The sequence below is a fragment of the Derxia gummosa DSM 723 genome, assembly GCF_000482785.1.
Classification (GTDB): Bacteria; Pseudomonadota; Gammaproteobacteria; order Burkholderiales; family Burkholderiaceae_E; genus Derxia; species Derxia gummosa.
The window spans coordinates 278,777-503,126 of sequence record NZ_AXWS01000008.1 but is presented as its reverse complement, the minus strand read 5'-3'; the positions used below and the strand labels follow the sequence as shown (position 1 = coordinate 503,126).

Here is a 224,350-nt window from a genome sequence, read left to right as displayed (position 1 = left end):
AGGCGGCTTCGGCGCGGCGCGCGGCGGCAAGGCTTTCCTCCAGTGGGCGGGCGCGCGCCTCGTACTGCGCGCGCGCCGACAGCGCGTCCTCCACGTCGGCCAGCGCCGAGAGAAAGCTCTGGCGGAAACTCGCCACCGCCTCGGCATAGGCGGCCCGGCCGCTCGCCACCGCGAGCTGGCGCTCGGTCTGCTGGAGGAAGGGCAGCGTGAGGCCGGCGCCGAGGGTGGCCACCGGATTGGCCAGCACGTCGGCCAGCGCGGCGCTGCTGCCGCCGAGCGTGCCGGTGAGCGAGAAGCGCGGGTAGTAGCCGAGCCGGGTCGCGTCGGCGCTGGCGAGCGTCGAGCGGAGCCTGGCTTCGGCGGCGGCCAGGTCGGGGCGGCGCGCGAGCAGCTCGGCCGGCAGGCCGGCGGGGATGGCGGGCAGCGCGGCCTCGGGCAGGCGCCGAGGCTCGGCGGCCCAGGGGTTGGCGTCGGCGCCGGGCGCGAGGTCGAGCAGGATCGAGAAGGCGTGGCGATCCTGGTCGCGTTCGAGCAGCCAGCTCGTCTGCGCGGCTTCGAGCGCGGCGAGGGTCTGGCGCGCCTCGTCCACCTCCAGCGACGAGACCGAGCCGGCGCGGTACTGCAACTGCACGAGTTCGAGCACGCGGCGCGCGTTGGCGATGTTGGCCTCGCCGAGGGCGATGCGCTCGTTCACGTAGCCGAGGTCGAGCCACAGCGAGGCGGCGGTGCCGACCAGCGACAGCGCGGTGGCGGCGCGGTCGGCGTCGGTGGCGCGGGCTTCCCAGTCGGCGGCGTCGCGGCTGGCGGCGAGCCGGCCCCAGAGGTCGGCCTCCCAGGCGAGCGACGCCGAGGCGGCGTTGCTGCGCGTGCGGCCCTGGCCCGACAGCGACCGGCCGCGCGTGCCGGACAGGCTGGCGCTCGCGGCCGGCACGAGGGCGTCGGCCTGGAGGCCGGCGCTCAGCCGCGCCTGGCGCACGCGCTGGGTGGCGGCCGCGAGATCGTTGTTGCGCACGAGCAGGCGATCGATGAGGCCGTCGAGCGCCGGATCGCCGAGGTCGCGCCACCAGCCGTCGAGCGCGAGCGCCGGGACTTCGCTGGCGCGCGCGAGACGGGCGTTGCCGGAGTCGTCGGGCGCGAGGCCGGGGATGGTGGCGGTGGGCGGGGCGGTGGCAGCGGTGGTGGCGGTCGGGGCCGCCCCGCCCTGCCCGGCCGGGTCACGCCCGCAACCGGCGGCCGTGCAAGCGTTTGCGCCGCTCCATCGCGACGGCACGGCGAGCGCCGGGCGTTCGTAGCCGCTGCGCGCGAGCCCGGCGCAGCCGCCGAGCGCGAGCAAAGCCGCGAGCGCCAGCGCGAGCGGCGCGAACGGGCGCGCGCCGCGGACCTCGCCCGGCCGGGCCGGGGCCGCCGGCGCCGGCGCGTGCGGATGTCGGGCGCCAATGCCGGGCGCGCGGCGCGGGGCTGTCGTCTGCGTCATCGCCTCACTCCCGCGCCAGCGCATCGACCGGATCGAGCCGCGCCGCGCTGCGTGCCGGCAGGAAGCCGAACACCACGCCGATCAGCGTCGAGCAGGCGAAGGCCGCGACCATCGACGTGCCCGAGAACACCATGCCGAAGCTGCCGCCCGCCTGCGCGAAGCCGGCGCCGATCGCCAGCGCCAGCCCGATGCCGAGCACGCCGCCGATCAGGCAGACCAGCACCGCCTCGATCAGGAACTGCTGGAGGATGTCGCCCTGGCGCGCGCCGACCGCCATGCGCACGCCGATCTCGCGGGTGCGCTCGGTCACGCTCACCAGCATGATATTCATGACGCCGATGCCGCCCACGACGAGCGAGATGACGGCGATGGACGCGATGAGCAGCGTCATCGTCTGGGTGGTGGACTCGATGGTCTGGCGGATGCTGTCGGTGTTCATGGTGAAGAAGTCCTTCGTGCCGTGGCGCAGCGCGAGCAGCCGCGTGATGCCGGCCTCGGCGATGTCGCTCGGCACCTCGTCGCGGGTGCGCACGGTGATGGCGCGCAGCGTGGTGGCGCCGGTGAGGCGGCCCATCGCCGTCGTGTAGGGGATGAAGACCTGGAGGTTCTCGCTGCTGCCGAAGGCGCTGTCCTTCTTCTTCGTCACGCCCACGATACGCGCCGGCATCGCGCCGATCAGCAGCGTCTCGCCGAGCACGTCCTGGCGCGCGCCGAACAGCGCGCGGCGCGTGTTCTCGTCGATCACCGCGTCCTGTGCAAGCCTTTGCACGGCCTCGGCGCCGAAGAAGCGGCCCTGGGCGATCTCGATGCCCTTGACGCGGAAGTACTGCTCGCCCACGCCCATCGCCGCGCCGTTCGACGACTGGTTGCCGTGACGCAGCACGAGCGTGGTCTGCACGCTTGGCGTGACGCTGTCGACATAGCTCAGCCCGGCCAGCGCGTCGGCGTCGCGCGGGCGCAGGGTCTGCACCGCGCCCGAGCGCATGTCGCCGAAATCCTTGCCCGGCATCACGTCGATGGTGTTGGTGCCGATCGAGCTGATGCTCTTGAGGATGCTCTGGCGCGAGCCCTCGCCCAGCGCCACCACCGACACCACCGACGCGATGCCGATGACGATGCCGAGCATGGTCAGGAAGGTGCGCAGCGCGTGGGCGCGCATGGCCACCAGCGCCATGCGGAAGGCTTCGGCGAAGCGGTCGGCCCAGGCGCCGAGGGCGCGCAGGCGGGTGGGGCCGGCCGGCGGGCGCGCGTTGCGGCGGGCGCCCGGCGGGCCGGCAGGCGCGGCCTCGGCCGGCGGCGTGCCCGGGGCCGCGAAGGCATCGTCACTCGCGGGCGCGTGCGCGGCCTCGGCCATCGCGCGCGCTGCCGCGTCGTCGGCCGCCGCGAGCGCCACCGGCAGGTTCGGCCGGTCGGCGACCACCACGCCGTCCTTCAGCTCGATCACGCGCGCGGCGTGAGCCGCGACCGCCATGTCGTGCGTGACGAGGATGACCGCGTGCCCGTCGGCATGCAGCTCGCGCAGGATGGCCATGACCTGGGCGCCGCTCGCGCTGTCGAGCGCGCCGGTCGGCTCGTCGGCCAGGATGACCTCACCGCCGTTCATGAGCGCGCGCGCGATCGACACGCGCTGCTGCTGTCCGCCCGAGAGCTGGCCGGGCCGGTGGCCGTCACGGTCGGCGAGGCCGAGGCGCGCGAGCAGCTCGGCCGCCCGCGCCCGCCGCGCCGCGCGAGCGCTGCCCGCGTACACCGCCGGCACTTCCACGTTGCCGAGCGCCGGCAGATCGGCCAGCAGGTGGTAGCGCTGGAAGATGAAGCCGAAATGCTCGCGCCGCAGTTGCGCGAGTTCGTCGGGCAGCAGCTCGGCGGTGTCGCGGCCGGCGACTCGGTAGCTGCCGCGCGTGGGCCGGTCGAGGCAGCCGAGGATGTTCATGAGCGTGCTCTTGCCCGAGCCGCTCGCGCCGACGATGGCGACCATCTCGCCGGCGCGGATGTCGAGCGCGATGTCGCGCAACACCGTCAGGGTCTGGTCGCCCGAGGCGAAATCGCGGCTCACGCCGCGCAGGCTCAGCAGCGCGGGCGCGGCGGCGGGCGGGGTCGGGGCGCGCGCGGCCGGGCCGGCGTCGGGTGCCGCCTGCGCGGCCGGGCCGGCGCCCGGTTCATGTCGTTCGGCCATCGCCACCTCAGAACATCGGCGGCGGACGGCGCGCGGACGAACCGCCCGCCGCCGGCGTGGCCGAGCCTTCGCCGATCACCACCTGCTCGCCGGCCTGCAGGCCTTCGAGCACCTGCACGTTCACATGGTTGTCGAGGCCGGTGCGGATCAGCCGGGTCTCGGGCGGGCCGTCGGGCCGGGCCACGCGCACTTCCACGCGGCCGTCGGGCTGGCGCTCGCCGAGCGCGGTGGCCGGAATGCTGATGGCGCCCCTGGCCTCGCCCAGCACCACATGCACCTCGGCCGTCATCGAGATGCGCAGCTTGCCGTCAGGGTTGGGGATGTCGAACAGGCCGTTGTAGTAAACGGCGCTCGCGCTGCTGGTGCTGCTCGAACTGCTGCTCGACGAGGTGCTGGTGCTGCTGCTCGACGACGAGATCGACTCGGGCGCCGGCTCGACCGCGCGCAGGCTGGCGCGGCGCCGCACGTCCGGCTCGCCGAGGATGGTGAAGTACACCGGCTGGCCAGGCTTCACGCGCACCACGTCGGCTTCCGAGATCTGCGCCTTGACCGTCACCTGGTCGAGCTGGGCGAGGATGAGGATGGTCGGCGCGCTCTGGTTGGCGTTGACGGTCTGGCCCTGCTTCGTCACCACCGCCACGACCGTGCCGTCGATGGGCGCGACGATGCGGGTGTAGCCGAGATTGATGCGCGCCGTGTCCACCGCCACCGCCGCCGACCGGATCTGCGCGTCGAGCGCGGCGATGTCGGCCAGCGTGGTGTCGAGCGTGGCCTGGGCGGTTTCGAGCGCCTCGCGCGAGCCGGCGTCGGCGCCTGCAAGCGTTTGCGCGCGCTCGAAGGCGAGCCGCGCCTGGGTCAGCGTCGCCTGCTTCGACGCGCGCTGCGCCTGCACGTTGGCGAGCGCGGCCTCGGCGGTGCGCAGCGCGTTCTGCTGCGGCAGAGAATCGATCTCGGCCACGAGATCGCCCTGCTTGACCGTGTCGCCGAGCGCGACCTTGAGCGACTTGAGCTGGCCCGACACCTGGGCGCCGACGCTCACCTGCTGCAAGCCCTGGAGCGTGCCGGTGGCGACCACCGCGTCCTCGATGTCGGCGACGACTACGGGCGCGGTGAGCAGGCGCGGCGCGGGCGGCGGCGTGAGCCGCGCATAGGCAAGGCCGGCGAGGACGACGAGGACGAGCCCGGCCGACACCAGGCGCCGGCGCGCGCGGGCGCCGGTCGCGGCCGGCTTGGGAGAAGTGATGGTCATGAAATCGGGCAGGACGGGACGGCGGCGGCGATGCCGGGCGGCATTCACCGGCAAGCGCCGAAGGGCGCAGATGAAACGGGAGGATTGCTAACGCCGCATGTCTGGGGCCGCGTTCCGTTCAGCGCGCAGGAAGGAAGCGCCGGAAATCGAAGCGCCGGGGCAGCCAGGCGACCTGCTGGCTTCGAGGCACGGCGGCGGAGCACGGCTGCGCGGTTCGCAGCGCCACGTCGCGTCCGTCGCGCCATCCGGCTGCATTTGCAGCAGCCGGACGGGCTTTCGCGCTGGAACGCCGCTTGCGCCTTCGCCGCCCCCGCCTCCCGCCAACCCAAGAACGACATGCCGCCTTCCCTCCTCCGGCGCCGCCCGGCCCGCCTCGCCGTCACCGCGCTCGCCGCCGCGCTGCTGGCCGCGCCGGCCGCCCGGGCCGCCGACACGCCCGCGCGCCGCCCCAACCTGCTGCTCATCCTCGCCGACGACCTCGGCTTCTCCGATCTCGGCGCCTTCGGCGGCGAGATCGACACGCCCAACCTCGACGCCCTCGCCCGCGAGGGCCTGCGCCTGACCGACTTCCACACCGGCGCGACCTGCTCGCCGACGCGCTCGATGCTGCTGTCGGGCACCGACAACCATGTCGCCGGCCTCGGCAGCATGGCCGAGCTGATGGTGGACGAGCAGAAGGGCAAGCCGGGCTACGAGGGCTATCTGAACGACCGCGTCGCGCCCCTGCCCGCGCTGCTGCGCGACGCCGGCTACCTCACGCTCATGAGCGGCAAGTGGCACCTCGGCCTGACCGAGGAACGCAGCCCGAAGGCCGCCGGTTTCGAGCGCTCCTTCGCGCTGCTGCGCGGCGCCGACGACCATGTGGCCAAGCCGTGGAACACCGTCATCAACCCCGCCGAGCCCTGGTACCGCGAGGACGGCAAGCTCGCCACGGTGCCGGCCGACTTCTATTCGACCGACTACTACGCCGAGCGCATGGTCGGCTATCTGCGCGACCGGCGCGGCGACGCCCGGCCCTTCTTCGGCTACCTCACCTTCACCGCGCCGCACTGGCCGCTCCAGGCGCCCGACGCGCTCATCGCCAGGTACGAGGCGCGCTACGCCAACGGCTACGAGCCGATCCGCCAGGCCCGCATCGCGAAGCAGAAGGCGCTCGGCCTGATCCCGGCCGGCTTCGAGCCGGCGAAGGCGCTGTCACTCTGGCCGGCGTGGAAGGCGCTCACGCCCGCGCAGCAGCGCCAGGAAACCCGCCGCATGGCGACCTACGCGGCGATGGTGGACCGGCTCGACCAGGCCATCGGCCGCGTCATCCGCGAGCTGAAGGACAGCGGCGAGTACGACAACACCGTCATCGTCTTCATGTCGGACAACGGCGCCGAGGGACAGGACCCGGCGGTGCGCGGCAGCCAGCGCAACAACGCGGTCGAGAACATCGGGCGCGGCGACTCCTGGGCCGCCTACGGCCCCAACTGGGCCCAGGTGAGCGCCCTGCCCTTCAGCCTGTTCAAGGGCTTCAGCCACGAGGGCGGCACGACGGTGCCGGCCATCGTGCGCTACCCGGCGCGCCTCGGCGGCGGCAAGGTTTCGGCCGCGCCGGGCCATGTGACCGACCTCGCGCCGACGCTGCTCGAACTCGCGGGCGCGAAGGCGCCGGCCGAGTATCGCGGCCGGCCGGTGGCGCCGATCCAGGGCAGTTCGCTCGTGGGTTTTCTCGAAGGGCGGCAGCCGGCCATCCATGCGCGCTTCGAGCAGGGCTGGGAGCTGTTCGGCCGCAAGGCCTGGCGCGAGGGCGACTGGAAGATCGTCTGGGCCGCGCCGCCGGTCGGGCCGGGCGAATGGCAGCTGTTCGACCTTGCCACCGATCGCGCCGAGCAGCACAACGTCGCGGCGCGCCAGCCCGAGGTGCTGGCGCGGCTCGTGGCCGGCTACGAGCGCTATTCGAAGTCGAATGGCGTGGTCGAGGTGCCGCGGCTGGCCGAGAAGATCGCCGAGCGCTACGGCATCGGCGACTACTTCGGCCGGCTGGAGTGAGGGCGATGCGCGGCTGGCCGGGACGGGCCGCGCGGATACTGCTGGCCGGCGCGGCCCTCGGCGCGGGGGCTGCAAGCGCTTTCACGCCGGCGCCGCCGGGCGACGGGCGCGGCGCCAGTGCCAGTGCCAGTGCCAGTGCCAGCGCGGCGCCCGCCTGCCGCGCCGGCTCGGGCCTGCCCGCCGGCTTCGGCCCCGGCAGCGAGGCCGCGCCCAACCGCGCCGGCATGAAGCCGGTGCCCGTCGGCCGCTTCGTGCCCGGCGCCGACGCCGGCTATGCCGAGGAGCGCGGCGGGCGCGAGGTGGCGCTGCCGGCCTTCCTCATCGACGAGCACGAGGTCACGAACGCGCAGTTCGCGGCCTTCGTGCGCGCGACGGGCTACATCACAGAGGCCGAGCGCGCGGGCGCGTCGGCGGTGTTCGTGGCACCCCGGCCCGGCGAGGCGGTCGTGCCCTACGGCTGGTGGAAGCAGGTGCGCGGCGCCGACTGGCGCCACCCGCAAGGGCCGGGCAGCGGCATCGCCGGCAAGGCGGCGCATCCGGTGGTGCAGGTAAGCCTAGCCGACGCCGAGGCCTATGCGCGCTGGCTCGGCCGCCGGCTGCCGACCGAGGCGCAATGGGAGTACGCGGCGCTCGGCGGCCTGACCGGCCGCGCGGCGCGGCTGGCCAATGCCTTCGAGGGCAATACCGCCGAGTTCCAGCGCCTGCTGCGGCGCACCGCCAACACCTGGCAGGGCAGCTTTCCCGACCGCGACCGGGGCGCCGACGGCTGGCGCGGCACGGCGCCGGCGGGCTGCTTCGCGGCCAACGGCTACGGCCTGAGCGACATGGTCGGCAACGTGTGGGAGCTGACGCGCGACGGCTGGACCGGCGACCACGCCGCCGACGATCCCGACGCGGTTCGGCCCGACGGTCGCGCGCCCGAGGGCCGCGCCACGGTCATGAAGGGCGGCTCCTTCCTGTGCTCGCCCGACTTCTGCGTGCGCTACCGGCCGGCCTCGCGCCAGCCGCTGGAGACGGGGCTGGCGACCTCGCATGTCGGCTTCCGCACCGTCGTGACGGACTGAGGCGCGCCGCCTTCGCGCTCAGGGCTGGCGCGCCGCGCCCGCCGTCACCACGATCTGGCGCTGCTCGCCGAGGCCGCCGATGCCCAGGCGGATCTCGTCGCCGGGGCGCAGGTATTGCGGCGGCTGGCGGCCCATGCCGACGCCGGCCGGCGTGCCGGTGGCGATCACGTCGCCGGGCAGCAGGGTCATGAACTGGCTCACGTAGCTCACGAGTTCGGCCACGCCGAAGATCATGTCGCGCGTGCTGCCCGACTGCATGCGCCGGCCGTTCACGTCGAGCCAGAGGTCGAGCGCCTGCGGATCGGGCAGCTCGTCGCGCGTGACGAGCCAGGGGCCGATCGGGCCGAAGCTGTCGCAGCCCTTGCCCTTGTCCCACAAGCCACCCCGGTCGAGCTGGAAGGCGCGTTCCGACACGTCGTTGACGAGCACATAGCCGGCCACATGGCCGAGCGCCGCCTCGGGCGCGACGTACTGCGCGCGGCTGCCGATCACCACGCCCAGCTCCACCTCCCAGTCGAGCCGGGTCGAGCCACGCGGGACGATCACGTCGTCGTCGGGACCGCCGATGCAGCTCACCGCCTTCATGAAGACGATCGGCTCCTTCGGCTCGGCCATGCCGGATTCGCGCGCATGGTCCGAATAGTTCAGTCCGATGCCGATGAACTTGCCCACACCGGCTACCGGCGGCCCGAGCCTCGCGTCGGCGGGTACGAGCGGCAGATGCGAGGTGTCGATGCCCGCGATCCGCGCCAGTCCCGACGGCGACAGCGCCGCGCCGGCAATGTCGCCCACGACCGAGGACAGGTCGCGCATGACGCCATCGCGGTCGAGCAGGCCGGGGCGTTCCTCCCCCGGCGGGCCGAAGCGCAGCAGTTTCATCCCGGTCATCCTTTCTAGTGATTGGTCGTCTGGAAAGGACGTTAGCCGACACTTCGCGGGGGTTGCCGCTCGTCCGGCAGGACGTTTTGGTCAGGCGGTCGGCAACGCGGCGCGGACGGTGCTAGCGCACGCAAACGCCTCAGCAGTTGAAGGGCAGCAGACCGCCGTCGAAGCGGCGGCGTTCGATCACGAAGGGGGCGATTTGATGCGGCTGGCCGTCGATGACGACAGGCGGCAGCGTGATCGTCCAGCGCGCGCGGCCGGCGGGCAGGCGCGCGACCGCGCCCAGCCGCGTCCCTTCGGCACCGACGCCGCGCAACGGCGTGTCGAGGGCGAGACCCTGCCCGACGGTGAGACGAAGTTTCTCGATGCGATGGCGCCACACCGCGCCGTCGGCGCCGGTGAAGACGAGTTCGGGCGGATCGAGCCGCAGGCGCAGCGGCCGGTCGAGGCGCAGGGCCAGTTCGCCGCGTGCGGGGTCGGCGCGGGTGATGTCGTGACGCCACCAGCGGCCCTGCCAGGCGAGCGGGCCATCGGCGAGGCTGAAGCCGCCGTCGTCGTAGGCGGCGATGAGGTCGCAGCGGCGCGCGGGCGTCTCGGCGCGGCAGCGCTGCTCGCGCTCGGCCCGGCGGGCTTCGGATTCGTCGGTGATCCAGACGACGGTACGGCCGGGGCGCGGCGGGCTGGCGCTGCCGTCGGGGCGCCGCCAGGCGCGGGCGGCGATGTCGCGGGCGGGCTGGCGGGCGGTGCCGTCCGCACCGACGACCGGTACCGTGCCGGCGACTGCCGCTCCGGTCGCGGTCGCGGTCGCGGTCGCGGTCGTGGGCGAAGGCGAAGGCGAAGGCGAAGGCGAAGGCGAAGGCGCGTCCAGCGTTACGGCGGGCAGCCGCATCGTGAAGACCGAGGGCGGCCAGTCGGCCCCGAACTGCCAGGCGTGCGAGAGGCCGAGGCGGAAGTCTCGGCCCGGCACGGGCGCGACCGGCGCCAGGATGGCCGGGTCGATCGGCGCGTCGGCGGCGACATCGAGGCTGGCGCTCGCGCTGGCGACGGGCGCGAGATGGCGGGTGTCGCCCTGGCCGTCATCGGCGTCAAAGCCGGCGGCGGTGAAGCGCAGATCATGGCCGGCCGGCACGACCGCGCTCAGCACGATGTCGAGGCCGGGCGCGGCGGCATCGGACGAGACGCGAGCCTCGATGCCGAGCCGCACGTCGCCCGCGACCGTGATCGCGAGCCGCGTCGGCGCGCCGGCGGCGCCATGGCAGTACTCGCCGGCGCGGGTGACGCTCGGGTCGGAATGGTCGGGCCGGTAGTACTCGCCGTGGGGCGCGGGGATGCAGCCGACCAGCGCGCCGGCCGCAAGCACCGCCAGACGGAGACCCGGACGCGCCGGGGCACTAGAGATCGCGTGTCCCGTGATGCTGCTGGCGGTGGCAGTTGGGGCACAGCGCGACCGTGTTCTCGACGGTGTCCTGCCCACCTTCCGATAGCGGAACAAGATGGTGAACCTCCAGGTAAGGGGAGCCATCACGCCGTGTGAACGGGGCCGCATGACCGCAGCGGTGGCAATGGCCGGCCGCCTTCAGCAACACCTGCGCGACCACATGAGGATCGCGCTGGAACACCTCGGTCGTCACCAGCACTTTCCGGGGCAACGGATCCGCCGCGGCGATCCGACGCCGCAGCTCCTCGATGGGCAAGCGCATCGCGCGCGCCTCGTCATCGGACCGGATCGCGAGGAAGGCAGACAAGGATTGCGGATCACGCCGTGCCTCCATCTCACGAAGAGTCTTCGCATGCCGGTCGTGCAGCCGACGCAAGCCCGGTTGCGCGATCTTGTTCACCTCCTCCCGGTAGCGGATGTGGGTCCGGATTGCCGTCAAGGCGGTCCCCAACCCCTGCGCGCCCAATTCCGACGCCATCCGCGTCACAAAGTAGTCGAAGTCGCCAAGACTCAGATTCCGCTTCGGGGTCGTTCCCTCGCGCATGGCGCGGTACCAACGCAAGATGTCCTGGCCGGAACTGGCCGGAACACCGGCCTTGTCAAGCAACGACTGCCTGGCCCCAGAGAGCGACATCTCCCCGAGAAATATCCGGCGCCCGAGTTCATGGGCGAGTTCCCGTTGCTGGTCGTTCACGCTGTCCTCATGTCCCGAGCCTCGTGATTGCGGACTCGCCGTCCATCAAGCCGATCGGGCCAGACGCTGATCGAGAAGGCTGACCCAGTGCAACACCGGCACGCCAGCCTTCGGCCCGAGATGCGTCATGCAGCCGAGGTTGGCGCTGGCGATCACGTCCGGCCCGCAGGCTTGCAGGTTGCCGAGCTTGCGCTCGCGCAACGCCACCGAAATCTCCGGCTGGAGCAACGAATAGGTGCCCGCCGAGCCGCAGCACAGATGGCCCTCGGCCACCGGCAGCAGCTCGAAACCCGCATCCGAAAGCAGGCTTTCGACCACGCCGCGCACCTTCAGGCCGTGTTGCAGCGTGCACGGCGACTGGAAGGCGACGCGGCGGATGTCCCGGCCGTCGATCGTGACCGGCGCGCCGAAGGCTGCCGGCGACGGCCCGACCGCGCCGGCACCGGCGCCCGAGCCGGCAGACGCCGCGCCGCCTTGCCCCGCCGCCTTCAGCAGCGCCGACAGCCCCGCCCGTTCCGCCAGCAGCACCTCGGCCGGATCGCGGCACAGCTCGCTGATGCGCGCGGCCTTCTCGGCATAGGCCGCGTCGCCGCGCAGCAGATGGCCGTAATCCTTCACCTGGGCGCCGCAACCCGAGGCGGTGATGACGATGGCATCGACACCGGCCTGCACCGCCGGCCACCAGGCATCGATGTTGGCGCGCATCTGCGCCAGCGCCGCGTCCTGCTCGTTGAGGTGGAACTTGAGCGCGCCGCAGCAGCCGGCCGAGGGCGCGACCTCGAGGCTGATGCCGAGCCGGTCGAGCAGTCGCGCTGCGGCGGCGTTGATGTCCGGCCCGAGCACCGGCTGCACGCAGCCCGCGAGCGCGAGCATGCGGCGCGCATGGCGCAGCGGGGGCCATGCGCCGGCGGCGGGCACGTCGGCGGGAATCTTGTCGGCGAGGCGGGCGGGCAGCAGCGGCTTCGCAAGCCGGCCGAGCGCGAGACCGGCGCCGAAGCGGCCGGGGTCGCTCAGGCCCCAGCCGAGCGCCTTGCGCACGAGGCGCTGACCGAGCGGACGCGGCACTTCGGCCTCGACCACGGCGCGGCCGATGTCGACGAGCTTGTGGTACTCGACGCCCGACGGGCAGGTGGTTTCGCAGGCGCGGCAGGTGAGGCAGCGGTCGAGGTGGTCGCGCGTGGCCTCGGTCGGCGCCTTGCCTTCGAGCACGGCCTTGATGAGATAGATGCGCCCGCGCGGGCCGTCGAGCTCGTCGCCGAGGGTCTGGTAGGTGGGGCAGGTAGCGGTGCAGAAGCCGCAGTGCACGCAGGCGCGCAGCACGCGCTCGGCTTCGCGGCCGGTGTCGGTGTCGCGCCAGCGCGGGGCGAGGTCGGTCTGCATCTCAAAGCTCCGGGAAGAGTCGGGCACGGTTGAACACGCGCGCCGGATCGAATTCGGCCTTCAGGCCGGCGTGGACGCGCATGAGCGCGGCACCGGGATGGGTGAAGACGCCGGCGGCGCGCGCGGCGTCGGTACCGCGGAACAGCGTGGCGTGGCCGCCGAGCGCCGAGGCCGCCGCGCGCAGGGCCGGGCCGGCTTCGGCGGGGGCGTGCAGCCAGCGCTGGCCGCCGCCCCATTCGACGAGCTGCGGTGCGCTTGCAAGGGCTTGCAACGCAGCGGGCGGCAGCGGCAGGAGGCCGGCGTCCGAGGCCGTGCCGGCCGCGCTCGCCGCCACGGCCGCGCCGCCCGCGCGGAACGCCGGCGCCGTCGTCGGCAGGCTCAGGCGCCACAGCGCCTCGCCCGCCGCAAGCGGCCGGAAGAACGGCGCGGTCTGCTCGCGCAGCGCGGCCCAGAAGGCGTCGGCATCATCGACGCGCTCGCCGCCGAGCTGTTCGCGCGCCGCGCGCACGGCCGCGCGCTGGCCCGACAGCCGCACTGTCAGCACGCCGCCCTCCCAGGCGCTCGCGCTGATCGGCAGCGGCTGGCCGCCCCAGCGGTTGAGCACCGCGAGCGCCGCGTCCTCGCCCAGCTCGAAGCGCAGCGTGGCTTCCTCCACCGGCCGGGGCAGCAGCTTGAGCGTGACCTCGGTGACGATGCCCAGCACGCCGAGGCTGCCCGCGAGCATGCGCGACACGTCATAGCCCGCGACGTTCTTCATCACCTGCCCGCCGAAGTTCAGCAGCCGGCCCTGGCCGTCGAGCAGCCTGAGCCCGAGCACGTAATCGCGCAGCGCGCCGGCGGAGGGCCGACGCGGCCCGCTCAGCCCCGCCGCGAACATGCCGCCCACGGTCGCGCCCGCGCCGAAATGCGGCGGCTCGAAGGCGAACATCTGGCCCTTCTCGCCCAGCAGCGCTTCGAGTTCGGCCAGCGGCGTGCCGCAGCGCGCGGTGACGTAAAGCTCGGTCGGCTCGTAGGCGACGACGCCGGCGTACAGGCGTGTGTCGAGCAGGTCGGCCTCAGCGGACGCGCCCGACTGGCCTGCGCCCCGCGCATCCGCCACCGGCACGCCGCCGTAGAAGTCCTTGCTGCCGCCACCGCGCAGCACCAGCGCCCTGCCCGTCCTGCCGGCGTCGAGCACGCGCGCGCGCCAGCCTTCGATGATCGGATCGATCGCGTCCATGTCAGTGCTTTCCGCCGGTGAGGCGATATTCGCGGCAGCGGGCGATGGTCGGCACCGTCTTGCCCGGGTTGAGCAGAAGCTGTGGATCGAATGCGGCTTTGACGCCGTGGAAGGCCGCGATCTCGTCCGGCGTGAACTGGGCGCACATCTCGTCGATCTTCTCGACGCCCACGCCGTGCTCGCCGGTGATGCTGCCGCCGAGCGCGACGCTCAGCCGCAGGATGTCGGCGCCGAAGGCGAGCGCGCGTTGCAGCTCGCCGGGCTGGTTGGCGTCGTACATGATCAGCGGATGCAGATTGCCGTCGCCGGCGTGGAAGACGTTGGCGCAGCGCAGGCCGTGCTTCTTCTCCATCTCGACGATGGCGAGCAGCATCGTCGCGAGCTGCTTGCGCGGGATGGTGCCGTCCATGCACAGGTAGTCGGGCGAGATGCGGCCCACCGCCGGAAAGGCCGCCTTGCGTCCGGCCCAGAAGCGCAGCCGCTCGGCCTCGTCGCGGCTCACCTGGCAGCGCGTGGCGCCAGCGGCGCGCAGCACCCGCTCCATGTGCTCGATCTCCTCGGCCACCTCGTCGGGCGTGCCGTCGGATTCGCACAGCAGGATGGCTTCGGCGTTCATGTCGTAGCCGGCCTTGACGAAGGGCTCGACCGCGCAGGTGGCGGGCTTGTCCATCATCTCCAGGCCGGCCGGGATGATGCCGGCGGCGATGATCGCGGCCACCGCGTCCCCGGCCTTGGTCACGTCATCGAAGCTCGCGAGCACCACGCGCGCGAGCTGCGGCTTGGGCACGAGCCTCACCGTCACCTCGGTGATGACCATGAAGTTGCCTTCCGAGCCATTGAGCACCGCGAGCAGGTCGAGCCCCGGCGCGTCGAGCGCGGCGCCGCCGATGCAAACGCTCTCACCCTCCATCGTGATGCCGCGCACGCCGAGCACGTTGTTCACCGTGAGGCCGTACTTGAGGCAGTGCACGCCGCCGGAGTTTTCGCTCACGTTGCCGCCGATGGTGCAGGCGATCTGCGATGACGGATCGGGCGCGTAGTAGAGGTTGAACGGCGCGGCGGCCTCGCTCACCGCGAGGTTGCGCACGCCGGGCTGCACCACCGCGAGCCGCGCGACCGGGTCGATCTTCACGATGCGGTTGAGGCGCGCCAGGCTCATCACCACGCCGGTCGCATGCGGCGTCGCGCCGCCCGACAGGCCGGTGGCCGCGCCGCGCGGCACGACGGGCACGCGCAACTCGCGGCAGACGGCAAGCACGGCGCGCACTTCGTCCTCGGTGGCCGGCAGCACGACCAGCTGCGGGAGCTGGCGGATCGCGGTCATGCCGTCGCATTCCCAGGGGCGCAGGGATTCGGCATCGCTGTGGATGGCCGAGGCCGGCAGCACCGTGCGCAGGCGCGCGGCGACGCGGTCGATGTCGAAGGTCGGGATCGCGCCGCCGCCGTGGCCGACGGGTTGCGGACGGGCATAGGCGCCGTCGTCGGCGCCCGGACGCGCGGCCTGGCCTGCAAGGGCTTGCAGGCCGCCCGGTCCCGGGCTGGCGAGCTGGCTCATGGATGGTCTCCGGAAGGGGAAAGCGGGAAGTCGCCGAGGTCGGCGGGCAGCGTGATGCCGGCGCGCGCCGCCACGCCGCGCACATGGGCGAGCGAACGGTCGCGGGCCGCGTCGGCGGCACCGGCGGCCACGGCGTCGTAGAGCGCGTGATGCTCGGCCTGGGCCTCGGCCGAGTAGGGCGCGCCCTCGCCTTCGACGCGCCAGGCCACCTCGCGCGTGCCCGAGAAATGGGCGCCGAGAAAGTCCATGAGCTGCATCACATGCCGGTTGCCGGTGGCGGCGGCGAGCGCGTTGTGGAAGGCGTCGTCGGCGCGGGCGGCGTTGCGGCCGGTGGCGAGGGCGGCGTCCATCTCGTCGAGGCTGGACTTGAGCGTGGCGAGATGGCCGGCCTCGGCGCGCCGCGCCGCGAGGCCGGCAACGACGGGTTCGAGCATCGCGCGCAGCTCGAAGATTTCGCGCAGGGCGGCGGCGTCGGCATCGGCTGACGCGGCCGCGCCGGCAGCCTTGCCCGCGAGGGGCGCGGTGGCGGCCGGCTCGAAGCGCAGCCGGGGCTTGCGCGAGGCCGCCGCGACAAAGGCGCCCGCACCCTGGCGCGTCTCGACCAGGCCGTCGGTGCGCAGCCGCGCGATCGCCTCGCGCACCACCGGCCGGCTCACGCCGAAGGCTTCGGCCAGCGTCTTTTCGGTGGGCAGGCGGTCGCCGGGCGCGAACTCGCCGGCGGCGATGCGGCTGGCGAGCCGGGCCGAGATTTCCTCGCTCAACGCCTGCGGACGCGACAGGCGGGAGAGTTCGGACAGGGAGGATGGATCAGCGCTCAAGTGACCTGGTTGTCTGACAAGTTGAAGCGCGATTCTATCCGCAGGCGGACGGCGCGGGGAAAAACCTGGGAATGACCCGTCGCGCCCGGGGCGGCGCGTGGTGCGGCCTGAGCAGAAGGACGTGAGGCAGTCGGGTCCGGGGCCGCGAGACGGCGGGCGGAAAGCGGTCGGCTCAGCCGCGTCCGGCCTCGCCCGGCGCGGCCTGGGCGGCAGCGATGGCCTCGGCGGTGATGACGCTGCCGAGCAGGGTCTCGCGGTCGGTGGCGAAGCGGTGGGCGCAGAGGGCGCGCAGCAGGGCTTCGTGGCGGCGGAAGGCGCGCAGGCCGCGCAGCTCGATCATGAACACCATCCGGATGCCGGCCGGGTCGCTCACGCGCAGCCGCACCCAGCGGCCGACCGCGCGCGGCGCGTCGAATGTCAACCCGTCGGCGGTGTGGGCCGCCGACGCGGCGAGCGGCGCTGGCGTGCCCGCCGCCGGCCCGCCGGGCGTGTCGGCATCGGCCACCCGCGGCTCCGCCCGTGCCTCGGCCGGCGCGTCGCCCATCTGGGCCGGGCGCAGGCGCGACGACCTCCCGACCAACAGCAACGCTCGCCATCGGCCGGACAGACATGCAGACAGGCGGGAACGGGCGGACATGGCTCGCGGCGGGCAGAAGAAGAACGGGAAGACCGGCCGCCACTCTTCGCGCCCGCTCACCGGGCGTCAAACACATAACCGTTACGCACCGGGTCGTCGCTTGACCGGTCGCCGCCCGCTCAGAGCGCCAGCGCCTTGCCCACCATGAGCAGCGCCACCACCACGACCAGCACGGTGAAGGCCGTCTCCAGCCGCGCGGCCGACCAGCGCCGGTTGAGCAGCCGCCCCGCGACCAGCCCCGCCACCGTGCCGCTCGTGAACACCAGCCCCTGCGACCACGGCAGCGCCGCCCCGCGCGCCAGCGCCACCGTGACCGTGCCGCTCGCCACCAGCGCCTGCACCATGAGCGAGGTGCCGACCACGCCATGCATGGTCAGCGGCGTGAAGCGGCGCAGCGTCGGCACCATCACGAAGCCGCCGCCCACGCCGAGCAGGCCGGTCATGAAGCCCGTGAGCGCGCCGATGCCGGCGATGGTCGTGAGCGTCGGCCGCGTCCAGACGAAGCGGCCGGTGGCCGGATCGAGCCGCGCCGGCCGCGCGGGCGCTCCGCTCGCGGCCTGGCGTCGTTGCAGCAGCGCCCGCCCGGCCGATACGAACATGATCGCGGCGAACACAAGCATCAGCGCCCGCTGCGGCAGTTCATGCGCGAGCAGCGCGCCCAGCCCCGACAGCGGCAGCCCGGCCAGCGCCATGACGGTCGCGGCGCGATAGCGCGCATGCCCGGCCGACAGCGCCTGCGCGGTGCCGATCCAGGCCGCCACCGCCACCGACAGCAGCGCGATCGGCGCCGCTTCCTGCATCGAGAAGCCCAGTCCGACCACCAGCGCCGGCACGGCCAGGATGCCGCCGCCCGCGCCGGTCAGGCCCATGACCGCGCCGATCACGGCGCCGAAGGCAAGCGGCATCAGCATCGGCGCGCGTCCGTCAGCCGGCGTCGGGCGTGGCGCGGGCCGGCGCGGCTTCGCCGTCGTCGGTCCCGGCGCCGCTCGCGCCCGCCGCGTTGGCCGAGGCAAAGGCCGCATGGCTGCGCGCGCGCTGATCGAGCTGGCGCGCGATGTTTCCGCACACCAGATCGCACAGCGCGTACACCGAGGCATCGGCGATCCGGTAGTACACGCTCGTGCCGCGCCCCTCGCGCACCACGAAGCCGTGGCGCATCAGCAGCGACAGATGACGCGAGACGTTGGCCGAGCTGCATCCGCACTGCTCGGCCAGCTCGCCCACGTTGCGCTCGCCGTCGCGCAGCAGATTGAGGATGAGCAGGCGCGTGGGCTCGGCCAGCGCCTGGAAATAGGCGGCGACCTGTTCCATCGCCTCGGGCGGCAGGTTGGGCATGGCGGCTTCTTCGGGTGATGACGAGCCGCCGATGATGCCGGACGGCGCCGCTGGACATCGCATTTGCTCATTCATCTCATTGACTATTTGCGTACTTGATTAAATACTAAATTCGACCTTTCATTCCGGCCAGCCCCGCGCGGCCTCGGGAACATGACGAATCCGCTTCCTTCACGCCGCCGCGCCAGGACGCTGGCGCTGGCGCTGCTGACCGCGCTGGCGGTCCGGTCGGCGCTGGCCGAGCCGGCCGCCACGCCCCTCGGGCCGGCGGCGTCCGCGTCCGGCGCGCGAACCGGCAATCCGGCCTCCTCGACCGCCGGCGACGCCACCGGCCGCCTCGCCACCGCGCCGGTGCGCGCGCTCGACGGCAGCGCGCCGCTCGCCGCCGAAGGCATGGTCGAGGCGGTACGGCGGAGCGTGATCGCGGCCCAGGTGCCGGGTTCGATCGTCGCACTCGCGGTCAAGGCGGGCGACCGCGTGGCCGCCGGCCAGCTGCTGGCGCGCGTCGATGCGCGCAGCGCCGAGCAGACGGCGGTCGCCAGCGACGCTCAGGTCGTGGCGGCGCGCGCCGCGCTCGACGCCGCCACGCGCGAGGTCGAGCGCCAGCGCGCGCTGTTCTCGAAGCAGTACATCAGCCAGGCCGCGCTCGACCGCGCCGAGGCGCAATACAAGTCGGCGCGCGCCGCTGCCGATGCCCAGCTGGCCCAGGCCGGCGTGGCGCGCACCCAGACCGGCCTGCACGCGGTGACGGCGCCCTATGCCGGCGTGGTGGCCGAGGTGCCCGTCGCGCTGGGCGACATGGCCCTGCCCGGCCGGCCGCTGTTCGTGCTGTACGACCCGTCGCACCTGCGCGTGACCGCCGCGCTGCCGGCCGGCCGGCTTGCCCGTCTCGGCGGCCAGCCGCGCTTCACGGTCGAGATCGCAGGCATCGACGGCGCCATCACGCCGCTGCGCGCGACCCTGCTGCCGAGCGTCGATCCGGCCACGCACACGGCCGACGTGCGGCTCGACCTGCCTGCGACGCCGGGGGCGCTGCCGGGCATGTATGCGCGCGTGACGCTGCTGGGCGCGACCCCGCATGCCGACGAGGCTGCCGGCGCGGGCGCGGCGGGCGCGATGCCCTCGGCGACGCCCTCCGCGCTGCCGGCGATCGCGGCCGGCCCGGCGGCGGCAAGGGCGGCCGGCGCCCCGATTGTTCCGCCCGCGCGCCTCGTCGTGCCCGCCCCGGCCGTCGTGCGCCGCGCCGAGATCGCCGCCGTGTACGTGATCGGCGCCGATGGCCGGCCGCTGCTGCGCCAGGTGCGCACCGGCCGCCCGGCCGGCGACGGCGAGATCGAGATCCTGAGCGGCGTGTCGGCCGGCGAGCGCGTGGCGCTCGACCCGCAGGCCGCCGCCCGCCTGCGCTGAGGTGGCGATGGACGATCGCAATCCGCGCGACGGCGCCCTGCCCTCGCCCGCCGACAAGCGCGCCGCCGGGGCCGATGCGCCCCTCGGCGTGTCGGGCCGCATCGCCGGCTTCTTCCAGCAGGCGCGCATCACGCCGCTGCTCGCGCTCGTGGCGCTGCTGCTCGGCGTGTTCGCGGTGCTGGTCACGCCGCGCGAGGAGGAGCCGCAGATCGACGTGACGATGGCCAATGTCTTCGTCGGCTGGCCGGGCGCGTCGGTGGCCGATGTCGAGGCCAAGCTCGCGACGCCGGCCGAGCAGGTGCTGTCGCGCATGCCGGGCGTCGAGCATGTGATGTCGGTATCGCGGCCGGGCGTCGCGGTGCTGACGGTGCAATTCAAGGTGGGCGTGGCGCGCAGCGAGGCGCTGGTGCGGCTGCATGACGCGGTGTCGAGCAACGCCGACTGGCTGCCGCAGGGCCTGGGCGTGCTGCCGCCGGTCATCAAGCCCAAGGGCATCGACGATGTGCCGATCGTGAGCCTGACGCTGCATTCGGCCGATCCGGCCACCGGCGCCTTCGCGCTGGAGCAGATCGCGCACAGCATCGAGACCGACCTCAAGCGCGTGCCCGGCACGCGCGACGTGTGGACGATCGGCGGGCCGGGCCGCGCGGTGGTGGTCGAGCTCGATCCGGAACGGCTCGCGGGCGCCGGCCTCGCGGTGGGCGATCTGCGCCGGGCGCTCCAGTCGGCCAGCGCGGGCGCGCCGGCCGGCGAACTCGTGACCGGCAACCGCGCCATCGCGATCGAGGCCGGCCCCTTCCTGCGCGATGCCGACGATGTGGCGGACCTCGTCGTCGCCGCGCGCGACGGCCGCCCGGTACATCTTCGCGACGTGGCCGAGGTGCGCGACGGGCCGCTGCCGGCGACGCGCATGGTCTGGTACGGCCGCCGCGATGCAAGCGCTGTCACGGCGGCTGGCGCTCAGCCGACCTTGCCGGCCGCCAATCCGCGGGCCGACGGCTCTCCCGGCGAGAACGCCACCGCGCAGGAAGTGCCGGCCATCACAATCGCCATCACTAAGAAGCCCGGCGAGAACGCGATCGACGTGGCCGACGCCGTCATCGCCCGCGCCGACGCGCTGCGCAATACCGTCATCCCGGCCGGCGTCGAACTGAGCGTCACGCGCAACTACGGCGCGACCGCCAACGACAAGGCGGTCAAGCTGATCCAGAAGCTCATGTTCGCCACCGCCTCGGTCGTGGCGCTGGTGTTCATCGCACTCGGCCGGCGCGAGGCCGCCATCGTCGGCGCGGCGGTGGTGCTGACGCTCACCGTGACGCTGTTCGCGTCCTGGGCCTGGGGCTTCACGCTCAACCGGGTGAGCCTGTTCGCGCTGATCTTTTCGATCGGCATCCTGGTGGACGACGCGATCGTCGTGGTGGAGAACATCCATCGCCACCAGGCGCTGCATCCGGGTCGCACGCTCGCGCAGATCATTCCCGGCGCAGTCGATGAAGTTGGCGGGCCGACCATCCTCGCCACGCTCACCGTCATCGCGGCGCTGCTGCCGATGGCCTTCGTGAGCGGCCTCATGGGGCCGTACATGGGCCCTATCCCGATCAACGCGAGCATGGGCATGCTGCTATCGCTGGCGGTGGCCTTCGTGGTCACGCCCTGGCTGTCGGGCAAGTGGATGAAGACGCACGGCGGCGGCTCGCAAGCGCTTGCAGGCGATGCTGCTGGCCCGGCCGAAGCCGCGCCCAGCGACGGCCTGCATGCCACGCCCACCGGCCTGGCCGCGCGGCTCGACCCGTTCTTCCGCCGCCTGTTCGCGCCGTTCCTCGACGTGCGTTCGGGCAGCCGCAACCGGCGCCTGCTCGGCCTCGGCATCGCGGGGCTGGTCGGGCTGTCGGTGGCGCTGCCGGTGCTCGGCCTCGTGCAGCTCAAGATGCTGCCCTTCGACAACAAGAGCGAATTCCAGATCGTCGTGGACATGCCGGCCGGCACGCCGGTCGAGCAGACCGCCGCCGTGCTGCGCGAGCTGGGCGCGCATCTGGCCACCGTGCCCGAGGTGACCGACTGGCAGAGCTATGCCGGCACCGCCGCGCCCATCAACTTCAACGGCCTCGTGCGCCAGTACTACCTGCGCGCCAGCGCCGAGATGGGCGACATCCAGGTCAACCTGACCGACAAGCACCACCGCAAGCTGCAAAGCCATGCCATCGCCACCCGCGAGCGGCCGGCGCTGCAAGCCATCGGCGCGCGCTTCGGCGCCAACGTGAAGCTGGTGGAAGTGCCGCCCGGCCCGCCGGTGCTCGCGCCCATCGTGGCCGAGATCACCGGCCCCGACGCCGACGGCCGCCGCGCGGTCGCGAAGCAGGTGCGCGCCGTGTTCGAGCGCACCGACGGCGTGGTGGATGTGGACGACAGCAGCTTCGCCGCCGCGCCGCGCCGGCTCGTGAACATCGACCGCGCCAAGGCCTCGCTCGCCGGCGTGCCCCAGGCCGAGGTGGTGGCCACGCTGCGCGCCGGCCTCGCGGGCGAGGACGCCGCCTGGCTGCATGACGCGAGCCGCACGCCGGTCGCGGCCGTGCTGCGCCTGCCCGCCGAGCGCCAGGGCGATCTCGATTCGCTGCTGCAACTGCCGCTGCGCAATGCGCGCGGCGGCCTCGTGCCGCTGCGCGAACTCGTCACCGTCAGCAGTACCGAACGCGAGCAGCCCGCGATCCACAAGGACCTGCTGCCCGTCGTGTTCGTGACCGGCGACATGGCCGGCAAGCTCGACTCGCCGCTGTACGGCATGTTCGGCATGCGCGCCGACATTGCCCGCATCGTCACGCCCGGCGGCGGCACGCTCGTCGAGCATTTCATCCGCCCGCCCGCCGACGCCTGGCGCGACTACGCGATCAAGTGGGACGGCGAATGGCAGATCACCTACGACACCTTCCGCGACATGGGCGCCGCCTATGCGGTCGGCCTCGTGCTGATCTACCTGCTGGTGGTGGCGCAGTTCGGCAGCTATCTGGTGCCGCTCATCATCATGGCGCCGATCCCGCTCACGCTCGTGGGCGTGATGCCCGGCCATGCGCTGCTCGGCTCGCAGTTCACCGCCACCAGCATGATCGGGATGATCGCGCTGGCCGGGATCATCGTGCGCAACTCGATCCTGCTGGTGGACTTCATCCAGCTCGAACGCGCGGCCGGCGTGCCCTTCGAGCGCGCGGTGGTCAATGCCGCCGCCACGCGGGCGCAACCCATCGTGCTCACCGGCCTTGCCGCGATGCTCGGCGCCTTCTTCATCCTCGACGACCCGATCTTCAACGGGCTCGCGATCGCGCTGATCTTCGGCATCCTCGTCTCCACGCTGCTCACGCTCGTGGTCATTCCCCTCCTCTACTTCAGCGCCTTCGCGCGCGGAGAAAAGTCATGACCTCCTGGCGCATCGTCCGCATCGTCGCCGGCAGCTTCGTGCTGCTATCCCTGGCCCTCGGCCTGCAACAGAGCCCGCTGTTCGTCAGCGAATGGTGGCTGGCCTTCATGGCCTTCGTCGGGCTGAACCTGCTGCAGAGCGGCCTCACGAAGTGGTGCCTGATGGAAAGCCTGCTGCGCAAGCTGGGCGTGAGCGGCGGCTGCTGAGGTGGCGATGAAAGTTGCATCCGGCGTGCGGCTTTCGCGGAGGCGGCCGCACGCGGACGCCGACCTGACGGCGGCTTGCGCGATCTTTCGGGCGCCGGCCCGCCACGCGCTGCTCGCGACCGCCTTCGTCATGACGCTGGGCGGCGCATCCACGACGCACGCCACCACGCTCGCCGAAGCCTGGACCGCCGCCAGCACGCACGATGCCGAGCTGATCGCCGCCGGCGCGGCGCGCGAGGCCGGCGCCACGCGGCGCGCGCAATCGGCGGCGCTCTGGCGTCCGACCGTCGTGGCCACCGGCATGGCCGGCGCGGGCTGGAACGACAGCTCGACCAGCGGCGCCGCCTTCAGCGCACCGGGCTTCGGCAGCGCGACGGGCGTCGGCTTCGACACCAGCATCCGGCACGGCAGCAGCGGCCGCTGGGCGCTCGAAGCGCGCCAGCCGCTGTGGAACGGCGAGCGCGGCGCCCAGGCCCGCGCGCTCGACCTCGCCGCCGACGCCGCCGATCTGCAATGGCGCGACGCGCGCCAGGCCGCGATGCTGCGCACCGCGAGCCGCTATCTCGACGCCGCGCTGGCCGATGCCGCCGTCACCGTCGCGCGCCGGCAGCTCGACGCGGTCGAGCGCGCCCGCGTCGAAGCCGCCGACCGCCACCGCCTCGGCGACAAGCCCGTCACCGACGTGCACGAGGCCACCGCCCGCGCCGAGGCCGTGCGCGCGCAACTGCTGCTGGCCGAGACCAATGCCGAACTCGCGCGCGCCGCGCTGGCCGACCTGACCGGCATCGCGCCCGAACGGCTCGCGCCCCATCTGCCCGGCACGCCGGCGGGCCGCCCGACGGCGGCGCCTTCCGGCGCCTCGTCCCTCGACGCCACCGACAGCCCCGGCCCCCTCGACCACTGGCTCGCCGAGGCACGCGACGCCAACCCGCAACTCGCCCTCGCCGCCACCGCCGCCGAGATCGCGCGCCAGGACGCGCGCGCCCGCTCGGCCTGGGCCTCGCCCTCGCTCGACCTCGTCGCCCGCACCGGCCGCGACCGCCTCGCCGGCAACGGCGACTACGGCCATTCGGCCGTCAGTGCCACCAGTTCGGTCATCGGCGTGCAGCTCACGGTGCCGCTGTTCACCGGCGGCATGCGCGCCGCGCGCGAAGCCGAGGCGCTGCACCTCGCCGACAAGGCCGAGGCCGAGGCCGACAACGCACGCCAGACCATCGCCCGCGCCACTCGCGCCGCCTGGCTCGGCGTGACAGCCGGCACCGGTCGCGTCGCCGCGCTCGATGCCGCGCTCACCGCGAGCCGCGCCCGGCTCGACGCGACCCGCACCGGGCTGGAGGTGGGCGACCGCACGACGCTCGACCTGCTCGATGCCGAGAACGACGCCGCCGCCGCCGAACTGGCACTGCTGCGCGCCCGCGCCGACCTGCTGCTGAACCGGCTGAACCTGCAAGCGCTTGCGGGCCGGCTCGACGAACCATCCATCCAAGCGGCGGACCGCGCGCTACAGCCGGCCCCGTGAACCACGCCAGCGGAGGAGACAGCCATGGCACACATCGTCGTGATGGGCGCGGGAACCGGCGGCATGCCGGCCGCCTACGAATTGCGGGCCCTGCTCGGCCGCGAGCACCGCATCACCGTCATCAACGCGACGGACTACTTCCAGTTCGTGCCGTCCAACCCCTGGGTCGCGGTGGGCTGGCGCGACCGCGCCGATGTCACCTTCCCGATCGCGCCGCATCTCGCGAAGAAGAACATCGACTTCATCGCCAGCCCGGTCACGCGCATCGACGCAGCCGGCAGCGCGGTCGAGCTGGCCAACGGCCAGCGCATCGGCTGGGACCATCTCGTCATCGCCACCGGGCCGCGCCTCGCCTTCGATGAAGTCGAAGGCGCCGGCCCCGACGGCCACACGCACTCGATCTGCACGATCGACCACGCCGAGCACGCCTTCGGCGACTACAGGCGCTTTCTCGGCGCGCCGGGGCCGGCCATCGTCGGCGCCTTCCAGGGCGCGTCGTGCTTCGGGCCGGCCTACGAGTACGCGCTGGTGCTCAACAACGACCTGCGCAAGCGCAAGCTGCGCCACAAGGTGCCGATCACCTTCGTGACCAGCGAGCCCTACATCGGCCATCTGGGCCTCGGCGGCGTGGGCGATTCCAAGACCATGCTCGAAAGCGAGCTGCGCGCCAACGACATCCGCTGGATCTGCAACGCCCGCGTCGAGAAGGTGGAAAGCGGACGCATGTTCGTGACCGAGCTGGACGACCACGGTGCACTGCGCAGGCAGCACGAGCTGCCCTTCGGCTACTCGATGATGCTGCCGGCCTTCCGGGGCGTGAACGCGGTGGCCGGGGTCGAAGGGCTGTGCAATCCGCGCGGCTTCGTGCTGGTGGACGAGAACCAGCGCAGCACCCGCCATCGCAACATCTGGTCGGCCGGCGTGTGCGTGTCGCTGCCGCCGGTCGAGGCCACGCCCGTGCCCACCGGCACGCCCAAGACCGGCTACATGATCGAGACGATGGTGACGGCGCTCGCGCACAACATCGCCGCCGAGCTGTCGGGCCGGCCCGCGAAGGCGCGCGGCACGCTCAGCGCCATCTGCCTCGCCGACATGGGCGATACCGGCGCGGCCTTCGTCGCCATGCCGCAGATCCCGCCGCGCAACACCAGCTGGTTCGTCAAGGGAAAGATGGTCCACCTCGCCAAGGTGGCCTTCGAGAAGTACTTCATGTTCAAGATGAAGTCGGGCACGTCGGAGCCGATCTACGAGAAGGTCGTGCTCAAGGCCCTCGGAATCGAGAAGCTCGAAAGATGAGAAAGATCATGGGACTCATGAGCCTGCTCGCCGCGCTGCTGCCGGCCGCCTCGACGCCGCCGGTGCTCGCGGGCGAGGTCACGCCCTCGCTGGTGCTGCCGGCCGGCACCCGCCTCGTGGATGTGCGCACGCCGGCCGAGTGGGCCGACGGCCATCTGCCCGGCGCGACGCTGCTGCCGCTCGACCAGCTCGCGGCGCGCGTCGCCTCGGTGCTGCCCGACAGGAATGCGCCCATCGTCGTGTACTGCCGCTCGGGCAACCGCTCGGGGCAGGCGCAACGCTTCCTGCGCTCGCTCGGCTACACGAATGTCGAGAACGGCGGCGGCGCGACCTCGCTCGCGGCCCGGCTGGGCAAGCCGCTGGTGCGTGACTGAGGGCATGCCGGCCTCAGCCGTCGAGACCGAGCGCGCGCAGGCGACGGTGGAGCGTGCGCGGGCTGATGCCGAGTTCGGCGGCGAGTGCGTCGCGCGTGCCGCGATGGGCGAGCACGCGGGCGCGCAGGGCTTCGGCTTCGAGTGCGCGCAGGCCACCGGACGCCGGCGCGCCGGTCGCATCGGCCGGGGCCGGCGCCGTGCCGGAGCCTGCCGTCGCCACGGCCGCCGGGCTGCCGGCCGCGCCCGCCGCCGCGCTCGCGGCCCCGGACTGCACCGCGCCTGCAAAGGCTTGCAGGCCGCCGTCGAGCCGGCCCATCTCCAGCGCCTGCGCCACCTCGTCCGCGCCCAGCAGCTCGCCGTCGCACAGCAGGCAGGCGCGTTCCAGCAGATTGCGCAGCTCGCGCACGTTGCCGCTGCCGCCCGAGACCCTGCTCTACCCGGCCCACGTGCCGGCCGACGGCCATCTCGTCGCCAGCGTGGCCGACCAGCGCCTCGGCCATCCGGCCTTCGCGCACCGCTCGCGCGACGACTTTCTCGCCTGGGCCGCCGGCCTGACCGGTGCGGGCTGACACCGCACCCGCCGCCGCGATGCGGCCGGAACCCGCCGCCGGAATGAACCCGCACGCCAGTCCGACCACCCACCGAGCCTTCCCCACGCCGCCCATGACCGCCGACATCCACAGCCTGTTCGACCCCGTCACCGGCACCTGGACCCATGTACTGGCCGATCGCGCCACGCGCCGCGCCGCCGTGATCGACCCGGTGCTCGACTTCGACCCCAAGGCCGGCCGCATCTCGCATGCCTCGGCCGAAGCCGTGCTGGCGCTGCTCGACCGCGAGGGCCTGAGCCTCGCCTGGCTGCTCGAAACCCATGCCCACGCCGACCACCTCTCGGCCGCCGACTGGCTCAAGACCCGCCGACCCGCCGCCCGCACCGCGATCGGCGCGCGCATCGGCGCCGTGCAGGCGGTGTTCAAGCGCGTGTTCAACCTCGACGCCGGCTTCGCCACCGACGGCAGCCAGTTCGACCGCCTGCTCGGCGACGGCGACAGCATCGCGCTCGGCGCCAGCACCATCACCACGCTGGCCGTGCCGGGGCACACGCCGGCCGACGTCGCCTATCTGGTGCGCGACTGCCGGCATGCCGGCGACGATCTCCCGCTCGCGCATGACGCCGTCTTCGTCGGCGACACGCTGTTCCCGCCCGACGTCGGCAGCGCGCGCTGCGACTTTCCGGGCGGCGACGCGCGCCAGCTCTACCGCTCGGCGCGCCGGCTGCTCGCGCTGCCGTCGGCCACGCGGCTCTACGTCTGTCACGACTACCCGCCCGCCGGCCGCGCGCCGCAAGCGTTTGCAAGCCTCGCCGACCAGCGCGCGCGCAACCTGCACCTGCACGACGGCATCGACGAGGACAGCTTCGTGAGCCTGCGCCAGGCGCGCGACGCCACGCTCGACATGCCGGTACTGCTGCTGCCCTCGATGCAGGTCAACCTCCGGGCCGGCGCGCTGCCGCCGCCCGAGTCCGACGGCAGGCGCTATCTCAAGCTCCCGCTCGACGCGTTCTGACGCGGCGCGCGCCCGAGGCCACCGCCTCACCCACTTCATCAAGGAGAACCTCATGACCAGCAACGTCGGCGGCATCGACCGCATCCTGCGCATCGTCGCGGGCCTCGTCCTCATCGGCCTCACGCTCGCGGGCGTGATCGGCGTGTGGGGCTGGATCGGCGTCGTGCCGCTCGCCACCGGGCTGTTCCGCTTCTGCCCGGTGTATCTGCCGTTCGGCATCAACAGCTGCGCGCGCAAGACCTGAAGGCGAGAACGCACCCGACGGGCAACAAGCCGGACGAGGCTTTCAGGGCTCGCGCGCCAGCTCGCGCTCGATCTCGATCATGTCGCGGCGCGATACGCACAGGCCGGCGCAATGCTGGCGCCAGTCATCGATGCGCACGCGCAACGCCGCCGCCTCCGGTCCGGTCGGCCCGCCGCGCGCGGCCGCGTCAGGCCAGTGCCAGGTCTGTTTCGAGCGCGCGCGTTTCGCGGTCATGCAGTTCGATCACCGCGCGCAGGCCCTCGTCCACCCGGCCCGAGCCGATCTCGCTCACGAATCGGCAGGCCGCGAAGCCCGCCGCCGCCCACTCGTAGCGGGCCACCCACTCGGCGCGGCCGACCATGAATCCCGCCGCCACCGGCCAAACGCCCGGACGCGGCCGCAGATGCGTGGCGATGCCCGCGCGCCAGGGCTTGGCCGTGAGCCGCGCACGGAAGCAGCGCTGGTGCATGCACATGCGGCGATAGACCGGATCGGCGCCCACCGCGTCGAAGAAGGCGGCGACCTCGGCCTCGCGCGCGTCGAAGCCGCGATGCGTCGCCAGCAGCCTCAGCCCGGCCGGCGTGCGGTAGAGCCGCAGGTTCCAGTCCGGATGCCGGGCCACGAAGCGCGCCGCGCGATGGCGCGCAAGCCGCTCCGGCCCACCGGCGAGCGCGGTGCCGGCGCGCGTGAGCAGGCTGGCGAGCATCGGCCCGAGCGGCAGCGCGGCGATCACCGCCGCGATCGCGGTGCCGGCGCTGCGCAGCCACAGCCCGGCCGCGAGCCCGGACAGCGCGAGCAGCAGCCAGCAGGCCAGCACCGCCCGCCGCGACAAGCGCGGCGCGAAGTCCACGTCGGCGAACAGCGCATGCGGCGTGTTGAGGCAGCGCGCGCCATAGGCATTGCGCGTGATGACGGCCTCGCCGTGGCGCGCCAGCACCTCCTCGCGGATCGGCAGGCCGTCGGCGCCGTTGTAGGCGAGACGGCGCTCGCGGCGCTCGACACCAACGTCACCGGCGAGGAGGCGGGCAAGCGCCTCGGCGGCGCGGCGGTCAGCCATCGCCTGCGCGTCGGCGACATCGACCTGCGACCAGCCGAAGCGCCGCACGGTGATGCGGCGGCGTCCGGCGCGGTGCTGCAGACGCGCCTCGGCCCAGTGGTCGGGGACGATCATCGACGCCCGCGCAGCCGCCAGAAGCCGTGGCCGATCCAGCACAGGAAGACGAGGTTCCACAGCCCCGCCAACCCGCCGCCGAACGACGGCCCGACGAGTGCCGACAGCAGCCGGGCAAAGGGCGCGAAGGCCAGCATCGCCAGCCCGCCCAGCACCAGCCGCAGCAGGGCGGCGGGCAGCGTGATGGTCGGCCGGCGCCGGTACTCGGCCTTCATGCGCGCCAGGCGCTGCTCGCGCGCGCGTTGCGCGAGCAGCGCCGGCCCGTCGCGCCAGATGAGCATCGACAGCAGCAGCAGCCCGACCGCGAACGCAACCATCACCGTCAGCGTCAGCCCGAAGCGCACCGGGCTCTGGCTGAACAGCATCCCCGCCGATCGCCGCCCGAGCCGCAGATAGCCCGAGCGCAGCGCATCGAGCACGCCCTTGCCGAGCCCGATCGTCATGAGCAGCAGGGTGGCCAGCACGGCGAACCAGCTCAGATGGTCGAGCGGGCCGGCGACGACGGGCATCGGCCGGACGGTCCGGCCAGCTGGCGCGCCGACGGTGGCCGTCGCACCCGCGGAGGGCGCCGGGCCGTCCGCAAGCGCACCGACGGTGGCGCGAGGCATGGCCGAGGTCTCGTCCGGCCCGGCCACCGCCAGCGCTGATTCCTTCGGCTCCGATCCCAATCCCGCCAGCCCGGACCATCCCGGTGCCGCCACGGCCGTCGCCGCGCCGCCCGTCCCCCGATCCAACGGGGACGGCGCCTTCGAGCGCTGCCGCAGCCGCGCGAGCCGCGCCGCCATCGGCTCGGGCGGCGGCGCGGCGGGCGCATCGTCATCCTCGTCGAACCAGGCCGGGACCGGCGGCGGCTCGCGGCCGAACAGCTGCGCGATCACCACCCAGGTCAGGCCCGCCAGACAGACGAGCGCGGCGCCATACGCGCCCAGCGCCAGCAGCAACGGCAGGAAGGCAGCCCAGCCGTCGCTCGACCGGATCGCGCCCACCGCCGCCACGCCGACCGCGACCGCGATCGCCATCCCGATCGCCCACCACGCGGCCGCGCCCCATCCCGGCATGCGCTCGCCCGGCCTCGGATGGCGCGCGCGCCAGACCGCGATGCCGACGAAGGCCAGCGCCGGCACGACCACCGGTTCAAGCAGCGAGCGGTCCATTCACGCGCCGCGCCGGACGGTCGAGATGGAAACGCACGAGATGGATCGCGAGCAGCAGGCAGGGCAGCACGAGCAGGGCTTCGACGCCGAGAAAGCGCAGCGCGTCCCAGGCCGGCGACTGCTCGCGCAGCAGGCCCGACAGCGGCCAGTACAGCAGCCCGAACAGTCCCGCCGCCGTGCCGCCGATGGGCAGGAAGCGGCCGAGCCGGCGGTCGAGCACCCAGTTCACGCTCATGACGATGTGGGCCACCCAGGCAAACAGCATCACCGCGCCAGCCAGCGCGACGGCCGTCGCGCCGCGCGCCGGCAGGATCGCCGCCGCCACGCCGCCGACGATGCCGTACAGCGACAGCACGTAGCAGCCGGCCACGACCGCGCCACGCCAAAGCCTCTTCATCTCCCGCTCCCTGTCCGGTTTGAGCGGGGGATTGTCACCGGGCGCGCGGGGCGGGCGCCAGCCCGGGCGGCGAAGCAACGACGGGCACGACCGCCCGGCGTCCGTCGGCCTGCGCGGCGCGCCAGTGCTCGCGCTCGGGGGCGATCAGCTCGCGCAGCTCGGCCGAGTCCTCGCGCTCGGCGATGGCCTCGGCGCGGTCGAGGTCGGCGCCGGCCGCCGTGCCCTGCCCCAGCGCGGTCCGGGCGCGGGCGCGGAAGGCCAGCGCCGGCACCTCGAACTCGGGCACCGACTCCATCTTCGCGATGCGCGCCAGTACGTCGTCGAGGATGGCGAGCGCCTCGACCGGCCGGCCCGCCAGTTCGAGCGCGCGGGCATGGGTGGTCGAGATGACCAGCGGCAGCGAGCCGAACTCGCTCGTGCTCGCGCCGCGCGCCCAGGCGTGTGCCGGCGCCGACACGGCCAGCGCCTCGGGCAGACGGCCGAGGTCGATGAGCACGCGCGCGAGCATGGCCTCGTTCAGATGCAGCACGTCGGGCTCGTCGCGCGCGCGTTGCAGCTCGATGCCCCGGCGCAGGCTGGCCAGCCCTGCCTCGGTCTGGCCGAGCTTGGCGAGTGCCCGGCCCCGCAGCGCGTAGTACAGCGGCAGGTTGGTGCTGTCGTGGCGCGGGTCGGCCTCGCCGATGGCGATGGCCTCGGCCCAGGCGTCGGCGGCGGTGCGCGGGTCACCCGAGTAGTAGGCGTTGTCGGCCAGCATGCCGAGCGCGAGCGAGACCAGCCCCGGCTCGCCGAGGCCGCGCGCCACCGCCAGCGCCTCGCGCGCTGGCGCCACGCCGCGTGCGGGCGCCATGCGGCGGTCGAGCGAGGCCTGTTCGAGCACCACGCGGAAACGCGTCTGCGAGCCGTGGTCGCCGAGGGCGTCGAGCACGCGCAGGCCCTCGTCGATCGCGGCCTGGGCGGCATCGCGCGATTCGGCGCGCAGCAGCGCATGGGCCATGCCGCCGAGCGCGCTCGCGGCTTCGGTGCTGACCGGGCCGTGCAGCTCGCGCGCGAGGGCGAGGCGCTGGCTGTCGAGCTGGAGCTGGCGCTCGGGTTCGCCGAGGGCGTCGTACATGCGCGCGAGCTGTTCCAGCAGTTGCAGCCGCGCGGCCGGCGCGTCGCGCAGCTCGGTGACGATGCGCTCGGCGCCCTGGTCGAGCAGCTCGCGCGCGGTGGTGTTGCGGGCGGCGGCGGGGTCGGCCTGGTCGCCGTCGTTCATGCCGAACACGCCGGTGATGAAGGCCTGCACGGCGCGCGCGGTGGCGGCCTCGTTGCGCGCGATGCGGGCCTGCTCGCGGGCCTCGCGTGCCTGCCAGAGCGCCACGCCGCTGCCCGCGAGCAGCGCCGCGAGCGCCACCGCGCCCGCGCCCACCTGCACCTTGTGCCGCGCCACGTAGCGCGCGGCGCGATAGCCGAGGCGGTCGGGCCGGGCTTCGACCGGCAGCCCGTCGAGATGGCGCCGCAGGTCGCGCGCGAAGGCGTCCATCGTCGGCCAGCGCGCGGCCGGTGCCTTGCGCAGCGCGCGATTGAGGATGGCGTCGAGATCGCCGCGCAGCGCCCGCGCGCGCAGGGCATCGCGGGCGCGGCTGCTGGCGGGCGGCGCGTCGAGCGTGGTGATGGCCTGTTCCAGCTCGGCGGCGCTCGCGCCCTGGCGCTGCCACGGGCGGCGGCCGGCCAGCAGCTCGTAGGCGACCACGCCCATGCCGAAGATGTCGCTCGCGGTGCCGATCGGCGCGCCGGCGATCTGCTCGGGGCTCGCGTACTCGCGCGTGAGCGGACGGCCGGCCAGCTCGGTGAGCGCGGTGGCCTCGGCGCCAGACTCGGCCGCGTCGGCGCCGAGCAGCTTTGCGATGCCGAAGTCGAGCAGCTTCACCTGTCCGTCGGGCGTGACGAGGATGTTGGCCGGCTTGAGGTCGCGGTGGACGACGAGGCGCGCGTGCGCGTGGGCGACCGCGTCCATGGCCTGGAGCAGCAGCGCGACGCGGGCACGGGTGTCGAGGCCGCGCGCGTCGGCATAGCTGTCGATGCGCTGGCCCTCGACCAGCTCCATCGCGAGCCAGGGCCGGCCCTGGGCATCGACGCCGGCGTCGTACAGGCGCGCGATGTGCTCGTGCGCGAGACTGGCGAGGATGTCGCGCTCGCGGGCGAGGCGGTCGGCGAAGGCACCATCCCAGGCGAGGCGCGGCAGCTTGAGCGCGACCTCGCGCCGCATGAGGCCGTCGCTGCGCTCGGCGCGCCAGACCGTGGCCATGCCGCCCTCGCCGAGCCGGTCGAGCAGGCGCCAGGGGCCGATGACGGCGCCGGGCGCGGCTTGGGGCGCGCGCATGCCGTCGGCGCCGACCGGTGCCGGGCCGCGCGCAGCCTCGGCGCCGGCGCCCGCCGGTCCGCCACGGCCAGCCGAGGCCGAGTCCTGCGGTGGCGCGGCCTCGCCCTCGGACGGGAACGGGAAGCCGAAGGCCGGCGCCGCCGCGAGAAAGGCGGCGGACTCGATCGCGTCCTGGCGATCGAGCAGCCGCGCGAGCGTCGCGCGCCGCGTGGCGTGCTCGGGACCGAGAGCCGCCAGCCAGCCGGCGCGCTCGGCCGGCGCGAGCGTGAGCGCTTCATCGAGCAGCGCGCTGAGCGCGGGCCAGTCGGCCGCGAGGTCGTCGAGCGGCGTCATGGCGCGGCGGCGGCAAGGTCGCGCGCCATGCTCAGGCCCGCAAGGCGTGCGCGAGCAGCAGCCGCGCCTTGTCCCAGTCGCGCGCGACGGTACGCACCGACAGGCCCAGCACCTCGCCGATCTCGGCATCGGTCAGCCCGCCGAAGTAGCGCAGCTCCACCACCTGCGCGAGGCGGGCGTCGAGCCGCGCCAGATCGGCCAGCGCTGCATGCAGCTCCAGCACCTCGGCCGCGCCCGGATCGGTGAGACGGCCGGCCAGCTCGGTGTCGATCGGCAGATGCTCGACCTCGCCACCCTGGCGCTGGCTCGCGGCGGTGCGCGCCGCATCCACCACGACCGAGCGCATCACGCTGGCCGCGTAGGCCAGAAAGTGCGACCGATCGGCCGGCGCCACCTGCCCCGCGCCCTGGAAGCGCAGATAGCACTCGTGCACCAGCGCCGTGGTCTGCATGCCGCCGTCGTGACCGTTGCGGGCCAGCCGCCGGTGCGCCACCCGCCTCAGCTCCGGATAGAGCAGCGCATACAAGCCATCGAAAGCCGCCCGGTCGCCGCCGCGCAGCCGCCCAATCAGTTCCGTCACCTCGCTCATTGCCCTCACCTGCCACCAGATCGCGGCCGATGATAGGCGTGACGAATTTCCGTCCGAGCCGGTTTTTCATCGTATCGACGGCTTGACGGCAACAGGCGGCTCTTGTTGCGAACCGTCCGGCGGACGCGACTCGCACGCCGGCCGACGCCCGCGCCGCAGCGTCGGCCAGGCCGCCGCCCAGCACGCGGCGCAGGCCAGGCCGAGCGTCGCCGCCAGCCCCAGCACCGGCAAGCCGAGCGCGAACACCGCGCCAAAACCGGCCTTGCCCACCAGCCCGCGCACATAGCCGCGCAGGAAGAGGCGCGCCGCGCCCTGCCCGCGCCGGCTGTGCTCGCGCACCACCATCGTCGCGCCCACGATCGGCAGCGAGGCGAGCAGCCCGGTGGCGAAACCGCCGAGCGCCGGGCCTGCCGCGTCGGCCAGCGCGGCAAAGGCGCCGATCGACAGCGCGGTGGCGGGCGCGAGCGGCGCGGGCGGCAGCGGATCGGCCTCGATGGCCTCGAACGCCTCGCTCGCCCTGATCGGCGGCTCCGGCCCTTGCGCCCGCGCATCGGATCCTGCCGGGCGCCCGGCCCGCGCCCCGAGGCGCGCCAGCATCAGCTCCGCGACCAGCGTGCAGCCGAGCGCGAGCAGCAAGGCATCGTCGAGCCGGGCGCCGGCGCCCAGCGCGACTGGCAGCAGCGCCGCCGTCGGCGCCAGCCCGCCGAGCAGCGCGCCCGTCACGCCGCCGCGCCGCGCCATGAGGCCGTAGCCGAGCGCGAAGGCCGCGAGCAGCGCGCAGGCGGCCACGCTGCCGACCGCCGCATGCACCGCGAAGGCCGCGCCGTGATCGAGCGCGATCCAGGCCAGCGTCGGCGCCGTCACGAGCGGCAGCGCCGCCACCAGCCCGGCCAGCGCCGGCCGCCGCCGCGCCACCGCCATCACCAGCCCGACCGCCGCCGCCGTCAGCGCCGCCTTGCTCCACCCATCCATCGCCGTCCCCCGAGCCGCCCGCGAGGCGGGCCATGACAGGGGGAACGGAATCGGGACGGCGATCCGGACATGGGCCGCACGGCTTGCACGCCAGTGAAGCGCCACGCGGTCATTGCGGGGCGCTCAGACCAGCTGGCGCCGATTGATCCACCGGCTTGCGTCTGAAAGACCGCATGCCATTTTCCTGCGGGACGATTTCATATTTTTCGGGCATCAATGCCAAAAGCAGACTTGCAAGGCAGGCCTGTTCCGACGAGGTCAATTCTTCTGTCGCAATCATTTGCTCAAGTATGTCGCGAACCCGCCGATGCTGTCGGGCATTGCTATTGAGTGACCACAAAGCCGCCTTGAACACGGCTTCCAGAACTGCGTCATTGCGATCCTGCGCCGTCTTTTTTGAACTGGCATACCGATCGATGGCACCCGAATATTTTTCATAATTGAGCGCCTTGACGACACGGCGCACGGGAACTGCCTCACCGGTCGCGAGAAAATCGGCCCATAACATGTCAAGCACCACCGGATTATCGGGCTCAAGCGCCCGCCAATCCCTGCCATTGCCTTGATACCGCCTGCCTTCTGGCTGCCTCATCAGATAAGCACGGGCTTCCTTGGTGCCTGATTGACCGGCCGCGGTGAGCAAGACTTGCCGATCAGGCCCATTCAAATCAACGAGTTCATCAAGCCAGCCCTCAATCCTCTCAGGATTGGAGGCCATGACCTGAGCCAAAAATGCGATGACAACCCCGCTTGTTTTCGGATCAGACATTCGCCCCGATTTGCTCCATGCACGCACTTCGGTCACGAGGCGCTCGGGTGTCGGACGTTCGTAGTAATGATTGATCCACTCATTGGCGAATGCGGCCTGCATTGCCAACATCAGCATCGCCATCAGCAAGAATAGAAAACGCATGAAATTACCCACCGTTTGAAAGACCAATTTTCAGCATGGCTGCGATTGACGCTGGAGCAATACAACTCGGGCTGGCAAGGCTCCGCTTGGAAGTTTGCTTGAAAATCCAGAAACGGCTGCACAGAGCGCGAGTGAGAGTTGCGCCTCGAACGTCTTTTAACACGCAATTGAGATTTCACACAGGCCTTAGAGCCCGTTTGAAAACCCAATTAGTTGTCAAAAAAGCGGCTTGGACGTAGCTTCGATTGCCCTGTTTTTGCGCAAGAATTAGGCAATTTTGCTGAGAAATGCCGCTAAAGTCACACTGCCGGCCGCTGCTTTTGAGTTCTCAAACCGGCTCTAAGTCAGTCGATGGGCAATTGCCAAGCCCGACCAACGATCGAAGCCCCTGCGTGCGTCTTTCATCAGGGCTAGAGGCGATTCGATTACCTCGCAAAGACCGGTTGTAGTTTCGCAGTCTTATCCTTGCCGATTCGACGCTGTCAGTCTTTATTGAGCGATTGGCTGAATGCCGTGATTCAATGGCTGGTTTTTTGTGCGCCTGAAATCATTCAGGTCGGGGCCGGCTTTTTCTTGACAGGCGGGGAAGCCCTTGTAGGGAAGTCCTTGTAGTTGGAGTTCAGCGGCTGCCGAAGGCAGTCCGCTGCAATGACGAGTTAGAACGCACCCTATTTGTCCTACAGAGCAACCAGCTCGGCGAGCTTGGCCGCGATGTCAGCCATTGACTCTTCGGCAGTGCTAAGACCGCTACGCGACCCAAGCAAGGGACTGACGTCGCGCAGCGCCTCGTAGGTAGTGTTATGGACTACTGGAACCAATAGGTCGCGTGCCAGCAGTGCCGATAGTTCTTTTTCGGCAATGCCCTCTGCAGAGATGCGCTTCAGAAGCGAAGGCGTGACCAGAACAATGCCTACGCGAGACTTTGCAAGTCCTTTGTCGATTTCGCGCAGAAGGCTTGTGCCGAGTAAGACATCCTTTTCACTAAACCAAACAGTGACGTTATTGGACTCGAGGAGGTCATGCAGCTCTTTGGCCGCGTCTTTTCGGTCGTCCCAGGCGTGGCACAGAAAAACGTCTCGGAGGTCAGGTAATGAAGAGCGTCTTTCAACGCTTTCTCGAATCGGTGTAAGAGATCGCACCTCAGCGGGCGTATACACCACTGACGATCCGGCCCTCGACCAGCGCGGCCGCGCACTGCCACGAGATGAGCCTGAGCTGATTCCGCCGCCTCCACTGCTAGTTACAGGATAAGAGCGAGACGGTGTTGAGTAGGAAGCGTACCCGCCAAAGCTGCGATAACCGCCGCCACCGCAAGCGGGACAATTCGCGCGTCCGCTCGCTGTGCGATGTCCGTATCTGGGGGCCGTGCATTGAGCCATATTGTTTTCCTTATTTAAAGAATGCCGAGTGGTTTCCTGTGCGCTCTAACGTTGAAGTTCAGCGGCCGCCGGAGGCGGTCCGCTGGAACGCCGGGTTGGGCGTCATTTTGTGAGGTGAGGTAGGAAAGGATTCAGGCTTGTGAACTTACTACACGCTGCCTTGAGTTCTGGGGCGGCGTTGTCCCAGAATACAACATGGACGATGTATCCATTTTCTACCAAATCCTCCACCACAGGTACGAAGTCCTTATCTCCTGCGACCAAAGTAACCTCGTCCATGCCTTTGCGGATTTTTCCAGAATACACGTCTTTCGTAATCTGATGGGCAATGGCTACATCGACCTTCTTTTCTTTTCCAGCGAAATTTTTCTCGTAGGTTTTTACTTCGAATCCTTTGCGCCGTACCATGTCCCAGAACGTATCCGATGGTGGCGGCGAACCCCAAAGTTTCGCACACCCAATCTCGGAGCGATCTCCGCAAACGAACTCGTGCAATCGACCATAATCAGGCTGCCAAGACTTGTCGGTGACGTGATTATTCATCGCCGCTACATACGTCTCCGCACCTGCCATTTTCTTGGCCACAGCCGAGGCGCGGCTGCCTTCGATGAAGACGTTGGAGTTGTCTACGTAAGTGAAGTTAAGCGGATTACTCATATGACTCCCTGTTGGTAGATGGTTTTTTGACGCCCAACGTGCTAGTTCAGCGGCCGCCGAAGGCGGTCCGCTGGAACGCCGGGTTGGGCGTCATAGGGTGCTTTCGCTTACGGAGCTTTGGGGCGATTTTCATTTACTCTCTCGCGTTCTCGCTTTTCAGCCTCTCTTGCGAGTTGCTCAGACGGTGTTCGGAACTCGATCCAACACTTTTCTTGACATCGCATCTCTACGCGCCCTTCTGCTGTAGACCAGCTCACCCACGATACATCGCTGCGGTCGAGTTGATTCTCGGTAGGCCTTCCGAAGCGCTGACTGATGGAACTGGCGATTTGCTGTCGATCGGCAGGCCCAAAAATTTCCACTTTGATCTGTTGCACCTTGTCTTGTCTATCCAGAGATAGTTCAAACCAAGCGTGAGCGGCCCATTCCGGCCTGCTTTCCGGTTTTGGAATGTGGACAGAACCCAGTTTTCCGCCCGTGGGTTTGTATATAAATGGCTTGTCGATCCAGCAAGGCGCCTTTGCCGCTTCCGTGTTGGACGGACACTTCTGCATACGTAGCGGTTCACCAAAAGGAATTCCCAAAATTTGCTTTCCAGCCTGTGCTTCGGCAGTATTGGCAATTCCGGCTAAGGCTATCGCCGCAAGCTGTGCTGCAAAGCGAATCATGGCTTTGTGACCCCCAACTAGTTTTATCGTGCACGCCATGCCTGATAACACGCCGCCAAGCACGATTCCTACTCCGCACCATACTTCACAACCCATTGATTCGACACGGCCATTCGCCGCTATGGATATTTCAGTCCTAGTACTAAAACTACCTTCAAACCCAGCATCAATCCCGCGCCCATATCAGACCGTGCGCGATAAAACCTCCCCTGCGCAATAACACCGCCCATCGGGTCGCAGAAATCCCTGTTGCTTCAATGCGTTGGCACCATGTACTGTTTTTAAAAACAGCACCAACAGCACCCGCATGCCGCTCCCTTTCCGTCCCAACCGCCCGCGCGCCGTGCCGGCGCTCCCGCCGCTGCAATCCGTGCGCCTGCTCGACCAGGTACGCGAGCGCATCCGCTATCTGCATTACTCGCTCAAGACGGAGCGCGCCTATTGCCTGTGGGAAAAAGCCTTTGTGCGTTTCCACGGTCTGCGGCATCCGCGGGAGATGGGGCTCGGCGAGGTCGAGGCTTTTCTCACCCATCTGGCGGCAGATCGCGGGGTATCGGCGTCAACGCACCGGCAGGCGCTGTCGGCGCTGCTGTTCCTGTATCGGCAGGTGCTTGGCGTTGACCTGCCCTGGCTCGATGACATCGGCCGCCCCAAGGCTCGCGAGCGGCTGCCGGTGGTGCTGTCGCAGCAGGAACTGGCGCGATTGTTCGGGGCGATGCCGCCCGCCGCGCCCGCGACGCTGGCTGCGCGCCTGCTCTACGGCACGGGCATGCGGCTGCTCGAATGCCTGCGGCTGCGCGTGAAGGATGTGGACTTCGACCGGGGCTGCATCACCGTGCGCGATTGCATGGGCGCCCTCCCCGCCTGACCCGCCCATGCCCCACCCCGCCCCCTTCCCCGGCTACGCCGAACTCCACGCGCGCAGCAACTTCAGCTTCCTCGTCGGGGCATCCCACCCGCGCGAGCTGGTGGCCGAGGCGCGGCGGCTGCGCTATCTAGCGCTGGCGATCACGGATGAATGCTCGCTGGCCGGCGTGGTGCACGCCTGGGAGGCGGCGCGCGAATGCGGTCTGCCGCTCATCACGGGCAGCGAGTTCGCGCTCGATGCCGATCCGGCCGCGCCGCCGGTGGTGATCGCCGAGGAGGCCCGCTTCGGCCCGCCGCTGCCCCTGCCGCCGCTGGCGCCGCGCCTCGTGGTGCTGGCGCGCACGCGCGCCGGCTATGCGCATCTGAGCGAGTTGATCTCGCTGGCGCGCATGCGGGCGCCCAAGGGCGATTACGCGCTGACCGTGGCCGACCTCGAAGGCCGCACGCCCGGCTTCGAGCATCTGCGCGGCCTGCCTGATTGCCTGGTGCTGATGCTGCCGTCGGTGCGCGGCACCACGCGCGACGCGGCGCGCCGGCTGCTGGCCGAGGCCTGCTGGGCGCGCGACCTGTTCGGCGCCGACCGCGTGTGGCTCGTGGCGGAGCGGCATTACTGGGGCGAGGAGCGGCCGCATCTGCGCTCGCTGCTGTGGGTGTCGGCGTGGTCGGGGCTGCGCATCACGGCGGCGGGCGGGGTGCTGATGCACCACCGCGCGCGCAAGCCCTTGCAGGACACGCTCACCGCGATCCGCCACGGGCTGGCGCTGCCGTCCTGCGGCTGGCGGCTGCTGCCCAATTCCGAAAACCATCTGCGGCCGCTGCGGCGGCTGCGCGTGATCTACCGGCCCGAATGGATGGACGAGTCGGTGCGCATCGCTTCGATGTGCAGCTTCGACCTGGGCGAGTTGCGCTACGAGTACCCGACCGAGATCGTCCCGCCCGGCCGCACGCCGGCGAGCCATCTGGCGCGGCTCGCGCTGCGCGGCGCGCAGCGGCGCTACCCGCGCGGCCTGCCCGAGAAGGTGCGCGGGCTGCTGCGGCATGAGCTGAGCTTGATCGCCGAGCTGCGCTACGAGGCCTTCTTTCTCACGATCGAGGACATCGTCCGGTTCGCGCGCTCGCGCGGCATCCTGTGCCAGGGGCGCGGCTCGGCGGCCAACTCGGCGGTGTGCTTCTGCCTCGGCATCACCGAGGTGGACCCGGACACGGCGAGCCTGCTGTTCGAGCGCTTCATCAGCCGCGAGCGCGGCGAGCCGCCCGACATCGACGTCGATTTCGAGCATCAGCGGCGCGAGGAGGTGATCCAGTACGTCTATGCCAAGTACGGGCGCGACCGGGCGGCGCTGGCGGCGACGGTGATCCGCTACCGGCCGCGCTCGGCGCTACGCGACGTGGGCAAGGCGCTGGAGCTGGACGGCGAACTGATGGAGGAGGTCATCAAGTCGCACGCCTGGTGGGATGGCCGCGAGATCCGCACCGAGAGCCTGCGCGCCGCCGGCTTCGATCTCGATTCACCGCGCGTTCAGCACTGGATCCGGCTGACGCGCGAACTGGTGGGTTTTCCTCGCCATCTGAGTCAGCACGTGGGTGGCTTCGTGATCTCGGCGGGCAAGCTCACCCAGCTGGTGCCGGTGGAGAACGCGTCGATGGACGGCCGCTCGGTCATCCAGTGGGACAAGGACGATCTCGACGCGCTCGGGCTGCTGAAGGTCGATGTGCTCGCGCTCGGGATGCTGACGGCGATCCGGCGCACGCTGGAGCAGCTGTCGGCCGATCCGGCGCGGCGGGCGGCGGTGCGAGGGCTGGGGGCGGCGTTGTCGCACGGGTCGGGCGAGCGGCGGGCGGCGCCCTTGCCGGTGCCTGCGGCGCCCGAGGCCGACGCTCCCGACCCGGCGCCGCTCTCCATGGCCGACATCCCGCGCGATTGCCCGCGCACCTGGGAGATGCTCGGCCGCGCCGACACGGTGGGCGTGTTCCAGGTCGAGTCGCGGGCGCAGATGTCGATGCTGCCGAGGCTGAGGCCCGAGTGCTTCTACGACCTCGTGGTGGAGGTGGCGATCGTGCGGCCGGGGCCGATCGTGGGCGGCATGGTCCATCCCTATCTGCGGCGCAAGCAGGGGCTGGAGCCGGTGGAGATTCCGCACCCCGATCTCGAACCCGCGCTCGCGCGCACGCTGGGCGTGCCGGTGTTCCAGGAGCAGGTGATGCAGGTGGCGATGCTCGCGGCCGGCTTCACGGCCGGCGAGGCCGACGAGCTGCGCCGCTCGATGGCGGCCTGGCGCCGCAAGGGCGGCATCGACCGCTTCCGCGACCGGCTCATCGGCGGGATGCTGGCGCGCGGCTACGCCCGGGACTTTGCCGAGGCGATCTATCGCCAGGCCGAGGGCTTCGGTGAATACGGCTTTCCCGAAAGCCACGCGGCCAGCTTCGCCAAGCTCACCTGGGTGTCGTCCTGGCTCAAGTGCCACTTTCCGGATGCCTTCCTCGTGGCGCTGCTCAACAGCCAGCCGATGGGCTTCTACGCGCCGGCCCAGCTGGTGCAGGACGCGCAGCGGCATGGCGTGGAGGTGCGCGGCGTGGACGTGCTGGCAAGCGACTGGGAAAGCCGGCTCGAATCCGGCACCGACGCCGATGCGCCGCCCGTCGGCGCCTTGGCAGACGGCGCATCGGGCCGGGCGGGCGCCGCGCTCGCGCTCCAGCCCTTCCGCCCGGTACGCCTCGGGCTGCATCTCGTCTCGGGCCTGAGCGAGCCGGTGGCGCGCCGCATCGCCGAGGTGCGCGCCGGCCTGCTCGCGCGCGGCGCCAATTTCGACAGCGTCGAAGACCTCGGCCGGCGCTGCGGCCTCGACCGCGACAAGCGCTCGCTCAAGCTGCTGGCCGAGGCCGGCGCGCTGGCGACGCTGGCGGGCAACCGCCGGCAGGCGCGCTGGCAGGCCGAGGGCGTGCATCCCCTGCCCGGCATGCTGCGCGACACCCGGCGCAACGAGGCGCCGGTGGCCATTCCCGCGCCCGGCGAAGGCGCCGACATCGCAAGCGACTACCGCATGCTCGGCCTCACGCTCGGCCGCCATCCGCTCGCCCTGCTGCGCGACCGGCTCGGCGCCCTGCGCTTCCGCAGCGCCACCGAGCTGGCGCGCTGCCGGCCCGGCCAGGTCGCGCGCGGCTGCGGTCTCGTGATCGGCCGGCAGCGGCCGGGCACGGCCAGGGGGACGATGTTCGTGACGCTCGAAGACGAGACCGGGCCGGTCAACGTCATCGTCCGGCCCGACCTGGTCGAGCGCCAGCGCGACGAGCTGCTGACCGCGCGGCTGCTGGGCGTGATCGGCACCTGGCAGTGCGACGGCGAGGTGAAGCACCTGGTCGCCGGGCGGGTGGAAGACCTCTCGGCGCTGCTCGGGCAGCTGGCGCCTAAGAGCCGGGATTTTCATTGAGCGCGGCGGGCGCTGCCGCATTGCCGCGCCAGAAGCGCCTGCCGGCCGGCGCCGGAATGCTTGATGCTTTTTGTCGGCTTCCCCAACGCCAGGAGGACGCCCCATGCTCACCGAGACCCTGACCCTGTTCAGCCATTGCAAGCCCGGCGACACCGCCTTCACCAGCGGTGGCCTGCGCGATTTCTTCGAATACCGCGATCTCGGCATCGCCGACGCCACGCACGGCAAGGTCGTCGCGCATCTGGTGCGGGCGGCCAACGCACCCGAAAAGGGGACGGGCTGGCACCGTCACGAGGCGGACTTTCACATCGTGGTCATGACCAAGGGCTGGGCGCGCTTCATGTACGAAGACCAGGAAACCCTCGTGCAGGCCGGCGACGTGGTGCACCAGCGCCCGGGCATCCGCCACTTCCTGTTCGACTACTCGCCCGACATGGAGTACCTCGAGATCGTCGGCCCGGCCGACTTCAAGACGCTGGATGTCGAAGCGCCCTGCGCCGTGCCCGACCCGACGCCCTGGGACAAGCCGGCCGCCACCTGAGGTCGCCACCTGAGGCCGACACCGACCACGCGGCCCCGGCCGGCGCCTCTCTCAGCCGCCATCCCGCAATTCGAGGCTGAACCCGGCCTCGAAGCCGCCCGCCCGGTTCACGAGCCACACCCGCCCGCCATGCAGCCGGGCGACGCGCTCGACGATGGCCAGCCCCAGTCCCGCCCCGCCCTTGCCGCCGCGCGCCGCGTCCAGCCGCGCGAACGGCCGCAGCACGCGCTCGATCGCCGCGTCGGGAATGCCGGGGCCGGCGTCGATCAGGCTCACATGCACCCAGCCGCCGGGCCGGGCCGGGCCGCAGCCGCCGGGTGCGATGCCATCGGCCAGACCGATGTGCAGCTCGAAGGGCGCGGCGCCGTGGCGCTGGGCGTTCACCACCAGATTGGCCACCGCGCGGCCGACCGCCACCTGCCGGAAGGCGAAGCGGGGAACCGGTTCGGCATGCACGGCGAGCGTCGTCGCCATCACCGGCAAGGCCGCGTGCGCCGCCTCGACCGCCACCGCCACCACATCGCCCGCGCCTGCCGCCTCGTCGCTGCCGACCCGGGCGTAGTCGATGAACTGGTCGATGATCGCGTTGGCCGCCTCGATGCCGCGCGTCATGCCGGCGATCAGCTCGGGCTCGCGGCCGTCGGCCAGCATCTCGACGCCGAGCCAGAGCTTGGCCAGCGGCGTGCGCAGGTCGTGCGAGATGCCGGCGAGCATCAGCGCGCGCTCGCGCTCGTTGCGCTCCAGCGCCTCGGCCATGCGGTTGAAGCTCGCCGCCACGAGCGCGATCTCGGTCGGGCCGTCCGCGCGCAGCGCGGGCGCCGGGCGGCCGGCGGCGACTTCGGCCGCCGCCTCGGCGAGGCGCGCGAGCGGCCGGTTGAGCCGGCGCTGGATCGCGAAGGCGCCCGCGAGCGCGAGCAGGGAGCCGATCAGCGCGCTGCCGAACACGAACAGGGTCACGTCGTTCAGCACGCCGCTGAAGGAAACGCCCATCCACATCGGCGTGGGCGCGTCGACGAGCCTGATCCACAGCGCCCGCCGCGGGCCGCGCTGCCACACCACGTCGCGCGGCTCGCCCAGACGCAGGGCCAGCCGGCGCAGCAGCGGGCGGAGCAGCGGATCGGTGATCGGCTCGCCGGCCGGCGGCGCCACGGCAAAGCTGCGCGCGCCGAGCGATGCGGCACCCGCTCGCGGACCGGCGCCGGCCTCGGCCGGCGCCGCGCCGTCGGCGCCATGCCCGGCCGCGCGCGCCACCGCGTCGAGAAAGCCGGCGCGCTCGACCTCGGGCAGCCGCGCGAGCGCGAGGCCGACGCTGTGCGCCTCGATCGCCACGCTGTCGAGATAGCGCTCGACGCGCGGGCGCTGCACCGCCGCGAGATAGAACACCGCCAGCCCGATCTGCGCGACCGCCACCAGCACGCCGATCAGCAGCAGATGCCGGCCGAACAGGCTGCGCGGATAGAGCCGCATCAGGCGCCGCCCGCGTGGCCGGGGTTCGTCCCGGCGCCACGGCTCGCATCCCCGGCCTCGCCGCTCGCCGCACCGCTGTCGGGCGCGAACACATAGCCGTAGCCGCGCACGGTCTGAAGCCAGCGCGGGCGCGCCGGATCGGCCTCGATCAGCCGGCGCAGCCTCAGCATGGTCACGTCGATGCTGCGTTCGCCGGCGTCATGGTCGGGACCGTAGGCCAGCTCGATCAGCCGCTCGCGGCCGAGCGGCCGGCCGGCGTGGCTTGCAAGCGCATGCAGCAGCGCGTACTCGCCGGCGCTGAGCGGCACGGTCTCGTCGCCGCGCAGGAGGCGGCGCGCGGCCGGGTCGAGCAGGTAGCCGCCGAAGCGGATGCTGCCGGCGCGCGCTCCGAGCGGGGCGCGGCCGGTCATGGCCTGACGTCGGAGCATCGCGTTGACGCGCGCCAGCAGCTCGCGCGGGTTGAAGGGCTTGGGCAGGTAGTCGTCGGCGCCCATCTCCAGGCCGACGATGCGGTCGATGGCCTCGCCGCGCGCGGTGAGCATGAGGATGGGCAGGGTCTCGCCGGCGGCGCGCAGGCGGCGGCAGATGGCGAGGCCGTCCTCGTCGGGCAGCATCAGGTCGAGCACCAGCAGGTCGAAGCGCTCGCGCAGCAGCAGGCGGTCCATCTGCGCGGCGTCGGCCGCCGTGCGCACCTCGTGGCCGTGGCCGCCGAGAAAGCGCTGGAGCATGGCGCGCAGGTCGGGCTCGTCATCGACGACGAGCAGGCGGGCGGGAGTGTCGTTCATGGCCGACGATGCTAGCGGCGGCGCGGCGCCAGCGGGCGCCGGCGGCGGGCGCGGGCGGGCGGCTCGGTTTCAGCGGATTTCATGCGCGCCACGCCGAAACGCGGCGCGACAAGCCGGTCATGGCTCGCAACCCGCGCCGCGCGCCGCGGGACGAGACTGGGCGCCGTCCCATCCACCCCAGCGAGCCTGTCCGCCATGAATGCCCCGTCCTTCCGTCCCGTCCTCGCCGCCCTGCTCGCCTGCGCCGGTCTTGCCATCGCGGCCGGCGACGCCCTCGCCTTCGAGCGCGGCGGCAGCCATGAACGCAGCATCGTGCGCAACGAGGGCGGCGGTTTCAGTGCCGGCCGCATGCGCGAGGGCCAGAACAGCCGGGGTGGCGGCTTCACCCGCGAACGCGCCACCACCACCGACGGCGCCGGCAACGCCAGCTCGACCGCCGACCGCAGCTTCAGCACCGCCGGCGGCGCCTCCGGCCTGCGCCAGCGCCAGTTCAGGCGCGATGCCGACGGCAGCGCGAGCGCGGGGGGCAGCAGCAGCTTCACCGGCGCCAACGGCGGCACGGCGCAGTCGAGCGGCAGCATCAACCGCGACGCGAGCGGCAACGTGAACGGCTCGCGCGCCACCACCGCCACCGGTGCCAACGGCACGAGCTATTCCGGCAGCACCCAGGTGAGCAACGGCAGCGTCACCCACAGCGGCGGCTGCACCGACGCCGCCGGCAACGCCGTCGCCTGCCGCTGAGGCGCGCGATGTTCGACGGTCTCCCGCGCCCGGCGCTGCTGCTGCCGCTGCTCGCGGCGCTCGGGCTGACCGAGGCGATCATGCTGCGCCGGCGCGGCCTCGGCTGGGACTGGCGCGATGCCGCCTGCTCCCTCGCCATCGCCGCCGGCCAGCCCGTCAGCCGCATGCTCGGCGCCGCCGTCTGGGGCTGGCTGTTCGTGCTGGCCTGGCAATGGCGCCTCTGGACCGTGCCGCTCGGCACCGCCTGGGGCCTGGGCCTGCTCTTCCTCGGCGAGGAGCTTTGCTACTACGGCTACCACCGCGCGAGCCACCGGGTGCGCTGGTTCTGGGCCACGCATGCGGTGCACCACTCGCCCGAGCGGCTGACGTTCGCCGGCGCCTACCGCCTGGGCTGGACCGGCGGGCTGACCGGCACCGGCTTCTTCTTCCTGCCGCTGGTGCTGCTGGGCTTCGCGCCGGCCGCCGTGTTCGGGATGCTCGGGCTGAACCTGCTCTACCAGTTCTGGCTGCACACCGAGCTGGTGCCGCGTCTGGGCTGGCTGGAGGGCATCGTCAACACGCCGTCGGCGCACCGGGTGCACCACGCGCGCAACGGTCCCTATCTCGACCGCAACTTCGGCGGCGTGCTGATGCTGTGGGACCGGCTGTTCGGCAGCTACACGCCCGAGCGCGCCGACCTGCGTTGCGACTTCGGCCTGCTGCCGCCGCTGCGCAGCCGCAATCCGCTGCGCGTCGCCCTGCACGAATGGATCGCGCTCGGCCGCGACCTGCGCCGCGCCGCCGGCTGGCGCACCCGCATCAACCTGCTTCGCCAACCGCCCGGAGAACTCCCGTGAACCTGCAAGCCCTTGCAACCGCCTGCGCCGTCGCGCTCCTGCTTGCCCTGCCCGCGCATGCCGCCGACGACGCGCCGGCCACCGGCAACGGCACCGCGCCGCGCGCCAACGCCGACCGCGCCGAGCGCCTGCTGACCGAACTGGACAAGCGCTTCAACACCGCCGACACCGACCACGACGGCAGCCTCACCCAGGCCGAGGCCAAGGCCATGCCGCGCGTGGCGCAGAACTTCGGCGCCATCGACCGCGACGGCAGCGGCACGGTCACGCGCGCCGAACTGATGAGCTATCTGCGCGACCGTCAGGCCGACCGCCAGCGCTGACCCGGGCCGGCGCGGCCCGACGTCGGTCCGCCCGCGAGCGCCGCCGCCGGGCCACGTGCCACCATCGCCGCTCCAACAAGAACACGATGGAGTGGACGGATGCTGCTTTGGGGGCTTTTCTGGGGCGCGCTGGCCGGCGCGATTGCCGACGGCTTCATGTCGGCAGTCGCGGGCGCGGTACTGGGCGCGCTGGCCGGACTGACGCTACGCGCCGTCGTGCGCGGCGAGATCGAATCGCAGACGGCAGAGCTGCTGCATCGCGCCCGCGCCGACGCGCTGGCGGAGGCCGCCGCCGTCGCCACCGCGCAGGAGCGGCGGTCGGCGCCGGACAGCCCCCGGCCGGACAGCGCCGCGCCCGAGATCCCGAGGCCGGACATCCCCGCGCCGGAGGCCGCGACCCGGGTGCCGTCCGCCCTGCCCCCGCGCGCCGCACCCGATCCCGACTTCGACCTCGATCCCGATTTCGCGCCGGCCGCCGCGCAAGCGCTTGCCTCCGCGCCGCCCGACGCTGCCGCGACCACTGCGCCGATCCCGGCCGGGACCGCGCCCCCGCCCGTCGCCCCGCCCGCCATCGCCGGTCAGCCCGTGACCCCGCCGCCGGTCGCCCCGCCTTCCGTCGCCGACGCGCCCGCGCCCCGGCCGCCCGCGCCACGCCCCCGGCGGACGCCAGCCGACGCCGCCGCGCTGCCCGAACCCGTCGATCTCGCCGCCCGCCTGCGCGACTGGCTGTTCGGCGGCAACGCGGTCGTGCGCGTCGGCGCGCTGCTGATCTTCCTCGGCCTCGCCTTCCTCGTGCGCTGGGCGGCCGAGCGCGCGGTGTTTCCGGTCGGCGCGCGGGTCGCGCTGGCGGGCTTCGCGGGCATGGCGCTGCTGGCCACCGGCTGGCGCCTGCGCGAGCGCCGGCCCGGCTATGCGATGACGCTCCAGGGCGCGGGCGTGGCCATCGTCTATCTCACCGCCTACGCGGCGCTGCGGCTGTACGACCTGATCGCGCCCGGCACGGCGTTCACCGTGATGGCCGGCATCTGCGCGCTGGCCACGGTGCTGGCGCTGCGCCAGGACTCGATGAGCCTCGCGGTGCTGGCCTTCGGCGGCGGCTTCGCGGCCCCGGTGCTGGCCTCGACCGGCCACGGCAGCCATGTGGCGCTGTTCGGCTGGTACGCGCTGCTCGACCTCGCGGTGATGTTCATCGCGGCGCGGCGGCAATGGCGCGCGCTGTCGCGCATGGCCTTCATCGCCACCTTCGCCATCGCCACGGTCTGGGGCGTGCTGCGCTACCGGCCCGAACTGTTCGCCACCACCGAGCCCTTCCTGCTGCTGTTCTTCGCGCTGTTCACCGCCGCCGGCGTGCTGCCGGCGCTGCGGCGCCTGCCGCCGGCCGCGACCGCGCTCGACGGCATGCTCGTGTTCGGCACGCCGCTCGTGGCCTTCGCGCTCCAGGCGAAGCTGGTGGACGACACCGAATACGGCCTCGCCTGGTCGGCGCTCGCGCTCGGCCTGCTCTACCTGCTGCTGGCGCGGCGCGTGGGCGCCAACGCCGGTCCGGCCGCCACGCGCGCGACGGCCACGGCGGCGCGCGCGGGCCATCCCGACCGCGCCGCCACCGCCGACCACACCGCCACCGACGACAACGACGCGCCGGATCTCCGCCTGCTCGCCGACGCGCTGCTCGCGCTGGGCATCGGCTTCCTCACGCTGGCGATCCCGCTCGCCTTCGGCTCGGGCTGGACCTCGGCCGGCTTCGCGCTCGAAGGCGCGGGCCTCGCGTGGATCGGGCTACGCCAGCGCCGCTGGCTGCCGCGCCTGAGCGGCGTCGCGCTCCAGTTCGCGGCGGGGCTGTTCTTTCTCGATTCGGTGTCGGTCACGCGCTGGCAGCAGACGCCCTTCGCCAATGAAGACTTTCTCGGCGCGGCGCTGCTCGCGGCCTCGGCCTTCCTGGTCGCGTGGTGGCTGCGCGCCCTCGATGCCGACGCGGCGCCAGGCCACGCATCACGACTGGCTGGCAACGCTCGGGCCGGCACGCGCGGCGACGCTCCCCGCGCCACCGACCTCGCCGGCACACCCGACGCCGCCCCCGCCTCGCTGCCCGAATCGCTCTGGCGCGGCATCGAGCGCCTGCTGCCCGAGCCGATGTGGCTGCTCGGCTTCGGCTGGACGCTCGCGGCCTTCGCGCTCGACATCACGCGCAATGTCGTCGGGCCGGACAGCCTGCTCGCGCCGGCCTGGCCGCATGCGGTCCAGCCCAACCTGATGCTGCTGGCCTTCTGCGGCTGCGCGCTCGCGGCCTGGCTGGCGGGCGCGCGGCTCGGCTGGCCGGTCGCGCAATGGCCGGCGCGCTGGACCCTGCCGGTGCTCGCGGCCACCGTCTGCCTCGACATCGGCCACGGCCTCGGCCTGACAGACGCGTACGGCGCGCTCGTCTGGCCGCTCACGCTCGCCGCGCATTTCCGGCTGCTGCGCGCGGCCGACCTGCGCGATGCCACTGCCCGGGACGGCGACTGGCTCGCGCGGCGCCTCGGCAATCCGGTCGCGCCGCTGCTGCATGCGGGCACGGTCTGGCTGCTCACGCTGCTCGCGGGCTGGGTGGTCTGGCGCCACGTCGACGACGCGCGTCTGTGGCGCTCCGACTGGGCCGCCGTGCTCAACGCGGGCGCGGCGGCGGCGGTGCTGCTCGGCCTCGTGCTGTGGAACCGGCTGGGCGCCGCGTCCTGGCCGATCGCCGCCCAGCCGCGCGCCTGGCGCCTCGCGGGCGCGCTGCCGGCGGCCGGACTGCTGCTGCTCGGCAATGGCGCGCTCGCGCTGCTGGCGCGCGGCGACACTCCCCCGCTGCCCTGGATCGCGCTGGCCAATCCGGTCGATCTGGTGCTCGTGGCCGGACTGGCGGTGTTCACGCTCTGGTGGCGCCTTCTGGCCGACCGCGCCGCCGAGGACAGTCCCGCGCCCTCGCCTTTGCTCGGCCTGCCGCCGGTGCTGCTCGCGCTCGCGGCCTTCCTCGACCTCAACACGATGTGGCTGCGCATCGCCCATCACCTGGCCGGCGTGCCGTGGACGCATGAGGCGCTGTTCCATTCGCCGCTGGTGCAGCTCGGCTATGCGCTGCTGTGGACCGTGCTGGCCTTCGTGCTGATGCTGTCGGCGCGACGCGGCGCCTCGCGCGCGCTGTGGCTGTGCGGCGCAGGCCTGCTCGGGCTCGTGGTGCTGAAGCTGTTCGTGGTGGATCTGGCCAACGCGGGCAGCGGCGAGCGCATCGCCGCCTTCATCGGCACCGGCGTGCTGATGCTGGTGGTGGGCTATGTCGCGCCGATGCCGCCGGCCGAGGATGAAGCTCCCTCTGCAAGCGCTCGCAAGACGCGGCCGCGCGATCCCGCGCCGCCCGCGGCCTGACGCCGACTCGCGCCCGACGCCGATCCTCATTCCGGTGCCGCCTCGGGGCTCGTGTCAAATCCATGGCTGCTTCACGGCCAATCCTGCCCGGCCCGCACACACCGATGGCAAACCCGCCACACTCCGCGCCGGGTCAACTCCCGGCGCCTCAACGCGCCACTTCCATGCTCGCGACACTGCTCAAGCCGCTGCTCAAGCTCGTCATCAACCTGCTGTTCCGCGTGCGCATCGACGCGCCGGAAAGCGCCTTCCACCATCCCCGCACCCTCATCGTCGCCAACCACGAGAGCTTTCTCGACGGCCTGGTGCTCGGCCTCAACCTGCCGGTGCGGGCCACCTTCGTCATCAACACCCAGATCGCCGCCCATCCGCTCGTGAAGCGGATGCTGGCCTTCATCGACTACCTCGCGGTCGACCCCGCCAACCCGATGGCGATGAAGCAGGTGGTGAGGCTGCTCGAATCGGGCAAGCCGGTGGTGATCTTTCCCGAGGGTCGGCTCACGGTCACCGGCTCGCTCATGAAGGTGTACGACGGCGCCGGCTTCGCGGCCGCGAAGACCGGCGCGGCGGTGGTGCCGGTGCGCCTGAGCGGCCCGGCCAAGACCTTCTTCAGTCGGCTCGCGGGCGTGTATCCGCAGAAGCTGTTTCCGAAGATCAGCCTCAGCGCCATGCCGCCCGTGCACATCGAGGCCGTCACCACCGGCCCGGCGCGCGAACGCCGCCGCAAGGCCGGCGAGGCGATGCGCCACATCCTGCTCGACATGATCGTCAGGACCACGCCACGCACCACGCTGTACGACGCCTTCCTCGACGCGCGCGATGCCTTCGGCAGCAAGTTCAAGGTCGTGGAGGACGTGCGCTTCATCGAGGAGAGCTACGGCTCGCTGCTGCGCACCACGCTCGCCATCCGCCGCATGCTCGAACCGCGCACCCGCGCCGACGAGGTGGTGGGCGTGCTCATGCCCAATGCCGCGCCCACGCTGGCGATGGTGCTGGCGCTGGTGTCGATGCGCCGCGTGCCCGGCATGCTCAACTACACCGCCGGCCGTGACGGCATCCAGGCCGCCTGCGTCGCAGCGAAGATCACGCAGATCTACGCCTCGCGGGCCTTTCTGGAGAAGGGCAAGCTCACCGCGATCGTCGAGGGGCTGGAGGGCATTACCGTCGTCTACGTCGAGGACCTGAAGGCCGGCTTCGGCCTCGCCGACAAGCTCGCCGTGCTCGCCGCCCTGCCCTTCGCGCGCAAGGCCGGCGCGGGCGTGCAACCCGACGATCCGGCCGTGGTGCTGTTCACCTCCGGCTCCGAGGGCAAGCCCAAGGGCGTCGTTCACACGCATGCGTCCATCCTTGCCAACGTGACGCAGGTGCGCGCGGTGGCCGACTTCATGCCGCACGACAAGTTCATGGTCGCGCTGCCGCTGTTCCATTCCTTCGGCTTCACCTGCGGCGCGATGCTGCCGCTCGTCTCGGGCAGCCGCGCCTTCCTGTACCCGAGCCCGCTGCACTACCGCGTGATTCCGGAGGTGGTGTACGACCGCAACTGCACGGTGCTGTTCGGCACCAGCACCTTCCTCGGCAACTACGCGCGCTTCGCCCATCCCTACGACTTCGGCCGGCTGCGCTACGTGGTGGCCGGCGCCGAGAAGCTGTCCGACGCGGTGCGCGAGACCTGGGCCGACAAGTTCGGCCTGCGCATCCTCGAAGGCTATGGCGTGACCGAGTGCGCGCCCGTCATCAGCGTGAACGTGCCGATGGCCGTCAAGCGCGGCACCGTCGGCCAGCCCCTGCCCGGCATCGAAACCCGGCTCGACCCGGTGCCCGGCATCGCGCGCGGCGGCGTGCTGAGCGTGCGCGGCCCCAACGTGATGGCCGGCTATCTGCGCTACGAGAACCCCGGCGTGATCGAGGCGCCCGCCACCGAGGCCGGCCCCGGCTGGTACAGCACCGGCGACATCGTCGACATCGACGCCGACGGCTTCATCACCATCCTCGGCCGCGTCAAGCGCTTCGCGAAGATCGCCGGCGAGATGGTGTCGCTCGAAGCGGTCGAGAAGCTGGCGATCGCCGCCGGCGCGCCCGGCAGCCTGCACGCCGCCAGCACCCGCAGCGACGCCGGCAAGGGCGAGGCGCTGGTGCTGTTCACCACCGACGCCACCCTCACGCGCGACGCCCTGCTCGCCGCCGCCCGCGCCGCCGGCGCGCCCGAGCTTGCCGTGCCGCGCGACCTGCGCCGCGTCGAGGCCATCCCGCTGCTCGGCTCGGGCAAGACCGACTACGTCACGCTGAAAAAGATGGCCGAGGCGCCCCGCGCCACCGCCGCCGATACCTCCTCCACCCCCTCGACCCAGGCCAGCGCATGAACCGCGGACTCGCAGCCGTCCTCGTCACCCAGTTCTTCTCGGCGCTCGCCGACAACGCCATCCTCTTCGCGGCCATCGCGCTGCTGAAGGCGCAGGCCGCGCCAGCCTGGCAGTTCCCGCTGCTGCAGGAATTCTTCGTCGCGGCCTTCATCCTGCTGGCGCCCTTCGTCGGGCCGTTCGCCGACGCGCTGCCCAAGGGCCGGGTGCTGCTGATCGGCACCGCGCTCAAGCTTGCTGGCTCGGCGCTGATGCTCGCGGGCTTCGATCCCTTTGCCAGCTACGGGCTGATCGGCGCGGGCGCGGCCATCTACTCGCCGGCCAAGTACGGGATCCTGAGCCAGCTCTGCGACGAGTCGCTGATCGTCAAGGCCAACGGCTGGCTGGAATCATCGACGATCGCGGCGATCCTGCTCGGCGCGGTCGCGGGCGGCGCGCTGGCCGACCGCGATGCCGCCGGCCTCATCGCCGGCTGCGCGGGCGTGTATGCCTTCGCGCTGGTCGGCACCTTCGTCGTGCCGAAGCTGGCGGCGGTCAGACCGCAGCCGCTGCGGCCGGGGCCGATGCTCGCGCGCTTCCTGCCCTCGCTCGGCACGCTGGTGCGGGCGCCGGACACGCGGCTGTCGCTGCTGGGCACGGCGCTGTTCTGGGGCGCGGCGGCGGTGCTGCGCTTCATCCTCATCGCCTGGCTGCCCTATGCGCTGCACATCGAGGGCACGCAGACGGTGGGCTATCTCAACGGCGCGACGGCCGTCGGCATCGTGATCGGCGCGGTGGTCGCGGGCCAGCTGCTGCATGTGCATTCGGCGCACAAGGTGCTGCCGGCGGGCGTGGTGATGGGGCTGGCGGTGGCGGGCTGCGCGGCGATCCATTCGCTGTGGCTCGCGGCGGCGGCGATGGTGGTGATCGGCGCGCTCGGCGGCTTCTACGTGGTGCCGCTCAACGCGCTCCTGCAGGAACGCGGCGGCGAGCGCGTCGGCGCGGGCGCGGCCGTGGCGGTGCAGAACCTGTTCGAGAACGCCGGCATGCTCGTGCTCGTGGGCGGCTATCTGCTGCTGGAGAAGGCCGAGGTCGCGCCCACCACCAGCCTGATGGCGGTGGGGCTGGCGCTGGCGCTGGCGATGGGTGGGCTGATGGCGGGGCGTCGCGCCGATCGCTGAGCCCACGCGAGGCGGGCCGAGGCCCGCCTCGCGTTCATTTCGCGGCGTGGCCGTAGCAGCCCGCGAGCGCCGCGTAGTCGTAGAAATGGCTCGTGCCGGCCACCTTGGCGCCGGCGCAATCGGCCTTGAAGTCGGTCTCCTTCTCGTCCCAGAGCATGCGGACGATGAGCTTGCCGGCCGCATTGCGGAACACATCCCATTGCAGGTTGGCCGCCATGCGCGACACCGTCTCGCCGCGCCAGGGGTTGCCGTCGTAGCTGAAGGTCGAGGCCAGCGGCACCTGCCGGGCCGCCGGCGCGAGGCCGAGGCGCGTGGCGAGCGGGATCACGATCTCGGCGTGCGCGAAACGCAGCTTGGCCGCGTGGCCGAGGTCGCCGGCGGCGATCGCGTCGGTCTCGTTGAACAGGTCGTCCACGAGCACCTGAGCCATCTTGCTGGTGATGCTGCCCTTCTCGGTGATGCCCGGTCCCTTGTCGTAGAAGTCGGACGCGTCGTTGATGGCGGCGAACACCTTCGCCTGCTCGCGCGGCAGATAGGGCGTGAAGTCCACACCGGCTTCGGCGCGCAGCGCGGGCGCGATCACGTACAGCTCGTACAGCAGCGAAGCGGCGGCCGCCGCCGAGTCGATGACGGTCTTGCCGTCGCCGGTGAGCGTGCTGCTGAACTTGCCGTCGTCGCTGGTGTAGGTCCAGCTGCCGGTGTTGGCGAAGCGGTAGCCGCCGGCCTCGATCCTGTCGACGAAGGCGCTGGTGAACAGCCGTTCCAGCGCGGCGCGGCCGGCGGCGCGCGCCGTGGCGGTGGTGAACAGGCCCGACTGCTTCGCGGCCAGATCGGCGTCGCCGCTCTTGTAGGCCTGGTAGGCGAGGCTGTCCTGCCAGGTCGGGTAGTAGGCGTCGGCGGTGTTGCTCACGAGGTCGCTGCTCTTCGACAGCTTGTGGAAGTACAGCAGGAAGCGGTTGGTGCCAGCCGGCTGGGCGACCGGGCCGCCGTTGTCCGGATAGGGCGCGGGCGCCGGCGGATAGCTGATGAGCGCGGCCAGCGCCGGCCGCTCGGCCTTGAGCGAGCCGACGAAGAAGTTGCCGCTGTCCACCGCGCGGTCCACGCCCGAGGTGACGGTGACGATCTTGCGGGTGCCGTCGGCGGCCACGCCGTCCCAGTAGGCCGGCAGGCGCGCGAGCATGCGGCGCGCGAGCTGGGTGTGCTCGTCGATGCCGACCCGGGTCTCGTTGCCATAGCCCGGCGTGCTGATGCCGCTCACGCCGTAGCCGAGCAGGAAGTTGGCCTTCATGAGCTTGAGCACGTCCGGTCCGAGCTGGCGACCGAGATCGGTGAGCGCGCCGTCGGCCTCGGCCTGCTTCCACAGGTTGTAGATGGCGGCGTCGTACTTGAGGCTCGACAGCCCGCGCGAGCCGTGGCGCGCGACCAGCTGGGTGAACACCGGCGAATAGCCCGCCGGCACCGCCTCGTAGCTGGCCGCGTCCTGCTGCGGACGGTAGGGCGACTTGGTCTGGTAGTAGCGATCGACCAGGGTCGCGTCCGCGAGCGCGGCGCGGCGGTCGGCCGGACTGGCGGCGAGCGCGCGCGCGATGCGGGCGATGCCGTCGCCGGAGGCCTCCTCCAGCGCGGCGCGGGTAACGGCGTCGGTCTCGGTGTTGAAGTCGGTCAGCAGCTTCGCGCGCGCGACGCCCACCGCGATCGCCACCTTGGCGAGCGCGGCGTCGTAGCCCAGCGCATTGCTCTCCATCTCGGCCACGACCGAGGTCGAATGCAGGCTCAGGACGCCCGGCGCCTCCTTCGGCGCGCGCAGCACGATGGGCGAAACGACCGCCGTCGCGGCGCCGGTGTCGGGGTCGATGCGGCTGGCGTCGGTGCCGATCTCGGCCACGATCGCGCCGCCGCCACGCAGGCTGAAGCGGCCCGAGGCATCGCTGCGCGCGCTGGCCTCGCCGCTGTCGCAGGCGCCGTTGGCATTGGCGTCGACGCACACCAGCGCATTGCGGAAATGGCTGCCGACGACGACGCCACTGGTGACGGGCGTGCCGTCGTCATCACTCGAACAGCCGCTGAAGGCAGACAGCACGGCGAGCGCAAGCACGGCGCGGCGCGGCGTGCGGCGACGGAGAACGGAAGGATTCATGGCGTGGCGGAGGTCCGGAAACGGGGCGCCGAAGCTTCCCCGTCCCATATGACAGCCATGCATGCCCCGAACGTCGGGAAGCCTCGCCGCCCGCCGGCGCGACGGCTCCCGCCACCCCGACCGCGCCGCCCAGGCGCGAACGCCCCACCTGCACACCACCGGCGCCGTAGGCCTCCGGCGAGCTAACGCCCTTGCCCGTACTGCCACCCCCGCGACATCGGCAGCGGATTGAGCGCCCCGCCGCCCGCCTTGCAGCCCAGCACCTGGAACACGCTGATCCAGTCCTCGCGGAAGGCCTTGGCGCAGCCCGCCAGATACACGCGCCAGATGCGGAAGCGCCGATCGCCCGCGAGCCGGCGCGCCTCGTCGGCATGCGCCTCGAAGCGCGCGGCCCAGTGGTCGAGCGTCAGCGCGTAATGGCGCCGCAGGCTTTCGATGTCATGCGGCTCCAGTCCGCCGCGCTGCATCTCCTGCAGCACGGTGCCGATGTGCACCAGCTCGCCGTGGGGAAAGACGTAGTCGTGGATGAACTCGCCGCCGCCGTAGGGCGTCTCGCCGTCGGCGGGGTCGGTGCTGGTGATGCCGTGGTTGAGCACCAGGCCGCCGTCCTTCAGCAGGCCGTGGATGATCCCGAAGTAGTCCGCGAGATGCTTCTTTCCGACGTGCTCGAACATGCCGACGCTGCTGATGCGGTCGAAGCCGCCGGCATGCGCGGGCAGCATGTCGCGGTAGTCGCGCAGCTCGATGGTCACGCGGCCTTGCAGGCCCTCGGCGCGCACCCGCTCGGTCGCGAGCGCGTGCTGCTGCTCGCTGAGCGTGATGCCGTGGCAAACCGCGCCGTAATGCTTCGCCGCGTGGATGACGAGCGCGCCCCAGCCGCAGCCGATGTCGAGCAGGCGGTCGCCGGAGCCGACGCGCAGCTTGGTGAGGATGTGGTCGAGCTTGCGGCGCTGGGCCTCGGCCAGCGTCTCGTCGCCATGCTCGAAGTAGGCGCAGGAATAGACCATGCGCTCGTCCAGCCACAGCCGGTAGAAGTCGTTGCTGACGTCGTAGTGGTAGGCGATGTCGGCGCGGTCGCTGGCGCGGGTGTGATGCCAGCCGCGCAGCAGCCGGGCGAAGCGGCCCTCGGCGCACACGGCGGTGGTCGCGAGCTTCCAGCTCGCCTCGATCACGTCCGACAGCCGGCCCTCGACCTCGATCGCGCCTTCCACATAGGCCCGCCCGAGGCTGGACAGCGAGGGCCGCAGCAGATAGCCGAGGCTGCGCGGCGACGGCACGACCACGCTCGCCACCGGCGGCACGCCGCAGGCGCCGGCCAGGTCATAGCGCCGGCCGTTCCAGAGCCTGAGTTCCAGCGGCACGCAGCCGCTGGCGCGCAGTCGATCGACGAAGTGTTCGAGCCGGCTTTCCCAGAACATCGATGCCTCCCAGACGCATGACGCGCCGCGACATGGGAGGAATTAAGCCGAGGGGATCGCTCGGGCATGCGGCGTGTTGCGAATGGTTGCCCGGCTGCGGGATGGCGGTTTCGGCGGGCTTTCGGTGCCGGGTGATGCGCCTTGACCGGCGTGCCGGCCGCAACGTCAGCCGACGCGCACGCGCCTCACCGCCGCCGCAGCAGATGCGCCCATTCCGCCGGCCGGTCGCCGCTCGCAGGCGTCTCGATCTGCGCGAGCAGCGCATTGCCGGTCTGCTTCGCGAAGGCCTGGAAGTCGCGCACCGAGCCGCCGTCGGTGGCGATCACCTTCAGCACCTCGCCCGATTGCAGATCGGTCAGCGCCTTCTTGGCACGCAGGATCGGCAGCGGGCACATGAGGCCGCGGGCATCGACTTCCTTCTTGATGACGAGGTCGGGCGGGAGCGGATCGGTCATGGTTCTTGTCCTGGAGGAGGTTCGCGTCAGTACCCCGGGTCCTGCCCGAAATGGTCGAGATACACCGGCTCATGTCCGCGTTCGCGCATCCATTGCGCGAGTGCATGTCCCGTGCCCGACGGCCAGGGCCGCAGCCGCGCCGGCTCGACGAGGCGGTAGTCGGCCAGCTCGGGGCTGAGCCTGACCTCGCCCGTCGCGACGACGTGATAGCTGATGAGCAGCTCGTTCTTGCGCCGGAACGGCGCCACGCCCAGCAGCTTCTCGACGCGGCCGGTCAGCCCCGTTTCCTCGGCAACCTCGCGCAGCACGCCCTCGGCCGGGTCTTCGAGCGGTTCGAGAAAGCCGGTGATCAGCCCCCACGCGCCCTCGGCCCAGGCCGCGTTGCGCGCGACCAGCACGCGCCCGTCCAGCTCGACGATCGCGGCGACGACCGGCACCGGATTGTTCCAGTGCACGAAGCCGCAGCCCTCGGCATGGCAGGTGCCGCGCTCGCCCGCGCCGTGGTCGTGCGCCGCGAGGGGGCCGCCGCATTGCGGGCAGAAGCGCCATTGCGGCGCCACGTAGGGCGGCAGCCCGGCGGGCTCCGGCGTGCCGGGTTCGGGCACGTTCGGCGCGCCGGGTCCGGGCGTGAGCGGCACGCTCGTGCTCATTGGGCCAGCGCGCCCGGCAAGCGCGGCGGACGCGGATGCAGCCGCGCCATCGCCAGCGAATCGGCGTACTCGCCGCCGCGCAGCGCATAGGCGCGCATGCGGCCCTCGACGACGAAGCCGTGCTTCTCGTACAGCGCGATCGCGGGCGCGTTGTCGGCATAGACGCCCAGCTCAACGCGCAGCGCGCCAAGCCAGTTGTCGGCCAGCTCCAGCGCCTTGCCGAGCAGCGCGCTGCCCACGCCGCGCCCCTGCATGTCGTCGCGCACGGCCATGCCGAAGGCATAGGCGTGGGCGCGGCGGCGCGTCCACGGGTCGGCCGGGAACAGGCTGAGATTGCCGACCACCTCGCCCTCGACCTCGGCCGCGAGCACGGTCCAGCCCGGCGGCGCCTTGGTGAGCTTTTCGCGCCACAGCTCGACATCGAGCAGCGGCATCTGGAGCGTCATGGCCTGGGCGCGCGGCGTGGCCATCGTGGTGGCAAAGGCCGGCGCATCGGCCGGCACCGCGCGGCGCACCGTCACCTCGGCGCGCGGCAGGCGCTGCGCCGGCCCGGACGCGGCGGCGGTCATGACCTGCCCGGTGGCGATCGACGCGGCAATCGAGGCGTCGCGGACGACGCCCCCGGCCGAAACCTCATGGACGTCATCCATCACGCCCCCCGGTCAGATCTTGCCTTCGGCCCAGCCCGCGACGCTCGCGAGCGCGGCCGGCAGGCCCGCCGGATCGGTGCCGCCGGCCTGGGCCGACTCAGGCTTGCCGCCGCCCTTGCCGCCGACCTGCTGGGCGACGAAGTTCACCAGCTCTCCGGCCTTGATGCGGCCGACCGCATCCGGCGTCACGCCCGCGACCAGGCTCACCTTGCCGCCGTCGACGGCCGCCAGCACGATCGCCGCCGTCTTCAGCTTGTCCTTGAGCTTGTCCATCGTCTCGCGCAGCGTCTTCACGTCGGCGCCCTCGAGCGTGGCTGCGAGCACCTTGATGCCCTTGATGTCCACCGCCTGCGCGGCGAGGTCGTCGCCCTGGCTCGACGCGAGCTTGCTCTTCAGGCGGGCGATTTCCTTCTCCAGCGCCTTCACGTTGTCGAGCAGCGCGCCGACCTTGGCGCCGACTTCCTCCGGCTGGGCCTTGAGCGCGCGCGCCGCATCGACGATCTGGGCCGCCTGCTTCTGCACATAGGCCACGGCGTTGTCGCCGGTGACGGCCTCGACGCGGCGGATGCCGGCCGCGACGCCGCCTTCGCTGACGATCTTGAACAGGCCGATGTCGCCAGTGCGGCCGACGTGCGTGCCGCCGCAGAACTCGACCGTCGAGCCGATGCTCAGCACGCGCACCTCGTCGCCGTACTTCTCGCCGAACAGCGCCATCGCGCCGGTCTTGATCGCGTCGTCGTACTTCATGACGCGGGCGTCGGTGTCGGCGTTGACCAGCACCTCGTGGTTGACGATGGCCTCGACCTGACGGATCTCGTCATCGGTCATGGCCTGGTGGTGGCTGAAGTCGAAGCGCGTCTTGTCGGCATCGACGAGCGAGCCGCGCTGCTGGACGTGGGTGCCAAGCACCTTGCGCAACGCCATGTGCAGCAGGTGGGTGGCCGAGTGGTTGCGCTTCGTGCGCTCGCGGCGCTCGCCGTCCACATCGGCATGCACGCTGTCGCCGACCTTGAGCGAGCCGCTTTCGAGCTTGCCGTGATGGCCGAACACGTCGGCCTGGATCTTCTGCGTGTCGGCCACGGCGAAGCTGAAGCCGTCGCCGGTGAGGCGGCCGGTGTCGCCATGCTGGCCGCCTGACTCGGCATAGAAAGGCGTCGTGTCGAGCACGACGATCGCGTCCTGGCCGGCGGCGACCGTCTCGACCTTGGCGCCATCGACGTAGAGCGCGACGACCTTGGCCTCGGCGCTCAGCTTCTCGTAGCCGACGAAGCTCGTCTTGTCGCCCGAGTAGTCGAGCGTGCCGACGGCCAGCTTGAACTTGCCGGCCGCGCGCGCCTGCTCGCGCTGGCGGTTCATCGCGGTCTCGAAGCCGGCTTCGTCGATGGTCTTGCCGCGCTCGCGCGCGATGTCGGCGGTCAGATCGACCGGAAAGCCGTAGGTGTCGTAGAGCGTGAAGACGGTGTCGCCATCGATGACGCCGCCGTCCTTCTGGAGCGCCACTTCGAGGATCTTCATGCCGTGCTCCAGCGTCTCGCCGAAGCGCTCCTCTTCCGCCTTGAGCACCTGCTCGATGCGCGCCTGCTCGGGCGGCAGTTCCGGGTAGGCCTCGCCCATCTCCTTGACCAGATCGCCGACGAGGCGATGGAAGAAGGGCTCCTTGCGACCAAGCTGCCAGCCGTGGCGCAGCGCGCGGCGGATGATGCGGCGCAGCACATAGCCGCGGCCTTCATTGCTCGGCGTCACGCCATCGACGATCAGGAAGCTGGTCGCGCGGATGTGGTCGGCGATGACCTTGAGCGAGTTGTTGGCGAGGTCCTGGCAGCCCGTCTCGCGCGCAGCGGCGGTGATAAGGCGCTGGAACAGGTCGATCTCGTAGTTGCTGTGAACGTGTTGCAGCACGGCGGCCACGCGCTCCAGGCCCATGCCGGTATCGACGCAGGGCGCGGGCAGCGGGGTCATCGTGTATTCGCCGGTCGCCGGATCGATCTGCCGGTCGAACTGCATGAACACGTTGTTCCAGATCTCGATGTAGCGGTCGCCGTCGGCGTCGGGCGATCCGGGCGGGCCGCCCCAGACGTCGGGGCCGTGGTCGTAGAAGATTTCCGAACACGGACCGCAGGGGCCGGTGTCGGCCATCTGCCAGAAGTTGTCGGAGGCATAGGGCGCGCCCTTGTTGTCGCCGATGCGCACGACGCGCTCGGGCGGCAGGCCAATCACCTTGGTCCAGATGTCGTAGGCCTCGTCATCGGTCTGATACACGGTGGCCCAGAGCTTGTCGGCCGGCAGGCCGAATTCCTTCGTCAGCAGCTCCCAGGCCCAGACGATGGCGTCGTGCTTGAAGTAGTCGCCGAACGACCAGTTGCCGAGCATTTCAAAGAACGTGTGGTGGCGCGCGGTGTAGCCCACGTTCTCGAGGTCGTTGTGCTTGCCGCCGGCCCGCAGGCAGCGCTGCACCGAGGCGGCGCGCACATAGGGGCGCTTGTCGGTGCCGAGGAACACGTCCTTGAACTGCACCATGCCGCTGTTGGTGAACAGCAGGGTCGGATCGTTGCCGGGTACGAGGCTCGACGAGCGGACGATGGTGTGGCCCTTCGACTCGAAGAACTTCAGGAACTTTTCGCGTATCTCGGCGGCTTTCATCTGCGGGCTTTCAGGCTCGGACTGGTCGGTGTTGTGATGGCTTTTCAGGTGCCTTTTGGGCACGGGAAAGTGTCTGCGGGACCGTCATGCTGCGGCCGTCCGGCCCCGTCAGACGCCGGCAACCTCGCTTGCGGGCGGGTTTCGGGCGGCCGGCGATTATACGAAGTCGAAAATGGCGGTCTTTTCCGTTTTCGACGCGCTCAGATTCGCGCGGTCGCGGGCCGTAAAGCAGTCAGGGGCGCAAGGGCCGCAGGAGCCCGCGACCGCCCGCAGCAAACCAGGATGGAGACCCACATGGCCCGCTTTCTCGCGCTTGACCAGGGCAGCAGTTCGTCACGCGCCGCCGTCTTCGATACCGACGGCCATCACACCGCCGTCGTGCAGAAGCCGCTGCCGGTGCGCTTCCCCCGGCCGGGCTGGGTCGAGCATGACCCGGCCGAGATCTGGCACACCCAGCTCGACGCGGCGCGCGACGCGCTGCTCGCGGGCGGTTCGGCCACGCTGGAACTGTCGGGCATCGCGATCACCAACCAGCGCGAGACCACCCTCGTCTGGAGCCGGCGCAGCGGCGCGCCGATCGGCCCCGCGATCAGCTGGCAGGACCGCCGCACCGTCGACTGGTGCGAGGCGCGCCGCGCCGAAGGGCTGGCACCGCTCGTGCGCGAGCGCACCGGCCTCGTCATCGACCCCTATTTCTCGGCCGGCAAGATCGCCTGGCTGCTCGACCACCTGCCCGGCGCGCGCCAGCTGGCCGAGGCCGGCGAGCTGGCCTTCGGCACCGTCGATTCCTGGCTGATCTGGAAACTCACCAACGGCGCCGTGCACGCGACCGACGTCACCAACGCCTCGCGCACGATGCTGTTCAACCTCGAACGCGGTGCCTGGGACCCGGAGCTGTGCGAGCGCCTGCGCATCCCGATGGCGCTGCTGCCCCAGGTCAAGCCCTCGGCCAGCTACTACGGTGATTGCGAGGTGCTCGGCGGCAACGTGTCGATCATGGGCGTGGCGGGCGACCAGCAGGCGGCGCTGTTCGGCCACGGCTGCCTGCTGCCGGGCCAAGCCAAGAACACCTACGGCACCGGCTGCTTCGTGCTGCTGCACACGGGCGAGGAGGCGGTGGCGAGCAAGCACGGCCTGCTCACGACGCGCGCGGCACAGATTTCGCGGCTGAAGGAGTACGCGCTCGAAGGCGCGGTGTTCGACGCCGGCTCGGTCGTGCAATGGCTGCGCGACGAGGTGAGGCTGTTCACGCGCACCGCCGACATCGAACCGCTCGCGGCGAGCGTGCCCGACACCGGCGGCGTGGTGCTGGTGCCGGCCTTCAACGGCCTCGGCTCGCCCTACTGGGACCCGTCCGCGCGCGCCGGCCTGCTCGGCATGACACGCGGCACGAGTCGCGCCCACATCGCCCGCGCCGCGCTGGAGAGCATCGCGCTGCAATCGACCGAGGTACTGCTGGCGATGCAGGCCGACGCCGCCACCAAGCTGACCGAACTCGTCGTGGACGGCGGCGCCTCGGCCAACAACCTGCTCATGCAGATGCAGGCCGACCTGCTCGGCGTGCCGGTGCGCCGGCCGGCCAACATCGAGGCGACGGCCTTCGGCGCCGCGTCGATCGCGGCCCACACCACCGGCACCTTCCAGCACGCCGAGAACCAGGACCTCGACTCGACCGTGTTCCAGCCGGTCATGAGCCGAGACGAGGCCGCCGCCCGGCTCGACCGCTGGCGCATGGCGGTCGGCCGCGTGGGCGGCTGGGCATGAGCCTGGCGGCCGGCTGGCCCGGTCCGCGCGTGCTCGCGCATCGCGGCGGCGGCAGCCTCGCGCCCGAGAACACGCTCGCGGCGCTGCGCGCCGGCCAGGCGCTCGGCGCGCGCGGCGTCGAGTTCGACGTGATGCTGTCGGGCGACGGCGTGCCGCTGCTGATGCATGACGCCGATCTCGGCCGCACCGTCGCCGGCCACGGCCGCGTAGCCGAACTGCCGGCCGGCGCCCTGCTCGCGCTCGATGCCGGCAGCTGGTTCGGCCCGGCCTTCGCGGGCGAGCGCGTGCCCGGCTACGCGCAAGCGCTTGCAGCCTGCGCCGCGCTTGGGCTGTGGATGAATGTCGAGATCAAGCCCGCGCACGAGGGCGTGGCCGAGGCGACCGGCGCGGCGGTGGCGCGGGCGACGCTCGACTGGCTCGGCGCGAACGAAACGGCGGCAGTCCCGGCAACCACCGACGCGACCGCGGGCATTGCCGGTTCTGCCGCGCCGCCGACCGCCGCGCCGCTGCTGTTCAGCTCCTTCTCGCGCGCCGCCCTGCTCGCCGCGCGCCAGGTCGCGCCCGGGCTGCCTCGCGGCCTGCTGGTCGAGACCATCCCGGCCGACTGGCCGGCGCGCGTCGCCGAGGTCGGCGCGGTCACGCTGCATGCGCGCCATGACGCCTTCACCGACGACTTCCTCGCCACGCTGCGCGCCGGCATCGCCGATGCCGGCCTGCCCGCCGTCGGACTGCTGGCCTGGACCGTCAACGATCCCGTCGAGGCCCGCCGGCTGCTCGACGCCGGCGTGGCGGTCTGCACCGACCGGCCCGATCTGATCCGCGCCGGCTGAGCCGCCGGCACCGCTCCGCCGGGGCTTGAGCCGGTCTCCTGCGCGCCGGTTTCATGCGCCGTCTCATCCCGTCGCTGGCCGGCGTGGCGGTGTCATGCCAGCCGCTTCTACTGCGCCCCGGCCCGCAGATAGCCGAGCACGGCCGCGACGATCGCGCGCTCCACCGCCGCCTCGGCGAAGGGTGGCGGCTCCAGCACCGCGCGGTGGACCAGCGCCTCGACCATCGTCATCACGGTCCAGGTCGCCAGCCCGGCGTCGATCGGCCCGGTCTCGGCGCGATGACGTTCGAGAAACGCGCGCAACTGGCCGGCAATGGCGGCGGCGCCTTCGGTCTCGGCGCCCGGGCGGTCGAGATTGGCGGCCTCGCCTTCGAGCACGTGGTGCAGCCTCGGCTCCAGCCGGTGCGCCTCCAGGCCGGCACGCACCAGCGCCGCGATGGCGAGCGCGAGCGAGTCGCCGGGCGCGCGCGACGCCCCGTCCCCCCGGTCCGCCAGCCCGTCGAGCGCCCCCGCGTAACGCCCGGCGAGCTGGAGCACATGCCGCTCGTGCAGCGCGGTGATCAGCGCCGCCTTGTTCGGGAAGTACTGGTAGAGCGACCCGACGCTGACGCCCGCCTCGGCGGCCACGCGATTGGTGTTGAGCGCCGCCAGCCCGTCGGCTTCGAGAATGCGAGCCGCGGTTTCGAGAATCGCCTCGACCATCGCCCGCGAGCGGGCCTGGCGCGGCAGCTTGCGCGGCGCAACGGCGGCGCTCGCGGAGATGGACGGCGTTTGCGAGGGTGACGAGGACACGGGCAGCTCCACGGAAAGAGGCGGCGCGAATGCGAGTTTCCGCGCTCCAGCGCGGCGCCTAGACTCGGCGCCTCCACAAGAACACGAGCCTTTGCTCGCATATTGCCTTCTCGCCGCCATGTCCGCTTCCCCTGCCTCGATCGCGCCCGCCGTGGCGCCGCCCGTGCCGCGCAGCCTGCTGCCGCTCGCGCTGCTCGTCTTCTTCGCCTTCCTGCCGCTCGGCATTCCGCTGTCGGTGCTGCCGCTGCTGCTGCACGACAAGCTCGGTGCCGGCACCACGCTGGTGGGCATCGTCATCGGCCTCGAATTCGTCGCGGCGGTGCTGTCGCGACCGCTCGGCGGCCGCATCGCCGACGGGCGCGGTCCGCGCGACGCCGTGCTGGCGGGCGTCGCGCTGATCGTGCTGGCGGGCGCCGGCTACTTCGCGGCGCTGGCCCTGCTCGGCCGGCCGGCGCTGGCGATCGGCGCGCTCCTGCTCGGGCGTGTCGCGCTCGGTGCCGGCGAGAGCCTGATCACCACCGGCGCGCTGGCCTGGGGCGTGGGCATGCTGGGCGTGCGCAGCGCCGGCCGCGTGATGGTGTGGGTGGGCATCGCGATCTATGCCGCCTTCGGCGCGGGGCCGGCGCTGGGCATCGCGCTGGAGCGGCGCGCCGGCTTCGGCGGCGTGGCCTTGCTCGCGACGCTGCTGCCGCTGGCGACCCTGCCCTTCGTCGCGCTGCTGCCACGCACGCCCGGTACCGGCGGGCGGCGCGTGCCCTTCGCCCAGGTACTGGGCCGGGTGCTGCTGCCGGGCGCGGGTCTGGCGCTGTGCGGCATCGGTTTCGGCGCGATCACGGCCTTCGTGTCGCTGCTGTTCGCCGAGCGCGGCTGGGCCGACGCGGCCTGGTGCTTCACCGCCTTCGGCGCGGGCTTCATCGGTGCGCGGCTGCTGTTCTCGGGCGCGCCCGACCGCTTCGGCGGGGCGCGCGTCGCGATGCCCTGCCTCGTGATCGAACTGGCGGGCCAGTTGCTGATCTGGGGCGGTGGCGCGCCGTGGATGGCCTGGCTCGGCGCCGCGCTGACCGGCTTCGGCTATTCGCTCGCCTTCCCGGCCTTCGGCGTGGAAGCGGTGCGCCGCGCGCCACCCGAGGTGCGCGGCGGCGCGATGGGGGCCTATGTGGCCTTCCTCGACGTGTCGCTCGGCGTGTGCGGACCGCTCAATGGCTGGGTGGCGGCGCACGCCGGACTGCCGGCCGTCTATCTGGTGGGCGCGGCGGGCGCGGCGCTGGCCTTCGGCGTGGCGCTCGCGCTGCTCAGGGCACCGCGCGCGGCGGGTTGAGCGGCGGGGTCGCCGGCCCCGCGCGCGGCCGGCGCGCGGCCGGCGCGACAAGCACGTCGGCCGCGCCGTCTTCACGAAACCCGCGGGCTCAGGCCGCCGCCCTGCCGCCGGCCTCCTGCGCCAGCCGCCAGGCCACGATCTCCGCGACGCTGATCATCGTCAGCCCATGCCGCCGGGCGTAGGCGTCGAGCTGGGCGCCGCGCGTCATCGTGCCGTCGTCGTTCATCAGCTCGCACAGCACGCCGGCGGGCTTGAGGCCCGCGAGCCGCGCCAGATCGACCGCGCTCTCGGTATGACCACGCCGTTCCAGCACGCCGCCCGGCCGCGCGCGCAGCGGAAACACGTGGCCCGGCCGGTGCAGGCTCGCGGCCGACGCTCCGTCGGCGATCGCGGCGCGGATGGTGGTGATGCGGTCGGCCGCCGACACGCCGGTGCTCACGCCGCTCGCCGCCTCGATGCTCACGGTGAAGGCGGTGCCGTAGGCACTCTGGTTGGCCGCGACCATCGGCGGCAGGTCGAGCCGGTCGGCCTGCGCGTCGGTGAGGCACAGGCAGACGATGCCGCTGCAATCGCGGATGAAGCGGGCCATCGTCTCGACCGTCATGGTCTCGGCGGCGACGATCAGGTCGGCCTCGTTCTCGCGGTCGAAGTCGTCGCACACGATGACGGGACGGCCGGCGCGCATGTCGGCCAGGGCGCGCTGCATGCGCAGCGCGACGGGTTCGGCGGGCTGGCCGCCGGCAAAGCTGGATTGCTGATTCATGTTTGAAACGCTCTCGCTGAGGGCAAAAGACATTTCAGGGGACGAACGCCGACGGGCACCGGCGCGCGCACGCGACGGTGCCCGAGGGCAAAGCGTCTTCTTTCATCCGGACTGTGACCGTCGGCCCCGGCATTCGACCGGGTCTGCTGACCCCATGCCGGGCGGCACGGGCGCTCGCGGGCTCGTCGCGCGGGGCGACCTACCGCCGGTGGGGAATTCCGCCCCGCCCTGAAGACCATGCGCGGGCGGGATTGCCCGCGCCGGCTCAGTGTAAACCCGCAGATGCGCTCAACCGCCGCCGACCCCGCGCACGACATGGCCGGTGCCCGCGCATTCGGGGCAGGCTTCGTCGGCTTCGATGCGGCCGCTGCCGCCGCAGCGCGGGCAGATGGCCTCGCCGCTGCCGGGCGTGCCCGGAGGCGCTTCGTTGCCGGGCGCGTCGGGCGCCTCGGCGTCGTCGTCCGGCGCCACCGTCGCCAACGGCGCCAACGGCGCCGGACGCTCGGCCGGATTCCAGTGCCGCGTGCCCGGGGCGCGCGGATCGGGGATGACGAGGGCTTGGAACACGGCGGACTCCCGGTGGCGCGACAGGCGGGATGCGCTGTCGGGGCGGCAGTCGCCGCAAGGGCCGTTCCCGCGTGCTGCAAGCGCTTGCGACGACGGCGCGCGCCGGGCACGTCGCGGGCGCGGGTCAGCCGTCGGCGGAAGGATTTACGCGCCGGCTGCAATTCCGGCGCGGCCCGGCTCAGGCCGCGACGCTGACCGTCTTGCCACTGCTGCCGCCCCAGTCGTCGGAAGCGATGCCGAGGTAGTGCGACAGCATGCCGTTGACCATCTGCGCGAGGCGGGCGCTGTCGCCGGTCGAGGCGGAAGACGCGCTGCCGTCCGAGGTCGAAGACGACGAGGACGACGACGCGCCGCCGGCCTGGTCGAACAGGCTCTTCATCGTGTCCTCGAAGCTGCCGATCTCGTCGCTGCTCAGACTGCCGTCGCCATCGCCGTCGATCGTGTCGAACAGCTTGGTGAGCTGGCTCGACGCGGTGCTGGTGCCGCTGCCGTCGTCGAGGCCGAACTCGCTCTTGCTGACGCTGCCGTCGTCGTCGCTGTCGAGGCCGCTCAGCCCGCCCTGGCCGCCGCCGGGGCCGCCCGAAGGCGGCGGGCCGGGTGGCGGGCCACCGGCGCCGCCCATGCCGCCCATGCCGCTCATCGCGTTGTGCATCTGGGCGAAATTGACGCTCGACATGGCCTGCTGGCGCTGGCTGTCCATGTCGCTCGACAGCTCGTCGCTGCTGAGGCTGCCGTCGCCGTCGCTGTCGGCGCGCTTGAAGATGTCGTCCACCGAGGTGGAGGACGTGCTGCCGCTGGCCGACGTCAGGCTGTCCAGCGCCGATTGCATCTCGGTCTTGCTGATGGCGCCGTCACCGTCGCCGTCGAGCTTGTTGAACATCTCCTGCTGCATGCGCGCGCCGCCGCCGCGCTCCGCGCCGCCCGTGCGGCCCCAGCCTTGCATCGTGCTGCCGCCGATGCTTCCGATCGTGCTCATTGCCCGCTCCTCTGGAAGTCGCCTCCGGCGTCGTGCCGGAGGCCGTGGAGCCATCGTCGAAGCCGTGTGTGCTCGTCTTGTTGCCCGCTTGTATCAGGGTCGATACGAAGGGGCTGCGGTCCGGAAAGGGCTGTTTTTCGGAGTTTTGCCGGAGAGCGTCGGAGCCGGGATCGGCCCGGGCGATCGGCGCCGGCGGCCCTGTCCCGAAGGCATGCGCGGGCGGCCCGGCGTGCAGCCGCCCGGGCTCAGCCATGAGCCGGCAGCGCGAGCCGGGCGACGAGGCCGCCGGAAGCGCCGTTGCGCAGCGCGAGCGTGCCGCCGTGGCGCCGCGCGATGTCGCGCGCGATGGCGAGGCCGAGACCGACGCCGCCGGTGGCACGGTTGCGCGAGGCCTCGCCGCGCACGAAGGGCTCGAACATCGCCTCGATGCGCTCGGGCGCGATGCCGGGGCCGTCGTCGGCCACCTCCACCACCACCGCGCCGCCTTCGTCGCGCACGGTCAGACGGGCGCAGCCGCCGTAGCGCAGCGCGTTCTCGACCAGATTTGCCACGCAGCGCCGCAGCGCGAGCGGCTGGCCGCGCACGACATGGCGCGGCGCGACGCCCTCGGCCGACAAGGCCGTGCCGGCGCCGACCGCACCGACCGCACCGACCGCACCGACTGCGCCGACTACGCCGACCGCGCCGTGCGCGTCGGGCGCGGGCGCCACCAAAGTCACCGCGCGGCCGCAATCGGCCTCGTCATCAGCCAGCGCCGCGACCAGCGCCGCCACGTCGAGCGGTGCGAATGGCTCGGGGCTGGTGTCGCCACGCAGATGGTCGAGGGTGGCGGCGATCATCGCGTCCATCTCGGCGATGTCGCGCCGGAAGCGCTCGCGCTCGGCGGTGTCGGCCAGCGCCTCGCTGCGCAGGCGCAGCCGGGTGAGCGGCGTGCGCAGGTCATGCGAGACGGCGGCGACGAAGCGGCGGCGCTCGTCGCGCTGTTCGCGCAGGCGGGCCTGCATGGCGTTGAACACGCGCGCGGCCTCGCGGGCCTCGGCGGGGCCGTCGGTTTCGTCGAGCGGTGCGCGGTCGAGGTCGTCGCCCAGTTCGCGCGCAGCGCCCGCGAGCCGGCCGATCGGCCGGGCGAGCCAGCGCGCGCCGATCCAGGCGCCGAGCACCACGGCCGCGGCGCGCACGCCGATGTCGATGAGCAGGCCGGCGCGCAGCTCGCGCGGCATGGCGGGCGGCGCGCCAGCACCGGGCGCGGGGCCGGGGCGATCCATGCCGACCTCGCGCGGCCGCCCGGCGTCGGCCACGCCGACTTCGGACCACGCGCCGGGCGCCGGGGCCGGCGGCGCGCCTCCAGGCGGCGCCCACGGCCCGGCGCCGGCCGCGAGTGCCGGCCCCGGTGGCGGCGGCCCGCGCGGGTCCAGCTCGAACATCAGCGTCAGCGCCAGCACGTGGCTCACCGCCAGCAGCACCAGCAGCAGCGCCAGCAGCCGGCCGAACAGCCCGCGCGGCAGCAGGCAGGCAAGCGCTTTCATCCCGGCTGCGGCCGCCGGCTTGCGGGCGCCTTCACGTCAGGCCCGCCGCGCGACCGGAGCGCGCGCGGTCGGCGCGCTGAACACATAGCCCTCGCCGCGCACCGAGCGGATCAGGCGCGGATCGCGCGGGTCGTCGGCGAGCTTGCGGCGCAGCCGCGAGACGAGCAGATCGATGCTGCGGTCGAGCGCGGGCTCGCCGCCGGCATTGCGGTCGCGCGCCAGATCGGCCAGCTGCTCGCGCGTGAAGATGCGCTGCGGCCGGCGCAGGAAGGTGCTGAGCAGCCGGAACTCGGCGTTCGACAGCGCCACCAGCGTGCCGTCGGGCGCGGTGAGGCGGCGGCTTTCGGTCTCCAGCCGCCAGCCGTCGAAATGCACGGCCTCGTCCACGCCGGCCGGTGCGCTGCCGGCGCGACGCAGCACGGTGTGGATGCGCGCCACCAGCTCGCGCGGCTCGAAGGGCTTGGTGAGGTAGTCGTCGGCGCCGAGTTCGAGGCCGAGCACGCGGTCGGCCGGCTCGCGCCGCGCGGTGAGCAGGATGACGGGCAGCTCGTCGCGCCGGCGCAACTCGCCCAGCAGCGCGAGGCCGTCCTCGCCGGGCAGCATCAGGTCGAGCACGACGAGCGCCGGGCGCTGCGCGGCGATGGCGGCGCGCATGGCGGCGCCGTCGGCGGCGGGGCGCGGATCGAGGCCGTAGCGGCGCAGGAAGTCGCAGACGAGGACGCGCAGGTCGGTGTCGTCATCGACGACGAGAATCGAGGGATTGGCCGGCATGACGGGCTCCGGGAGCAAGGCGCGGGGCAGCGCCCCGCCAATCCGGTGCAGCCTATGCGGCGCCTCGCCCTTCAATTGGCAGGAATGCGGCCGTAAACGCGGCCCGCTCGGTGTCTCGGCCGAGCCGGCGGAAATGCGCGCGCAACATGCGCCGGGCAGGCGGCTCCGGGCGCAGAGGCAACCCGCGGACCGCGCGCCGGTGGACCTCGGCCTCCGGCCCCACCGAGGCGGGCTGGCGCTTCAGACCGCGAAGCGCCTGGGCGCCTGCGGCAGCCCGGCCTCGACGGTCGCCTCGCACAGTCCGGTGGCCCAGCGCCGGGCGCGCAGGCCGGTCTCGGCCTCGACCTGCTTGGCGCGACCGTGCAGGTCGGCCAGCGACAGGTCGATCGGCGGGCCGCTGAAGCACAGCGCCACGCGGTTGCCGGCATCGATCTCCGGCAGCATCAGCACGCGGCCGTCGAACACCTCCATCAGCCGGCGCCGGTTGCGCGGAAAGCTCTCGTGCTCGCCGAACAGGTTGACCACCACGATGCCGGCCGGCTTGAGCAGCGCGCGGCAGCCGGCGTAGAAGTCGAGCGAGTCCTCGACCGGGCCGCGCGCCTGGGCGTCGTAGAGGTCGATCTGGATCACGTCGTGGCGCGCCGCGCGGCCCTTGCCGGCAAGGCGGCCGGCCTGGCGCGCGACGAATTCGGCCGCGCCGTCCTCCACCACCGCGAGCCGCGCGTCGTCGGGCGGCAGGCTGAACATGCTGCGCGCCACCGCGATCACCTCCGGATCGCGCTCGACGGCGGTGATGGCGCAGGGAAAGCGCGCCCAGCAGTACTTGGTGAGCGCCGCCGCGCCCAGCCCGAGCTGCAGCACCGAGAAGCCGGCTGCGGCGGGGTCGAGAAAGATGAGCCAGGCCATCATCTGGCGCACGTATTCCAGCTCGATCTCCCAGGGGCGCGACAGCCGCATCGCGCCCTGGATCCATTCGGTGCCGAAGTGCAGATAGCGCACCCCACGGTCCTCGGACAGGGTGATGCCTTGCGGGCGGAAGGGCTTGGGGCTGGCGGTCATGACGGCGAGGGCGGGAATCGGCGGGCGCGCATTGTGCCCGCGCGCGGCGGCCCGGCGACGGACGGCGCCGGATCGCCGGACCGGCGCGCGCCCCGCCCGCCCCGCCCGCCTCAACCGCCGCGCCGCCCCACCCAGCGCCCGACGCCCCAGGCGATCGCGCCCGTGAGCGCCGCGATCACCAGCGCCATCACCCGGAAGCCGTGCGGATGCTCGGCCAGCGGAATACCGCCCACGTTCATGCCGAACATGCCCGACACGAGATTGATCGGCAGCGCGAGCACGGTGACGAGCGTGAGCGTGAACAGGATGCGGTTGCTCTCCTCGGCCAGGCGGGCGGCGGCCTCGTCCTGCATGAGCTTGAGCCGCTCCTGCACGCCGCCGATGTCGCGCAGCACGAGCGCGAAGTCCTCGGTCGCGGCTTGGAGCCCGGCCACGTCGGCGGCCGGCACCCAGGCCGGCGGGCGCGCGAGCATGCGCATGAGCGCGTTCGGCTCCGGCGCGAGCAGGCGTTGCAGCCGGCCCATGAGCCGGCGCAGGCGCGGCAGCTCGCGGGTCTGGCCGTCGTGGCGACCGGCGAGCAGCGCGTCCTCGATCGCATCGGCGCGCTCGGCCACCTGACGCACGATGGCCTGGAGTTCGTCGGCCTGGTCGCGCAGCAGATGGTCGAGCAGCGCCACCGGCGAGCCCGGCAGCTCGCCGCGCCGCACCGCCATGCGCAGTCGGTCGACGGCGCGCAGCGGATGGCGGCGCGCGCTCACGAACAGCCTCGGCCCGGCGGCGAGCCAGAGCGTGGCCACGTCGCCGGCGTCGAAGGCGAAGTCGAACACCACGTCGTTCATCACGGCGAACAGCCATTCGCCGTCGCGCTCGATGCGCGTGGTGCGCGAACCGCCGTGCAATTCGTCGAAGAAGTCCTCGCTCAGCCCTGCATGGGCGCGCAACCAGGGCTCGGCGCCCGCATGCGCGAGGTTGAAGTGCAGCCACAGGAAGCCGGGCGCCTCGCCCGCGAGCCAGCCCGCGGCATCGGTGCAGTGCGGCAGCGCAACAGCCTCGGCGCCGGGCGGGAAATGCCAGCCGCAGATGAGACCGTGGTCGTCGGCGCCGTAGCTGGCGGTGGCGGCGGGAAGCGGAAGGTTCATCGGGGGGCAGCGCCGACGGCGCCCGGGCGGAGGGGGCGCAAAAGCTGCCACGGCTTCATGCCATGCCGATGACAGTCCGTACCCACCTCGCCGACCGTCATCGCGGTGCAACAAAAAGCCGCCGCGAGCCGGCGCGCGCTTGCCGACGAGGGGGGCGGACTGCATCGTCCACCCCGCCTCCAGGTACGGGCGCCAGCGCGACGCCCGACACACAAAGACAACCCGCATCGGCCACAGAGCCAACACAACGCGAGGACTGACCATGAGTTACACCGTGCGTTTCGCCACCGACCTGCGCCAGCCGGCCCAGTGCATCGAGCTTGCCTCCGAAGACCAGGCCATCGCCGAGGCCAAGCGCCTCGCCCGCGAAGGCGTCGCCAACCACGCCTGGGCCGCGCTGCGGCTGGCCGACGGCCTGACCTTCCTGGCGATGAACGTGAACGGCGAGGTCGAGGCGACGCGCCTCGCCAACTGAGGCGGCCGACGCTCGCGCGACGGCACGGCGGCGTCGCGCGGCTGTCATTCGCGTCGGTCAGGCTGGCGGCGTGATCGCGCCCCGGGCGCGGTCGGTCTCACAGGACGACGCCCATGCTCAAGGAAGACGCGGTTGCCAGCCTCGGCCCCGCCGGGCTGCTGCTGCCCGGCCGCATCAACGCCGCGCTGGCGGCCAATGACCGCCTCAAGTTCTGGTTCACCGTGCTGCAGGCAGCGCTGGCGCAGGCCACCGGGCAGACGCCGGCGAACGCCGACTTCAGCCGCGAACGCGCGCTGACGGGCATCGCCCAGCCCTGGCCCGAAGCCCTCGTCACCGAAGCCCGCCTCGACGGCGACCAGCTGCTCGTGCCCGGACTCGCGCGGCTGCGCGACGCCATCGCGGCCGACCTGCGCCTTATGGCGCGCCCGCTGCTCGACACCGCCGCCGACGCCGGCTGGCAGGCGCGGCTCGACCGCCTTTGCGCCGGCCTCGGCGACTGGGCCGACGGCGCCATCGCGCCGGCCGCCATCGCCGCCGTCACGCACGGCGACCGCGACGCCGGCGACAGCGCCCATCTGTTCGTGATGGACATGCACAAGGCCATCAACCGGCTCGCCGCCGGCCTCGCCACCGAGGACATCGACGGCGCCCACGGCTGGCGCCTCGGCGGCGACGACGACCGCGAGCGCGTGCGCGCCTTCATGCGCGGCCTGCACCGCACCGCCGCGCTCAAGTTCGACCATCCCGGCCTCGATACCGCCGCCACCCGCGACGGCAACCGCCTGCTGATCCAGAACGACATCGGCACCAACGACGCCCACGTCATCGTCATCCACGTCGAGCCGGCGCGCGTCAGCCTCACCTACTCCGACCTGCACGCGCCGCGCTTCGAGTTCTTCCGCCGTCGTCTCGAAGCGGCCGGCGGACGCTGGACCGCCGCCCGCAGCACGGTCACGCCCGGCCTCAACGCAGGCCACAGCCATGTGGTCGGCACCGCCGTGTTCGAGGCCGACGGCCCGGTCGCGCTCGACCGCGCGCTCGACGCCATCGGCGCCGAACTCGTCTTCCTCATCGACTGGAACCGCGCCCGCAAGCAGCTGGGCCGGCTGGTGGACAAGCCGCTCGCCGTCACCGTGCTCGACCGCGCCGCCCGGGCCGGCCACGGCCACATGGCCTTTCTGCGCGCCGGCGGCGACCGGCTCGTGTTCGCGGCCATGCAGGCCATCGACGGCGGCGTGTTCCGCCTCGGCGACACGCTCGACGGCGTGCTCGGCGCCGAGGCGGCCGGCGACTTTCTCGTCCAGGTACTGGGGCTGGCGGCGCGCGCGCTGCTGGCTGGCCGCCCCGTGTCGCTGGTGGAGGACGAGAGCCGCGTGCTGCTGGCCCGGCTGGTGGCGCGCCGCACCGCCGGCTGGGAGCTGCTGGCCGACCACGCCGCCTGGTGCCACGAACTGGCGCGCGGCCTCGGCGACTGCCTCGGCCACGGCGCCGACGCCGCCGAGCTGGCGCGCCGCGCCCGGCGCTGGGAACGCGCCGCCGACGAATGCGTGCTGGCCGCCCGCGTCGGCGCCGAACGCCAGCCGCGCCGCGCCCGCGTCGCGCACATCCTCGGCCGGGCCGACGACGTGGCCGATTCGCTCGAAGCCGCCGCCTTCATCCACGGCCTGGCCGCCGGCGCGTCCGCCGGCGGACGGCCCGACGCTCTCCCGCCCGGCGCTCTCGTGCTCGGCACCGCGACGCCCGGCGAGGCCAGCCCAGGCGTACCGACGCCGAGCGCCACCGCCCTGCCCGACGCGGCGCGCGGCCCGCTGCACGCGCTGGCCGAAGCCACCGTCGGCGCCGTGCGCGACTGGATCCGCGCCATCGAGATCGCGCGCCAGCTGCCCGCCACCGGCCGCGCCGACGACACCGACGCCCTGCTCGACATCAGCTGGCGCATCGCCGCCGCCGAGCGCCGCTGCGACGAACTCTGGCGCGACGTCCGCCGCGCGCTGCTGGCCGGCCCCTGCTCGCCCGTCGCCCATCAGCTCGCGGTCGAGCTGGCCGGCCATCTCGAAGACGCCACCGACCACCTGCTCGCCGCCAGCCACGAACTGCGCGACCTCGTCCTCGCCGACGCCGGCGCCGCCCCGGGAGCCTCCGCATGACGCCCGACCTGCACTTCCTCGGCACGGCGCGCGACGGCGCCGAGCTGCCCGGCCCGCAAGCCATCGGCTTCAAGGCATGGAACCTCGCGCGCATGGCCGCGCTCGGGCTGCGCATTCCGCCCGCCTTCGTGCTCGGCACGCGCCATTGCGCCGAGGCCGCCGCCGGCCCGCGCCTGCCCGAGCCACTGCGCGCCGCCCTGCCCGGCGCGCTGGCCGAACTCGAAGCCGCCACCGGCCGCCGCTTCGGCGATCCGGCCCGGCCGCTGCTGGTGTCGGTGCGCTCGGGCGCGCCTGTGTCGATGCCCGGGATGATGGACACGCTGCTCGACATCGGCCTGTGCGACGCCACCCTGCCCGGCCTGCTGCGGCTCACCGGCAATCCCCGGCTCGCGTGGGACAGCCTGCGCCGCCTCGTCGCCAGCCATGCCGAGGTCGTCGGCGGATGCGATCCGGCGCCGTTCGAGGCCGCCGTGCGCGAACTCGCCCCCGACGGCGACGAACGCCGGCTCGACTGGGCCGGCATGCGCGCGCTGGCGCTGCGCAACCTCGCGCTGGCGCGCGCCGCCGGCGCCCCGCTGCCCGCCGCGCCGCTCGACCAGCTCGAAGCCGCCATCGCCGCCGTGTACGCGAGCTGGCGTTCGCCGCGCGCCGTCGGGTACCGCCGCGCGCGCGGCATCGACGACGCGATGGGCACGGCGGTGATCGTGCAGGCCATGGTGTTCGGCAATGCCGGCGGCGCCTCGGGCGCGGGCGTCGGCTTCACGCGCGACCCGACCCGAGGCGCGCCCGGCCTGTGGGTCGATTTCCTGTTCAACGCCCAGGGCGAGGACGTGGTGTCGGGCCGGCGCAGCGCCCACGGTCATGACGCACTCGCCGCCGGCATTCCGGCGGTCTGGCGCGAACTTGAAGACGGCGCCGACCGGCTCGAACGCGGGCTGGGCGACATGCAGGACATCGAGTTCACCGTCGAGGACGGCCGGCTGTGGTGGTTGCAGACCCGTGCCGGCAAGCGCACGCCGGTGGCGGCGGCACGCATCGCGCTCGACCTGCACGCGGCCGGCGTGATCGACGCCGCCGAGGCGCGCCGCCGCGTGGCCGGGCTGGACGCGCGCACGCTCGCGGTCGAATGCCTCGCCCAGGCCGACGGCTCCGCCGCCACGCCCGACGCACGGGCGCCGAGCGCGAGCAGTGGCGTGGCGGTGGGCGCGATCACGCTCGACGCCGAGGCTGCGCGCCGCCTCGCCGCCACCGGCCGTGCCGTGGTGCTGGTGCGCCACGACGCCGAGACCGACGACATCGCCGCGCTCGAAACCGCCGCCGGCCTGCTCACCGCGCGCGGCGCGCGCACCTCGCACGCGGCGGTGGTCGCGCGCCAGCTCGGCAAGGTCTGCCTCGTGGGCTGCGACGGGCTGGAAATCGACCCGGCCCGGCGCCGCCTGCGCCTCGGCGATCGCACGCTGGCCGAAGGCGACGACATCACCCTCGACGGCAATTCCGGCGCGGTGTACGCGGGCGCGCTGGCCACGCGCGCCGAAGCCGACGCCGGCCTGCTCGCCCGGCTGGCCGCCTTGCGCGCGGGCGAGTGCGCCGACTCCCGCCCGTTGGCCTGAATCGCCGGCCTGAATCGCCGGTCTGGCCCGGCTGCCTGGCAGCCTGACTGACGGCCGACCGCCCGCCCGGCACGCGCCCGCCGATTCAGCCCGCCAGCGTCGATAAATCCAGCGCGTCGCGCCAGGCCGCGAGCTTGACCGCGTGCGGAATCGACGCATTGGCCGGGCTGGTCGACGGCAGCACCCGCACGTCGAAGCCGAGCGCGCGCCAGTGCTCGGCGAATTTCCCGCTCGTGCGGCCGTTGTGGCAGATGCGCGCGAGCCGGGGCGCCCGCGCGCGCAGGGCCGCGAAATCGTTGGGCTCGGCGAGGCGGATGGCGCTGTCGAGGCTGCCCTCGCGCTCGCAGGCGGCGTACACGTCCCAGAGCGCGAGGCCGGCGTCGAGCAGCGCGGCGAGCCGGTCGGCATAGGCCATCGCCACCAGGTCGCGGCCGATCACCTCGCCCACGATCGGCCAGAAGCGGTTCTGCCGATGGGCGTAGTACTGCCCCGCCGCAAGCGACGCCGCGCCCGGAAAGCTGCCGAGGATGAGCACCCGCGACGTCGGCCCGACCACGGGCGCGAGGCCGGTCAGGCGGGTGGCGGAAGACGATGCGGAGACGGGCTTCATGACCGGCGATTCTGCCGTGCCGGGTTGCGCGCTGTCCGCGCTGACGCGGCCGACTGGCGGGACCATGGCCGCCGCGCCGGCGCCGCCACATGCGCCACATGGGCGACACGACAGCGGCTGGCCGACCGCATTCCCCCACGCCGCGCGGGGCTATCCTCCGCAGCGGCCCGCCGGCGCGGCGGGCGCCAACCTCCGGAGAACAACATGCCCCGCAACAACATCGCCTTCATCGAGCGAGCCAAGGTGCCCGCCCTCACCGCCCTCAACGCCGCCATCGCCGGCCTCAAGTTCAAGCTCGTGGTCGAGCACGACTACAAGCCCTTCGAGATCGCCGGCTACCTGCCCTGCACCCTCGACGGCGAGGACGCCGGCTTCGACATGCGCTTCGCCAGCGCCGCCGAGCATGCCGGCAAGAGCGAGGCGCTTGGGCCCGTGCTGGGCGCGCGCGACGTGGCCATCGCCATCAAGTGGGGCGGCGATCCGCGCGAGGTCGCGGCGGCCTACATCGTCATCGCCGCGCTGGCCAAGGACTTCGACGCGCTCGTCATCGATGCCGACAAGGGCACGCTGTTCGAGGCCGCCAAGCTGGTGACGCGCGCGCGCAATTCGCTCGACGAGCTTTGATGCACGCGCCGCGCCCGGCCCGGCGCACGACGACGCGCCGGGCACGGCGGGTTCGCGGGGCGACGAAGCGCCGCCGCGCGACCGCCACGCCGGCTCAGCGCATCGCATAGCGCAGCGTCACGAACACCTCGCGCTGCGGGGTGTTGTAGCCGTAGGCCGTCTCGTAGCGCTTGCCGCCGGCGTTGTCGATGCGCGCATCCAGCGCCCAGTCGCGACAGAGCTGGGTGCTCGCGCGCAGGTCGAGGCGGGTGTAGCCGCCGAGCTTCACCTCGCCGCCGCCGTCGGTGTCGCGGCGCTCGTCCACCGCCTTCAGGCTCGCGCCGACGCTCCAGTTGCCGATGCGCTGGTCGGCGTTGATGCCGGCGCTGCGCTTGGCGCGACGCGGCAGCCAGGCGTCGGTGGTCTCGTTGCGCGGGTCGATCAGGTCGAGCGTGGCGCCAAGATCGAGGTCGTTGGCGAGATGGGCGGTCCAGCTCGCGGTCCAGCCGGTCACGAGCGCATGCGGCACGTTGGTGGGCGTGCGGCCCGAGGTGATGAAGTTGCGCACCCGGTTGCCGAACCAGGCGACGCGCAGGTCATGCCCGGCGCCCGCGTAGCGCAGGCTGAATTCGCGGTGGCGGCCTTCTTCCGGCAGCAGGTTCGGGTTGCCGAACACCGGCCAGTAGAGCTGGTTGAAGCTCGGCGCCGCGAAGCTCGTGCCCACCGAGGCGCCCAGCCGCCAGCGCGGCAGGAATTCGTAGCCGTAGCCTGCGGTGCCGTTGTTCTGCGTGCCGTACTGGCTGTTGCGGTCGTGGCGGGCGCTGAGCTGCCACACGTGCGCGCCGGCGCGGCCGTCGAGGCCGGTGACGAAGGCGTCGATGTCGCGCGAGGTCTCGACGAAGTCGGCGCCGTCCTTGTGCGCGCTCTGACGGGTGTGCTCGACCGCCGCGAGCAGCGTGCCGACCGGCGTGTCGAAGCGGTTGTCGATCGCCGCCTGGTCCTGCCGCGTGCGGAAGTTGCCGAGGCTCCACGACTGGGCCGCGGTGTAGGTGTCGGACACGTCGGTGCTGCTGCCGGCGCGCACGGTCATGCGCCAGACCGGCGTGATGCTGCCGTCGAGCGAGGCGGCGATCACCTGGCCGCGCTGATGGCTCTTGGCCGAGGCGTCGGGCGCGGCGGGGTCGATGCCGTCATCGAAATCGCTTACGCCGCGCGTGCCGATGGCGCTCGCGCGCAGCCGCCAGTCGGGCGAGATGCGCCAGCCGAAGCCGGCATTGCCCGAGGTCTGGCTCATGCCGTCGTTGTCGGGATGCCAGTTGTCGAAGGGCGCGCGCGGATTGCTGCCCGACTGCCCGCGCCGCCGCGTGCCCTGCACGCCAGCCGACCAGTCGAAGGCGCCGTCGTCGCCGGCCACGCCCGCGAACCCGGCATTCGCGCTGCGGAAGCCCGCGCTGCCGGCGGTGACGGCCGCGTTCGGCGCGAAGCCGGCGGCGCCCGCCGCGTCGGTCGCCTGCCGGCTGCCCGCGCGCGTGAAGATCTGGATCACGCCGCCGACGGCATCGCTGCCGTACAGGCCGCTGGCCGGGCCGCGCACGATCTCGATGCGCTCGATGGCCGACAGCGGCAGGTTCTCGAAGATCGGCTGGCCGGCCGACACCGAGCCGTAGCGCACACCGTCAATCAGCAGCAGCGTGTGGCGGCCGTCCATGCCGCGCAGATAGAGGCTGCTCAGGCTGCCGTAGCCGCCCGTGGTGGCGGCCTGCACGCCGGCGCGGCGCGAGATCACGTCGGCGAGGCTGCGGCCCTCGGCGCGTTCGAGTTCGGCGCGGTCGATGACGGTCACGTCGGCGATCAGCTCGTCGGCGCGCGCCGGCTGGCGGGTAGCCGTCACCACCACCTGGGGCAGTGCGGCCGAATCATCGGAAGCGGCCAGCGCGGCCGGTGCGTGGAAGGACAGCAGCGCAAGCGCCGCCGCGACCGGGCACAGACGCCCGGCGGAGGAATTGGAATGCATGAAAGGCAAGTCGGGATGACTGCCGGAACCCGCCTCCCCGCGAGCCCGGACGACAAGACCGCGCGCGAACGCGGTCACCTGCTGGCCGGTATCCGGGCTGGCGGAACCGCCGGCGCCGCCTTCCCGGCCGTACCGCCCGAAAGGCAGGTTGACCAGTGGCGAAGCGCGCCGGCTGGGGTCGTGGACCCCGTCCGCTTACCGTTGCGGGGGCAGCGCAGGTTGGCGTGATCCGGTGGATCGGGCGCTTCCTGCTTCCCGTTTAACCGCCGCGACCGAGAGGCACGGCGAGCACCAGGCGGCGCGGATGATACAGACGGAAACCGGCCGGGCCGCGCACGCCGCGCGGCGCGAGGCTGCCGCCCGTCGCCCCCGCGCGTCGCGCCGGCCGGCACCGGTCCGCTGCGCCGCAGCATCGCGGCCGTCCCGCAAGGAGCCTGAATGAAGCCCTGGTCGTCCTCCTCCACGTCACCGATCGCGCGGTGCATGGCGCCCGTCGTGAACGGCGTCCTCGCCGGCGCCGGGGCGACTGTCGCCGCGATGCTGCTCGGTGCCCTCGCCGGCTGCGCCCAGTCTGGCCAGCCGGTCGCGCGCGACGCGGCCGATGCCCCGCGCGTGACGGTCGAGTTCGTCGAGCCCGAGCGCTTCGTCGATGCGCGCCTGCGCGGCGGGCGCGGCGCCGACGACAGCGTGCTCGACCTGCTGCGCGCCCATCTCGTCGAGCAGGCGCGCGGCTGCCTGCCCGCCGGCAGCAGCCTCACGGTGCGCATCACCGACATCGATCTCGCCGGCGAGACGCCGCCGCTGCTGGCCGCGACCGATTTCCGCGTGATGCGCGACATCACCTGGCCGCGCATCGACCTCGACTGGCGCCTCGCCGATGCCGACGGCACGACGCTCGCGGCGCGCAGCGAAAGCGTGTCCGACATGAACTATCTGCGTGGCGCCGCCGTGCGGGCCGACGGCGCGCCGCTGCGCTACGACCGCGCGCTGCTGAGCGGCTGGCTGCGCCGGCGCTTCTGCCCCTGACGGCACGCGCCCGCGCGCCGGTCGGCGCGATGGCACGAGAACCGTGAGCCCGGCGCCCGCGCGCCGGCCGCCGCCGCGACCGTCAGGCCGCGACCGGATGCATCTGGCTTTGCAGATAGTTGGGCAGGCCGACCAGCTCGATGAGGCCGAGCTGCTTCGACAGCCAGTAGGCGTGGTCGACCTCGGTATCGACCAGCATCGGAATCAGCACCTCGCGGCTCACGAAGTCCGAATGCCGCTCGCACACGGCGATCGCGGCGCGCACGTTCTGCGTCACCGAGATCTCGACCGCGAGATCGTTGGCGAACAGGCTCGGCAGGTCGCTGCCGATGTTGAGCGCGCTGGGCCGCATGTCGGGCATGCCGCCGAGCATCAGGATGCGGCGGATCAGCGCGTCGGCATGGCCGGTCTCATCTTCCATCTCGTGCGAGATGCGGTCGGCGGCCACGTCCAGGCCCCAGTCATAAAGCATGCGCGAGTGGATGAAGTACTGGTCGCGCGCCGCGAGTTCGTCGACGAGCAGCGCGTTCAGGGCATCGATGACGGCTGGGTGGCCTTGCATGGTGGACATTCCTGGCAGGGGAAATTGACCGCCCGATGATGGTTGCCGCCCCTGCACGCGTCCCCCCTCCGGCCGGCTGGGTTTGATCTGGATCAGGCGCGCCCGCCATACGGTCGCGCCGCTGGCACGGATGGCGCCGCTCAGGCCGGCACCGCCCGATCCCGCGCCCAGTCGCGCAGCGCCGCCACCGCCTCGGCCATCGTCACCGAGATGGGCCGGGTGCGGCGCAGCTCGGCAATCACCAGCTCGCCGCTCACCGGCAGCTTCGCGGCGCCGGCCTCGAAGCAGGCGCTGATGACGGCCTGCTCGATTTCCGCGCCCGAGAAGCCCTCGCAGGCCGCCGCCAGCGCCGCGAGGTCGAAGCCCGCCGCGTCCAGCCCGCGCCGCGCGAGGTGGATGCAGAACACCTCGACCCGCGCCGCCGCGTCGGGCAGATCGACGAAGAAGATCTCGTCGAAGCGCCCCTTGCGCAGCAGCTCCGGCGGCAGCGCGCGGATGTCGTTGGCGGTCGCGGCGATGAACACCGGCCGGTCGCGCTCGGCCATCCACGTCAGCAGCGCGCCGAGCACGCGCCGGCCGATGCCGCCGTCGGCCTCGCTGCCGCCCTGGGCCATGGCCTTCTCGATCTCGTCGATCCACAGCACGCAGGGCGCGAGCGCCTCGGCGGCGGCGAGCGCGGCGCGCAGCTTGCGTTCGGTCTCGCCGTGGAACTTGTCCTGCAGCGCGCCGATGTCGAGCCGCGCGAGCGGCAGCCGCCAGTCGGCCGCGATGGTGCGCGCCGCGAGGCTCTTGCCGCCGCCCTGCACGCCTAGCATCAGCACGCCGCGCGGCGTGGGCAGGCCCGGCGCCGCGCCCCGGAAGGCCGCCTCGCGCAGCGACAGCCAGCGCTTGAGGTTGGCCATGCCGGCCACCGCGAGCTTGCCGGCGTCGGGAAAGTCAACATCGAGCGCGGACTCGGCCAGCATCTCGCGCTTGATGCGGGTGACGCGGCGCAGGTCGTCGTCGTCGATGGCGCCGTCGGCGTGGATGCACAGGCGCAGCAGGCGGCGCACGTCCTCCTCGCACAGGCCGAGCATCTGCTGCATGAGGCGCTCGGCCGTCACGCGCTCGCCGGTCACGCGCAGGTGGCCGGGCGCGTTGGCGTAGGCGTCCAGCTCCTCGCGGAAGATTTCGCGCACGCGGGCGAGGTCGGGCAGCGGCAGCGTCTCGAACAGCGCATGGCGCGCGATCTCGGGCGGCAGGTCGATGCGCGGGCCGACGAGCACCAGCGTGCAATGCCGCGTGGCGTGGTCGAAGGCGATCTCGCGCAGCAGGCGCTGCACCGTCGGCGCGTCGAGGAAGGGATGGGTGTCGAACAGCAGATAGATGCCGCGCGGCCCCTCGCGGTCGATGAAGCGCAACGCGGCGTCGAGGTCGTCGGTATCGACGAAGCTGCGGCGCGCGGGCGCGGCCTGGGACGAAGGCATCGACACGCCGGGTTGCCAGCCGCCGCTGGCGTCGGCGCCCGTCGGCGGCCGGCCGGCGGTGTAGCGGAAGTTGGCGTGGCTCAGGCCGTCGGCGACGCTCCATTCGAAGCAGGCCTCGCCAAGTTCGTCGGCGAGCTGGCGCACGAGGGCGCGGGCGCGCGGTTCCTCGTGGGTTTCGAGGCAGATGAGGGGGTAGCGGGCGGCGAGGGTGTGGCGGAGGGTGGCGAGGGGCATGGGCGGGGCGGGAGTGGCGGCGGCGGTAAGGCGCAGGTTCGCATGTGCCGGCGGCGCGGCGCACTTCTGGCCGGCCCTCGCGGTGGAGACGGGTTTCTGGCAAACACCGTCCCGGACTTACGAAACGATGGAGGCGATATGCAGATCGGCATCCGCGACGCCCGCAATCGGCTGTCGCAACTCATCAAGGCTGCGCAGGCGGGCGCGGAGGTCGTGATTGCGAAGCGGGATCGGCCAGTTGCGCGACTGGTGGCGGTTGAGGTGCCGGAAATCGGGCGCGGCAGGCAATTGCTCGATTGGCTGGAGGCGCATCCGCTGCCCGCGCACCTTCGTGACCAGCACGAGCGGATCGAAGGCGGGATTCAGGCGGAACGGGCGGCGTGGGATTGATGGACGGCGTGCAGCGGCCACACGTCATCAGCCCGCGAGACTGCCTCGCACACGCGGTCAATCGGCCGCTGGCGTAGTCCAGTCCTCGACCGTCAGTCCGCCGAGCATGTGCTGGACTGGAACACACGGTCGCGGCTGACCAGCGTGGCGCCGATGGCGCTTGCACGCGCCGCAATCAACAGGCGATTTCTACTGAGAAATCTCGCTGTAGTTCCATCCCTGATTGCTGCTGTTGAACTTCCGGACAACCTCCAAGCAAATTCACAAACTTGCCACCACAAAGCAATCTGAATCGGCAGTCAAGCTTCATTCAGCACGACAAATATCCTTTGAAATAAGTCCGCCACAATTTTAGCCCTAATGCTTGCAAATAAAAGCTTACCCGCGCCCCGACGCAACACATCAAAATCTTCGTGACTTATAACTCTCTTAAACGCCTCCTGAAACTCTTCAGTCAATTCAAAGGGAGGAGATAAACGCTCGCGCCCACCACGGATTTCAAGGGCCAATTTCGTATCCGTATTAAAAGAAGATTCATCATCACCAGGATCAATTCCGCCCGGGATTACCTTGTGCACATACATCCAAGACATTTTCTTCCGCTTATCTGTTGACGGCATGCCATTTATGCGCGCCTCCCAGCACAAAAGCCAATCGCCAGCAACAACATCATCCTCTTCGGCAAAAGGCATTTGATCGCAAAAGAGATCATCAAATTGCTCTGGAGTGTATTCAACCATCTCTGGGCAATTGGCAGCTACAGCATCGTGCCTAATTATTGGCTCATCATCAACAATGCAATAAGAGACCGGCCTGACGGCCTCACACATAATTAGACTAGGATTAAACGCAGGACCACCATCTTTATCCGACGGATACAATCCATTAGATTTCGCCCTCTCAACAAGACGATGTAACTCTCTCAACCTCCCTCGCTTGCTTTCTGAAGTTGGATATCTCTCCCAAGCCATAGCCTTATAATGCTCGAATATTGCATCAGCCTCAATGAGCGCCGGAGACCCCTCCAATCGAACGCCCAACTCCTCCAGCCCGCCGCTACCGAATGCATTAAAGGAAAGATTTGGACTGCCGATTAACAACGATGACTCCCCCAAGTACAACTTTGAATGCAATTCATCCAAGAAATGCACATTTTCCATCCCCAATTCATCAAACAACTCCTCGATAGCCCTCGGATTTGAGCCAAACGTGGGCGAAACGATTATCTCCCTCAACGAATCTATAGAGATGAAATCCTGCCAATCCAAACCGACATACGCCACAGCAACTTTGACGGGCGATACACCTTTGATCGTCTCGCGCAGAGACTCGTCACTCGAAATTATTTGCACAACTCCTCCTTTGAGAAAAGTGAATTAAAATCACAACTCACAGTCAAATTAAACAACTCAAAACAAGAAATACCTCTGCGCCATCGGCAACACCTTCGCCGGTTCGCAATCCAGCAATTGCCCGTCCGCATGCACCTGATACGTCTCGGGATGCACGGTAATCACCGGCAGATAATCATTCAGCTTCATGTCCCGCTTGGTGAGTGACCGAATCCCGCGCACCGGCACCACCGTCTTGGCGAGGCCGTAGCGCTCGGCAATTCCCGCCTCGAATCCCGCCTGCGAAACAAAGGTCAGCGAGCATTTCGCCAGCGCGCCACCCGCCGCCGCGAATTGCGGCCGGTAATGCACGGGCTGGGGCGTGGGAATGGACGCATTCGGGTCGCCCATCGCAGCCATGGCGATCATTCCGCCCTTCATGACGATCGATGGCTTCACGCCGAAGAAGGCCGGCTTCCACAGCACGAGGTCGGCGAACTTGCCCACTTCCACGCTGCCCACCTCGTGCGCGATGCCGTGGGTGATGGCCGGGTTGATCGTGTACTTGGCGATGTAGCGCTTGACGCGCGCGTTGTCGTGGCGCGCGGTGTCGCCGGGCAGCGTGCCGCGCTGCACCTTCATCTTGTGCGCGGTCTGCCAGGTGCGGATCACCACCTCGCCCACGCGGCCCATGGCCTGGCTGTCCGAACTCAGCATCGAGAAGGCGCCAAGGTCGTGGAGGATGTCCTCGGCCGCGATCGTTTCCTTGCGAATGCGGCTTTCTGCAAATGCGATGTCCTCGGCGATGGCGGCGTCGAGGTGGTGGCAGACCATGAGCATGTCGAGATGCTCGTCGAGCGTGTTGACCGTGTAGGGCCGCGTCGGGTTGGTGGAGCTGGGCAGCACGTTCAGCTCGCCGGCCACCTTGATGATGTCGGGCGCATGGCCGCCGCCCGCGCCTTCGGTGTGGTACGTGTGGATCACACGGTTCCTGAACGCCTTGACGGTCGTCTCGACAAAGCCGGCTTCGTTGAGCGTGTCGGTGTGGATCGCGACCTGGGTGTCGGTCTTGTCGGCGACGCTCAGGCAGGCGTCGATCGCGGCGGGCGTGGTGCCCCAGTCTTCATGCAGCTTGAGGCCGATGGCGCCGGCTTCGATCTGCTCGGCCAGCGGCGCTTCGAGCGAGGCGTTGCCCTTGCCAAGCAGGCCGATGTTCATCGGATAGGCGTCGGCGGCCTGGAGCATGCGTTCGAGGTTCCAGGGGCCGGGCGTGACGGTGGTGGCGAAGGTGCCCGTGGCCGGGCCGGTGCCGCCGCCGATCATCGTGGTGACGCCCGAGGTGAGCGCCTCTTCGATCTGCTGCGGGCAGATGAAGTGGATGTGGGTGTCGATGCCGCCGGCGGTCACGATCATCCCTTCGCCCGCGATCACCTCCGTGGCCGCGCCGATGATGATCGTCACGCCCGGCTGGATGTCCGGGTTGCCGGCCTTGCCGATGGCGCTGATGCGCCCACCTTTGATGCCGATGTCGGCCTTGACGATGCCCCACCAGTCGATGATGAGCGCGTTGGTGATGACCACGTCGGCGCAGTCGGCCGACATGCGCTGGCTCTGGCCCATGCCGTCGCGGATGACCTTGCCGCCGCCGAACTTCACTTCCTCGCCGTAGATGGTGTGGTCGTGCTCGACCTCGACGATCAGCTCGGTGTCGGCAAGGCGCAGGCGGTCGCCGGTGGTGGGGCCGAACATCTCGGCATAGGCCTGGCGGGAGATGCGCAGGGTCATTTTTCTTGGCTCCGTTGGGGGGCAGGCGCGGGGCGCCGGCGGGGATGTTCTAAATCTTGTTCAGGGGTAGAGCGCGACCACGGCGCGCACCCAGCCGCGGTCCATGACCGGGATGGCGACCATCGTGTCGAGCCCGGCGGTGACGGCGGCCACGCCCAGCGCCGAGCCCGAGGCCGAGAGCTGGTTGACGACCATCGGGATGCCGCAGCGCCAGGCGCGGCCGACGGTGCTGTCGCTGCGGCTCAGGTGGACGCCGTCGTACACGCGGTCGAGCCTGGGCACGTTGGCGCACCAGCCGTCGTGGAAGACGAGGGATTCATGCTCGGCATCGACGGTCCAGATCTCGACGCGGCGCGCGAGCGGCGTGGCCGGCGCCGACAGCAGCGCGACGATGCGCGGCTGGTCGCTGTCGATGCCGACGGGGATGGCGATGCCGACGTCGATGCCGCATTGCCTGGCCTGCGAGGCGCGCAGGAAGTCGGGCGAGCTGCCGAGGCCGGTCATCAGCTCGGGCAGGCCGCTCTGCCAGGCCTTGCCCGGCAGGCCGAAGCCACGCGCGAAGGTCTGGCCGCGCGAGGCGTCGCCGAAGGGCTGGGTGCGGCCGTAATGGCCGTCGAGCAGGCCGAGGTAGTTGGGCTCGTCGGGCGTCGCGCCCCACAGCTCGAAGGCGCCGACCGCCTTGGCCGCATCGCTGCACAGGAAAACGATGACGCCCGTGAGGAACTCGCCCGCGCGCACCGGGATGGCGAAGCCGCAGGTGAGGCCAAGGCGCGCGGCGATGTCGCTGCGCTTGAAGACGGCCGGATTCAGGTCGTGCAGCAGCACGGGTTCACCGGCTTCCCAGGCGCGGCCGGGCAGGCCCTCGCCCCAGCTCCAGAGGAGCGTGCGGCTGAGGTCGGCGAGTTCGGTGAAGTCGCCGTAATGGCCGGAGTGCAGCACGAGGTAGTCGCGGCTCGCGTGCGGCACCCAGACTTCGCAGACCTGGATGAAGGGCGTCATGGCTGGCCTTGTGTTGCGGTTGGCTGGCTGCGTTGAGGCGTCGGGCGCGTGGCGCGTCGTCAGGGCGTGGCGTCGAGCTTGCCCATGACGCGGCCCTGGAAGCCGTACACGACGCGGTCGCCGGCAAGCTTGACCAGCTCGACCGTGCGTTCCTGGCCCGGCTCGAAGCGCACGGCGGTGCCGGCGGCGATGTTGAGCCGGAAGCCGCGCGCCACATCGCGGTCGAAGGCGAGCGCGTCGTTGGTCTCGGCAAAGTGGAAGTGCGAGCCGACCTGGATCGGGCGGTCGCCGGTGTTGGCGACGACGAGGGTGACGGTGTCGCGGCCGACGTTGAGTTCGAGTTCGCCGTCGGCGGGGAGAAGCTGGCCGGGGATCATCTGCGCGCCTCGTTCAGGGGATCGGATGGTGGACGGTGACGAGCTTGGTGCCGTCCGGAAAGGTGGCCTCGACCTGGATGTCGGGAATCATCTCGGGCACGCCGTCCATGACGTCGTCGCGCGTGAGCAGCGTGGTGCCGTGGCTCATGAGCTGGGCGACGGTCATGCCGTCGCGCGCGCCTTCCATGATCGCGGCGGTGATGAAGGCAACCGACTCGGGATAGTTGAGCTTGAGGCCGCGGGCCTTGCGGCGCTCGGCGAGCAGCGCGGCGGTGAAGATGAGGAGCTTGTCCTTCTCGCGGGGCGTGAGTTCCATGGTTCCTGCGCCGGCGCGGTGCCGGCGGTGTGGGTTGGCGCTTGCGCGCGCGGTGGGATGCGGCCGGCGCGCGACGCCTTTCGGCGGCGGTCCGGCGGGTGGTGCTGGCTAGCGAGCGTCGTGCCAGCGGGTTGATCGGTGCAAGGAGGTTATTCCCGGTGCGATGCAGCACGAAAGCCGGCGCGGCGGAATGACGCGGCGGCGCGTCGCTGGCGCGATGCCGGCGCGCGGCAGCGCCCGGCACGCGGGGCCGCGCCGGTTTACGCCGCAGGCCGCTGCCCGAGCCGGCGCCGCGCCGTCATGTGCGCCTCGATCACCTCGGCGAGCTGGGCGGCGGCGGTGCGGATCACCTCGACCGGCACCGCCGCGAAGCCGAGGTTCAGCCCCGGCACGGCGCGCGACGGATCGTCGTAGTAGATCGACAACGGCCGGGTGACGATGCGGCGTTGCAGCGCCTCGGCCGCGAGCTGCACATCATCGGCCGGGCCGTTGAGCGTGTAGAGCGATTGCAGCCCGGCCTGCGTGAGCGGGCTGTGCACCAGCCCGCCGAGGCGCGAGTCGAGCACCTCGTGCAGCGCGTCGCGGCGCTCCTGGTAGATGGCGCGCATGCGGCGGATGTGGGCGGTGAAATGCCCCGCGTCGATGAACTCGGCCAGCGCCGCCTGCTCGGCCAGCCGGCCCTCGCGGTAGAGCTCGGCATTGCCGAGCGTGAAGGCCTCGACCAGATCCTCGGGCACGACCATGTACGACATGCGCATGCCCGGGAACAGCACCTTGCTGAAGGTGCCGAGGTAGATGACGCGCCGCGACTGCGACAGCCCGAACAGCGAGGCGACCGGATGGTCGTGGTAGCGCAGCTCGTTGTCGTAGTCGTCCTCGACGATCCAGGCGCCGCAGCTCTCGGCGCGCTCCAGCAATTGCAGCCGGCGGTCGAGCGACAGCACGGTGCCGGTCGGGTACTGGCTCGACGGCGTGACCATCACGAGGCGCGGCGGCGTGGCGCTCCAGTGCTCGTCGGTGGGCGCGATGCCGCGCTCGTCGAGCGGGATCGGCTCGACGTTGAGGCCCGCCGCCCGCAGCACGTTGCGCGCGCCCCAGTAGCCGGGGTCTTCCAGCCAGGCGCGGTCGCCGTGGTCGCAAAGCATGCGGGCGCAAAGGTCGAAGGCCTGATGGCTGCCGTTGATGATGACGATCTGGCGCGGGCTGCATTGCATCATCCGCGTGACGTTCAGGTACTCGGCCAGCGCCACCTTGAGCGGCCCGTAGCCGCCGTGGCCGTACTGCATGAGCGAGGAGTGCTCGACACCGTGGTAGCGCGCGATCAACCGGTTCCACAGCTTGAACGGGAAGTGCTCCACGTCGGGCACGCCGGGCATGAAGGCGCCGCTCTGGATGCGGCTGCTGGAGGCATTGACGCTGATGAGCATGCCGCGCTTGCTGATGCCCTCGCGCCGCGTGCCGATCAGCCGCTTGGGCGGCGCGGCCTTGTCGGTGCGCACCGCGCCCGACACGAAGGTGCCGGTGCCGCTCTGCCCCACCAGATAGCCCTCGGCCAGCAGCTGGTCGTAGGCCCAGAGCACGGTGTTGCGGCCGAGGCCGAGTTCGCCCGCGAGGCTGCGCGTGCCGGGCAGGCATTCGCCAGCCGTGAGTTCGCGTTCGAGGATGGCCTGACGGATGGCGAGATAGAGGCGCACGCGCAGCATTCCGCCCTCGGGCTGCTGCTCGAAACGGCGCTGGATGATTTCGACGACGAGGCGCTGGTCCATTTGCTTGAGGATCGAAGGAACCGGTTGTGGGGGCAGCGGGGGACCGGTTCCCTGAAATGCGGGTTTGCTGGTTCTGCCGAGGGACACCTTAAACCCTAAACTCCGCCGCCATCAATTCACCGCATTGCCACGGCCTTGTGATTGCAAGGCCTTGCAGAGGAGCCAACGATGACCGCAGCAGCCCCGCACGTCACCTTCCGCAAGGTCCGCAAGACCTATGACGGCGAGCACCTCATCGTGCGCGACCTCGATCTCGACATCGAGCGCGGCGAGTTCCTCACGCTGCTCGGGCCGTCGGGGTCGGGCAAGACCACCTGCCTGATGATGCTGGCCGGCTTCGAGACACCCACCGCCGGCGAGATCAGGCTCGGCGGCAAGGTCATCAACAAGCTGCCGCCCTGGCGCCGCAACATCGGCGTGGTGTTCCAGAACTACGCGCTGTTTCCGCACATGACGGTGCGCGAGAACATCCGTTTCCCGCTCGCGGTGCGCAAGCTGCCCGCGCACGAGATCGACCAGAAGGTGAAGCAGGCGCTGGCGATGGTGAAGCTCGATGCCTTCGGCGAGCGCTATCCGCAGCAGCTCTCGGGCGGGCAGCAGCAGCGCATCGCGCTGGCACGCGCCCTCGTGTTCTCGCCCGAACTCGTGCTGATGGACGAACCGCTCGGCGCGCTCGACAAGCAGCTGCGCGAGCACATGCAGATGGAGATCAAGCATCTGCATGACTCGCTCGGCATCACCTTCGTGTTCGTCACGCACGACCAGAGCGAGGCGCTGACGATGTCGGACCGCATCGCGGTGTTCGACAAGGGCCGCATCCAGCAGCTCGACCGCGCCGACGCGCTGTACGAGCGGCCTGCAAACGCTTTCGTGGCCGGCTTCATCGGCGAGAGCAATGCGCTCGCGGCGACGGTCGAGCAGCACCACGGCGCCGAATGCAGCCTGCGTCTGGCCGACGGCAGCCTGCTGCGCGCGAGCGTCGGCGACCTCGGCGCGGAGAACACCGCCACGGTGTCGATCCGCCCCGAGCGCGTGCTGATCGACCAGGCCGCCGAGGCGGCGCCCAACCGCTTCACCGCGACGGTGAAGGAGCTGGTGTACCTGGGCGACCACCTGCGCCTGCGGCTCGACCTCGCGGGCAACGGCAACTTCATGGTGAAGCTGCCGGCCGGCGCGCTCGACCGCCAGGTGCTGCCCGAACAGACCATCGCCGTGGGCATCCGCCCCGAGCACGCCCGCGCCTTCGCCGAGACGCGCGCCGCCTGAAGCCGCACCGCCGCCCGGCGCCGCGCGGCGGCCTCGGGCACGGCGGCCCAACGCCAACCGATTTCCCTTGCCCGGCCCTCGACGGCCGAACCCGGGCGCGCTTTCGCAGGACCGCGCCCTTCTCTCCCGACCCAGAGAAACACCATGAACCGCAAGCTCGCACTCGCCCTGGCCGCCGTCCTCGCCAGCACCGCCGCCCAAGCCGCCGACCTGTCGGTCATCTCCTTCGGCGGCACCAACCAGAAGGCCCAGGAAAAGGCCTACTACCTGCCGTTCCAGAAGGCCACGGGCAACAGGATCGTCGCCGGCGAATACAACGGCGAACAGGCCAAGATCAAGGCCATGGTCGAGGCCGGCAAGGTGAGCTGGGACGTGGTGGAAGTCGAATCGCCCGAGCTGGTGCGCGGCTGCGAGGAAGGCCTGTACGAGAAGCTCGACTACAGCAAGATCGCCCCCAAGGCCGACTTCGTGCCCGGCACCGCGACCGAATGCGGCCTCGGCTTCTTCGTGTGGTCGACCGCGATGGCCTACAACGCCGACAAGGTCGGCGCCAAGGCGCCCGCGAGCTGGGTCGATTTCTGGGACACCAAGACCTGGCCCGGCAAGCGCGGCCTGCGCAAGGGCGCCAAGTTCACGCTCGAAATCGCGCTCATGGCCGACGGCGTGCCGCCCGAGCAGGTGTACGCCCAGCTCGCCACCAAGGCCGGCGTCGATCGCGCGTTCAAGAAGCTCGACCAGCTCAAGGCCAACATCCAGTGGTGGGAAGCCGGCGCCCAGCCGCCGCAGATGCTCGCCTCGGGCGACGTGACGATGGCCGCCGCGTTCAACGGCCGCATCGCCAGCGCGCAGAAGGAAGGCCGCAACCTCAAGATCGTCTGGGCCGGCAACATCTATGACGTCGATGCCTGGGCCATCCCGAAGGGCACCGCCAACCGCGACCTCGCCTACAGCTTCATCAAGTTCGTCGCGCAACCCGAGAACCAGCGCGTGTACTCGGGCGAGATCCCCTACGGCCCGACGCACGTCAAGACCGTCGCCGGTATCGACGCCAAGGTCGCCGCCGAGCTGCCCACCGCCCCGGCCAACCTCAAGGGCGCGCTCCAGAGCAACACCCGCTTCTGGGTCGATCACGGCGAAGAGCTGGAACAGCGCTTCAACAGCTGGGCCGCGCGCTGAGCGCCTGAGCCTGTCCATCATCTGAGGTCGCGATGTCGCAACTGATCGAGGAACTGCCGATGCAAGCTGCCGAGCAGCCCCCCGCCGACGCCACGCCGCTCAAGCGCCAGCTGCGGCTTGCCGAGCGGCGCAAGAAGCTCACGTCGATGGCGCTGGTGTTGCCGGTGGCGGTGCTGCTGTTCGTGGCCTTCCTGTGGCCGATCGGCGCCCTGCTCAAGCGCGGCATCGACAACCGCGAGGTGATGGACGGACTGCCGCTCACCACGAGCGCGCTCAAGGGCTGGAAGGCCGACGCCGGCACGCCGGGCGAGCCGGTGTTCGACGCCCTCGCCGCCGACCTCGATGCCGGTCGCGGCACGCCGAAGCTCGCGGCCGCCGCCAAGCGGCTGAACGTCGAGCAGTCGGGCCTGCGCTCGCTGGTCATGAAGACGGCGAGCGGCCTGCAAGCCCCCGCCGAACCGGCCGACACCGCACCCGCCGGCGATGGCGCGGCCGGCGCTGCAAGCGCTGTCACGCCCGACGCCGCCCGACCCGCCGCGCGCGACCGCATCCTCGCAATCGACGAGCGCTGGGGTCAGTCCGAGGTGTGGCAGGCGATCGCGAGCAATGCCTCGCCCTACACGCCGCGCTATCTGCTCGCCGCGCTCGACCGCGAGCAGGCCGCCGACGGCAGCCTCCAGCGGGTCGAGTCCGACCAGGCGGTGTTCGTGGACGTGTTCGCGCGCACCTTCTGGATGAGCGGCATCGTCACGCTGGTCTGCCTGCTGCTGGGCTTTCCGCTCGCCTATGTGCTGGCGACGCTGCCGGCGCGCATCAGCAACGTGCTGATGATCTTCGTGCTGCTGCCGTTCTGGACTTCGGTGCTGGTGCGCGTGGCCGCGTGGATCGTGCTGCTGCAGGGCGGCGGCCTCGTGAACCAGGCGCTCATGCTGAGCGGCGTCATCAGCGAGCCGCTGCAACTGGTGTTCAACCGCACCGGCGTCTACATCGCGATGATCCACATCCTGCTGCCCTTCATGGTGCTGCCGCTGTACTCGGTCATGAAGGGCATCCCGCCGGTGTACATGCGCGCCGCGCTGTCGATGGGCTGCAAGCCGTTCGCGGCCTTCTGGAAGGTGTACGCGCCGCAATGCATGCCGGGCGTGCTCGCGGGTGGGCTGCTCACCTTCATCCTCGGCATGGGCTACTACATCACGCCGGCGCTGCTCGGCAGCCCGGGCGAGCAGATGGTCAGCTACTTCATCGCCTTCTTCACCAACGAGACGCTCAACTGGAGCATGGCCGCCGCGCTGTCGAGCGTGCTGCTCGCCGCCACGCTGGTGCTCTACGTGTTCTACGCCCGCTTCAACCGTCCGCGCCAGCAGCGCGGCGCCCGCTGAGGTCAGCCATGGCAAGCCACACCCTGCCCGATTACGCGACGCCCGTGCAAAGGCTTTCACACTGGGCGCTGCTCGCCCTGGCCGGCGTGCTGCTCGTGTTCCTGATGCTGCCGATCCTGGTGATCGTGCCGCTGTCGTTCAACGCCGATTCCATCCTCATGTACCCGATGACCGGCTTCTCGCTGCGCTGGTACGAGGAGCTGGCGCAATCGGCGCCGTGGCGGCAGGCGCTGATGAACACCGCCATCGTCACGCCGGCCTCGACGCTGCTGGCGGTCGCGCTCGGCACGCTCGCGGCGGTGGGCCTGTCGCGCGGCGAGTTCGCGGGCAAGGCACTGCTCACGGCCATCCTGGTGTCGCCGATGGTGGTGCCGGCCGTCATCGTGGGCGTGGCGGTGTACCTGCTGTTCGCGCCGCTCGGGCTGGCGGGCAGCTACACCGGTCTCATCCTGGCGCACGCGGTGCTCGGCGTGCCCTTCGTCATCATCACGGTCACGGCCACGCTGCAAGGCTTCGACCACAACCTCATGCGGGCTGCCAGCAGCCTGGGCGCTCCTCCGCTCACCGCCTTCTTCAAGGTGATGCTGCCGGTGGTCGCACCGGGTGTCGCTTCCGGCGCGCTGTTCGCGTTCGCCACTTCGCTCGATGAAGTGGTGGTCACGCTCTTCCTCGCGGCGCCGTCGCAGGCCACGCTGCCGCGCCAGATGTTCGCGGGCATCCGCGAGAACATCAGCCCGACCATCGCCGCCGTGGCCACGCTGCTCATCGTGCTGTCGGCCTCGGCGCTGGTGGTCGTCGAATACCTGCGCCGCCGCGCCGAGCGCATCCGCACCGCCAAGGTGGACTGATGCGCGCGCCACCCCTTTCCCACGGTCCGCCGGTCGCCCCTTCCGGAGCGCGCCGCCAGACCGGACACGGCCCGCCTCCGGAGTCGTGAGCCGGCCAGCGCCGCGCTGACCGACGGACCGAACCCGCTTCGCCGCAACGACGACCGCCTGCGCCGGGCCACCGCCTGACGCCGCCGGAGAGCGTGCCACCCGAAGCTCGGCCCGCCAGGCCATCACCCCCGTCCTGAACCGCCCCGAAGCGCGCCACGAACGCGCCCACGGGCATCGCCTTGCCGAAAGAAACGCATGCTCCAGCTGAAAGACTCCACGCTCTGGCGCCACCAGGCCGTCATCGGCGGTGCCTGGCTCGACGCCGACACCGGCCGCGCCACCGAGATCCTCGACCCCGCCACCGGCGCCTCGCTCGGCACCGTGCCCGAGATGGGCGAAGCCGAAACCCGCCGCGCCATCGCCGCCGCCGAAGTCGCGCAAAAGCAATGGCGCGCCCTCCCCGCCGCCAACCGCGGCCGCCTGCTGCGCCGCTGGTACGAGTTGATGCTCGAACACCAGGACGACCTCGCCGCCCTCATGACCGCCGAACAGGGTAAGCCGCTGGCCGAAGCCAAAGGCGAGATCGCCTACGCGGCGAGCTTTCTCGAATGGTTCGGCGAGGAGGCCAAGCGCCTGTACGGCGACGTCATCCCCAGCCCGGCCAATGACCGCCGCCTCGTCGTCGTGCGCGAGCCGGTCGGCGTCACCGCCGCGATCACGCCGTGGAACTTCCCGGCCGCGATGATCACGCGCAAGGCCGGCGCGGCGCTGGCGGCCGGCTGCTCGATGGTCATCAAACCCGCGCCGCAGACGCCGTTCTCGGCGCTCGCGCTGGTGGTGCTGGCCGAACGCGCCGGCATCCCGGCCGGCGTGCTCAACGTGGTGACGGGCGACGCCGTCGCCATCGGTGGCGAGCTGTGCCGCAATCCGGTCGTGCGCAAGCTGAGCTTCACCGGCTCGACGGGCGTGGGCATCAAGCTGATGGAGCAATGCGCGCCGACGCTCAAGAAGCTGTCGCTCGAACTCGGCGGCAACGCGCCCTTCATCGTGTTCGACGATGCGGACGTGGATGCGGCCGTCGCGGGCGCGATGGTCTCGAAGTACCGCAACGCGGGCCAGACCTGCGTCTGTGCCAACCGCCTGCTGGTGCAGGACGGCATCCATGACGCCTTCGTCGCGAAGCTCGCCGAGGCCGTCAGGACGCTCAAGGTCGGCGTCGGCACCGAGGCCGGCGTGAACCTCGGCCCGCTCATCAACGGCGCCGCCGTGGGCAAGGTCGAGCGCCATCTGGCCGACGCGCTCGCCAAGGGTGCAAGCGTTGTCACGGGCGGCAAGCCGCATGCGCTCGGCGGCAATTTCTTCGAGCCGACCATCGTGACCGGCGTGACCACCGCGATGGCCGTGGCGCGCGAGGAAACCTTCGGGCCGCTGGCGCCGGTGTTCCGCTTCACGACGGAAGACGAAGCCATCCGCATGGCCAACGACACCGAGTTCGGCCTCGCCGCCTACTTCTACACGCGCGACATCGGCCGCGTGTGGCGCGTGGGCGAGGCGCTGGAGTACGGGATGGTCGGCATCAACACCGGGCTCATCTCGAACGAGGTCGCGCCCTTCGGCGGCATCAAGGCCTCGGGCCTCGGCCGCGAAGGCTCGAAGTACGGCTGCGACGAATACACCGAGATCAAGTACCTCGCGATGGGCGGCATCTGAGCCGGCCCCGCACACCTCCTCACGAAGCACTGAAGGACAGCACCATGACCCAGCAGACCACCACCAACGCCGACCAGCTCGCGCGTCGCGCCGCCGCCCTGCCGCGCGGCGTGGGCCAGGCCCATCCCGTCGTCGCGCAGCGCGCGCTCAACGCCGAGGTGTGGGACGTCGAAGGCAAGCGCTACATCGACTTCGTCGCCGGCATCGCCGTCGTGAACACCGGCCACAACAATCCGCGCGTGCTCGCCGCCGTGCAGGAGCAGATGCAGCACTTCACGCACACCTGCTTCCAGGTGCTGGCGTATGACGGCTACATCACGCTGGCCGAGAAGCTGAACGCCCGCATGCCCGGCCCGGGCGCGAAGAAGAGCTTCTTCATGAACTCGGGCGCCGAGGCGGTGGAAAACGCCATCAAGGTGGCGCGCGCCGCGACCGGCCGGCCCGGGATCATCGCCTTCAACGGCGGCTTTCATGGCCGCACGATGTTCACGCTGGGCCTCACGGGCAAGGTCGATCCGTACAAGATCGGCTTCGGCCCGTTCTCGGCCGACGTGTATCACGCGCCCTTCCCCAACCCGCTGCACGGCCTGAGCGCCGAAGACGCGCTCAAGGGCGTCGAAGCGCTGTTCAAGTTCGACATCGAGGCGAGCCGCGTGGCCGCCTTCATCATCGAGCCGGTGCAGGGCGAAGGCGGCTATCTGCCGGCCCCCGCGCCCTTCCTGCGCGGCCTGCGCGAGATCGCCGACCGCCACGGCATCCTGATCATTGCCGATGAAATCCAGTCGGGCGTCTGCCGCACCGGCAAGTTCTACGGCATCGAGCATTCGGGTGTCGCGCCCGACATCATCACGATGGCCAAGGGCCTGGGCGGTGGCTTCCCGATCGCGGCCGTGGTCGGCCGTGCCGAGGTGATGGACGCCGCCGCGCCCGGCGGCCTGGGCGGCACCTACGGCGGCAATCCGCTGTCCTGCGCGGCCGCGCTCGCCGTGCTCGACATCGTCGAAGACGAGCAGCTCAACGAGAAGGTGCAGGCCACCGGCCGCACGATGCTCGCGAAGCTCGACGAGATCGCCGCTGCCCATCCCGATCGCGTGGCCGAAGTGCGCGGCCTCGGCGCGATGCTCGCGATCGAGTTCGGCACCCGCGATGCCGACGGCCACTGGACGCCCGACGGCGCGCTGGTGAAGGCGATCGTCGCCGAAGCCCGCGCGCGCGGCCTGCTCATCCTGAGCTGTGGCCCCTACGGCAACGTCATCCGCCTGATGCCGCCGCTCACCGTCGGCGAGGCCGTGCTGGCCGAAGGGCTGGACCTGCTCGCCGCGTCGGTGGACGCCGCGATCGCGGCCGCCTGAGCCGACTGAGCGCCAGCCGCCACCAGACGATGGCGGCGCGCTGATCGGCGTCGGGCCGATCGGCGCCGCCGGCTGCCCCGACCGCATCCGCATCAACCGGCGCCGCGCGCGCCGGACTCCCGCTCCCTGCCCCCGCATGCGTCGCGACGCGATGCAGGGGAGCGGCTTGCCCGCGCCGACGCGCAGCCCCCGCTTTTCGGCTGTGCGCAGCCGGCTTTTCGCCGGCGCGGTCCGTCTTCCAAACCCGCAACACGCATTCACCACAAGCCCCGCAGGAGACCGTCATGAACCACGCATTCCGTCCGCTGATCGCCGCGCTTGCCGGCGCCGGCCTGCTCGCCGCCGCGCCCGTCCACGCCGGTGAGGTCGATGACCTCAAGGCCGCGCTGCAGAAGCTCCAGGCCCGCCTCGACCAGCTCGAAGCGAAGCAGGCCGCCGACGCCGGCAAGGCCGCAGCCGCCACCCCGGTCGCCCAGCCCGCGCCGGCCGCCGCGCCCGCCGCCGAGGTCATCACCGCCGGCAGCATGCCCGGCTCGATCCGCCTGCCCGGCGGCACGTCGCTGAAGATTTCCGGCTATGCCCAGCTCGACGCCGCCTACGACCTGCGCGGCAACCAGGGCCGGGGCATCAGCCTGGCCGACGCGCCGCTCGACGGCAGCGCCGACGCGAAGCGCCGTGGCACGACCACCTTCAGCGCGCGCACCTCACGCATCAACTTCCAGACCGCCACGCCGAGCGAACTCGGCGACGTGAAGACGCGCGTGGAATTCGACTTCTACACGGCCGAGGGCAGCGAGACCTACACCAACGGCGCCCGCCCGCGCCTGCGCCACGCCTACGGCACGGTCGGCCACTGGCTCGCCGGCCAGACCTGGTCCACCTTCATGGACGTGGACGCCCTGCCCGACACGCTCGAATTCTTCGGCCCGACCGGTCAGGTCTTCATCCGCCAGCCGCAGATCCGCTACAGCACCGGACTCGGCGCCGGCACGCTCGACGTCGCGCTCGAGAACCCGCAGAGCGATTCGCGCGACGTGGGCGGCAACGTGACCGCCGTCGATCGCGGCCCCGACATCGCCGCGCGCTGGACCACCGAAGGCGACTTCGGCCACGCCTCGCTGCGCGCCCTCGTGCGCCCGCTGCGCGCCGACGACGGCTCGGGCGACAACACCGCCAGCCGTACCGGCTGGGGCCTGGGCGCCGGCGGCAGCCTGAAGCTCGGCGCGAACGACACGCTGTACGCCACCCTCCAGGGCGGCCAGGGCATCGGCCGCTACATCCAGGACGCGAACTCGGCCGCCGCCTACAACGCCGGCAACCGCACCCTGTCGGCCCAGACCTCGATCGGCGGCTATGTGTCGCTCACCCACCTGTGGGCCAGCGACTGGCGCTCGTCGCTCACCTACGGCCAGGTGAAGAACCGCAACGACGCGGGCTACGGCGACATCTCCAAGCTCAACGCCGGCACGCGCGAAGCCTTCGCCAACGTCATCTGGACGCCGGTGAAGAACATCGACCTCGGCGCCGAGTACATCTGGGGCCAGCGCAAGACCGAGGACGGCAGCAAGGGCAACGTGAGCCGCATCCAGACCTCGGCCAAGTTCAGCTTCTGATGACGGTGTGGCGGCGGCTGCGGGAAGTGGTCAGCGGCTGGGAACTTGCTTGCCCGGCACAATCCCCGTCTCCTGCCGCTGCCGGCGCACCGCGCCGGTGCCCGGCATTGCCACCCGCCACCCGCGATGTTCGACACCCGTCTCACCCAGCTCGCCCCCAGCGCCGCCAACCATGCCCACGGCTATCACCAGCTCGTGATGGCCGTGGACGGGCGCGCCGAGTTCGAGGTGAACGGGCGCGGCGGCGAAGTCTGCCGCGTGCGTGCCTGCCTGGTGCCCGGCGATGCCGAGCACCAGTTCGCGGGCGTGGGCAGCAACCGGATGCTCATCATCGACCTCGACGGCAAGGACGCCCGTCCCGAGGACGAGGCACTGCTCGACCAGCTCTTCAGCGCGCCGCGCTATCCGGCGCTCGACCCCGATTTCCAGCGCCTGCTGATGCAGGCCGGTGCCGAACTCCACCGGCACGGCGACGACCCCTGGCTCGCGCGTGGCCTCGGTCATGTGCTGCTGCGCGCGCTGCATCTGCGCATGCGCGACGGCCGGCCCGCGCCGGCACGTCAGCTCGATCTCGGCCGCATCGATGCCTACATCGAGCAACATCTCGACCGCGGCATCGCCGTGGCCGAACTCGCGGGCGTGGCCTGCCTGAGCCTCAGCCACTTCCACGCCCAGTTCAAGGACAGCGCCGGCATGACGCCGCACCAGTACGTGCTGCGCCATCGCCTCGACCGCGCCGCCCGCCTGCTGCGCGACAGCGACCTGCCGCTCGTGCGAATCGCCGAGGACTGCGGCTTCTCCAGCCAGAGCGCGCTCACCACCGCGATGCGCCAGCAGCTCGGCCTCACGCCGCGCCGCCTGCGCCAGGCACGCGGCGAGTGAAGCACCTGCCCCCGGTCCGGATGCCGGCACCTTGCGCCGCCATGCGCGCTTCACGCCAGCGTCATCCAACCCTGATCGACGGCCGGATTTTTCCGAAAAACATCCGGATTCCCCTGCAAGAAAGCTTGGCGGCACCCTCCTAAAGTCAGCGTCATGCCGCCTTCGCGCGGCCCCCGTGACCCATTGCATTGCGCAGAAGGGAGGGCGCCATGTTCCCGGCCGCTCGTGTCCTGCAGGACGACTTCGCTTCCACCTCGCTGCCGGAGCTGATGAAGCTCGTCAGCGCCAATTACGCCGTCGACGAGGACGCCTGGCTCGCCGCGCTCGCGCCGCTGGCCGACCCCGGCGCCGCGGCCATCGACGCCATCCGCCGCCATGCGCGCGAGATCGTCGAGGCCGTGCGCCGACGCGGCGACGCCATCGACACGCTCGACGCGCTGCTGCGCGAATACAGCCTCGACACCCAGGAGGGCCTGATGCTGATGTGCCTGGCCGAAGCGCTGCTGCGCGTGCCCGACGCCGCCACCGCCGACGCCCTCATCCGCGACAAGCTCAACGGCGCCGACTGGGACCGCCACGTCGGCCGCAGCGACAACCTGCTCGTCAACTTCGCCGCCTGGGGCCTGGTGCTGACAGGCAAGGTCGCGCGCCTCGACGGCGACACCGCGCCGCGCGCCGGCAGCATGCTCAACCGCCTCGTGCAGCGCTCCAGCGAGCCGGTCATCCGCGCCGCCATGCATCAGGCGATGAAGCTGATGGGCAAGCAGTTCGTGCTCGGCCGCGACATCGGCGAGGCGCTCGCCAACGGCCGGCCGCTGCGCGAACGCGGCTACACCTATTCCTTCGACATGCTGGGCGAAGCCGCCCTCACCGCCGCCGACGCCGGCAAGTACCTCGACGACTACACCCGCGCGATCGAGGCCGTCGGCCGCGAGCCGCGCGTGGGCAAGGCGCCGCGCCCGAGCGTGTCGATCAAGCTGTCGGCGCTGCATCCGCGCTACGAGGTGGCGCAGCGCGAACGCGTGCTGGACGAGCTGTTCGGACGCGTGCGCGACCTGGCCGCGCGCGCCCGCGCGCTCGATGTCGAGATCACGATCGACGCCGAGGAAGCCGACCGGCTCGAACTCTCGCTCGCGCTGTACGAGAAGCTCATGCGCGATCCGGCCATCGCCGGCTGGGGCGGCTTCGGTCTCGTGGTGCAGGCGTATTCCAAGCGCGCGCTGCCGGCGCTGGTGTGGCTGACGCGGCTGGGCCGCGAGCTGGGCGCGCGCATCCCGCTGCGGCTCGTCAAGGGCGCCTACTGGGACAGCGAGATCAAGGCGAGCCAGCAGGCCGGCCTCGACGCCTACCCGGTCTACACGCGCAAGGAAGGCACCGACACCGCCTACCTCGCCTGCGCGCGCTACCTGCTCAGCGAGCGCACGCGCGGCGTGATCCATCCGCAGTTCGCCACCCACAACGCGCACACCGTCGCCGCCGTGCTGGCGATGGCTGGCGACCGCGACTTCGAGTTCCAGCGCCTGCACGGCATGGGCGAGGCGCTGCACGACGTGGTGATCCAGCGCGCGCGCAAGCCGGTGCGCATCTACGCGCCGGTCGGCGCCCACCGCGACCTGCTGCCCTATCTCGTGCGCCGGCTGCTGGAGAACGGCGCCAACTCGTCCTTCGTGCACCGGCTGGTCGATCCGGCAGTGCCGGTCGAGGCGCTCATCGAGCATCCCGTCACCGAACTGCGCCGCCACGCGACGCCGCACAACCCCCGCATTCCGCTGCCGCCGGCCCTGTTCGGCGCGGCGCGCCGCAACTCCCGAGGCATCAACATGAACATCAGCCAGAGCTGGAACGCGCTGGAAGCCGAACTCGCGCCGCAACTGCAACGCCAGTGGACCGCCGGCCCCGTCATCGACGGCCGCCGCCGCGACGGCCGCGCCCGGCCCGTGATCTGCCCCTGGGACACGGCGCGCAACGTGGGCAGCGTGCAGTTCGCCAGCGCCGCCCAGGCGCGCGAGGCCATCGACGCGCTCGCCGCCTTCCGGCCGACCTGGAACGCGACGCCCGTGGACGCGCGCGCCGCCATCCTCGAACGCCTGGCCGACCTGCTCGAACGCCAGCGCGCCGAACTCATGGCCCTGTGCACGCTCGAAGCCGGCAAGACGCTCCAGGACGGCATCGACGAGGTGCGCGAGGCGGTGGACTTCTGCCGCTACTACGCGGCGCAGGCGCGCCAGCGGCTCGGCCGCGAGACGCTGCCCGGCCCGACCGGCGAGCGCAACGAGCTGTTCCATGAAGGGCGCGGCATCTTCGCCTGCGTCAGCCCATGGAACTTTCCGCTCGCGATCCTTCTCGGCCAGATCGCGGCCGCGCTCGTCAGCGGCAATGTGGTGCTGGCCAAGCCGGCCGAGCAGACCAGCCTCATCGCCGGCCGCACGCTCGAACTGATGTTCGAGGCCGGCCTGCCCGTGCAAGCGATTGCAATGCTGCCCGGCGACGGCGCCGAACTCGGCGCCGTGTTCTGCGCCGACCCGCGCGTGGCCGGCGTGTGCTTCACCGGCTCGACCGACACGGCGCGCCTCATCAACCGCGCCCTCGCCGGCCGCGACGGCCCGCTGGCCACGCTGATTGCCGAGACCGGCGGCCAGAACGCGATGATCGTCGACTCGACCGCCCTGCCCGAGCAGGTGGTGAAGGATGCGGTCGCCTCGGCCTTCACCAGCGCCGGCCAGCGCTGCTCGGCACTGCGCGTGCTGTACGTGCAGGACGACATCGCCGAGCGCGTGATCGAACTGCTGCGCGGCGCGATGGCCGAACTGCGCGTCGGCCCGCCCGACCGGCGTTCGAGCGATGTCGGCCCCGTCATCGACGCCGAAGCCTGCAAGGCCTTGCAAGCCCACGTCGAGCATCTGCGCCGCGACGCCAGGATGATCGCCGAGACGCCGGTACCCGCCGGCCTGCGCGGGCATTTCATCGCTCCGGTGGCGTTCGAGATCCCGTCGATCGCGGCGCTCGACAAGGAACACTTCGGCCCGGTGCTGCACGTGGTGCGCTATGCCGCCGCCGAGCTTGACCGCGTGGTCGCCGCCATCAACGACACCGGCTTCGGCCTGACGCTCGGCATCCACAGCCGCAACGAGGAGACCGCCCGCCGCATCGAGGCGCTGGCACGCGTGGGCAACCTCTATGTCAACCGCAACCAGATCGGGGCGGTGGTAGGCGTGCAGCCCTTCGGTGGCTGCGGTCTGTCGGGCACCGGCCCGAAGGCCGGCGGCCCGGCCTACCTGATGCGCTTCACCCAGGAACGCACGACCACGGTCAACACGGCGGCGGTCGGCGGCAACGCCTCGCTGCTGGCGATGGCCACGGTCTGATCCGCTTTCGCCTCCGAGGGCGACTTCCCTGACGGGGAGCCGCCCTTTTTCTTGTCCACTCCCACCCCAAGACGCGCCGCAAGGAAGACATCCATGAGCGTTTCAACGCCCACCCTGATCACCTTCGTGATCTACATCGCCGCGATGGTGCTGATCGGCTTTGCCGCCTGGCGATCCACCAACAACCTGTCCGACTACATCCTCGGCGGACGCAGCCTCGGCAGTTTCGTGACCGCGCTGTCGGCCGGCGCGTCGGACATGAGCAGCTGGTTGCTCATGGGCCTGCCGGGCGCGCTTTTCGTGTCGGGCCTGTCGGAAAGCTGGATCGCGATCGGCCTGGTGATGGGCGCCTGGCTCAACTGGCTGCTCGTGGCCGGCCGGCTGCGCGTGCATACCGAGCATTGCGGCAACGCGCTGACCCTGCCCGACTACTTCACCCACCGCTTCGAGGATGACAGCCGCCTGCTGCGCATCCTGTCGGGCGTGGTCATCCTTGTGTTCTTCACCATCTACTGCGCCTCGGGCATCGTGGCCGGCGCGCGTCTGTTCGAGAGCACCTTCGGCCTGAGCTACGGCACGGCCATGTGGGCCGGCGCCGCCGCCACGATCGCCTACACCTTCGTGGGCGGCTTCCTCGCGGTGAGCTGGACCGATACCGTGCAGGCCAGCCTGATGATCTTCGCGCTGGTGCTCACGCCGGTCGTGGTGATGTTCGCCTGCGGTGGCCTCGATCCGACCCTGGCCGCGATCGAGGCAAAGAACGCTGTCGGCTTCGACCTGTTCCACGGCCAGAGCGTCGTCGGCATCGTCTCGCTCATGGCTTGGGGTCTGGGCTATTTTGGTCAGCCACACATCCTGGCGCGCTTCATGGCGGCGGATTCGGTCAGCTCGATTCCCAACGCGCGCCGCATCTCGATGATCTGGATGGTGGCCTGCCTGGCGGGCGCGGTGGCGGTGGGCTTCTTTGGCATCGCCTGGTTCTCGACGCATCCGGAACTGGCCGGCGCCGTGACCGAGAACCCCGAGCGCGTGTTCATCGAACTGGCGCGCCTGCTGTTCAACCCCTGGGTGGCGGGCGTGCTGCTGTCGGCCATTCTCGCGGCGGTGATGAGCACGCTGAGCTGCCAGCTGCTCGTGTGTTCGAGCGCGCTGACCGAGGACTTCTACAAGGCCTTCCTGCGCAAGAACGCGGGTCAGAAGGAGCTAGTGTGGGTCGGCCGCGCGATGGTGATGGTGGTGGCGCTGGTGTCGATCGGCATCGCGTCCAACCCCGGCAACCGCGTGCTTGGTCTCGTGTCCTATGCCTGGGCCGGCTTCGGCGCCGCCTTTGGCCCGCCGGTGCTGTTCTCCGTGCTGTGGAAGGGCATGACCCGCAACGGCGCGCTGGCGGGCATGCTGGTCGGTGCGATCACCGTGGTGGTGTGGAAGCAGGCGGGCTGGTTTGGCCTGTACGAGATCATTCCGGGCTTCGTGCTGTCGAGCCTTGCGATCGTAGTGTTCAGCAAGCTCGGCGGCGGCGCGAGCGTCGGCATGCAGACCCGCTACGAGAAGGCCGCGCTCGAATACGCGAAGCACGGCTGATCACGCCTGACCGGGCAGCAAGCGTCAGGACTGGCCGACCAGCGAACGCCACACGTCCAGCCCCAGCTTCGCCGCCAGACAGGTCACGAGCACGATGAACAATCCGCGCACGAAGCCCGTGCCCCGCCTCACCGCGATGCGCGTTCCGGCCAGGGCCCCGGCCATGTTGCAGGCCGCCATCGGCAGCGCCGCCGCCCACATCACATGCCCGGTCGGGATGAAGAACAGCAGCGAGGCGAGGTTCGTCCCGAGGTTCACCACCTTGGCCGAGGCCGAGGCGTGCAGGAAATCGAAGGCGAACACGCGCACGAACAGGAAGATCAGGAAGCTGCCCGTGCCCGGCCCGAACACGCCGTCGTAGAAGCCGATGGCCGCGCCCAGCCCGGCGGCCGCCGCCAGCTGCCTCGGCCCGATGCGCGAGGGCGCGTGGTCGCGGCCGAAATCCTTCTTCGCGAGCGTGTAGATCGCCATCACGATCATCAGCACCAGCACCACCGGCCGCATCCAGTGCGACGGCACGCGCGACACCACGCTCGCGCCCGCGAAGGCGCCGATGAAGGCAGCGGCCGCCGCAATCATCACGAGCCGCCAGGGCAGTGTCACCCGTCGCACATAGCTGCGCACGGCAAAGCCGGTGCCGCAGGCCGCCGCGAGCTTGTTCGTGCCGAGCAGCGTCGCCGGCACGCGGTCGGGCATCAGGCCGAACAGCGCCGGCACCTGCACGAGGCCGCCGCCGCCCACCGCCGCGTCGATCAGGCCCGCCGCGAACGCCGCGGCACACAGCCATGGCAGCACTTCCATTTCCATATCGCATCCACCAAAAGAAAAACCGCCCCTGCGGGCGGTCTTGTCGGGCGTGTCGTCAACCGGTGCCCGAAAAGAAAAAGCCGCCCCGGGGGGCGGGGCGGCTTTCTTACGCGGACGCGGCGCCGGACGCAAGGCCCGGCACGGCGACGACGGCTCAGTGCTTGTCGTCGAAGAACTGTTCGTCTTCGGTCGAGCCCTTGAGCGCGGTCGTCGACGACTGGCCGCCTTCGATGCACTGGGTCACGGCGTCGAAATAGCCGGTACCGACTTCGCGCTGGTGCTTGACGGCGGTGAAGCCCTTGTCGGCGGCGGCGAACTCGGCCTGTTGCAGCTCGACGAAGGCCTTCATCTGTTCACGGGCATAGCCGTGCGCCAGGTTGAACATCGAGTAGTTGAGGGCGTGGAAACCGGCCAGCGTGATGAACTGGAACTTGTAGCCCATCGCGCCGAGTTCCTTCTGGAACTTGGCGATGGTCGCGTCGTCGAGGTTCTTCTTCCAGTTGAACGACGGCGAGCAGTTGTACGACAGCATCTTGCCCGGGAACTTCTTGTGGATCGCTTCGGCGAAGTTCTTCGCGTATTCGAGGTCGGGCTTGCCGGTTTCGCACCAGATCAGGTCGGCGTAGGGCGCGTAGGCGAGGCCACGCGAGATGGCTTGCTCGAGGCCCGGCTTGGTGCGGAAGAAGCCTTCGACCGTGCGTTCGCCGGTCAGGAAGGGCTTGTCGTTGTCGTCCACATCGGTCGTGATGAGGTCGGCGGCTTCGGCGTCAGTACGCGCGACCAGCACGGTCGGCACGCCCATGACGTCGGCGGCCAGGCGGGCGGCGACGAGCTTGGCGACGGCGTCACGCGTCGGGACCAGCACCTTGCCACCCATGTGACCGCACTTCTTCACCGAGGCGAGCTGGTCTTCGAAGTGCACGCCAGCGGCGCCCGCTTCGATCATCGACTTCATCAGTTCGAAGGCGTTCAGCACGCCGCCGAAGCCGGCTTCCGCGTCAGCCACGATCGGCGCGAAGAAATCGGTGTCGCCCTTGCCTTCCGACCACTGGATCTGGTCAGCGCGCTGGAAGGTGTTGTTGATGCGGCGCACGACTGCCGGCACCGAGTTGGCGGGGTACAGCGACTGGTCGGGATACATCTCGCCGGCCAGGTTCGCGTCGCCGGCGACTTGCCAGCCCGACAGGTAGATGGCCTTGAGGCCGGCCTTGACCTGTTGCATGGCCTGGTTGCCGGTCAGCGCGCCGAGCGCGTTCACGAACGGCTCGGTGGTGATCAGGTTCCAGAGCTTTTCCGCGCCGCGCTTGGCGAGCGTGTGCTCGATCTGGATGGAGCCGCGCAGACGGACAACGTCTTCAGCGCTGTAACCGCGCTGGATACCCTTCCAGCGGGGATTTTCGTTCCAGTCTTTCTGAAGTTGTTGGGCTTGCTCTTCGCGCGATGCCATTGAGAACTCCTACTTAGGTTGGGAAACAGGACCCAAAGTGTAGGCAAGGCTTTTTGCGAAGCAGCATCACGAACGAGTGTGCACCATCGATTTTTTCTTCTTTAAAAACAATGAATTACAAACAATCTTTCTTATCAAGAAACCTAAAAACCACGATATGAAATTTTTTCGTCAAGTGAAGCCCCATCAAACTTTCACGATACGGAAGCAAATTACCGTATCGTGAAAGTTTGCATGCTGCTTACCGAGACTTGTCGAGATGAATGGAGATCTTCTCCCTCGACCGCATGCCGGCAATCATCGCCCCCGCCTCGGCGGTCGACATCATCTGTTCGTACTGCGTGGCGATGGCCCGCGTCCGATCCGATTCCGGACTGACCGCCGTCACTGTAGTGATCCGGTAGATCGCATAGCCGCCCGAAACCGGGCTGCCCGCATAGGCCGGCAACTTTGAATCATCGGCCGCAAAGATTGCCGCGACGGCAACAGGCGTCAGCCCCTTCGCAGGCGCCAGACGATCCGTTTCCTGGGCTGCGCCAAAGGCAAGCTCGGGTGACTCGCCGGCACGTAGGGCCTTCAGCAGCGCCTGTCCTTTGTCGGAAGCTTTCGCCTGCCCTTCCTGACGCTTGACCGCCTCGACAATCTTCGGACGCACCACATCGAGAGACTCCGTCCGCACTGGCGAATGCTCGACCACTCTGGCGGAAACCAGGCGATCGGTACCGGCGTCGATGGCCGCTGTGTTGTGCCGGCCATTGATCGCATCATCCGAAAACACCGCGTCGAGAACACGGCGCTCACTCAGGACACCGCCAGCGCCGCTGCGCTGCAGATTGTCGGCACGCTGAACAACCAGCCCCAGACGCTCGGCGGCTGGCTTGAGACTGTCAGCCTGCTCATAGACCAGATTGCCAAACTGCTCTGCCGCCTCGGCGAACTTCCGCTTGCCCAATTGTCGCCGCACCTCAGCCTCGACCTGGTTGCGGACCTCCGCAAAAGGCTTGACCGCACCGCCGGAAACCGAATTGAGCCTGATGATGTGAAATCCGAAATCAGTCCGCACGACCTCACTGATCTGACCGGGCTTGAGCGAGAAAACGGCATCCTCGAAAGGCTTCACCATCATGCCTCGGCCGAAACTGCCAAGTTCGCCACCGGCGGTCTTCGAGCCCGGATCATCCGAGTTCTCGCGCGCCAATTGTGCGAATGACGAAGGTGACGCTTTTAGCTTGGCCAGTAAATCGTTGGCCTTGGCCTCCGCCTGCTTGACCTCCTCTGCCGAGGCACCTTGCCCAGCGGCTATCAGGATATGAGCGGCATCACGCTGTTCGGCAGTTGCATAAAGCTGCTTGTTCTGTTCGTAGAACTTTCGAAGATCATCCTCGGAAACGTCGAGTTTGGATCCGACACTGCTGGCATCCAGCACCAGATATTCGATCGAAACGGTCTCGGGAATTTCGAAAAGCTGCTTGTTCGCGGAATAGTAACTCTCGATCTGCTCGGCAGTGGGTTCCACCTTGTGCGCTTCATCGTCACTGGAGATGATCGCGGTCTGGACCGTACGCTTCTGAGCCAAGGCAGAACTGAATCGTTCAGCCACTAGCTGGGGAACATTCGCCGTGACCGCGGGGAGACTGGCCAGCTGATCCGTCGCCAGCCCGAGCCGGATCCGATTCTCGAAGTCGCGTTCCGACATTCCCTGAGCAGCGATCAACTGCCGATAACGTTCGATACTGAAACGGCCGTTTTCCTGCAAGGACGGCTCTCCGGCGATCGCTCGCCGCAGCAATTCATCAGGCGTCGAAACCAGCGCCTTGCGCGCACCATTGGCCACGACTTTCTGATCAATCATTTGATCCAGAATCGAACGTCGAAACTCGGGGCTGTCAAGCGCTGCGCTGTCGAAAGCAGCTCCCATGCTAGAGCGCAAACGTTCCAGCTGACTTGCTACCGCACGCTCGAATTCGGCCTGCGTTACTTCTGAATCACCCACAGTGGCGGGATTCGAACCTCGCGCATTTCGCTCGAGATAACCTTGCATTCCGGTAAATGCAAAAGGAAGAATCAGGAGCCCGAGAATTACCTGCGCCCACCGCTTATTGACCCGGATCCATTCAAGCATGTTAATTCCCTCTGGAGGGCAAAAAAAAAGCGAATCGGCTGGCCGATTCGCTTGTGTGCTGGCGGAGTGGACGGGGCTCGAACCCGCGACCCCCGGCGTGACAGGCCGGTATTCTGACCAACTGAACTACCACTCCTGATTTTTCGCACTGCCTTGATGACTGGTGGGTGCTGAGAGTCTCGAACTCCCGACCTACGCCTTGTAAGGGCGCCGCTCTACCAACTGAGCTAAGCACCCGCATCAATCATCATCGCCGATGCGAGAAAGCTTGCTAGTTTATCGCATCTCTCAACGCTTTACCAGCGCGAAACTTCGGAACCTTCGCTTCCTGTATGGAAATCGCCTCCCCAGTCTTGGGGTTTCTGCCACTGCGTGCAGCCCGACTTGAAACAAAGAAAGTTCCGAATCCGACGAGAGAGACGCTGTCACCCTCCTTGAGAGACTCGCTGATCGCCATCACCAAAGAGTCGAGTGCTCGACCTGCAGCAGCTTTAGAGATGTCAGCCTGTTTCGCGATATGGTCAATCAGTTCGGTCTTGTTCACAAATACAAATCCTCGCTACTTGCATGCTCCCATTCCGAAAAAAACAATTCTCTCGGGAATGGGGGACATGTCAGTGCTTCACAATATCCTCGGCCTTTGCATCAGTGATCTCCGTTGTCTTGGCAATCTCCGACGCAACCACGACGGGCGTAGCCTCTTCTGGCAGCGGCTGAGGTTGGCGCTCCAAGGCAATTTCAAGCACCTTATCAATCCAGCGCACCGGAACAATCTCGACGCTACTTTTGACGTTGTCCGGTATTTCCGCCAGATCCTTTACGTTCTCTTCAGGTATCAATACAGTCTTGATGCCTCCACGCAAAGCAGCCAGCAATTTCTCCTTCAATCCACCAATGGGCAACACCTCGCCACGCAAAGTGATCTCACCCGTCATGGCCACATCCGCCCGTACCGGAATCTCGGTCAACACAGATACAAGTGCCGTGGTCATTGCAATACCTGCGCTGGGACCATCCTTAGGCGTCGCCCCTTCCGGTACGTGAATGTGGATATCGCACTTCTCGTAAAAATCGGGGGCAATGCCGAGCTTGTTAGCTCGCTTACGCACGACTGACATAGCGGCCTTGATCGACTCTTGCATCACATCGCCGAGCTTGCCTGTGGTCGTAGTGCGCCCCTTGCCTGACACAGAGACAGCTTCAATGGTCAGCAATTCACCGCCAACCTCTGTCCACGCCAACCCGGTCACTTGACCGATACGATTGTCGCTTTCAGCAACGCCGAAATTGAAACGACGCACTCCAAGATAAACACTGAGATTATCGGACGTGACAGTAACCGCATCCGCAGTCTTTTCTTTCCTGAGAAGAAGTGCCTTGACGACTTTCCGGCAAATCTTTCCGACCTCACGCTCCAGCGAACGAACACCCGCCTCCCTGGTATAGAAACGAATCACATCCCGTAAAGCGTCCTCGGCGACAACCAGTTCGCCCGACTTCAAGCCGTTATTCTTCATCTGCTTAGGCAACAGATACCGCTCAGCGATATTTACCTTCTCATCCTCCGTATATCCTGACAAACGGATAATTTCCATGCGATCCAAGAGCGCCGGCGGCAGATTCAGAGAATTGGCAGTCGCGACGAACATGACGTCAGAAAGATCAAAATCGACCTCCACGTAATGATCGGCGAATGTGTGGTTTTGCTCCGGATCCAGAACTTCGAGCAAGGCTGACGACGGATCCCCCCTGAAATCCATGCCCATCTTGTCGACTTCGTCAAGAAGAAAAAGCGGATTCCGTACCCCTACCTTAGTCAAGCTCTGCAGAATCTTACCCGGCATTGAACCGATGTAAGTCCTACGATGTCCGCGGATTTCTGCTTCATCACGTACGCCACCCAATGCCATTCTGACAAACTTGCGATTGGTAGATTTCGCGATCGATTGCCCTAGAGAGGTCTTACCAACCCCAGGAGGGCCAACAAGACAAAGAATCGGTGCCTTGACCTTATCGACACGCTGCTGAACCGCGAGATATTCAAGGATCCGCTCCTTGACTTTCTCAAGCCCATGGTGATCGGAATCCAGCACCTCTTGGGCGTGCACCAGATCATTATTGACCTTGCTCTTTTTCTTCCACGGAAGATTGACCAGCACATCAATGTAATTGCGAACTACCGTTGCCTCCGCCGACATCGGAGACATGAGCCTCAGCTTCTTCAGCTCCGCGTCGACTTTTGCCCGGGCTTCCTTGGGCATATGAGCAGCCTTGATCTTCTTTTCAAGCTCCTCGATATCAGCACCGTCCTCCCCTTCGCCCAACTCTTTCTGAATGGCCTTGACCTGCTCATTAAGATAGTACTCGCGCTGCGACTTCTCCATTTGCCGCTTAACACGACCGCGAATACGTTTCTCGACCTGCAGAATATCGAGCTCGGTTTCAAGCTGGGTGAGTAAATGTTCCAGACGCTGAACGGTTCCTGCCATTTCCAGAATACTTTGCTTTTGCTCTAAGCGAAGCAAAAGATGAGCAGCAATGGTATCCGCCAGGCGACCGGAATCTTCTATTCCGCCGAGGCTCGCCAGGATTTCTTGTGGAATCTTCTTGTTCAACTTGACGTACTGCTCAAACTGCTGAAGCAGCGTACGCCGCATGGCTTCAATCTCCGCCCCGCCGCTGACGTCCGGAGCGATTTGATTCAGTTCGCAGGAAAGATAAGTCTCCTGATCCTGAACAGAATTAATCTTTGCTCGCTGCTCGCCTTCGACCAGAACTTTCACAGTTCCGTCAGGCAACTTCAGCATCTGCAAGATATTAGCAATGCATCCAATATCGTAGATGTCCTCGGCAGACGGTTCATCTTTCGAAGCCGTTTTCTGGGCGACGAGGACAATGCTCTTCCCTGCCTCCATGGCCATTTCCAAAGCCTTGATAGACTTTGGGCGCCCCACAAACAGCGGAATGACCATGTGAGGGAAAACCACGACATCACGCAGGGGCAACAATGGAAGTTGCATGCTTTCTCCGGGCAGCGTAGTGGGAGTTGACATCTATGAGTCCTTCTCTGTTGTCGCGGTTGTATTACTCGACTATGGGGTTCGCACGTCTGAAATCAAGCCCCTGAATGATGCAAAGCAGACGGACCACCCTCAAGATGCAAAAGGCCGCCCATGGGCGGCCTTCCTACGTTAAACAACCCTACTGGTCAGATGCGGCAACCTTTGGCGTTTCTGAATAGATCACCAAGGGTTTACCGGCATGAGCGATACAACTTTCGTCGACCACCACTTTCAGCACGTCCTTGAGAGCAGGCAGGTCATACATGCTGTCGAGCAAAACATGCTCAATAATGGACCGCAACCCTCGAGCGCCGGTTTTCCGTGCCAAAGCCTTCCTCGCAATTGCCCGGAGCGCTTCGGACCGAAACTCTAGGTCTACACCTTCCATCTGGAAAAGCTTTTGATATTGCTTTACCAAAGCATTTTTCGGCTCAACCAGGATTTCGACAAGAGCCTCTTCATTCAACTCATCCAACGTTGCAATCACAGGAAGTCGCCCGATCAACTCAGGAATTATCCCGAACTTGATCAAATCCTCTGGCTCCACATCACGAAGCAACTTTCCTACGGCAGTCTCCGACTGGCTTCGAACCGCCGCACCAAATCCGATGCCACTGCGCTCGGAACGATTACGAATTACCTTTTCCAAGCCATCGAACGCACCACCACATATGAAGAGAATATTGGTAGTATCGATTTGAACAAAGTCCTGATTTGGATGCTTTCTTCCACCCTGAGGGGGAACGCTTGCAACAGTACCTTCAATCAACTTGAGCAGGGCTTGTTGCACACCCTCGCCGGAAACGTCGCGCGTAATTGATGGATTGTCAGATTTCCGAGAAATCTTATCAATCTCATCAATATAGACGATACCTCGCTGCGCACGATCAACTTCGTAATTACAGTTTTGCAGCAGCTTTTGAATGATGTTTTCGACGTCCTCACCAACATATCCAGCTTCAGTAAGCGTGGTGGCGTCAGCAATCACGAAAGGCACATTGAGCAAACGAGCCAGCGTCTGCGCCAATAACGTCTTACCCGAACCGGTCGGACCAACCAGGAGAATGTTGGACTTCGCCAGTTCGATTTCGTCTTTTGCCCCCATGTGCTTCAGACGCTTGTAGTGATTGTAAACAGCCACTGCAAGAATCTTTTTTGCAGTCTCCTGACCAATTACGTACTGATCAAGAATCTGGCAAATCTCTTTCGGAGTCGGAAGATCACCCTTCACAACAGGCGTATCTTGGGCGATTTCCTCCCGAATAATGTCATTGCACAACTCGATGCACTCATCGCAAATGAAGACAGAAGGGCCCGCGATGAGCTTCTTGACTTCGTGCTGACTTTTTCCGCAAAACGAGCAGTACAGCAGTTTCTCGCTCGACGAGCCCTTCTTGTCTGTCATTTGCCACCCCTGAGAAGCTGTGTCGTCGACTAGCGCTTAATCGCGCTTGGTCATGACCTTGTCAATCAAGCCGTATTCGACAGCACCTTCTGCCGACAGAAAATTATCGCGATCCGTATCGCGCGCAATGCGCTCCATGCTCTGGCCAGTCCGATCGGAAAGAATCGAATTGAGCCGCTCGCGCAAGTAAAGAATTTCACGAGCCTGGATCTCGATATCGGATGCCTGCCCCTGTGCGCCACCCAAAGGCTGGTGAATCATGATGCGCGAATTCGGCAGCGCCATGCGTTTGCCTTTCGCGCCTGCAGTCAGCAGGAAAGCCCCCATGCTCGCAGCAAGACCCGTACAAAGAGTGCAAACGTCAGGCTTGATGAATTGCATGGTGTCATAAATCGCCAGGCCGGCATAAACAGAACCGCCAGGCGAATTGATGTACAGATAAATGTCCTTGTCGGGATTCTCTGACTCCAGGAAAAGCATCTGTGCGACTACAAGGTTCGCGCTCTGATCATTCACCGGGCCAACGAGAAAAATGATCCGTTCCCGCAAGAGACGGGAATAAATGTCGTAGGCACGTTCACCACGACCGGACTGCTCGACAACGATCGGCACCATGCCGAGTGCTTGGGGATCACGTGGATCGATGTTCATGCTGCCCTCGTTTTGGTTGAAAGATCAGAGTTTCACCTTGCTGGAAACGCAATCAGCTCGCTGCGTTCATCAGCTCATCAAAAGATACCGCCGTTTCGACGACATTCGCCTGGCTGAGTACCCAATTCACGACGTTATCTTCAAGCACCACGGCTTCAACATCAGCCAGACGTTTGCGATCGGCAAAATACCAAGCCATGACCGAGGCCGGATCTTCGTAGCTCTTGGCGAAGTCCTCAATATGAGCACGAACCTGGTCCTGGCTGGCATTCAAGCCGTTGCGGTTAACGAGTTCACCAATTGCCAAGCCAAGACGTACTCGCCGTTCGGCTTGGGCCTGGAACAGCTCAGCCGGGAACGGCAGGCTGTCATCCACATTCATGCCACGCTGCTTCAGGTCATTGCGCGCCATTTCACGGAGACGCTCGATATCCTGTTCGATCAGGGCCTTCGGCACTTCGAATTCAGCAACCTTGAGCAGCGCGTTCATCACGCTGTCCTTGGTACGCGACTTTGTACGATTGCGCACTTCGCGCTCCAGATTCGTACGCACGTCTTCGCGCATCTTTGCAAGATCGCCATCCTCGATTCCCAGCTGCTTCGCGAATTCGGCATCGACTTCGGGCAGTACGGGACCCGACACCGATTTGACCGTAATTTCAAACTCCGCAGTCTTACCAGCAACTTCCTTGCCGTGGTAATCCTCAGGGAAGCTCAACGGGAAGGTGCGCGACTCACCGACCTTGAGGCCAAGGGCACCTTGCTCGAATTCCGGGAGCATCTGCTTGGCGCCAAGCACGAAGACGAAGTCCTGGGCCTTGCCGCCGTCGAATTCGACGCCGTCGATGCGGCCGACGAAATCGCAGGTCACGCGATCGCCGTCCTGAACCTCGCGATCGACATCCGCCCAACTCTGACGCTGCTTGCGCAGTATCTCGATGGTCTTGTCGATCTCGGTGTCGGTGACCGGCGAATCGACGCGCTCGACATCGGCGGCCTTCCAGTCACCAAAAGTGATTTCCGGGAAGACTTCGAAGGTGGCGACGAACTCGGCGTTGTCGCTGGGAGCAACGCCTTCTTCCGCAGCCTTGGGCTCGACGCGCGGCTGGCCGGCAACACGCAATTGCGCATCGCTGATCACCTTGTTCATGGCGTCGTTGATTCGCTCGCTGACGACTTCGTTCTGGACCTGGAAGCCGTAGTTCTGCGCGACGAGCTTGAGCGGGACCTTGCCCGGACGGAAGCCCTGCATCTTCACCGAGCGCGACAGACGCTTGAGACGTGATTCGACTTCCTTCGCGATTTCGGCGAGAGGAACGCTGATCTGGACGCGACGCTCGAGCGCGCTGACTTGTTCGATTTGCATGTTGGAGACTACCGATCCTTGGATATGAGTTCCGGACCGATGCATTCATCGCGATAACGGAATCGAATGCATCCATCGACGGGAGCTGGTGCGCGGAACAGGACTCGAACCTGCACAGTGTTTCCACCGCGAGGACCTAAACCTCGTGCGTCTACCAATTTCGCCATCCGCGCAGCTTGGGCGTCGACGTTACGGATGGATTGCATTCTAGCCGAAGGTCGAAAAGGCCTTTCCGATCGATGGAGCACCGTGCACTTGCCAAGACACCGATACTGTACAAAACTACAGATACCGATCATGCATACAGCTATAGCATGAGCTCGCCTTGCCGCGAGTTGTCCGAACAAGAACACAGAAGGTGGTTTCCATGGCCAAGCCCGTTCCGCCGTCATCTCCCATCCTGGCGCGCCTGACCGAACGCCAGCGCCAGGTCTTTGACCTGATCGGCAGTCACATCCGCGATTCGGGCTTCCCACCCACGCGCGCCGAGATCGCAGCCCTGCTGGGCTTCCGTTCGGTCAATGCGGCCGAGGATCATCTCCAGGCGCTGGCAAAGAAGGGCGCCATCGAGTTGCTGCCCGGCGCGTCACGCGGGATTCGCGTGCTGGTGGCGATGGAGTCGGATGACGCTGCTTTCGACGGCAAAACCTCTCGTGGCCTCAACCTTCCGCTCATCGGTCGTGTCGCGGCCGGCAGCCCCATTTTGGCGGCCGAACACATACAGGCTTCCTATGCGTGCGACCCGGCGCTCTTCACCGCCAAGCCTGACTACCTGCTCAAGGTGCGCGGCATGAGCATGCGTGACGCCGGCATCCTCGACGGCGATCTGCTGGCGGTGCAGCGTGCAAGCGAAGCGCGCATCGGCCAGATCGTCGTTGCGCGACTGGCGGATGAAGTCACGGTCAAGCGCTACGGCAAGCGTGGCAACACGATCGAACTCCTGCCCGAGAATCCCGATTACCAACCCATCCAGGTCAACGCTGATGACGAGAGCTTCGCCATTGAAGGGCTGGCGGTCGGGCTGATCCGAGTCGGCGTGCACTGACACAGGGGGCGCCATGTTCCTGCAAGCAATCCGCGCCTCCGGGCAGCGGGTCGGGGCGGCACTGCGCCGCGTACTCTGGCAAGGCGACCATCTGGCTGCCGACGACCAGCCCGCGATCGCCACCGGCTTTCGTCGGCTCAACCGCGAACTGCCGGGAGGCGGCTGGCCTGTCGGCGCGCTGACCGAACTGCTCATCCCGCGCGCCGGCATCGGTGAAATGCGCCTGCTGGCCCCCGCACTCAGGCACCTCGCCGCCGAGGATCGCTGGATGGTGTTGGTGGCGCCCTCCTCGCACGACGACAGCAGACCGGAGCCTTACGGCCCTGCGCTGGAGCAGCTTGGCCTGAAGCTCGACCGCCTGCTCGTGATCGACACCCAGCATGCGGCCGACCGGCTCTGGGCTGTCGAGCAAGCCTTGCGCTGCCCGGGCTTCGGTGCGCTGCTCGCCTGGCTGCCTGATGCCTGGCCAGACCAGTTGCGCAAGCTTCAGCTCGCAGCCCAGGGCAGCGAGGGCTTGTGCTTCGTCATGCGGCCGCCGACAGCGCAGATCGAGTCTTCGCCCTCGCCGCTACGGCTGGCCTGCCGGGCAGTGCGCAGCAGCGCGGTCGATGCGCCGACGGGCATCAATCCGCATCGCATCGAGGTCGACATCTTCAAGCGGCGCGGCCCGCCCCTAGATTTCCCACTCCACCTGGAGCTGCCGCCTCTGCTGGCGCCGGCCGTGTCGCACGCAAAGCCACAGTCGCTTGACGGGCTGTCGCCCGAAATCGAACTGTCCGAATCCTCGCAGTCCATTCCTCGCAGGCCTGCCCATGTTGTGGATCGCCCTCGCCTTTACGCAGTTGCCGCTTGAAGCCCGCTGGCGCAACGACGCCGAGCCGGTCGGACCACGCGCCATCGTGCGCAAGCACCGCGTCACGCTGTGCAATCCCGCAGCCGAAGTTCGGGGCGTGCGTGTCGGCCAGAAGCGCAGCCTCGCCATCGAGATCTGTCCGGGCCTGCGCATGGCCGACCCTGACGACCCCGAGCAAGCCGCCGCGCTGGACGAAGTTGCGCTGGCGCTGGCCCGCTTCACACCAGCAATCGCCTTCGTGCGTAGCGCCAGCGGCACGCGCGGCCTGCTGCTGGAGGCTGGCGGCAGCCTGAAGCTTTTTGGCGGCTTCCATGCGCTGCTGCATGCGATCCGCTTCACCGTGAGCGAGCTCGGGCTGAGCGTCGATCTCGCGGCCTTCACCACCGCTACTGGAGCGTGGTTGCTCGCCCAGCACGGCATGCAGTCGGAACACGCGCTGCGGCATCTGCTCGAACATGTCGAGGCGTCCGCTCACGACGGGAGTGGGTCCGCCGATGACCCGTTGCACGCCCTCGACTCCCTGCCCACGCCGCTGCTTGACACCGCCTATCCCTGCGCCGACGTGCTGGTCGGCATCGGCTGTGGTCGGCTCGGCGCGTTGCGGCACTTCCCGCGCGAAGAGTTGATCGCCCGCTTCGGCGCCGGCCTGCTCGACGAGGTCGATCGCGCCTATGGCCTCGCGCCCGATCCGCGCGATTTCTGGTCGCCGCCCGAGCGCTTCGAGGCCCGACTCGAACTGATGGCCCGCGTCGACCATGCCGAGGCGCTGCTGTTCGGCGGGCGACGCCTGCTCGTGCAACTAGTCGGCTGGCTCGGCGCGCGCCAAGCCACCACGCGAGCCATTGCCCTGCATTTCGATCACGAACGGCATCGGGACAACGGCCCGCGGCACTCGAGCCTCTACATCCGTCTGTCCGAGCCCACACGCGATCTAGAGCACCTGGCGCTGCTGCTGCGTGAGCATCTCGCGCGTACCGTGCTGCCCGCGCCGGTGCTCGACATCCGGCTCGAAGCCACCGAGGTCGAGATTGCCGACGGCGCTTCCGGGGAGCTGTTTCGCAGCCGCGCAAGCGACGATCAGGCCATCGCCCGCTTCGCTGAACGCGTCGCGGCTCGGCTCGGCCCGCATGCGGTCCGCACCATCGCATTGCGCGATGACCATCGGCCCGAAGCCGCCCAGGTACTTCAGCCGTTTGGCGCCATCCCGCCACGCCGAGTCGATCCCCGACGCCAGACCCGCATCGGCCATGTCGAGCACGATCGGCAGACCCTGCCGCGCCCAGCCTGGCTGCTCAGCCGGCCGGTGCAACTGCGCATACGCAACCAGCGCCCCTGGCATCACGGCGATCTGCGCCTGCTGGCTGGGCCCGAGCGCGTCGAAAGTGGCTGGTGGAATGACACCGAACCCCCAGCACCGGCTGTGCGCGACTACTTCATCGCCGAGAATCATGATGCCGAGCTGCTCTGGCTGTTCCGCGAGCGCAAGCCCGGTGGCGACGAACACTGGTTCCTGCATGGCAAGTTCGCTTGATCGGAACTTGCGTCACCGTCGTCCGCTTCCGCGCGCGCGTCGGGCCTCGATCTTCGGCTTGCGACGCGCGCGGCGGCAGCGTCAGGGCTTGCGTGCCGTCAGTCGCCGCACATTGCCAGTCACGCGCCGATGCACCGGGTCCAGCGCGGCGCGCATCACGGGTGAGAAGTCAGGCATGCGCAGGCTGGTGGCCGGCAACACCGTCCAGTCGGGCCGCGACCAGCTCTCCAGCGCGGCGCGCCAGCAATTCAGCGCGAAATCGATCTGCATGCGCTGCAAGCGCATCCCGATGCCCATCCAGGACTCATTGAAGGCCAGCAGCTTCTCGTGCCCCATGCGGAAGTTCTCGGCCCGGTCCCGCGCATCCGGGTTGGCACCGGCCGCCGCGATGCCTGCAAGCCGCATCGAAACCACGAGCGGCGCCGACCATCCGATCTCGCAGGCCTTGAACCAGTTTTCCCAGGCGGCCATGCCACCCCGTGCATTCGCAACCATCGGCTTCTCCGGTGAAGTGAGCGTCGGCCCAGACTGAAGGCCGCGACGCCTTGGCACCGCCGACGTTGCAATGCGTTGCGCGCCAGCACGCAACACAAGCAAGAGCTGACAAGGCGAGCGCGACGGCGCCAGTCGCTTTCGGTACGGCTGGCGGCTTGGCGGCTGGCGGCTGGCGGCTGGCGGCTGGCGGCTGGCGGCTGGCGGCTGGCGGCTGGCGGCTGGCGGCTGGCGCAGGAAACCACAGCCGCACCGGCTCAGGTCGCCCAGATGCGCGGCCGGCGCGGCAACCGTCCCAGCACCGGTTCGCGCACCGCGAGCCAGAGCGCCTCGAGCTGCGCCCTCACGGTCTCGGTGCGGTGTCCGGTGACGCGACCAACCAGCAGATCGGGCGCCAGCCGCGTGAGCGCGCAGGCGATGCCGGCAGCCCCATGCCCTTCTCCGGTCGGATCAAGCGCCGGCAGCCCTCCGGCATCCACGCTCGCGCGGCCCGCGAGCCGCGCTCGCAGGTCATCGAGCGCGGCATCGCTCCAGTGTTCGCCACAGGCCCAGAAACAGCCGAACACATGCCCCCCGCCCAGACCGAGAGGCGAGCGCAGCAACTCGTCATCGCCATCGATGCGCGTCAGCTCGATCCACTCCGGTCGGCCGTCACGCCACAGCTCGATCGTCTGACCGAAGCGCCCCGCCGCGAAGCGCTCGCCAGCCGCGAGCCGCCCGAGCGCGACGATGTCCCAGCCCAGGCAGCGCGCGCCCGGCGCCATATCGATGCGCAGCGACGAACGCACGCGCGCCGCGTCATAGACGATCGCCTCCTGCGGCAGCCATTCGAGATCGCCCGCCACACGCAGCCGCACATGCTGGCCCGCGTCGCGGCCGTTGGCGCGATACCACTTGCCCGCGCCCGGCGTCGTCACGAGCGCATGCGCACCCGCCTCCACCGTGGCCGAGATCGACAGCTGATCGCCGCCCGCGATGCCGCCCGGCGGATGCACGACCAGCACATGGCAGACCTCGTCGCCCTCGGGATAGAGCGCCTTCTGCACCCGCAGCGGCCCTTCGTGACTGCGCTCCAGCAGCGTGCGCGGCCCGCTCGTAGCCGACGACGGCCGGAAGCGCAGATCGAGCCGCGCACGCCAGCCCCGCGCTTCGGCCGGCTGTGCCGCCTGCCCGCCCGCGCCGACGGCGGCGCCTGCCTTCACCACCGCGCCCATCAGATCGCGATCAGATCGCGCACACCCTTCTCGGCCATCTCGCTGCCCGGCCCCATGTGCGTGACCTGGCCGCGCGACATCACGGCGTAGTGGTCGGCGAGCGATTCGGCGAAGTCGTAGTACTGCTCGACCAGCAGGATCGCCATGCGCCCCTCCTCCACCAGCTGGCGGATGACGGTGCCGATCTGCTTGATGATCGACGGCTGGATGCCTTCGGTCGGCTCGTCGAGGATGAGCATCTTCGGGCCGGCGGCAAGCGCCCGGCCGATCGCGAGCTGCTGCTGCTGGCCACCCGACAGGTCGCCGCCGCGCCGGTGCAGCATCTGCTTCAGCACCGGAAACATCTCGAAGATGCGCTCCGGAATCTTGCGCCCCGCCGCGCCCGACAGCGGCGCGAGGCCCATGAGCAGGTTCTCCTCCACCGTCAGCCGGTTGAAGATCTCGCGCCCCTGCGGCACGTAGCCGATGCCGAGCGCCGCGCGCTCATAGGGCGCGAGCGCGGAGATGTCCTTGCCCTCGAAGGTGATGCGGCCGGAGCGGATCGGCACGAGGCCCATCATCGAGCGCAGCGTCGTGGTCTTGCCCACGCCGTTGCGGCCGAGCAGGACGGTGCAGGCGCCCGCGGGCACGTCGAGGCTCACATCGCGCAGGATGTGGCTGCCGCTGTAGTACTGGTTGACGTTTTCGAGTCTCAGCATGGCGCTAGTGAAGAGTCAGTCAGGCCGGGCCGCGCCGGAACAGCGCGAGCGCGGCGGCAAGGATGAACATGAAAGCCGCGCAGCCGCGGTTGATGGCGCGCAGCCCGCGCGCCGTCAGCAGGCGCACCGCCTGCATACCGGCGGACGCGTAGGCCAGCATCACGCACAGGTCGAGACCGGTGAACACGAGGGCCAGCTCGGCATACTGGGCCGCCTGCGGCCGCGCCGCGTCAACGAACTGCGGCAGGAAGGCCGAGAAGAACAGCAGCGCCTTGGGGTTGAACAGCTGGACGGTCGCGCTGCGGACGAAGGCGCGGCGGCACTCGGGCCAGACGGAGGCCGAAGCCGAAGCCGAAGCCGAAGCCGAAGCCGAAGCCGAAGCCGAAGCCGAAGCCGAAGCCGAAGCCGCCAGAGTCTTTGCGCCTGCGTCGTCCGCCGCAAACCCGCCTCCGGAATGCCGCTTCAACGCTTCTGCCGTCTGCTCCGCGAGCCCTACCGGCCGATCCCGCCACAGCTTCACGCCAAGCCAGACCAGATAGCCCACGCCCGCCACCCGCAGCACCTCGAACACCGTCTGCGATGCCGCCAGCAGCGTGCCCAACCCGAGCGCCACCGCCCCAATCAGCAGCAGGCTCGCCAGCGTCGCGCCGGCGATGCCCCAGGCCGCGCGCCGCAGCCCGCCCGCGATACCGTTGGTGAGCGCGAGCAGCATCGTCGGCCCCGGCGTCGCGGCCAGCGCGAGCGAGGTGGCGATGAAGACCAGCAGCGTCGGAGTCTCGACCATGTCAGCGACCGAGATAGACCTCGATGACCTTCTCGTCGTTCTGCACCGCCTCCATCGAGCCCTCGGCCAGCACCGAGCCGTCGCACAGGCAGGTCACCTTGCGCGCGATCGTCCCGATGAAGTCCATGTCGTGCTCGACGACCATGATCGAGTGCTTGCCTTCCAGCTCCAGGATCAGCTCGGCGGTGCGCTCGGTCTCGGCGTCGGTCATGCCCGCCACCGGCTCGTCGAGCAGGATCAGCTCCGGCTCCTGCATCAGCAGCATGCCGATCTCCAGCCATTGCTTCTGGCCGTGCGACAGGTTGCCCGCGAGACGATGCTCGCTGCCTTCGAGCTTGATGGTGCGCAGCACCTGGGCGATGTGGTCGCGCTGCTCGCCTGTGAGGCGGAAGAACAGCGTCGGCTTGACCGACTTGTCGGTCTTGAGCGCGAGTTCGAGGTTCTCGAACACCGTGTGCTGCTCGAACACCGTCGGCTTCTGGAACTTGCGGCCGATGCCCAGATGCGCGATCTCGGTCTCGACCAGCCGCGTCAGGTCATGCACTTGGCCGAAGAAGGCCTTGCCACTGTCGGGCCGAGTCTTGCCGGTGATGACGTCCATCATCGTCGTCTTGCCCGCGCCGTTCGGCCCGATGATGCAGCGCAGCTCGCCGCGCTCGATCGTCATGTTCAGGTTGTTGATCGCCTTGAAGCCGTCGAAGCTCACGCAGATGTCTTCCAGGTAGAGGATCGGGCCGTGCGAGGTATCTACCTTGCTGCGATCGACCACGTGGCCGTAGCTCGCGCCGGCGCCTGCGGGGCCGGTGCCGGCGTGGATGGGAGCGCTGTTTTCGCTTTGCATCGTGTGCGTGATGGCGGCGGGCATCGCGAGCCCGCTCAGGAAACGTCCGTTCATGCGCTCACCTCCTCGGCGGCGGGCGCGGCCTTCTTGCCGCCCAGGCGCTTGCCGATGTCGGCGAACAGGCCCAGCAGCCCCTGCGGCAGCAGCAGCGTCACGACGATGAACAGCAGCCCCAGGAAGTAGAGCCAGAACTCCGGAAAGGCCACGGTGAAGTAGCTCTTGGCTAGGTTGACCACGAAGGCGCCGAGGATGGCGCCGAACAGCGTGCCGCGTCCGCCCACCGCGACCCAGATCGCGACCTCGATCGAGTTGGCCGGCGACATCTCGCTCGGGTTGATGATGCCCACCTGCGGCACGTACAGCGCGCCGGCAATCGCCGACAGCACCGCCGCCACGGTCCACACGAACAGCTTGAACCACAGCGTGTTGTAGCCGAGGAAGAGCAGCCGCGACTCGCCGTCGCGCACCGCGGTCAACACCCGGCCGAGCTTGCTCATCACGATGAAGCGGCAGGCCACCAGCGCCGCCAGCAGGTACAGCCCCGTCAGCACGAACAGCGTCACCTTGGTGGCCGGATCGGTGAGCGAGAAGCCGAGCACGCGCTTGAAGTCGGTGAAGCCGTTGTTGCCGCCGAAGCCCATGTCGTTGCGGAAGAAGGCGAGCATCGCGGCCAGCGTCACCGCCTGCGTGATGATCGAGAAGTACACGCCCTTGATGCGCGAGCGGAAGGCGAAGTAGCCGAACACGAAGGCCAGCACGCCCGGCACCAGCAGCACCATCAGCGCCGCCCACCAGAAGTGGTCGGTCATCGCCCAGTACCAGGGGAATTCCTTCCAGTCCAGAAAGACCATGAAGTCGGGCAGATCGCTCTGGTACACGCCGTCATGGCCGATCTCGCGCATCAGGTACATGCCGAAGGCATAGCCGCCGAGCGCGAAGAACACGCCCTGCCCGAGCGACAGGATGCCGGTGTAGCCCCAGATCAGGTCCATCGCCAGCGCCACCACGGCGTAGCACATGAACTTGCCCAGCACCGAGATGACGAAGGCCGACACATGCAGCGGATTGCCCTCGGGCACCGCGAGATGCAGTACCGGCAGCACCACGACCACGAGGGCCGCGACCGCGAGGATGGATAGCCACACCCGCGGGGAAAACAGACGCGCAATCATGCTTCGACGCTCCTGCCCTTGACCGCGAACAGTCCCTGCGGGCGCTTCTGGATGAAAAGGATGATGAAGACCAGGACCATGATCTTGGCCAGCACGGCGCCCGACCACGGCTCGAGGAACTTCGACAGCGAGCCGAGGCCCAGCGCCGCGATCACGGTCCCGGCCAGCTGGCCCACTCCGCCGAACACCACGACCATGAACGAATCGACGATGTAGCTGCGGCCGAGGTCCGGCCCGACGTTGCCGATCTGCGAGAGCGCCACGCCGCCGAGGCCGGCCACGCCCGCGCCGAGACCGAAGGTGAGCATGTCGATGCGATGCGTCGGCACGCCGCAGCAGCTCGCCATCTTGCGGTTCTGCGTCACCGCCCGCACGAACAGGCCGAGCCGCGTGCGCGCGATCAGCAGGTACACCGCGAACAGCACCGCGAACGAGAACAGCACGATGATGATCCGGTTGAACGGGATCACGATGCCGCCCGCCAGCGCGATGCCGCCCGACATCCAGCTCGGGTTCTCCACCTCGACGTTCTGCGCGCCGAAGATCGTGCGGCAGGCCTGGATCAGCAGCAGGCTGATGCCCCAGGTGGTGAGCAGCGTCTCGAGCGGACGGCCGTAGAGCCAGCGGATGATCGTGCGCTCCAGCACCATGCCGACCGCCGCCGTCACGAGAAAGGCCACCGGCAGCGCCGCGACCACATACCAGTCGAAGGCGCCCGGCGCGTACTTGCGGAACAGCCCCTGCACCACGTAGGTGCTGTAGGCGCCGATCATCAGCAGCTCGCCGTGGGCCATGTTGATGATGCCCATCAGGCCGTAGGTGATCGCGAGGCCGAGCGCCGCGAGCAGCAGGATGCTGCCGAGCGAGATGCCCGAGAACAGGTTGGCCAGCATCTCGTACTTCTTGAGCCGGCCGTTGATGTCGTCGAGCGCGGCCTGGGCGGCGGCGCGCACCGTGGCGTCGGGCTCGGCATAGCTGTCGCCGCTCTTTTCGAGCAGGCCGGCGAGCAGCTGGCGGATTTCGGTGCTGTCGCCGGCGGCGAGCTTCTTCGCGGCGGCAGCGCGCACGGCCGGGTCGTCGCTCTTGATTTCGAGCGCCGCCTCGGCGGTGACGAGCAGCGCCTTGATCTCCTCGTCCTTCTCGGTCTCAGCGGCCTTCTGCAGCGCCGGGAGGATCGCGAGGTTCTCGCTGCCCTGGAGCGCGCGGGCGGCCGCGACGCGGGTGGCGCGGTCGGCGGAGCCGAGCCTGAGCAGCGCGAGGCCGGCGTCGAGTTCGCCGCGCAGGCGGTTGTTGATGCTCAGGCCCTCGGCGTTGTCGGGCACCGGGCTGACGACCTCGCCGGTGACGGCGTCGGTGTACTTGTCGTCGGCGCTGACGAGCAGCCGCACGACCTTGCCGTCGGCATCGGTCACCGAATAGAGCGCGTCATTGGCGAGCGCCTCGAAGATCGCGACGGTGCGCGGATCGCCCGCCTCGGCGAGCTTGCCGATGGCTTCGACGCGGGCGTCGCTGTCTTCATCGGCGAGTTTGAGGACGAGTGCCGCGTCGGGCGCGGCGCGCGCGCTGCCGAGCGTGACGAGCAGCAGCGTGGCGAGGAGTAGGAGTCGGCGGAGCATCGCGGTGGGCGTCTCGTGCGGGCGGGAGGACGGAAGGCAGCCTGGGCCTGAGCTGGATCGCGCCGCGTCGTTGCGGCCAGGACCGAGAGGCTGCCCGGCGGATGGCCGGGACTGCGAAGGTCCGGTGCGGATGTCGGACCGGGCGGCGCGGCGGGCGGGTCGCCGGAGAACGACCGCCGCCGCGCGCCTCGTGCCGCGCCCGGAGCCGGGCACGGCGAGCAGGCATCAGATGTTCTGCTTGCTCTCGTTGCCCGGAATGAACGGGCTCCACGGCTGGGCGCGGATCGGTTCCTTCGTCTTCCAGACGATGTTGAACTGGCCGTCGGCCTTGATCTCACCGATGTACACCGGCTTGTGCAGGTGGTGATTGGTCTTGTCCATCATCACTTCGAAGCCCGACGGCGCCTTGAACTTCTGGCCCGCGACGGCGGCGATGACCTTCTCGACATCGGTGGTCTTGGCCTGTTCGACGGCCTGCTTCCACATGTTGATGCCGATGTAGGTGGCTTCCATCGGGTCGTTGGTGACGGCCTTGTCGGCGTTGGCGAGGTTCTTCGCCTTGGCGTAGGCCTTCCACTTCTTGATGAACTCTTCGTTCGTCGGGTTCTTGATCGACTGGAAGTAGTTCCAGGCGGCCAGATGGCCCACGAGCGGCTTGGTGTCGACGCCGCGCAGTTCTTCCTCACCGACCGAGAAGGCGACGACCGGCACGTCCTTGGCCTTGAGGCCGGCGTTGCCGAGTTCCTTGTAGAACGGGACGTTGGAGTCGCCGTTGATGGTCGAGATCACGCAGGTCTTGCCGCCAGCGGCGAACTTCTTGATGTCGGCGACGATGGTCTGGTAGTCGCTGTGGCCGAACGGCGTGTACTTCTCGTCGATGTCCTTCTCGTCGACGCCCTTGCTCTTGAGGAAGGCGCGCAGGATCTTGTTGGTCGTGCGCGGATACACATAGTCGGTACCGAGCAGGACGAAGCGCTTGGCGCCGCCGCCTTCCTTGCTCATCAGGTACTCGACCGCCGGGATGGCCTGCTGGTTGGGCGCGGCGCCCGTGTAGAACACGTTCTTTTCGAGTTCTTCGCCTTCGTACTGCACCGGGTAGAACAGCAGGCTGTTCAGTTCCTTGAACACCGGCAGGACCGACTTGCGCGACACCGAAGTCCAGCAGCCGAACACGACCGAGACCTTGTCCTGGGAGATGAGCTGCTTGGCCTTCTCGGCAAACAGCGGCCAGTCCGACGCGGGATCGACGACGACGGGCTGGATCGGACGGCCCATGACGCCGCCCTTCGCATTGATTTCGTCGAAGGTCATCAGGGCGCAGTCCTTGAGCGTCGTCTCGGAGATGGCCATGGTGCCCGACAGGCTGTGCAGGACGCCGACCTTGATCGGCTCCTTCGACTGGCTGAAAGCGGTGGAGATGCTGCTGCAGGTAAGAACGCTGCCGGCGGCTGCGGTCTTTACAAACTCCCGACGATCCATGAACGGTTCCTCTCTGTGGATATGAGGCGTGAAGCCCGGCTTCCCGTTCGCAGGTTCCATGCCACGGATCGCGTTCGATCCGCCCACCTGATTGGATACAAAAACCCTTGTCCGCAGACGACAGATTTGCCCCGTTCACGCGACAAGGCACCGCCTTCGGGCGGTGACGCACAAAAACAAACGCCCCGGGTTTCTGCCCGGGGCGTCGCGGCACCACGAAAGCGCTTGCAATACGAGGGGGTATCGCTGCAGCCCGCTCAGACGGGGAAAAAGACCGCGCCGCTCGCGGCCATCTCGCGCAACCGCGCACCGGGCTGGTACATGCCGCCAAGACCGGCATGGCGATCGGCGCTCTCCACGATGGCCGTCGCACCGCGCGAGTCGGCATACCGCAGCGGCCCGCCGCGAAAGCGGGGAAAGCCGAGCGCGAGCAGTACCGCCATGTCGAGTTCGGCGGCGGTCTCGACCACGCCCTCGTCGAGCGCGCGGGCGGCTTCGAGCACGACCGGCAGGATCATGCGTTCGGCGATCTGCTCGTCGGTGATGACGATGGGCGAGCCCGACACGGCCGGCGCGAGCGCGACGGCAATGTCGTCGGCCGGCAGACGACGTTCGCGGCCGGTTTCGTCGGCCTCGTGACGCCAGAAGCCGAGGCCGGTCTTGCGGCCGAGGCGGTGGGCGGCGTCGAGCACGGCGAAGGCGTGCGGCTCCTCGACCAGCAGCCGGTTGCCGAAGGCGTGGGCAACGGTATCGACGATGTGGTGGACGAGATCGATGCCAAGGCTGTCGCTGAGCGCGCCCGGGCCAGCCGGCCAGCCCCAGGCTTCGAGCACGCGGTCGATGCGCGCGACCTCGACGCCATCGCGCAGCAGCCGCGCGAACGCGAGCAGATGCACGGTCAGCAGCCGGTTGATGAGAAAGCCCGGGCCGTCGTACACGAGCACCGGCAGCTTGCCGAGCGCGAGCGCGTGGCCAACCGCCGTGCCGACCGCCTCGGCGCTGGTACGCGGCCCGCGCACCACCTCGACCAGCGGCGTGGCCGGCGCGGGATTGAAGAAGTGCATGCCGACGAAGTTCTCGGGCCGCGCGAGCGGCACCGACAGCTCGGCGATCGTGAGCGTCGCGGTGTTGGACGCAAGCACCGCCTCGGGCGCGACGCGCGGCTCGATATCCATGAGCAGTCGGTGCTTGATGCCGAGATCCTCATTCACCGCCTCGATCAGGATGTCGGCATCGGCCACCTTGCCGGGGTCGAGCGTCGGCTCGATCGCGGCGCGCACCGCCACGGCCTTGTCGTCGCCCAGCTTGCCGCCGGCGACCTGCCGCGCGAGCAGTCGATCGACCTCGCGCAGCCCCTGGTCGAGCTTGCTCTGGGCAATGTCCTGCATCACGACCGGAAAGCCGCGCTGCGCATTCGCGAAGGCGATGCCGCCGCCCATCACGCCCGAACCCATCACTGCGACCCGGCGTACGGGCTTGCCGGCCTTGGCCAGTGCACGCGCCTTCTTGCGCAAGGCCTGATCGCCGAGGAAGACGCCGACCAGCGCCGCCGCCGCCGGCGTGCGGGCGACGCGCGCGAAGGCGTGGTTCTCACGCTCGATGGCAGCATCGCGGCCGAGGCCGGCGGTCTCGACTAGCAGCTCGATCGCGACCGAGGCCGCGGGCGCGAGCGACGCGTTTGCAGCCTGTGCCGCACGCGCACGAGCGACGAGGTCGGCATCGAGCGCGAAACCGGCATGCGCCGTCGCGCGGCGGCCGCGCCAGTCGAGTTCGCCGGCTGCCGCGGCCTTGAGCAGGGCGAGCGCCTCGTCGCGCAGCGCGGCCGGCGGCACGACCTTGTCCACCACGCCGGCCTCGTAGGCGGTCGCCGCCTTGCGCGGCGCGCCGGACCTGATCCAGTCGAGAGCGACCGCGGCCCCCGCCAGACGCGGCAGCCGCGCCGTACCGCCAAAGCCCGGAATGATGCCGAGTGTGGTCTCGGGCAGGCCGATCTGCGCCGTCTCGGCGATCACGCGGAAATCGCTCGCAAGCGCCATCTCGAGCCCGCCGCCGAGCGCGAAGCCGTTGATCGCGGTGACGATCGGCACCGGCAGATCGGAGAAGGCATTGAAGATGGCGCAGGACGCGCCGATCCAGGCGGCGATCTCTGCCTCGGGCCGCGCGAACACCGGCAGAAACTCGAAGATGTCGGCACCGGCGATGAACACGTCCTTGGCGCTCGTCACGAGTACACCGCGCAGCCCAGCGAAGGCGGCCAGTTCATCCAGCGCGGCCTTGAAATCGCCGAGCGTGAGCGCATCGAACTTGTTGACCGACTCGGCCTGCCGATCGAAACGCAACTCGACGAAGCCCTCTTCCACGACTGCGAGCTTCAGCGCCCGGCCTTCGAACATGGTTTTCTCCTCGGGGACACACTTGCCTCGCTGAGATTGTATCCATCCGCATCCGGACGGCCGCGCATGCATGACGCGACTGAAACAGTCGGTGGTCGGCAACGTCCACCAACGGGCGTATGCAACCGGAAGCCAGAAACGACAACGCCCCGCATCGAGCGGGGCGTTGAACGTGGAATCTGGTGGGCGGTACTGGGATCGAACCAGTGGCTTCCACCGTGTGAAGGTGGCACTCTACCGCTGAGTTAACCGCCCGGGAGAGAGCCATGCATTATAGCTGGCTTTCCGGATTTGGCAACACCTGTGTCCAGATGGGTGGCTTTTTTGTCTCTTTCTCGATCGCCTTCATCACGACTTCGTGTGCCGCGACCTCGTCGTCGCTCGCGCGCAGCACCTTGAACACGAGCGCCGACAGGTCCACCGCCTGCACGCCTTCACGCACCGTTTCCTCGGCCTCCGTGAAGAAGGTTTCCTGGCCGCGCGTCATCGCCAGATACACCTCTGCCAGCAGCTGGGCATCGAGCAAGGCGCCGTGCAGCACGCGATGCGAATTGGAAATGCCGTAGCGCTCGCAAAGCGCATCGAGGTTGTGGCGCTTGCCCGGATTGAGCTCGCGGCTGATGTGCAGCGTGTCGATCACGCCCGCGACCGCCTCGCCGAAGCCGCCGCGCCTGAGCCGCGCCAGCTCCGCGTCGAGAAAGCCCACATCGAAGGCCGCGTTGTGGATGACGATCTCGGCGCCGGCCACGAAGTTCATCAGCTCGTCGGCGACCTCGGCGAACTTGGGCTTGTCGGCGAGGAATTCCTCGGTCAGGCCGTGGACCTTGAGCGCGTCGGGATCGCTCGCGCGCTCGGGGTTGATGTAACGGTGGAAGTTGCGACCGGTCAGCCGGCGATTGTCGATCTCGATGCAACCGATCTCGATCACCCGGTCGCCGCCGCGTGCATTGAGGCCGGTGGTTTCGGTATCGAGGACGATCTGGCGCATGGGAAGCCGCTTGCTGTTGATGAAAGCGCGGATTGTCGCGCAGCGCGCCGCGCCGTTCACTCGCCTCCCGTCAGCCGCGCTCGACGCCGCTCCGCGCTCTGCTATCTTGCGCGGCCGTTTTTTGCCCTTGCCAGCTCTTTGACGATGCTCCAGCCCACCGCACGCCGCGCCGTTCGCGCGCGATCCGCATGAGCGCCGCGCCGCGTATCGGCGTGTTCGGCGGCACCTTCGATCCGCCGCATGTCGCGCACATCGCGCTCGCCACGGCGGCGCTCGAACGGCTGGCGCTCGACCGCGTGCTGTTCGTGGTGTCGGGCAGCCCGTGGCAGAAGAGCGGCGTGTCGCCCGCGCCGCAACGGCTGCGCATGATGGAACTGGCGCTGGCGCAGGCGCCGGCCGCGCTGCGCGGGCATGCCGAGGTCGAGCGCTGCGAACTCGACCGCGCAGGCCCGAGCTACACCGCCGACACCCTCGCCCTGCTGCGTCGCCGCTACGGGCCGGACGCGGTGCTGATGCTGCTGATCGGCAGCGACCAGTTCCGCAACCTGCCGAGCTGGCATCGCTACGACGAACTGCCGGCGCTCGCGCACATCGCCGTCGCCGACCGCGCTGGCATGCCGGCGCCCAACCTGCCGCCGCGCGCCCTGCCCGAGGGGCCGGCGGGCGGCACGGTGTCCTTCGAGATGCCGTCCATCGACCTTTCGGCCACCGGGCTGCGCGCGGCGCTGGCGGCCGGAGACCGGCCATCGGTCGCCGCTATGATCGCCCCCGCCGTGCTCGACTACATCGACGAGCACCAGCTCTACCGCTCACAAGAATTCCGCTGAATGAACATCACCAAGCTGCAACGCGTCATCGTCGACGCGCTCGAAGACGTCAAGGCGCAGGACGTGCTCGTCTTCAACACCTCGCATCTCACCTCGCTGTTCGACCGGGTCGTGATCGCGACCGGCACTTCCAACCGCCAGACCCGCGCGCTCGCGGCGTCGGTGCGCGATGAGGTCAAGAAGGCCGGCGGCGAGATCGTCAGCATGGAAGGCGAGGACACCGGCGAATGGGTGCTGGTCGATTGCGGCGACGCGGTCGTGCACCTGATGCAGCCGGCGATCCGCCAGTACTACAACCTCGAGGAAGTGTGGGGCGGCAAGGTCGTGCGCCTCAAGTCGGGTGCCGACCGCGCCGAAGCCTCGCGCAAGGCCCGCTTCGCGAGCGAGGACGAGCCGACCGACGAGGCCGACGACTTCGCGCCCGACGCCGATGACGCCGACGACACGCCCGTGCGCGGCGCCAGCAAGTCGGGCCGCAGCGCCGCCGCCAAGTCCACCACCAAGCCGGCCGGCAAGCCCGCCAGCACCAAGACCGGCGCCTCGGTGCGCGCCGCCACCACCGCGCGCAAGGTCGCCGCGAAGGCCGCGGGCCGCAAGACCGCCGCCGGCACGGCTGCGTGCAAGACCGGTGCCGCCGGCACGGCCCGCAAGACCGCGACGACCACCGCCGCGCACAAGACCACCGCCGGCGCCACCGGCAAGACCGCCACCGTCGCGCGCAAGACCACGGCCGCCGGCAAGACGGCCGCCAAGACCGGCAACGCGATCAAGCGCATCGTCGTCAAGTCGGCCGGCCGCAAGAAGTAAGCCGCGATGCAACTCGTCATCGCCGCCGTCGGGCAGCGCATGCCGGGCTGGGTCGATCAGGGCTTCGACGAGTACGCGAAGCGCATGCCGCCCGAGATGCGCATCGTCCTCAAGGAAGTGAAGCCCGAGCAGCGCGGCGCGTCCAAGACCGCCGCCACGGTGATGGGCATCGAGGCCGAGCGCATCCGCGCCGCCATCCCGCGCGGCGCCCTGCTCGTCTGCCTCGACGAGCGCGGCCGCGACCTCACGAGCGTCGCGCTCTCCGAGCAGCTCGAAGGCTGGCGCCGCGAGGGCCGCGACGCGGTGTTCGTGATCGGCGGGGCCGACGGGCTCGACCCGGCGCTCAAGGCCGAGGCCGGCATGCTCATCCGCCTGAGCAGCCTCACGCTGCCCCACGGCATGGTCCGCGTGCTGCTGGCCGAGCAGCTCTACCGCGCCTGGTCCATCCTCAACAACCATCCCTATCACCGCGCCTGACAGCGCGGCCCGCCCATGCCCAAGTCGCGCACGCCGGACCGGATCTGGCTCGCCTCGCAAAGCCCGCGTCGCCAGGAACTCCTGAAGCAGATCGGCATCGCCTTCGACACCCTGCTGCCCGCCGACGCCGCCGAGGCGCATGCGCTGGAGGAGCTTGAAGCCGTGCTCGGCCGCGAGGCGCCCGCCACCTACGTCCAGCGCGTGACCGCGCTCAAGGCCGAGGCGGCGCTCGCGCGCATGAAGGCGCGCGGGCTGGAGCCGCGTCCGGTGCTCTGCGCCGACACGACGGTCGCGCTCGGCCGCGACATCCTCAGCAAGCCGGAGTCCGACGCGCATGCGGTCGAGATGCTGTCGCGGCTCGCCGGCGGCACACATCGCGTGCTCACCGCCGTGTGCGTCGTCACGCCGCGCAAACGGGCGGCGGCGCTGAGCGTGTCGAGCGTGACCATCGCGCCGATGACGCCGGCCCAGATCCGCGCCTACGTCGCCAGCGGCGAGCCGCGCGGCAAGGCCGGCGCCTACGCGATCCAAGGCCGCATGGCCGCCTGGGTCGCGAAGATCACAGGGAGTCACTCGGGCATCATGGGCCTGCCCCTGCACGAGACCGCCGCGCTGCTGCGTGACTTCCGGCTCGCCGCGCCCAACTTCGAGACGCCCGCATGAAGCCGAACGCCGAGGACATCCTCATCAACGTCACGCCCTACGAGACGCGCGTCGCCATCGTCATCCAGGGCTCGGTGCAGGAGCTGCACGTCGAGCGCGGCGCCGAGCGCGGGCTGGTGGGCAATCTCTATCTGGGGCGGGTGCAGCGCGTGCTGCCCGGCATGCAGAGCGCGTTCATCGACATCGGGCTGGAGCGCGCCGCCTTCCTGCACGTGGCCGACATCTACATCGACAAGCTCGGCACCGCGCGCAGCGGCCGCCATGACGAGCCGATGAAGCCGATCGAGAAGATCCTGCACGAGGGCCAAAGCCTGCTGGTGCAGGTCATCAAGGACCCGATCGGCACCAAGGGCGCGCGGCTTTCGACGCAGCTTTCCATCGCGGGCCGGATGCTCGTGTACCTGCCGCAGGACCCGCACATCGGCATCTCGCAGAAGATCGGCAACGAGGCCGAACGCGCCGCGCTGCGCGAGCGCGTGCAAAGGCTTGCAGCCGCCGCGAGCGCCGCCGCCGGCCAGACCGACAACGGCGGCTTCATCGTGCGCACCCAGGCCGAGGATTCGAGCGACGCCGAGCTTGCCGCCGACATCGCCTTCCTGCGCAAGACCTGGCTCCAGATCACCGCCGCGATGCAGACCCAGGGCGCGCCCGCCCTGCTCTATCAGGACCTGAGCCTCACCCAGCGCGTGCTGCGCGACATTGCGCATGACGGCACGGCGTCGATCCAGGTGGACTCGCGCTTCAACCATCAGCAGATGGTCGAGTTCGGCCAGGAATTCACGCCGGCCCTCGTGGACAAGCTCGTGCACTACCGCGGCGAGCGGCCGCTGTTCGACGTGTATGGCATCGACGAGGAGATCGAGAAGGCGCTCGGCCGCCGGGTCGATCTGAAGTCGGGCGGCTATCTGATCATCGACCAGACCGAGGCGATGACGACGATCGACGTGAACACCGGCGGCTACGTCGGCGTGCGCTCCTTCGACGACACGATCTTCAAGACCAATCTCGAAGCCGCCCAGTCGATTGCGCGCCAGCTGCGGCTGCGCAACCTCGGCGGAATCATCATCGTCGACTTCATCGACATGCAGGGCGCCGAGCACCGCGACTCGGTGCTGGCCGAGCTGCGCAAGGCGCTCGCGCGCGACCGCGTGCGCACGACGGTGAATGGCTTCAGCCAGCTCGGCCTGGTCGAACTCACGCGCAAGCGCACGCGCGAATCGCTCGCCCACATGCTGTGCGAGCCCTGCCCCGTCTGCGCCGGCCGCGGCGAGGTGAAGACGCCGCGCACCGTCTGCTACGAGATCCTGCGCGAAATCCTGCGCGAGGCGCGGCAGTTCAATCCGAAGGAGTTCCGCATCCTCGCGAGCCAGGGCGTGATCGACCTCTTCCTCGAAGAGGAATCGCAGAACCTCGCCTCGCTCGGCGACTTCATCGGCAAGCCGATCTCGCTCGCCGTCGAGGCGCTGTACTCGCAGGAGCAGTACGACATCATCCTGATGTGATGCGGCGGGGCGCATGAGGATCGGCATTTCCTGCAACGCGCTGCGTCCGAGCGGCGGCTTCGAGCGCTATGCGATGGACCTCGTCCGCGCGCTCGCGCGGCGCGGCGACAAGCCGTGGTTCTTCGCGCGCAAGTTCGATACGTCGGTGCCCGAGTACGCGCTCGTGCATCCGGTGGGCGTGAACGCGCCGGTACCGGGCAAGCTGCGCGACCTTTTCTGTTCGCGCCGCGTGGTGGCCGCGAAGGCGCGACTCGGCATCGATCTGCTCATCGGCTGCAACCGCACGCGCGGCGCCGACATCGCCGTCTGCGGCGGCACGCATCGCGGCTATCTGCGCGCCGAGGAGCGCTTCGGCAAGCCGTCGGACTGGCTCCAGGCGCGGCTCGAGCAGCAGCATTACGACGGCGCGCGCTTCGTGGTCGCGCATTCGCGGCTCATGGCCGGCGAGCTGCGCGAACTGTACGGCGTCGGCGACGACCGGCTGCGCGTGCTGCATCCGCCGGTGGACGCGAGCCGCTTCGCGCCGCCCTCGCCCGAGGCGCGCGCCGCGCTGCGCCGCGAACTCGGCTGGCGCGACGATCAGGTCGTGTTCCTGTTCCCGTCGTCGAGCCACAGGCGCAAGGGGCTGCCGCTGCTGCGCGCGTTCTTCGAGCGCACGGCGCTGCCGGTGCTGCTCGCGGTGGTTGGCCGCGAGGTGGACCGGCCGGGCCGCAACATCGCAAGCCTCGGCTACCGCCGCGACATCGAGAAGCTCTACGGCGCGGCCGACTACAGCCTGCTCGCATCCACCTACGAGCCTTTCGGCCTCGTGGGCGTGGAATCGGTGCTGTGCGGTACGCCCACGGTGCTGGCCGGCAACATCGCCTGCACCGAAGTGCTGGACGATGCGGCCTGCCTGCGCTTCGACCGCACCGATCCGGCCAGCCTCGCGGCGGCCATCGCCGGCGCGGTCGAACGCGCGCGCGATGGCCGCCATCGCCTCGCCGATCCGGCCGCGCATTTCATCGACTACGACCCCGACATCGACCGCCATCTGGCGGCGCTGCTCGCACTCGCCCCACCATGCCCTTCGGCTTCAACCTGACCCACGCCGCGCTGCTCGCGCTCACCCTGTTTCCCGCGCTGGTACTCACCGTCCGCCACAGCAGCAATGCCTGCCTGTTCGTGCTGGTGCTGCTGGCCATCGCACGGGCGGTCACCCGGCGCCAATCCCGGCCGTTGCCCGCCATCGACCGGCGCTACCGGTGGTTCGTGCTGGCCCTGGCCGCCTACCCGGTGTTCACGCTGGCGCGGATGCTCGCGGCGAGCGACCACAACGGCGCGGCACTGGACACGACGCTGCGCTATCTGCTCGCGGCGGGCGTGTTCGGCTTCATCGCCCGCATCGATTCGCGGCGGCTGCAACTGCCGGCCTGGGGCTTTGCCGCGGGCGCGGTGGGCGCCGCCGTGGCCGGCTGGATCGGTCTGCACCTGCTCAGGCTGGAGCGCGGCACCCTGCCCTTCGTCAATGCGATTCCCTTCGGGAACATGGCATTGCTGCTCGGCTATGTGGCGCTGCTGTCCTGCTTCTGGGGAAAGCCGACGCATCCCTTGCGCCGGCTGGCCGGCTCGGTCGGACTGGCTTGCGGTCTGTTCGCGTCACTGTTGTCGGAATCTCGCGGCGGCTGGCTCACGCTGCCGCTGTTCCTGCTGGCGCTGCTGGCGTCGCTGAGGCTGGGGCGGCTGGCGCGGGCGGGCATCGTGGCGCTCGCGCTCGCGGCCGGGGCCGGCGCCTATCTGGGCAACGACATCGTCCGGCATCGCGTCGAGATGGCGCAGTCCGACCTCGCCGAACTGGACAAGGGCAACGCCAACACCTCCACCGGCATCCGGCTCGCGCTGTGGCAGGCCGCGTGGCGCATGGGCACCGAGCATCCGCTGTTCGGCGTGGGGCGCGGCCGCTTCCAGCCGACGCTGGCCGAGTACGCCCGCGAAGGCCGGCTCGATCCGGCACTGACCGACAAGCGCCACGCCCACAACGACTTCCTCAACCACTTTGCCGAGACCGGCGCCGTCGGCCTGCTCGTGCTGCTCGGCATCTATCTGGTACCGGGCGCGCTGTTCCTGCGCGCGGCCCGCCGGGACGACGCGCTGCTGGCCGGCGCCGGTCGCGCCGGGCTGCTGGTCTGCGCCAGCTATCTGGTGTTCGGGCTGACCGAATCGATGCTCGCGGTGACGATGAATGCCGCCTTCCACGCCCTGACGCTGACCTGGCTGATGGCGCTGGTGGCGCGGCGCGAGGCCGAGCTGACCGCCGTCGCCGCGCCGGCCGACGCGGTCGCGCGCCAGCGCCGCCAGACCTGGCTCAAGCGCCGCTTGCTGCCGCTGCGCATCGCGCTGGCGCGGCTGCTGTGGTGGGTGCCGGCGCGACCGGCCGGACTAGGCCGGCCCGGCGGCCCGATGGTGTTCCTGCGCTGGGACGGCAAGCTCGGCGACTTCGTCGTGTCGGGCTTTCTCTACGGCGAACTGAAGCGCCGCTTCGGCTGCGAGATCGCGGTGGTGGTCGCGCCCGGCCAGGAGGCGCTCTACCGCGAGCTGCCGGGCGTCGACCATGTCGTCGACTGCCGGCGCCGCCATCCGGTCGACGTGTTGCGCGCGGCGCTGGCGCTGCGTCGGCTGGGCGCGCAGTACTGCGTCGAGCTGAACGACCGCGCGCGCTGGAGCGACCTGCTGTTCATGCGCGTGCTGGGCGCCCGCGTCAACCTGAAGGGCGCCGGCCCGGCCTTCAACCAGTTCCAGTTGCTCGACCTGCCCGATGACGGCCGCGTGGTCGATCGCTACCGCGCTTTCCTGCGCCATTTCGGCATCGAGGCGGCCGACTGGCGCTTCGACTGGCCGCTGACCGACGACGCCCGCGCCTTCGCCCGCGACGCCTTCACGAGCCGACGCGCGCGCCTCGTCATCAACCCCTTCGGCGCGAGTCCGCTGCGCAGCCTGTCGGCCGCGCGCGTCGCCGAGGTCGCCAATGACCTTCGCGCCGACGGCGAGGTCGTCATCCTCGTGCCGCCCGGCAATGACGGCTGGCGCGACGCGATACGGCCGCTGCTGCGCGACGGCGCCCGCCTGTGCGCCACCACCGACATCCGCCAGTCGGCCGCCGTGATCGCCGCCGCCGACCTGGTGATCTCGCCCGACACCTCGATCGCCCACATCGCGGCGCTGCACAGCCGGCCGCTGGTGGCGCTGTACCAGCCCCAGCCCGACAACCTCGCGCGCTGGACACCCGACTGCCCGGCGCTCGAACTGCTCGTCGCCGCGCCCGCCGCCGACGGCAGCGGTCAGATGCCGGTGGACAGCATCGCCGGCGCCGAAATCGTCGCGGCCGCGCGCCGCCTGCTCGCGGCCGTGCCGCCCCGAGCGCGCGCCTGAACCTCCGTACCGAAAGCCTCCGATGCCCACGCTCAGTGTCGTGATCGCCGCCCGCAACGAGGCGGCCAACATCGGCGATGCCGTGCGCAGCGCCGCCTTCGCCGACGAAGTGCTCGTGCTCGACAGCGGCAGCACCGACGGCACCGCCGACCTCGCCCGCGCCGCCGGCGCCCGCGTGCTCGTAACCGACTGGCCCGGCTACGGCCCGCAGCAGAACCGTGCCATCGACGAAAGCGCGGGCGACTGGATCTACTCGCTCGACGCCGACGAGCGCATCACGCCCGCGCTCGCCGCCGAGATCCGCGCCGTCATCACCGAAGGCCGCTTCGAGGTGTTCGACGTGCCGCGCCGCTCGCTGTTCGTGAAGCGCTTCATGAAGCACTCGGGCTGGTGGCCCGACCGCACGCGCCGACTGTTCAGGCGCGGCAGCGCGCGCTTCACCACCCACGTCATCCACGCCAACCTCGCCACCGAGAAGCCCGTCGGCCACCTCAAGGCCGCGATGACGCACTACAGCTACCGCGACCTCGCCAGCGTGCTGGAGAAGATGAACCGCTACTCCTCCGGCAGCGCCATCGACCTGCATGCACGCGGCAAGCGCGGCTCGCTCGGCGGCGCGATCCGCCACGGGCTCTGGGCCTTCGTGCGCACCTACATCGTCAAGCTCGGCTTCCTCGACGGCGCCGAGGGCTTCATGGTCGCCGTCGTCAACGCCGAAACCAGCTACTACAAGCACCTCAAGCTGCGCGAGATCGACCACGCCCGCCGTCCGCTCATCGACGAACCGCGCGCCTGATCCCGTCGCGGCACCGCACCACGAGACCCACGCCGACCGCCTCGCCCGCAATGCCACTTGCCTACTTCCGGCGTCTGCACCAGCCCGACTGCCTTCCGCCCATCGACCACGAACTCGACCGCGAACATGCCGCGCGCCCCCGGCGCCTGCGCATCAACCTCGCGCGCCGCCTCGTCCTGCGCGACCTCGGCGAAATCCTCAGCGGCCGCTTCGGCCGCCGCTGCATGCGCATCGGTCCCGAGGTCAGACGGGTGCTGTGGGTCTATGGCTGGACCACGATCGGCGATTCGGTCATGGACCTCGCCGCGCGCGACTGCTTCCCGCCACGCATCGAGGTCAGCCTGTGCATCAGTCCCCGTCTTGCCGGGCTGTATTCGCACGACCCGCGCTTCGCACGCGTGTTCACCGACCGCGACCGCTGCGGCGACGACTACGACCTGATCCTCGTGCAGGACTTCAACACCGCCACCTTCAAGTGGCTGCGACGGCGCTACCCGCGCCTGCCCTATGCCGGAATCATCGGCGACCTGCGCGGCGAACGGCTCGACCGGCCGGGCTTCACCCAAGGCCGCATCCGCGCGCTCTTCAACCATCCGGGCCGCAAGCACGCGCCCCGGCTGGCGCCGCCACCGCGTCCGCCGGCCTTGCCGCCGAGCGACGGCCCCCGCACCGAGGTGGCCGTCGCCCTCGGCGCCAATGATCCGCGCCGCCGGGTGAACGACTGGGGACGCCTGCTGCCACTGCTGGCCGAACGCTGGCCGACGCGCCTGCCGCCGCCGCGCTTCCATCTGCTCGGCATCGGCAACGCACGCGAAGACGCCGACCAGCTCGATCCCGCCTGGCGCGCCACGCATTGCGTCGACCATGTGGACGCGCTCGACCTCGAAACCACCTCCGCGCTGATCCACCGCTGCGCCGCCTTCGTCGGCCCGGACGGGGGACTGATGCATGTCGCGGTCGGTCATGGCAAGCCGGGCTGCGCCGTGTTCTTTCCGCCGATCCGGCCCGAATGGCGGCTGGTGACGCCCGCCGCGCTCGCCGTGGTCGAGATCCACGCCAGCCAGGGCCCGGCGACCACCGAGGCCATCGCGGACAGTTTCATCTCCAACCTGATGCGGAAACTTCTCTAGGTTTCACTCCGGATCGCAGGCGCCACCGCCCGGCGGCTTCAGACCGCCGACCCAGCACCCTCGATCCGATGCGACAACTTTATTGCCCCCCGTTCGGCGCCCAGTTCGCCAACCACCTCGAAAGCGCCTTCCACGCCCGACCGCCGGCACAGCGCCGACGCGACCGCAACAAGCTGCTGCGCCGCCGCCTGCTCGAAGCCTGCCTGCTGCGCCGCGCCTTGCGCCGGGACACCGCGCCGGAAGGCACGCGGCGCGTGCTCTGGCTCTACAACTGGCCCTCGATCGGTGATTCGCTCACCGATCTGGCCGCGCGCTCGCTGCTGCCGGCGCACGTCGAACTCGATCTCTGCATCGCGCCGCATCTGGCACCGCTCTATGCCGGCGACCGGCGCTTCAGCGCGATCTGGAGTGATTTGCGCGCCATCCCCGCCACGCGGCGCCACGACTTCATCCTGCTCCAGCAAAGCACGACGCCTGCCCTGTGGCAGCTCAGCCGGCGCTTTCCGGCGACGCGCTATGCGAGCGTGCTCGGCGACATCGTGGGCGACATGTTCGACCGGCTGCATTTCGGCCAGCTCAGGCTCGAACAGATCTTCCAGCTTCCGTCCGCTGCACGCGTGGCCCAGCTCCTGCCGCCACCGGCTTTGCCGGTCCGGCTCGACGGGGAGCCCGCCATCGCCATGGCCATCGGCGCCCGCGATCCGCGCCGCCATTTCCGCCGCTGGGCGGAGGTCGCGCGCGAACTGCGCGCGTCGCTGCCGGGCCGGCCGGTGTTCCATCTGCTCGGCGATGACAGCGCGCAGGCCGAAGCCGCCAGCCTGGTCGCCGCCTGCCCCGGGCTGCGCTTCGTGAATCACGTCGGCCGCACCCGTCTCGAAAACCTGAGGCAGATCGTGCACGCGGCCGATGCCTTCCTCGGCGCGGACGGCGGCCTCATGCATCTGGCGCTGGCCTACGACAAACCCGGCTGCGCCCTGTTTGCCAACCTGCCGGCGAGCTACCGGGTGCATCCGCGGGCGCGCCTGGGCACGGTCGAAACCGATGGTCCGCTGGACGCGCTCTGCGCCCGGACCATCGCCCGGACCTACGTCGCCAGCCTGGGGCGGACCGCTCAGTTCCTAGCGTCGAGCGCGTACTGGATGCGGTGCAGCCCCGCGTAGATGCCCTCGCGCGCAAGCAGTTCCGCATGCGTGCCCACCTCGGCCACGCGCCCCTGATCGAGCACGACGATGCGATCGACCTTCTCGATCGTGCTCAACCGGTGCGCGATCACGAGCGTCGTGCGCCCCTGCATCAGCTGCTCCAGCGCGGCCTGCACGTGGCGCTCGCTCTCCGAATCGAGCGCCGACGTCGCCTCGTCGAGGATGAGCACCGGCGCGTCCTTGAGCAGCGCCCGCGCGATCGCGAGCCGCTGGCGCTGCCCCCCCGACAGCCGCACGCCGTTCTCGCCGATTTCGGTGTCATAGCCCTGGGGTAGCGAGCGGATGAAGTCGTCGAGATGCGCGGCGCGCGCCGCCGCCTCGATCTCGGCGCGGGTCGCATCGCGCTTGCCGCCGTAGGCGATGTTGGCCGCGAGCGTGTCGTTGAACAGCACCACGTCCTGGCTGACCATCGCGATCTGCGCGCGCAGGCTGTCGAGCGAGATCTCTTCCAACGGCTGGCCGTCGAGCAGGATGCGTCCGCCCGTCGGCTGGTAGAAGCGCGGCACCAGGTTGGCGAACGAGGTCTTGCCGCCGCCCGACGCGCCCACCAGCGCCACCGACTCGCCGGCCCTGATGCTCACCGACACGTCGTTCAGCGAGGGCCGCTCGGCGCTCTCGTATTGCAGCGTCACATGATCGAACTCGATCGCGCCGCGCGCGTGCTCGATCTGCCGCGTCCCGGTATCCGGCTCGGCCTGCGTGTCGAGCAGCGTGAACACGCTCTCCGCCGCGATGATCCCGCGCTGAAGCTGGGAGTTCACATCGGTCAGCCGCTTCATCGGCGCGAGCAGCATCATCATCGCCGTCATGAAGGACGCGAACGCCGCCGAGGTCTGCTGCGTGACCGTGCCCTGCCAGATCACCACGCCCACCACCACCGACAGCGCGATCGCCGCCACCAGCTGCGACACCGCGCCCTGGGCCGACGACGCCACCGAGGCCCGCGTCGCATAGCCGCGCAGCGCCGCGTTGGTGCGCGCGAAACGGCCCGTCTCGTAGCTCTGGCCGCCGTAGATCTTCACCACCTTCTGGCCCTCGATCGCCTCCTGCAGCACGCCCAGCAGCTCGCGGTTCGATTCCTGGCTCAGCCGGCCCATCGCGCGCAAACGCTTGCGCGTGAGCTTGCTGACATGGCTCACCACCGGAACGATCACCGCCACCACCAGCGTGAGCTGCCAGTTCAGGTAGATCAGATAGGCCATGAGGCCGGCGATCATGATCGAGTCGCGGATCAGCACGATCACCGCGCCGGTCGCCGCCTGGCTCACGTTGTTGACGTCATTCGTGATGCGGCTGATGACCCAGGCGCTGCCATGGCTGTCGAGATAGCCCACGGGCAGCCGCAGCAGCCGGTCGAACATGTCGCCGCGCAGGTCCTGGATCACGCGGTTGCCCACGTACTCCATCAGATAGCTCGACCCGAAGTTGGAAAAGCCGCGCACGAAGGCCAGCACGATGAGCGCGAGCGGCCCGAGCCACACATAGCGCCACTCGCCCGAAAAGCCGCGCTCCAGCAGCAGTTGCAGGCCGCGCGGGATCATCCATTCCATGCCTCCGGCGACCACCATGCTCAGCACCGCGCCCATGAAGGCGGTGCGATAGGGCCGCGTGTAGCGCAGCAGGCGGAAGTAAAGCTCGCGGCCGTCGGCGGCCTCTTGTCTGTCGGTCATTCGAAATCCGGAAATGCGGGCAGCGCGGGCCGGCGCGAACTGCGCCGCGCCTCACGCCCTGCCCGATGAAACGATGCGCCGGTGACGGCGCGATGCGCGGCGCCCGCCCCGCGTCTGGCGGCAAGCGGCAACCGCGACTGCCCGCCGCCTGCCGGCGACGCCGGCGCGATGCACACCCGGCCTCAGCGGCCGGACGCGCGCGGCTTCAATACACGAGCTGCCATTCCTTCGCATTGGCAGCCTGCGCGATCGCCTTGATCTCGACGTCCTCGCACAGCACGCGCCTGTCTTCGGGCAGGCGGATCACGCCGCTCCAGCGGCCGTTTCGCACCTCAACCCATACCGGCAGCCCCATGTGCTGGAGCGGTTCGAGCTGGCCCTGAAGATCGATCGCGCGCTGCACCAGGCCGTCCTGCGGCGACTCGACCACGAGCTTCAGATGCTTGGCATGGCGCGCGCGCGCCTGGGCCAGCGTCTCGATGCTGTCCACCATGATCCGCACGCCGCCCGAGAACTCGTCCGACCGCACCACGCCCGTCACGACGATCAGCGCGTCCTCGACGAGGATGTTGCGGTAGGCGTCCACGTTCTCGCCCGTGACCATCACTTCCTGCTGCGCCCGTCCGTCGTCGATCGCGACGATCGCCATGCGCCCGCGCCGGCCCATCATCATCCGCACGCCCGACACCACGCCCGCGATCATCTGCGGCTCGCGCGACGGCTTGAGCTGGTCAAGCCAGGTGCGCGCGAACTTGCGCACCTCGCCCGCGTAGGCGTCGAACAGATGGCCCGAGAGCGAATAGCCGAACACCGTCTTCTCCTCGGTGAGCAGCTGGTGCAGCGACCACGGTTCGCACTCGACCAGCGGCGGCTCGCCTTCCACCGCGTCGTCATCGCCGAACAGGCTGTTCTGCGAGGCCGAGGCGGCGCGCTGCTCGGCGAAGTCCATCGCGAGCTGCACCGACGCGAGCACCGCGCCGCGCTCGGGATGGATCGAATCGAAGGCGCCGGCCTTGACCAGCGCCTCGATCGTGCGGCGGTTGACCGAGCGCTTGTCCACCCGCAGCACGAAGTCGAACAGCGAAGTGAAGGGCCCGCCCTTCTCGCGCGCGTCAAGGATGTTGCGGATCGCACCCTCGCCCGTGCCCTTGATGCCGCCGAGGCCGTAGCGGATGGTCTTGGCGTCGGTCGGCTCGAAGCGGTAGGCCGAGGCGTTCACGTCCGGGCCCAGCACGGTGATGCCGTTGTTGCGCGTGGCGTCGGCCCACAGGATCTTCACCTTGTCGGTGTCGTCCATCGCGCAGCTCATGTTCCCGGCGTAGAACTCGGCCGGGAAATGCTTCTTCAGGAAGGCCGTGTAGTACGACAGCAGCGCATAGGCGGCGGCGTGCGACTTGTTGAAGCCGTAGCCCGCGAACTTCTCCATCAGGTCGAACATCTCGTTCGCCTTGGGCTCGTCGATGCCGTTCTTGGCCGCGCCCTGCGCGAACAGCGCGCGGTGCTGGGCCATTTCCTCGGCCTTCTTCTTGCCCATCGCGCGACGCAGCAGGTCGGCGCCACCGAGCGAGTAGCCGCCGATGATCTGCGCCATCTGCATCACCTGCTCCTGATAGACCATGATCCCGTAGGTCTCGGAGAGGATGCTTTCGACGCGCGGGTCGGGGTATTCCACCCGCTCGCGGCCGTGCTTGCGGTCGCAGAAGCTCGGGATCAGGTCCATCGGGCCCGGCCGGTATAGCGCCACGAGCGCGATGATGTCCTCGAACTTGTCGGGCCGCGCCTTGATCAGCATGTCCTGCATGCCGCGGCTTTCGAGCTGGAACACGGCGACGGTGTTGGCCGTCTTGAGGATCTCGAAGGCGCCCGGGTCGTCGAGCGGCGTCTGGCTCAGGTCGAAGTCCTTGAACTCCGGCCGACGGTGGATGTAGCGCACCGCCCAGTCGAGGATGGTGAGCGTCGTCAGGCCCAGAAAGTCGAACTTCACGAGGCCCACGGCCTCCACGTCGTCCTTGTCGTACTGCGAGACGACGTTCGAGCCTTCCTGCACGTACAGCGGACAGAAATCGGTGAGCTTGCCCGGCGCGATCAGCACGCCACCCGCGTGCATGCCGATGTTGCGGGTGATGCCCTCGACGCGCGCCGCGAGGTCGAGCAGCGTCGCCACCTCCTCCTCGTTGCGCTCGCGTTCCTCGATCTGCGGCTCCACCTCGCGCGCGTAGATCGTCTTCTCGTCCTTGGGATTGGTGCGCTTGCGGATCGTGACCGTCTTGCCCGGCGGTGCCGGCACCAGCTTGGCGATGCCGTCGACGAAGCCGTAGCCCATGTCCAGTACTCGGCCCACGTCGCGCAGCGCGGCCTTCGCGGCCATCGTGCCGAAGGTGGCGATCTGCGAGACCGACTCGGCGCCGTACTTGTCGCGCACGTACTCGATCACCCGCTCGCGGCCGTCCTGGCAGAAGTCGATGTCGAAGTCGGGCATCGAGACCCGTTCCGGATTCAGGAAGCGCTCGAACAGCAAGTTGTAGCGCAGCGGGTCGAGGTCGGTAATGCCGAGCACATAGGCCACGAGCGAACCCGCGCCTGAGCCCCGGCCCGGCCCGACCGGCACACCGTTGTTCTTCGCCCAATTGATGAAGTCGGCAACGATTAGGAAGTAGCCCGGGAAGCCCATCTTGATGATGGTTCCGCACTCGAATTCGAGCCGCTTGTTGTACTCGGGGCGCTGGCGCTCGCGCTCCGCCGCGTCGGGAAAGAGCGTGGCGAGGCGCTTGTCGAGGCCCTCGCGCGCCAGATGCACGAGCCAGTCGTCGAGCGTGAAGCCGTCCGGCGTCGGATACAGCGGCAGCTTGGGCTTGCCGAGTTCGAGTTGCAGGCTGCACCGGCGCGCGATTTCGAGCGTGTTTTCGAGCGCCGACGGCAGGTCGGCGAACAGCTCGCACATCTCGTCCTGCGAGCGCAGGAACTGGTCCTGGGTGTACGGACGCGGGCGTTTCTGGTTGTTGAGCCGCTCGCCGGCCGCGATGCAATAGCGCGCCTCGTGGGCGATGAAGTCGTCCGGCTCGGTGAACTGCACCGGATGCGTCGCGACGATCGGCAAGCCGAGCTCCGCCGCGAGCCGCGCGGCCTCGCCGGTGTGGCGCTGCTGCTCAGGATGCGAGCTGCGCTGAAGCTCGATGTAGAAGCGATCCGGGAAGCGCGCAGCGAGCCGTTTCGCCGCCGCCTTTGCCCCGGCCGGATTACCCGCCGCGAGCAGATGGCCGATCTCGCCGTAGGCTGCGCCGGACAGCGCGATCAGGCCATCCGTGCCTTCATCGAGCCAGGACTCGATCAGCTCGGGCTGGCCGCGCACTTGGTTCGTGAGCCAAGCCTTCGACAGCAGCTCGCATAGCCGCAAATAGCCGGTGCGGTTCTGAACCAGCAGCAGCAGGCCGAAGGGATGCTCGGGATCAACGGGATTCGCAAACTGGACGTCGCAGCCGCAGATCGGCTTGACGCCCTTGCCGCGTGCTTCCTTGTAGAACTTGACGAGGCCGAACAGGTTGCCGGCATCGGTCATCGCGATCGCGGGCTGACGGTCGGCGGCCGCCTTGGCCACCATGTCGTCCACGCGGACGATGCCGTCGGAAATCGAGTATTCGGTGTGCACTCGCAGGTGCACGAAACGCGCGCGCGGCGGCGGCGGAGGGACCTCGGCGGAAGCGGAGGCTAGGGCTGCGGTGTCGGTCATCCCGCGATTGTAGAAGCCCAAGGCGGATCAACCGCCCGCCAGTTCAGCGCGCCCAGCAGGTGGTGTAGCTGCCGGAACTGTTGCCCTTGCTTCCACGATGGTCGATCGACATCGTTCCGCATTCATCCGTCGCTGACGGCCCTCCTTCGATTGGCGCCGCCGATACTGTGAAGGTCGAGCTCGACAGATCGGAAATCGAAATTGTGTACTTACCCGCCACCGTCGAATCGGCATTGATACCCGAGAGATAACTCGAATAGGCATTGACGCTGCTGCCGTAGCTGAAATTCTGGCTGCGCATCCGCTCCAGATACTGGGCTACCGCCAGCAACTGGCCACGCGCTGCAATCCGGTAGCTACGTTTCACATAAGCCGAATACTGCGGAATGGCGATCGCGGCAAGTACCGTAAGAATCACCGCCACGACCATCAATTCGATGAGGGTAAACCCGCGCACTCGTGAAGGACCAAAGCTCATTGGGTAATCTCCCGCCAATTACCACGGCGCCACAATACGCTGCCACCCAGTGTCTGATTGATCTGCTGCATACCTGTACTTGCTCCAATAGCCGTCAGACCCCGAGTGTTGTCGGTGGTCTGACGGAACAGGTAACTCAAACCGCTGGTCGTCCCCAGAATCTTGAGACCGCTTAAGCAACTACCGTCCGAGCAATTAGAAACCCCCTGCAGGCCATCCGTCACCGTGAACTGGGAAATATCGGTAGCTCCACCGGTCGCAATATTGATTGCGTAAAGAATCGACGACCCACCAAATTCACAGGTAGTGGACGACGGAGCAAACGATGTAACGTAGGCAATCCCCGCAATTGCTGTCGGCTGTGCAATGACGCGCTCTCCGGGGAGATTGGCAATATCGAGATACCAGCCGCTAGCCGTACTCAGATCAACCTTCTCGCTCGTGATCGTCACACCCACGAGACTGCCGGCGGCATTCGTGACAGAAGCCGAACTGATCGGAACCAGATTACTGCGCAACAAGCTACTGCTACGGGCCTGATCGACGATCGCATAAATGGTCTGAGTACTCGCCTGCGTGGTCGAGCCATCGCCGATCTCGAACAACTTGCCCGTACCGAAGACCACAGCAACTCGTCCATCATCAAGTCGCCAGAGCGCTGGCCTAGCGGTAATCGGCTGCGGCGTAGAAGTACTGCCCGACACCACCGCACCGGTGAAAATTGGTCTGTCGCCCGATACGCCCCACTGCTCCGGATCAAGACTTGAAAGATCAAACTTCCACAGATTGCCGAGCTTGTCACCAGCATAGGCGGCAATGATCCGACGATTGTCGTCGACGCGCACCTCGATCGACCCGAGACCATTCGGATGCGATCCATCCCCACTGTTGGTGTCGATGCGCTTGAGTATCGAACCATCATCCAAATTCAACACCAGCAACTGGGCTCGCGCCGAAAGCGAAGCATCAGCTCCCAGCGAAGCGCTCTCATAACCATTTGGAACCAGCGCAACCCACTTGTGCCCTTGATCAGTATTAACCACTCCAATACGACTGGCTGCAATCGTGTAGCCAAGCGCTTCATATCCCGAGTCGCTGGCGCTTTTCTCCCACAGCACCGAACTCGCTCCCAGCTGACTTGGATCAGAAACATCAAGCGCAAATATGGTCTTACCACCGGCGCCGGTTGCACCCAACAAAATCGTGCGCCATGCCCCTGTGCCTCCGATCGTCAAATAGGCATCGCCAATCTCCAAAGAACCATCGACGAACATTCGATGTGAATAACCAGGCTGGGTATACGCATATATATTACCGAGCACTGACTTCGGCATGTAAGCGAACTTTTCGACACCGCCCACCTTATTCCCATGTGAGTCAGTTGCCTGAGCACTGGCATCGAAACCATGAAGCATTCCGTCATTACTGCCGATATAAATCATTTTACGACGGGAGGCAAAACTGCCGGAAAGGGTGCTCAGATAGGTCGATTGCCCCGGAACACCGGACGGCAACAGATCATAAGCATAGTCATCGCCATTTCCGACCAGAGCCACGCTACTATCCAGAATATCTCCAAGTACATTGGTATACGCGATACCAGACGTATGGTGGTATTCGGTACGACGAGTGCGGAACCGATAGCTTGAATAACTTGAACTGGTGGGAGTGACCGTTACCGGACGCTTTCCGACTTCAAACTCCGTAACACCACGAAGATAATCAATCACGCCCGAATCATTACCCAGCGCCGCCTTTTGATCGTCTCCCAAGTTATCCCAAAAAAGTTCCACAGTATTGTTCGTGGAATTTTTGGTATAAATCGAACGGCGATCCGGAATCGGCAACTGCTCTGATGCCGCCCAGTACATGCTGCCATTGGTACTGGAAGTCGCATTTCTCAGGCGATAGTATTCAAGATCGCCGGACCAATAAGTTGGATCGTAATTCGAGTAGAAAATGCCGCTACTGTCGCTGTAAACTCGGGACTCAGAAATCGACCCGGCAGTACTACCGTTTGCATCGTTAATTTCGGCCAGCACCGACTCCATTTGGCCTTTCAGCGCACTGGGATTGGTTGCGCTGTAATACCCCCCACGTGCATTGACTGCCGCATGCCACAAATCGTCGATCTTCCACAGATTCGCGCCTCTCGTACTATCCCAAGACCATGGATCATTCCAAGTGAGCGCCGCAAGATCGCTGCTCGGATCGCGTGATCCGTTGACTCCCATTCCGACAGTAAACAGCGACAGATGTTGCCAGAACGCCGAATCTCCAGTAGTGGGTTGCACCGCATTTTCCATTGTCGGCTGGAGGTCCCGATTCCAGTAGTACATCGCCACATCGGCAAGCGTGGACTGGCTGGATGGTCCGGCATAGGGAGCGATTGGCTCGTAGTGTGTCTCAGAGGTCCCTGAACTGCGCCCAATGACAGGCCCATTCTCATTGTCCACGTCCCCCAGGCTCACACTATCGTTCCAGTAGCCGTCGGTAATTAGCACCGCATAAGAACGGCGACAACTCAATGGGGCGTCATTGGAGGCAGTGCCCGGCGTGGCACGCCAGGGGCTACCAATATCGGTCGAGGCATCTCTGCTGAAATAACTGCCGACAGCGTGCAAGGTAGTAAGCAGCGGAGTGGAGCCATCTGTACCCAAATCTCCCGCATAAAGCCTGCGCATCACCGCCGTGCGATCGCCTCCGCCAAAAGGGCGTACCGGCATGGTGACTCGAGGAGTCGCGACTCCGTCAATGCTAGTAGTCGAGCTGTGACTGGTTTGCGTATAGCCGAGACGGAACTGATTTTCCGATTGCGAAGCAAATGCCGCCCCTACCGCACCACGCGCAACCAGAAGTCGGGTTCGATAGTATTGAAACCAGTTGGCAAAATTCTGCATTTCTTCAGCATAAGTACATGTACTACCACCACAGTCAGTGCGCGCAGCTGCCTTTGCAAATGTCTGAATAGAGCCATCATCGTTGGCAGGCTTGATGACATGCCGGACGTAGGAACTAGGCAGATTCTTGTCCGCATAGATCCGCGCACCCGTTGACGAATCGATCGTGTAATTGAGGGTGTAATACGTCCCCATATAGAAACTTCGAACAACGGGGATAGCGGAAGAACCAGCCGCACTGTCGAACCAAAACGCCCTGAGGCTTTGCTGATCTGCCAGATTTACCGTGCCACGGGTCAATTCCGGGTGCATAGGGTCCCAATAAGCAGCTGTTGGCGAAGCAGCTGCCATTTCAGTGCCGTCGGAATTTAGCCAAGGGCGGTAATTGACCTCGGGATTGTAATAAATAGTATTTATCTGAGCACAGCGCCGCTGCGCAACATAAAGCTCATCATCAAAACTGAGCGACTGATGAAAATAGCCAACCAATGTGCGACCACTGTAATAAGCCCGCATCGGCACAAGAGGAGTTATGCTGGCAAAAATCGTATCGCGCGTGGACGTGGCGTATGTCTGCGGAAACATGGGCCAACTATCTTCTATCAATCCATCTGGCATGGACTCCTGCATCATCGATTCCGAATCATCCATGATCAGCATGATATTCGGAGGCGGCAATCTTGAATTCAGCAATGGCAATTGAGAAATACTGCTGGTGGCCGAAGCCACTTCATGTGCAGCCCATATGACCAACACGAAGGCAATTTGCCTGAAAAAACGGATGTTCATCTTGCTTGTTTCAAAGCGATGGGAAGACAGACTGGACCATGACTTCGGTACCGCCATCCGACCGGCTTGCACGAACTGTCGCACGATAGCCGTAACGCGATTCCAACAAGAACCCGCCCCCGACTTGCCCGGTACCGAGCCAGATGTTTTCAGCCATGCATTTGACACTGAACTCGCGGGAACTCGGTGAGTAATCCACGACCGCAGCATTACCGTTCCAATTGGAAGCGACTGCCCAATAATTCGGATCAGCACTGGTGGGCCGAGCTCTTGCCGTGCCCGTAAAGGTTCCAGCCAGTAGTGCATCCTGGCATTTTCGCAATCCGCTTTCGGCATACTCGAACACAAGCTGCCGATCACGAATGTTGGACGCGATTCGTTCTTCGCTCGTTGCTGAACGCAGTGCAATCACACCCAGCATCGTGAGCATCGTTAGCATGATCAAGGTAATGATCAAGACCATGCCTTGCGATTGCTTCCGAGATATCTCCAAGGAACGTCGAATTTTCATGGCCGATACGTCTTATTGCGAAGCATCACGGTTGCCTTGAATTGCTGGCGGTAATACCCGTCAGCCGTGACCGGCGCGCCATCGCAGTCCATGGTATTGACCGAGTCCCTTGATGGATTCTTGCGCGTCGAGCGCAGCAACAGGCAGAACTCGACGCTTTGCACCCTTGAGAAATCGAATTGTGGACTGGACTGAGCCATCTCCTCACGAATTTCGGTAGCAGTCAGCGTGCGATCGATTGAAAAATCATGGTCGGAATCTATGCCGTAACGGACCTCGAATTGCTCGACACCTGGAATGACCGGAGCTGCCTTGCTGCCGCCTCGGCAATAGAGGGTATAGATATCGTCAGCAGCACCGGTTTCACCGTGATCGATCGCCACGTAATAGGTATTGACGATGGTCGCGATGCTGGTTCCGTTGGTGGTATCAGCGACCGCTTCGTCACCAACGCAATCGAGGTCGGTCGTACCAGTGGCGTGATGCGCGATAGCAATAGAGTCACGGATATCGCTGAGAGTGCCGCAACCGGCACTGGCCGATTGATCATTGGCAAATTGGCCATCACATCCGTTTACTGCATAACCGACGCCGGAGCTGTTCTGACCAGTGCGTTGGCTTCCCTTGAACGCGGAGCCTTCTGCGCTGCTCAGATAGCGGCCGTACCCGGCCATGCGTAGCTGTTCGCTGAGCAATTGGACGGCCAGCCGCCCATTGCTTCGGACTTCAACCACGCTGTCGTTCACGCCCCCTGAAGTGCGGGAGGCCATGTAGAGCGCCGACACGGCGATCGACATGCCCAGTCCGACGGCCATCGCGACCATCAGCTCGATCAGGCTGCGGCCGGCCTGCCGCTTCTTCATCCGAATGCGCTTCATGGCCACACCATGATCGTGTAGCAGCGGACGCCCTCAATGGAGACATCGGTCGCCGCTCCACTGACGGCAGGCGCAGGGCAAGTGAAGGCGTCAGCGGTGCCACTGCGGGTCCCAGCCTCCTGATCCGGCTCACGCCACATCACCGTGATGTGATAGGCACCGTCGCTAGCGGACACGTATACCCAAGGGTCGGGCAGTTGAGCCGAAGCGTCGTGGATCCACCACGAGTGGAGATCGTGCTCCGCAATTTGGGTCGGCGTGCAATCGGCCGAGCAGTCGGCATCGACCGGTGCCGTCGTCTTGTAGGCGTTCGTGAAGACATAGGCGGTGAGCGTCTTGCCCGCCTTTTCGTTGGCCCGGATGCGATCCGCCAGATTGGAAGCCAGCAAGGCGGCCGTGCCCCGGTAGCCGGCGACGGTCTGCATGCGTGCCCCCTGCAACTGCATGCCGGCCAGCCCGAGCAAGGCGACGGCAGAGACGGCCATGGTGACAAGCACCTCGATGAGCGAGAAACCTGCACCCCAGCGCGAGCGGCGAAAAGGCTTCAACACTCGCTCCCTGTTCTGTCGGCGCGCCGCAGGCGGCCGGTAGCTGCAAGGACCAGGCAACTCACCTTGCCGACAACTGGAAAGGCAACGGTGAAGGTCATGCCGCTCATGCCAGGAGCTGGATAGCCCAAGGGATGGAACTTGACACAGGCACCAGAAGTGCTGTTGGCCGTGACGCGAATGCGCTGTGCCGTGGGATCGGGGGCGTCGTAGATACGCACCACCGTGGTATTGCTGGAGGTCGGACAGTCAGTGATCGAGCCGGTGTCCGACAGGTTCAGCACCAACCAGCCATGGCTCCAGTCATGGACAGATCTCGTGCCATCGGAACTGCAAAAGTCGCTGGGAAGGCCGTCGGCAGTGACTCCACGCGGGCAGATTGCCATGTAGCCACGCGTACGAATGGCTTCTTCCCGCGTCAGATTGAGCGCGCCAGTCAGATCCATCGCCACAGAATCGGCTTGGTTGCGCTGGATGACGCTTTGAAACGCCGGTACTGCAATGGCCGCCAAGATGGCCGAAATCGCCATCACCACCAACAATTCAACGAGGGTAAAGCCCCGTTCTGCCTGTCCCATCCCCATTCCCGCATCATGTGTTTGCGGTCGAGGGTAGCCAGCGACCGACAAGCGGCCATTTGCATCTCAGGGGCTTCGGATCGGAGGCCTTTCGTCAGGGATGAGCGGCTTCTCACGTGATGGACGTCACGCTTCCACCGTTCGTCGCTCAAGCAGGGAAAACACCGGTCGATAAATAACGGTCGCCGCGGTCGCAGACAATAAACACGATGGTGGCGTTCTCGACCCGTTCGGCCACTCGCAGGGCCACGCAAAGCGCTCCCGCCGCCGACACGCCCGCGAAGATGCCCTCCTCCGCCGCGAGCCTGCGCACCATGTCCTCGGCGTCGCTCTGGCTGACGTACTCCATCACGTCGACCATCGCCGGGTTGTGGATCTTGGGCAGGTACTCGACCGGCCATTTGCGGATGCCCGGGATGCTGCTGCCGTCGGTGGGCTGGCAGCCGACGATCTGGATCGCCGCACTGACTTCCTTTAGATAGCGGCTGACGCCGTTGATCGTGCCGGTCGTGCCCATGCTCGACACGAAGTGGGTGATGCGGCCGTCGGTGTCGCGCCAGATTTCCGGGCCGGTCGTCTCGTAATGGGCGACCGGGTTGTCGGGGTTGGCGAACTGGTCGAGCACCTTGCCCTTGCCTTCCTTTTCCATCTGGTCGGCGAGGTCGCGGGCGTATTCCATGCCGCCGGCGCGCGGGGTCAGGACGATCTCGGCGCCGAACGCGGCCATGGCCTGGCGGCGTTCGATGCTGAGGTTCTCCGGCATGATCAGGATCATCTTGTAGCCACGGATCGCGGCGGCCATCGCGAGCGCGATGCCGGTGTTGCCGCTGGTGGCCTCGATGAGGGCGTCGCCGGGCTTGATGTCGCCGCGCGCCTCGGCGCGGGCAATCATGCTCAGGGCCGGACGGTCCTTGACGCTGCCGGCCGGATTGTTGCCTTCGAGCTTGCCCAGAATGATGTTGCCGCGCGCCTCGATCGCCGCGCCTGGAATGCGCTGGAGGCGCACGAGGGGCGTGTTGCCGATGGTGTCTTCGATCGTCTTGTAGCGCATGGCGGCGTCCTCGGGCTCGTTGTTGGAAGAGTGGCCGAGGATTCTACGCAGCCGGTTCCGGCGCTTCCGGAACCTGTGGAAATGAAGGCGCCGCGCTGCTGAATAAGCAGCAGCGGCGCGGCTTCAGACCCAGTCGCGCGGCGGGAGGAAGCGTTCGAGCAGCTCGGCTTCGCGGCTGCCCGCTTCGGGCGCGTACTGGTAGCGCCAGTTGGCGATGGGCGGCATCGACGCGAGGATGCTTTCGGTGCGACCGCCCGATTGCAGGCCGAACAGCGTGCCCCGGTCCCAGACGAGGTTGAATTCGACGTAGCGGCCACGGCGGTAGCCCTGCCAGGCGCGCTCGGTCTCGCCGTAAGCATCGTCCTTGCGGCGCTCGACGATCGGCAGGTAGGCCTTGAGGAAGGCATCGCCCACCGAGCGCAGCATCGCGAAGCTCTGCTCGAAGCCGAGCTCGTGGAAGTCGTCGAAGAAGATGCCGCCCACGCCGCGCGCCTCGCCCCGGTGCTTGAGGAAGAAGTACTCGTCGCACCAGCGCTTGAAGCGCGGATGCAGGTCGGCACCGAAGGGCGCAAGCGCATCGCGGCAGACGGCGTGGAAGTGGCGCGCATCCTCCTCGACGCCGTAGTAGGGCGTGAGATCCATGCCGCCGCCGAACCACCACACGTCCTGCTCGCCGCTGCCCTCGGGCGCGCGGGCGACGAAGCAGCGCACGTTCATGTGCACCGTCGGCACCATCGGGCTGCGCGGATGGAGCACGAGCGACACGCCCATCGCCTCGAAGCCGCGCCCGGCCAGCTCGGGCCGGTGCGCGCTCGCCGAGGGCGGCAGCTTCGCGCCCGACACATGGCTGAACAGCACGCCGCCACGTTCGAGCAGGCTGCCTTCTTCAATGAGCCGGGTCAGGCCACCGCCGCCTTCGGCGCGCTGCCATTCATCAGCTAGGAAGGGCTGGGTCTCGAAGCGGCCGAGCCCCTCGACGATGCTGGCCTGAAGGCCCAGCAGGTAGCGCTTGACCGCCGCGGTATCGACGTGGTCCGTCATGCTCAACCCCGCTTGATGGCGCGATGGCCGATGTCGGTGCGGAACTGCATGCCCGCGAAGCGGATCGGCGCGGCGGCCTCGTAGGCCTTGTTCTGCGCGATCTTGACGCTGTCGCCCAGACCCACGACGCAGAGCACGCGACCGCCGGCCGTCACGATCTGGCCGTCCTTCGCCGCCGTGCCGGCGTGGAAGACGATGGCGTCATCACTCTCGGCCGGGATGCCCATGATCGGGTCGCCCTTGCGCGGATTGTCGGGATAGCCGTCGGACGCGAGGATCACGCACAGCGCGGTGCGGCGGTCCCATTCCATCTCGGCCTGGTCGAGCCGGCCATCGACGGCGGCTTCGAGCACCGGCAGCAGGTCGCTCTTGAGGCGGGCCATGATCGGCTGCGTCTCCGGGTCGCCCATGCGCGAGTTGAACTCGACCACGCGCGGATTGCCCGCCGCGTCGATCATCAGCCCCACATACAGGAAGCCGGTGAACGGCCGGCCTTCCGCCGCCATGCCCGCGACCGTCGGCTTGACGACCTGCTGCATCACCTTGGCGTGCAGGTCGGGCGTCACGATGGGCGCGGGCGAATAGGCGCCCATGCCGCCCGTGTTCGGGCCCTTGTCGCCGTCGAGCAGGCGCTTGTGATCCTGGGCCGAGGCCATCGCCAGCATGTGCTTGCCGTCGCACAGCACGAAGAAGCTCGCCTCCTCGCCGGCCATGAACTCCTCGATCACCACGCGCGAACCGCTGGCGCCGTACTTGGCATCGACCATGATCATGTCGACCGCCTCGTGGGCCTCGGCCAGCGTCATCGCCACGACCACGCCCTTGCCCGCCGCCAGGCCGTCGGCCTTGATGACGATCGGCGCGCCCTGGGCATCGATGTAGGCGTGGGCGGCGGCCGCGTCGGTGAAGGTTTCATAGGCGGCGGTCGGCACGCCGTGGCGCTTCATGAAGCCCTTGGCAAAGTCCTTCGACCATTCGAGTTCGGCGGCAGCCTTGGTCGGGCCGAACACGCGCAGGCCCTTGCTCTGGAACAGATCGACGATGCCCTCGGCGAGCGCCGCATCCGGCCCGATCACCGTGAGGCCGACCTTCTCGGCCAGCGCGAACTCGGCGAGCGTCGCGTGATCGGTGATCGCGACGTTCTGCAGCCGCTTGTCGAGCGCGGTGCCCGCGTTGCCCGGCGCCACGTACACGACCGTCACCTTGGGCGACTGGGCCAGTTTCCAGGCCAGCGCATGCTCGCGCCCGCCCGAACCCACCACGAGAACCTTCATGCTCAGCCTTCCAGGATGGCGGTGGTGTAGACCTGCTGCACGTCGTCGAGGTCTTCGAGCAGGTCGAGCAGCTTCTGCATCTTCTCGGCGTCCTCGCCGGCGAGCAGGGTTTCGTTGAGCGGCTTCATGGTGATTTCGGCCAGTTCGGCCTTGAGGCCGGCGGCTTCCAGCGCCTTCTTGACCGCCTCGAAATCGCCCGGCGCGCTCAGCACCTCGATGCCGCCCTCGTCGTCGGTGATGACGTCTTCGGCGCCGGCGTCGAGCGCCACTTCCATCACCTTGTCCTCGCTCGTGCCCGGCGCGAACAGGAACTGGCCACAGTGCTTGAACATGAAGCTGACCGAGCCGTCGGTGCCGAGGTTGCCGCCGGTGCGCGACAGCGCATGGCGCACTTCGGCGACGGTGCGGACCTTGTTGTCCGTCATGGTGTCGATCATGAGCGCGGCGCCGCCGACGCCATAGCCTTCGTAACGGATTTCCTCGTAGGTCACGCCTTCGAGGTTGCCGGTGCCGCGGTCGATCGCGCGCTTGATGTTGTCGGCCGGCATGTTCTGTTCCTTGGCCTTGTCGATGGCCAGGCGCAGACGCGGGTTGGAGGTGATGTCACCGCCGCCGACCTTGGCCGACACGGTGATTTCGCGGATCAGCTTGGTCCAGACCTTGCCGCGCTTCTCGTCCTGACGGCCCTTGCGGTGCTGGATGTTGGCCCATTTGGAGTGTCCGGCCATGGCGCTTCCTCGTCCTTGCTTGTATCCCCTTGCGGCTGGCGACGCGGGCTTGCGAGCGCCGGGCTGTCGGGGAATTGTTCGTAGAATCAAAGCCTTTCATTTTAGCAGCCGGGCCGCGCGCCCTCGGGCTCCGCGCACATGGCCGGCCTCAAGCGATTGCTCCTCGCCAACCCAACCGACCTTCGCGCCACATGACCACGCCCATCCTCGTCGCCCGCACTGCCCGCGCCTCGATCGAACTGCTGCCGTCGGTCGCCAACCGCCACGGCTGCATCACCGGCGCGACCGGCACCGGCAAGACCGTGACGCTCCAGCGCCTCGCCCACGAATTCTCGGCGCGAGGCGTGCCGGTGTTCATGGCCGACGTGAAAGGCGACCTCTCGGGCATCGCCCGCCCCGGCCGGCCGAGCGACAAGATGGCCGCCCGCCTCGCCGAACGCGGCATCGAGGTGCCGCCGTCCGAGGCCTGCCCGGTCACCTTCTGGGACGTGTACGGCGAACTCGGCCATCCGGTGCGCGCGACCGTGTCCGATCTCGGCCCGCTGCTGCTGGCCCGCCTGCTCGGCCTGAACGAGACCCAGACCGGCGTGCTCAACCTCGTGTTCAGGATCGCCGACGACGAAGGCCTGCTGCTGCTCGACATGAAGGACCTGCGCGCGATGTGCGCCCACGTTGGCGAGAACGCGAAGAGCTACACGACCGAGTACGGCAACGTCTCGGCGGCGTCGATCGGCGCGATCCAGCGCGGCCTGCTCGCAGTCGAGCAGCAGGGCGGCGACCGCTTCTTCGGCGAGCCGATGCTCGACATCGACGACCTGATGCAGACCGTGGGCGGCCGGGGCGTGGTCAATCTGCTCGCCGCCGACAGGCTGATGCAGGCGCCCAAGCTCTACTCGACCTTCCTGCTCTGGCTGCTGTCGGAGCTGTTCGAGCGGCTGCCCGAGGTGGGCGATGTGGAGCAGCCGAAGATCGTCTTCTTCTTCGACGAGGCGCATCTGCTGTTCGACGAGGCGCCCAAGGTGCTCGTCGACAAGGTCGAGCAGGTGGTGCGGCTGATCCGCTCCAAGGGCGTCGGCGTGTACTTCGTGACGCAGAACCCGCTCGACATTCCCGACAGCGTGCTGGCCCAGCTCGGCAACCGCGTGCAGCACGCGCTGCGCGCCTTCACGCCGCGCGACCAGAAGGCGGTGAAGACGGCCGCCGAGACGATGCGGCCGAATCCGCGCATCGACGCGGTCAAGGCGATCCAGGAACTCGGCATCGGCGAGGCGCTCGTGAGCCTGCTCGACGAGCATGCGACGCCGTCGATCACCGAGCGCGGCTGGATCGTGCCGCCGGGCTCGCAGCTCGGGCCGATCACGCCGGAAGAAAGGCGCGCGGTGATGGCGGGCTCGCTGGTCGCCGGCGTGTACGACGAGACGCTAGACCGGGACTCGGCCTATGAACGGCTTACCGGCAAGCCGGCGCCGACCGCCACGCGGCGCGAGGCGCACGACGGCGGTGAAGGCTCAACCACTGTGACCAGCCACGTGCCCGAACCCAGCGCTGCCGAAGCAATGAAGGACGAACTCGGCGGGCTGTTCGGCAGCCCCGCAGGCCGGCCGGCACCGCGCGGCATGCCCGACGTCGAGACACGCGACTGGCGTCCCGGCCCGAGCGCACCACGCCCGGAATCCGCTGCCCGCCGCGCGCCGGCCGAAACGCGCGCACCGACGCGTCGCACCGATTCACTGCTCGAAACCGTGGCCAAGAGCGCACTGCGCTCCATGGGCACGACAGTGGGGCGGGAGATCGTACGCGGCGTGCTCGGCAGCATCCTGGGCGGTCGTCGCCGCTGACCGCGGGCGGCGCGCCCGTCATCACGCGGGACGGGGCGTTCCGACTACGGTCACGCGGTCAGTTCGGAGCGTCAAGCGGCTGCGCCACCGGGCGGATCAGCGTCGGCGCACCGGCACCGGCGCCACGACGCGCACATGGTTGGCGTCGTGATGCAGCACCGTCGCCTTTTCCACCGCGACGGTCTTGGACGTCTTCGCCCCCTTGCCGGTGACGGTGGCCAGACCTGCGCTTGCCACCGTGGACGCGACCTTCACGGCCTCGCGGCCAGCCTGCTCGACATAGACAGCCAGACGCTGGCCGGCGCTGAGCTTGTCGTTCGCGTCGAGCTTGTTCCACTGCCGCACGTCAGCCACCGAGACGCCCGAGCGCCGCGCGAACTCGGCCACGGTCTCGCCCCGGCGCGCGGTGAGCATCACGCGGCGGCTCGGCACGATCTCCGGCTCGAAGGCCACATGGGTGTCACGCAGCGCGGCGTCGGGCACGGCGGCGTTGGCGTCGGAATCGCCGTTGCGCGGCACGATGAGCGTGGCGCCGGCACGCACCAGCATGCCGCGCGGAATGTTGTTGAGCGCGCGCAGCGCCATCGGGTCCATGCCGTAGCGGGAGGCGATGGTCTCGACGCGCTCGCGCCGGCCGACGGTGGTCGTCGTGTAGTTGGCGAGCGCGCCGTCGGCGGCGTCGAGCGCCTTCTGGAAGCCCTCGACGCGATCGACCGGCAGCACGATCTGGGCGCCGGTCGCGGCCAGGATCACCGGCCGGTTGAACGAGGGATTGAGCGCGCGGAACTCTTCCGGCGTCATGCCGGCGAGCCGGGCGGCAGTGTTGACGTCGATGTCGCGCGTGGCCGGCACGGTCGCGAAATAGCGTTCGTTGTCGATGCGCGGCAGGTCGATGCGGAACTCGCCGGGGTTGGCGACGATGTTCTTCACCGCCTGGAGGCGCGGCACGTAGTTGCGCGTCTCGGCCGGCATGTCGAGGCTCGCGTAGTCAGTCGGCAGGCCCCTGCGCTGGTTCTTCTCGATCGCGCGCTGCACCGCACCCTCGCCCCAGTTGTAGGCGGCGAGCGCGAGATGCCAGTCGCCGAACATGTCGTGCAGCTTGCCCAGGTAGTCGAGCGCGGCGCGGGTGCTTTCGAGCACGTCGCGGCGATCGTCGCGGAACAGGTTCTGGCGCAGCCCGAAGGTCTTGCCCGTGCCCGGAATGAACTGCCAGATGCCCGAGGCGGCCGCCGGCGACAGCGCCTGGGGATTGAAGGCCGACTCGATGAAGGGCAGCAGCGCGATCTCGGTCGGCATGCCGCGTCGCTCGATCTCGTCGACGATGTGGAACAGATAGCGCGAGGCGCGCTCGGCGGTCTGGCGCACCTGCTGCGGCCGCTCGGCATACCAGCGCTCGCGCGCCTCGACCAGTTGCGACGACAGGTCGGGCATGCTGAAACCGCGCCGGATGCGCTCCCACAGATCAGGCGGCGCCATGTCGAACGAAGTGGCGAGCACGCCGCCCGCGCCCCCCACGGACGACGGTGCCAGCACCATGCCTGCACCCGCCGCGCCACCCGGCTGGGCGACGAATCCGGTGCCCGCGCTGGCCGCCGACAGCGACCAGCTCTCGCCCTGCCCCGCCTCGCCTCGCGCCGCGTGCGCGTCTGCGCCCTGGGCCGCGGCCACCGCATCGATGCCGGTCGCAGCCGCCATCGCCGTCTCGGCATGCGCCACGCCCGATGCGCCCGCGCCGACGATGCAGCCACCGACGAACAGGCCGGCGAGTTTGAGGACGAGGGGACGGACAGCGGGCAGGGGTTGACGGGACACGCGTGGATTCCTGATGTAACTGACTGCGAGGGATCGGAAGGCATCGCGTCTGGCGAGGCCCGCGCGGGATGCGCATTGGCGGCAGATCGACCTGCTGAATGCCGCCGGAAAGGAGCGGGGCGAGTCTAGCGAGGCTGCTTCCCGAGCGTCAACGCAGCCTGCCGGATCGTGAAACGCCGGCCATGCCTGCCTGCGCGAAATCAGGAAAACACATTCTTCCAGGCCCGCAGCACGGCAAAGCTGCGCTCCGCACCGGTCAGGCCCTCCCAACTCACGGACTGGCGGGCCACCTCCGGCAGTTGCTCGGCCTCGCTGGCGCGCGCCTGCACCGCCGGATCGGCGGCGCGCAGAAAAGGGTTGGTTTCGAGTTCGAGCGCGATGCTTGACGGCAAGGTCGGCCGACCGGCGGCGCGCAGCTCCCGCGCCCGTGCCTCGCGCTCGGCAAGCACGCGGTTGCCCGGTTCTACCGCGCGCGCAAACTTCAGGTTGCCGAGCGTGTATTCATGCGCGCAATGCACGGCGGTCGAACCGGGCAATCGTGCGAGCCGCGACAGCGAGGCCCACATCTGCGCCGGCGTGCCCTCGAACAGCCGGCCGCAGCCGGCCGCGAACAGCGTGTCGCCGCAGAACAGCGCCGCCAGTCGCGGGATGAAATAGGCGATGTGGCCGCGCGTATGGCCGGGCACAGAGATCACCTCGACCGTCTGGCCGAGCAGTTCGAAGCGCTCGCCACCCACATGCGGCTCGGTCACGCCGGCGATCGCTTCGGCCGCCGGGCCGTGCACGACGCAAGGCTGCTCGGCGCTCAGCGCGGCCACGCCGCCGGTGTGATCGGCGTGGTGATGCGTGAGTAGAATCGCCGCCAGCGCGAGTCCGCGCTCCGCCAGCGCGTGACGGACGACCTCGGCATCGCCCGGATCGACCACCGCCGCGCGGCTGCCATCCTCGATCAGCCAGAGATAGTTGTCGGCAAACGCCGGCAGGGCGTGAACGGCAAGCATGCAACGACTCCTGGTTTCCAGTTCCCGATACCGCGACGGCGCGGCCCGAGCCGGCCTACGGCTCGAAGGGCCAAGCCTAGCCCATCAGGCCATGGGCGCGCCCGACCAGGCCATGGAGCCGCGCGGCTGCGCCGGTCCGCCCGGCGGCGCGCCCGATCCCGGCAGCACCGAGCTGGCCCGCTTCTTCGACTCTGCACGCGGGCGCTATCTGCTGGCCTGGGAACAGCATCAGTTCGACATGCGCGTGGGCGACATTTTCGGCTTCAACGCCGGCCAGTTGGGGCTGCCCGAACTCGACTGCCTGCGCACCAACCGCATGCCCTTCGTCTTTGCCACGGCCGAGAACGCCTTCGACGGTCGGCGCATGCTGGCCGGTACCCGTTGCGGCGCGCTGGTCGAAAGCCGCTTCGAGGCCCTGCCATTCGCAAGCCAGTCGATCGACCTGCTCGCTCTGCCGCACACGCTCGATTTCTCGTCCGACCCGCATCAGGTGCTGCGCGAGGTCGAGCGCGTGATCGCGCCGGAAGGCCGGATCGTCATCACCGGCTTCAATCCCTTCTCGTTCTGGGGGCTGTCGCACATGGTCGCACGCGCGGCCGGCGGCGGCCTGCTGCCGCCCAAGGCTGACGGCACCCATGCCCAGTTCATGAGCCTGATCCGCCTGAAGGACTGGCTGAAGTTGCTGAACTTCGAGATCGAGGGCGGTGCCTTCGGCTGCTACCGTCCACCGGTGCGCACCGAGGGCTGGCTCGATCACACGCGCTGGCTGGAGCCGGCGGGAGACCGCTGGTGGCCGGTGTTCGGTGGCGTGTACCTGATTGTCGCGGTCAAGCGTGTGGCCGGCATGCGCATCATCGGGCCCGCGTGGAAGTCGCGCGCTCAGGCAGCGCCCAGCCTGGCGGCGGCGACGCGTGGCTGCCAGGGCAGCCTGCGCCTGATCCTCGACGACAACGTCGCGGAGCGTGCGCGTCCGTGATCCGCCGCGATGGACGACCGGTCCCGCCGCGGACGCGATGAGCCCGCCGCGACCGCAAGCTCCGTCAGCACCCGCCGGCCTGACCGCCGCGCGGGACGAATGTTTTCTCCGGGCCGGACCGCACCGACCCGCATCACCGACGGCGCCGCACCATCCGGCCGGCGCCAGCAACAAGAAGGAATTCCGCCTTGACGCAAGCAATGCCGGGCAGCAAGCCCGTGGTCGAGATCTATGCCGATGGCGCCTGCAAGGGCAATCCAGGGCGCGGTGGCTGGGGCGCGATCCTGCGCACCCGGCGCGACGACGAATGGGTCGAGAAGGAGATGTTCGGCGGCGAGGCGCTGACGACCAACAACCGCATGGAACTGCTCGCCGTGATCAGCGCGCTCAAGGCGCTCACCCGTCCCTGCCAGGCGACGGTGTTCACCGACTCGCAGTACGTGCAGAAGGGAATCAGCGAGTGGATCCACGGCTGGAAGGCGCGCGGCTGGAAGACGGCCTCGAAGGAGCCGGTCAAAAACGCCGACCTCTGGCGCGAGCTGGATCAGCTCACCGCCGGCCATGAACTTCGCTGGGAATGGGTGCGCGGCCACAACGGCCACGAGGGTAACGAGCGCGCCGACGCGCTCGCCAACAAGGGTTGCGCGGCGGGCTGAGCCGGCCCGCCTCCCGTGGTCCACCAACGCTGCGATCCGCGGTGCCCGCGAACAGGGCGATGAGCAGGCGCGGCTAGCCCGCCGTGGCCCGCTCAGACGCCCGACTTGCCACCTTGCTCGTCGCGCGGTGTGAGCGTCAGGCCTGAAGCACGCATCTGGTCGGCGGTCTTCTCGCCGATCCCGGGCACGCGCGCGCTCAGGTCGGCCCAGGAACGGAACGGTCCGTGGGCCTCGCGCTCCTTGAGGATCAGCGCGGCCTTGCTCGGGCCGATGCCGCGCGCGGATTCGAGTTCGGCCTGTGTCGCCGCGTTCAGGTCCACCGCCGTCGCGCCGTGCCAGACGGCGAGCGAGGTGACGCTGATCATCAGCATGCGTTTAAGCATTTTGAAGCTCCCGGAAATGAGGCGGCGGACGCATCCGCCGGTTTCCGGGAATGACGGCAGGCCGCCGTCGGGACTGAAGCGCGAATTCATCATGCGAGGCTCCGACCGTTTGCTGTAAACGGCGAAGCGTCGCGCGCGGCGCCGCCACTGAGTCCTCTCAAGGACGAAGCAAGCCGTGAAATCCGCGCCATGCGAGGCCGGCCGGCACGCCCGCCGCCCACTGGCGCCCCCTTCGCCGCGACCGCCCGTCGGGATCGCCCCGGGAACTCAGCTCAGCCGGCGAGCAGCGTCTTCACGTAGCGCCGCACGCCCTCTTCCACGCTCAGGAAGGGCGCCTTGTAGCCGGCGGCGCGCAGGTTCGTGAGGTCGGCCTGGGTGTGCGCCTGATACTTGCCCTTGAGCGCCTCGGGGAAGGGCTGGTAGCGCAACTGGCCACCGGCCACCAGTTCCGGCAGGGCCAGCGCGGCCCGGCCTTCGGACTCGCGGATTGCGTTGACAACCGACGACGCCACGTCATTGAACGGCTGGGCGCGCCCGCTGCCGCAGTTGACGATCGCGTAGACCTGCCGCTCGCTCGCACGGTCGAGGAAGAAGGCATTGACCGCGCACACATCGTCCACATAGACGAAATCGCGCTCCTGCCCGCCGTCGGGATAGCCGTGCGAGCCCTCGAACAGGCGCACATGTCCTTCTGCGCGGAACTGGTTGAAGTTGTGGAAGGCCACCGATGCCATGCGTCCCTTGTGCTGCTCACGCGGGCCGTAGACGTTGAAGTAGCGCAGCCCCACGACCGGCGCCGTGAGCGAGCTAGCCGCACGCCGCACGATCTGGTCGAACAGCAGCTTCGAGTAGCCGTAGACGTTGAGCGGCTTCTCGTTCTCCGGCGATTCGACGAACACCGTGGCCGGCCCGTAGGTCGCGGCGGACGAGGCGTAGATGAGCGGCACGCGCTTGGCCTGGCACCACTCGAACAGGCGGCGCGAGTAGCGGTAGTTCACGTCAAGCATGAAATGCCCGTCGTGATTCATCGTGTCGGAGCAGGCACCCTGGTGGAGCACACCCTCGATTCGCGGGAACTGGCCGGCTTCGAGTCGCGGCAGAAAGTCGCGGTAGTCGAAGTAGTCGGCGATCTGGCAGTCGCGCAGGTTGACGAACTTGTCGCCGGCCGTGAGATCGTCGACGACGATGATGTCGGTGATGCCGCGCGCGTTGTAGTGGCGGACGAGGTTGCTGCCGATGAAACCGGCGGCGCCGGTGATGATGAGGCTCATGCGGAAAGCTCCGGCTGAGACCGCGCCGGGCCATGCGGCCCGTGCCGGTCAGGAGGTGATGTCGAGTTCTTCGGCGCGCCGCGGCGGGTAGCTGTCCCAGTTGCGGCAACCCGGGCAATGCCAGTGGTGGCGGCTCGACTTGAAGCCGCAGCGGGTGCAGACGTAGCGCGACAGACGGCGTGTCTGGTGGTGAAGCAGGGTCTTGACGATGTCGAGCTCGCCGGCGAGGTCGGCCGGCATCTGGGCGAACCGCGCCTGCACCAGCTGCTCCAGACCGATCAGCGTCGGGCTGCGGCGCAGTTCGCGCAGCAGCAGCGCGAAGGCGGCATCGGCGCCTTCGCGCGCCAGGGTCTCGCGCGCGACGATCACCAGCACGTCATACGACGCCGATTGCGCGAGCGAGCCTTCGAGCATGCGCAGGCCATCGTCGTCGCGACCGAGGCGCTTGTAGGCGGCCATCAGCTTCTCGGCCACCAGCGCGACGTGATGCGGGTTCTGCCGGCCGAGCGCGGCCCAGGCAGCAATCGCGTCCTCCACATCGCCGGCCGCGAGCGCGAGTTCGCCGGCGAGGATGCCGGCACGCACGCTGTGCCGCATCGCGGCAAACGCCGCGGAGATCTCGCGGCCAGCCTCGTCGAAGCGCGACTGCATGATCGCGAACTGGGCCAGCTCGCAGTGGTAGTGGGCGATGCGGCCGGTCATGTCGGCGCCGGCGCGCATTTCCAGTTCGCGCGCGCAGTCGATCGCCTTCACCCATTCCTTCTCGATCTCGAAGATGTCGAGCAGGTCACGCAGCGCCTCCGCCTCGACCGACGAGCCGCGCAGCTTCTGGAAGGCGTCTTCGGCGCGATCGAACATGCCGGCCTTGAGGAAGTCGCGGCCGAGTTCGAGCAGCGCCTTGTCGCGGTCGGCCTGGGCCAGGTCCGCGCGGTCGAGCAGGCTCTGGTGGATGCGGATCGCGCGCTCGGTCTCGCCCCGGCGGCGGAACATCGCGCCGAGCGTGAAGTGCAGCTCGACCGTCTCGGGATCGCCCTGCACCGCCTCGATGAAGCTGTCGATGGCGCGGTCGGGTTGCTCGTTGAGCAGGAAGTTGAGGCCGCGAAAGTAGGAGCGCGGCAGCGACTTCGAGCCTTCGATCAGATGCTTGATGTCGACGCGCGCCGCGAGCCAGCCCAGCCCGAACGCGATGAAGGCCGCCGGCACCGCCAGCAGCAGAAGTTGTTGGGCATCCATGACGGGTTCCGGATCAGCCGAGTCGAGGCGGCTCTGGCGAGGTGGCGGGCGCCACCGTGGCCGGTGCGATCGACTCGGGTCGGCGCGACTCGGCACGACGCCGGAAGACATAGGGCAGCGTCAGCATCGCGCCGACCACCACGCCCACGAGAAAGAAGGCCAGTGCCACCAGCGCGACCGGCGCGGTCCAGTGCAGCACGAGGAGATTGAGCGTCGTTGGCGCGGTATTGATGACCGCGAACATCACGAAGACGAGGAACAGGACGATCCGCAGGACCCAGACGAGTATTCGCATGCGCTTGGCTTCTTGGCCCGGAGTGCTTGGTCAGGCGCGGATGATAAGGGAGGGGGTCGGGCTCAGTCGCCGTCGTTGCCGCGGTCGGTGTCGATGATGGGCGTGCCCACCTTGTCGTCGACGCGTTCGCGCAACTCCTTGCCGGCCTTGAAATGCGGCACCCGCTTGGCCGGGACTTCTACCTTCTGCCCCGACTTCGGATTGCGTCCCACACGCGGCGGACGCTGGTTGAGCGAAAAGCTCCCGAAGCCGCGAATCTCGATGCGATGACCCGCCGCGAGCGTTTCCGCCATCGCGTCGAGCATCGTCTTGACCGCGAAATCGGCATCCCGCGCGACAAGCTGCGGATAGCGTTCGGCCAGACGTTCGATGAGTTCGGACTTGGTCATGCGTTCTTCAAGAAAAAGGGCGGGATCGCTCCCGCCCCTTGTGGCTAGTTCAAACCGTGATCAGCGGATCAGCGGTTTTCGCTCAGCTTGGCCTTCAGCAGGGCGCCGAGGTTGGTCGTGCCCGAGGCAGCGCCCGTCTCGTTCATGCGCTGCATCGCGTCGGCGGTCTCGGCCGAATCCTTGGCCTTGATCGACAGTTGCAGGCTGCGGGTCTTGCGATCGACGTTGATGATCATCGCCGTGACCGCGTCACCTTCCTTCAGCACGTTGCGGGCGTCTTCGACGCGATCGCGGCTGATTTCGGAGGCACGCAGATAGGCTTCGACATCGCCACCGACGTCAACCACCGCGCCCTTCGCATCGACGGCCTTGATCGTGCCGCTGATGACCGAACCCTTTTCGTGGGTCGAGGCGAAGTTGTTGAACGGGTCGCCTTCGAGCTGCTTGACGCCCAGCGAGATGCGTTCGCGATCTGTGTCGATCGCCAGAACGATCGCCTCGACTTCGTCGCCCTTCTTGAACTTGCGGACAGCGTCTTCGCCCGACTCGTTCCACGACAGGTCCGACAGGTGCACCAGACCGTCGATGCCGCCCGACAGGCCGATGAACACGCCGAAGTCGGTGATCGACTTGATCGCGCCCTTCACACGGTCGCCCTTCTTGTGGTTGGCCGAGAACTCGTCCCACGGGTTGGCCTTGCACTGCTTCATGCCGAGGCTGATGCGGCGACGGTCTTCGTCGATTTCCAGCACCATGACTTCGACTTCGTCGCCGAGCTGAACCACCTTGTTGGGGGCGATGTTCTTGTTCGTCCAGTCCATTTCGGAGACGTGCACCAGACCTTCGATGCCGGCTTCGATCTCGACGAACGCGCCGTAGTCGGTCAGGTTGGTCACGCGACCGAACAGGCGGGTGCCTTGCGGGTAGCGACGGGCCAGACCAATCCACGGGTCATCGCCCAGCTGCTTGACGCCCAGCGAGACGCGGTTCTTTTCCTGGTCGAACTTGAGGACCTTGGCGGTGACTTCCTGACCCACCTGGAGCACTTCGCTCGGGTGGCGGACACGGCGCCAGGCCAGGTCGGTGATGTGCAGCAGACCGTCGATACCGCCGAGGTCGACGAACGCGCCGTAGTCGGTGATGTTCTTGACGACGCCCTTGACGATCGCGCCTTCCTTGAGGGTTTCGAGCAGCTTGGCGCGCTCTTCACCTTGCGAGGCCTCGACGACGGCACGACGCGACAGCACGACGTTGTTGCGCTTGCGATCGAGCTTGATGACCTTGAATTCGAGGGTCTTGCCTTCGTACGGGGTCGTGTCCTTGACCGGACGGGTGTCGACCAGCGAACCCGGCAGGAAGGCACGGATGCCATTGACCATGACGGTCAGGCCGCCCTTCACCTTGCCGGTGATCGTGCCGGTGACGAGGTCGCCGGTTTCGAGGGCTTGTTCCAGGAACAGCCACGAGGCGAGGCGCTTGGCCTTGTCACGCGACAGGATCGTGTCGCCGTAGCCGTTCTCGAGGGAGTCGATTGCGACCGAGACGAAGTCGCCCGGTTGCACGTCGATTTCGCCCTGATCGTTCTTGAACTCATCGATGTTGATGAACGATTCGGACTTGAGGCCGGCGTTGACGACAACGAAGTTGTAATCGACACGCAGCACTTCGGCGGTGATCACTTCGCCGGCACGCATCTCCTGCTTGGACAGGCTTTCTTCAAACAGTGCGGCAAAGGATTCTTCAGCCAAGTTCTGGTCAGTCATGGAATGGGGTTGTAGGGGAAGCTTTTGGCGGTGCTGCAGTCCCGGTTGTTGCCTCGCCTCGTGGCGGGGAAGGAACCGGCACCGGAAAAAGTTGGTTGGGAAATGGCCGGGCGCACCTGCGACCGACCGCCGATCCGTCGCGACTCTCGTCGCTTCGGGGTACTGCTTCGCTCCGACCGCGTTGCCATCGGGGCGCTTGCCGCGTCGGCCTAGGGCCGGCACGGCGAATCCTGCGTTCAGCCCGCCTGCGGTGCGTCGACCGTGCCGGCGCCGCATGCGGCCTGAATCTGCGTCCATCGCCCGAGGATCGCGCCGACGACATCCGCAACCGGCATGTCCGACGAATCGAGGTGAAGGGCATCTTCGGCCGGCCTGAGTGGTGCGTTGCGGCGCTGGGTGTCGCGCGCGTCGCGTTCCGCGAGGTCTTTCCGAAGGTCGTCGATATTAGCCGGAAAGCCCTTGTCAATCAATTGCTTATGCCTGCGCCACGCCCGCGACTCCACGCTGGCGGTGAGGAATACCTTGAGCGGCGCATCCGGGAACACGACCGTGCCCATGTCGCGCCCGTCGGCGACCAGTCCCGGCGCGGTGCGGAAGGCCCGCTGGCGCGCGAGCAGCGCGTCGCGCACGGCCGGAAACACGGCCACCTTCGACGCGAGATTGCCGACCGCTTCCTGGCGAATGAGGTCGGTCGCATCGACAGCGCCGAGCAGGATGCGATCGCCGACGAAGCGCGCCGGCAGCGACTCGGCCAGCGCCGCGAGCGCCGCCTCGTCGTCGTGCGCGACACCCGAGCGGATGGCCGACAGCGCGACGAGCCGGTACATCGCGCCCGAATCGAGCACATGGAAGCCAAGCGCCTCGCCCACGCGCACCGCGACCGTGCCCTTGCCCGACGCGGTCGGGCCGTCGATGGTGATGACAGGAACGTTCATGCCGATGCGGCGCCGAGGCGCGTGAAGACGTCGAAATAGCCCGGGAAGGTCTTGGCGACGCAATCCGGATCGAGGATGCGCAACGGCACGCCGCGCGCGCCCAGCGTGGCGAGCGAGAAGGCCATCGCCATGCGGTGGTCGTCGTAGGTATGGATTTCGGCAGTGCTCAGGGCGACGGGCGGCGTCACGCGGATCCAGTCGGCGCCCTCCTCCACCGTCGCGCCGAGCTTGCGGCATTCGGCGGCCACGGCGGCGATGCGGTCGGTTTCCTTTACACGCCACGAACCGATGTTGCGCAGCGTGGTCGGGCCGGCGGCCGACAGCGCGCACACGGCCAGCGTCATCGCGGCGTCGGGGATGTGGTTGCAGTCGAGATCGACGCCCGTCAGCCCGCCCTCGGGCGCGGCGGCCTCGATCCAGTCGTCGCCCCAGCTGATGCGCGCGCCCATCGCGGCGAGCGCGTCGGCGAAGCGCACATCGCCCTGGATGCTGTCGCGGCCCGCGCCGGTCACGCGCACCGGCCCGCCGCCGAGCGCGCCGGCCGCGAGGAAGTAGCTCGCGGTAGAGGCATCACCTTCGACGGAAATGCGCCCCGGCGAGCGATAGCCCTGGCCCGGCGCCACGGTGAAGCGCTGCCAGCCGTCCTGCGCCACCTCGACGCCGAAGCGCTTCATGAGGCTGATCGTGATGTGCACATAGGGCTTGCTGATCAGCTCGCCCTCGACCTCGATCACCAGCGGCTTGTCACGCGCCACCAGCGGCGCGGCCTGGAGCAGCCCGGTCAGGAACTGGCTCGACACATTGCCGCGCACGCTCACGCGGTCTGCGGTGAGCGGCGCCGGATGCAGCGCGAGCGGCGGATAGCCCGGCGTGCCGAGCCATTCCACCTTCGCGCCGAGCTGGGACAGGCCATCGACCAGATCGCCGATCGGCCGCTCGTGCATGCGCGCGATGCCGGCGAGCGACACCACGTCGCCCGCGCCGCCGGCGCTGCCGAGCACGGCCGCGATCGCCGGCACCAGCGTGCGGATGCTCAGGCCCGAATTGCCGACGAACAGATCGGCCCTGAGCGTCGGGAAGCGCCCGCCGCAGCCGGCCACGCGCAGCGACTCGCCCTCGGGCAGGAGCCCGACGCCGAGCGCTTCGAGCGCGCCACGCATCACGCGCGTGTCGTCGGAATCGAGCAGGTCATCGACGAGCGTCTCGCCCTCGGCCAGCGCCGCGAGCAGCAGCACGCGGTTGGAAATGCTCTTGCTGCCGGGCAGCGCATAGGTGCCCGCCACCGCCGGCTGCACGCCGAGGTCGATGTGGGCACGACGTTGGGTCGTCATTGCAGAACCTCTTTCAGAACCTCAGGGCGCCGCGGATTTCGCGCGCCCGCGCGAATTCGCGCTGGACGGCATCGGCGTCGCCGTCGTTGATGAGCCGGCGCAGCAGCGCGACCTCCTGCTCGAAGGCCGTCAGCTCGCGCAGCAGCGCCGGCTTGTTGGCCAGACAGATGTCGCGCCACATCTCGGGCGAGCTGGCCGCGATGCGCGTGAAGTCGCGGAAGCCGCCACCCGCATGCGCGAACTTCACGGCCGCGTCGTCCTCGCGCGCGATCGCCGCCACCAGCGCGAAGGCCAGCAGATGCGGCAGATGGCTGACCGAGGCGAACACGCGGTCGTGCTGCGCCGGGTCCATCGAACTCACCACCGCGCCGCAGGCCGTCCACATGTCGCGCACGCGCTCGAAGGCGTGGCCGGCGGTATCGGACAGCGGCGTGAGGATGCAGCGCTTGCCGTCGTAGAGCGTCGCCTCGGCCGCCTCGACGCCGGAGTTTTCCTTGCCCGCGATCGGATGGCCCGGCACGAACTGCGGGAACTTGCCGCCGAGCGCGCGCTGCGCCGCCTCGACCACGTTCTGCTTGGTGCTGCCGGCGTCGGTGACGATGGCGTGCAGCGTGAGGTGGGGCTGGATGGCGGCGAGCAGCGCCTCGGTCTGCTGCACGGGCGCGGCGAGCATCACGAGATCGGTGCCGCGCAACGCCTCTTCCTCGTCGCGCGCGATCTCGTCGATGACGCCGAGCTGCAGCGCGCGCTCCAGATTGGCGCGTGACGACGGCGAGTTGCGCCCGACGCCGACGATGCGGCGCGCGCCGTTGATGCGGTCGAGCGCGAGCGCGAAGCTGCCGCCGATGAGCCCGACACCGAATACCGCGACCCGTTCGAACATGCCGAAATCCGTTGGATGAAACCGCCCGGCACGTGCCCGGCGGCGACAAGAAAAGCGGCCGGGACATGCCCGGCCGCCGTCGAAAACCCGCGATTGTGACTGAGCGCCAGAACCGGCGCGCCATGACGGGGATACCGGCAAGCCCGCCTAGCCTTCGCCGGCAAAAGCAAAGGCCGATCCGGCGCCTGTCGTCAGCCCTCGAGCACCGCCTCCAGCGCCGCGATGAAGGCGGCGTTCTCCTCGGGCAGACCGATGCTCACGCGCAGCCATTCGGGCAGGTCGTAGTTGCCGACCGGCCGCACGATGATCCCGCGCTTGAGCAGCGCCAGATTCACGCGAGCGCCAGCGCCCGCATCCTCGCCCACCTTCACGAGGACGAAGTTGCCGTAGGACGGCACGTACCGCAGGCCGAGCTTCTCGAACGCGGCCGTGAGCTGGCCGTAGCCCGCGCGGTTCACCTCGTAGCTGCGTTGCAGGAAGTCGGCGTCGTCGATCACGGCGAGCGCCGCCGCTTGCGCGAGCGTGTTGACGTTGAACGGCTGGCGGATGCGGTTGAGCAGATCGGTCACTTCCGGCTGCGCGATCGCATAGCCCACGCGCAGGCCCGCGAGGCCGTAGGCCTTGCTGAAGGTGCGCGACACGATGAGATTGGGGAAGCGCCGCACCCAGTCGGTCGAGTCGAAGCGCAGCTCGGGCGCGAGGTATTCGTTGTAGGCCTCGTCGAGCACGACGACGACGTTCGACGGCACCTTCGCGAGGAAGACATCGATCTCGGCCGGCGGCAGGAAGGTGCCGGTCGGGTTGTTGGGGTTGGCCAGATAGACGATGCGCGTGTCGGCCTCGATCGCCGCGAGCATCGCCGGCAGGTCGTGGCCGAAGTCGGCCGTGGCCGGCACGACGATCGCGCGCCCGCCCGTCTCCTGCGTCGCGAGCGCATACACGACGAAGCTGTGCTTCGCGTACACCGCCGACGCGCCCGGCTGCATGAAGGCATGCGCCGCGAGGATGAGGATGTCGTTGCTGCCCGCGCCGAGCGTGATCCAGTCCATCGGCACGCCGAAGCGGCGCGCGAGGCCGGCCTTGAGGTCATGCGCATTACCGTCCGGATAGCGCGCCAGATCGGCCACGGCCTTCTGCATCGCGCGCTCGGCCGACGCCGGAAAGCCGAGCGGATTCTCGTTGCTCGCGAGCTTGACGATCTTGGCTTCGTCCAGCCCGAACTCACGCGCCACCTCGGCGATCGGGCGGCCGCCCACATAGGGCGCGATGGCCTTGATGTAGGCCGGGACAGGGACGTTCAGTTGATTGCTCATAGCGTGCATCAGGTAAGCGGATAGGAGCCGAGCACCTTGAAGAAGGCGCAGAGCTCGCGCAGTTCGGCCAGGGCCGCGGCGACCTTCGGATCGCGCTGATGGCCCTCGATGTCGATGTAGAAGTAGTAGGTCCAGACGCCGGTGCCGACGCGCGTGCGGTTGGGGCGCGATTCGAAGCGCGTCATCGAGACCTCGTTGCGCGCCAGCGGTTCCAGCAGCTTGTGGACGGCGCCCGGCACATTGGGCGTGCTGACGACGAGCGAGGTCTGGTCGCGGCCCGAGGGCGCGGTGTCGAGCGTGCCGATGACGGCGAAGCGCGTGCTGTTGTGCGGGTCGTCCTGGATGTTGCGCGCGACGATGTGGACGCCGAAATTGGTCGCCGCCGCCGCGCTCGCCACGCCGGCCACCGTCGCGTCATCGCGCGCCATGCGGGCCGCCTCGGCATTGCTCGCGACCGGCGTGCGCTCGATCTCGGGGTAATGCGTGCTGAGCCAGGTCGCGCACTGTGCAAGCGCTTGCGCGTGGGCGCAGATGCGGGTGACGCCGTCCATGTTCCCACTGCGCGTCATCAGGTTGTGATGCACCGGGATCTCGACTTCGCCCGAGATGCGCAGCGGCGTGTGGAGCAGCAGATCGAGCGTGCGGTTGACGACGCCCTCGGTGCTGTTTTCCACCGGCACGACGCCGAAGTCGGCCGTGCCGGCCTCTGTTGCGCGGAACACCTCGTCGATGCTCGCGCAGGGCTGGCCCTCGACGCTCTTGCCGAAGGCCGCGAAGGCCGCCGCCTCGCTGAAGGTGCCGACCGGCCCGAGAAAGGCCACGCGCGTCGTGTTCTCGAGCGCGCGACAGGCGCTCATGATTTCGCGGTAGATGAAGTGCAGGCTGTCGCCGCGCAGCGGGCCGGGATTGCCGGCCACGATCTTGCGCAGCACCTCGGCCTCGCGCTCGGGGCGGAAGGCCGGCGCGTGGTAGCGCTTCTTCACCTCGCCCACTTCCATCGCCACGCCGGCGCGCTCGTTGAGCAGCTGGATGATGGTCTGGTCGAGCGTGTCGATGCGGTCGCGCAGCGGCTTGAGCTCGGCATCGAGCGAGGGCGTCGGTTGGGCGTTGTCGGTCATGGGCCGTCGGGGGAAATGAGGCGGATCGGCGGGTGGCCGGCGAAGTGCCGGCCGTGCGGCGGGGCCGGCGATTGTGCGACGGCGGCGCCCTGCCTCGGGCGCCGCGCGGAACATCAGCCGTTGCGGGCCGCGAAGTCGCGCATGAAGGCGACCAGCGCCTGCACGCCTTCCATCGGCATCGCGTTGTAGATGCTGGCGCGCATGCCGCCGACCGCCTTGTGGCCCTTGAGCGCGACCAGGCCGGCGGCCTCGGTCTCGGCCAGGAACTTCGCGTTGAGCGACTCGTCCTTCAGGCGGAACGGCACGTTCATGCGCGAGCGCGAGCCCTTCTCGACCGGCGCGTAATAAAAGTCCTGCGAATCGAGATAGCCGTACAGCAGCTCGGCCTTGGCGATGTTCTTCCGCTCGATCGCCTCGACGCCGCCCTGGCGCTTGAGCCACTTGAACACAAGCCCGGCGAGGTAGATGCCGAAGGTCGGCGGCGTGTTGAGCAGCGAATGGTTATCGGCCATCAGCTTGTAGTCGAACATGCGCGGCGTGTCGGGGCGCGCCTTGCCGATCAGGTCGTCGCGCACGATCACGATGGTGATGCCCGCCGGGCCGATGTTCTTCTGCGCGCCGGCGTAGATCAGGCCGTAGCGCGACACGTCCACCGGCCGGCTCACGATGTGCGAGCTCATGTCGGCCACGAGCGTCACGTCGCCGAGCTGCTCGGGGATGAAGTTGTATTCGAGGCCCTGGATCGTTTCGTTGGAGCAGATGTGCAGGAAGTTCGCATCCTTGCGGCGCTTCCAGCTGCCCTCGTCGGGGATGTAGCTGTAGTTGCGGTCCTCGCTCGACGCGACGATGTTGACGCTGCCGCCCCAGAGCGGGAGCAGCTTGCGCGCCTCGGCCACGGCGCGGTTGGTCCATTCGCCGGTGAGGATGTAGTCGCCGTTCGGATTGCTGCCGCACAGGTTGAACAGGAACTGCGCCCATTGCATCGACGCGCCGCCCTGCAGGAACAGCACCTTGTAATTCGACGGGATCGCGAGCAGGTCGCGCAGATCCTGCTCGGCCTCGGCATTGCACGCCTCGAACTGCTTGCCCCGGTGCGACACCTCCATCACCGAGCAGCCCGTGCCCTGCCATTCGAGCATCTCGGCCTGGGCCTGCTGGAGCACTTCAAGGGGGAGCGTGGCCGGACCGGCCGCGAAGTTGAATGCGCGCGTCATGGCGCCCTGCCTTCCTGCTTAGTCGTTGAACCTGAAATCGAGTACCGCGCGGCTGAACTCGAAGCGCCCGAGCGGCGAGTCGAACACGTCATGCCGGTCGAGAAACACGTTGAGCTTGGCGAGCCACACCACTTCGGACGTGACCTGGGCCGTGAGCCCGCGGTACTTGCCCTCGCCCGCGCAATCGATGAGTACCGCGTCGCCCGGCAGCGATTCATGCAACTGCGTGGCCGGCACGCGCGAGCGCGCGGTGCAGGCTTGGTCGAGCACCATCCCGTCGCGCTCGCCGCTGAGCTTGAACTGGCGCCCCGGCACGAGCGGCAGCGCGAGGCCGCTCGCCGTGATGCCGAGCGTCTTGTCGTTCGGCCCCAGCCGCAGCAGGCCGCGCACGCTCAGGTACTCGGAATACTCCATGCGGCCATCCGGCAGCGTGGTCTCGGATTGCGCCGGGCTCGCGCCATCGGCCGACGCGGTGAGCGTCTCGACCGTGGTGCGCGGCCCGCGGAAGGGCCGGCGCTGTTCCAGCTTCCAGGTGAAGCCACGCACCGGCAGTCCGGCGCCGACAAGGCCGGTGGCGCGCACCGCCTCGACCACCTCGGGCGCGATGTCGTCGATCGTGACCGGCTCGGCCCGCGCGCCCGCGCACGCCACGAGCAGCGCCAGCGTCAGGGCACGGGCGGCGCGCCTCATGCCTCGGGCGCCTCGCCGCCGTCGGCCTCGCCATCCGCCGCATCGGCCGCGCCTTCGGCGTCGATGATGCGTTGCAGGCCCGAGAGCTTGGACCCGTCGTCCACGCTGATGAGCGTCACGCCTTGCGTGGCGCGACCCATCTCGCGCACCTCGGCCACGCGGGTGCGGATGAGCACGCCGCCGGTCGTGATGAGCATGATCTCGTCATCGGTGTGCACCAGCGTCGCCGCCACGACCTTGCCGTTCCGCTCGCTGGTCTGGATCGCGATCATCCCCTTCGTGCCGCGGCCGTGGCGCGTGTACTCGGTGATGGGCGTGCGCTTGCCGAAGCCGTTCTCGGTGGCGGTAAGAACGCTTTGAAGTTCATCTTCTGCCACGAGAAGCGCGATGACCGACTGGCCCTCCTCCAGGTTCATGCCACGCACGCCGCGCGCGTTGCGGCCCATCGGGCGCACGTCGTTCTCGTCGAAGCGCACGGCCTTGCCAGCGTCGGAGAACAGCATCACGTCATGCTTGCCGTCGGTGATCGCCGCGCCGATGAGGTAGTCGCCCTCGTCGAGATCGACCGCGATGATCCCGGCCTTGCGCGGGTTGCTGAAATCGGTGAGCGGCGTCTTCTTGACCGTGCCGCCGGCGGTCGCCATGAACACGTAATGGTCGGCGTCGTACTGCTTGATCGGCAGCACGACGTTGATCTTCTCGCCTTCCTGCAGCGGGAACATGTTGACAATCGGCTTGCCACGCGAATTGCGCGAACCCTGCGGCACCTCGTACACCTTGAGCCAGTACATGCGCCCACGGTTGCTGAAGCAGAGGATGGTGTCGTGCGTGTTGGCGATGAACAGCTGGTCGATCCAGTCGTCCTCCTTCATCGCCGTGGCCTGCTTGCCGCGCCCGCCGCGCTTCTGCGCGCGGTATTCCGACAGCGGCTGGCTCTTGATGTAGCCACCGTGCGAGAGCGTGACGACCATGTCGGTCGGCGTGATGAGATCCTCGTCGCTCAGGTCGGTCGCGTCGATCACGATCTCGCTGCGGCGCGCGTCGCCGAAGTCGGCCTTCAGCTTGGAGAGCTCATCCGAAATGATCTGCGTGATGCGCTCGGGCCTGGCGAGGATGTCGAGCAGGTCGGCGATCACGGCCATCACCTCGCGGTACTCGCCGATGATCTTGTCCTGCTCAAGGCCCGTCAGGCGTTGCAGTCGCATCTGGAGGATCTGCTCGGTCTGCTCCTCGCTCAGGCGATAGAGGCCCGTGCCTTGCAGGCCGAACTGCGCGTCGAGCCCTTCGGGCCGGTACAGCTCCGCGCCGCCCTCGGTGCGCGACAGCATCTCGCGCACCAGCGACGAATCCCAGTGGCGCGACATCAGCTCGGTCTTGGCGATCGGCGGCGTCGGGCTCGCCTTGATGATCGCGATGAACTCGTCGATGTTGGCCAGCGCCACCGCCAGACCTTCCAGCACATGGCCGCGCTTGCGCGCCTCGCGCAGCTCGAACACCGTGCGCCGCGTCACCACCTCGCGCCGATGGCCGAGGAAGGCCACGACCAGCTCGCGCAGGTTGCACAGCTTGGGCTGCCCGTCGACCAGCGCGACGAGGTTCATGCCGAAGCTGTCCTGCAGCTGCGTGTTCTTGTAGAGATTGTTGAGGACGATCTCCGACACTTCGCCGCGCTTGAGTTCGATCACCACGCGCATGCCCGACTTGTCGGACTCGTCGCGGATCTCGGAGATGCCCTCGATCTTCTTCTCGTTGACCAGCTCGGCCATGCGTTCGAGCAGGCTCTTCTTGTTCACCTGGTAGGGGATCTCGTCGACGATGATCGCCTGCCGGCCATTGCCGCGCTCGATGTCCTCGAAGTGCGCGCGGGCGCGCATCACCACGCGCCCCTTGCCGGTGCGATAGCCCTCGCGCACCCCGTTCAAACCAAAGATGATCCCCGCCGTCGGGAAGTCCGGCGCCTTGATGATCTCGATGAGCTCATCGACCGAGCACTCCGGATTACGCAGCGCATGCAGGCAGGCATCGACGGTATCGCTCAGGTTGTGCGGCGGCACGTTCGTCGCCATGCCGACCGCGATGCCACCCGAACCGTTGATGAGCAGGTTGGGCAGGCGCGCCGGCAGCGCGACCGGCTCCTTTTCCTTGCCGTCGTAGTTGTCCTGCCAGTCGATGGTTTCCTTCTCGATGTCGGCCAGCATCTCGGCCGAGATCTTGTCGAGACGGCACTCCGTGTAGCGCATGGCCGCCGCGTTGTCGCCGTCGATCGAACCGAAGTTGCCCTGGCCATCGACGAGCGTGTAGCGCAGCGAGAAGTCCTGCGCCATGCGCACCAGCGCGTCATAGATCGACTGGTCGCCGTGCGGGTGGTACTTGCCGAGCACCTCGCCAACCACGCGACCGCACTTCACGTAAGGGCGGTTGTAATGGTTGTTCATGTCATGCATCGCGTAGAGGATGCGGCGGTGCACCGGCTTGAGACCGTCACGCACATCCGGAAGCGCGCGCCCCACGATCACGCTCATCGCGTAATCGAGGTAGCTGCGTCGCATTTCTTCTTCTAGCGATACAGGCAAGGTTTCTTTGGCGAATTGGTCCATGCCGTCGAGGTAATTTGCCGGGCGAGTGCCGCGCCGAGAAAACGTCCATGCGTCAATTCACTTGCGTTTCGGTTAACGCGTGACAGGAAGAATTCGCGCCGCAATACGGCCCGTTAAGCCGTTGAAAGATCGGCGATTTTACCACGCGAGCCCCCGGCTTCACCGACCACGGCAGTCATAATCCGAAGACGCTATCGGGGTCGCCACTGAGTCCGAGATCAGTCTTGTTGTTGAAGCGCTACAGCAGCTTTTGGTTACTTGGCACGCTCCGAAGCCGTCAAAAGCCGTATGGCAGAATCAAAAGAGTCTTACAGGGACACCCTCGTAAAGCGCAATGCCACAAAACGACATTGCAACGCTTGCACAATGTCAGGCAGTTTCAATACCCGGAATCAGCGCCCGAGGGGCATTCCGCAACGGATAACTTGAGAGGAACAACATGAAGAAGTCGTTGAAGCTGGCGGCAGTCATCTCCACCGTTGCCGCGCTTTCGGCGTGCGGTACCGTTGGCAAGCCTGAATCCGGCTACGCCAAGAGCGCCACCGGCGACGTCGTCAAGAGTGGTGCCGGCCTGTGCTGGCGCACCGCTGCCTGGTCGAAGGATCAGGCCACCGCGGATTGCGATCCGGACCTCGTGCCTAAGGCGGCCGCAGCCGCGCCTGCCCCGGCGCCTGTCGCGCCCCCGGCCCCCGCGCCCGCCGCGAAGCCGGCCGTCGTCGCGCCCGCCGCACCGACTAACGAGAAGGTCACTTACGCCGCCGACGCCTTCTTCGACTTTGACAAGGCCGTCCTCAAGCCCGAAGGCAAGGCCAAGCTTGATGACCTCGTCAGCAAGCTGAAGGGTGTCAACCTCGAAGTCATCATCGCCGTTGGCCATACCGACTCGGTCGGCACCGATGCCTACAACCAGAAGCTGTCGGTCCGTCGCGCAGATGCCGTCAAGGCCTATCTGATCGGCAAGGGTGTCGAAACCAACCGCATCTACACCGAAGGCAAGGGCAAGAAGCAGCCGATCGCCGACAACAAGACGGAAGAAGGCCGCGCCAAAAACCGTCGCGTTGAAATCGAAGTCGTCGGCACCCGTCCGGCGCAAAAGTAATCGCTTTTCTTTCGCGATTCGGAAAGGCCCTGTTCGCAGGGCCTTTTTTTCTTTGTACCGTCAAATCACATGAGCAACGTCGACCCGGCCGAATTGCAGAAATTCAGTGAACTCGCCCATCGCTGGTGGGATCCGAATAGCGAGTTCAGACCCCTTCACGAGATCAATCCGATTCGCCTGGATTGGATCAATTCGCTTTGCGGTGGGCTGGCAGGCAAGCGCGTCGTCGATGTGGGTTGCGGCGGTGGCATCCTGACCGAATCGGTCGCCCGCTCCGGCGCGACGACCGTCGGCATCGATCTGGCGCGCAAGCCGCTCAAGGTTGCCAAGCTACACAGCCTCGAATCGGGCGTGGCCGTCGATTACCGCGAGATCTCAGCCGAAGACCTGGCCGCCGCGGAGCCCGAGTCCTTCGATGTCGTGACCTGCATGGAAATGCTCGAACACGTGCCCTCGCCGGCGTCGGTCATCGCAGCGTGTGCTCGTCTGGTGAAGCCGGGCGGCAAGGTCTTCTTCTCCACGCTCAATCGCAATCCCAGAAGTTATCTGTTTGCGATCATCGGTGCCGAGTATCTGCTACGCCTGCTGCCGGCCGGCACGCACGAATACCAGCGCTTCATCAAGCCGTCCGAACTCTCAGGCTATGCGCGTCAGGCAGGGCTGGAAGTCGATGCCATGATCGGTCTCCACTACAACCCGCTGACGCGCGTCTATTCACTCGGACCGTCGCTTTCCGTGAATTACCTCGTCGCATGCAGCCGCCCGTGAAATTCCGCTTTCGCGCAGTGCTCTTTGATCTGGACGGCACGCTTGTTGATTCGGCGCCCGATCTGGCCGGAGCCGCGAATTTTTTGCGGACTGAGCGGGCGATGCCGCCGCTGCCGCTCGAGTCGCTGCGCCCTTGGGCATCGCATGGCGCGCGCGGCCTGATCGGCGCGGCCCTCGGCATCAAGCCCGAGGATGATGACTATGCTGAATTGCAGCAGGCATTTCTCGACCACTATTCGCGCACGCTGGCGGATCAGTCGCGCGTGTTCGATGGAATTGAGGAAACACTGGCAAGGCTCGAAGCGGCCGGCGTCGCCTGGGGCGTGGTGACCAATAAGGCCATGCGCTTTGCGGCGCCGCTCATGCAAGCGATGGGCCTGGCCACGCGGGCGGGCGTACTGGTGGCGGGCGACACACTCGCGGTTGCCAAGCCCCATCCCGGGCCATTGCTGCATGCGGCGGCGCAACTCGGGGCGGCGACGGCGGACTGCGCTTACGTGGGCGACGACGAGCGCGACGTCATTGCCGGACGCGCGGCCGGAATGGTCACGGTGGCTGCGGCCTACGGTTATTGCTCGGGACACAATCCGGACGACTGGCAGCCGGATCTCGTTGTTTCGGCTCCAAGCCAATTGATTACCGCATTAACCCGGATCTGACATGGACACGAAGGCTGAAACGCCACGGCCGTGATAGTCTTCGTTTCCCGCTGGGGGCGACCTGGTTTCGACGGGGGTTGCGAAGCAGCGCAGGGCATACCGAGCACCAGTTCGCTCGTAAATCCACTGGAAATGAAGTAACTGCGAACGACGAACGTTTCGCCCTCGCCGCTTAATTGCCGGTGAGCCTCACAGCAGTTCGCCTTCGGGCTGTGCCGGGTAACCGGTGGTGGGGTCATATTACGAAGGCTAAGGTCGGATCATGTTGCGGGGTCCGGTTCGAAAACTTAGTGACTCGCCAGAACGGATCGTGCCACTTCGAGACGGGCTGGTTAAATCAAATAAGCTGGCTAAGTATGTAGAGCTGTCTGTAGAGGACTTTCGGACGCGGGTTCGATTCCCGCCGCCTCCACCAATATTCGCAATGCTGTACAGCCTCATACGGCCGCCCAACTAGGGCGGCCGTTTTTCTTTGTCGTATGGGGTTGTATGGAATTGGCTCCGAAATCGCACGTAAATCACACGTGAAATCGCACGCGGAGAGAATCGTTCTCAATTGATTTCGAGGCCGGTGACACACCCTTCCGGCCCCGTCATTGCCCCCACGATTCACGACTGGAATTGTCCAGCCGGCCTTCTGCCAATTCGCGCAAGGTGCTGCCACGCAAGTAGGCGAAGGCCTCTGACTTTCAGTCGCTCACGACCTGGCCGGACAGCAGGTCGAGGCCGGTTCGGCTCACGAACTCGCTGTAGCTGATCGGCTTGCCGGCCTTGGCTTCATCGGTGTTCGCGATCCAGTGCACCCAGGCGCGCCGCGTGCTGGCGTCGTAGACGACCTTGAACAGGTAGCTCGGCACCCAGACGCGATCGGGGCCGATCGTCTCGGCCCGGCCCTCGAACACCGGCCCGCTGAACACGAACACCGGGCCCGCCGCGCGCTTCACGTACTGGCGTGTCGCCTTTTCGATGGCGGCCCAGGCGCGCCGGTTGTTCTGCGGTGCCTGCGGGACCATGTTCGCGAGGCTGAACGACTGCGCCATCGCCTGAGCCGTCGGCATGTCGGCCGCCGGCGCCATGTGGCCGCGATCGAAGCCGCTGCCTTGGTAGTCGTCGAGCTGGGCGCGATCGGCGCTCGGCAGCCGCGCCTCCGGATAGAAGCGGTTCGTGCGCTCCTCGTCCGCTGCGTCGGCCAGCTGCTCACGCGTCAGGCGCTCAACCGAGAAGATCGGCGTCTTCGACTGGCCGGAATGCAGGACGGCGAACGCGTCGAAGCAGAGCTCGCGCGGCGCGCGGGCAGAAGCGTTCGGGATCTGCGGCGCGCGGCCGGAGGGGAAGAACTGCGGGCAGTCGGCGAAGCCGGCGGCGTGAGTGGTGAAGGCGGAGAGAGTGAGGACGGCGGCACCGAACAGGCGCGCGGTGAGGTGGGATTGCATCGAGGCGACCGGCTGTTGCGTGGGCGCGGATTATCAATGCTTAGAATCTGCCAAGCGCGTGGACCGAAGCTAGATGCTATAGCCGAACCAGAAAAGTCTTGACAGTCGGTGCATTTTGCTGTATAAGATCGGCCGGGCTAATTATTTCAGCCCGATATACCGTCGCTATTAATTTCTGACGGACCATAGAAACCATTGAACTAAGAGGTAAAAAAATGGCTAATGCGCCCATTAAAATTGTAAATAGAAACAAATTATCCAGCGTAGCAACATCTTCGCAGCCTGCCACTCCCCCCACTTGCACCAGTTCGCAAAGAAATGGCCGATGGTTCGCTCTTGCTCGAAATGCCAGCAGTTGGATCATCGGATACGCGCGGCAGCGGGTAATTCACGAGTTGGTGAGACAAGCGTTGTCCGCGCTCTTCGGCATTGACTTGGATCCCGTGTTAGAGCGCGTTCAGGCCTTCATCTCGAATTTGATCGACAAGTAAACGGACAGAGCCCGCACGTAGCGGGCCCTCATCAACGCATCGGAGGCAGACCGATCGACGATCGGAATCGCTGCATCGCCTCGTCGTCAGCCTTCGATTCCTCAATCGACCGGTGCTGCTCGCACACGCCATCGGGCTGCATGACGCCCAAGCCGTTCAGGCATTCGGACGCTTCAGTCTCGAAGGCTTGGCAATTCGAGCACCGCCGCCCAACCTTCCAGAGATCGAGAGCACTCATGCCGCCGCCGGCTGGGCGAAATGCTTCGCGAGCGCGGCCAAGCCCTTCGGCATCACGTGGCAGTACGCCTTGAAACGCTGCTCCCCGGTGTTGGGGTCCGGGAAGGACACCTCCTTGTACTTGAGGTAGCCGTTCCGGATGTGCGACTCGTACGGCACCCACGATCCGTTCTGCCGGTAGATCCAGCGGTTCGCGTGCATCCACGTCGTGAGCGTGTCGCGCTTGACGTCGATTTCCTTCGACACCTCGGTGATGGTCTTGGCGCCGTCGCCGGCAGCAATCAGGTCGAGCGCGGCGGCCTTGGGAGCCGCGAGCGACAGCTCGGCTTCCACCCTCACCTTCTCGGCCTCGACCCGCGCCTTCTCTTCGGCGAGGTCGGCAGCAAGCCTCAGTGCTTCGGGCAAGCTCTGCGGAATCTGAGGCGCCGGCGCCGCGCCGTAGCGCCCCGTCTTGCGGATGGCCGGCAGCACCTCGTCGAACACCCACTGCTCGAACTTCTCGGCGGCCGGCAGCTTGCTGCGCACGACCAGCCGCATCACGTCGCCCTCGGTCAGAACGCGGACCTCCTGCTGACGGCCCAGGCTATCGACGATGGGGTAACGAATCGGTACCCCACGGCAGTGGTCGTTCATCGCCTTGTTGGCGTTCGTGTAGCCGAGCACGTCGCACACGTCCTTGCCGACGAACAGCGGCTCGCCGCCCTCCCCGACCACCGTGCGCACCTGCGCAGCCTGGAACTGGAAGATTTGCAGGTCACGCATGGGCCACCCCCGCCTGAGCGGTCGTCGCCATGCGTGGCCGGCGCTCCTCGGCCTTCTCCTCCGCGTTCCAGCGCGCGCGCTGGCGGTCGTCGATGAAGTTGCAGCCCATGTCCTCGGCCAGGCTGTTCACGCCGTTCTCGTTGTCGTCCGCGATGCTCTGGATCGTGAGCAGCGTGTGGGCGATCGACGAGTTGCTGGGGTAGCGGGTCGTCGATTCCATCGCGCACAGCAGCACTTCAACGAGCGACGAGATACGCGAGAAGCCGTCTTGCGCCATCGCGTCCATGTCCTCGATCACCGCGTGCAGGCGCGCGATGTCCATCTTCTTGCGGCTGGGTGGCTGGGTGCTAGCATCCATGTGGTGCCTCTTTCTTTACGGGTTTGGGGTCACTGCTTCACAGACGCCTCAGCTGTTCCTGCAGCCGGGGCGTTTTCTTTTGCGCTCATGAGTCGAGCCACAGTCGCGGGTGCAACTGCGAGTTCAGGCGCTCGATCTCGGTCTTCAGGCCGGGCAACTCCCGGCGGCGCTGCAACATCAGGTGCGAGCCGAACGACGCACGGACGGCGGACTGCGCCTCACGCGCCAGCGCCTCTTGCATCTGGTTCCACAGGTTCTGCTCGCGCCGGTGCAGCGCGTTGCGCAGCTCGAAGAACTCCTGGATCAGCAGAACCTTGAAGTCGAGCACCTCAGGCGTGTTGCGCATGAGGGTGATGAGCAGGGCCGCCTGCTGCTCGTTGAGCATCGCGAACTCGGTCGCGCTGCCTTGCCGGTTAAGTCGCGTTTGAAACGCGACTTGTCCGAACACATCGAACCGAGCCTCGTGTCGCCGCAGTAGCTCCAGCACGTTCTTGTGCTGGACCTTGAATCCGCGTGCGATGACCTCCGTCGAGGCGCGCGGCTCGCCGTCGCGATCTATGCGGACAAGGCTCATTGCTTGGCCGCCTTGAGGCCCACGGCCTGTTTCAGCAGATCGTTGATTGCCCAGTTGAGGCTGCGGTCCTGCTCGGCGGCGTACTGCTGGACGGCCTCGCGCACGCCAGGCAGGAAGCGAAGTTGGTAATGCCGCGTCGGCGGCTGGGTGGGTTCGGGTTGCTGGCTCACGGTTTCCTCTGCGTGGTCACTATCGGAACGGCAGAAGAATCGTAGTAGTGAATTCATATCATCGCAAGTGGCGATCATCGCAAATTGCTTTGCGGTCGATAACATGCGTGCATGAGCACCGATCAGAAACCGCCGAGCCGTACCGCCGAACAGTTCGTCGTCCGCTTCCCCGACGGCATGCGCGACCGCATTGCCGAGGCCGCGAAGGCCAACAACCGTTCGATGAACGCGGAGATCGTGGCGCGGCTGGAGGCCAGCTTCAAGGAGGTGGAAGTGCCTGCCGTAGCGGCGCCGGAACTGGAAGCTGTCGCCAGACGAATGCAGCTGTCGCTGTTTGGGCCGGATCGCCAGCTCTTGAGCCCCTGCCAAAGGAAGCTCAGCAAGCGCCGCAGGATCATGCTCGCGAAGCACAATGTGCTGGCTTAGCGCGCCACGCCCTTGACCTTCTCGGCCGTGCGCAGCCTCAGCATCCCGATGAGGCAGGAACTACCGACCGACCACGATGGCGCACTACACTTTCACCCGTGCCCCGTGGTTGGTTGAGCTGCTTCAAGACGTCGCTCGCGTCGTCCGTGGGTGGCAATGTTCCCAGCGGGGCACACCCTTGACCTACCCGCTGGCGCGTGCCGCGTCCGCGAGCGCCGCGTCCTTCGCGCGGCTGCTTGCCGAGCTGCCGAAGTAGAAGTTCAGCACTAGGCACAACGCGGCATCGAGGGTGCCCAGCAGCCTGGCGATGATCTCCCGCATGTCTGCCGGCACCGTGTGCCCGAGCAGCCAGCCCTGCACGCACAACCAGCCCAGCACGACGGCGCCGGCCAGCAACCGGGGCGTGATGTCGCGCGTCTCGGTCTGCATCGCCCGCGCGCTCGCGCGATCCTGCGCGGCCGTGGCGAGCGCGGCGGTATCGGCCGCAAGCTGCTGCTGTGCCGCCTGCACAGCAAGGGCCTGAAGCCGCTCGATGTGCGTTGTCTCGATCTCGCGCAGCCGGGCCGCCGCCGCCGGGTCGGCGAGCGCGGCCGCGGCCGCCTGAGCATCGCCGGCCGGCGTGCCGAGCGCGGACGACACCAGCGCACCGACAGCCCCGCCGGCCGGCCCGCCGAGCAGCGAGCTAAGCAGCGGCGCGGCCTTGCCGACATCGGCTGCAATCTCTTGCCAGTCCATCACGCGCCCTCCAGCAGCCGCGCCTCGGCGCCGCGCCGCTTCACCAGCCCGGCGAGCGGCTTCCCGTTCGCGTTCACCCAGCGGTTGATCTCGGTCACGGCGCCGCGCCAGTCGCCCGCGTCGACGCGTTGGCGCAGCGTGCTCTTGCCGTAAGCGCCGGCGCCCAGGTTGTAGACGAAGTCCGCGATGGCCACGAGCCGCGGCCCTCTCAGCCCCGGCGACAGCGCGAGCGCATCCGCCATCGCCGCGCGCGCGTCGCGCTCCAGCATGGCATCGGCGCGCGCGGGCGCGATCGGCGGGTCTGCCAGATCCACGCGCCGCCCGTCTTCGTAGCGCGTCGAGCCGTAGCCGATAGTGGGCACGCCGGCCGGGCACAGGTAGGGACGCAAGCTCAGGCCCTCGAACTGCTTGATGAGCGCGCAGAGCTGGGCGAGCGTGTCGTCGGTCGGGGCAATCACGGCTTCACCCCGGCACTGGAACGCACGCCACGCCAGATCTCGACGATCTTCGATGCGATCAGCACGATCAGGTAGATGAGGGTGACCCACTGCACAATGTCGGGTAGCGGGATCCCCATCAGGTTGGCAGCGCCCACAGCAACCGGAGGCGCGGCGGGCAGCGCGCGGGCGGCAATGTCTGCGGCGGTGGAGGCGTGTTCTGCTGACTGGTTCATGGGCTTCCTGTGGACGAAAAAAAGCCCGCCGGAGAGCGGGCCAGGGTTACCGCAAGCGCGGGAGGGAAACAGCAACGTGTCAGCAGATGATCGAGACCGAGACGCGCGCGGCGACGATCGTCGCGTCCGCGTTGTTGTCGGAGATCTGCACCCGGACCGCGTGCGCCGACTTGAGCGACGGGGTGCCGGCCGAGATGTGCAGCCCGCCGGTCATCGTTGCCGACGGGCCGCTTTGCGACGGATCGAGTTGGGCCGCAGTCACATGCAGGCCGTAGCCGGCCGACGGCATATCGGCATCGAACGTGAGCGTGTAGTCGTTGCGCGCGTTGCGCGTGACGCTGGCGACATTGCCGCCACCGATGAGCGTGATTGCGCCATCGGATGCCTCGACGAACTCGCACCACGCTCGCACTGCGTAGATCGGCGCGGCGCCCGGGTACACATCACGCCGCACGAATGCGGTCGAGTCGAGGCCGTCGAGCAACTCACTGTCGGCGGCCTTGGCCGTCTTGGCCAAGAACAGTGCCTGCATCGCCGCGAGCAACTGCGCGTCGTTGGTTTTCGACGGCGTGACGGCACCGGCGGTGAGCACCGCGAGCAGCTCGGCCTGGAGCATGTTCAGGAAATTGGCGACGAGCACCGTGGGCGGGAGATTGACGCCCGCATCGCCGTCGGTGAACCAGCCGGCGGTACCGGCGCTGCCGCGCGCGGGCCGGGCGGCGACGGCGGTGGCGTGGTCGTATTGGTACATGTCATGACCCCATGTCGTAGTGCAGATAGGTGTGGGCTGGCGCGCAGCGCAGCAGCAGGCGCCGCAGACTCGACGGCAGCCAGGCTGCGGTGCGGACGATCCACGTGTAATGCCACTCGGTCTCGCCGAGCGGCGCGCCCATGGCCGAGCGGCCCAGCTCGAATGGACGGCACTCCTCGACCGTGACGGTGTAGCCAGCCGAAGCCGCGAGCCCGACGAAGTAGCCGACGCTCTGACCGCCGCGCGCCGCGTACTGCGCGACGACGGCCGCGCGGCGCTGCGCGAGCGTGGCGCCGGCGTCGGGCGTGATGCCTGCCTGCCCCTCGAACTCGCCAATCAGCGCCGTGGTGGTGACGGGGCACATGTCGAGCACGAGGGCATCGGCCGAGTCATGCACGCGCGTGCATTCGGCCGCGGCGCCGGCGAGCAGAGGATCGGCATCGAGCCAGGCAGGCCCGCGCGGCAGCAGCGCATGCAGCGCGGCCACGTACGCGGACGACAGCGTTTGCACGGCGACGGGCTCGGCAACGATGACCGTGGCCGTGTCGCTCGCCGCCGAAAACGCGGTGCTGCCGCCTGAGCTGGCGACGCTGGCCATGCCGCCGGCGCTGCCGCTGCTGCCGTCCCACGCGCGATACGTGAGGCTCGCCACTCCGGTGGCCGTGCCCGATGGCAGCAACCGGATGGCGGTGGTGGACGCGAGCAGCAGCGCGGCGGACTCGCTCACGGAGCCGATCGAGGTCCAGGTGCTGGCGCCCGAGGGGCGGTACTGCCATGCGCCTGCCGCGCCGGTCCAGCCCGTGATTGCGATGCCGGGGGGTGTGCCGTTGGCATCGCTCGCCGATGTCCCGAGCAGCGCCGCGACAGTGGTGCCGGCTGGGTCGGTGTCAGCGCTGCTGACGATGGGCAGCGCGGGCGCAGCTGGGGTCAGCACCGGAGCGGCGTTGATTGCACCAAGCGTCGATGCGAGGCGGACGGACGAGTAGTATGGGTCTGCCGCGTCGTAAGTCGGCTGGGTTGGCGTGTAGCTAGCTCCCGACGTGTACCGCTGCACGCCCGGCGTCCAACGCACGTCACTGATCACGCCGGGGAAAAATCCAGTGGCCGTGGCGCTGAGTCGCGACGCGCCGATGCGCACGTATGCAGGCGTCGTAGCCGTCGACGCCGTGTACTGATGGCTGTAGGCCAGGACGCCATCGATGTGCACCAGTCCGGCACCGGCTTGCACACTAAATGCGATGACATGGTTTGCCGCATCAGCGTAGTCAAAAGTGAATGACGACGATACGCCGTACCAAGCGGTAACAATGATGCCGCGCCCGGTCGTACCGCTGCGTTGCAGCGCGATCTCAAGCAACCGCGTGCCATCGGACTTGTACGCGCCGAACAGCACCAACTGATTGACGAAGTCAATGATGGGGCCAAGCACCGATGTGCGGAACACCAACTCCAGCGTCCCAGACGATGCGATCGCGAAATCGCCTAGGTTGTCCGTAACGTCGATGTACCCGGACGAGCCATCCAGCTGAGCGGCCGGGCCCCATCGGCCTGACGTGACTTGTGTCACCCCACCTACAGCCGTCAGCGTGTGCCGGCCGGTCAGATCAGCAAACGCCATATCAGCTCCAGGTGATGGTGCCCACCGTGGCGATCTCGCCAACGGCATGCGTGACATCGGCTGCCGGGCTCACGAGCGTGTGAGACGTCTCGCCGGCCGCCGATGACAGCGCTTGCACGAGGCGCGAGTGCGTGATCGTCGCGCCGGGCGCAGCCTCGGCCAAAATGAACGCCTCGAACGCCTCGGCCACGGCCATGCGCACGGAGGCGGTGTCGGGCACGAGATCGCTGATGACGAGGTTGAGGGGCGCTGCCACCGGCGCGAGCACGACGAGGCGCGCGGTGACGGGCCGGCGCGATGGCGCGTCGATGTAGCTCTGCACGGCGGCGACCTGCGCGCCGCTGGGGATGGCGCTGCCGGCCATGACGCGCACGTAGACGTAGGGCGGCGCAGTGGTGACCCAGGCGCGCGTGATGCCGTCGCACTCGAGCGCCCACGCCACGTAGTCGTCCTCGGCCCCGCCCTGTGGCGGGGACTGGATGCGGGCGGTGATGCGAGCGCTCAGGTCGTCGTCGGTCTCGGCATCGGCGCCGCCGACGAGCGCGCTGGCGATACCGGCAGCCTGCACGCCAGCGATGGGAGACACGAGCGTGAGCACCTGGCCCGCATCACGGTTGCCAGCGGCGCCGGCCTCGATGGCCTCGATGTTGACCGTGGTGCTGCTGCCGGTGGCAGTGACGCTGCCGGTAACGACGTACTCGACACCGTCGAGCGCCACGGCACGGCGGCCCGCTGTGATGACGGCGCCAGCCGTGGTCGTCAGCGTGAGCGTGCCGGCAGAGGTGGTTGCGGCCTTGCGCCCACCTGCCAGCCAGATGCTGGCCCAGCGATCGAGCGCCTCCGTATCGGAAGTGGACGGGATGGCTTGCGCGGCGGCCCACTGCTGGTAGCCGTACAAGCCATGGACGGCATAGCTGATGACGCGGCCGTACACCGGGGCCTCAGCCCGACGTAGGGCGTCACCGGTACCGAGGGAGCCGAGCAGATCGGCGTTGATGCGCGTGATCAGCGCCGGGAGCGTGGGGCGGTCATAGGCCATTGCGGATCTCGGTCCAGAGGTCGTCGTAGCGCAGCGCGAGCGGGCCGCCCGAGGCGCGGTTGACGGTGACGGTCATGCCGGCAGCGGTAAGGCCGAGGCGCTCGACGGTCACATCGATGGAGGTGGCAACGCCGTCGGCGGTGAGCCAGGCGAGCGCCTCGACGGCGTACTCGCGCGCGAGGTCGAGGGTGCGCTGGGTGAGCGTGGCTCGGGCCAGCAGCCAGAGGCGCGAGCCAATGCGGTCGCCGGACTCGTCGGCGTAGCTGTCGCCCCACCAGCCCATGCGCTCGTCGCCGGGCAGCTCGTCGTCGTCGTTGGCGCGGCGCCAGGAAAACAGACTGATGGCGACGGCACGGGCGAGCTTGGCGTCGGGATGCAGCGCGGGCGTGTAGCTGCGCCCGCCAACAGTGAGCGCGGCAGGGGTAGCGGTGTAGAGCATGGGGGCCTCTCGGGCGTCAAGACTGCTCGGTCGGCGGGTCGGTGGTGACGCTGTCGGTGCCGGCACGCACGCCGGTGATGGTGTGGTGATGGCCGTCGTACAGCGTGCGCATGCCGGCCATCGAGTGGGCGCCGTCCTGGTCGGTGACGTTGCCGGCGGCGCCGATGTTGGCGGCGCTGGTGATGTCGCCCAGGGCCGAGACGGCGGCGTCGCACGTAATGGCGCCGGTCACATGCATGGCGGCGTCGACGGTGAGCGTGGGCGTGTCGGTGATGAGCATCGGCTGCCCGGCGCCGCGCACGACGATGCCGTCGCGCGTGAGATGCACGCTCTGCCCGAGGTCGTCATACAGCGCGACCTCGCCGGCATCGAGCGGGATGCGGTAGCGCCGGTCGGCGATGGCGAGCACGACGCCGTGGGCGCGGTCGCCGTCAACGAACGCGGCCAGCACTTCGGCGCCGGGCAGCGGCGCGCTGGCGAGGCCGTAGCGCTCGAGATCGTCGAGGGCGTCGCGCGTCTCGTCGGCGAGCAGCCGGGCTTGCGCGCGGGGCAGGCCGTCGGCGGTGCTGCTGCCGGTGAGCACGCCGCGCGCGAGCAGGTTGCCGACGCGGCGGACGAGCGGCGCGAGCATGCGCGCGACAAGGCGGTCATTCGACATAGGGCACCTTCCGGGCCTTCTTCAAACGCTGCACCGGCACCGGCGTGATGTAGCCGGCGCGCGGGCCGACGAGCAGCCGGGTGAGCTGGCCCGAAGTGTCGAGCGACCACGTGACTTCGACGATCAACATGTCCTGATCCCAGCCGATGAGCGGGTCGCGCACGCGCACCAGGCGGTTGGGCTGCCACAACGCGCCGCTGCTCTGACGCCAGCCGCGCACGGTGTAGGTGGTGGCCTGCGCGCGGGCGCGGCGGTGGTCGCGCTCGTAGGTGGCGCGCTGCTGCACCGTGGTGCCGTCGGCCTGGCCGGACTGCCGCAGCATGAGGGTGCGGGGCCGGGTGACGGCGGGGTCGGTGGCGGTGGCGGAGGCGCCGTAGGTGTCGGCGATGTCGGCGCCGTCGCTTGCCGCGCTCTGGCCCTTGGCGATGTAGGTGCGGTACACGCGCGACTCGTCGAGGTCGGCGGCGCCGCGCAGGATGTTGTCGCCGAGGCGGAGCATGTCGTCGGTGCTCGTGCTGCCGACGTCGATGAGCACGAGGTCGCCGTCGGCGTTGTCGGTGGCGAGCAGGCCGCGCGGCGACAGCAGGCGGTCGAGCGATTCCTGCACCGTTTCGCCCTGCTCTATCGAGTGGTCGGCCACGGGCTGGGTGGTGCTGATCTCGGCCAGCACGCCGACGCCGTAGGAGCCGGCAAGCGCGGCGGCGATGGCCTCGACGCTGCTGCCGCGCCACTGGCCCGGCTTGTTGATGGCCGAGCAGTCCACGAGGTCGGCAGTGCGGCTGCGGCCCCGGATGGTGATGCTGACGCGCTCGCCGTCGTACTCGATGGGCGTGGCGTCGATCCAGCCGGTCATGACGCGATCGGCGCCGATACGGATTTCGCAGGCGTCGCCGGGGCGCACGGCGCGGCCGAGGGCGCTGACGTCAGCACCGGGCCAGCCGCGGGTGAGCTGCACGGTGAAGTCGCGCGCCATGCGCTCGATGCCGGCGGTGACACTGGCACTGAGCCAGCCGCCGTAGTCGGTGCCGGCGATGCGCAGGGTGATGGTGTCGTCGGTCATGTGCTGAGCACCTGGAGCGCGCGCGGCGGCACGAACAGAGGGTGCCGGATACGGTTGCGCGTGAGGATCTCGTCGGCGCGGGTGGCATCGGCGTAGAGGTCGTGGGCGAGCACCGCGACGGGCAGCACCGTGACGGGCGTGATGCTGCGCAGCCGGGCACTGTCGCGGGCGCGGGTGGCAACGTCGCGCAGCACGGCGCCGCGCAGGTCCACTAGCGCAGCGAACTCGCCGTCGGTTGCGGTGGCCAGCTCACCGTCGATGGCGGCGGCGATCCGTTGCGCGAGCTGCTCGGCATCGTCGGCGACGGGCAGCTCGGGCATGCGCGCGACCGAGGCGGCGGCCATGACGAGCAGCTGCTGCCGCACGAGGGTCTGCACGGCAGCATCGTTTCCAGACGTCTGGACAGCGGCGGGGGTGCCGGTGGCGGTGCTGCGCCGGCGCGGCAGGCGCGGCAGCAGGTCAAGGGCGCCGAAGGCCGAGCGCAGCAGCTCGCCGTAGTCGGCGGTGGTGATGCCGACGTACAGGTCGGCGATGCCCTGCGCGAGCGCGGCAGGCGTGCGCAGCAGGGTCTGCACGCTGGCGATGATGCCGGCGGGGCTGGCGACGCCCCAGGCGTGCTGCACGACGGCCAGGGCGTTCTGCACCGACGTGATGGCCGAGCCCTCGACGCTGTCGGGCAGCTCGGCGATCGAGATCTGATTGCCGGCGCTGGCGACCGACGCGGCGCCGGCAGCAGCGGCAGCGGTGGCGAGCTGCGAGTCGGTGGCGGCCGTGGCGGACGGCGACGACAGCTCGGCCGTCTCCGAAAACGAGAGCGCGAACCGGGCCATGCCGCCCTCCGCCTGGCTCTGCGAGCAGCGGTAGTCGGTGAGCACGACGGTGAGCGAGCCGAGCCACGGATGCACCAGCGTGCCCGGCCCGCCCTGCTCGCACGCGGCAAGCAGCGCGTCGCGCGCGGCCATGTAGTCGGCGCCGATGACGTAGGCCGTGACCGCGAACGTCCTGGCCTTGCGGCCGAGGTCGTCGAACCAGGGGCGGTCGCGCTGCGGGTATTCGTGCAGCTGGCCGCGCCGGCCACCGGCCATGTCGTCGGCCTCGACGTGCATGGGCACGCCGCGCCAGGTGGCGGGGCGCAGGGTGTCTCTCCAGCTCATCACGGGACTCCGAGGGCGGCGCTGCGGTAGCCGACGTCAGGGTTGAGGGCGACGCCGGGTTGGGAGGTGCGGCCGGTTTCGACGCGGGTGCCGGGCGGGGCGTTGTCGAACTTGACGGTGATTTCGCCGTTGAGCTGCTGCCGGCCGGTGGCGGCATCGAGCAGGCCGCCGCGCGGGCCGGCCGCGAGCAGGCGCTGGTCGGCCGCAGCCACGCCGGCGCCCAGCTTGCCGAGCGCCCACGAGGCGCCATCGAGCAGCGGCTGCACATAGGGCTGGACGCGCTGCCACAGGCTTGCAAACCACTGCACGATCGGCTCCCAGTTGCGGATGACGAACCCCAGCGGCGACCAGTCCACGATGGCCAGCAGGCCGTGCCAGAACAGCGTGAGCACCGGCTCGATCTTGTTCCACAGCCGCGCGAAAAACGGCCCGACCGTTGACCAGTTGGCCAGCAGCAGCCCGACGCCGAGCGCGGCCAGGCGCAGAAAAATTCCGAGCGGCGACATGGTGGCGGCGGCGCTGATGGCGGCAATGCCCCAGCTGACGCCAAGCGCGCCGATCTTGACCAGCGCGAGCACACCGACCATGGCCGTCAGCGTGCGGATGACGGCCGGGTTGGTGGCGGCCAGCTCGGTGAGGCGGTTGGCCATGACGCCGAGAAATTCGGCGAGCTGCTTGGCTTCCCCGCTGAAGGCCTGCCCGATCGCGGCCAGGCCGTTGACGGCCGAGCCGGTCATGGCGTCGAACAGGTTCTTGAGCGTGGCGAGTTGCGCGGCGACGCGGGTGTTGAGGTCGGCTTGCGCGCGCATCTTGTCGAGCGTCTCGCCGTAGCCGAGGGCGTTCTTCTCGATCAGCAGCGACACCGCTTGCAGCACTTCGGCATCGTCGCCGAACAGCTCCTTGAGGAGCCCGACGCGCTGCTGCGTCGTGAGCTTGCGCAGCTTGTCGAGCTGCTTGAACAGGTTGTCGAGGCCGCCGAACTCGCCCTTGCCGTTGGTGAAGTCGAGCTTGATGCCTGACTTTGCGCCGATGGCATTGGCCTTGCGGACCTTCTCCATGTCGAAGCCGGCGGCAATCACCTTGCGCATGGCATTGCCGGCGGCTTCGCCCGACATGCCGGCCTGGTCGGCCATGACGATCAAGGGCGCCAGCGCCTTGGCGCCTTCGAGGCCAGTCTTCTTGATCATGTCCATGGCAGGGCTGAGCTTTGCAAAGCCTTGCAGCATGTTCTCTGGATCGACGCCGAGATAGAACGTCCGCTGGATCACGTCCATGAGGCCGAGCATGTCGGTCGCCACGGTCTTGGTGCTGTCCTGCATCTTGGCGGCGAACTCGGCGGCAGCCTCGGGCGCCATCCTGAGCTGCACCGCGAGCAGCGCGGCCGACTCGCCCACGCCATCGAGAATCGATTGCGCCGGGATGCCTTGGCGCACCAACGTCGTCATCATGTTCTGGAAGTCGGCGGTGGTGCCGGGCAGCTTGTCGCCGAGCTTGTTGGCGAGCGCGGTGATGTGCTCGAACTCGTCGGCGACTTTGCCGCCCTCTCCCATGAGCGCGACGCGCAGACCGGTGGCGGCATCCTCCTGGTCTGCAAACGCTTTCAGGCTGACGCCGAGGCCGGCCGCGACGCCGGCGCCCATCGCGAGGCCGCCCTTGCCGAAGGCTGCGGCCTGGAGCTTCCAGTCCTTCAGCTTCTTGGCGGTGGCGGAGAGCATCGGCGACAGCTTGTCGATGCCCGAGATGAGGACTTTGAGGTCAAACGTCTTGCCGGCCATTCACTTCTCCCGGTTGAGTTGCTCCGCGATGCGCCCGGCCTGCTTGCACAGGTCGAGCGCGTCGTCGAGCGGCAGCGCGAGAACTTCGAGCGGGCTGATGTGCCAGAAGTACGCGACGTCGTGCAGCTGCTCGATCAGGAGCCTTGCGGCGACGTCGGGGTCGGCGCCGCAGAGGCCATGAAAAAACCGAGCACCGTCTGCGCGAGAGTGCTGATGTCCACCGGGTCGAGGGCGTCGATGGTGGACGGCGGCACGGCCGCAAGGCGGCTGGCGTACTTGCAGGCGATGCCGGCGTCGATCGCGACATCGCCGATGGCGGTGAGGCGGTAGGGGAAGCCGAGTTCCCGCACGTCCTTGCCGCTGGGGCGGCGCAGGGACAGCTCGGTGATGGTGTCGTCGCCGATGGTGACCGGCGATTCGAGGGGGATGATGGTCTTGTTGCTCACAGCCAGCGCCCCTTCAGGCCGTAGAACTCCAGGTCGGCAGTGCCGGCCTCGCTCTTGACGCCCGTGTCACCCTGCAACCACATGCCCGACAGCGAATAGACGCGGCCGTTGGCGAACTCCGCCGTGCCCTGCCCGTCCGTCATCTGCCGAAGCTTCTCGATCGGGAAGCCGGGCGTGGTGATGCCGGTCACCTTGATGTAGGGCGCGACCGGCGTTTCCTTGTAGCCGACGACGCCATCGGCGCCCATGACCGGCTCGCGCTTGAACTCGGTGAGCGGACATTCAACGTCGCCGGCGATCTCGATCAGTTCTCCGTCCACCTTCAGGTAGCAGACGCCAGCAGTTCTCTTGCCCATGAGGGCCTCCTTTCATTGCGCGCCGCGCGGCGCTCAGGCGTTGGCCGGGTACTGGAGCCGGAACTGGTTGAGCACCGCGAAGATGCGCAGCTGGTTGATGTAGTCCGGCGGGAACAGCACGTCCACGCGGTTGGGGTTGGTGGCGTTGCGCTCGACCACGAGGTACTTCGCGAACAGGTCGGCGTTCTCGACGTAGCCGGCAGCCTCCAGCTCGTCATACGCGGCGATCAGCTCGGCGCGCAGCACGGCCGGCGTGACGACCGGCACGCCCGGCGCGACGCGCGTGCCGTCGCTGGCCAGCAGATGGCGCGCGTACTTGCCGGTGATGCGCAAGCGCAGGGTGCGCAGCACGTAGGCGGCGGTGTGCAGCGTCTCGCTGTCCTGGTAGCTGTTGTCGGGTTGCCCGAGCGCGTTGGTGCGGTAGGTGGTGACGGCACGGGTGATGCGCTGCACGCCGTTGGTGACATAGCCGCACGCGAGACCGGAGGTGAGCAGCGATTGCTGCTCGGTGAGCGTCCAGCGGTCGGACGGGAGCGGCGGCAGAACGGCATCGAGCGCGCCGGTCTGCGTGGGCCGCGCCGCGTGGATGCGGATGTAGGCCGCGTTGCGCGCGGCATAGCTGGCCGCGATCTCCCAGGGCGGTGTCGGGTGGTTGGTCTCGGCAGCCCAGCAGCTCACGCGCGGGTCGTTGCGCGCGAGCCCGAACGTGACGTGCGAACCGAGGCTATCGCGGCGAGCGCCGTACACCACGCCGTAGATCTGCCGCGACCAGGACCAGCGACCGCTGGTCTCGCCCATCTCGGTGCCGATGGTGTCGAGCGAAGCGGTGTCGGCGAACGGCCAGGCGATGAAATCGAACTCGTTGTCGGCCATGGCCGCCACCGTGGCCGTGAACGTGGGCACGCCGCTGCCGCCGCTCATCTGCGCGATGGCGAGGCTGAGGCCGGTGGGCGTGGCCTCACCACCCTGCACGCCGCGGTAGTTGGCGATGATGCGGATGTCGTTGCCGAGCAGGCCGACATGGCGCGCGGTAAGCGTGACGACGCCGGCGGACGAGGTGGCGGTGACGGGCAGATCCGTGGCGGCGTTGACAGCGCTTGCAACCGCCGCCGCGATGACCGTGGCCGTGTCGCCCGACAGCACTGCGACCTGCACGCGCTGGCCGCCGATGTAGAGCGTGAGCGTGCCCGAGGCGGTGGCTGGGCCGGTGATGGTGAGCGTGCCGGTGGCGGCAACGCCGGTGGGCTCGCCCACCGCGATTGCCCACAGCTCGCCGAACGGGTCGGAGGCGAAGTACGCGGCGGCCATGCGCGCGAGCATGCTGCCCCGTCCGTAGTAGGCGATGGCGGCATCGAGGCTGAGGATGCGGCGCAGCTGTCCGACAGCCGCCGGCGTGCTGTTGAGCTTGTGGCCGACGATGAGCGACGGCTTGGCGGTGGCCGTGAGCGTGTTGGCCTGGCTGTTGTCCATCTCGGCCCAGAACAGCGGGACGGCGAGGTTGGACGGGATGCTGTTGAACGAGACGGTCATTGCGCGCTCTCGGTATCGGTGGCGGGCGCGGCGTCAGGCTCGACAGCAGCGGCGTCGGTGGCAGACGGCAGCACGAGGTCGCCATCGGCGATGCGGCGGGCCCAGTAGCTGGCGTCGGCGTTGATGTCGCGGCCCTCGGGCGGCACGACGCCGCCGCGCTCGGGGTCGGGCACGGTGCGGCCCGCGCCGGGGATGTAAAGGGGCATGTCGTGCTCCTTAGCTGGTGGAAAGGTCGATGCGGAGGGTGGCGTCGGCGCCGCCGGACGGGGCCGGCGGGCTGGTGGAACGGATGGCGTCGAGCACGAGGTCGATGCCATCCAGCGGCGGCAGGGCCGCGAGGTCGCGCGCCTGGCGCGTGGCGGCGTCGGGGGCGACGACGCCGTGCAGCTCGGTCACGGCCTCGAACTCGTACTGGTAGTGCAGGCGCGCGCGCGTCATGCGCAGCAAGCCGCCGCCGCGGTAGGTGATGCCGTCGTAGTCATCGCCGCTGTCCGCGGGCGGTGCCCAGCCGATGAGGGCGGCCCACAGCTCGGCGCGCAGCTCATGCACGGCGTCCATGGTGGATTCCTGACCGCGCTCGTCGAGGGCGTTGGAGACGACGACGACGACGCCGAAGCCGTCGGTGATCTGCTGCCAGGTGCCGGTGGCGGAGCGATTGGCGCCGCCGTCGTCGTCGAGGGGGACGACGTAGGCGCAGGGCACGGCCATGCGGTCGTTGTCGGCGACGGCCTGATAGCTGGCCGCGCCGGCGACGCGGCCGGCGAACGAGGGGGCGCGCGCCCGCAGCTCGTCGATGATGAGGCTGAGGCGCATGAGGGCGGCTCCGGCTATTCGATGTGTTTCAGGCCCTCGGCCATGGCTTCGGTGATGGCGTCGCGGATCTGCATCTCGCGGGCGATGGCGGCGTCGAGCACGTAGTTGCTGCGCGGGGCGATGCGCCAGTCGGCGCCGTTGTCGTGCTGCTTCTGGTGGTCGCGGCGCCGGTGGGCGCCGACGCGCACGCCGTAGTAGAGGATGGCGGGGTAGTAGCCGTCGTCGCTCGGGCTGATGCCGAGCAGGTTGCGGTCGGGGAAGATCGCGGCCGACATGCCCGACTTGCTGGGCTTGGCGGTGATGGACTTCTGCAGCGCGCCGGTGTCCTTGCCCGGGTACTCGCCGGGCCGGCTGACGGCGGTGCGCGCGACGAGCTGGCGTGCGGCCTTGGCAACGGCGCGGGCTTCGCGACGGATCGCCTTACGGAGCGGGCCGCGCTTGAAGTCGAGTTTCTCCAGGCCGTAGGCGTTGACGTGGATGATCGCGCCTTCGCGTTCGAGGTTGCGTTTGGCCCAGCTCATTGGATCTGCTCCACGTCGGCGATGAGCCATTCCCGCCTGCCAGCGAGCGCCGACATGCGCTTGACGCGGTAGAGGGCGCCGCCGTGGCTGACTTCCCAGTCGGTGCCGATCTGCGCGAGCGCGGCGCTGTACCGGATCGCGATGCGATGGGTGACGGTGTCGGCGGCGCCCATGCCCACCTGCACGCCGTCACGCCAAGCCTGGAGGCCGACGGGCGTGACCTTGGCCCAGCGGGTGTGCTCTGCGCCGTAGTCGGCGGAGGTGCCCCGGCCGAACGCGGCCGGCAGGTCCGTGCGCGGGCGGAAGGTGACGCGGTGGATCAGCTCGCCTTGCGTCGGTGCGGGCGGGATGACGAGGGTGGCCATGTCAGCAGCTCGGCTCTGTGGCGGCGCCGTAGCGGCGGTACTTCATACAAAGAACGGCTGCAGGGCCGCCACTTCGAGCGCGCTGATGGCGGCATAGCCCGCGTCGTTGTAGTGGACGCCGTCGCCGCTGTTGTAGGCCGCGAGCAGCGTGCGGTAGCCGGTGGCCGGGTCATCGATCACGGTTGCGGCATCGATGAGGATGGCGTTCGGCAACGACTGAATGTTGTCTCGCAGCCGCTGGTTGAGGGCGCGGCGATAGACGTCGTTCGTCGCGGACAGGTTGTGCGCGGGCGATGTGCGGATGAGCGAGACGATGCCGAGCGAAGCGGCATAGGCCACGGTCTGGCAGGTGTCGGTCCAGCAGCGCTCAATCATCGCCAGCGCCGCCGTGGTGCTGAGCGAGCCGGTCAGGCTGTTGGGAGAGCCGACCTCCAGCCCCATGACCTCGGGGCGCAGGGCCGGCTCGGCGAGCGTGTTGCGGATGGTCGCCATCGATGCCAGGTGCGTCTGGCCAGCGATGGCATGGCAGGCCCAGCTTGTGACGAGCGTGGAGCGGCGCAGCGCCTGCGCTGTGCGCATGATCGAACCCGCGTAGTCGCCGGTCGAGCCAAGGCCCTGTCCGCGGCTGTCACCAAACGCGGCGAGGCCGAGCGTGGCGGCCTGATACCACGCCCGCACGGCCACGATCACGTCTTGATGGCCGACCAACAGCAGCGACGTGCCGGGCTTGCTGGCAATCGCGTCGCCCTGCTGCGTGTAGCCAGCGGTCTGGTGGCCGCCGTACAGCGAGGGATTGGCGTTGATCGCGGTGATGCGGGTAGCGCTGCCCAGCAGGCCAGTCTCGACGCTGTCGGCCACCGACACGAGCCAGCGCGTCATCGGCGTCGCGCCGCCATCGGTGCGCGCAGTGTCGGGGATGCTGACGGGATCGCCCGCGAGCAGCCCCGGCATGACCTCCGCACTCTGGAGCGTGCCGATCGACGCCACGGGCACGATGCCCGAGGCCGATGAGCCGGCCGCGAACGAGCCATTGACCCAGCGGCCGGCCGCCTGGATTGCGGCGATGGTCTGGGACTGGTGCGCACCGGCCGTGCCCACGGCCCACTTGTTGATGGTGAGCGGGTTGGTGCGCGACCAGTTGCCGAACACAGGCTGAAGCGCGAGGTGAGGCGCGTCGACGCTCCGCTCGACGTCGAGCGTCCGGCCCGTGCCAGCACCAGCCGACAGCGTCTGCGATGCCAGCGTGCTGTACAGCCGCACCACGCCGGAGCGGCCCAGCATCGGCATGACGACATTGCCGATGCGGCGCGATGTGATGCCAGGGGAGAACCAGGGCACACCGCCGGTGAGGTCGGTCGTGGCAAGACCCGCCGCAACCAGCTGAGCCTCCTCGGCGGCGGTGAGCGACACCGCCGCGCCGAGCGCGTACTGCCCCCATGGGGTCAAGAATCGAATGGTCATCAGTACGTCCTGTGCGGGTCGAGCAGCCGTGCCATGAACGGCGACGGCGCGGCTTCCGAGCCTGGGTTAGAGAGCCAGTGCGACACCACCGCCGCGCACCACTGCTGCACGGCCTCGGGCATTTCCTCGGTCAAGTAGTCGATGCCCGTCTCGTGCGATGCCATGGCCGTCGCGGCTGTCACCATCGTCGGCAACTGGCCGTCGAACTCGGTGCCGTCGATGCGGCACCAGCTCTTGACGAGCGCGAGATCGGGCGCGGGCACGGTCAGGCCTTGGCGGAGAGCGTCACGACCTTGGCGCCCTGTTCGAGCGCATAGGCCACGGCATCGGCGTTGCTGTCGATCTGGTCGCCGAGCAGCGCGAGCGCATCGGCGAGGCCTTCGACGACGCAGCCGCACGGCAGAAGCGGCGTGATCACGTCGACAAGCACGCGGGCGCGGATCAGTTCGGCCGGCGCTTCGACAGCCGGCTCGTCGGCCGGCGCGGGAGAGGTAACGCGCGCCATATCAGGTCGCCGAGTTCTGGTAGTACTTCACAGCGCCGCCGGCATCGATCAGGTTTCCACCCTGGCGCTGGAAGGCGACGAAGCCGATCTGGCCATTCAGCGTGAACGCGCTGTCGGTCATGCGGAACAGGGTCAGGTCCATGACCATCCGGCGCTTGTACTTCTTGAAGTCGCCGAAGAGGATCGACTTCGCATTCGCCGCCATCACCGGCATGTCCTGATTGATGATGATCGGCCGGCCGAGCAGGCGATCAGGCGCGCCGCCGGGATTGCCCGTCTCGTAGCCGGGCACGAAGATGGGACGACCCTGCGTGTCCTTGAGCTTGCGGAAGCCCTTGAGCGTGGTGTCGTGGAACATCCACGACACGCTCTGCCGACCACGATAGGCAGGATCGACGCTGTGCTCCAGATCGACCAGATCGTCATACCCGGCGCTGACCGTGCTGCCTGTCGAGCCGACCTTGCCAGCGGCTGCGGCAGGCACCAGGCCGCGCGGCTGTCCCGTGCCGGTACCGGTGGTGTAGTGAAGGCTCGTGATGCGACCGAGACGCATCGCCAGGATGTCCTGCACGTAGGACTCGATGTCGATGAAGCTGTCCTGCACCAGTTCGAACGGCAGCGCGATCTTCTTCGACGAGTACTTGAAGACGTCGAGCGTCGTGTTTCCGAACGTCGTGTCCTGACCATTGACGGCCGAGTTCTGACCCACGATCTCGCCCGTCTCGGCCGTCGCATCCGCGGTCGGGAAGTTCATCTGCATGCCGGTCGCGGTGCGGATGGTGTCCACGGCGTCGAAGATCGCGCCATAGGACTTGAGCGCAGCTTCGAGCGAGCGTTGGTATTCCGGCGCGGTGGTGTATCCGCCCTCGGCGCTGGTGGTGGTGGACATCGCCGCACGGATGTCGGTGTTCACGCGAGCCGACATGCGGCCACGCTGCTCGGCCGACAGCGCGTTGACGCCACCCGACAGATACGCGCGCAGCGCGGCGTTCTCGTCGGGATTGTCCTGGCGCGCCGGGTCCTTGGTGTGGCGGTTGCGCAGCTCGTCATGGTCGAGGTTCTCGACCGCGAGCTGGGCGATCTTGGTCTCGCGATCCATCGCGGCGCGCAGGTCGGTGATTTCGCCGACGAGTTTGTCGATCTTTTCGGCCTCAGCCGCGGGCATCGCCTTGTCGGCGCCGTAGCCGTCGTTGATCTTGTGCACTTCGGCCACGAGGGTGTTGTGGCGCTCGCGCAGGGCTTGGAGCTTGGTGCTCATGCGGTTCTCCAGAAATGGAAAAGCCCGCTCAAGGCGGGCTCTTGGGGTTCGCTGCGCGGGCGCGCTAGACGATCGGGGCGAGGTCCAGCAACCGGATGCGCTGCTGCATGCGCGCGCGGCGCTCGGCGCTGATGACCTCGGGTTCGGTGAGTGCAGCATCGGGCGTTGCGGCCGGCGCCCGAGCGTAGGCGCCGAGCATCCAGGCACTGGCCTTAGCCTGCTTGGCCGCCTTGTCGACCGGCTCGGCGATGGCGGTCACGAAGCCCGCAGCCATCGCCTCCTCGGAGTTGAACCAGGTCTCCGCCTTCATCTGCGCCTCGATGCCGGCCGCGTCCATGCCGGTGAAGTCGGCGTAGGTCGCCAGCAGGCCGGCGTCGGCCTTTCGCAGCAGCGCGGAGGTGGCGTCCATGTCGTCGGCGTTGCCGATGGCGAAGGTCCACGACTGGTGAATCATGTACATGGCCTTCGGCGCGGCAATCACCTCGTTGCAAGCGCATGCAATGGCCGTGGCAGCACTGGCGGCGACGCCGTCGATGTGGCCGACGATCGCGGCCGGATGCTCGCGCAGCGCTTGGCTGATCGCCTCGGACGCAAACACGTCGCCGCCCGGGCTGTTGATGCGCAGGTGGATGACATCGGCCTCGATGGCGGCCAGCGCGGGCACGAAGTCCTGCGGGCAGACGCCGCCGAACCACTCGGCCGACGCGCGGTCGCCGACGATGGCGTCGTAGAGGTAGACCGTGGCCTCGTTGCTGCCTGCGGCGCGCACGATGCGCGACTCGACGGGCGAGAACGGCCGGCGGTTCTCAGCCAGCAGGCGGAGGAGTTGGTTGCGCATTGGGCGCTCCGTTGTTGATGGTGTCGCCGCCTTCGATGGGCGGCAACTTGTCCTCGCGCCGCACCTCGTTGACCTTCAGCCAGCCGGGTTCACCGGCGCGGCCGAGCGCAATTCGGTAGGCCTCGTAGCGGCTCTTGAGGTCGCCGCGTTCCAGCGCCGACCGGTCGAACTCGACGAAATAGCGCTCGCGGCTCGGCCACACCTTGCGGTTGAACTCCTGCTCGATGGCGCGCAGGTGGCGCTGCATCGTGTAGCGGATGAAGCCGATGCCCTGCTGCTCGATGCCGCTGCCCCAACTCGTCGTCTTGTCGGTATGCCCGACCATGTGTGGCGGCACGCCGAGGATTCGGCAGATCTCCTCGACGGTGAAGAGGCGCGTCGCCAGGACCTCCGCGTCCTTCGGGTTGACAGAGAGCTGCGCCGGCTTGAGGCCGCCGGTGAGGATCAGCGGCACGCGGCTGTTCGCGCCGCCCGTGAGCTTCGCCGCGAGTGACGCGCGCAGCTGCGCGAGCTGCGCGTCGTTCAACCGACCCTCGGTGGCCAACGCATAGTCGAACGTGGCGCCACCGTTGAAAAAGCGCGCGTTGTAGGCCTCGCCGGCGATGGCCGTGCCGATCGCCTCGCGCGCTGCGTACGTGATCGGGCTCGGGCTCGTCAGTCCGTCGAAGCCCAGGCTTGGCACGTGGATCATGTCCTCGGGCTGCACGACACGCACGCGGCCGGCCTCGCCCACGCGGTAGGCGACGCGGCGCTGCGTCGAGTCGACGAAGAACGGCGTGACCGACAGCGGGTGATGCGGCAGCCAGCCGATGACGCGCGGGCTGTATTGGCTCGGCCGCAGCAGCTCGGCGAATCCATCGCCGTGGAAGAGCTTCGCACTGACCAGGTACTCCATGGCCGAGAACGACGACATGACGTCGTTTGCCTCCTCGTTCAGCAGCCACCAGTAGGCGTGCGGACTGCCCTTGTCCTCCGCGCGCTCGCGCACGGCGCCGGCACGTCGGTAGATCTCGAACGGTAGCGAGGCTGCGGCACCGGCGATGAGGGCGACGCAGCCGTAGACCGCCGAGACGCGCATGGCCGCTGTCTCGGTCACGTTCACGCCGGCCTGCGCCGTGTTCACCGCGCCGAGCATCGCGGCCAGTTCCTCGACGTTGAGGTTGGTGGTGACGCTGTTCTCGCCCAGGGCCTGCGGGGCGAGCGCCGGCTCGTTACGCGCCGGCGCTGGTGGCGGCGGCGGCGGCGGACGCAATGCGCCCATGGCGCGCGACAGCCAGCCGCCCGCGCTCGTGGTCGTTCGCGTCATCAGAGGTCCAGAAGAATCACCCCAGGCACGGCGCCAGCCATGGCTTCGGGGTTCAGTGCCATCAGGCTCACGGCGTCGAACACGGCCATGAGCGGATCAATCTTGGCGCTGCCGCTCGCCTGCTTGGTGATGCTCACGGCGTTGCCCACCTGCACGGTCTTCGCATTGCTCACGCTCCAGGCCATCAACGGCCGTCCGGCATGCACGAGTTCGCGCGCGGCGACGCGGCGCTCTGCCGTCTTGATCGCGCCGTTGAGCTTCCAACCCTGGCTGATCGCGACGATCTGCGCCTCCTCGATGCCGCGATCAGTGCTCAGCAGCTCCTCGACGATCGCGCCGATGCCGGCGGCGTCAACGCCGATAGCCGCCTTCTCGGGCAGCAGGCCTGCGTCGTTCACCCGGCACACGATGTCGGCCACCTCGGCGACGTCCTGCCCGGGCGTGTCCACGATGACCAGGTCGCCGTCGGCCGCGAAGTCGAGCAGGCGCGGCGCGATGTCCTTCCGGCGCTCCAGCGCAATGCGGTGCGCCCACGCCCTCACCCACAGCAGCCAGCGTCGCGTGGCGGCGCATCGTCCGATCACAGCTAGCCCGAGCAGATCGTCGAGCCCGCCGCCATCAATGCCGACCGTCGCCACCTCACTGCGCGCCAGCAGCTCTTCGAGGGACACCAGTGCCGGCTCGCTGCCGGCCGCCTCCCAGAAGTCCGCGCCAGCCCAACGGTCAGAGCGCAGGTTCAGACCGATCTCGACGTTCAGGTGCTTCGCGAGGAAGACTTGCAGCGTCCCATCGGTCTTGTGCAGGCGCTTGCGCAGCTCGTCTTCCAGCCACTCGCGGCTGACCGAACGGCCGAGGTTGGGATTGACGATGTGGAAGTTCGCCGGGTCGAGATAGGCCTTGCGCTCGATGAGCTCACGCGGAAACTCGTAGAGCACGCCCAGCGACTTCGGGTCGTCGATCTTCCCGTCACGCACATCGCGGTAGTAGTCGAGCTTCTCCTTGAACACCCCGGCGGGTGGATCGTCGCTCTGCGTCGTCAGGTAAATGACGAACCCTTCGTCTCGCGACACCTGGCCGCCAAGCGCCTCCATGAACATCGCCGCAGCGTTCGGGCGCTTACCGAACAGCCAATGCTCGTCGACCAGGATGCGGCCCGACTTCTTGCCCGACACCGTCTCGCTGTCGGCGGCCACGACCTTGAGGGAGGCTTTCGTCGTGCGATGCGTGATCGTGCGTAGATGGTCTTGCACATGGAACAGGGCCGACAGCTCGGCGTCTGCCCGCACCATGCCGGCTGCCGGCTTGAACGAGTTGTTCGCGACCTCCATCGTCGGCGCGAGGATCAGGTGCTCCTCGTCCTCGCGCCAGCAGAGGATGACCGCCGTCAGCATGATTCCCGCGGCGATCGTGGACTTGGTGTTCTTCTTCGAGATCAGCAGGTAGAACTCGCGGATCAACTGCCGACCGGTCTCGCCGTCATAGGCGCCGAAGATGGCGCCCACGAAGTCGAACACCCACTGTTCGGCGCACTCGCCGAAGGTCGGCTTTCCCGGCAGGTCGACGACGCGCAGCTCCTTGAAGATCGCGAGCGCGTGCTCGGCCTGGTCGCGGTAGATCGGTGGCGGGATGATCGACGCGCTCAGGATCAGGCGCTGTTCCCAGTCTGGGCAGGCAGTCGTCCATCGCATGCGTTACACCTTCTTCCCGCCGCTGGCGATCAGCTTCGGAGGCGTCGCCGGCCCGAATCGACCAGACCCAGCAGCCTTCTGGGCCGCCGCCTGGCGCTCTTCCTTTTTGCCGCCCTCGCCCTTCTTCTGGTGGACATAGGGCGCGGCGATGTTGGCGGCCTGCAGCCTCAAGCGCATGTCGGCGCTCCGGTCACGCACCACCTGCAGCAGCAGATCCAGCGGCGTCATCTCGCTCAGGTCTTCCGGGCGCTCCTTGCCAAACGGCCAGCCCGGCGGCGCATCGGCGGTCTTGAATCCCTCGGCATCCACAGCTGCCGGCGGCTTCGAGGACTTCTTGGTTGCAGGCTTTGCGTCCCCGTCGTCTGCGTTCTTGCGCGGCCGGCCAGCACCGGGCCTTGCTCCACCCCTTGGCATGCCGTCACCTCGTTTGATTCTTTGAATTCCGCTCGTCGCCAAATTCAAACGAGGGGAAAAATTCTCTGCGTGGGGAACCACGCGGTTTCCGCCCCCCGGCCTTCCAGACTTTCGACGCCCCCCCGGGGTGGCTGCGATGCCTCTGCGCCGCGTCAGGCGCCCCGTTGCGCTGCGATCTCCGCGAGGTCGCGCTTGGTCTTTCCACGGTGGCACTCACCGCACAGGGCCTGCTTGTTCGCATCGGTGTCGGACCCGCCGAGAGCCAGAGGCACAACGTGATCGACCTCGGTCGCCACGGTCACCGCGCCGGCCGAACCGCATGCCACGCACAAGGGGTGCAGCCGAAGGTAGCGCGCCCGAGCCTCAACAGCGCGCCGACCGCGCATGCGTTCGGTGCCGATCGGATCAGGCGCTGCAGCGAGCCGCAGGCCGCTCGGCGCGGGCCTCAGGCTGGGCTTCAATGTTGTGAGCTTCATGCGTAGACCCAACGAAAAGGCCCCGCGCAATCGCTTGCAGCGGGGCCTTGAAACGGTAGGCGGAATTTGTCCCATACCGATAGGACGCGAGTTTTGCAGGACAAACCTGCAACGTCAACGGTCGCCGACTATCCCCGCCTCACGCAGACGGAAGTCGAGCGCATGCATCGCCCGGCCTTCCTCGCTCTTGAGCCACGTCGCGATCGCCTTGTTGTGCGTGCTCACGGTGCGCTCGGCGAGCTGGTTGCGGCGAGCCACGTCGATGAAGCTCTCCTTCACGCCGAAGAACCTTTCGACGCAGGCCACACGCAGCCGCAGATAGCCGGCGGTGCCCGGTGCATGGTCGGCGGCCATGCGCGCCAGCTCCCGCGTCGCGGCCGTCCACACCGGCGACGGGCGGGTGTGCTTGCAGCACGGCGCACCACAGCCGCACGGCAGCGCGCGCAGCGAGAACCGGGCAGCGATCACGAGCCCCGGCACCTCGCCAAGCCGCATCACCTCCGCCTTGATGAGCCCGGCATTGCCGCTGCCCTCGATGGTCGGCCCGAGGCCGCGGCCGCCGACGTGCGCCGTGCCGCGCCCGGCCTTCGTCGCGGCGCTCACCTCGGGATGGGCGCCCTCCTGCCGGTAGGCCCAGGTCAGCGCGTCGGCGGTGTGCTCGAACAGCGCGGGTTCCTGCGCGAGAACTGCGCTCATGCCGCTTCTCCGTGGGTGTGGTTGTTGATGCCCAGCGCGTTGCGCGCCATGCGCAGCGCGGTCGCGGTCACGCTGCTCGGGTTCAACTCGGCGCGCTCGACGAGGCGGCGGGCCCATTCGAGCCCGGGCTTCGGCCGGTCCTTCAGCTCGTTGAGCTTGGCGGCCAACTCGGCGTCGCGCGCCTGCTGCTCGGCGGCTGTGAGCACGCGCGGCTTCGGCGCGTCGAGGCGCATCGCCGAGCGATCGACCTTCGGAATCTCGGCCGACATGCGGCCGGCGCGGATCTCCGCGAGGCAGTCGTCGAGCACGTCGATCCAGCGGGCGCGCATGCCCGGCCAGGTGCTCGACAGCAGGTCGCCTCCGATCGCCGCTGCCGCGCGGAAGATGGCCGGATGGCTCCAGCGATCGCCGCCTGCGGCGCTGTGGCGCCGGCGCATCTCGCGCACGGCCTCGTGGTAGGCCGCCTCGTGTTCGATGGGCGGGCGGCATGCGGCCAGGAACTCGGTGAAGTTCGGCGGCCAGCCCTTGTCGCGGCGCATCGGGTCGCGGCCACCGCGCAGCGCGTCGATGCCGGTGGCGATCTCGTCGAAGGTCACGCGCTCGGCGGTGAAGCCCTCGGCCCATTCGCGCTTCCAGTTCTCGACGGAATCGGTGTCGGGGAACTGGGCGCGAAAGCGCGTCGGGAACAGGCCGTCGAGGCGGTTGTACAGCTGGTCGAGCGGCGACAGGCCGGCGAGCTTCTCGCGCGGCGCGAGCCAGCGCAGCAGCGGGTCGGAGCAGCGTTCAGCGGGGAGTGACGTCGATGACATCGCGGTCGTCCTCGGGGTTGGTGCGGTTGCGGTTCACGTAGGCGGTCGGGTTGAACTTCTCGGGGCGGCGTGGCGCCGGCGAGGCGCGCGGCGGTGGCGCTGGCCGGTGGCCGACCTGCTGGGCCTGGGCGTGCAGGGTCTCGATGACCTTCACGACGTAGCCGACCGGCACACGCTCGCCCGGCTTGGCCTCCTTGGCGGTCTGGCAGGCGCTGCGCACGGTGCGAGCCGATGGCGCCAGCGCTGCAAGCGCGATCAGGCGCGGGTCGTCCGGGTTCGACTCGATGCCGTCGCGCCGCAGCGCGATCGAGAGGTCGAGCGCGGTGGCGCATCCGTCGGCCTCGTCCGGGCGCGCGCCCGCGCTATCTCTCTCTTCTTCTTGGTTATTGGCTATTGGCTTATGGATAGGGTTCGGTTCGGGTTCCCGCGAAAAACCCGGTGGGTTTTCTGCGGGTTTCTCGGCTGAACCCGAGTCACCGGCTTTCGGTTTCTTCGGACGCCCCCCACGCTTTCCGACTTCGCGGTTGTGGGCTACCCGTTCGGCCATGGCGGAAAGCTCCTGCTCGCAGCGATGCTGGTGCCAGGCGCCGTCGTGCAGCTCGAAGAAGTCCTTGAGCACGGCGTCGAGCGCGGCCAGTTCTTCCGGCGTGCGCGCGCCGATCAGGCGGGCTGCGCGGTCGGCCGGAATGGCGCGTTCCTCGACGTAGTAGACCTGCATGAGGCGCAGGTAGATGCCGTGCTCAAGCAACGACAGGTGGGCCGTCGCGCGGAGGTAATCGCCGATGTGGAGCTTGAAGTAGTTCATGGTCGTGAGGCCCGGAATGTCGCGTCACGCGGGCGGCGCGGTAAGGCGGAAGCACTTCCGCCAGGGGGGCGCCGCGAAGCTTCGGCGACAGCAGAAGGCCAAGTCGGGCGGACATCTGTCCGCCGAACTCGAACAGGCACTCTCGGCAAGCGAGCGAGCGAAGTCATGCCGCACGTGTCATACGAAACTTGTCCGACGCCAGCGCACAACTCCCGGGCGAGATTTCCGACGCTGGAGCTGGGAGAGTTCGGAGAGCGGAACTCTTTGCGATCGGTGTGCACGCTCAGGTTCGCGCTTGTGTCCGACGCCGCGATCAGCAACATGGGCGTTCCGACAACACACACGAAGGAGAGCCTGAAATGCCGACGTTCAAGGTCATCACCGCCGTTCATCTCAACGACCTTGGCGAGGTCGAGAGGGTGAGGTGGTGCGATGTCGACGGCCAGACCAAGCGGACCGTCAGTCCCGACGAAGTGGTTGACGTGATCGCGGTTGTCGATCTGCTCATGCGCGGCGATCGAGTCTTCGCGGTCCTGCCCGGCGGCCAACTCGGACCGGAGTTGAAGGTCACCCTGAGCAAGCGCGGGCACGGTGAAGAGACCATCGAATTCGTGCAGCCAGCGCCGGGCGACGCTGGGCACTCGATCACCGAAATGGAGCGCTTCTAGGCCATCGGCGAAGGCCGGCGCATTGGTGCAAGAGGCCTTCTGTGCCCCTGGGGTCTTGCGCCAGATCTGTCGTGACGGCTTCCTAGAGAACCGGCGAGGAATGGCCTCGCCGTCTTCAAGGAGAGTCAAATGAGCAGGCAACGGAACACGATCAACCGAACCGTCCGCGTTGAGGACGTCGAGCTCCACGTCGCAGCGACGGAGCATGGCAAGGGGCATTGGGATGCCGTTGCCCGCTTCGATTTGAATGGGCAATTGTGCCGAGCGCAGCTTGGGGAACCAGCACCGAATTCGGATTGCGCCATCGAGGAAGTGGCGCGAATTGCCATCCGCTCGATCAGGAACGGGTGAAGGGCCGAACTTCATGCCGCCCTCTGCATCGCCAGCCGGCTATCCCACTGCGCCCGAATCAGCGCCTCGCCGACCGGCGGCGGTACCGAGTTGCCGCAGAAGCCAACCTGCTTCGACTTCGAGAACAGGCGGCCGTCGTGCCCGTGCTCGATCACGTAGCTGTCGGGAAAGCCTTGCGCGCGGAACAGCTCGCGCGGCGTGAGCATGCGTAGATGGATGTCGACCACCACCCACGGCTCGCCGCGCACCCACACAGTCACGAGCGCCAAGCGGTCGCGGGTGGTGATGGTGTCGAGCGGATCGCACACGTCGATCGACAGCGCCGTGCCGTAGTACTTCACCAGGAACGCGGCGCAGCGCAGTGCGCCCGCCTCGGCCTCGGGGCTCAGGTGGTACTCGACGACGCCGTGATGCTCGCCGCCCGCACTGATCGTTCGCAGCGGTTCGCGCACGTCGCGCGCGTCGCAATTGCCGCGCAGGTGCGCGAGGTGAGCCGTGACGAGGCGCTGCTGCGTGCCGCGACCGGTGATCGTGCTCAGCGGCGCATCCGCCGCGCGCCCCTCGCCCTCATAGAACCCGCCATTCGCCTGCTCGACAAAGACCGACGCCAGCGTGGCCACCGTCAGCGCATGCCGGTTTTCCGTCGTCTGCGTCGGCAGCGGTTCCTCAAGGCCCGACACCCGCCGATCCGACGCCCTGCGCTCGCCGTAGTACGTCGTGAGGCACGCCGCCTCAAGCACCGGCGCCGCCACGGCGAACTCGCCCCGATGCGCCGTTGTGACGGTCCGCAGCGGCTCGTGCACGTCATGCACGCGGCCGGCGCTGCCGCCGTGCGTGATCGGCACGATGAAAGGTGAGGCGCTGTCGAGCACGAATTTCTTCATGCCGTGCGCCACGCGGCGAAGGGTCGCGTCTGCCAGCGGCTTCGGCCGGTCGAAGATGCTCTTGCCCGGGATGGCCCAGTCAATGATCTCGGCGGCCGAGCGCCACCGCTTCTGGCCCTTGGCGGGTGCCTTGTGGTGTGTCGCTTCGGGCCACACGATCGGCGCGCCGTCGCAGCGCGCGACCATGAACAGCCGCTCGCGCGACGTCGGCGTGCCGTAGTCGGCCGCGCACAGCACGCGCCATTCGACCGAGTAGCCCAGGCCGCGCAGCGCGGCGACGAAGCGACGCCACGTCTGGCCGGCGCGGCGCGGGTCGGGCACGAGGAACTGATGCTCCAGCGGCACACGCTCGCCCGGGGCCGCCACGGTGCCGTCAAGCCTGATGACGCGGCCGGTCTTGGGGCAGCGCTTCGCGATCAACGGCCCCCACTGGAGGATCTGGCGGACGTTCTCCAGCGTGATGATCCGGGGGGCGCGGCCCGCGCGCGCCAGCCGGCCGGCCCACTTCGCGCCGACCCACGACAGCGCGCGGGTCTGGCGGTCGCGCGGCTGGCCGCCGCGCGCCTGGCTGTGATGCGTGCAGTCGGGGCTGAGATGCAGCAGCCCGACCGGCCGGCCCTCGGTGACGAGCAGCGGGTCGGCCTCGAACACGTCCTGGCAGAAGTGGCGCGTCTGCGGGTGATTCGCCTCGTGCATCGAGCATGCGTCCGGGTCGTGGTTGAACGCCATGTCCACATGCCGGCCGATCGCGCGCTCGATGCCGGTCGACATGCCGCCGCCGCAGGCGAACTCGTCGATGACCAGCTCGTCGTCGAGCCCGAGGATGAGTTGGGGGGTCAGCACCGGATCACCCTCCATACCGTCACCGTCTCGCCCCGGTAATCCTCGATGTCGCCGACCAGCTCGATCAGGCCCAGGCTCTCGACGCGGGCGAACGCAGCGGCCATCACGCCCGGCCGGTTGCAGGTGCAGCGCAGGCTGTCCAGCTCGGGCTCGGCGACGCGCGACAGCACCATCTCGACCGTGATCGCGGACAGACGACCGGTGCGGATGCACATGCGGATGAAGGCCTGCGCCACGGCCACGTCGGCCAGGTCGGGCACGACGGCGCCGCAGACGCAGAGGTCGCGCTGCTCGCGCGCGAGGTTCACGGTTTCCACGCTCATGCCCCCTCGGTCGGCATCGGTGTCACGAGCACGTCCACGCCGGGCGTCGAGCCGTAGCGCTTGCGCGCGGTGACATCAACGGCCTGCACGTCATCGACCCAGACGACCCCGTTCATCCCGTCGAACAGCGCTTTACAGACGTTGTCCAAATCGGGCTTCTTCGTGGGCACGACCTGGCCCGCGAGCGCGGCGGTCTGGCGCTTCTTCGACCAGCTGGCCGGCGGGCAGACGATGATCCGCAGCTCGACCATGCAGGGGAACGACATCGGCGCGCGGCCAGCCATGGCCTGCTGCGCGGCCAACGCGATGACGCCCTCGTAGGCGGCGGTCTTGGCCGGCGTGCGCAGCGTCGGACGGCCATGGAACCCCATGCCGGCGATGGGCCGGCCCTTGCCCTGCGGCGTGCCAGGCACGACGAAGCGAACCGGGGTGAGGTCTTGCGGCGCAACGCTGCGCGTCATACCAGCCCCCTCTTCGTGCGAATTCCGAAATTTCGCCGCATTGGGTTCTTCGACAGATGTGGCTGAATGAGATCGCCCTCAACCGCACGGAATGTCCATGAACCCTCATCTATTTCAGACGCTGCTTTCTGCGTGCCGCAAACAATGCGAATGCAGTAGCGGTCGAAAACTGCTTCGAAAAAATCTTGAATGCGACGTGACGCCAGAAATGTTCGCGGCATGCACGCAAGCGCTGAACGAATGGACCGAGAAAGCCAAGAAGGAACTGCCACCAGGCGTTGATCGTCAGGCGGTCGACTTGGATCGCTATTCGGACTTGCTGCATGCGTTTCGCAAGAGGGCAGCGACTGAGGCTGGGATACAGAGCCTTCGCAAAGAGCTTCAAGACGCTGATGCGACATGCCGCATGGCCATCGAGCAAGCCATCGCAACAGCGCCCCCTCGTCGAGGCAGTTGAGACGTACCGCGACCATCGTTCAGCCCTCCCCCGCCGAGCACGGGCACCCTGCCCCGCCGTGCTCCAGGCACGCGCGCGGCTCGGCCGGCACGACCATGTAGGCGATGCCGGTGCCTTCGCAGGTCCGCCCGAACTGCGCCTCGATCGCGGTCCACAGATCCAGCGCCTCGACGACGCAGCCGCCGTCTTCGCCCGTGCACGCGCACAGCTCGCACACGTCGGTGCCGCTCGCCACCTCGACCTCCTCAATGGCGCCGACGCCCGGCACCGTCATCGTGCTTGCAAGCGCTTTCACGCCGTCGCCCGATGCTTCATTTCCCGTTGCTTCCTGTCGCATCTTTTGCCCCTCTCGCCCCACTACGGGCGGACTTGTTCGGCCTGTCTTGCTGCGGCGCGGGAGGCTCCCTGACGATGAGCACATGGACTCCCAATCCCATGTGCCTCCTCAGGTGCGCTCCTACGTGCGCCTCTACTTGCGGCGGATCGCGCGCCGCGTCGCGGCCGGGCTTCCCCCGGCTGGAACTCGCCCTGCCCCGCAACCGAAGCGGCGGCGGGCGGACCTGTGAGGCATGGCCTCGAAGAAAAGACCGGGCGGTACTGCCAGGGAAGCGCGCGGCTGCTTGCAGGCTGGCCGCGCGTGGAGACTCGGGGGTCAGGGGCGGCGCGCGAACGCGCTGCCGCAGTAACTCAGCCGGTACCGGCAGCCGCCGGCCGGGATCAGATCGGGCGCGTCGATGCAGTAGCCGGCGTCGAGCGCGGCGGCATCCAGGCGCTCGCCAGCGCGCTCGCTCATCGAGATGGGCAGGCGCCTCGCCGACTCGCTCATGAGGTCGCGGAACAGCGTTGCGTAGGGGTTGGCGTACATCGCTCAGCCCGCCTGCTGCGCGAGCGCGGTGGCGCCGGTGCTCGATTGGACGGACGGCGCAACCGTCGCGGCGTCGTAGGTCTTCCAGTCAGCCTCGGGGAATCGGCCACGCAGGAACTTCTGCCACGCGCGAGGGATGCGGTTCTCAGTGCACCACTGGGAGATTCGGGCGCGCGTGAGGCCGGTCTCGCTGATGACAGCGGCGCGTCCGATTTGCGCGATGAGTTGGGCGGTTGGGGTCTTGGTCAGTTCCATGCAGAAAGCTTAGAACTCTTAACAAGAGTCAGTCAAGGATCGTAATCGCCTCGGCGTTTAGATTCCTAACATGCTCAAAGACCGAATCCAGACGATCCTCGACGAGACCGGCATCAAGAATGTGGAGCTGGCGAACGCCGCCGGCTGCACGCGCGCGCTCGTGACGCAGTGGCTTGATGGCACCGCCAAGTCCATCAGCTACAAGCACGCGCGCGGCATCTGCCGTCAGCACAACTACAGGCTCGACTGGCTGATTGAAGGCGCCGGGCCGAAGCGACCCGATGACGGCATGGCGATTGATGACGAACCGGCGTTGAAGCCGGTCAGCACAATTCGCAGCGTCCCTTTGATCTCGTGGGTCGCAGCCGGCCCACTCTGCGAGGTCAGTGACCCGCACCCGGTGGGCGGTGCCGACGACTGGCTGCCCTGCCCCGTGCCCTGCTCAGAGGGCACCTACGCGCTGGAGGTGGTCGGGGATTCGATGGAGCCGGAGTACCGCGAAGGCGAGATCGTGTTCGTCGATCCCCAGCTGGCACCGCGCCACGGCGACGACGTGATCGTGCGCACTCCCGAGGGCCGGGCGACGTTCAAGCGCTACCAGGACACGCCCGAGGGGCGGTTTCTGCTCGTCCTCAACGAGAGCTACCCGCAGCGGCGCATCGTGGTCCCGGAGGGAACGATGTTCTGCGGGGTGGTGATTTTCTCGGGGCGGAGAAGGCGGAAATGAAAAACCCCGCCGGGGCGGGGTCCATTACAACAGGCGTAGGCTTTGCTGTCATTCATTCCCATCAAGAAGCGCGGCCTTAATGGGTTCAATATTTTTTATCATTTCAATAAATTTTTCTGACGACGTTATCGTTTCAGTCCTGATTTTACCGTCCGTCATGGCCATAACGATATGACGCGCTATCTCTATGCATGTCACTGTAGGCACAACCAAAGCAAATGTCGGCTTACCCGGAAGACCGTCGGCAGACTCCAGCGCAAACAACAATTTTGTTGTAAATGCACCCACGTGCATTCCGCTCAAGTTGTCAAAGTAAGCGAGCTTGATCTCGCTCATCTTCGGAAAGTCCATTTCCGATGGTTGATCCGCTTTCATTTCGTTTTCCAGTTCCATTTTCACCCTCGCCTTCTTGGCTCGCACTCAGGTTAGGAAAAGAAGCTGCAAATAATGCTTCCGGAGAAAGATGCTTTGCTTCTAAGGCCAAAACAGAATGAGACACAAAACGCACAAGCAGTGCGCAATCGAAGGCATGAGCATACTTGACAAGCGTCTCAAGCTTCGTACTCAAATCAAATTCGTTCTCAATTCTTGAAATAGCGCTTTGCCGCGTACCAACAAGTTCAGCAAGTTTTTGTTGGCTTAGTTGCCTCATTTCTCGGTTAACACGAATTTGCCAAGGAATACCTTGTTCGATTGCGGCCTCAACATAGGCTTTTCGGTACTCTTCGTCTTTCCACTCCTCCGGAAACTGGCTTGCAGTTTTCCTTGTATCTACATTTTGAGAATAAATAAAGTTACTATGAGAACGATTAGACAAACCAACATTTAGCGGAATAGTCGTCAATTGACTTTCCTTCGCAACGAAGCTTTGCGTCGATGGTTTGCTGCTGGTAATCAGCCGGTAGGTATTTGTCATCTTTCTCAATCGCCGGGACAGTAATCACGAAAGAGTCTTCGTCCGTCAAAGATTTTTCGCTTGCTACATAGAACCCTGTTGGCCTATGTGCCGTCCGATTTTCATCTTTGAAGTGTATCACGTATACGTGATGGCCTAGCGACACAGCCTTTGGTCGGCGCCAAAGAGTTAACGGCGTTTGCGCAAGTTGCTGAAGCTCGCGATCTAGTTTAGCCCGCCCCTTCGTGGACAGCTCTCGATACCACTGAAGTAGAGGGTCTCTGGCGGCAACCTCACGAAGGCGCCTGAAGGTAGTGTTTGCCATGCAACGTTATTGATTGGTAGTTACTCAGAAACGTTCAATCACTGTTCATTTTCACAGCCAGCTCGCCACACCGCCGTGATGCGAGCACGTCCCGCGCCGGTGCATCGAGAACGAATAGCTCCCATCGCGGCATTGCGCGCTCGCGCCTTCCGGTGCTTTCCCGCTCACCGTGTGTGCGGGCGAATGCACGTCTTGGCCCGCGCTGTTCCGGTAATGGCGGTGCTCGACGAACTGGCTTTCGTCGTACTTGGTGGGCGCCACATGGATCGGCGCCGGGTGGTAGCCGGGCAAGCGGCGCGCATGCGCCGGGCCGGTGGTCGCGGCCAGAGCCAGCAGACCGACGGCGAGGAAGCGCGCGGCTGCGCGCAGGGGCGGGATGCGCATGTCAGCCTCGGGCGATGATGGCTTTGGTGATGGCGGCCTCAACGTTCTGGATCAGAAGGCCGTTGTTCGATGACAGCGCCTCCGACTCGCCGGCGTTCGTCGTGACCATCACCACGTAGCGGTCCCGGCACTTCGCCACCGCGCTGATCGAGCGGATGAAGAGGAACCCGGCCACGGCGAAGAACGGCAGCGAGACGATCGCCGCCGCATCGGCCAGCAGCTTCAGCGCCAGCAGGAACAGCAGGCCGCAGACGACCGCGTGGACGATCGTCCAGAACCGCTTCGCCACGATCACCGCTGAGCGCACCGCTGCAATGTTCCGCATCGCGATGGTCTGGTTTCCCGAGACAAACCGGGCGTTCGTGACCAGCACACCCGGCGCAACCATGAAGGTCTCCTCTTCCACCCTGCCCTCTCTTCTTCTTGGAATCGGGGCGGGCGTAGTGCCCGCCAACTTGCAAGGGTTTCGGCAGGCCTTCAGCACGCATAGATAGGACGATTCCGTCCGTGGCAACCGGCTCGAACTTGAGCGGAGGCGCGCTGGAATTCCTTGACATGCAGCCCCGCTGAACAAGGACCGCTGATAGATAGAACCCTAAACATTTTGGTTAATAAGTCTTGACTGTCGTTTGTTAAGGGTTCTAAGCTTTGTACATCGCCACCCCACACGGGAGACAACGATGGACACCGCCACCCAACCGGCCGCCCTGCCGGAAAACCTGACCCTGATCCTCGACCGCCCGCCGGTCGTGCCGCACATCGATGTGGTCGCCCATGTCGCGCTGCGCGGCCCGGTCGTGCTGCTGAACATCGTCGGCGCCGGTGACGGCGGGCTGAGCCTGCCGACCGCCGAAGCCCGCCGGCTCGCGCAGCACCTCATGACCATCGCCGACACCTCGGATGCCATCGCGGCGATCCAGGCGGCGCGCAAGGGCGTGGTGACGCAATGACCACGCTTCCGAAGCTGGTCACGCCGGCCCAGTTCGCGGCGAAGAAGCACCGCGCGAAGGCCGAGGACCGCACGCGCAACCTGCCGCGCCGGATCGCGCGTGCAAAGGCTTGCATGAAGGCCCGCCGCGAAGCCAAGGCCGAACACGACGACCTTCTCGGCGTGCTCTGGTGGCTCACGGTGATCGTGCTCTGCCTGTCGCTCATCGGCTGCGCCTACGGGCTCATCGTCACCACGACCACGCAGGCCGAACAGCTGCTCGCGCTGGCTGCGTCGGCGCACGGAGGTGTGCGGTGAACCTGCACCACGTCCTCGCCGAGACCGACCTCGTCGTCGTCAAGGGCCTGCTGCTGGTGGCCGCGCTCCTGGCGTTGTCGCTGCTCGGCTGGCGCCGCGCGCTGCTCGTGGTGGTGCTCGTCGGCGCGGCGTGGGCGGCGATCGAGTTCCAGCGGCCCGCCAGCGCGCAACCGCCCATCAGCTCGCCCGATCGGCAGGTGTCGATGTGGGCGTGATCGGCGAGCGCGAAGCCGACGCGTTGCTCGACCTGCGCGAGCGGGCCGAGGCTGCAGCCGACGCGATCGACGACCGCGCGGCCGAGCTGCTCGATCAGCTGCCCGCGGACGTGCTCGCCGCGTGCGCCGACTGCACGCACATCAACGACCTGGCCGCCGCGCTCGTGCGGGTGGTGGCCGAGCGGGAGGCCGGCCGTGCCTGACACCGCCTCGCCCTGGCTCACCACGGCCGCGCGCCGCATCCGCGAAGCGCGCGCCGCCCTCCCCCAGACCTTCACCGCGTCGGATGCCCGGCGCAACGACGAACTCGACGTGTGGATCGGCCGGCTGTGCGCCGGCGCGCTGATCGCGTTCGTTGCCCTTTCTCTCGCAGGAGTCCTTCGATGAACGCACCCGTTTCGGTCGGCCAGCTCGACCGCCAGAAGTACCTCGGCGGCTCCGACGTGGCCGCCATCCTCGGCATCAGCCCGTGGCGCACGCCGCTCGACGTCTTCCTCGACAAGGTGCGCGGCCGCGAAGAGATCACCGACCCGGCGAAGCTCAAGGTGCTGCGCCGTGGCACCCGCATGGAACCGTACATCCTCGACCTGCTGGCCGAGGAAGAAGGCATCGAGATCGTGGCGCGCGGCGAGCGCTACCTCGACCCGACGCACGACTTCATCGCGGCCGAGATCGACGCGGAGACGGACGACGGCCGCAACATCGAAATCAAGAGCAGCAGCCCCTTCAAGTCGCGTGAATGGGGCGAGCAGCAGACCGACCGGATCCCGGTCTACTACGCCGCCCAGGCCATGCACGGCCTGATGGTGACGGGCCGCGAGCAAGCCATCTTCGGCGTGCTCATCGGATCCGACGACTTCCGCGTCTACCGCCTCGACCGCGACGAGGAAACGATCGCCGCGATCCGCGAGAAGGAAGTCGAGTTCTGGCAGCGCGTGCAGGCGAACGATCCGCCGGCCGCGAGCACCGTCGATGACGTCCTGCGGTTCTACGGCCCGAAGGACGACGGCGCGGCCCTCACCGCGCCGGCGCACATCGCCGAAGCAGTCGCCCAGCTGAAGCAGCTCAAGGCCGACGTGAAGGACCGCGAGGGCGAGATCGAGCGCATCGAGGAGGAGATCAAGGTCTTCCTCGGCCCGGCCGCGACGCTGCTCGGCGCCAACGGCAAGCCTCTCGCTACCTGGAAGGCGCAGACCAGCGTGCGCCTCGACGGCAAGGCCCTCGAAGCCGCCCATCCCGACCTGGCCGCGAAGTTCAAGAAGGCCACGGAAACGCGCGTGCTGCGCATCAAGTGAAGGAAGAACGAACCATGTCCGCAGTCGCCAACCTCCGAGCCGCCGCAACGGGCGAGCGCCCCCTGGCCGAGATGAAGCCGAAGGAGCAGATCAGCTACCTGCTCAACCAGAAGAAGCACGAGCTGGCGAAGATGCTGCCGAAGACGCTCAGCATCGAGCGCCTGCTCAAGGTCGCCCAGATCGCGGCCACGACGACGCCGGCCCTCGCGAAGTGCGACGTGCCGTCGCTCGTCGTCGCGATCGGGCAATGCGCCCAGATGGGCCTCGAACCGAACACCGTGCTCGGTCACGCCTACCTTGTGCCGTTCAACACGAAGCGCAAGACCAAGGACGAGCGCGGTCGCGAGGTGGAGCGCTGGGTGAACAGCGTGCAGGTGATCATCGGCTACAAGGGCCTGATCGACCTCGCGCGCCGCAGTGGCCAGATCGTGAGCATCGCGGCGCACGAGGTGTGCGAGAACGACAAGTTCGAGCTCGTCTACGGCCTCGACGAGAAGCTGAACCACACGCCCGCGATGGGCGAGCGCGGCAAGGTCATCGGCTTCTATGCCGTCGCCAAGCTCAAGGATGGCGGCCACTGCTTTGAGTTCATGAGTGTCGCCCAGGTCGAGGAGATTCGCCTCAACAGCCAGTCCGCCTACAAGGACGAGTGGCACGAAGGGCATAAGACCGGAAACCGGATCCCAAAAGACGGTCCGTGGTGGCAGCACTTCACCGAGATGGGCCGCAAGACGGTGATCCGCCGGCTCGCGAAGTACCTGCCGCTGAGCATCGAGTTCGCTTCGGCGGTCGCGCTCGACGCCCAGGCCGACGCCGGCCGCGACCAGCAGCTCGAAACCATCGACGGCGAGTTCATCGTGCCGGCCGAGGATGCGCCCGCCTTCGACGACAACGACGCCGCGCCCGCGCTCGAACACGCGCCGAGCGAGACGCTGCCCACCAGCACCAGCCGCCAGCGCGAGGCCGAGCCGATCGAGTCGCGCGCCGCGCCCGCTCCGGCGCCTGCCGCCGAGCGCTCGGACGACGCCCCGCCGCCTGCCGTGGACCTTGCGAGCGTCCTGCGCAACATCGACGCAGCGCGCACCGAGCAAGAGCTCGAAGACGCGGGCGTCCTGATCGGCGAGCTGCCGAACGAAGCCGAGCGCGCGAGCGCGGGTGATGCCTACCGGGAACGGATGGATGCCCTGCGCGCGCCGCGCCAGCAGGTCGGCCGCAGCCGCGCCGCGCGCGGTGCGCAGCAGAGCTTCGACGCGGAGTGAGACCTGCATGAACCTCACCCACCTGCACATCCGCAACTACTGCGGCGCGCGCGAGATCGACCTCGCGCTCGACACGCCCGTGACGCTGATCGCCGGCCGCAACGGCCAGGGCAAGAGCAGCATCGCCGAGGGCATCCGGCACGCGATGCTCGGCTCGGCCGGCCGTGTCGCGCTCAAGAAGGACTTCGCGGCGCTCGTGAGCGACGGCGAGAAGAAGGGCGAGGTCAACGTCGATAGCAGCACCGCCGACGGCGAGGCCGC

The 224,350-nt window shown here is 68.8% G+C and carries 214 protein-coding genes, 4 tRNA genes, 1 other RNA gene and 2 riboswitches (2 of these 221 cut by a window edge); of the genes, 72 read left to right on the top strand and 147 right to left on the bottom strand.

The window, feature by feature from the left end; genetic code table 11:
* The 3 genes in view from H566_RS0108525 to H566_RS0108515 are tightly spaced (at most 7 nt apart) and all read right to left on the bottom strand, a layout consistent with a single transcriptional unit that may run on beyond the window.
* On the bottom strand, nt 1-1,474 hold the 5' portion of the coding sequence (locus tag H566_RS0108525; protein ID WP_156924341.1) for an efflux transporter outer membrane subunit. Its footprint begins 161 nt before the window's first position; the window shows 1,474 of its 1,635 coding nt (coding positions 1-1,474); the start codon lies at nt 1,472-1,474; its stop codon lies off the left edge, out of view.
* A 4-nt stretch (nt 1,475-1,478) separates the two neighbouring features.
* Nucleotides 1,479-3,647, bottom strand: a complete 2,169-nt coding sequence (locus H566_RS0108520) for a MacB family efflux pump subunit (RefSeq protein ID WP_084544971.1) — start codon at nt 3,645-3,647, stop codon at nt 1,479-1,481.
* A gap of 7 nt (nt 3,648-3,654) precedes the next feature.
* Nucleotides 3,655-4,896, bottom strand: a complete 1,242-nt coding sequence (locus H566_RS0108515; protein WP_051378604.1) for an efflux RND transporter periplasmic adaptor subunit — start codon at nt 4,894-4,896, stop codon at nt 3,655-3,657.
* 336 nt (nt 4,897-5,232) lie between these two features.
* Here H566_RS0108515 and H566_RS23850 point away from each other — a divergent pair, with 336 nt between their 5' ends.
* Together H566_RS23850 and H566_RS0108505 are read left to right on the top strand one after the other, a co-directional pair.
* Entirely contained in the window at nt 5,233-6,927 is a 1,695-nt protein-coding gene (locus H566_RS23850) for an arylsulfatase (protein WP_051378375.1), read from the top strand.
* Nucleotides 6,928-6,932: 5 nt separating this feature from the next.
* On the top strand, nt 6,933-7,991 hold the full coding sequence (locus tag H566_RS0108505) for a formylglycine-generating enzyme family protein (RefSeq protein WP_034410995.1): 1,059 nt from the start codon (nt 6,933-6,935) through the stop codon (nt 7,989-7,991).
* A gap of 18 nt (nt 7,992-8,009) precedes the next feature.
* Here the strand turns inward: H566_RS0108505 and H566_RS0108500 are convergent, their stop codons facing one another.
* From H566_RS0108500 to H566_RS23835, 10 genes are all read right to left on the bottom strand, one after another.
* Nucleotides 8,010-8,870: a fumarylacetoacetate hydrolase family protein gene (locus H566_RS0108500; protein ID WP_028311106.1), complete on the bottom strand. Its 861-nt coding sequence runs from the start codon at nt 8,868-8,870 to the stop codon at nt 8,010-8,012.
* A gap of 139 nt (nt 8,871-9,009) precedes the next feature.
* Nucleotides 9,010-10,233 carry a hypothetical protein gene (locus H566_RS0108495; protein ID WP_028311105.1) on the bottom strand — a complete coding sequence of 408 codons (1,224 nt, stop codon included), beginning with the start codon at nt 10,231-10,233 and terminating at the stop codon, nt 9,010-9,012.
* Nucleotides 10,234-10,264: 31 nt separating this feature from the next.
* Nucleotides 10,265-11,005, bottom strand: a complete 741-nt coding sequence (locus tag H566_RS27370; RefSeq protein WP_245591310.1) for an HNH endonuclease — start codon at nt 11,003-11,005, stop codon at nt 10,265-10,267.
* 45 nt (nt 11,006-11,050) lie between these two features.
* Nucleotides 11,051-12,385, bottom strand: a complete 1,335-nt coding sequence (gene glcF / locus H566_RS0108485) for a glycolate oxidase subunit GlcF (RefSeq protein WP_028311104.1) — start codon at nt 12,383-12,385, stop codon at nt 11,051-11,053.
* Between the two features lies 1 nt (nt 12,386).
* Nucleotides 12,387-13,604, bottom strand: a complete 1,218-nt coding sequence (gene glcE / locus H566_RS0108480) for a glycolate oxidase subunit GlcE (RefSeq protein WP_028311103.1) — start codon at nt 13,602-13,604, stop codon at nt 12,387-12,389.
* A 1-nt stretch (nt 13,605) separates the two neighbouring features.
* Nucleotides 13,606-15,159 (bottom strand): FAD-linked oxidase C-terminal domain-containing protein, encoded by a 1,554-nt coding sequence (locus tag H566_RS0108475; protein ID WP_084544895.1) that lies wholly within the window; start codon nt 15,157-15,159, stop codon nt 13,606-13,608.
* Nucleotides 15,156-15,977 (bottom strand): FadR/GntR family transcriptional regulator, encoded by an 822-nt coding sequence (locus H566_RS23840; protein ID WP_084544894.1) that lies wholly within the window; start codon nt 15,975-15,977, stop codon nt 15,156-15,158. Before H566_RS23840 ends, H566_RS0108475 begins: the two co-directional genes overlap by 4 nt.
* A gap of 172 nt (nt 15,978-16,149) precedes the next feature.
* Nucleotides 16,150-16,482: a hypothetical protein gene (locus H566_RS0108465; RefSeq protein WP_156924340.1), complete on the bottom strand. Its 333-nt coding sequence runs from the start codon at nt 16,480-16,482 to the stop codon at nt 16,150-16,152.
* A gap of 251 nt (nt 16,483-16,733) precedes the next feature.
* Nucleotides 16,734-17,525 (bottom strand): sulfite exporter TauE/SafE family protein, encoded by a 792-nt coding sequence (locus tag H566_RS0108460; protein WP_028311100.1) that lies wholly within the window; start codon nt 17,523-17,525, stop codon nt 16,734-16,736.
* Between the two features lie 13 nt (nt 17,526-17,538).
* The gene (locus tag H566_RS23835) at nt 17,539-17,949 is read right to left on the bottom strand and encodes an ArsR/SmtB family transcription factor (protein ID WP_084544893.1); all 411 of its coding nucleotides are present in this window, start codon (nt 17,947-17,949) and stop codon (nt 17,539-17,541) included.
* A gap of 153 nt (nt 17,950-18,102) precedes the next feature.
* On the opposite strand from H566_RS23835, the gene H566_RS23830 reads away from it, so the two are divergent.
* The 6 genes from H566_RS23830 to H566_RS0108425 are packed head-to-tail and all read left to right on the top strand — an operon-like array spanning nt 18,103 to nt 26,160.
* The gene (locus H566_RS23830; protein WP_034410993.1) at nt 18,103-19,356 is read left to right on the top strand and encodes an efflux RND transporter periplasmic adaptor subunit; all 1,254 of its coding nucleotides are present in this window, start codon (nt 18,103-18,105) and stop codon (nt 19,354-19,356) included.
* Nucleotides 19,357-19,363: 7 nt separating this feature from the next.
* Nucleotides 19,364-22,765 carry an efflux RND transporter permease subunit gene (locus H566_RS0108445; RefSeq protein WP_084544892.1) on the top strand — a complete coding sequence of 1,134 codons (3,402 nt, stop codon included), beginning with the start codon at nt 19,364-19,366 and terminating at the stop codon, nt 22,763-22,765.
* Nucleotides 22,762-22,971: a YgaP family membrane protein gene (locus tag H566_RS0108440; protein ID WP_028311098.1), complete on the top strand. Its 210-nt coding sequence runs from the start codon at nt 22,762-22,764 to the stop codon at nt 22,969-22,971. Before H566_RS0108445 ends, H566_RS0108440 begins: the two co-directional genes overlap by 4 nt.
* 7 nt (nt 22,972-22,978) lie before the next feature.
* Nucleotides 22,979-24,490, top strand: a complete 1,512-nt coding sequence (locus H566_RS23825; RefSeq protein ID WP_245591309.1) for a TolC family protein — start codon at nt 22,979-22,981, stop codon at nt 24,488-24,490.
* 24 nt (nt 24,491-24,514) lie between these two features.
* On the top strand, nt 24,515-25,786 hold the full coding sequence (locus H566_RS0108430; protein ID WP_028311097.1) for an NAD(P)/FAD-dependent oxidoreductase: 1,272 nt from the start codon (nt 24,515-24,517) through the stop codon (nt 25,784-25,786).
* The gene (locus tag H566_RS0108425; protein ID WP_034410991.1) at nt 25,783-26,160 is read left to right on the top strand and encodes a rhodanese-like domain-containing protein; all 378 of its coding nucleotides are present in this window, start codon (nt 25,783-25,785) and stop codon (nt 26,158-26,160) included. Before H566_RS0108430 ends, H566_RS0108425 begins: the two co-directional genes overlap by 4 nt.
* A 13-nt stretch (nt 26,161-26,173) precedes the next feature.
* Here H566_RS0108425 and H566_RS30350 read toward each other — a convergent pair whose 3' ends face one another.
* Nucleotides 26,174-26,566, bottom strand: coding sequence for a helix-turn-helix domain-containing protein (locus tag H566_RS30350; protein WP_028311095.1), 393 nt, complete (start codon nt 26,564-26,566; stop codon nt 26,174-26,176).
* A 1-nt stretch (nt 26,567) separates the two neighbouring features.
* Here H566_RS30350 and H566_RS28900 point away from each other — a divergent pair, with 1 nt between their 5' ends.
* The 3 genes from H566_RS28900 (at nt 26,568) to H566_RS0108405 (ending at nt 27,970) form a co-directional block, all read left to right on the top strand.
* Nucleotides 26,568-26,729: a hypothetical protein gene (locus tag H566_RS28900; RefSeq protein ID WP_156924339.1), complete on the top strand. Its 162-nt coding sequence runs from the start codon at nt 26,568-26,570 to the stop codon at nt 26,727-26,729.
* 94 nt (nt 26,730-26,823) lie between these two features.
* Nucleotides 26,824-27,726: an MBL fold metallo-hydrolase gene (locus H566_RS0108410; RefSeq protein WP_028311093.1), complete on the top strand. Its 903-nt coding sequence runs from the start codon at nt 26,824-26,826 to the stop codon at nt 27,724-27,726.
* A 52-nt stretch (nt 27,727-27,778) separates the two neighbouring features.
* Nucleotides 27,779-27,970 (top strand): YgaP family membrane protein, encoded by a 192-nt coding sequence (locus tag H566_RS0108405; protein ID WP_028311092.1) that lies wholly within the window; start codon nt 27,779-27,781, stop codon nt 27,968-27,970.
* 187 nt (nt 27,971-28,157) lie between these two features.
* Here H566_RS0108405 and H566_RS0108395 read toward each other — a convergent pair whose 3' ends face one another.
* The 10 genes from H566_RS0108395 to H566_RS28890 all read right to left on the bottom strand — a co-directional run bounded on the left by H566_RS0108395 (nt 28,158) and on the right by H566_RS28890 (nt 38,565).
* Nucleotides 28,158-29,141, bottom strand: a complete 984-nt coding sequence (locus H566_RS0108395) for a hypothetical protein (protein WP_028311091.1) — start codon at nt 29,139-29,141, stop codon at nt 28,158-28,160.
* Nucleotides 29,138-30,295, bottom strand: a complete 1,158-nt coding sequence (locus H566_RS0108390) for a hypothetical protein (RefSeq protein ID WP_028311090.1) — start codon at nt 30,293-30,295, stop codon at nt 29,138-29,140. The genes H566_RS0108395 and H566_RS0108390 overlap by 4 nt, the downstream gene beginning before the upstream one ends.
* Nucleotides 30,276-30,692, bottom strand: coding sequence for a hypothetical protein (locus H566_RS0108385; protein ID WP_028311089.1), 417 nt, complete (start codon nt 30,690-30,692; stop codon nt 30,276-30,278). Before H566_RS0108385 ends, H566_RS0108390 begins: the two co-directional genes overlap by 20 nt.
* 34 nt (nt 30,693-30,726) lie before the next feature.
* Nucleotides 30,727-33,387 (bottom strand): serine/threonine-protein kinase, encoded by a 2,661-nt coding sequence (locus tag H566_RS27365; RefSeq protein WP_028311088.1) that lies wholly within the window; start codon nt 33,385-33,387, stop codon nt 30,727-30,729.
* A gap of 31 nt (nt 33,388-33,418) precedes the next feature.
* Nucleotides 33,419-33,976 (bottom strand): ECF-type sigma factor, encoded by a 558-nt coding sequence (locus H566_RS0108375; protein WP_028311087.1) that lies wholly within the window; start codon nt 33,974-33,976, stop codon nt 33,419-33,421.
* A 66-nt stretch (nt 33,977-34,042) separates the two neighbouring features.
* Nucleotides 34,043-34,948 (bottom strand): hypothetical protein, encoded by a 906-nt coding sequence (locus H566_RS0108370; RefSeq protein ID WP_028311086.1) that lies wholly within the window; start codon nt 34,946-34,948, stop codon nt 34,043-34,045.
* 109 nt (nt 34,949-35,057) lie between these two features.
* On the bottom strand, nt 35,058-35,861 hold the full coding sequence (locus tag H566_RS28895) for a hypothetical protein (RefSeq protein ID WP_139826198.1): 804 nt from the start codon (nt 35,859-35,861) through the stop codon (nt 35,058-35,060).
* Nucleotides 35,862-36,538: 677 nt separating this feature from the next.
* Complete coding sequence (locus H566_RS28195; protein ID WP_235839926.1) at nt 36,539-37,018, bottom strand: toll/interleukin-1 receptor domain-containing protein; 480 nt, start codon at nt 37,016-37,018, stop codon at nt 36,539-36,541.
* A gap of 324 nt (nt 37,019-37,342) precedes the next feature.
* Entirely contained in the window at nt 37,343-37,897 is a 555-nt protein-coding gene (locus H566_RS28190; RefSeq protein WP_084544889.1) for an NYN domain-containing protein, read from the bottom strand.
* A gap of 107 nt (nt 37,898-38,004) precedes the next feature.
* Nucleotides 38,005-38,565, bottom strand: a complete 561-nt coding sequence (locus H566_RS28890) for a hypothetical protein (RefSeq protein WP_139826197.1) — start codon at nt 38,563-38,565, stop codon at nt 38,005-38,007.
* A gap of 370 nt (nt 38,566-38,935) precedes the next feature.
* On the opposite strand from H566_RS28890, the gene H566_RS23815 reads away from it, so the two are divergent.
* From H566_RS23815 to H566_RS0108355, 3 genes are all read left to right on the top strand, one after another.
* Nucleotides 38,936-39,433, top strand: coding sequence for a phage integrase N-terminal SAM-like domain-containing protein (locus H566_RS23815; protein ID WP_425387926.1), 498 nt, complete (start codon nt 38,936-38,938; stop codon nt 39,431-39,433).
* Nucleotides 39,434-39,440: 7 nt separating this feature from the next.
* Entirely contained in the window at nt 39,441-42,860 is a 3,420-nt protein-coding gene (locus H566_RS0108360) for an error-prone DNA polymerase (protein ID WP_028311085.1), read from the top strand.
* A 103-nt stretch (nt 42,861-42,963) separates the two neighbouring features.
* A complete protein-coding gene (locus tag H566_RS0108355; RefSeq protein WP_028311084.1) occupies nt 42,964-43,401 on the top strand; it encodes a cupin domain-containing protein in 438 nt (145 codons plus the stop codon).
* A 51-nt stretch (nt 43,402-43,452) separates the two neighbouring features.
* Here the strand turns inward: H566_RS0108355 and H566_RS23810 are convergent, their stop codons facing one another.
* Together H566_RS23810 and H566_RS23805 are read right to left on the bottom strand one after the other, a co-directional pair.
* Nucleotides 43,453-44,868 (bottom strand): ATP-binding protein, encoded by a 1,416-nt coding sequence (locus H566_RS23810; RefSeq protein WP_051378367.1) that lies wholly within the window; start codon nt 44,866-44,868, stop codon nt 43,453-43,455.
* Complete coding sequence (locus H566_RS23805; protein ID WP_051378365.1) at nt 44,868-45,653, bottom strand: response regulator; 786 nt, start codon at nt 45,651-45,653, stop codon at nt 44,868-44,870. The genes H566_RS23810 and H566_RS23805 overlap by 1 nt, the downstream gene beginning before the upstream one ends.
* 195 nt (nt 45,654-45,848) lie before the next feature.
* Here H566_RS23805 and H566_RS27360 point away from each other — a divergent pair, with 195 nt between their 5' ends.
* From H566_RS27360 to lplT, 6 genes are all read left to right on the top strand, one after another.
* Nucleotides 45,849-46,394, top strand: a complete 546-nt coding sequence (locus H566_RS27360) for a hypothetical protein (protein ID WP_051378364.1) — start codon at nt 45,849-45,851, stop codon at nt 46,392-46,394.
* 8 nt (nt 46,395-46,402) lie between these two features.
* Nucleotides 46,403-47,230: a sterol desaturase family protein gene (locus H566_RS0108335; protein WP_028311083.1), complete on the top strand. Its 828-nt coding sequence runs from the start codon at nt 46,403-46,405 to the stop codon at nt 47,228-47,230.
* Nucleotides 47,227-47,553: an EF-hand domain-containing protein gene (locus H566_RS28885; protein ID WP_211238058.1), complete on the top strand. Its 327-nt coding sequence runs from the start codon at nt 47,227-47,229 to the stop codon at nt 47,551-47,553. The genes H566_RS0108335 and H566_RS28885 overlap by 4 nt, the downstream gene beginning before the upstream one ends.
* Before the next feature lie 99 nt (nt 47,554-47,652).
* Nucleotides 47,653-50,937, top strand: coding sequence for a DUF2339 domain-containing protein (locus H566_RS0108325; protein ID WP_028311082.1), 3,285 nt, complete (start codon nt 47,653-47,655; stop codon nt 50,935-50,937).
* Between the two features lie 164 nt (nt 50,938-51,101).
* Nucleotides 51,102-53,297, top strand: coding sequence for a bifunctional acyl-ACP--phospholipid O-acyltransferase/long-chain-fatty-acid--ACP ligase (gene aas, locus H566_RS23790; protein ID WP_051378362.1), 2,196 nt, complete (start codon nt 51,102-51,104; stop codon nt 53,295-53,297).
* Nucleotides 53,294-54,454, top strand: coding sequence for a lysophospholipid transporter LplT (gene lplT / locus H566_RS0108315; RefSeq protein ID WP_028311081.1), 1,161 nt, complete (start codon nt 53,294-53,296; stop codon nt 54,452-54,454). Before aas ends, lplT begins: the two co-directional genes overlap by 4 nt.
* Before the next feature lie 34 nt (nt 54,455-54,488).
* Here lplT and H566_RS23785 read toward each other — a convergent pair whose 3' ends face one another.
* The 6 genes from H566_RS23785 to alaS all read right to left on the bottom strand — a co-directional run bounded on the left by H566_RS23785 (nt 54,489) and on the right by alaS (nt 62,404).
* Nucleotides 54,489-56,591, bottom strand: a complete 2,103-nt coding sequence (locus H566_RS23785; protein WP_156924338.1) for a histidine-type phosphatase — start codon at nt 56,589-56,591, stop codon at nt 54,489-54,491.
* 182 nt (nt 56,592-56,773) lie between these two features.
* On the bottom strand, nt 56,774-58,009 hold the full coding sequence (locus H566_RS0108305; RefSeq protein WP_028311080.1) for an SAM-dependent methyltransferase: 1,236 nt from the start codon (nt 58,007-58,009) through the stop codon (nt 56,774-56,776).
* A gap of 185 nt (nt 58,010-58,194) precedes the next feature.
* Nucleotides 58,195-58,464 carry a sulfurtransferase TusA family protein gene (locus tag H566_RS0108300; RefSeq protein WP_028311079.1) on the bottom strand — a complete coding sequence of 90 codons (270 nt, stop codon included), beginning with the start codon at nt 58,462-58,464 and terminating at the stop codon, nt 58,195-58,197.
* Nucleotides 58,465-58,490: 26 nt separating this feature from the next.
* A complete protein-coding gene (locus H566_RS0108295) occupies nt 58,491-59,114 on the bottom strand; it encodes an NUDIX domain-containing protein (protein WP_084544888.1) in 624 nt (207 codons plus the stop codon).
* Nucleotides 59,111-59,764, bottom strand: coding sequence for a GNAT family N-acetyltransferase (locus H566_RS0108290; protein WP_211238057.1), 654 nt, complete (start codon nt 59,762-59,764; stop codon nt 59,111-59,113). The genes H566_RS0108295 and H566_RS0108290 overlap by 4 nt, the downstream gene beginning before the upstream one ends.
* A gap of 12 nt (nt 59,765-59,776) precedes the next feature.
* On the bottom strand, nt 59,777-62,404 hold the full coding sequence (gene alaS, locus H566_RS0108285) for an alanine--tRNA ligase (RefSeq protein WP_028311076.1): 2,628 nt from the start codon (nt 62,402-62,404) through the stop codon (nt 59,777-59,779).
* A 294-nt stretch (nt 62,405-62,698) separates the two neighbouring features.
* Here alaS and glpK point away from each other — a divergent pair, with 294 nt between their 5' ends.
* Both glpK and H566_RS0108275 read left to right on the top strand, forming a co-directional pair.
* Complete coding sequence (gene glpK, locus H566_RS0108280) at nt 62,699-64,168, top strand: glycerol kinase GlpK (protein WP_028311075.1); 1,470 nt, start codon at nt 62,699-62,701, stop codon at nt 64,166-64,168.
* Entirely contained in the window at nt 64,165-64,998 is an 834-nt protein-coding gene (locus tag H566_RS0108275; protein WP_034410989.1) for a glycerophosphodiester phosphodiesterase family protein, read from the top strand. The genes glpK and H566_RS0108275 overlap by 4 nt, the downstream gene beginning before the upstream one ends.
* A 107-nt stretch (nt 64,999-65,105) precedes the next feature.
* Here the strand turns inward: H566_RS0108275 and H566_RS0108270 are convergent, their stop codons facing one another.
* Nucleotides 65,106-65,789, bottom strand: coding sequence for a TetR/AcrR family transcriptional regulator (locus H566_RS0108270; protein ID WP_051378595.1), 684 nt, complete (start codon nt 65,787-65,789; stop codon nt 65,106-65,108).
* A gap of 118 nt (nt 65,790-65,907) precedes the next feature.
* On the opposite strand from H566_RS0108270, the gene H566_RS0108265 reads away from it, so the two are divergent.
* Nucleotides 65,908-67,107: an MFS transporter gene (locus H566_RS0108265; RefSeq protein ID WP_028311073.1), complete on the top strand. Its 1,200-nt coding sequence runs from the start codon at nt 65,908-65,910 to the stop codon at nt 67,105-67,107.
* Nucleotides 67,108-67,195: 88 nt separating this feature from the next.
* On the opposite strand, the gene ribB is transcribed toward H566_RS0108265, so the two are convergent.
* The 7 genes from ribB to H566_RS23770 all read right to left on the bottom strand — a co-directional run bounded on the left by ribB (nt 67,196) and on the right by H566_RS23770 (nt 73,908).
* Nucleotides 67,196-67,903 (bottom strand): 3,4-dihydroxy-2-butanone-4-phosphate synthase, encoded by a 708-nt coding sequence (gene ribB / locus H566_RS0108260; RefSeq protein WP_169732506.1) that lies wholly within the window; start codon nt 67,901-67,903, stop codon nt 67,196-67,198.
* 57 nt (nt 67,904-67,960) lie between these two features.
* Nucleotides 67,961-68,110, bottom strand: a riboswitch (FMN riboswitch).
* Nucleotides 68,111-68,158: 48 nt separating this feature from the next.
* Entirely contained in the window at nt 68,159-68,437 is a 279-nt protein-coding gene (locus tag H566_RS0108255; protein ID WP_245591308.1) for a hypothetical protein, read from the bottom strand.
* Nucleotides 68,438-68,615: 178 nt separating this feature from the next.
* Nucleotides 68,616-69,413 (bottom strand): EF-hand domain-containing protein, encoded by a 798-nt coding sequence (locus tag H566_RS0108250; RefSeq protein ID WP_028311070.1) that lies wholly within the window; start codon nt 69,411-69,413, stop codon nt 68,616-68,618.
* Between the two features lie 245 nt (nt 69,414-69,658).
* The gene (locus H566_RS23780) at nt 69,659-70,939 is read right to left on the bottom strand and encodes an ATP-binding protein (protein ID WP_034410988.1); all 1,281 of its coding nucleotides are present in this window, start codon (nt 70,937-70,939) and stop codon (nt 69,659-69,661) included.
* A gap of 36 nt (nt 70,940-70,975) precedes the next feature.
* On the bottom strand, nt 70,976-71,710 hold the full coding sequence (locus tag H566_RS0108240; protein ID WP_028311069.1) for a response regulator: 735 nt from the start codon (nt 71,708-71,710) through the stop codon (nt 70,976-70,978).
* 240 nt (nt 71,711-71,950) lie between these two features.
* Nucleotides 71,951-72,769, bottom strand: coding sequence for a class I SAM-dependent methyltransferase (locus H566_RS23775; RefSeq protein WP_245591307.1), 819 nt, complete (start codon nt 72,767-72,769; stop codon nt 71,951-71,953).
* A 110-nt stretch (nt 72,770-72,879) separates the two neighbouring features.
* Nucleotides 72,880-73,908: a transporter gene (locus H566_RS23770; RefSeq protein WP_034410986.1), complete on the bottom strand. Its 1,029-nt coding sequence runs from the start codon at nt 73,906-73,908 to the stop codon at nt 72,880-72,882.
* Nucleotides 73,909-74,170: 262 nt separating this feature from the next.
* Between H566_RS23770 and H566_RS0108225 the strand changes: the two genes are divergently transcribed.
* From H566_RS0108225 to H566_RS0108215, 3 genes are all read left to right on the top strand, one after another.
* Nucleotides 74,171-74,383 carry a hypothetical protein gene (locus H566_RS0108225; protein WP_028311068.1) on the top strand — a complete coding sequence of 71 codons (213 nt, stop codon included), beginning with the start codon at nt 74,171-74,173 and terminating at the stop codon, nt 74,381-74,383.
* A gap of 113 nt (nt 74,384-74,496) precedes the next feature.
* Nucleotides 74,497-76,530, top strand: a complete 2,034-nt coding sequence (locus H566_RS0108220; RefSeq protein WP_028311067.1) for a hypothetical protein — start codon at nt 74,497-74,499, stop codon at nt 76,528-76,530.
* A complete protein-coding gene (locus H566_RS0108215) occupies nt 76,527-78,140 on the top strand; it encodes a PEP/pyruvate-binding domain-containing protein (RefSeq protein WP_028311066.1) in 1,614 nt (537 codons plus the stop codon). Before H566_RS0108220 ends, H566_RS0108215 begins: the two co-directional genes overlap by 4 nt.
* Nucleotides 78,141-78,225: 85 nt before the next feature.
* On the opposite strand, the gene H566_RS0108210 is transcribed toward H566_RS0108215, so the two are convergent.
* Complete coding sequence (locus H566_RS0108210; protein WP_034410984.1) at nt 78,226-78,750, bottom strand: DNA-deoxyinosine glycosylase; 525 nt, start codon at nt 78,748-78,750, stop codon at nt 78,226-78,228.
* A 204-nt stretch (nt 78,751-78,954) separates the two neighbouring features.
* On the opposite strand from H566_RS0108210, the gene H566_RS0108205 reads away from it, so the two are divergent.
* Entirely contained in the window at nt 78,955-79,374 is a 420-nt protein-coding gene (locus H566_RS0108205; RefSeq protein WP_028311064.1) for a hypothetical protein, read from the top strand.
* Nucleotides 79,375-79,468: 94 nt separating this feature from the next.
* On the opposite strand, the gene H566_RS0108200 is transcribed toward H566_RS0108205, so the two are convergent.
* Entirely contained in the window at nt 79,469-81,367 is a 1,899-nt protein-coding gene (locus H566_RS0108200) for a TonB-dependent receptor domain-containing protein (RefSeq protein WP_028311063.1), read from the bottom strand.
* A 66-nt stretch (nt 81,368-81,433) separates the two neighbouring features.
* A riboswitch (cobalamin riboswitch) is annotated at nt 81,434-81,678 on the bottom strand.
* 127 nt (nt 81,679-81,805) lie between these two features.
* On the opposite strand from H566_RS0108200, the gene H566_RS23765 reads away from it, so the two are divergent.
* Nucleotides 81,806-82,393: a DUF3016 domain-containing protein gene (locus tag H566_RS23765; RefSeq protein WP_084544884.1), complete on the top strand. Its 588-nt coding sequence runs from the start codon at nt 81,806-81,808 to the stop codon at nt 82,391-82,393.
* 82 nt (nt 82,394-82,475) lie between these two features.
* Here H566_RS23765 and bfr read toward each other — a convergent pair whose 3' ends face one another.
* Entirely contained in the window at nt 82,476-82,955 is a 480-nt protein-coding gene (gene bfr, locus H566_RS0108190; protein WP_028311062.1) for a bacterioferritin, read from the bottom strand.
* Between the two features lie 140 nt (nt 82,956-83,095).
* The gene (locus tag H566_RS0108185; protein WP_028311061.1) at nt 83,096-84,655 is read right to left on the bottom strand and encodes an AAA family ATPase; all 1,560 of its coding nucleotides are present in this window, start codon (nt 84,653-84,655) and stop codon (nt 83,096-83,098) included.
* Nucleotides 84,656-84,793: 138 nt separating this feature from the next.
* On the opposite strand from H566_RS0108185, the gene H566_RS28185 reads away from it, so the two are divergent.
* Nucleotides 84,794-85,045 (top strand): type II toxin-antitoxin system Phd/YefM family antitoxin, encoded by a 252-nt coding sequence (locus tag H566_RS28185; protein ID WP_028311060.1) that lies wholly within the window; start codon nt 84,794-84,796, stop codon nt 85,043-85,045.
* Between the two features lie 299 nt (nt 85,046-85,344).
* Here the strand turns inward: H566_RS28185 and H566_RS28880 are convergent, their stop codons facing one another.
* The 6 genes from H566_RS28880 to pdxR form a co-directional block, all read right to left on the bottom strand.
* Complete coding sequence (locus H566_RS28880) at nt 85,345-86,397, bottom strand: phospholipase D family protein (protein WP_156924337.1); 1,053 nt, start codon at nt 86,395-86,397, stop codon at nt 85,345-85,347.
* Between the two features lie 57 nt (nt 86,398-86,454).
* Nucleotides 86,455-88,161: an urease subunit alpha gene (gene ureC / locus H566_RS0108175; protein WP_028311059.1), complete on the bottom strand. Its 1,707-nt coding sequence runs from the start codon at nt 88,159-88,161 to the stop codon at nt 86,455-86,457.
* Nucleotides 88,162-88,221: 60 nt separating this feature from the next.
* Nucleotides 88,222-89,160, bottom strand: a complete 939-nt coding sequence (locus H566_RS0108170; protein ID WP_028311058.1) for a GAF domain-containing protein — start codon at nt 89,158-89,160, stop codon at nt 88,222-88,224.
* Between the two features lie 59 nt (nt 89,161-89,219).
* A complete protein-coding gene (locus H566_RS0108165; protein WP_028311057.1) occupies nt 89,220-89,537 on the bottom strand; it encodes an urease subunit beta in 318 nt (105 codons plus the stop codon).
* Nucleotides 89,538-89,550: 13 nt separating this feature from the next.
* Nucleotides 89,551-89,853 carry an urease subunit gamma gene (locus H566_RS0108160; protein WP_028311056.1) on the bottom strand — a complete coding sequence of 101 codons (303 nt, stop codon included), beginning with the start codon at nt 89,851-89,853 and terminating at the stop codon, nt 89,551-89,553.
* 260 nt (nt 89,854-90,113) lie between these two features.
* Nucleotides 90,114-91,619 carry a MocR-like pyridoxine biosynthesis transcription factor PdxR gene (gene pdxR / locus H566_RS0108155; RefSeq protein WP_028311055.1) on the bottom strand — a complete coding sequence of 502 codons (1,506 nt, stop codon included), beginning with the start codon at nt 91,617-91,619 and terminating at the stop codon, nt 90,114-90,116.
* Nucleotides 91,620-91,787: 168 nt separating this feature from the next.
* Here pdxR and H566_RS0108150 point away from each other — a divergent pair, with 168 nt between their 5' ends.
* The 10 genes from H566_RS0108150 to putP all read left to right on the top strand — a co-directional run bounded on the left by H566_RS0108150 (nt 91,788) and on the right by putP (nt 106,821).
* The gene (locus tag H566_RS0108150) at nt 91,788-92,885 is read left to right on the top strand and encodes an ABC transporter ATP-binding protein (RefSeq protein ID WP_028311054.1); all 1,098 of its coding nucleotides are present in this window, start codon (nt 91,788-91,790) and stop codon (nt 92,883-92,885) included.
* Nucleotides 92,886-93,029: 144 nt separating this feature from the next.
* A complete protein-coding gene (locus H566_RS0108145; RefSeq protein WP_028311053.1) occupies nt 93,030-94,061 on the top strand; it encodes an ABC transporter substrate-binding protein in 1,032 nt (343 codons plus the stop codon).
* A 59-nt stretch (nt 94,062-94,120) separates the two neighbouring features.
* Complete coding sequence (locus tag H566_RS23755) at nt 94,121-95,440, top strand: ABC transporter permease (protein WP_051378591.1); 1,320 nt, start codon at nt 94,121-94,123, stop codon at nt 95,438-95,440.
* Nucleotides 95,441-95,448: 8 nt separating this feature from the next.
* Nucleotides 95,449-96,288, top strand: coding sequence for an ABC transporter permease (locus H566_RS0108135; protein WP_028311052.1), 840 nt, complete (start codon nt 95,449-95,451; stop codon nt 96,286-96,288).
* Between the two features lie 285 nt (nt 96,289-96,573).
* Nucleotides 96,574-98,028, top strand: a complete 1,455-nt coding sequence (locus H566_RS0108130; RefSeq protein ID WP_028311051.1) for an NAD-dependent succinate-semialdehyde dehydrogenase — start codon at nt 96,574-96,576, stop codon at nt 98,026-98,028.
* Nucleotides 98,029-98,072: 44 nt separating this feature from the next.
* A complete protein-coding gene (gabT, locus tag H566_RS0108125; protein ID WP_028311050.1) occupies nt 98,073-99,380 on the top strand; it encodes a 4-aminobutyrate--2-oxoglutarate transaminase in 1,308 nt (435 codons plus the stop codon).
* Nucleotides 99,381-99,664: 284 nt separating this feature from the next.
* Nucleotides 99,665-100,993, top strand: a complete 1,329-nt coding sequence (locus H566_RS0108120; RefSeq protein WP_028311049.1) for a DcaP family trimeric outer membrane transporter — start codon at nt 99,665-99,667, stop codon at nt 100,991-100,993.
* A gap of 126 nt (nt 100,994-101,119) precedes the next feature.
* Nucleotides 101,120-101,875 carry a helix-turn-helix domain-containing protein gene (locus H566_RS0108115; protein ID WP_028311048.1) on the top strand — a complete coding sequence of 252 codons (756 nt, stop codon included), beginning with the start codon at nt 101,120-101,122 and terminating at the stop codon, nt 101,873-101,875.
* A 209-nt stretch (nt 101,876-102,084) separates the two neighbouring features.
* Nucleotides 102,085-105,240, top strand: coding sequence for a bifunctional proline dehydrogenase/L-glutamate gamma-semialdehyde dehydrogenase PutA (gene putA / locus H566_RS0108110; RefSeq protein ID WP_028311047.1), 3,156 nt, complete (start codon nt 102,085-102,087; stop codon nt 105,238-105,240).
* 93 nt (nt 105,241-105,333) lie between these two features.
* Complete coding sequence (gene putP, locus H566_RS0108105) at nt 105,334-106,821, top strand: sodium/proline symporter PutP (protein ID WP_028311046.1); 1,488 nt, start codon at nt 105,334-105,336, stop codon at nt 106,819-106,821.
* A gap of 24 nt (nt 106,822-106,845) precedes the next feature.
* On the opposite strand, the gene H566_RS0108100 is transcribed toward putP, so the two are convergent.
* From H566_RS0108100 to H566_RS0108060, 11 genes are all read right to left on the bottom strand, one after another.
* Nucleotides 106,846-107,622 carry a sulfite exporter TauE/SafE family protein gene (locus tag H566_RS0108100; RefSeq protein ID WP_028311045.1) on the bottom strand — a complete coding sequence of 259 codons (777 nt, stop codon included), beginning with the start codon at nt 107,620-107,622 and terminating at the stop codon, nt 106,846-106,848.
* A gap of 160 nt (nt 107,623-107,782) precedes the next feature.
* On the bottom strand, nt 107,783-109,075 hold the full coding sequence (aceA, locus tag H566_RS0108095; protein WP_028311044.1) for an isocitrate lyase: 1,293 nt from the start codon (nt 109,073-109,075) through the stop codon (nt 107,783-107,785).
* Between the two features lie 241 nt (nt 109,076-109,316).
* The gene (locus H566_RS0108090; protein ID WP_028311043.1) at nt 109,317-111,197 is read right to left on the bottom strand and encodes a SurA N-terminal domain-containing protein; all 1,881 of its coding nucleotides are present in this window, start codon (nt 111,195-111,197) and stop codon (nt 109,317-109,319) included.
* Nucleotides 111,198-111,256: 59 nt separating this feature from the next.
* Nucleotides 111,257-111,333: transfer RNA gene (locus tag H566_RS0108085), tRNA-Asp, on the bottom strand.
* Nucleotides 111,334-111,358: 25 nt separating this feature from the next.
* A tRNA-Val gene (locus H566_RS0108080) sits at nt 111,359-111,434 on the bottom strand.
* A 34-nt stretch (nt 111,435-111,468) separates the two neighbouring features.
* On the bottom strand, nt 111,469-111,741 hold the full coding sequence (locus tag H566_RS28180; RefSeq protein WP_084544882.1) for an HU family DNA-binding protein: 273 nt from the start codon (nt 111,739-111,741) through the stop codon (nt 111,469-111,471).
* Nucleotides 111,742-111,811: 70 nt separating this feature from the next.
* Entirely contained in the window at nt 111,812-114,250 is a 2,439-nt protein-coding gene (lon, locus tag H566_RS28175; RefSeq protein WP_084544881.1) for an endopeptidase La, read from the bottom strand.
* Between the two features lie 148 nt (nt 114,251-114,398).
* Nucleotides 114,399-115,664 carry an ATP-dependent Clp protease ATP-binding subunit ClpX gene (gene clpX, locus H566_RS28170; protein ID WP_084544880.1) on the bottom strand — a complete coding sequence of 422 codons (1,266 nt, stop codon included), beginning with the start codon at nt 115,662-115,664 and terminating at the stop codon, nt 114,399-114,401.
* A gap of 36 nt (nt 115,665-115,700) precedes the next feature.
* A complete protein-coding gene (gene clpP / locus H566_RS0108070; RefSeq protein WP_028311041.1) occupies nt 115,701-116,315 on the bottom strand; it encodes an ATP-dependent Clp endopeptidase proteolytic subunit ClpP in 615 nt (204 codons plus the stop codon).
* Nucleotides 116,316-116,367: 52 nt separating this feature from the next.
* The gene (tig, locus tag H566_RS0108065; protein WP_034410978.1) at nt 116,368-117,681 is read right to left on the bottom strand and encodes a trigger factor; all 1,314 of its coding nucleotides are present in this window, start codon (nt 117,679-117,681) and stop codon (nt 116,368-116,370) included.
* Between the two features lie 86 nt (nt 117,682-117,767).
* Nucleotides 117,768-117,854: transfer RNA gene (locus tag H566_RS0108060), tRNA-Leu, on the bottom strand.
* A gap of 227 nt (nt 117,855-118,081) precedes the next feature.
* Between H566_RS0108060 and lexA the strand changes: the two genes are divergently transcribed.
* Genes lexA through H566_RS23745 form a run of 3 tightly spaced genes read left to right on the top strand, consistent with a single transcriptional unit; the run spans nt 118,082 to nt 121,110 of the window.
* Entirely contained in the window at nt 118,082-118,726 is a 645-nt protein-coding gene (gene lexA, locus H566_RS0108055) for a transcriptional repressor LexA (RefSeq protein WP_028311039.1), read from the top strand.
* Nucleotides 118,727-118,739: 13 nt separating this feature from the next.
* A complete protein-coding gene (gene imuA / locus H566_RS23750) occupies nt 118,740-119,579 on the top strand; it encodes a translesion DNA synthesis-associated protein ImuA (RefSeq protein ID WP_051378356.1) in 840 nt (279 codons plus the stop codon).
* Complete coding sequence (locus tag H566_RS23745) at nt 119,539-121,110, top strand: Y-family DNA polymerase (RefSeq protein WP_051378354.1); 1,572 nt, start codon at nt 119,539-119,541, stop codon at nt 121,108-121,110. Before imuA ends, H566_RS23745 begins: the two co-directional genes overlap by 41 nt.
* 81 nt (nt 121,111-121,191) lie before the next feature.
* On the opposite strand, the gene H566_RS27355 is transcribed toward H566_RS23745, so the two are convergent.
* The 11 genes from H566_RS27355 to dnaQ form a co-directional block, all read right to left on the bottom strand.
* The gene (locus tag H566_RS27355) at nt 121,192-121,581 is read right to left on the bottom strand and encodes a hypothetical protein (protein ID WP_051378353.1); all 390 of its coding nucleotides are present in this window, start codon (nt 121,579-121,581) and stop codon (nt 121,192-121,194) included.
* A 278-nt stretch (nt 121,582-121,859) separates the two neighbouring features.
* On the bottom strand, nt 121,860-122,816 hold the full coding sequence (locus tag H566_RS23735) for an urease accessory protein UreD (RefSeq protein ID WP_051378350.1): 957 nt from the start codon (nt 122,814-122,816) through the stop codon (nt 121,860-121,862).
* Nucleotides 122,816-123,514: an urea ABC transporter ATP-binding subunit UrtE gene (gene urtE, locus H566_RS0108030; protein ID WP_028311038.1), complete on the bottom strand. Its 699-nt coding sequence runs from the start codon at nt 123,512-123,514 to the stop codon at nt 122,816-122,818. Before urtE ends, H566_RS23735 begins: the two co-directional genes overlap by 1 nt.
* Before the next feature lie 19 nt (nt 123,515-123,533).
* A complete protein-coding gene (locus H566_RS0108025; protein ID WP_028311037.1) occupies nt 123,534-124,298 on the bottom strand; it encodes a LysE family translocator in 765 nt (254 codons plus the stop codon).
* Between the two features lies 1 nt (nt 124,299).
* Nucleotides 124,300-125,139 carry an urea ABC transporter ATP-binding protein UrtD gene (urtD, locus tag H566_RS0108020; protein ID WP_051378589.1) on the bottom strand — a complete coding sequence of 280 codons (840 nt, stop codon included), beginning with the start codon at nt 125,137-125,139 and terminating at the stop codon, nt 124,300-124,302.
* 50 nt (nt 125,140-125,189) lie between these two features.
* A complete protein-coding gene (gene urtC, locus H566_RS0108015) occupies nt 125,190-126,311 on the bottom strand; it encodes an urea ABC transporter permease subunit UrtC (RefSeq protein ID WP_028311035.1) in 1,122 nt (373 codons plus the stop codon).
* Entirely contained in the window at nt 126,308-127,927 is a 1,620-nt protein-coding gene (urtB, locus tag H566_RS0108010) for an urea ABC transporter permease subunit UrtB (RefSeq protein WP_028311034.1), read from the bottom strand. Before urtB ends, urtC begins: the two co-directional genes overlap by 4 nt.
* A gap of 225 nt (nt 127,928-128,152) precedes the next feature.
* Nucleotides 128,153-129,406 carry an urea ABC transporter substrate-binding protein gene (urtA, locus tag H566_RS0108005; RefSeq protein WP_028311033.1) on the bottom strand — a complete coding sequence of 418 codons (1,254 nt, stop codon included), beginning with the start codon at nt 129,404-129,406 and terminating at the stop codon, nt 128,153-128,155.
* Between the two features lie 257 nt (nt 129,407-129,663).
* Nucleotides 129,664-131,799: a 3-hydroxyacyl-CoA dehydrogenase NAD-binding domain-containing protein gene (locus H566_RS0108000; RefSeq protein ID WP_028311032.1), complete on the bottom strand. Its 2,136-nt coding sequence runs from the start codon at nt 131,797-131,799 to the stop codon at nt 129,664-129,666.
* A gap of 180 nt (nt 131,800-131,979) precedes the next feature.
* Nucleotides 131,980-132,054 (bottom strand) — tRNA-Val (locus H566_RS0107995).
* A 16-nt stretch (nt 132,055-132,070) separates the two neighbouring features.
* Nucleotides 132,071-132,787 carry a DNA polymerase III subunit epsilon gene (gene dnaQ / locus H566_RS0107990; protein WP_028311031.1) on the bottom strand — a complete coding sequence of 239 codons (717 nt, stop codon included), beginning with the start codon at nt 132,785-132,787 and terminating at the stop codon, nt 132,071-132,073.
* 188 nt (nt 132,788-132,975) lie between these two features.
* On the opposite strand from dnaQ, the gene nadD reads away from it, so the two are divergent.
* From nadD to H566_RS0107940, 10 genes are all read left to right on the top strand, one after another.
* Complete coding sequence (nadD, locus tag H566_RS0107985; RefSeq protein ID WP_034410977.1) at nt 132,976-133,614, top strand: nicotinate (nicotinamide) nucleotide adenylyltransferase; 639 nt, start codon at nt 132,976-132,978, stop codon at nt 133,612-133,614.
* The gene (gene rsfS, locus H566_RS0107980) at nt 133,615-134,421 is read left to right on the top strand and encodes a ribosome silencing factor (protein WP_028311029.1); all 807 of its coding nucleotides are present in this window, start codon (nt 133,615-133,617) and stop codon (nt 134,419-134,421) included.
* Between the two features lie 6 nt (nt 134,422-134,427).
* On the top strand, nt 134,428-134,898 hold the full coding sequence (gene rlmH / locus H566_RS0107975) for a 23S rRNA (pseudouridine(1915)-N(3))-methyltransferase RlmH (RefSeq protein ID WP_028311028.1): 471 nt from the start codon (nt 134,428-134,430) through the stop codon (nt 134,896-134,898).
* A 15-nt stretch (nt 134,899-134,913) separates the two neighbouring features.
* Complete coding sequence (locus tag H566_RS0107970) at nt 134,914-135,561, top strand: Maf family protein (protein ID WP_028311027.1); 648 nt, start codon at nt 134,914-134,916, stop codon at nt 135,559-135,561.
* On the top strand, nt 135,558-137,063 hold the full coding sequence (rng, locus tag H566_RS0107965) for a ribonuclease G (protein ID WP_028311026.1): 1,506 nt from the start codon (nt 135,558-135,560) through the stop codon (nt 137,061-137,063). The genes H566_RS0107970 and rng overlap by 4 nt, the downstream gene beginning before the upstream one ends.
* 13 nt (nt 137,064-137,076) lie before the next feature.
* Nucleotides 137,077-138,147 carry a glycosyltransferase family 4 protein gene (locus H566_RS0107960; RefSeq protein WP_028311025.1) on the top strand — a complete coding sequence of 357 codons (1,071 nt, stop codon included), beginning with the start codon at nt 137,077-137,079 and terminating at the stop codon, nt 138,145-138,147.
* Nucleotides 138,126-140,471: an O-antigen ligase family protein gene (locus H566_RS0107955; protein ID WP_028311024.1), complete on the top strand. Its 2,346-nt coding sequence runs from the start codon at nt 138,126-138,128 to the stop codon at nt 140,469-140,471. The genes H566_RS0107960 and H566_RS0107955 overlap by 22 nt, the downstream gene beginning before the upstream one ends.
* A 22-nt stretch (nt 140,472-140,493) precedes the next feature.
* The gene (locus H566_RS0107950) at nt 140,494-141,267 is read left to right on the top strand and encodes a glycosyltransferase family 2 protein (RefSeq protein ID WP_028311023.1); all 774 of its coding nucleotides are present in this window, start codon (nt 140,494-140,496) and stop codon (nt 141,265-141,267) included.
* A 50-nt stretch (nt 141,268-141,317) separates the two neighbouring features.
* The gene (locus H566_RS28875) at nt 141,318-142,397 is read left to right on the top strand and encodes a glycosyltransferase family 9 protein (protein ID WP_028311022.1); all 1,080 of its coding nucleotides are present in this window, start codon (nt 141,318-141,320) and stop codon (nt 142,395-142,397) included.
* Between the two features lie 68 nt (nt 142,398-142,465).
* Nucleotides 142,466-143,557 (top strand): glycosyltransferase family 9 protein, encoded by a 1,092-nt coding sequence (locus H566_RS0107940; RefSeq protein WP_028311021.1) that lies wholly within the window; start codon nt 142,466-142,468, stop codon nt 143,555-143,557.
* Here the strand turns inward: H566_RS0107940 and msbA are convergent.
* The 12 genes from msbA to H566_RS0107890 all read right to left on the bottom strand — a co-directional run bounded on the left by msbA (nt 143,509) and on the right by H566_RS0107890 (nt 159,772).
* Nucleotides 143,509-145,269 carry a lipid A export permease/ATP-binding protein MsbA gene (gene msbA / locus H566_RS0107935; RefSeq protein ID WP_028311020.1) on the bottom strand — a complete coding sequence of 587 codons (1,761 nt, stop codon included), beginning with the start codon at nt 145,267-145,269 and terminating at the stop codon, nt 143,509-143,511. The two genes, H566_RS0107940 and msbA, sit on opposite strands and share 49 nt — an antisense overlap.
* Before the next feature lie 205 nt (nt 145,270-145,474).
* On the bottom strand, nt 145,475-148,996 hold the full coding sequence (dnaE, locus tag H566_RS23730) for a DNA polymerase III subunit alpha (RefSeq protein WP_084544877.1): 3,522 nt from the start codon (nt 148,994-148,996) through the stop codon (nt 145,475-145,477).
* A 43-nt stretch (nt 148,997-149,039) separates the two neighbouring features.
* Nucleotides 149,040-149,474: a type IV pilin protein gene (locus H566_RS28160; protein ID WP_028311019.1), complete on the bottom strand. Its 435-nt coding sequence runs from the start codon at nt 149,472-149,474 to the stop codon at nt 149,040-149,042.
* The gene (locus H566_RS28155) at nt 149,471-153,163 is read right to left on the bottom strand and encodes a pilus assembly protein (RefSeq protein WP_169732505.1); all 3,693 of its coding nucleotides are present in this window, start codon (nt 153,161-153,163) and stop codon (nt 149,471-149,473) included. Before H566_RS28155 ends, H566_RS28160 begins: the two co-directional genes overlap by 4 nt.
* 10 nt (nt 153,164-153,173) lie before the next feature.
* Nucleotides 153,174-153,626 carry a pilus assembly PilX family protein gene (locus H566_RS28150; protein ID WP_169732504.1) on the bottom strand — a complete coding sequence of 151 codons (453 nt, stop codon included), beginning with the start codon at nt 153,624-153,626 and terminating at the stop codon, nt 153,174-153,176.
* 44 nt (nt 153,627-153,670) lie between these two features.
* Nucleotides 153,671-154,552: a PilW family protein gene (locus tag H566_RS0107915; protein ID WP_084544875.1), complete on the bottom strand. Its 882-nt coding sequence runs from the start codon at nt 154,550-154,552 to the stop codon at nt 153,671-153,673.
* The gene (gene pilV / locus H566_RS27350) at nt 154,549-155,100 is read right to left on the bottom strand and encodes a type IV pilus modification protein PilV (RefSeq protein ID WP_156924335.1); all 552 of its coding nucleotides are present in this window, start codon (nt 155,098-155,100) and stop codon (nt 154,549-154,551) included. Before pilV ends, H566_RS0107915 begins: the two co-directional genes overlap by 4 nt.
* Entirely contained in the window at nt 155,097-155,678 is a 582-nt protein-coding gene (locus H566_RS28145) for a GspH/FimT family pseudopilin (RefSeq protein ID WP_169732503.1), read from the bottom strand. The genes pilV and H566_RS28145 overlap by 4 nt, the downstream gene beginning before the upstream one ends.
* A gap of 148 nt (nt 155,679-155,826) precedes the next feature.
* Complete coding sequence (gene cysM, locus H566_RS0107905) at nt 155,827-156,729, bottom strand: cysteine synthase CysM (protein ID WP_028311017.1); 903 nt, start codon at nt 156,727-156,729, stop codon at nt 155,827-155,829.
* Nucleotides 156,730-156,852: 123 nt separating this feature from the next.
* Entirely contained in the window at nt 156,853-157,770 is a 918-nt protein-coding gene (hemF, locus tag H566_RS0107900; RefSeq protein WP_028311016.1) for an oxygen-dependent coproporphyrinogen oxidase, read from the bottom strand.
* Between the two features lie 2 nt (nt 157,771-157,772).
* Nucleotides 157,773-159,044, bottom strand: a complete 1,272-nt coding sequence (purD, locus tag H566_RS0107895; protein WP_028311015.1) for a phosphoribosylamine--glycine ligase — start codon at nt 159,042-159,044, stop codon at nt 157,773-157,775.
* A gap of 2 nt (nt 159,045-159,046) precedes the next feature.
* Nucleotides 159,047-159,772 (bottom strand): YebC/PmpR family DNA-binding transcriptional regulator, encoded by a 726-nt coding sequence (locus tag H566_RS0107890; protein WP_028311014.1) that lies wholly within the window; start codon nt 159,770-159,772, stop codon nt 159,047-159,049.
* A 191-nt stretch (nt 159,773-159,963) separates the two neighbouring features.
* On the opposite strand from H566_RS0107890, the gene H566_RS0107885 reads away from it, so the two are divergent.
* Entirely contained in the window at nt 159,964-161,610 is a 1,647-nt protein-coding gene (locus H566_RS0107885) for a helicase HerA-like domain-containing protein (protein WP_028311013.1), read from the top strand.
* Between the two features lie 96 nt (nt 161,611-161,706).
* On the opposite strand, the gene H566_RS23715 is transcribed toward H566_RS0107885, so the two are convergent.
* A complete protein-coding gene (locus H566_RS23715; RefSeq protein ID WP_245591306.1) occupies nt 161,707-163,422 on the bottom strand; it encodes a transglycosylase SLT domain-containing protein in 1,716 nt (571 codons plus the stop codon).
* Nucleotides 163,423-163,622: 200 nt separating this feature from the next.
* On the bottom strand, nt 163,623-164,423 hold the full coding sequence (gene gloB / locus H566_RS0107875; protein WP_028311012.1) for a hydroxyacylglutathione hydrolase: 801 nt from the start codon (nt 164,421-164,423) through the stop codon (nt 163,623-163,625).
* Between the two features lie 91 nt (nt 164,424-164,514).
* Between gloB and H566_RS23710 the strand changes: the two genes are divergently transcribed.
* Both H566_RS23710 and rnhA read left to right on the top strand, forming a co-directional pair.
* Entirely contained in the window at nt 164,515-165,399 is an 885-nt protein-coding gene (locus H566_RS23710) for a class I SAM-dependent methyltransferase (protein WP_245591305.1), read from the top strand.
* A gap of 200 nt (nt 165,400-165,599) precedes the next feature.
* Complete coding sequence (rnhA, locus tag H566_RS0107865; protein ID WP_028311011.1) at nt 165,600-166,055, top strand: ribonuclease HI; 456 nt, start codon at nt 165,600-165,602, stop codon at nt 166,053-166,055.
* Nucleotides 166,056-166,147: 92 nt separating this feature from the next.
* Here the strand turns inward: rnhA and H566_RS23705 are convergent, their stop codons facing one another.
* The 14 genes from H566_RS23705 to gyrA form a co-directional block, all read right to left on the bottom strand.
* On the bottom strand, nt 166,148-166,528 hold the full coding sequence (locus tag H566_RS23705) for a ComEA family DNA-binding protein (RefSeq protein WP_169732502.1): 381 nt from the start codon (nt 166,526-166,528) through the stop codon (nt 166,148-166,150).
* 182 nt (nt 166,529-166,710) lie between these two features.
* A complete protein-coding gene (gene rfaD / locus H566_RS0107855; RefSeq protein ID WP_028311010.1) occupies nt 166,711-167,709 on the bottom strand; it encodes an ADP-glyceromanno-heptose 6-epimerase in 999 nt (332 codons plus the stop codon).
* 48 nt (nt 167,710-167,757) lie between these two features.
* Nucleotides 167,758-168,942 (bottom strand): lipopolysaccharide assembly protein LapB, encoded by a 1,185-nt coding sequence (lapB, locus tag H566_RS0107850; RefSeq protein WP_028311009.1) that lies wholly within the window; start codon nt 168,940-168,942, stop codon nt 167,758-167,760.
* Nucleotides 168,943-168,955: 13 nt separating this feature from the next.
* Nucleotides 168,956-169,237: a LapA family protein gene (locus H566_RS23700; RefSeq protein ID WP_051378340.1), complete on the bottom strand. Its 282-nt coding sequence runs from the start codon at nt 169,235-169,237 to the stop codon at nt 168,956-168,958.
* Between the two features lie 62 nt (nt 169,238-169,299).
* Nucleotides 169,300-169,626 (bottom strand): integration host factor subunit beta, encoded by a 327-nt coding sequence (locus H566_RS0107840; protein ID WP_028311008.1) that lies wholly within the window; start codon nt 169,624-169,626, stop codon nt 169,300-169,302.
* 68 nt (nt 169,627-169,694) lie between these two features.
* Nucleotides 169,695-171,389: a 30S ribosomal protein S1 gene (rpsA, locus tag H566_RS0107835; protein ID WP_028311007.1), complete on the bottom strand. Its 1,695-nt coding sequence runs from the start codon at nt 171,387-171,389 to the stop codon at nt 169,695-169,697.
* 236 nt (nt 171,390-171,625) lie between these two features.
* Nucleotides 171,626-172,324: a (d)CMP kinase gene (gene cmk / locus H566_RS23695; protein ID WP_051378338.1), complete on the bottom strand. Its 699-nt coding sequence runs from the start codon at nt 172,322-172,324 to the stop codon at nt 171,626-171,628.
* Nucleotides 172,321-173,655, bottom strand: a complete 1,335-nt coding sequence (gene aroA, locus H566_RS0107825; protein ID WP_034410976.1) for a 3-phosphoshikimate 1-carboxyvinyltransferase — start codon at nt 173,653-173,655, stop codon at nt 172,321-172,323. The genes cmk and aroA overlap by 4 nt, the downstream gene beginning before the upstream one ends.
* A gap of 13 nt (nt 173,656-173,668) precedes the next feature.
* Nucleotides 173,669-174,538 (bottom strand): prephenate dehydrogenase, encoded by an 870-nt coding sequence (locus H566_RS0107820; RefSeq protein WP_028311005.1) that lies wholly within the window; start codon nt 174,536-174,538, stop codon nt 173,669-173,671.
* A gap of 191 nt (nt 174,539-174,729) precedes the next feature.
* The gene (hisC, locus tag H566_RS0107815; protein WP_028311004.1) at nt 174,730-175,851 is read right to left on the bottom strand and encodes a histidinol-phosphate transaminase; all 1,122 of its coding nucleotides are present in this window, start codon (nt 175,849-175,851) and stop codon (nt 174,730-174,732) included.
* A gap of 8 nt (nt 175,852-175,859) precedes the next feature.
* Nucleotides 175,860-176,969 carry a prephenate dehydratase gene (gene pheA / locus H566_RS0107810; protein ID WP_028311003.1) on the bottom strand — a complete coding sequence of 370 codons (1,110 nt, stop codon included), beginning with the start codon at nt 176,967-176,969 and terminating at the stop codon, nt 175,860-175,862.
* A gap of 113 nt (nt 176,970-177,082) precedes the next feature.
* Nucleotides 177,083-178,183 (bottom strand): 3-phosphoserine/phosphohydroxythreonine transaminase, encoded by a 1,101-nt coding sequence (gene serC / locus H566_RS0107805; RefSeq protein ID WP_028311002.1) that lies wholly within the window; start codon nt 178,181-178,183, stop codon nt 177,083-177,085.
* Nucleotides 178,184-178,201: 18 nt separating this feature from the next.
* On the bottom strand, nt 178,202-178,873 hold the full coding sequence (locus H566_RS0107800; RefSeq protein WP_028311001.1) for a hypothetical protein: 672 nt from the start codon (nt 178,871-178,873) through the stop codon (nt 178,202-178,204).
* The gene (gene gyrA / locus H566_RS0107795; protein WP_028311000.1) at nt 178,870-181,470 is read right to left on the bottom strand and encodes a DNA gyrase subunit A; all 2,601 of its coding nucleotides are present in this window, start codon (nt 181,468-181,470) and stop codon (nt 178,870-178,872) included. The genes H566_RS0107800 and gyrA overlap by 4 nt, the downstream gene beginning before the upstream one ends.
* 439 nt (nt 181,471-181,909) lie before the next feature.
* On the opposite strand from gyrA, the gene ompA reads away from it, so the two are divergent.
* From ompA to ssrA, 4 genes are all read left to right on the top strand, one after another.
* Complete coding sequence (ompA, locus tag H566_RS0107790) at nt 181,910-182,569, top strand: outer membrane protein OmpA (RefSeq protein WP_028310999.1); 660 nt, start codon at nt 181,910-181,912, stop codon at nt 182,567-182,569.
* 69 nt (nt 182,570-182,638) lie between these two features.
* Nucleotides 182,639-183,337 (top strand): bifunctional 2-polyprenyl-6-hydroxyphenol methylase/3-demethylubiquinol 3-O-methyltransferase UbiG, encoded by a 699-nt coding sequence (gene ubiG, locus H566_RS0107785; protein WP_028310998.1) that lies wholly within the window; start codon nt 182,639-182,641, stop codon nt 183,335-183,337.
* Entirely contained in the window at nt 183,322-183,996 is a 675-nt protein-coding gene (gene gph / locus H566_RS0107780) for a phosphoglycolate phosphatase (RefSeq protein WP_028310997.1), read from the top strand. Before ubiG ends, gph begins: the two co-directional genes overlap by 16 nt.
* 52 nt (nt 183,997-184,048) lie before the next feature.
* Nucleotides 184,049-184,411: a transfer-messenger RNA gene (gene ssrA / locus H566_RS28140) on the top strand.
* 274 nt (nt 184,412-184,685) lie between these two features.
* Here ssrA and H566_RS0107775 read toward each other — a convergent pair.
* The 7 genes from H566_RS0107775 to H566_RS29395 form a co-directional block, all read right to left on the bottom strand.
* Nucleotides 184,686-185,429, bottom strand: coding sequence for a DNA/RNA non-specific endonuclease (locus H566_RS0107775; RefSeq protein WP_028310996.1), 744 nt, complete (start codon nt 185,427-185,429; stop codon nt 184,686-184,688).
* A gap of 76 nt (nt 185,430-185,505) precedes the next feature.
* On the bottom strand, nt 185,506-185,793 hold the full coding sequence (locus H566_RS28870; protein WP_156924334.1) for a hypothetical protein: 288 nt from the start codon (nt 185,791-185,793) through the stop codon (nt 185,506-185,508).
* Nucleotides 185,794-185,951: 158 nt separating this feature from the next.
* Nucleotides 185,952-186,158, bottom strand: a complete 207-nt coding sequence (locus H566_RS29405; RefSeq protein WP_028310995.1) for a hypothetical protein — start codon at nt 186,156-186,158, stop codon at nt 185,952-185,954.
* Nucleotides 186,155-186,919: a phage antirepressor KilAC domain-containing protein gene (locus H566_RS29400; protein ID WP_051378336.1), complete on the bottom strand. Its 765-nt coding sequence runs from the start codon at nt 186,917-186,919 to the stop codon at nt 186,155-186,157. Before H566_RS29400 ends, H566_RS29405 begins: the two co-directional genes overlap by 4 nt.
* Nucleotides 186,912-187,277 (bottom strand): hypothetical protein, encoded by a 366-nt coding sequence (locus H566_RS0107755; RefSeq protein WP_156924333.1) that lies wholly within the window; start codon nt 187,275-187,277, stop codon nt 186,912-186,914. Before H566_RS0107755 ends, H566_RS29400 begins: the two co-directional genes overlap by 8 nt.
* A gap of 85 nt (nt 187,278-187,362) precedes the next feature.
* Complete coding sequence (locus tag H566_RS0107750) at nt 187,363-187,851, bottom strand: Rha family transcriptional regulator (RefSeq protein ID WP_028310993.1); 489 nt, start codon at nt 187,849-187,851, stop codon at nt 187,363-187,365.
* The gene (locus H566_RS29395) at nt 187,848-188,021 is read right to left on the bottom strand and encodes a hypothetical protein (RefSeq protein WP_169732501.1); all 174 of its coding nucleotides are present in this window, start codon (nt 188,019-188,021) and stop codon (nt 187,848-187,850) included. The genes H566_RS0107750 and H566_RS29395 overlap by 4 nt, the downstream gene beginning before the upstream one ends.
* A gap of 111 nt (nt 188,022-188,132) precedes the next feature.
* Between H566_RS29395 and H566_RS30345 the strand changes: the two genes are divergently transcribed.
* The gene (locus H566_RS30345; RefSeq protein ID WP_028310992.1) at nt 188,133-188,447 is read left to right on the top strand and encodes an Arc family DNA-binding protein; all 315 of its coding nucleotides are present in this window, start codon (nt 188,133-188,135) and stop codon (nt 188,445-188,447) included.
* Between the two features lie 183 nt (nt 188,448-188,630).
* Here H566_RS30345 and H566_RS0107735 read toward each other — a convergent pair whose 3' ends face one another.
* The 30 genes from H566_RS0107735 to H566_RS27320 all read right to left on the bottom strand — a co-directional run bounded on the left by H566_RS0107735 (nt 188,631) and on the right by H566_RS27320 (nt 212,636).
* Nucleotides 188,631-189,182, bottom strand: coding sequence for a hypothetical protein (locus H566_RS0107735; protein WP_028310991.1), 552 nt, complete (start codon nt 189,180-189,182; stop codon nt 188,631-188,633).
* Nucleotides 189,182-189,640, bottom strand: coding sequence for a lysozyme (locus tag H566_RS0107730; protein ID WP_028310990.1), 459 nt, complete (start codon nt 189,638-189,640; stop codon nt 189,182-189,184). The genes H566_RS0107735 and H566_RS0107730 overlap by 1 nt, the downstream gene beginning before the upstream one ends.
* The gene (locus tag H566_RS23680) at nt 189,637-189,855 is read right to left on the bottom strand and encodes a hypothetical protein (RefSeq protein WP_034410973.1); all 219 of its coding nucleotides are present in this window, start codon (nt 189,853-189,855) and stop codon (nt 189,637-189,639) included. Before H566_RS23680 ends, H566_RS0107730 begins: the two co-directional genes overlap by 4 nt.
* Nucleotides 189,856-189,934: 79 nt before the next feature.
* A complete protein-coding gene (locus tag H566_RS23675) occupies nt 189,935-190,606 on the bottom strand; it encodes a hypothetical protein (RefSeq protein WP_034410972.1) in 672 nt (223 codons plus the stop codon).
* A gap of 1 nt (nt 190,607) precedes the next feature.
* Nucleotides 190,608-192,224 (bottom strand): putative phage tail protein, encoded by a 1,617-nt coding sequence (locus tag H566_RS28125; RefSeq protein WP_169732500.1) that lies wholly within the window; start codon nt 192,222-192,224, stop codon nt 190,608-190,610.
* Nucleotide 192,225: 1 nt separating this feature from the next.
* The gene (locus H566_RS0107705; protein ID WP_028310988.1) at nt 192,226-193,263 is read right to left on the bottom strand and encodes a baseplate J/gp47 family protein; all 1,038 of its coding nucleotides are present in this window, start codon (nt 193,261-193,263) and stop codon (nt 192,226-192,228) included.
* Nucleotides 193,253-193,702 carry a phage GP46 family protein gene (locus tag H566_RS0107700; RefSeq protein WP_028310987.1) on the bottom strand — a complete coding sequence of 150 codons (450 nt, stop codon included), beginning with the start codon at nt 193,700-193,702 and terminating at the stop codon, nt 193,253-193,255. The genes H566_RS0107705 and H566_RS0107700 overlap by 11 nt, the downstream gene beginning before the upstream one ends.
* 16 nt (nt 193,703-193,718) lie before the next feature.
* On the bottom strand, nt 193,719-194,360 hold the full coding sequence (locus H566_RS23665; protein ID WP_051378332.1) for a phage baseplate assembly protein V: 642 nt from the start codon (nt 194,358-194,360) through the stop codon (nt 193,719-193,721).
* Nucleotides 194,350-195,420 carry a phage baseplate assembly protein gene (locus H566_RS0107690; RefSeq protein WP_028310986.1) on the bottom strand — a complete coding sequence of 357 codons (1,071 nt, stop codon included), beginning with the start codon at nt 195,418-195,420 and terminating at the stop codon, nt 194,350-194,352. Before H566_RS0107690 ends, H566_RS23665 begins: the two co-directional genes overlap by 11 nt.
* Entirely contained in the window at nt 195,417-196,574 is a 1,158-nt protein-coding gene (locus H566_RS0107685) for a DNA circularization protein (RefSeq protein WP_028310985.1), read from the bottom strand. The genes H566_RS0107690 and H566_RS0107685 overlap by 4 nt, the downstream gene beginning before the upstream one ends.
* Nucleotides 196,574-198,349 carry a phage tail tape measure protein gene (locus H566_RS0107680; protein WP_028310984.1) on the bottom strand — a complete coding sequence of 592 codons (1,776 nt, stop codon included), beginning with the start codon at nt 198,347-198,349 and terminating at the stop codon, nt 196,574-196,576. Before H566_RS0107680 ends, H566_RS0107685 begins: the two co-directional genes overlap by 1 nt.
* Before the next feature lie 134 nt (nt 198,350-198,483).
* On the bottom strand, nt 198,484-198,795 hold the full coding sequence (locus tag H566_RS23660; RefSeq protein WP_211238056.1) for a phage tail assembly protein: 312 nt from the start codon (nt 198,793-198,795) through the stop codon (nt 198,484-198,486).
* Nucleotides 198,792-199,151, bottom strand: coding sequence for a phage tail tube protein (locus H566_RS0107670; RefSeq protein WP_028310983.1), 360 nt, complete (start codon nt 199,149-199,151; stop codon nt 198,792-198,794). Before H566_RS0107670 ends, H566_RS23660 begins: the two co-directional genes overlap by 4 nt.
* 33 nt (nt 199,152-199,184) lie before the next feature.
* Entirely contained in the window at nt 199,185-200,681 is a 1,497-nt protein-coding gene (locus H566_RS0107665; protein WP_028310982.1) for a phage tail sheath subtilisin-like domain-containing protein, read from the bottom strand.
* Complete coding sequence (locus H566_RS0107660) at nt 200,678-200,887, bottom strand: DUF2635 domain-containing protein (RefSeq protein WP_028310981.1); 210 nt, start codon at nt 200,885-200,887, stop codon at nt 200,678-200,680. The genes H566_RS0107665 and H566_RS0107660 overlap by 4 nt, the downstream gene beginning before the upstream one ends.
* Nucleotides 200,888-200,897: 10 nt before the next feature.
* Complete coding sequence (locus H566_RS0107655; protein WP_028310980.1) at nt 200,898-201,494, bottom strand: phage tail terminator protein; 597 nt, start codon at nt 201,492-201,494, stop codon at nt 200,898-200,900.
* Nucleotides 201,495-201,508: 14 nt separating this feature from the next.
* A complete protein-coding gene (locus tag H566_RS27335) occupies nt 201,509-202,015 on the bottom strand; it encodes a hypothetical protein (protein WP_051378327.1) in 507 nt (168 codons plus the stop codon).
* Nucleotides 202,012-202,380 carry a phage head completion protein gene (locus tag H566_RS0107645; RefSeq protein WP_028310979.1) on the bottom strand — a complete coding sequence of 123 codons (369 nt, stop codon included), beginning with the start codon at nt 202,378-202,380 and terminating at the stop codon, nt 202,012-202,014. Before H566_RS0107645 ends, H566_RS27335 begins: the two co-directional genes overlap by 4 nt.
* 42 nt (nt 202,381-202,422) lie before the next feature.
* Entirely contained in the window at nt 202,423-203,841 is a 1,419-nt protein-coding gene (locus tag H566_RS0107640; protein ID WP_156924332.1) for an SGNH/GDSL hydrolase family protein, read from the bottom strand.
* On the bottom strand, nt 203,841-204,104 hold the full coding sequence (locus H566_RS0107635) for a head-tail connector protein (RefSeq protein WP_028310977.1): 264 nt from the start codon (nt 204,102-204,104) through the stop codon (nt 203,841-203,843). Before H566_RS0107635 ends, H566_RS0107640 begins: the two co-directional genes overlap by 1 nt.
* A gap of 2 nt (nt 204,105-204,106) precedes the next feature.
* Nucleotides 204,107-204,346 (bottom strand): hypothetical protein, encoded by a 240-nt coding sequence (locus H566_RS29390; protein ID WP_028310976.1) that lies wholly within the window; start codon nt 204,344-204,346, stop codon nt 204,107-204,109.
* 1 nt (nt 204,347) lies between these two features.
* Nucleotides 204,348-205,604 (bottom strand): phage major capsid protein, encoded by a 1,257-nt coding sequence (locus H566_RS0107625; RefSeq protein WP_028310975.1) that lies wholly within the window; start codon nt 205,602-205,604, stop codon nt 204,348-204,350.
* A 64-nt stretch (nt 205,605-205,668) separates the two neighbouring features.
* Nucleotides 205,669-206,442: a head maturation protease, ClpP-related gene (locus tag H566_RS0107620; RefSeq protein WP_028310974.1), complete on the bottom strand. Its 774-nt coding sequence runs from the start codon at nt 206,440-206,442 to the stop codon at nt 205,669-205,671.
* Entirely contained in the window at nt 206,411-207,748 is a 1,338-nt protein-coding gene (locus H566_RS23650; protein ID WP_245591303.1) for a phage portal protein, read from the bottom strand. The genes H566_RS0107620 and H566_RS23650 overlap by 32 nt, the downstream gene beginning before the upstream one ends.
* Nucleotides 207,748-209,436, bottom strand: coding sequence for a terminase large subunit (locus tag H566_RS0107610; RefSeq protein ID WP_028310973.1), 1,689 nt, complete (start codon nt 209,434-209,436; stop codon nt 207,748-207,750). The genes H566_RS23650 and H566_RS0107610 overlap by 1 nt, the downstream gene beginning before the upstream one ends.
* A gap of 3 nt (nt 209,437-209,439) precedes the next feature.
* Complete coding sequence (locus H566_RS28865; protein WP_156924330.1) at nt 209,440-209,931, bottom strand: hypothetical protein; 492 nt, start codon at nt 209,929-209,931, stop codon at nt 209,440-209,442.
* A 71-nt stretch (nt 209,932-210,002) separates the two neighbouring features.
* Nucleotides 210,003-210,326 (bottom strand): HNH endonuclease, encoded by a 324-nt coding sequence (locus H566_RS28120; protein ID WP_034410969.1) that lies wholly within the window; start codon nt 210,324-210,326, stop codon nt 210,003-210,005.
* Nucleotides 210,327-210,440: 114 nt separating this feature from the next.
* Nucleotides 210,441-211,022 (bottom strand): hypothetical protein, encoded by a 582-nt coding sequence (locus tag H566_RS0107595; protein WP_028310971.1) that lies wholly within the window; start codon nt 211,020-211,022, stop codon nt 210,441-210,443.
* Nucleotides 211,019-211,831, bottom strand: coding sequence for a hypothetical protein (locus H566_RS27325; RefSeq protein WP_051378323.1), 813 nt, complete (start codon nt 211,829-211,831; stop codon nt 211,019-211,021). The genes H566_RS0107595 and H566_RS27325 overlap by 4 nt, the downstream gene beginning before the upstream one ends.
* Nucleotides 211,806-212,636 carry a YdaU family protein gene (locus tag H566_RS27320; protein ID WP_051378321.1) on the bottom strand — a complete coding sequence of 277 codons (831 nt, stop codon included), beginning with the start codon at nt 212,634-212,636 and terminating at the stop codon, nt 211,806-211,808. Before H566_RS27320 ends, H566_RS27325 begins: the two co-directional genes overlap by 26 nt.
* Before the next feature lie 359 nt (nt 212,637-212,995).
* On the opposite strand from H566_RS27320, the gene H566_RS0107580 reads away from it, so the two are divergent.
* Nucleotides 212,996-213,304 (top strand): hypothetical protein, encoded by a 309-nt coding sequence (locus H566_RS0107580; RefSeq protein WP_028310970.1) that lies wholly within the window; start codon nt 212,996-212,998, stop codon nt 213,302-213,304.
* A gap of 129 nt (nt 213,305-213,433) precedes the next feature.
* Nucleotides 213,434-213,655: a hypothetical protein gene (locus H566_RS28860; protein WP_156924329.1), complete on the top strand. Its 222-nt coding sequence runs from the start codon at nt 213,434-213,436 to the stop codon at nt 213,653-213,655.
* 11 nt (nt 213,656-213,666) lie between these two features.
* Here the strand turns inward: H566_RS28860 and H566_RS0107575 are convergent, their stop codons facing one another.
* Genes H566_RS0107575 through H566_RS0107565 form a run of 3 tightly spaced genes read right to left on the bottom strand, consistent with a single transcriptional unit; the run spans nt 213,667 to nt 216,166 of the window.
* A complete protein-coding gene (locus tag H566_RS0107575) occupies nt 213,667-215,382 on the bottom strand; it encodes a DNA cytosine methyltransferase (RefSeq protein ID WP_028310969.1) in 1,716 nt (571 codons plus the stop codon).
* The gene (locus H566_RS0107570) at nt 215,376-215,705 is read right to left on the bottom strand and encodes a hypothetical protein (RefSeq protein WP_028310968.1); all 330 of its coding nucleotides are present in this window, start codon (nt 215,703-215,705) and stop codon (nt 215,376-215,378) included. Before H566_RS0107570 ends, H566_RS0107575 begins: the two co-directional genes overlap by 7 nt.
* Nucleotides 215,702-216,166 carry a RusA family crossover junction endodeoxyribonuclease gene (locus H566_RS0107565; protein ID WP_028310967.1) on the bottom strand — a complete coding sequence of 155 codons (465 nt, stop codon included), beginning with the start codon at nt 216,164-216,166 and terminating at the stop codon, nt 215,702-215,704. Before H566_RS0107565 ends, H566_RS0107570 begins: the two co-directional genes overlap by 4 nt.
* A gap of 97 nt (nt 216,167-216,263) precedes the next feature.
* Here H566_RS0107565 and H566_RS28855 point away from each other — a divergent pair, with 97 nt between their 5' ends.
* A complete protein-coding gene (locus H566_RS28855) occupies nt 216,264-216,623 on the top strand; it encodes a hypothetical protein (protein ID WP_156924328.1) in 360 nt (119 codons plus the stop codon).
* Nucleotides 216,624-216,642: 19 nt separating this feature from the next.
* On the opposite strand, the gene H566_RS0107560 is transcribed toward H566_RS28855, so the two are convergent.
* The 3 genes from H566_RS0107560 to H566_RS23630 all read right to left on the bottom strand — a co-directional run bounded on the left by H566_RS0107560 (nt 216,643) and on the right by H566_RS23630 (nt 217,743).
* Nucleotides 216,643-216,960 (bottom strand): hypothetical protein, encoded by a 318-nt coding sequence (locus tag H566_RS0107560; RefSeq protein WP_156924327.1) that lies wholly within the window; start codon nt 216,958-216,960, stop codon nt 216,643-216,645.
* A 315-nt stretch (nt 216,961-217,275) separates the two neighbouring features.
* A complete protein-coding gene (locus H566_RS0107555; RefSeq protein WP_028310965.1) occupies nt 217,276-217,488 on the bottom strand; it encodes a hypothetical protein in 213 nt (70 codons plus the stop codon).
* Between the two features lie 3 nt (nt 217,489-217,491).
* Nucleotides 217,492-217,743, bottom strand: coding sequence for a hypothetical protein (locus H566_RS23630; protein ID WP_034410967.1), 252 nt, complete (start codon nt 217,741-217,743; stop codon nt 217,492-217,494).
* A gap of 70 nt (nt 217,744-217,813) precedes the next feature.
* Between H566_RS23630 and H566_RS23625 the strand changes: the two genes are divergently transcribed.
* Entirely contained in the window at nt 217,814-218,470 is a 657-nt protein-coding gene (locus tag H566_RS23625; RefSeq protein WP_051378320.1) for a LexA family protein, read from the top strand.
* A gap of 48 nt (nt 218,471-218,518) precedes the next feature.
* On the opposite strand, the gene H566_RS28850 is transcribed toward H566_RS23625, so the two are convergent.
* The 4 genes from H566_RS28850 to H566_RS0107535 form a co-directional block, all read right to left on the bottom strand.
* Complete coding sequence (locus H566_RS28850) at nt 218,519-218,806, bottom strand: hypothetical protein (RefSeq protein WP_156924326.1); 288 nt, start codon at nt 218,804-218,806, stop codon at nt 218,519-218,521.
* Nucleotides 218,778-219,386: a helix-turn-helix transcriptional regulator gene (locus H566_RS28845; RefSeq protein WP_156924325.1), complete on the bottom strand. Its 609-nt coding sequence runs from the start codon at nt 219,384-219,386 to the stop codon at nt 218,778-218,780. Before H566_RS28845 ends, H566_RS28850 begins: the two co-directional genes overlap by 29 nt.
* A 355-nt stretch (nt 219,387-219,741) precedes the next feature.
* A complete protein-coding gene (locus H566_RS0107540; RefSeq protein WP_084544869.1) occupies nt 219,742-220,074 on the bottom strand; it encodes a DUF3761 domain-containing protein in 333 nt (110 codons plus the stop codon).
* Between the two features lies 1 nt (nt 220,075).
* Entirely contained in the window at nt 220,076-220,462 is a 387-nt protein-coding gene (locus tag H566_RS0107535) for a DUF6232 family protein (protein WP_169732499.1), read from the bottom strand.
* A gap of 292 nt (nt 220,463-220,754) precedes the next feature.
* Here H566_RS0107535 and H566_RS0107530 point away from each other — a divergent pair, with 292 nt between their 5' ends.
* The 8 genes in view from H566_RS0107530 to H566_RS0107500 are tightly spaced (at most 14 nt apart) and all read left to right on the top strand, a layout consistent with a single transcriptional unit that may run on beyond the window.
* A complete protein-coding gene (locus tag H566_RS0107530; RefSeq protein WP_028310962.1) occupies nt 220,755-221,024 on the top strand; it encodes a hypothetical protein in 270 nt (89 codons plus the stop codon).
* Nucleotides 221,021-221,320, top strand: a complete 300-nt coding sequence (locus tag H566_RS0107525; protein WP_028310961.1) for a hypothetical protein — start codon at nt 221,021-221,023, stop codon at nt 221,318-221,320. The genes H566_RS0107530 and H566_RS0107525 overlap by 4 nt, the downstream gene beginning before the upstream one ends.
* The gene (locus H566_RS0107520; RefSeq protein WP_028310960.1) at nt 221,317-221,535 is read left to right on the top strand and encodes a hypothetical protein; all 219 of its coding nucleotides are present in this window, start codon (nt 221,317-221,319) and stop codon (nt 221,533-221,535) included. The genes H566_RS0107525 and H566_RS0107520 overlap by 4 nt, the downstream gene beginning before the upstream one ends.
* Nucleotides 221,526-221,738, top strand: a complete 213-nt coding sequence (locus tag H566_RS0107515) for a hypothetical protein (protein WP_028310959.1) — start codon at nt 221,526-221,528, stop codon at nt 221,736-221,738. Before H566_RS0107520 ends, H566_RS0107515 begins: the two co-directional genes overlap by 10 nt.
* Nucleotides 221,731-221,922 (top strand): hypothetical protein, encoded by a 192-nt coding sequence (locus tag H566_RS23620; protein WP_034410964.1) that lies wholly within the window; start codon nt 221,731-221,733, stop codon nt 221,920-221,922. The genes H566_RS0107515 and H566_RS23620 overlap by 8 nt, the downstream gene beginning before the upstream one ends.
* Nucleotides 221,919-222,830 carry a YqaJ viral recombinase family nuclease gene (locus tag H566_RS0107510; RefSeq protein WP_028310958.1) on the top strand — a complete coding sequence of 304 codons (912 nt, stop codon included), beginning with the start codon at nt 221,919-221,921 and terminating at the stop codon, nt 222,828-222,830. Before H566_RS23620 ends, H566_RS0107510 begins: the two co-directional genes overlap by 4 nt.
* Before the next feature lie 14 nt (nt 222,831-222,844).
* Nucleotides 222,845-224,089: a recombinase RecT gene (locus tag H566_RS23615; RefSeq protein WP_084544868.1), complete on the top strand. Its 1,245-nt coding sequence runs from the start codon at nt 222,845-222,847 to the stop codon at nt 224,087-224,089.
* A gap of 7 nt (nt 224,090-224,096) precedes the next feature.
* Nucleotides 224,097-224,350 carry the start of an AAA family ATPase gene (locus tag H566_RS0107500; RefSeq protein WP_028310957.1) on the top strand. The gene runs 1,528 nt beyond the window's last position, so the window shows 254 of its 1,782 coding nt (coding positions 1-254); its start codon is at nt 224,097-224,099; its stop codon lies beyond the right edge, outside the window.

Coding starts and splice junctions, on each gene's coding strand:
- H566_RS0108520 (WP_084544971.1), bottom strand. CDS start 3,647: ATGGCCGAACGACATGAACCGGGCGCCGGCCCGGCCGCGCAGGCGGCA.
- H566_RS0108515 (WP_051378604.1), bottom strand. CDS start 4,896: ATGACCATCACTTCTCCCAAGCCGGCCGCGACCGGCGCCCGCGCGCGC.
- H566_RS23850 (WP_051378375.1), top strand. CDS start 5,233: ATGCCGCCTTCCCTCCTCCGGCGCCGCCCGGCCCGCCTCGCCGTCACC.
- H566_RS0108505 (WP_034410995.1), top strand. CDS start 6,933: ATGCGCGGCTGGCCGGGACGGGCCGCGCGGATACTGCTGGCCGGCGCG.
- H566_RS0108500 (WP_028311106.1), bottom strand. CDS start 8,870: ATGAAACTGCTGCGCTTCGGCCCGCCGGGGGAGGAACGCCCCGGCCTG.
- glcF (WP_028311104.1), bottom strand. CDS start 12,385: ATGCAGACCGACCTCGCCCCGCGCTGGCGCGACACCGACACCGGCCGC.
- glcE (WP_028311103.1), bottom strand. CDS start 13,604: ATGGACGCGATCGATCCGATCATCGAAGGCTGGCGCGCGCGCGTGCTC.
- H566_RS0108475 (WP_084544895.1), bottom strand. CDS start 15,159: ATGAGCCAGCTCGCCAGCCCGGGACCGGGCGGCCTGCAAGCCCTTGCA.
- H566_RS0108460 (WP_028311100.1), bottom strand. CDS start 17,525: ATGCTGATGCCGCTTGCCTTCGGCGCCGTGATCGGCGCGGTCATGGGC.
- H566_RS23835 (WP_084544893.1), bottom strand. CDS start 17,949: ATGCCCAACCTGCCGCCCGAGGCGATGGAACAGGTCGCCGCCTATTTC.
- H566_RS23830 (WP_034410993.1), top strand. CDS start 18,103: ATGACGAATCCGCTTCCTTCACGCCGCCGCGCCAGGACGCTGGCGCTG.
- H566_RS0108445 (WP_084544892.1), top strand. CDS start 19,364: ATGGACGATCGCAATCCGCGCGACGGCGCCCTGCCCTCGCCCGCCGAC.
- H566_RS0108440 (WP_028311098.1), top strand. CDS start 22,762: ATGACCTCCTGGCGCATCGTCCGCATCGTCGCCGGCAGCTTCGTGCTG.
- H566_RS23825 (WP_245591309.1), top strand. CDS start 22,979: ATGAAAGTTGCATCCGGCGTGCGGCTTTCGCGGAGGCGGCCGCACGCG.
- H566_RS0108430 (WP_028311097.1), top strand. CDS start 24,515: ATGGCACACATCGTCGTGATGGGCGCGGGAACCGGCGGCATGCCGGCC.
- H566_RS0108425 (WP_034410991.1), top strand. CDS start 25,783: ATGAGAAAGATCATGGGACTCATGAGCCTGCTCGCCGCGCTGCTGCCG.
- H566_RS0108410 (WP_028311093.1), top strand. CDS start 26,824: ATGACCGCCGACATCCACAGCCTGTTCGACCCCGTCACCGGCACCTGG.
- H566_RS0108405 (WP_028311092.1), top strand. CDS start 27,779: ATGACCAGCAACGTCGGCGGCATCGACCGCATCCTGCGCATCGTCGCG.
- H566_RS0108395 (WP_028311091.1), bottom strand. CDS start 29,141: ATGATCGTCCCCGACCACTGGGCCGAGGCGCGTCTGCAGCACCGCGCC.
- H566_RS0108390 (WP_028311090.1), bottom strand. CDS start 30,295: ATGGACCGCTCGCTGCTTGAACCGGTGGTCGTGCCGGCGCTGGCCTTC.
- H566_RS0108385 (WP_028311089.1), bottom strand. CDS start 30,692: ATGAAGAGGCTTTGGCGTGGCGCGGTCGTGGCCGGCTGCTACGTGCTG.
- H566_RS27365 (WP_028311088.1), bottom strand. CDS start 33,387: ATGACGCCGCTCGACGACCTCGCGGCCGACTGGCCCGCGCTCAGCGCG.
- H566_RS0108375 (WP_028311087.1), bottom strand. CDS start 33,976: ATGAGCGAGGTGACGGAACTGATTGGGCGGCTGCGCGGCGGCGACCGG.
- H566_RS0108370 (WP_028311086.1), bottom strand. CDS start 34,948: ATGGATGGGTGGAGCAAGGCGGCGCTGACGGCGGCGGCGGTCGGGCTG.
- H566_RS28895 (WP_139826198.1), bottom strand. CDS start 35,861: ATGCGTTTTCTATTCTTGCTGATGGCGATGCTGATGTTGGCAATGCAG.
- H566_RS28190 (WP_084544889.1), bottom strand. CDS start 37,897: ATGAGTAATCCGCTTAACTTCACTTACGTAGACAACTCCAACGTCTTC.
- H566_RS28890 (WP_139826197.1), bottom strand. CDS start 38,565: ATGATTCGCTTTGCAGCACAGCTTGCGGCGATAGCCTTAGCCGGAATT.
- H566_RS0108360 (WP_028311085.1), top strand. CDS start 39,441: ATGCCCCACCCCGCCCCCTTCCCCGGCTACGCCGAACTCCACGCGCGC.
- H566_RS0108355 (WP_028311084.1), top strand. CDS start 42,964: ATGCTCACCGAGACCCTGACCCTGTTCAGCCATTGCAAGCCCGGCGAC.
- H566_RS23810 (WP_051378367.1), bottom strand. CDS start 44,868: ATGCGGCTCTATCCGCGCAGCCTGTTCGGCCGGCATCTGCTGCTGATC.
- H566_RS23805 (WP_051378365.1), bottom strand. CDS start 45,653: ATGAACGACACTCCCGCCCGCCTGCTCGTCGTCGATGACGAGCCCGAC.
- H566_RS27360 (WP_051378364.1), top strand. CDS start 45,849: ATGAATGCCCCGTCCTTCCGTCCCGTCCTCGCCGCCCTGCTCGCCTGC.
- H566_RS0108335 (WP_028311083.1), top strand. CDS start 46,403: ATGTTCGACGGTCTCCCGCGCCCGGCGCTGCTGCTGCCGCTGCTCGCG.
- H566_RS0108325 (WP_028311082.1), top strand. CDS start 47,653: ATGCTGCTTTGGGGGCTTTTCTGGGGCGCGCTGGCCGGCGCGATTGCC.
- aas (WP_051378362.1), top strand. CDS start 51,102: ATGCTCGCGACACTGCTCAAGCCGCTGCTCAAGCTCGTCATCAACCTG.
- lplT (WP_028311081.1), top strand. CDS start 53,294: ATGAACCGCGGACTCGCAGCCGTCCTCGTCACCCAGTTCTTCTCGGCG.
- H566_RS23785 (WP_156924338.1), bottom strand. CDS start 56,591: ATGAATCCTTCCGTTCTCCGTCGCCGCACGCCGCGCCGCGCCGTGCTT.
- H566_RS0108305 (WP_028311080.1), bottom strand. CDS start 58,009: ATGTTCTGGGAAAGCCGGCTCGAACACTTCGTCGATCGACTGCGCGCC.
- H566_RS0108300 (WP_028311079.1), bottom strand. CDS start 58,464: ATGACCGATCCGCTCCCGCCCGACCTCGTCATCAAGAAGGAAGTCGAT.
- H566_RS0108295 (WP_084544888.1), bottom strand. CDS start 59,114: ATGAGCACGAGCGTGCCGCTCACGCCCGGACCCGGCGCGCCGAACGTG.
- H566_RS0108290 (WP_211238057.1), bottom strand. CDS start 59,764: ATGGATGACGTCCATGAGGTTTCGGCCGGGGGCGTCGTCCGCGACGCC.
- alaS (WP_028311076.1), bottom strand. CDS start 62,404: ATGAAAGCCGCCGAGATACGCGAAAAGTTCCTGAAGTTCTTCGAGTCG.
- glpK (WP_028311075.1), top strand. CDS start 62,699: ATGGCCCGCTTTCTCGCGCTTGACCAGGGCAGCAGTTCGTCACGCGCC.
- H566_RS0108275 (WP_034410989.1), top strand. CDS start 64,165: ATGAGCCTGGCGGCCGGCTGGCCCGGTCCGCGCGTGCTCGCGCATCGC.
- H566_RS0108265 (WP_028311073.1), top strand. CDS start 65,908: ATGTCCGCTTCCCCTGCCTCGATCGCGCCCGCCGTGGCGCCGCCCGTG.
- ribB (WP_169732506.1), bottom strand. CDS start 67,903: ATGTCTTTTGCCCTCAGCGAGAGCGTTTCAAACATGAATCAGCAATCC.
- H566_RS0108250 (WP_028311070.1), bottom strand. CDS start 69,413: ATGAGCACGATCGGAAGCATCGGCGGCAGCACGATGCAAGGCTGGGGC.
- H566_RS23780 (WP_034410988.1), bottom strand. CDS start 70,939: ATGAAAGCGCTTGCCTGCCTGCTGCCGCGCGGGCTGTTCGGCCGGCTG.
- H566_RS0108240 (WP_028311069.1), bottom strand. CDS start 71,710: ATGCCGGCCAATCCCTCGATTCTCGTCGTCGATGACGACACCGACCTG.
- H566_RS23775 (WP_245591307.1), bottom strand. CDS start 72,769: ATGACCGCCAGCCCCAAGCCCTTCCGCCCGCAAGGCATCACCCTGTCC.
- H566_RS23770 (WP_034410986.1), bottom strand. CDS start 73,908: ATGAACCTTCCGCTTCCCGCCGCCACCGCCAGCTACGGCGCCGACGAC.
- H566_RS0108225 (WP_028311068.1), top strand. CDS start 74,171: ATGAGTTACACCGTGCGTTTCGCCACCGACCTGCGCCAGCCGGCCCAG.
- H566_RS0108220 (WP_028311067.1), top strand. CDS start 74,497: ATGCTCAAGGAAGACGCGGTTGCCAGCCTCGGCCCCGCCGGGCTGCTG.
- H566_RS0108215 (WP_028311066.1), top strand. CDS start 76,527: ATGACGCCCGACCTGCACTTCCTCGGCACGGCGCGCGACGGCGCCGAG.
- H566_RS0108210 (WP_034410984.1), bottom strand. CDS start 78,750: ATGAAGCCCGTCTCCGCATCGTCTTCCGCCACCCGCCTGACCGGCCTC.
- H566_RS0108205 (WP_028311064.1), top strand. CDS start 78,955: ATGCCCCGCAACAACATCGCCTTCATCGAGCGAGCCAAGGTGCCCGCC.
- H566_RS0108200 (WP_028311063.1), bottom strand. CDS start 81,367: ATGCATTCCAATTCCTCCGCCGGGCGTCTGTGCCCGGTCGCGGCGGCG.
- H566_RS23765 (WP_084544884.1), top strand. CDS start 81,806: ATGAAGCCCTGGTCGTCCTCCTCCACGTCACCGATCGCGCGGTGCATG.
- bfr (WP_028311062.1), bottom strand. CDS start 82,955: ATGCAAGGCCACCCAGCCGTCATCGATGCCCTGAACGCGCTGCTCGTC.
- H566_RS0108185 (WP_028311061.1), bottom strand. CDS start 84,655: ATGCCCCTCGCCACCCTCCGCCACACCCTCGCCGCCCGCTACCCCCTC.
- H566_RS28185 (WP_028311060.1), top strand. CDS start 84,794: ATGCAGATCGGCATCCGCGACGCCCGCAATCGGCTGTCGCAACTCATC.
- ureC (WP_028311059.1), bottom strand. CDS start 88,161: ATGACCCTGCGCATCTCCCGCCAGGCCTATGCCGAGATGTTCGGCCCC.
- H566_RS0108170 (WP_028311058.1), bottom strand. CDS start 89,160: ATGACGCCCTTCATCCAGGTCTGCGAAGTCTGGGTGCCGCACGCGAGC.
- H566_RS0108165 (WP_028311057.1), bottom strand. CDS start 89,537: ATGATCCCCGGCCAGCTTCTCCCCGCCGACGGCGAACTCGAACTCAAC.
- H566_RS0108160 (WP_028311056.1), bottom strand. CDS start 89,853: ATGGAACTCACGCCCCGCGAGAAGGACAAGCTCCTCATCTTCACCGCC.
- pdxR (WP_028311055.1), bottom strand. CDS start 91,619: ATGGACCAGCGCCTCGTCGTCGAAATCATCCAGCGCCGTTTCGAGCAG.
- H566_RS0108150 (WP_028311054.1), top strand. CDS start 91,788: ATGACCGCAGCAGCCCCGCACGTCACCTTCCGCAAGGTCCGCAAGACC.
- H566_RS0108145 (WP_028311053.1), top strand. CDS start 93,030: ATGAACCGCAAGCTCGCACTCGCCCTGGCCGCCGTCCTCGCCAGCACC.
- H566_RS23755 (WP_051378591.1), top strand. CDS start 94,121: ATGCAAGCTGCCGAGCAGCCCCCCGCCGACGCCACGCCGCTCAAGCGC.
- H566_RS0108135 (WP_028311052.1), top strand. CDS start 95,449: ATGGCAAGCCACACCCTGCCCGATTACGCGACGCCCGTGCAAAGGCTT.
- H566_RS0108130 (WP_028311051.1), top strand. CDS start 96,574: ATGCTCCAGCTGAAAGACTCCACGCTCTGGCGCCACCAGGCCGTCATC.
- gabT (WP_028311050.1), top strand. CDS start 98,073: ATGACCCAGCAGACCACCACCAACGCCGACCAGCTCGCGCGTCGCGCC.
- H566_RS0108120 (WP_028311049.1), top strand. CDS start 99,665: ATGAACCACGCATTCCGTCCGCTGATCGCCGCGCTTGCCGGCGCCGGC.
- H566_RS0108115 (WP_028311048.1), top strand. CDS start 101,120: ATGTTCGACACCCGTCTCACCCAGCTCGCCCCCAGCGCCGCCAACCAT.
- putA (WP_028311047.1), top strand. CDS start 102,085: ATGTTCCCGGCCGCTCGTGTCCTGCAGGACGACTTCGCTTCCACCTCG.
- putP (WP_028311046.1), top strand. CDS start 105,334: ATGAGCGTTTCAACGCCCACCCTGATCACCTTCGTGATCTACATCGCC.
- H566_RS0108100 (WP_028311045.1), bottom strand. CDS start 107,622: ATGGAAGTGCTGCCATGGCTGTGTGCCGCGGCGTTCGCGGCGGGCCTG.
- aceA (WP_028311044.1), bottom strand. CDS start 109,075: ATGGCATCGCGCGAAGAGCAAGCCCAACAACTTCAGAAAGACTGGAAC.
- H566_RS0108090 (WP_028311043.1), bottom strand. CDS start 111,197: ATGCTTGAATGGATCCGGGTCAATAAGCGGTGGGCGCAGGTAATTCTC.
- lon (WP_084544881.1), bottom strand. CDS start 114,250: ATGTCAACTCCCACTACGCTGCCCGGAGAAAGCATGCAACTTCCATTG.
- clpX (WP_084544880.1), bottom strand. CDS start 115,664: ATGACAGACAAGAAGGGCTCGTCGAGCGAGAAACTGCTGTACTGCTCG.
- clpP (WP_028311041.1), bottom strand. CDS start 116,315: ATGAACATCGATCCACGTGATCCCCAAGCACTCGGCATGGTGCCGATC.
- tig (WP_034410978.1), bottom strand. CDS start 117,681: ATGCAAATCGAACAAGTCAGCGCGCTCGAGCGTCGCGTCCAGATCAGC.
- imuA (WP_051378356.1), top strand. CDS start 118,740: ATGTTCCTGCAAGCAATCCGCGCCTCCGGGCAGCGGGTCGGGGCGGCA.
- H566_RS23745 (WP_051378354.1), top strand. CDS start 119,539: ATGTTGTGGATCGCCCTCGCCTTTACGCAGTTGCCGCTTGAAGCCCGC.
- H566_RS27355 (WP_051378353.1), bottom strand. CDS start 121,581: ATGGCCGCCTGGGAAAACTGGTTCAAGGCCTGCGAGATCGGATGGTCG.
- H566_RS23735 (WP_051378350.1), bottom strand. CDS start 122,816: ATGGGCGCGGTGGTGAAGGCAGGCGCCGCCGTCGGCGCGGGCGGGCAG.
- urtE (WP_028311038.1), bottom strand. CDS start 123,514: ATGCTGAGACTCGAAAACGTCAACCAGTACTACAGCGGCAGCCACATC.
- H566_RS0108025 (WP_028311037.1), bottom strand. CDS start 124,298: ATGGTCGAGACTCCGACGCTGCTGGTCTTCATCGCCACCTCGCTCGCG.
- urtD (WP_051378589.1), bottom strand. CDS start 125,139: ATGCAAAGCGAAAACAGCGCTCCCATCCACGCCGGCACCGGCCCCGCA.
- urtC (WP_028311035.1), bottom strand. CDS start 126,311: ATGATTGCGCGTCTGTTTTCCCCGCGGGTGTGGCTATCCATCCTCGCG.
- urtB (WP_028311034.1), bottom strand. CDS start 127,927: ATGCTCCGCCGACTCCTACTCCTCGCCACGCTGCTGCTCGTCACGCTC.
- urtA (WP_028311033.1), bottom strand. CDS start 129,406: ATGGATCGTCGGGAGTTTGTAAAGACCGCAGCCGCCGGCAGCGTTCTT.
- H566_RS0108000 (WP_028311032.1), bottom strand. CDS start 131,799: ATGTTCGAAGGCCGGGCGCTGAAGCTCGCAGTCGTGGAAGAGGGCTTC.
- dnaQ (WP_028311031.1), bottom strand. CDS start 132,787: ATGCGCCAGATCGTCCTCGATACCGAAACCACCGGCCTCAATGCACGC.
- nadD (WP_034410977.1), top strand. CDS start 132,976: ATGAGCGCCGCGCCGCGTATCGGCGTGTTCGGCGGCACCTTCGATCCG.
- rsfS (WP_028311029.1), top strand. CDS start 133,615: ATGAACATCACCAAGCTGCAACGCGTCATCGTCGACGCGCTCGAAGAC.
- rlmH (WP_028311028.1), top strand. CDS start 134,428: ATGCAACTCGTCATCGCCGCCGTCGGGCAGCGCATGCCGGGCTGGGTC.
- H566_RS0107970 (WP_028311027.1), top strand. CDS start 134,914: ATGCCCAAGTCGCGCACGCCGGACCGGATCTGGCTCGCCTCGCAAAGC.
- rng (WP_028311026.1), top strand. CDS start 135,558: ATGAAGCCGAACGCCGAGGACATCCTCATCAACGTCACGCCCTACGAG.
- H566_RS0107960 (WP_028311025.1), top strand. CDS start 137,077: ATGAGGATCGGCATTTCCTGCAACGCGCTGCGTCCGAGCGGCGGCTTC.
- H566_RS0107955 (WP_028311024.1), top strand. CDS start 138,126: ATGCCCTTCGGCTTCAACCTGACCCACGCCGCGCTGCTCGCGCTCACC.
- H566_RS0107950 (WP_028311023.1), top strand. CDS start 140,494: ATGCCCACGCTCAGTGTCGTGATCGCCGCCCGCAACGAGGCGGCCAAC.
- H566_RS28875 (WP_028311022.1), top strand. CDS start 141,318: ATGCCACTTGCCTACTTCCGGCGTCTGCACCAGCCCGACTGCCTTCCG.
- H566_RS0107940 (WP_028311021.1), top strand. CDS start 142,466: ATGCGACAACTTTATTGCCCCCCGTTCGGCGCCCAGTTCGCCAACCAC.
- msbA (WP_028311020.1), bottom strand. CDS start 145,269: ATGACCGACAGACAAGAGGCCGCCGACGGCCGCGAGCTTTACTTCCGC.
- dnaE (WP_084544877.1), bottom strand. CDS start 148,996: ATGACCGACACCGCAGCCCTAGCCTCCGCTTCCGCCGAGGTCCCTCCG.
- H566_RS28160 (WP_028311019.1), bottom strand. CDS start 149,474: ATGAGCTTTGGTCCTTCACGAGTGCGCGGGTTTACCCTCATCGAATTG.
- H566_RS28155 (WP_169732505.1), bottom strand. CDS start 153,163: ATGAACATCCGTTTTTTCAGGCAAATTGCCTTCGTGTTGGTCATATGG.
- H566_RS28150 (WP_169732504.1), bottom strand. CDS start 153,626: ATGGTCTTGATCATTACCTTGATCATGCTAACGATGCTCACGATGCTG.
- H566_RS0107915 (WP_084544875.1), bottom strand. CDS start 154,552: ATGAAGCGCATTCGGATGAAGAAGCGGCAGGCCGGCCGCAGCCTGATC.
- H566_RS28145 (WP_169732503.1), bottom strand. CDS start 155,678: ATGGGACAGGCAGAACGGGGCTTTACCCTCGTTGAATTGTTGGTGGTG.
- cysM (WP_028311017.1), bottom strand. CDS start 156,729: ATGCGCTACAAGACGATCGAAGACACCATCGGCAACACGCCCCTCGTG.
- hemF (WP_028311016.1), bottom strand. CDS start 157,770: ATGACGGACCACGTCGATACCGCGGCGGTCAAGCGCTACCTGCTGGGC.
- purD (WP_028311015.1), bottom strand. CDS start 159,044: ATGAAGGTTCTCGTGGTGGGTTCGGGCGGGCGCGAGCATGCGCTGGCC.
- H566_RS0107890 (WP_028311014.1), bottom strand. CDS start 159,772: ATGGCCGGACACTCCAAATGGGCCAACATCCAGCACCGCAAGGGCCGT.
- H566_RS0107885 (WP_028311013.1), top strand. CDS start 159,964: ATGACCACGCCCATCCTCGTCGCCCGCACTGCCCGCGCCTCGATCGAA.
- gloB (WP_028311012.1), bottom strand. CDS start 164,423: ATGCTTGCCGTTCACGCCCTGCCGGCGTTTGCCGACAACTATCTCTGG.
- H566_RS23710 (WP_245591305.1), top strand. CDS start 164,515: ATGGGCGCGCCCGACCAGGCCATGGAGCCGCGCGGCTGCGCCGGTCCG.
- rnhA (WP_028311011.1), top strand. CDS start 165,600: ATGCCGGGCAGCAAGCCCGTGGTCGAGATCTATGCCGATGGCGCCTGC.
- H566_RS23705 (WP_169732502.1), bottom strand. CDS start 166,528: ATGAATTCGCGCTTCAGTCCCGACGGCGGCCTGCCGTCATTCCCGGAA.
- rfaD (WP_028311010.1), bottom strand. CDS start 167,709: ATGAGCCTCATCATCACCGGCGCCGCCGGTTTCATCGGCAGCAACCTC.
- lapB (WP_028311009.1), bottom strand. CDS start 168,942: ATGGATGCCCAACAACTTCTGCTGCTGGCGGTGCCGGCGGCCTTCATC.
- H566_RS23700 (WP_051378340.1), bottom strand. CDS start 169,237: ATGCGAATACTCGTCTGGGTCCTGCGGATCGTCCTGTTCCTCGTCTTC.
- H566_RS0107840 (WP_028311008.1), bottom strand. CDS start 169,626: ATGACCAAGTCCGAACTCATCGAACGTCTGGCCGAACGCTATCCGCAG.
- rpsA (WP_028311007.1), bottom strand. CDS start 171,389: ATGACTGACCAGAACTTGGCTGAAGAATCCTTTGCCGCACTGTTTGAA.
- cmk (WP_051378338.1), bottom strand. CDS start 172,324: ATGAACGTTCCTGTCATCACCATCGACGGCCCGACCGCGTCGGGCAAG.
- aroA (WP_034410976.1), bottom strand. CDS start 173,655: ATGACGACCCAACGTCGTGCCCACATCGACCTCGGCGTGCAGCCGGCG.
- H566_RS0107820 (WP_028311005.1), bottom strand. CDS start 174,538: ATGTTCGAACGGGTCGCGGTATTCGGTGTCGGGCTCATCGGCGGCAGC.
- hisC (WP_028311004.1), bottom strand. CDS start 175,851: ATGAGCAATCAACTGAACGTCCCTGTCCCGGCCTACATCAAGGCCATC.
- pheA (WP_028311003.1), bottom strand. CDS start 176,969: ATGACCGACAACGCCCAACCGACGCCCTCGCTCGATGCCGAGCTCAAG.
- serC (WP_028311002.1), bottom strand. CDS start 178,183: ATGACGCGCGCATTCAACTTCGCGGCCGGTCCGGCCACGCTCCCCCTT.
- H566_RS0107800 (WP_028311001.1), bottom strand. CDS start 178,873: ATGAGGCGCGCCGCCCGTGCCCTGACGCTGGCGCTGCTCGTGGCGTGC.
- gyrA (WP_028311000.1), bottom strand. CDS start 181,470: ATGGACCAATTCGCCAAAGAAACCTTGCCTGTATCGCTAGAAGAAGAA.
- ompA (WP_028310999.1), top strand. CDS start 181,910: ATGAAGAAGTCGTTGAAGCTGGCGGCAGTCATCTCCACCGTTGCCGCG.
- ubiG (WP_028310998.1), top strand. CDS start 182,639: ATGAGCAACGTCGACCCGGCCGAATTGCAGAAATTCAGTGAACTCGCC.
- gph (WP_028310997.1), top strand. CDS start 183,322: ATGCAGCCGCCCGTGAAATTCCGCTTTCGCGCAGTGCTCTTTGATCTG.
- H566_RS0107775 (WP_028310996.1), bottom strand. CDS start 185,429: ATGCAATCCCACCTCACCGCGCGCCTGTTCGGTGCCGCCGTCCTCACT.
- H566_RS28870 (WP_156924334.1), bottom strand. CDS start 185,793: ATGATCCAACTGCTGGCATTTCGAGCAAGAGCGAACCATCGGCCATTT.
- H566_RS29405 (WP_028310995.1), bottom strand. CDS start 186,158: ATGAGTGCTCTCGATCTCTGGAAGGTTGGGCGGCGGTGCTCGAATTGC.
- H566_RS29400 (WP_051378336.1), bottom strand. CDS start 186,919: ATGCGTGACCTGCAAATCTTCCAGTTCCAGGCTGCGCAGGTGCGCACG.
- H566_RS0107755 (WP_156924333.1), bottom strand. CDS start 187,277: ATGGATGCTAGCACCCAGCCACCCAGCCGCAAGAAGATGGACATCGCG.
- H566_RS0107750 (WP_028310993.1), bottom strand. CDS start 187,851: ATGAGCCTTGTCCGCATAGATCGCGACGGCGAGCCGCGCGCCTCGACG.
- H566_RS30345 (WP_028310992.1), top strand. CDS start 188,133: ATGAGCACCGATCAGAAACCGCCGAGCCGTACCGCCGAACAGTTCGTC.
- H566_RS0107735 (WP_028310991.1), bottom strand. CDS start 189,182: ATGGACTGGCAAGAGATTGCAGCCGATGTCGGCAAGGCCGCGCCGCTG.
- H566_RS23680 (WP_034410973.1), bottom strand. CDS start 189,855: ATGAACCAGTCAGCAGAACACGCCTCCACCGCCGCAGACATTGCCGCC.
- H566_RS23675 (WP_034410972.1), bottom strand. CDS start 190,606: ATGTACCAATACGACCACGCCACCGCCGTCGCCGCCCGGCCCGCGCGC.
- H566_RS28125 (WP_169732500.1), bottom strand. CDS start 192,224: ATGGCGTTTGCTGATCTGACCGGCCGGCACACGCTGACGGCTGTAGGT.
- H566_RS0107705 (WP_028310988.1), bottom strand. CDS start 193,263: ATGGCCTATGACCGCCCCACGCTCCCGGCGCTGATCACGCGCATCAAC.
- H566_RS0107700 (WP_028310987.1), bottom strand. CDS start 193,702: ATGCTCTACACCGCTACCCCTGCCGCGCTCACTGTTGGCGGGCGCAGC.
- H566_RS23665 (WP_051378332.1), bottom strand. CDS start 194,360: ATGTCGAATGACCGCCTTGTCGCGCGCATGCTCGCGCCGCTCGTCCGC.
- H566_RS0107690 (WP_028310986.1), bottom strand. CDS start 195,420: ATGACCGACGACACCATCACCCTGCGCATCGCCGGCACCGACTACGGC.
- H566_RS0107685 (WP_028310985.1), bottom strand. CDS start 196,574: ATGAGCTGGAGAGACACCCTGCGCCCCGCCACCTGGCGCGGCGTGCCC.
- H566_RS0107680 (WP_028310984.1), bottom strand. CDS start 198,349: ATGGCCGGCAAGACGTTTGACCTCAAAGTCCTCATCTCGGGCATCGAC.
- H566_RS0107670 (WP_028310983.1), bottom strand. CDS start 199,151: ATGGGCAAGAGAACTGCTGGCGTCTGCTACCTGAAGGTGGACGGAGAA.
- H566_RS0107665 (WP_028310982.1), bottom strand. CDS start 200,681: ATGACCGTCTCGTTCAACAGCATCCCGTCCAACCTCGCCGTCCCGCTG.
- H566_RS0107660 (WP_028310981.1), bottom strand. CDS start 200,887: ATGCCCCTTTACATCCCCGGCGCGGGCCGCACCGTGCCCGACCCCGAG.
- H566_RS0107655 (WP_028310980.1), bottom strand. CDS start 201,494: ATGCGCCTCAGCCTCATCATCGACGAGCTGCGGGCGCGCGCCCCCTCG.
- H566_RS27335 (WP_051378327.1), bottom strand. CDS start 202,015: ATGAGCTGGGCCAAACGCAACCTCGAACGCGAAGGCGCGATCATCCAC.
- H566_RS0107645 (WP_028310979.1), bottom strand. CDS start 202,380: ATGGCCACCCTCGTCATCCCGCCCGCACCGACGCAAGGCGAGCTGATC.
- H566_RS0107640 (WP_156924332.1), bottom strand. CDS start 203,841: ATGACCATTCGATTCTTGACCCCATGGGGGCAGTACGCGCTCGGCGCG.
- H566_RS29390 (WP_028310976.1), bottom strand. CDS start 204,346: ATGGCGCGCGTTACCTCTCCCGCGCCGGCCGACGAGCCGGCTGTCGAA.
- H566_RS0107625 (WP_028310975.1), bottom strand. CDS start 205,604: ATGAGCACCAAGCTCCAAGCCCTGCGCGAGCGCCACAACACCCTCGTG.
- H566_RS0107620 (WP_028310974.1), bottom strand. CDS start 206,442: ATGCGCAACCAACTCCTCCGCCTGCTGGCTGAGAACCGCCGGCCGTTC.
- H566_RS23650 (WP_245591303.1), bottom strand. CDS start 207,748: ATGACGCGAACGACCACGAGCGCGGGCGGCTGGCTGTCGCGCGCCATG.
- H566_RS0107610 (WP_028310973.1), bottom strand. CDS start 209,436: ATGCGATGGACGACTGCCTGCCCAGACTGGGAACAGCGCCTGATCCTG.
- H566_RS28120 (WP_034410969.1), bottom strand. CDS start 210,326: ATGAAGCTCACAACATTGAAGCCCAGCCTGAGGCCCGCGCCGAGCGGC.
- H566_RS0107595 (WP_028310971.1), bottom strand. CDS start 211,022: ATGAGCGCAGTTCTCGCGCAGGAACCCGCGCTGTTCGAGCACACCGCC.
- H566_RS27325 (WP_051378323.1), bottom strand. CDS start 211,831: ATGTCATCGACGTCACTCCCCGCTGAACGCTGCTCCGACCCGCTGCTG.
- H566_RS27320 (WP_051378321.1), bottom strand. CDS start 212,636: ATGAACTACTTCAAGCTCCACATCGGCGATTACCTCCGCGCGACGGCC.
- H566_RS0107580 (WP_028310970.1), top strand. CDS start 212,996: ATGCCGACGTTCAAGGTCATCACCGCCGTTCATCTCAACGACCTTGGC.
- H566_RS28860 (WP_156924329.1), top strand. CDS start 213,434: ATGAGCAGGCAACGGAACACGATCAACCGAACCGTCCGCGTTGAGGAC.
- H566_RS0107570 (WP_028310968.1), bottom strand. CDS start 215,705: ATGAGCGTGGAAACCGTGAACCTCGCGCGCGAGCAGCGCGACCTCTGC.
- H566_RS0107565 (WP_028310967.1), bottom strand. CDS start 216,166: ATGACGCGCAGCGTTGCGCCGCAAGACCTCACCCCGGTTCGCTTCGTC.
- H566_RS28855 (WP_156924328.1), top strand. CDS start 216,264: ATGAACCCTCATCTATTTCAGACGCTGCTTTCTGCGTGCCGCAAACAA.
- H566_RS0107560 (WP_156924327.1), bottom strand. CDS start 216,960: ATGCGACAGGAAGCAACGGGAAATGAAGCATCGGGCGACGGCGTGAAA.
- H566_RS0107555 (WP_028310965.1), bottom strand. CDS start 217,488: ATGTACGCCAACCCCTACGCAACGCTGTTCCGCGACCTCATGAGCGAG.
- H566_RS23630 (WP_034410967.1), bottom strand. CDS start 217,743: ATGGAACTGACCAAGACCCCAACCGCCCAACTCATCGCGCAAATCGGA.
- H566_RS23625 (WP_051378320.1), top strand. CDS start 217,814: ATGCTCAAAGACCGAATCCAGACGATCCTCGACGAGACCGGCATCAAG.
- H566_RS28850 (WP_156924326.1), bottom strand. CDS start 218,806: ATGAGCGAGATCAAGCTCGCTTACTTTGACAACTTGAGCGGAATGCAC.
- H566_RS28845 (WP_156924325.1), bottom strand. CDS start 219,386: ATGACAAATACCTACCGGCTGATTACCAGCAGCAAACCATCGACGCAA.
- H566_RS0107540 (WP_084544869.1), bottom strand. CDS start 220,074: ATGCGCATCCCGCCCCTGCGCGCAGCCGCGCGCTTCCTCGCCGTCGGT.
- H566_RS0107535 (WP_169732499.1), bottom strand. CDS start 220,462: ATGGTTGCGCCGGGTGTGCTGGTCACGAACGCCCGGTTTGTCTCGGGA.
- H566_RS0107530 (WP_028310962.1), top strand. CDS start 220,755: ATGGACACCGCCACCCAACCGGCCGCCCTGCCGGAAAACCTGACCCTG.
- H566_RS0107525 (WP_028310961.1), top strand. CDS start 221,021: ATGACCACGCTTCCGAAGCTGGTCACGCCGGCCCAGTTCGCGGCGAAG.
- H566_RS0107510 (WP_028310958.1), top strand. CDS start 221,919: ATGAACGCACCCGTTTCGGTCGGCCAGCTCGACCGCCAGAAGTACCTC.
- H566_RS23615 (WP_084544868.1), top strand. CDS start 222,845: ATGTCCGCAGTCGCCAACCTCCGAGCCGCCGCAACGGGCGAGCGCCCC.